This is a genomic window from Pedobacter sp., from assembly GCF_965279535.1.
Lineage (GTDB): Bacteria > Bacteroidota > Bacteroidia > Sphingobacteriales > Sphingobacteriaceae > Pedobacter.
The window spans coordinates 519,042-749,727 of sequence record NZ_OZ257244.1; the positions used below are offsets into that span (position 1 = coordinate 519,042).

A 230,686-nucleotide genomic window follows, 5' to 3' on the forward strand; every position below is an offset into this window, starting at 1 on the left:
GGAACTGAAATTGCTGCAAAGAGCGGATTAATTTTAGTAGATACCAAGTATGAATTTGGTTCAGCAGATGGTGTAATCTATTTAATTGATGAAATTCATACGCCTGATTCTTCCCGTTATTTTTATGCTGAAGGATATCAGGAACGTCAGGATAATAATGAGCCGCAAAAACAACTTTCTAAAGAGTTTGTAAGAAAGTGGTTAATTGAAAATGGTTTCCAGGGAAAAGACGGACAAACTGTACCTGAAATGACTCCAGAAATTGTTAACTCAATATCTGACAGATACATAGAGCTTTATGAGCAAATTGTAGGAGAGAAATTCGTGAAGGCAGATGCAGATGCGATCGCCAGCCGTATAGAAAGCAATGTTTTAAAGGCTATGGAAACACTTTAATTCGAAAGAAATTTTATACATTAGTAAACTAAAAGACAGAGAGAGATGAAATTTTCAGTAGATAAACATGATAAATATGTAACCCTTAAATTAAAGGAGCCACAGTTTACCAACGATAATGCCCCAGGGGTAAAATCTGAATTGTATTTATTGAACGCAGAAGGATTTAAAAACATCATTGTTGATTTAAGTCATGTTAAAGCATGTACAGACGCACAAGATTTGAGCTGCTTACTGGTAGGAGATAGATTATGTAAAGCCGCAGGTGGTTTATTTATCGTTACCGGCATTAATGATGAAATTGCAGATATTATAGAACTTTCAAACATATTTCAATCTGTAACGTTTGTAAATACATTAGAAGAAGCTACTGATTTCATCTTTATGGATGAATTGGAAAAAGAATTTAGAGGCGAAAAATAACTCACGTTTAAATAACTTAAATTTAAGCCTCGTAGTTTATGTACCTACGAGGCTTTTTATATACTACTAAATGAGATTTGAAGTTACAATTTTAGGAAGCAGCTCGGCAACACCTGTTTTTAATAGAAACCCTACGGCACAACTTTTAAATTGTAATGAGAAATATTACCTGATCGACTGTGGAGAAGGCACCCAACAACAGCTCATTAAATATAATCTGAAAGCAGCTCGCATCGATTACATCTTCATCAGTCATCTACATGGCGATCATTATTTCGGTTTAATTGGTTTATTATCCAGCTTACATTTAAACGGCAGGATTAAACCTATTCAGATATTCGGACCGGAAGCACTACTTGAAATTTTAGAAATCCAGTTTAAGTACTCAGATACCGTATTGAGATATCCAATTGAGTTTTTCGCCATCGACCCTACAAAACCCGCTAAAATTTTTGAAAATACTGAGCTAACGGTACAAACTATTATTCTCAATCACCGAATCCCTACAACAGGTTTCATTTTTCAGCAGAAGCAACGCCAGCGAAAATTAATTAAAGAAAAGGCTGATTTAATCCCCATGGCTTATTATACAGCCCTGAAAAAAGGCATAAATGTAGAAACTCCAAGTGGAGAGATTCTATTAAGTGAAGACTATACCATTCCTGCTGAACCGCCAAGATGCTATGCTTACTGTTCTGATACATTATATGATGAACGATACTTTGAAAGTATCAAAGATTGCGACACACTGTATCATGAAGCCACATTTATGCACGAATTATTGGATAGGGCTAAAGAAACACATCATACCACAGCATTACAAGCTGCTCAAGTCGCCAAAATCAATAATGTAAAGAAATTACTTATCGGCCACTTTTCATCTCGCTACAAGACATTACAGATGCTTTTAGACGAAGCACAATCCGTTTTCGAAAACACAGAACTGGCATTGGAGGGAAAAACTTTCCAGCTTTAATTATGATAAACTTTTCGTGAATACGGTATATACCTGTTATTAATTTCTACCTCAAATTATTAGGCTAATTCAACTTCAGTAGTTTCTGCCAATAAACTTCTACCATCCGACAAGGAAAATACAATCCGAAATTTATGCTTTTTATTACTTCCTGGAGCATTCTGTAAAAAGATATATGTAAAGATGGAAGGATCGTTGCTATAGTTTAAGTCTTTTAAGGTTTTAATATATTCAGTTACTGAGATCATTCCACTAAAGTGATTAACCTTAAAATACAAACTTAGATCTGTGCCTTTGGGATGGCTGGAATCAAAATCATTATTTGAAAATATTTGGATGGCCGAGATACTTTCTTTGGATATAAAATAATTTCCTTCACAACTACAAGCATAAGCAGCTTGCATCAAACTCCATTTTACACGTCTGTTTTGAGCTGTTAGCTGTTCATTTAGCACCTGTATATGAATACCGTAATTAGCAGCCGCAATTGTGCCGGCGCTTGAAAGCATTGGGGAAGGTAACGACCTATCCATATTTTTTAGAGCAAGGCCATTATTGGTAAAATAAATGTTCTGGGGTTTCGGACAATTACAATCAATGCAGGCAACCATCAGTTGCGACATCATGGCAATGCCAAGTAAGAAAATTATCTTTTTTATCATAAAGTGTTAATTGAGCATTTCAAACCTACGTAAAAAGTTAGGCAATTGGATGTAAAGGCTAAAATAAGCTATAAACTGTCTCCAATCTGCTGTGATAAAGAGCTTAAAGAGAGGAAATTATTTTATAAGAAAAAGGGACTATTCATAATTTTGAACAGTCCCTTTCTCCTTAAATTATAAAATACCCCATCTCAGTACAGATGGTTTTTATGTTATTTGTCTTTCTTGTTTCCCCCGCCAAATACAGAGAAATGCACATAACGCTTAGGGTTTGCTTTCAAATCGATCATCAAAGCATCTAAATTTTTCGAAGCGCTATTCAGATTATCATACATTTTGGTATCATTCAACAATAATCCTAAGCTTCCTTTACCATCTTTAATACCCGATATTACCGTTTGTAGATCTGCAATAGCCGTATTTGCATTATCGATTGTTTGCTTAAAGTTTGCAGCTGCGAATTTATCGGTAACGGTATTGATGTTGGTTAATATTGCACTTATTTTTTGATTGTTATTGTTTAAGTTGGCCGTAATTCCTTCTACATTTTTAAAAATGGCAGCTATTCTTTCGCTTTCTGATCCCACTAAGTTATCAACCTTTTTAGATGTTGTTTCCAGGGAAGCCAGCGTTCCTGCAATGCTGTTAAAGCTTTTATCTACATTTTTTTGGAAATTAGGATTCAGAATCGAGTTTACACTGCTCAGGATTGAATCCATTTTACCAATAATTAATTCGGCTTTCTTCTGAACCGGCTGAACCTGTTCCATCAATCCTTTCTCAACATTGGCATTTAAGGTAAAACCATCTTCAGCCATTTCTTGTGAATTACCCAATTCCATCACAATCGCTTTGCTTCCCAAAAGGTCAGTTCCTTCTAAGCGAGCAATACTATTTTTAGGAATCTCATATTTACTGTTAATGCTTAAAGTAGCCAAAATTGTGCCTCCTGGTTCTAATTGCAGCTTGGCTACACGTCCAATTTGATATCCGTTAATCAATACAGGTTTGGATACTGTTAACCCATCTACCCGGGTATACCTTGCCAACAAGCTGGTCTCGTCAGAAAATATGGAGTTTCCCTTTAAAAAGTTATATCCAATAATCAATAAAGCAATGGCAAATGCAGCTAAAATACCTACTTTGGTTTCGTTCTTAATCTTCATGAGTGTTCTTTTTTATGGCCGCAAGTTGCAATTTGAATTTTAACCTGCCGGAGCGCTATTTTTTTCAGGCGATTTACATATAAATGTTTTCACCGTTGATTTTGTTTGGTTTTTATGTTTTTTATAAATCAGTAAGTTAAAATCAAGCATCATTTATAATGCCAATTATTTAACTTCTATGTTTTTTTTGTATGTTTTAATTGCAGCCAGGATAGAATTAGCAATCTCATTCTGACCATTCTCAGAATTAATGTAGCGTTCTTCTTCCTTATTAGAAATAAAACCAACCTCTGTTAAAACGGCTGGCATCCCACATCTTTGCAAAACCAACACACCTTGTTCCTTAACTCCACGACTTAATCTTTCATCTCTGCTGATATAACTCGTTTGGATAAGTTTGGCAAATTTAATGCTTTTATCTCTAAAGGTGTTTTTTAATAATGATAAAAGAATAAAAGTGCTTGGATTGTTAGGGTCGTAACCATCATATTTACTTTTATAATCCTTTTCAAGCTTAATATCCGCATTTTCTCTAATCGCCGCATCTTGTTCTTTTAATCTATGTGACCCGGCAACTAAAGTTTCTACACCCTTTATATGTTTATTACCAGGAGGCATAGAGTTGCAATGAATGGAAATGAAAAGATCGGCATTAGCCTCATTGGCAATTTCAGCTCTTCTATATAAATCTACATCTACATCTTTGGTACGCGTATAAATAATTTTTATACCTGGCATTTCTTCTTTCAGTTTTGCGCCAAGTTTTAAACTTACTTTAAGTGCGATATCTTTTTCTTTAGAGATACTGCCGGAAGCACCTGGTTTTCTGCCACCGTGACCCGGATCAATTACGATAGTTTTTATCCGATATCCTTGAGCCATGCCAAGCCCTGGAGAGAGAAATAAAAAAGAATAGAATAAAATTAAAAGAAGTTTAAGCTTCATTAATATGGGGATGTTTAAAATGATGTTTCTACAAGACGTTTATAATTTTTAACCGCTTTAATTATACCTGTAACAATTTCGTTCTGTCCTTCGGGAGAGTTCATATAATCCTCTTCTTCAGGGTTACTTACAAATCCAATTTCCGTTAAAACTGCAGGCATTGCTGCTCTTGCCAACACTGCTAAGCTTTTTTCCTGAACACCACGGTTGATTCTTCCTGCATTCACATACTCCTGCTGAAGGAATGATGCGAATTTTAAGCTTCTATCCCGGTTAGTTTGTTTCATTAAGGAAAGCATGATATCGTTTTCTGGTGTATTGGCAATAAATCCTTCGTAATTCTTTTGATAGTTTTCCTCTAAAAACATCGAAGCATTTTCCCTTTTTATAACCTCATCTTGTTCCCCTAATCTACCGGTACCCGAAACGAATGTTTCTGTGCCTCTGGTAGAAGTACTTTTTGATGTTATGGTTCTGTAAACCGGCACTTTTTTTCCTCTAACTTTTTTATAATAATCCACAACCCTCGAAACACGAACAGGCATATCATTTAAATGGATAGATATGAACAAATCTGCCTTCGCATTGTTTGCAATATTGATGCGTTCATAAAGCGGAATAAATACGTCTGTTTCTCTCGTATAAATAATTTTAATATCAGGCAAACTGTCTTTAAGCGCTTTCCCTAAGTTTAGTGCCGTTTTGAGCGCAACCTCCTTTTCCTTTGAATAGAGGCCATGAGTTGCTCCGTCTTTCCCCCCGTGTCCTGCATCAATTACAATTGTTTTAATTTTGTATTCTTGTGCAAGCACTTGATTATCAACAGAATTGAAGAGAGCGAAACAAATAAAAAATGTTAAAATGGTTTTAAGATACATCAATGGTATATTTTTCACTAATTTTGAACGTTTCTGATTAAACATCTTTGCAAAAATAACATTCAAACACGAATTTGAAACTTCTTAAGAGCTCTATTTTACTAATTTCTGTCATTTTATTAACACTTGTTGTTAGTAAAGCTAACGCATTTTCCGGTTTTTCATTGCAACAGATCATCCAGCAAGACACTTCTAAAAAGGATACAACCAAGAAAGAAGGTAAGAACAACAGCAGTTTAGATCAAAAAGTCGAATACAAAGCTGACGACTCTGTAAAAATGAGTGCAGATAAAAATATCGTTTATTTGTATGGAAATGCACGTGTTATTTATGGCGATTTTGAGCTCGATGCAAGCTACATTAAATATGATAAGAAAAAGAACACCATTTTTGCCAGTGGGCTGAAAGACCCCAAAACCGGAAGATACAACGGACGGCCTATTTTCAAATCAGGCGCAGAAGGTACTGCGATAGCAGATTCGATATATTACAACTCAGAAACAACCCGGGCTAAGGTTTATGGCGTTTTCTCTGAACAGGAGGGAGGCTTCTTCTCTGGAGGGCAAAGCAAAAAGCAGATTGATGACGAACTTCACATCAAAAATGTAATGTATAGCACCTGTAACTTGCCTCATCCACATTTTGGATTGATGATTTCTAAAGGGGTAGTAACCGAGAAACAGATCATAACAGGACCTGTGTATATGATTATTGAAGATGTACCTACATTTTTGGGCCTTCCGTTTGCGTTTTTCCCCAAACCCAATAAGCGAACTTCCGGTGTGATCCTACCTACACCCGGAGAAGATGCAACCAGGGGATTTTTCCTTCAAAATGGCGGATATTATTTAGGACTCAGTGATTATTGGGATGCCAAATTAATGGGGTCTATTTATACAAATGGTTCATATGAAGCTAGCGTTTTAAGCAATTACACAAAACGATATAAGTATAACGGTAACATTAACTTAAGGTATGCAAGCTTTAAGGATGGCTTAGAAGGAACGGATGCTTTTGCAAACCCAACCAAAAGTTTTAATATTACATGGAGCCATTCTCAGAATGCAAATGCCAAACCAGGAACCACATTTAGCGCAAGTGTTAACCTGGTTTCTACAGGAAGAAACAGCTATTACCGGAGTACTGCAGCGGGAACTACTTACGATCAAAATACCATAGCCACGAATACCACATCCAGTAGTGTGAGTTATTCAAGGACATATGATAGCGGCATAAACTACTCTTTAACAACTTCTTCTAACCAATCATTAGGTACAAGAGATATAAGTTTAAGATTGCCTGAGTTAACATTCAACGTGCCAACTTTTAATCCCTTTGACTCAAAAAACAGGGTTGGAGAGCAAAAATGGTATCAGAAGATAACAGTAGGTTACGGAATGAATGGTTCAAACAGTATTGAAACAAAAGATAGTTTGCTATTCGATAATAACGGGCTTAAGAGATTAAGGACTGGTTTCACGCATACCATTCCGGTTAACATGTCTTTCACTGCGCTGAAATATTTAAACTTCAGTTTAGGTGGTACATACAATGATTATTGGAATTTTCAAACCGTTAACAAAAGATACACTCAATTCGATGATGGAACTTATTCGGCAAGAACCGACACTATTGCTGGTTTTAAGCGTGCTGGTAGTTATAACTTGTCAACGAGTCTTTCAACTAAAATATACGGCAAGAAGGAATTCAAAAATTTAGGTAAGATCAAAGCAATGAGACACGTAATGACACCAACCATGTCATTTACCTATTCTCCTGATTTTACCCTGCCTGGAAAAGGCCCCTATAAAGATGCGCTTAACCAAAATGGTGAAACTTTTTTTGATCCGGCCAGTACTTTGCGTGTGCCTGTAAGGTATTCCATTTTCGAAGGTATGGCCGCACCAGGTTCATTTTCTACTAAACAAGCTGCGATTGGTTTCGGTTTAGATAATACCGTAGAATTGAAAGTGAAATCAGACAAGGATACTACCGGAACAGGTGAGAGAAAAATCCCGATTATTCAGGGTTTGAGCTTTAGCGGATCTTATAACTTTGTAGCACCTTCATACAAGCTATCAACCATTAGTTTTAGCGGCCGTTCGCAATTTACAGACAAATTGGGGATCAATTATAATGGTAGCTTTGATCCTTATTTATTAAGAGATTCGGCTGGTGTAATATCCAGAATAGACAAATATTTCTTCCAGGGCGGTAAGATTTTACCACGTTTAACTAATTTTGGCTTTTCGTTCGATTATAGCTTGAATCCTGAAGCGCTTAAACGTAAAAATGAGGCGAACGACAAGATTAATGACGCAGCCGGCAAAAATGGTTTAAGTGAAATGCAATCGGCACAATTAGCGGCAATCAGTCGCGATCCTAATGCTTTTGTTGATTTTAATATTCCCTGGAACTTTTCATTCTCTTATAGTTTCCAGTATTCGAATAATTTAGGGGTTAGCAATATATCTAATACCCTAAATTTTAATGGAGATTTGAATCTTACACCTAAATGGAAAGTAACGTTCAACTCGGGTTACGACTTTCAAAATAATGGTTTAACCCCAATGAATATCGCCATATATCGCGACCTCCATTGCTGGGATATGAGTGTAAACTGGGTTCCCTACGGTGCGTACAAAAGTTATTCCCTTACCATCAAGGTTAAAGCATCAATATTACAAGATTTAAAGCTGAGCAAGAGACAAGGATTCTACACTACTTATTAAAAGGACACATGTTAGCTGAAATTATTACCATTGGAGATGAAATTTTAATCGGTCAGATTGTAGATACCAACTCCGCCTGGATGGCCAAACAACTTAATTTAATTGGCATTACGGTAAAACAAATCAGTTCTGTTTCAGATGATCAGCAACATATTTTGGATGCCTTATCGCAAGCAGAGAAAAGAGCTGATATCATTTTAATTACCGGAGGTTTAGGCCCAACTAAAGATGATATAACGAAGGTAACCCTTGCAAAATATTTTGGTATGGGTTTTCGACTAGATGAAGGTACGTTGGAAATCGTAGCCCAAATTTTCCAGAAATTTAAGCGACCACTGTTAGACATCAACATCAAACAGGCCGAAGTTCCGGATGGTTGTGAGGTGATCCTCAACAAAAATGGTACTGCCCCCTGCATGTGGTTTAATAAGGAAAATAAAATATTCGTATCAATGCCTGGAGTTCCGTTTGAGATGATGTACCTTATGGACGAGCAAATCTTACCCAGGATTAAAACACAATTTAAATTACCTGCTATTGTTCATAAAACCATACTTACCGCTGGTATAGGAGAATCATTTCTAGCTAAAGAAATTGAGGACATTGAGAACAGTCTTCCGGAAAACATTAAACTGGCATATTTACCCAAATTAGGGCAAGTAAGATTGCGTCTTTCGGCAAGGGGTGATCATGAGGCTACACTGCAGCTGGATGTGGCGCAATTTTCCAAACAAATTATTGAAAGAATTCAAAAATTTGTGGTTATAGATGATGATATACCACTGGAAAAGGCCATTCTTAATTTAATGAAGGAGAAAGGTTTAACGTTATCTACAGCAGAAAGTTGCACAGGAGGGTATATAGCCCATCTCATTACGCAACACCCGGGTAGCTCGGCAGTGTATTGGGGTGGCGCAGTTAGCTATGCCAACGAGCTTAAACAATCTGTTTTAGGTGTTAAGGAAGAAACACTGGCTACCTTTGGTGCTGTTAGCGAGCAAACCGTAATAGAAATGGTTGAAGGAGCTTTACAACACTTCAAAACAGACTATGCAATTTCTGTTAGTGGAATTGCTGGTCCTGACGGTGGAACGGAAGGCAAACCCGTTGGTACTGTTTGGATTGCTATAGCGAATAATAAAAAAACTGTCGCTAAAGTGTTTAATTTCAGCAATAAACGAATACAAAACATCGAAAGAGCTGCTGTTTCGGCATTAACAATGTTATTAAATCTACTTAAAGAAGACTAGCTTCAAGAATAAAAACCGTATTTTTGGCGCAATACCAATATAAAATACTGGAATTTAATATGGCTCAATACGAATTATTGTTACCAAAAATGGGTGAAAGTGTTGCAGAAGCAACAGTTATAAAATGGGTTAAGCAAATTGGTGATTCCATAGAAATGGATGACACCATTTTAGAAATCGCAACCGATAAGGTTGATTCTGAAGTACCATCTCCCGTAGCAGGTAAGTTAATAAAGCAGCTATTTAAAGAAGATGAGGTTGCTCAGGTTGGCGATATTATCGCTATTATTGAAACTGCAGGCGAAGCAGAGCCTAAAGTAGAAGAAATTAAAACTGATACTCCTGTTGTGCCGGAAAAAGTCGAAGCCATCCCAGGATTGGATCAGTTAACTCCAAATAAACCAACTCCTCAACCTGATTTTACCAATTCAGATCGCTTTTATTCGCCTTTAGTTAAAAGCATTGCCGCCCAAGAGCAGATTTCTCTCGCAGAACTGGATTCAATCAAAGGGTCGGGAGCTGACGGACGTTTAAATAAAGACGACCTACTAAACTATATCACCAATAAAAATGGTGGTCAAAAAACAGTTGCGGAACAAAGTAGTACAGTTCCTGTAATTGAAACTCCAATAGTAAACACGCCTGCATCCGTTCCTTCGCCAAACAAACCTGCAACGACAAGTGTGAGTGGTGGAGATGAAATTATAGAGATGGATAGGATGAGAAAACTAATTGCCGATCACATGGTAATGAGTAAGAGTACCTCTCCACATGTAACTTCATTTGTTGAAGCAGATGTAACCAATTTGGTTTTATGGCGCAATAAGGTTAAAAATAGCTTTGAAAAACGTGAAAATGAAAAAATCACTTTTACCCCGATGTTTATTGAAGCTGTTGCCAAAGCCATTAAAGATTTCCCAATGGTTAATGTTTCAGTAAACGGTACTCAAATAATCAAAAAACGCGATATTAATATTGGTATGGCAGCAGCTTTACCAAGTGGTAACCTGATTGTTCCGGTTATAAGGAATGCGGATCAGTTAAATCTGGTAGGCTTAACTAAAGCAGTGAATGATTTAGCTACAAGATCAAGAAATTCTAAGTTAAAACCAGATGAAACACAGGGAGGAACTTTCACTTTAACTAATGTAGGCTCTTTCGGCAATGTAATGGGAACACCTATTATCAATCAACCCCAAGTAGCTATTTTAGCAGTAGGCGCAATAAAAAAGAAGCCAGCAGTGTTGGAAACCGAACACGGGGATGTTATTGCCATTAGACATATGATGTTTCTTTCATTGTCTTACGATCATCGCGTGGTTGACGGCTCACTGGGTGGAATGTTTGTGCGAAGAGTTGCAGATTATTTGGAAAACTGGGATCTAAACAGAGAAATTTAATTTAGCTTTACACAGCAGCTAAGATACATTTGTATCCGGCGCATAAGTTAATTAATCGACAAAAGATGTTAGATTCAGTTTTAAAGTCTATAGTTTCAGATAAGGTATTGCACGCCAAGTGGTTAAATACACTTTCTTACATGGAAAATGCAGGTGCAAAGAAAATTTCTGCGTCTGAGCACAAGGAGAATGTAAACCTTATTGTGCTTAAACATGCGGCAGAAGAACACCGTCATGCTTATTACCTCAAAAAACAAATCGCAAAGGTTGATGAGGCACTTTGTAAAACCTATACCAATGCCGAGTTACTTTCTCCAAATTATACGAAATATTACCTTCATGCACTGGATATTGCAGTTTGCAGATACCTTAAAACCGAGTTTAATCTTTCTGGCTATGAATTAAAGTTTGCAGCCTACTTGTTTGTAACCTACGCTATTGAAGTGCGTGCAGATGAGCTTTATCCGGTTTACCAAACGATATTAGATGAAACCAGGAGTAAGGTTAATGTTAAATCTATTATTTTGGAAGAAGAGGGGCATTTAGAAGAGATGATCAATCAACTTGCAGAATTTGATTCTAACTGGGAAGATCACGCCGCAAAGATAGTTCAGATTGAGCAAAAGCTTTTTGATAATTGGGTGGAGGCACTTCAGGAAGAATTATCAATTGCGGTGTAATGGATTGTGCTGATACCTTCAGAAAACTAAATAATACGATCTTTTGTTTATATTGAAAAGAGCATTATGGCTAAGTTTTCAGATTTAATTAATGGCACTAAACCTGTTCTGGTAGATTTTTTTGCCGAGTGGTGCGGGCCTTGTAAAATGATGGCTCCCATTTTAGAGCAGGTTAAACAGCAGATAGGCGATAAGGCCTCCATCATTAAGATTGATATTGACAAAAACCCTCAGGCAGCAAGTTCACTGAATATTCAGGGTGTTCCAACTTTAATGCTATTTAAAGAAGGTAAACAGCTTTGGCGCCAGAGTGGTGTACTTCAGGCTTCACAATTGAAACAAATTATCGAAGCACATCTATAAAATTATACTTCTACAACATTTTTAGGTGTTACAGCAAAGATTCTTTCATCTGCCTTTGGATAAACATTATATAAGCCTGTAAATAAACTAAAGGCAGGTAAAATCGCATGTTTTTTCCCAAAATAGAAACAAGGAAATTTTAACCGTTGTTTTGCTTTACCCACAATAGAAACTCCAGGATGCACGTGACCACTGATGGGATAGAGCTCTTCTTTAGTATTTTGGGGTGCATCATGAATAAAGCAAAAAGGTCCAAGGCAAAAGCTGGGTTCATGTATTTCAATGTGCATGGCTTCATAATCGGCTACAGTAAGTTTATCATGATTACCTTTCACCAAAAGAAACTTAATGTGATGATATTGCATCCTCCACCTTTCAAAAATCTCTATATCGGTATTCAGTCCATGATGAAACATATCGCCATTAATCAATAAAGCCTTTGGATCATACTTCTCTATCAATAAACTTAAGCGCTGTAAATCGCTAAGGCCTATTGTTGCAGGCACCTGAAGCCCCGCCTGCCTGAAATGTGCCGACTTACCCAAATGTAAATCACTTATTGCTAAAAGTTGATGTTTTGGCAGATACAAAGCCCGCTCTTTATCTAAAATTAATTCTTCACCCTGACTGGTAATCGTCATATTCTACTTTATTTTTTCAGATTCGGCTTTCATTCTGGCAATTCTTTGTTCCAATTCTTCAGAACTCATATTTTCTCTTAAACTATCTACCTTAATCGGGAATGAAAGCGGGGTAAAGCTCTTCGGTTCTGTAATAACAATTGCTCCATTTTGAATTCGCTCTAAGGCAGCTGCAAGTCTTGGTTCTTCCAATTGCTGATAAAACACTTCATCATAAGCCTGACGCAAAAGTAAATTATGTTTATCATAATCACTAAAAACATTAAAAAACAAACCAGCAGATGACTGGAGGTGTTTATTGGCAACATACTTACCAGGATAACCCTGAAATACGAGACCAGAAATACAGGCTATATCCCTGAATTTTCGTCTGGCCATTTCTGTTGCATTGATACTCGATTTAATATCTTCAGTTAAATTTTTCGGGGAAAAAACTTCATATGCAATAGATTCGTCCATCGGAATTTCTGTTTCACTTAGCAGTTCAAAGCCATAATCATTCATGGCAATAGAAAAACTAATGGGAAGTAATTTGCTCAAACGGTAAGCCACTAATGCAGCCAAAACTTCATGCACCAGTCTCCCTTCAAATGGATATGCAAATAGATGAAATCCTTCTTTATTATTGATCAGTTCTACCAGAAGTTCATCATTTCTAGGTACATGCGATCGTTGTTCCTGAAGTAAGAAAAGGGGATATATTGCATCCAGTTCCTCATCCTGGTGAGTTTGATCAAGAGCTTCATTATATTTTCTCCGAAGAACTGCACCCAGATTTGAGGATAATGGCAATCTCCCGCCATTCCAGCTCGGAGAAATGGCATTCTTTTGTTTGCTATTTCTCACCACCACGGTCATGTCTTTAACCTGTATAAACTCTAAAACCCTCCCGGCTAACCTAAAATGATCTCCTGCTTTAAGTCTGCTTACGAAGTACTCCTCAATCATTCCGATATATCCACCAGAGATAAATTTCACTTTAAGCATCGCGTCGCTCACAATCGTACCTATATGAAGCCTGTGCCGCATAGCTAATTGTCTGCTTTTAACTTTCCAAAGTCCATCTTCATCTTTAACAACTTTTTTGAACTCATTGTAAGCACTTAAGCTATCGCCACCAGAAGTAATAAATTGCATTACCCAACTCCATTCTTCAGGAAGGATCAGTTTAAAGGCATAGGTATTTTTTATTTCTTCATAAATGATTTTATCATCAAAACCATCACCAATAGCCAATGTTACCAGATATTGGATTAAAGTGTCAAAAACCATGATAAAGGGCTCTCTGCTTTCAATGTTATTATTTCTGGCCGCCTCTTTTATGGCTGCAGCTTCCACAAGTTCCAGGGCATGAGTAGGAAGAAAATAGATTTTAGAAATTTCGTGCGGGGAATGGCCTGAACGACCAGCCCGTTGTAAAAAACGGGCAACACCTTTTGGAGAACCAACCTGCACTACCGTATCTACAGGTTTAAAATCAACCCCTAAATCCAAGGAGGATGTAGCAATGACCGCTTTGAGTTGCCCGGTGTGCAGGGCATCTTCAATCCAGTTTCTTAACTCAAAATCAACAGAGCCATGATGAATGGCAATTTGACCAGCCAGATCAGGCTCAATATTGAGTAAGTGTTGATACCAGATTTCTGATTGCCCTCTGGTATTAATAAATATTAAAGTGGTTTTGCTTTTTTTAATAATGGGTAAAAGTTTATAAGCCAGCTTTAATCCAAGATGGCCTGCCCAGGGTAATGTTTCGTCCTCATCGGGCAAAATTGATTTAATCCTTATTTTCTTTTCCAGATCAGCTTTGACAATAATGCGCTTAACGCGTTCATCTGGAACAAGTACTTCCAAAGCTTCTTCGATATTCCCTATGGTAGCAGATATGCCCCAAACACGCAATGATTCGTTTTTCGCTGCTGCCTGGATACCTTTAATACGTGAAACTGCCAATTCTACCAGTACACCTCTTTTACTACCCAATAGTTCATGCCACTCATCAGCTACAATGCATTTAAGTTTTTTAAATATAGTGGTTGCACCCTTTTGCGCAAGAAGAAGATGCAGACTTTCAGGAGTTATCAAAAGGATTTCGGGCATTGATTTTTTTTGTTGAAGTTTCTCTGCCTGAGAAGTATCTCCATTGCGCACACCTACATGCCAATCCAGCCCAATTTCAAGCAAAGTTTCCCTCATTGCCCGGGCAATATCTTTGGCTAAGGATCGGAGTGGAGTAATCCAGATTAACTGAAGTCTGTCTTTATTTTTTGCGTTTTTTTCTAACGATTCATTTAATCCCTCAATAACAACAGCTAAAAATAAAGAGAATGTTTTTCCAAAACCTGTAGGTGCATTCACCAAACCACTATAGCCCGCAATATAATGTTGCCAGGCATCTTCTTGAAATTGGAAAGGTTTTCGACCATTGGCTTTTAGCCATTGCTTAATTTTTTTATACCCCGGAGTTTTACTTTGGTCCATTGATTTTAAAACAAATAAAGATCAGGATTTGTGTTGAGTTTAGTCGAGTGTAGATTGCAATAATTGCCTTAAATCATCCAATGTATTAATCTCATTTGCTTTTTTATCAGTCCTCCAGCGTAGAATGCGGGGAAAACGCAATGCTAGACCAGCTTTGTGGCGTTTACTTTCGGCAATACCTTCAAAGGCAATTTCAAAAACCAGTTCGGGTTTAACGGTACGTACGGGTCCGAATTTTTCAATTGCATTTTTGTTTACGAAAGAATTTACTGCTTTAATTTCTTTATCCGTCAGGCCAGAATAGGCCTTTGCTATGGTCACGAGGTTTTCTCCATCGCGAACTGCAAAGGTATAGTCAGTAAAGAAATTTGCCCTTCTGCCACTCCCTTTTTGCGCATAAATCATCACTGCATCAACGGTATAAGGATTAATTTTCCATTTCCACCAATCTCCTCGTTTTCGGCCGCTGTGATAATGCGAATTTAATTTTTTAAGCATAATCCCTTCACTGTTTATTGATCTGGAATCCTGCCTTAGTTCTGCAAGTTTATCCCAGGAAGAGCAATCGATAACAGGCGATAAAATAACAGCGGATTCTTTCAATCCATTAATAAGCTGTACCAGCTTTTTGCGTCTTTCTTCCAGTGGTAATTCTCTGATATCCTGGGCATCAAATTCCAATAAATCATAGGTAAAAAAACCAATCGGAGCCTCGTCCAGTTGCTTTTTGTTAATCACCTTTCTATTTAAACGCTGTTGTAAAGTACTGAAGGATAAAACCTGTTTATCTTTTACTGCTAATATTTCTCCATCCAGAACGGTACCATCCGGAAGCTCATCAATTAAAAAATGTAATTCTGGAAACTGGTCAGTCACCAGTTCTTCACCTCTCGACCAAATAAAGAGTTCGCCATTGCGTTTCACAATCTGCCCTCGTATACCATCCCATTTCCATTCGGCCTGCCAATCTTTAATATCTCCCAATTGCTCAGGCTCATTCTCCAGCGCATAAGCTAAGCAAAAAGGATAAGGCCAGGAATTATCTGTATTTACATGAATGCCATTAATAAGCTCCGTAAAAGTAATCTCGTAGGGATTCCATTTACCCATTATGCTGTGCATAATTTGGGTACTTTCCAAATTACTTTGTTTAGCCAGGGCATTTACCAGCATTTTATTAGAAACACCTATTCTAAAATTACCCGAAATCAACTTATTAAAGATAAAACGCTCCTGAGTTTCCAGGCTATTCCAGGCATTGAGCATAAATACTTTCTTATCATCGTCTGTTTTCCCTTCTAATTGGTGTAAATCCTGAATCCATTGATGCAATTGAAGATCGATTCGAAATGCTGCAGGAGGAAGGAGCAAAGCAATTGTTTCACTTAAATCTCCTACATTATGATAGCTTTCTGTAAATAGCCACTCGGGGGTTTGGGTGATTTCGATCGCCCAATATTTAAGTAGTGCCGATTTAATTGGCCGTTTAGGTTTTTTTCCTGTAAATAAAGCAATTACCCAAACTTTGTCCTTATCATCGGCAGTATTGAAGTACTGAACCAGTGCCGCTATTTTATCATTGGTTTTATTGCTAAGTTCCAGTTGCTGGATAAGTTGGGCAAAGCGCTTCATAATTAAGATTTATTTATTTGCTCTTCAGCAAGATCCACTTTACTTTCTTCATCATCCTCTTGCCCGAATTTCGTTGTTACTTCTACAGATGACAATCCATTTTCATTGAGATAGCGACTAAAGGCTGCTGTAAAACCATGAGTAACATATACTTTTTCTGCCCCGGTAGCATTTATCGCATCCAGGAGTCCTGGCCAATCGGCATGATCACTCAAAGCAAATCCTGCATCAGCACTTTGCCATCGCCGGTGTGCCCGAACCTGCATCCATCCAGAACAGATTCCTGTAACCGGATGATTCAGGCTTTTAATCCACCTGCTATCCCTCATTGCCGGAGGAACAATCAAAATTCCTTTTTGCAATTCATCCTTTGTATGCTCAGGTCTGATCCTTATCGTTTCAGGGAGATCTACACCTGCATTAATAATCACCTCGTTCAGGTTCGCTATACTATTGTGAACATATATGGGTACATTCCCGGCTAAATTCTTAATCAGGCGTTGTGCCTTGCCCAGGCTATAGGCTATTAGTACACTTGTCTTTTGTTGTCCAATATTCGCATTTACCCAATCTTTTATTCCATTGAACACTACGTCTTGTTTTTGCCATTTATAAACCGGGAGGCCAAATGTACTCTCCGAAACAAAGCTATGGCACTTTACCGGTTCAAATGGATCAGCAATGCCGTCAGCTTCGACTTTATAATCACCAGAAACAACACAAACCTCTCCTTTATATTCTAAACGTACCTGTGCAGAACCAATAATATGTCCGGCAGGAAAAAATGAAATATCCACACCATTTCTGGAGATATGCTCGCCATAGTTGAGGGTCTCAACAGCAAGATCCTCACTTATTCTTCGCTTAATAATAGGTTTAGTGAGGGTTTGACAGAGATAGTTTTTGTTTCCAAACCGGACATGATCGCTATGTCCATGTGTAGTTATGGCATAATCAACCGGCCACCAGGGATCTATATAAAAATCGCCTTGCTTACAATAAATGCCTCTTTTGGTAAATTCAATTAATGCCATGCTTAATGAACAAATAAATTAGCTTATAAGTTTTGACATCTTATCGGGTAATCACCCGATAACCATATTTATCGGCTAAAAAGCCGATATTTTAAAATATCGTTCAATTAACCGATAATTAGAATTATCGGTTAAAAAGCCGATAATATTTGGAAGTTTGCTGAATTAATTCGATATTGTATAATGGTTTGTATCATTACAGGAGATATTGTAGGTTCAAGGAAACTAAAAGAAACTTGGTTGGAAGCCTTAAAAGCAGCGCTAAAAAATGTATCTGACAACAATTGGGAGATATATCGGGGCGATAGTTTTCAATTGGAAGTCAAAGCAGCAGATGCACTCAAAAGTGCCATCTATATAAAAGCATGTATCAGAACCAATAAGGCAGCTGATGTGAGAATGGGAATAGGTTTGGGCGAAATAAAAACTAAACGGGCAAAGCTTAGCGAGGCAAGTGGTGAAGTTTTTGTTAACTCGGGTATTGCCTTTGATGGTTTAAAGCAAGCTAAAGTAAACCTCTCTATCAAAACAGATTTCCCTCAATTTGATGAAGAGATTAACATTCTAATTAAACTTTCTTTAATTGCCATGGACAGTTGGGGAGTAGCGACCGCTGAAGTGGTTAAGCATGCTTTAGAACATGAAAATATATTACAGAGTGAGTTAGCGGCTATTTCGGGAAGAACACAATCTTCTGTAAGTGAGGCATTAAAACGGGCACACTTTTCAGAAATCATGGAAATGGATAAATTATATCGTAAAAAATTAAATCAATTATTGTCAGTATAATGGATATCTACCTTGTTAAACTTATTCTTGCGCATTTAATAGGAGACTTTTTCTTACAGCCTAATTCCTGGGTAAAAGATAAAGAACAAAAGAAGTTAAAATCCTGGAAGCTGTATCTTCATGTGGGAATCCACATTGTTTTAATTTTCTTAATCTTTTTTGACTTTTCGATCTGGAAGGTTGCGCTTTCAATAGGAGGGATCCACCTCGTAATAGATGCATTGAAGATCCTGCTTCAAAACAATAAAAACACAAGGATTTTATTTTTTATAGACCAGGTACTTCATTTTATCACAATTGTAGTGATATGGCACTTTGCGTACAAGGGAAGGATTAACATCAGTTACATTAACGAGATCAATACCTGGATTATCGTTTCAGGATTGGTATTTCTAACCATGCCTACATCCATTGTTATGCGTGTAATCATTGCCAAGTGGCTTCCTCCAAATCAATCGCAAACACCGCAATCGCTCCAAAATGCTGGTAAATACATTGGAATACTGGAGCGTGCACTGATTTTCTTATTTATACTTACCAATCATTTTGAAGCAGTAGGATTTCTGCTTGGAGCCAAATCTATCTTTCGTTTTGGTGACCTGACTAAAGCTCATGATATCAAATTAACAGAATATGTACTTATCGGAACATTATTAAGCTTTGGTATTGCCATAGCTGTAGCTATGTTTTGCCAAAACTTAATTGCATAAAAAAAGCAGCCCAAAGGCTGCTTTTTAAATTTTATTTTGCTCCAGGAGGGCAATTGTCTCTTAAGAATTTGGTAAAGGTTAAAGCTAAATGCTCACTGGTACCTTCACCTTCAGAAATACTGTGTGTTCTATTCGGATAACTCATTAATTGAAAAACCTTCTTATTTTTTATCAATTCATTAATCAACATTTCTGCATTTTGATAATGTACATTATCATCACCAGTACCATGAATATAGAGGAGATTTCCCTTTAAATTTTTAGCATGTGTAACCGGAGACCCCTTTACATAGGCTTCTTTACTTGGAAATGGTGTACCCATGTAGCGTTCCTGATAAATATTATCATAAGTCAGCTGGTTTCCAACCGCAGCAATTGCAATACCTGTTTTGTAGATTTCAGGATATTGGAACATTAAATTTAAAGTAGAAGAACCTCCTCCGCTCCATCCCCAAACAGCAACACGATCTTTATCCATAAAAGCGTGAGTAGCCAATAATTTCTTAGTAGCCATCGCCTGATCACGAACGTTCAACACACCGATATTCTTATAAATGCCTTTACGCCATGCACTACCTTTTGGCACCGGAGCACCTCTGTTATCCATCGAGATATAGATATAACCATCTTTAGGCATATCGCCTGCATATAAAAAGTTTTTGCCTGCGCTATAAACATCGGTAGCAGTCGGAGAAGCCGGTTCACCATAAACATAAAATACTACCGGATATTTCTTATTTGGATTAAAATTATCAGGTTTTTTCATCCAACCATCTAATTCAACACCATCTTCAGTGGTTACCTTAAAAAATTCTACTTTGTTCTTGGGCGCTTCTTGCTTAGCCAGCTGACTGGTAATGCTTCCATCCATCGTTAATGGATTACCACTGGCAAAATTCATCCATTCAGATACGGGTCTTACTACCGAACTATTGTAATTATGGATAGCAAAAGCTGCATTCGGAGAAATATCATAATTGTGTGTACCAGGTAACACAGATGGTGTAACCTGCTCTAATTTTCCTTTCCCATCTAACTTTGTTTTAAAAAGATACTTCTGGGTAGCATTTGTTGGTGAAGCCAAAAAATAAACCTGATTATTTTTCACATCAATTAACTTCACATCAATCACATCATAGTTACCCTTTGTAACCAAAGTTTCTTTTTTTCCGTCAATACTGATTCTATACAAATGACTCCAGCCATCTTTATCAGATAAAATGGTAAACTCCTTGTTATCATTTAACCATTTCCACTCATCTTGCGCATCAATCCAGGCTTTAGCTTTTTCGGTGTACACCGCTTTGGCTGCGCCAGTACCTGCATCACAGATAAATACGATGCTTTCATTTTGCTCACGGTTTAATTGCTGCAAAATGATTTGATTACTGTTTGGAACCCACTGCATTCTTGGAATGTAATGCTGAATATTATCGCCAGGAACGTTTAACCAACTGGTTTGTGCGGTAGCCACATTAACCACTCCAACTTTACAGGCTGAAGGGTTTTCACCTACTTTGGGATATTCAACAGGAATAGTATAAGGATAAATAGAATCCGTATTATTTATCATCAGAAAGTTCTTGATTTTCGTGGCATCAATTTGCCAGTAAGCGATGGATTTTCCATCAGGACTCCACCTAAAGCCATCTCTGCAATCAAATTCTTCTTCATAAACCCAATCAAAAGTACCATTGATCATTCTGTCGGTACCATTTGTTGTTAAGGCCTTTGCATTACTTCCGTCTACATTTTCTACATATAGATTGTGTTTACTTACATAAGCCACTTTGCTGCCATCAGGCGATAGCTTGGCAAACATTAAAGAAGATACAGGCTTGTCTTTACCAATTTGTGTCAATTTATTGGTTGTCAAATCTGCCAACCAGTAATCACCACGGGTATCATAACGCCAAACTTTCTTGGTGTTGGTGTAAATCAGTGCTTTGGTTCCGTCTTCAGATAGCTGGAAACTGCGAACGGCAAGAGCATTACTGCTACCTGTGGGGGTTAATAAAGATCGTGTAATAATGGTTTTACGTTCGTTTTTAGGTAGCGTAACTGAAACAATTTCACCTCCTGCATTTTGATAATAGCCATTGCCATCTTTGGTCCAGTTAATTCCCTGGGCATTTGCCTTTGAAAATCCGCATATTAAAATGCATCCCAAAGACAATCTGATAAGTAATTTTTTAATCATAAATAATAAGTATAAAAAAAGCTTTTTAACTTTTGGCTAATTTAATAAAATGCCAGCAGTTAAAAAGCTTTCAGGTATTTATTGGAATTGAATTATTCTCCGCCGCCCATTGACATTAAAGCTTGCATGGTAGTTTCTTCATATCCTGCAGGAACAGCAATTGAAATAGCACCCACTTTAGCATCAGATACGGCCTTTAAAGTGGTTGTAGTTAAAATACCTCTTTGTGTCATGGTATATTTAACCGGAAAAGCATTTAATCCTGGAAAGTAATTTTGAGCACCAACATTTGGAAGATCTAAATCCTTGGTAGCCCACAGTTCTAAAGCGGCACCTTTATCATCTTTGAAAGTATACTTCTCTGCATTGTAACCCGCAATGGTTTGTTTCTCACCAGTAGCTTTAAAATCAGAATATTTAGGTAATTCACCCATAGCTTTGGCCACATCTTCTTTAGATTGTTTTACAGCATACTGCTTTTGAGCTACAGGAACATCTACTAAAATTAATCCTGTTTTTTCATTGTTGTCTGAAATAATACCAATAAGTGCAGGCCCTTGTTCCATTTCAATTTTGGTTAAGCCATTATTGAATTTAACTTTTAGCTCTGCAGGTGGCTCCATGCCGCCCATTTGCGATTTTTGCTCATCAGTTAATTTATATTCCAGACCATAGGTTAACGTACCTTCAGATATTTTCTTTTGGGCATGGGCAATAATAGCACTACCCACTAAAATTAAAGCTATAAAGCTAGTTTTGATTGATTTGAACATGATATGATGTTTAGTTTTTGTTACCAATTAATTTTTTCCTTATTCAGAAAAGAAGCAATTCCTTTTTTGAAATCGCTGCTATCTCTCGCTAATGCATTTATCTGAGCAGCAGTTTCCAAACTTTTCTCTAAGGTAGGGTTTATAGTTTGCGAAATAAGCTGTTTAGTAACCATCAATGAATTTCCTGAACTTTCTCTACACAAACTTAATGCAAATTCTGTTACTTTTTGATCGATTTCATTGTCCTTTGTTACAAAATTTATCAAATTATATTTTAAAGCTTGCTCTGCATTGAATGTTTTTCCAGTCAGCAAAATCTCTTTCGCAATAGCTTCATTAACCTTTTGCATTAAAAAGCAGGAAACCAATGCTGGAACAAATCCAATCTTAACCTCTGTATAACCAAAATTACTTTCGGGTGTTGCAAATATGATATCACAAATTGTAGCTAAGCCACAACCACCGGCTATAGCATGTCCTTCAACCTGGGCAATGACTATTTTGGGTAGGTAATAAATAGTGGTAAAAAGTTTTTTTAACCGGTTGGTATCCGCAACGTTTTCTTCAAACGAATTGTGCTGTAGTTGTTGCAGGTATTCCAAATCTGCACCAGCACTAAAAGCGTCACCATTGGCTTTAAGTACAATAACCTTTACCAAATCGTCTTCTGCCGATCGGATAAATGCTTCTGTTAAGTCTGAAATCAACTGAGGATTTAACGCATTCCGTTTTTCCGGTCTATTAAGGGTTATCTTTGCAATCCTATCCTGTACCTCATACAAAACCAAGCTTTCCATATTTAAGGGGTTAATTCTACCAAATATGCTTTATTTTTCTTTAATATATGCGTGTCCAGATGATTATTTTCTGCAAAGGTTTTAAACTGCTTTATCCGATAATCCCTGTTTGTTGCATCGATAAGAATTGTTTTATATTTCAGGTTAACAGGAAGTTTATCCAAATTAAACCGGGTATTCTGATGAAGCCATATAGCTGAAAAATCTCCTTCCAGATCTATTTTCCTGTAATTCAAACACTGATCAATTAGTAATATTTTATAGCCATAAAAAACGAGTTGCTGATTTTTTAATATGATTTCTTTTGAGATAATCTCTCTATCTAAAGCTAATAAATGAACATCAGTAATCTGGGCCTGATCCAGGGCAGGTTTAATAAAAAACAGATAATTTTTATCCGCCATTTTTAAGTCGGTTAGGAGGAAAGCTGTTCTTCCTTTTATAAATGCCGCGGCATAGTTTCTCCGCAAGCTGAAGAATATAATCCTGTGCTGATTTACAGCCTTTAAATTACTGTTAACGATAGAAGCTTGATAAAATATGAGGCAGACTAAGGATGCATAAATCCACATCTTATTCAAATGAACCAATCCGTATGTGATAAAAGATAGCGATAAACTCAACAGCAAAAATTCGGTAAAGCTTATCCAAACTGACGAAACAGTAGAAAATGGAAGATCAGCAATCCCTTGTAAAACATTATTCGTATGCGTGATGATCCATGTTAAGATCGGTGCAAAAAATCCCATACCAGGAATTAAGATGATAATTCCCAAATACATCATGGCTATAAGAGGCAGGGTAATGATTAAATTAGCCAATAAAAAGTAAACCGGAAACTGGTGAAAATAGTATAAGCTAAGTGGAAAACTAACGATTTGAGCTGCCAGGGAAAGGGCAATAAATTGCCAGATCTTGTCTATCCACTTATGCCTGATGAAAAACCAATGATATATCTTTGGCTGTAAATAAAGTAAGCCAAAAACAGCAAGATAGGAGAGTTGGAATCCTACATCCCATAATAGAAAAGGATCGTATACGAGTTGTATAAAAGCAGAGAAAGCAAGAATGTTGTAACTATTACTATCCTTAGCAAAAGTTTTACTCACTATGAATGCGGTTATCATAATGGCAGACCGTGTAACGGATGGTGATAATCCGGTAATTATTGCGTAAGTCCAAATCAGCAAACTAATTAGCACCAACTTTAACAAGCCTGACTTTTGACCCTTTCTCATGAAGGAAAATAAAAAGTTGATAACAGCATAAATAATAGCCACGTGTGCACCGGAAACTGATAAGGCATGGATTGTACCTGTTTTTGCATAGGTATCCAATGTTTCATTACTTAAATCTGCCCGATAACCGAGAATTAGCGTTGAAGCTACTGCAAACGCTTCATCACCCCTGATTAGCTTTTTATACTTATTAATCTGGTCTTTTCGTACTTTTAAAGCCAGCTGTAATAGGGGATTACCCTTGTTTTTATGGGTTTTAATTGCCTGCTGTTGGAGAACAAATGCTTGCAGATATACATTTTGTGATGCAAGCCAGGCTTTAAAATCAAATTCACCAGGATTATAAGGTGGTTCAACTGGTAACACTGAACAAGAAATAATTAGCTCATCACCATATTGAAGTTGCAAAGGATGAAGGGCGTCTAATTTTAAAGCAATAAGTAAATTACCCGAAACCGCTTTGAATCCACCTTGTTGGTGCCCGGCTGTTACTACACTTTTAAAACGAACAATATTATTGGTTTCCTGCGGTTCTTCTGCAACCCAGATTTTGAGTGTTCTATAACGCTCATTACCAAAATAGTTCGGCTGGATACCCTGACTGTTATATAGACATAGGGAAGCACCAAATAAAAAGAAAAAGAAAATGAAGATGGTTCCAATAAGCCCTTTATGCCTATTTAAACCATATGGAGTATAGTAGAAATTCAGGCCAATCAAAACAAACAAGCTTATCAAACCTGCCGTACTGCACAAATGAAATACTAACTTCGACTGGAAAAAATAGGCAACTCCAATACCGGTCACTAAGGGCAAAAGAATACGGGCAAATAGATATTCGGCTTTAAACATGATTAAAACTGATATCTTAACTGAAACTTTAGATCAGTTTTTTTACTACCTTCAATTTCATCCAGATATGTCCCAACTGTCTGCACATCTCTATACCTGAACATCGCATATCTGACCCAGGCATCAAGCCGATCATTTAGCTTATACTTTAAATTAAGATAGGATCGAAATCCCTTACCGCTATATACACCGAACGCAAAACTATATAGTACGTCATCTTCATAGGCATAAATCCTACTGTTATAACCTGCCGTACTGAAATATGCGAATCTTATATTACCCGAAAATTTACTGAAAAGCGGAGGGAAGTTGATATCCTGATAAGCTAAATAACCAAATTCTCTAGGTTGAATTCCTTTTTTAAATTGCGAAACTTCTAAACGGTTTTGAAATTTCCATTGCTTATTGATTTGCCAATTGAATTCCAGGCGATAGTTTTCCTTTCTTATCTGATCAAGAAAGTTTAAAGGTACCTCGAGGTCCGTATTCTGTTGTTTAATTTCTGATTTATAGCGAAGTATAGCTTTAAATGCTTTGCCAGGCGTATATTTGATTTGCCCTAAAATTTCATAGCCCTTTGAGGGCGCGTCTACCCGATACTTCAGCCATGGAAACTTAAAATAATCTGCATAAAAGGAAATATGCCACACTTTATTCGGAACAACATTTAAGCCTGTATACAGCCCATCTTCATTAATGGCTTCAGTATTTTCTGATGTCGCCTGGTTAAAAAAGGAATGATAATCCTTGTTGTAATTTCTATAAAATACCGCACATGAAATCGTTCTCGATAAACTCAGCAGTGCACCGCTATTAAAAGCGAAGCCATTTCTAATTGATTTAGCCCCTTCACCAAAAAGATAAATGTTTTGGAAAGAGTAGTTATAAAATAAACCCAGATTTGTTAATGATTGCCCGGTAAAACTGAAATGATCATAAACAGAAGACTGACTTATAAAGCTATTGCTAAAATTAGTATGATAAGCAATGCCTCCAATACTGAATTCACCCTTGTTATATTGAAATACAGAACCCAATACCAATTGACTTAATGAGTTTTTATTTTTAATCTCTGTAGGTGTGCGATGTAAACCTGTTTGGTTAATAGTAGATTGAACCAGATTGCTATCAGCATCAAAACTTTGACTGGCATCCAATTTTCTTAAAGAAACAAAAGGGGTAATCTCAATATTCTTATAAAATATAGTCGCAGCCGTGCCCCTAAAAAATGCGTATTCATTGGATGAAGTATAAGGACGCAGTCCCAGGTCTTTTTTAGCCACAGATGTTACATCAGGGGCTTTCCCAAATGAAAATCCAGACCACAGCGTTAGGCCTTGACCAAACTGCATGGTATAATCGCCTAGTATTAGTTTTTTTATTCTTCCCACTTTGAAGAGGGCAATGCTACCAGAATAAAAATCAAATGGCTTGCTGAAAAACTTTTCTCCTGCGTCTTTATCTAAGGTAAGTGATGCTGCAAGCCGGTCATCATAATGATAACGATACCGCAATTGAAACCTATCTGGTGTTCCCAGATACTTGTTTCCTGGCAAATCTTCAAATCCTTTAAGTTTTTGAAGTGTTCTCGCATAACGAAGAAACAGATTGTTTTCGCCGTTCTTATATATTTTTTTATCCTTAAGTTCTGCAAGCGTTAAATTTTGACCCACGGTTACAAAAGGAAGCAGCTGCTCAATAATTTCTACAGTGAAGCCATCTACAGCCTGTAATTCCAATACATCTAGCAACTTTCCATTTTCTTTAAGGTGATTGAATAAATTACTGATTTGCAATGGTGAAAGGAAAACCAAACGCTTCAATTCATCTTCTGTGGTTTGATTTAAATTAATCGGATGCTTTTTAAACCGATCTAATACTTCCGTTAATTCAGTTAAATCATAGTCTTCAGAAAGGTTTTCAGCTATGCTTTCCACTATATCACGAATATCTGCCTCTTCATGATTCTGGGCATATGCTATGGAAGCTGAAATCCACAAACATAAAATAGTTAGGATTTTAAAACGCATAGCTAATACCCATTTGTGGTGAATAACCTAAATTTGGATCATAAACAGTTGCCATTTCCAGCAAGAATTGTTTATAGTTTAATCCAAATCCTCCATATTGCTTAAATGGACAAATTGATATACCGCCTCTTAGACTAAATGCCCTTGCAAACTTATAATCTATGCCAATGCTGGCATCTACAGGTTGTTTAAGTATTTTACTAATTGTTGCTGCTACCAAAACCTTCTCGGTAGGTTGATAGCTTGAACCTATACTAAAAACTGTGGGTATATTACTTTTTAGTGCTTCATTGGTATATTGTTGTTGAGCAATATTAATTACGCTTGCGCCGACAGCAACTTCCTTTAACAATTTATAATAGACACCTACATCTAAAGAGAAGCCCGTAATATGCCCGTAACCAGTTATTTTCAATTGATGATAATTCGCATTAAGCCCTAATGAAAAATCCGGACTGAATTTTTTAGCATATCCAAAACCAATTTTTGATTCCTTGTATTCAGAAAATCCGTAAGCCTGAAAACTTGCAGCTATAAGATTGTTGTTGAACGGCAAGACAGCTGCAAAAGCTTGGCTGCTAATTTCGTTACTAAAAAAGTGCTTGAGATAGGCTATCGCGATAATTGCAGATTTCAGATCCTGACCAGCGGCAGGGTTTGCCTGAATACTCCAAACATCGGATACTGCTATAGCATTCTTTCCGATTGCTGTAGACCGAGAACCCAAATTGTTTTGGGCAAATAAAAATTGAGGAATAAGGGAGATAAACAATACATACCATACTTTCATAAAAGGGCGTTAAACCAGTTAAAAAAAATAGGGTGATTATTGTTTGATTATTCTAATGTAATAAAATTATCCAATACACAAATGGTTTGTATTAAAATAGTATTGAGAACACAGTTGTGAGAATGACAGCTTGGGCTAATTTACTATCCGGCTTGATGCTTACAGCTCTTGAGAAATATTCAATAAAAACGACTTCAGCTTTTCTAACGAATCAATAATCTTTTGATTCTCTTTAACATCAGATTTATTATTCTTCAAATGCTCTTTAGCACCTTTGAGGGTAAAACCTTTTTCATCAACCAGATTAAAAATAATTTTTAAATTCTCTATATCTTCAGGAGTAAAAAGCCTGTTGCCTTTCTTATTCTTTTTAGGTTGAAGGATGTCAAATTCTTTTTCGTAAAACCTGATTTGTGAGGCGTTTACATTAAACATTTCGGTCACTTCGCCCATGGTATAATACATTTTATTGATATCTCTTTCTTTGTACGGCATATAGTAGGCTTGATTATGAGTGTATTACATCGATTAATTAAAGTATTCAAATGTAGTTCGATTTTTCCTTATTAACGCAATAAAATTTTAATTTTGTTCCTCCAATTAATAACGTAATGACAGCAAAAGAGATAAGACAGGCATTCCTCGGTTTTTTTGAATCTAAACAACATCACATTGTTCCTTCTGCACCTATTGTGGTGAAGAACGATCCTACTTTAATGTTTACCAATGCTGGTATGAACCAGTTTAAAGACCTGTTCTTAGGCGAGGCTGCAATTAAATATGCGCGTGTGGCCGATACTCAACGCTGCTTACGTGTTTCAGGAAAACATAATGATTTAGAAGAAGTAGGTATTGATACCTATCACCATACCATGTTCGAGATGCTGGGCAACTGGAGCTTTGGCGATTATTTCAAAAAAGAAGCCATTGCCTGGAGCTGGGAGCTTTTAACAGAGGTTTATAAAATACCTAAAGAAAAGCTTTATGTTACTTACTTTGAAGGTGATGAAAAAGAGGGGCTGGCAAAAGATCAGGAGGCTTACGATCTCTGGAAACAATATGTAGATGAAAGTCACATCCTTCCAGGTAACAAAAAGGATAATTTCTGGGAAATGGGCGATACCGGACCATGTGGACCGTGTTCTGAAATCCATGTAGATTGTCGTACTGATGAAGAAAAAGCATTGGTAAACGGCGCGACACTGGTAAATGCAGATCATCCTCAGGTGATTGAAATCTGGAACAATGTATTTATGCAGTTTAATCGCTTAAAAGATAGTTCCTTGCAAAGCCTTCCGGCAAAACACGTAGATACAGGAATGGGTTTTGAACGTCTGGTTCGTGTATTACAGGATAAAACCTCGAATTATGACACAGATGTTTTCCAACCACTTATTCAATTTATAGCTGAAAAATCGGGCATTAAATATGGTGCCGATGAGAAAACGGATATTGCAATGCGAGTAATGGCCGATCACATCCGTGCCATTTCATTTGTAATAGCTGACGGACAACTGCCATCCAATAATAAAGCCGGATATGTGATCCGCAGGATTTTACGTCGTGCTGTACGCTATGCATATACCTTTTTAAATTTTAAAGAACCATTTTTAAACCAGTTAGTTCCATTATTGTCCGAACAATTTAAGGGTGTATTCGATGACTTAATTTCACAACAGGATTTTGTTCAGAAAGTAATTTTAGAAGAAGAAGTTGCTTTTTTAAGAACATTATCTACGGGTATTCAAAGATTTGAAAAATATCAGGCTAATCATAATGTTATTGAAGGAAACTTTGCATTTGAACTCTCAGATACCTTCGGATTTCCTATCGACTTAACCGAATTAATGGCCAAGGAAAAGGGATGGATAGTAGATTTAGCAGGCTATGAGCTGGCGCTTAAAAAACAAAAAGACGATAGTCGTGCAGCTACAGCAATTGATACAAGTGACTGGATTATTGTGAACGCTGATGACCAGAGTGAATTTGTAGGTTATGATGACTTAGAAATTGAGACTGAAATTTTAAAATACCGCAAAGTAAAAGCAAAGGGTAAAGAGCAATATCAGATCGTACTTAGACAAACACCTTTTTACGCTGAAAGTGGGGGCCAGGTTGGCGACACAGGTCGTTTAGAAGATCATAGTCGCCAGTTTTGGGTAGATATTACCGATACTAAAAAGGAAAACGGTTTAACGGTGCACTTTACCGATATACTGCCTGATAACCTGGAAGGCAAATTCTGGGCTGTAGTAGATGAGGATAAACGTATCTTAACAGAAGACAACCATTCGGCTACACACTTACTTCATGCCGCACTTAAAAAGGTATTGGGTAATCACGTTAATCAAAAGGGTTCACTGGTAAATGCCGACTATCTGAGATTTGATTTTTCTCATTTCTCTAAAGTAACAGATGAGGAGTTAGCCGAAATAGAAGTAATGGTTAACCAAAAAATCAGGGCAAATATTAGGCTAAAAGAACAACGCAACGTGCCTTATCAGGATGCTATTGATAGTGGTGTTACTGCACTCTTTGGGGAGAAATATGGCGATTTTGTTCGTATGATTACTTTTGACGATCATTTCTCTAAAGAACTTTGCGGTGGAACCCATGTAAAAGCAACCGGTCAAATTGGTTCGTTTAAAATCATTTCAGAAAGTGCAGTTGCAGCTGGTGTTCGCCGTATTGAAGCGATTACTGCGGATAAAGCAGAACAATTTTTCCTTGACCAGCGCAAAGAGCTTGCCCAATTAAAAACGCTTCTTAACGGAAGTAAAGATTTAGCTGCTTCTGTCCAAACACTTTTAGAAGAAAATGCTAAGCTCAAAAAAGAGATCGAAAAGTCAACCAACGAGCGCGTAGAGAATCTGAAACATGAAATCGTTCACCATGTAAGAGGAATAAGAGGCTTTAATTTAATTGCAAGACATATTGATTTACCTAATGCAGAAGCGGTTAAAAACCTGGCTTTCTCATTAAAAAGTATGATCGACAATTTAGTTTTGGTATTTACTTCTGAGATTGATGGAAAACCGAGCATTACCGTAATGCTTTCTGAACATTTAGTAAAAGATAAAGGTTTAAATGCATCTAATATCGTACGAGAATTAGCAAAGGAAATTCAGGGTGGTGGAGGTGGCCAGCCTTTTTACGCTACAGCAGGAGGGAAGAATGGGGCTGGATTAAAAGCTGTTCTGGAAAAAGCAGAAACATTTATCCCTTAAATCAATAAAAGAATAAGACATAAAAAAAGAGGCTAATCGCCTCTTTTTTTATGTCTTAATGTCTTCCTCTACCATGTCCGTGACCCCTGTCATGACCTCGTCCGCCACCATAACTAAAATGACGATCTGATCTTCCGTGGCCTTTATAGCCGTAAAGCATTGCAGGCCCCCGGTTGCTTCCATAAGAAGAACGGATTACACGGTGGTTAGAATAGTTATTTGAGTATCTAACTCTGTGGGTGTTATAACTGCGATAAGGACTATTGCCATACATCACAATCTTTCTACCGTGATGAAGATCGTAGCCTCTGTATCTCGCAGGTAAATATCTTGACCTCGTCCATCGATTTCCACTTAAAAAAACAAATTGTCTTTGAGGTACGTAGTAATACGATTGAACTTCTGGTAAGTAATAGTAATCTACACTTTGGTAACCTACCGGTACCCAGGAAGGCTGAGCCCCTATATTAACATTGATACTAACTTGAGCGCTTGATTGATTAGATGTTAAAGCTACGATACCTAAAATCGCAGAGATGATAAATAACTTTTTCATAATCGTATTAATTTGTGTGTGTTTTTAAGAATTCAAACGCTGTGCCAAAAAAACTATTGTATCAAAAATAAAATAGGAGATGTTTTTTGCATCTCCTGTTTTCAAATCATTTAAGTGGTTATTTATGCTTGCCTTTACCGTTTCCATGGCCATTTCCATTGTTACCTTTGCCATATATCTTTTTGGCTTGTCCTGGAGGCATACCATGCGGATGGCCTTTTACAACATAATATTTACTTTCCCTGCTATCACGTATAACCAGTTGTTTCTTTCCGTTTCCTTTAAATTTGGCATATTTAACACGATCATTGTTAAAGTTCAAATAAGGTTTAGGAGAATTGATTACCACTTTATAGCCATTGTACAGATCATAATTACCATAACGGGATGGTAAGCTGTTGGCAAAAACCCAATCGTTACCGTTCAGATATACAAACTGTTTCTTGGGTACATAATAGTAACTCTCTACATCAGGAAGATAATAATAATCTACGTGATCATATCCGGTGGGTCCCCAGAGCGGTTGGGAACCAATATTAATATTCACATTTACCTGTGCTTTAGCACTTAAGCCCAGCAACGACATCATGGTTACTGTAACTGCAAAAAATAATCTTTTCATAAGGTCATTTAAGTTAAAAATTGTGTGTTTGTTTATAGATATTCATTTTACGTGCCAGTTTAATTGCAGCTGTCTGTTTTAACAGTATTTAACTATCTTTGCTTTATTATATATTAAAATTGAAGCACATCCATTAAATATGAGTTTAGGTACATCCGAGAACAAATACGAACTCGTTTCTGGCCTGGAGATACATGTCCAGCTAAATACGAACACCAAAATCTTTTCTGCAGATAGTGCATCTTTTGGAGCTTTACCTAATCAAAATATTTCTACAGTATCTCTGGCATTGCCAGGAGCCTTGCCTAAATTAAACAAGGAAGTTGTAGCAAAGGCTGTACGTATTGGTCTGGCTTTAAATTGCAGCATTAATCAAACGAATCATTTTGATCGTAAAAATTATTTCTATGCCGATCTTCCTAAGGGATATCAGATTACTCAGGATAATCAACCCATTTGCGTTAATGGGTATTTAGAAATTGAACTTTCAGACGGCAGTACCAAGAAAATTGGGATTAACCGCATTCACTTAGAAGAGGATGCAGGCAAGAGCATCCACGATCAGGATGATAATTACTCGCTGGTAGATTTAAACAGGGCAGGTGTTCCTTTGATTGAGATTGTAACCGAGCCCGATATCAGAAGTGCCGAAGAAGCTTCTGTGCTCTTAGCTGAGATTCGTAAACTGGTAAGGCATCTTAATGTAAGTGATGGAAACATGGAAGAGGGTAGTTTGCGTTGTGATGCAAATATATCGATCCGCAAACATGGCGAAACTGCATTTGGAACAAGATGCGAAGTGAAGAACCTGAATTCTATGCGCAATGTAAGAAGGGCTGTAGAGTTTGAATTTGGCAGACAGGCCGGAGTTATTGACGCAGGAGGCAAGATTATTCAAAGTACACTAAACTTTGATGCTGAAAAGGGAACAACTTCTCCAATGCGTACAAAAGAGGAAGCCAACGATTATCGTTATTTCTCAGATCCCGACTTACAACCTATCTTTATTTCTGATGATTGGCTTGCAGAGATCAAATCAGCGATGCCAGCCTTACCGAATGAAATTGCTAAGCGAATGATAGCCGAGTTTAATATCAGCAAAGCTGACGCAACATTATTTGCAGAAGACCTGGATTTGTTAAGTTATTTTAATCAGGCCTTACCATTAGTAACCAATAAAAAGACGTTAATTAACTGGTTGATAGGACCGCTTAGAGCACTGTTAAACGAAAAAAACGTTGCTATAGCTGATTATGAAGTAAAACCTGCTCAGCTGGCAGAGACCATCAATCTGGTTGACCAGAAAAAGCTCACACAACAAATTGCTATTCAGCAACTTCTACCTGAACTGGAGAAAAACAGTTCTGCTAAAGCAACCGATCTTGCACAATCGTTAAACCTTTTAATATCTGATAATGGCGATGAGCTGAGTAGTTTTATTGAAGAAGTTTTAAATAAATACCCTCAACAAGTTGAAGCCTATAAAAAAGGAAAGAAGGGTGTTTTGGGCTTATTCGTTGGTGATGTTATGAAGCTTGCCAAAGGGAAAGCAGATGCCAAGAAATTAAATGAACTGATACTCGATAAACTGAAATAAGGAACGGTAGTATTTCAAAATACTGCATGATCCAACCCTAAAACAATAAACACATGAAATTGAAATCATTAAGCCTGATATTACTCGTTGCTGTAGCCTTTACGGCTTGCAAACCCAAAGATAGTTTTGTAATTGATGGAAAATTTGAAAACCCTGGAACAGAGAAAAAAGTGTTTCTGTATGGCATGCAAAATAGCAACATGGTGGCTATCGATTCTACAAATTTATCTGAAAAGGGAGAATTTAAGTTTATTCGTAAAACACCTTCTGTAGACTTTTTCAGGGTTTCGGCAGGTAATCATGAATTCATGCTCATTGCTAAGAATGGCGATCAAATAAAGCTTGAAGCCGATTTAGCAGATAAAGCACTTGCTTATAAAATATCTGGTGCAAACGAAGTAGAGAAATTATCAGAACTTAATACAATTAGAAATGACTTCGCTAAACAAGCGGAGAAACTGCAAGGAGAATTTGAATCTAAAGTAGCCAGCCAACCTCAAAACAGAGCTGCAATTTTAGAGCAAATGAAACCTCAATATGAATCATACATTAACCAATTGAATGATAAAATCTTAAAGTTTGCAAAAGATAACAAAGGCACTTTAGCCAGTTTCTATGCCATGAATACTTTAAGTCCACAGGAATTTGAGGCAGAACTGGTTCAATTTAGCGACGAAATTAAAGAGGAGATTAAAGGTAATGCAACTGTAGATACATTTGTTAAACAAATGGCTTTATTAAAGGCAGTACAGGTAGGTCAACCAGCGCCAGCGTTTACCATTAACACAGCAGAAGGCAAACCTGTAAGCTTATCAGATTACAAAGGTAAATATGTACTGGTAGATTTCTGGGCTTCATGGTGTCAACCATGCCGTCAGGAAAACCCGAATGTGGTTAAGGTTTACAATAAATATAAAACAAAAAATTTCGATATTTTAGGTATTTCATTAGATACAGATAAAGCAGCATGGTTAGGTGCAGTTAAAGCGGATGGATTAACCTGGACGCATACCAGTGAGTTGAAGGATTTTAATGGGGAAACGGTTAGAAAATATCAGGTTCAGGCCATTCCTACCTCTTACTTAATCGATCCCAATGGTAAAATTGCAGCAAAAAACCTGCGTGGTGACCAGCTAGATGCCTTTCTAGCCAAAACGTTACGCTAAAACAAAATAAATGTTAAACTAATCTAATCGGTTAACAATTTCTTAACTTAGCCTTAACCCATAATTACATCATAGACATTACTTTCGTAACAAATATTTAACTATGAACAACGCAGGTCAAAAAATTTTAATAGTCGATGATGAACCAGATATCCTGGAATTAATAGAGTACAATCTAAAGAAAGAAGGATACCAGGTATTTTTAGCGTCAAATGGCCAGGAAGGAATCAGTGTTGCGAAGAAAGTTCATCCTGATCTGATTATTTTAGATATTATGATGCCTAAAATGGACGGGATAGAGGCTTGCAGACTGATGAGAGCAATCCCTGAATTTAAAAATACTTTTATGGTATTTTTAACGGCCAGAAGCGAAGAGTACTCAGAAATAGCAGGCTTTAATGTGGGTGCTGATGATTACATAGCGAAACCTATTAAACCAAGGGCCTTGGTAAGTCGTATCAATGCCATTTTACGCAGAAATACAGGAACTGAAGAGGTATCTGAAAATAAATTAGAAATTGGCGATTTAGTAATTGATAGGGAAGCTTATTTAGTATTTCAGGCTGGTCAGAAAGTGATTTTAGCTAAAAAAGAATTCGAACTTTTATATCTGTTAGCCTCTAAACCAGGTAAAGTTTATACCCGCGAATCTATCCTTAAAAACATATGGGAAGACTCTGTTGTGGTAACCAATAGAACTATTGATGTACACATTAGAAAATTGCGTGAGAAATTAGGAGAGACTTATGTATCTACGGTTAAAGGCGTAGGTTATAAGTTTGAATTGTCTTAATAATCAATAAATAAAAGAAAATGCCTCATGAATCTATTCTTGAGGCATTTTTCTTTTGGGGATATCTGACACAAATGACCTACTATCTAATAAAATAAATTGTATTTTTGCAGCTCATTAATCACATTACGTATTGAAATTCCCAAATTTTAAAGATCTTATCCTTTTTGAAGACAACGATTATATAGTTGTAAATAAACCACCATTTTTAGCTTCCTTGGATGAGCGTTCTGCTCCTGGTGAAATTAATGTGCTCAGATTAGCCAGACAATATACTGAAGATGCGCAAGTGTGTCACCGCTTAGACAAGGAAACCTCCGGTGCTTTAATTATTGCTAAAAACGCTGAGGCATATCGCAATGCTTCTATCCAGTTTGAAAAGAGAAAAGTAAATAAAACCTATCATGCAGTGGTTGATGGACACGTGATTTTTGATAATCTGATGGTAGATCTTCCCATTTTAAATGCAGGAAATAAAAACGTAACCATTGACAGGGCAGAGGGTAAAAGAGCTGAAACCATTTTCAATTCATTAAAGTATTATAAACATTATACTTTAGTGGAGTGCAAGCCAATTACCGGAAGAATGCACCAGATTCGCATCCATTTAGCCACACAGAAAGCAGCTATTGTTGGAGATGATATGTATCGGGGAAAACCGGTATTTCTTTCAGGAATTAAACGGGGTTTTAAATTAACCAAAGGTGAAGAAGAACAGCCCATTATGAAGCGTTTTGCACTCCATGCCAAACAACTGGTGTTTAAAGGCTTAGATGGAAATGATATTTTAATTGAGGCGCCATATCCTAAGGATTTTGCTACATTAATTAAGCTTTTGGATAAATTTGATGCTTAAAAGATACCCGTTAAGGCAACAATTTTGATTTAAACAACTAAATTATCCGCCTCCAGTTAAACTCAAAAATATGTATATCCGATTTGTAAACTATCTGGATAAGATTAACCGGTACAGGAAATCTAAAATCTCAAACCGCAATTTCCTAATTATACTGGCTGTAGTAGTTGGAATTCTTGCCGGGCTTGCTGCAGCAGTGCTTAAAAGCCTTACCCACCATATAGAGGAGTTTCTACAATCAGACTGGCACTGGAAATACAAGTATTACCTGTACCTGTTTTTTCCCCTCATTGGTATTTTTCTTACTGTTTTATATATCAAATATTTTATCAGAAGAAACAAGTTCGAGACAGGTCTGACCCCTTTACTTTACGCCATTTCAAAAAAATCGAGCAGGGTTGAGGCCCATAATATTTATTCGCAGGTAATTACCGCTGCCGTTACAGTTGGTTTTGGTGGCTCAACCGGTTTAGAAGCACCAATAGTTACCAGCGGTTCGGCTATTGGTTCAAATCTGGGCAGGATGTTAGGTCTTTCATACCGAGAAATTACCATGCTTGTAGCATGTGGTGCTGCTGCAGGTATTGCTGGTGCTTTTAGTAGTCCCATTGCTGGGATTGTGTTCGCTATCGAAATTCTTCTACCTGAATTTAGCATACCAGCATTTATACCTTTGTTACTTTCGGCTGCGACTGCAACTGTTGTTGCCAGGCTTTTCTATACCCAGCAACTGTTTTTTTTAGTAACTGAAGGTTGGAAAATTAATGCATTGTTTTATTACGTAATCCTTGCCTTGTTAATTGGATTATTCTCTATCTATTTTACAAAGGCTAATTATGCCGTAAAGGGTTTCTTTTATAAAATAAAACATCCATACACTAAAGTGATTGTTGGAGGCTTATTGTTGGGTGGTATGGTTTTCCTTTTCCCAACTTTATATGGTGAGGGATACATTACCATAAAAGGACTTTTAAAGGGCGACTATCTTACGGTGATTAATAACAGCATATTTTCAGATTACAACCAAATCCCTGCACTGGTAATCCTTTTTACAGTGGTAACGATTTTCGCAAAATCAGTTGCTACCCTGGTAACATTAGGAGCCGGAGGGAATGGGGGCACATTTGCACCAAGTTTAATTATGGGTGGTTTAATTGGATTTATATTTTCTTATGCAGTCAATCTATCCGGAATTGCCCAGCTAAACACCTCAAACTTTATTGTCGCAGGAATGGCGGCCGCATTGAGTGCTATTATGCATGCACCATTAACAGGCATCTTCCTGATTGCAGAAATTACAGGTGGGTACATACTTATGGTTCCGCTAATGATTACTTCAGCAATTTCATACGCTTGTAATAGAGGCGTTCAAAAACATTCTATTTATACTAAAGCGCTAGCAGATAAAGGAGAGTTATTATCACATGAAGATAAAGATACTACAGTGCTTGCCCAGATGAAGTTGAAATACTTAATTGACAAGAACCATATTCAACTGCAAATGAATGACATCCTGTTTCATAAGATGAATGAAATTTTAAAATCACGTAAAAATATTTGTTCAGTTACGGATGAGACAGGTGATTTTAAAGGAATAATTTATGTAGAGGAAATTTTCAGTAAAATGCTGGATGTTACAGAAAGAACTTACATTACCGCACAACATCTGGTACAAACTGCTCCGACAATGGTTTACGAAACAGATGACCTAAAAGCTGTGTTGGAGAAGATGGAACAGCATAATATCTGGTTAGTTCCGGTAGTAAATGATCAGAATATTTATCAGGGCTTTATTTCAAAAGCCGCAATATTTAATAAGTACAGGGCACTTTTGATGCGCCATGCAGACTACATGAATTAACCGTATTCAATAAAAAAAGGGTTGGCAGTACAAATTTGCCAACCCTTTTTTATTAACCTAATTGAGTTTTATTCAGCTCTTTTTAAACCAAACTTCTCTATTTTACTGTATAAATGGCTTCTCTGAATATCAATTTCATCAGCCGTTTTAGAGACATTCCAATTGTTTTTCTCTAATTTGAATTTAATAAACTCACGTTCTGCATGATCTTTATAATCCTGAAAGTTATTGAAACTATCAAATGTTGAAGAGAGACTTGAGCCTCCTGACTGTGCAATTTGAGACGCGCTTGCTGAACCTATATTTGTTCCTCCGCCAGGATTGGCAAATGCCCTTACATCGTGCTCGGTGATAACTTTATCACTTAAAATAATTAAACGTTCAATCATATTATGCAGTTCTCTAACATTACCTGTCCAGGGCAAAGCTTGTAACGCTGTCATTCCTGCATCGTTAATTTTCTTAACTGGCATGCCATAATCACCACAAATACTTTCTAAAAAGTTTTGTGCAATTACGGGGATATCATCTACACGCTCAGTTAAATGTGGTACATGAATGTTGATTACATTTAACCGATGGTACAAGTCCATACGGAAATTACCTTCTTCAATTTCCTTTAATAAATCCTTATTCGTAGCCGCAAGTACACGCACATTAACATCAATTTCCTTTTCACCACCTACCCGGGTTATTTTATGTTCCTGTAAAGCTCTTAACACCTTGGCTTGTGCAGAGAGGCTCATATCGCCAATCTCATCTAAAAACAAAGTTCCGCCGTTGGCCAGTTCAAACTTCCCGATACGTTGCTTCACTGCCGAAGTAAATGATCCCTTTTCATGCCCGAACAACTCGCTCTCAATTAATTCAGAAGGAATAGCAGCACAGTTCACTTCAATTAGCGGACTCTCTGAACGATTCGATTTTTCATGTAACCAACGGGCTACCAATTCTTTACCACTACCGTTTGCACCTGTAATCAATACTCTTGCATCAGTAGGTGCTACACGTTCTATTGTTTCTTTAATTTTAGAGATACTTTCAGATTCGCCCAAAATCTCTCTGGTTTTACTTGCTTTACGTTTTAAAACTTTGGTTTCCGTAACTAAAGTTCCTCTATCCAGCGCATTTCGAACCGTAATCAATAAACGATTCAAATCAGGTGGTTTGGAAATAAAATCAAACGCTCCCTTTTTACTTGCTTCTATAGCCGTTTCTACTGTACCGTGCCCCGAAATCATGATAAAAGGAAGATCTGGTTTGATTAACTGTGCCTGTTCAAGCACCTCTAAACCGTCCATTTTGTTCATTTTGATATCACAAAGCACCAAATCAAAGTTGTCTTTTTTGATCAACTCCAACCCGTCAATACCATTATCGATATCTTCCACATCGTAATTTTCGTATTCCAGGATTTCGCGAAGGGTACTTCTTATCGCCCGCTCATCATCAATTATTAATAGTTTGGCCATTAGTTTATCAGATTCTAATTTGAAGTGCTAATATATTATTTTTTAATTAATGTATAGTTTTTTATACAATTTATAAGCTATAAACGAGAAAAGGGGATAAAGGTTTTAGAAAAAGAAAGGAATAAAAAATGCAGGTCTATAAGCCGGGTTCTGTTTTCCGTAAACGGAATTTCTATCATTAATCCACTATAAATGTTGCCATTTATCTCTAACGACCTACCCACTAACATCGGACGGGCAGCCCTACATGCGTTAGCCTATTTGGTCTTTCAACTCTCGGGGTTTACAAACCACTGCAGTCGCCTGCAATGCTCGTGCGCTCTTACCACACGTTTTCACCCTTATCTCAACAAAGTTGAGACGGTATATTTTCTGTTGCACTAATCCGTAATTCAGGTTTTCATTCCTAAATCCCTTTCCGTTAGAAAGCGAGATGCCCTGTGTTGCCCGGACTTTCCTCTCTCTCGGTTTTACCCGAAACAGCGATAGAACAACCTGCATTTTGCGCAAAGATGGCTTTTTTAATCAGAAAGTTGAAATGGTTTTATCTTTTTTACCACACAAGTACAAAATTATATTGTAGTCACAGCACTTTTTTTAATCAAAAAATCGATAAGGAATGCTTACTAAGCCGCTAATACCAGATAGGGCCAAATATCAATACTGAAACTCATTTACACTGTTGCAATTGAGAAGAAACCTGTTGATAAGATACAAAACCCTGATTATTTCCAAAAGCATTGGTAACAAATACCATCACCTGTGCCACTTCAATATCAGTTAGTTCCGGAAAAGCAGGCATCTTTTCTTTATAGGTTTTACCCTGCACAGTGATGGCTTCATTCAAACCATTCTTGATGATACAAGCCAATCGGTTTTTATTATGCTTCAGGAACACACTATCAGTTAAGGGAGGAGCCAGTTGCCCAAGCCCTTCACCATTCTCACCATGACAATTCTGACATTTGGCCTTATAGATATCTTTTCCACTGGAAATGTAATTCTGCAAATCAATTGTTTCCTGGTTTTGGCATGAAATGATTACACCGATAACCAATAAGATAAAAGTAGCCTTGATAATGTTTAAACGCATGATATGATAATATACTTAAGAGATATTTAGCCCCAGAAATTCCTGTATGTTCTGGGGCTAATTGAATATTTATTTTTTATATTCTGCAAGTAATAATGGGATGTCTTGCTTAAGCTTCTCTACTTCTTCTGGTTTTGTACCATCATAAGCACCCCTGATGTGTTTATCTTTATCAATCAGTACCAGGTATCCTTGGTGAATGTAGCCATCTTTAGCAGTGCTGTCTTCACCAACAGCAACCAGGTAGCTCTTTTCAGCAAGGGTATATACACTGTCTTTTGATCCATAGAGAAATAACCACTTTGGTCCATCAACGCCTAGTTTCTGCGCATATTTCTTTAAAGCAGAAGGTTTATCGTATTTGAAATCAATGGTATGAGAAACAAATAATACATCTGGATTACCTTTAAATGCGGTGTAAATATCCATTAAATTACGGTGCATAGTAGGGCAGATCGTCGTGCAGGAAGTAAAGAAAAAATCAGCTACATATACTTTACCATCAGTAGCTTTATTTGTAGTAACCACACTATCCTGGTTTAGAAACGACCAGTTAGGAATAGTTTGATAAACGGTATCTATTTTTTCAACTCCAGCTGCATCTCTTACCGTTTCCGCATGGCGTTCGCCATAATAAGGCAGCTTTTTGTTTTGCGTACAAGAGAAGATTAGCGAGGTGAATAGCAAGAAGCTTGCTACCGAAAAAACGATTTTATTCATAATATAATTTTAAATTGTAAATATACGACCTGTGTGCCGCAGAAAATAATTAATTATGGTAATGTTACTTATTGTAACGGTTTCCCGCAGGTTTAAAAAGATAAGAGCCAATCCTTTTATCTATGGGACACAAACTAGTGTTTATGCTGATGCACATGATGATGCTTTTTTACAGGAGAAATGTGATGAACTTTGAGCACAGAATCTGAAGCTCTGATTAATTTAATATAATCATCTTCTACAGCCCTGATCTTGATCATTTGCGACTTGTAATAGTCCAAATCTTCCTGGGCCGTTTTACCTTTAAAATCATCTTTAAAAAAATGCATCCAATCCATCATTTTCTCGTCTGCCTGATTAAGTTTTGAAATTAAATCGGTCATCTGTGCTGTATCAGCTGATTTCTTCTGTTTTTCAGCTATCAAAATCGTATCCAGGTGCATTCTGTTTTTAATCAGCTTTTCACCATCAAGCATTAATTTATCGTGAATATTTAAAACTTCTTTGCGAATTGCCTTTGCATCTGGTTCCGTTTTGCAGGCCAGGTTCAAAGAAATCAGCAATCCCAATAGCGCCATTGCTGTGTTTAGTCTTTTCATTTTTGTTAAAAATTATAAGTCAGTCCTACATAAACCTTTCCCGCACTCATGGGATGGTCGGTTTTTGCCTCCCAGATATTCTTTTGAATACCCGCATTTAAGGCCACATTTTTATAAAAAACGTCTAAACCAGCTCCGCCCATTAAGTTATTCATAATGTGTTCGCCGGTTTTCTCAGCCTTATATTTCTCTCCACCCGAATATTCGTAGAAGAATTGGGCAGAAGGCATTATTTGCAGGTCTTTACCTATCTGTTGTACATAAAAAATATTTAGAAAACTTGTGGTACTGTTCGCTATGCCTTCATCACGGCTATTGGTACCATTTACTTTATAAGAAGTATTTAAACTGGCGCCAAATTTACCCAGGCCAACCAGGTAATTGAGGTAAACAAATGCGTCTGTACTGCCAGTACCAGCCTGCATAAGAGAAGAATACCGGATACCCTCATTATTTTTAAAGTCATTTTTACCGGTTGCAAGTTTTACACCTGCACCGGCAATTAACTGCTGTTTAAAATTGTCCTCCAGCTTTTGTAACACGTGGTAGCCTGCGTAAATATTAATGTCGCCCAGCCCAGAAATAGAAGATGTATAGCCGTTATATCGCTCACTATTAGAAACATAAGGCAAAATAGCATTAACTTCTAATTTACTATTAATGAAGTACTTCCCCCTAAGTTCCAATGAACGATAAAGTTCATAGTCGTCAGGATTTCCTGCATGATTGGTGATAGGTGAATTTTGACTTCTTGCCGGAATAAAGAAATTTCCCCCAGATGGGAATAACGCATGATTTTGGCCTTCATAGCCGCTAAATGATCGATAGCGGTAAAGCAAACTTATGCTGTTACGATTATAGTAAGGAGTAATCCCCATAAAGCAACCACAAATATCACAGGCAAATACCTGGCTACCCATCAATAGCAGCGCTATAAAAAGTAATTTACGATTCACTAAATAGTGTATTTTTAATAAATTCATGATCTGTTAAGGTCTTTAAGAATGCTTTAATTTGTTCTTTTTCGAGCGTAGTTAGCGGAATAGCATTTTTTAATAAAGGATCCAGGTTGGCCGCAGGCTTTACACCAGCATTATAGTGTTCCAATACCTCATCTAAACTGTAAAAACGACCATCGTGCATATAAGGGCTCGTGTATTCAATGTTCCTAAGCGTAGGTACACGGAATTTTCCAAAATCCGTTGCCGATCCTGTAATGTGAGAGCGCCCCTCATCAGCGCTTTGAAGATCAAGTCCATTGCTGCGATAAGAAAAATCGGTAAAAAATGGCTCAGCATGACAGGACACGCACCTGGCTTTAAATAGATTATAACCTGCCAGTTCGCTTGAAGTAAAAGCGGCAGCGTTTTCTTTGCGCATTACCTGATCGTATTTAGCGTTACCTGAAACCATCACCCCCATAAATTGAGCTAAGGATTTTAAGATTAACTGAGAGTTGATTTCTTCAGTTCCGAAGGCAGATTTAAACAAATCCGGATATGGTGCCGTACTTTTTAAAAAAGCGATTACAGTTGCGATGTCTGTACGCATTTCGCAGGTGTCTGCAATGGCATTAAGCGGTGAAGTTTCTAAGTTTTTCACACCACCGTCCCAGAAAAATGCCTTTTGCCAGACCAGATTAAATAATGGTGGAGTATTACGTTTACCCTGGCAGTTTGCTACGCCATGACTAACCTTATGATCGAGGTTCGCAAATGCAGCAAATTGCTGATGGCAACTTCCACAAGAAACACTTTTATCTGCCGATAAACGCGCATCGTAAAAAAGTTTCTTGCCCAAGGCAAAACCTGCATTGGTTAGTTTATTTTCATCGAAATTATATGCCGGTACAGGAAAATTAGCTGGAATTTTAAAGGCTACATTCAAGTTTGCAGGCACTTCATCTTCCTGATTTTTACTGCAGGCATACATCATCGCAATACCCATTCCGAGTATCGCGATGACATAAAGTTTCCTCTGCATTAATTATGAATATGATCCAATCTGAACATACCATTGGCATAATTATCGGCAACAAGCACCGAATTTGCTCCTCCCATAGTGAAATTCAAAGTGCCAAAACTGATATTTGTTTTACCGGTAAATAAGGCCGCTGCATTTACAATAAAATGCATATTTGGCTTTTTATCCGTCCTTATTCTTAGTGGATTGGCAGCATTAATCTCAGTCGCGAATGTTCGAATGGTATTATTGGGATCAACTACGCCACCGATATGAAATGTAAGTGCATTACCAGTAGCTTTTGACTGTGGTGAAGTTCCTTCTAGTTTCACAAAAATATAGCCGCTGTTCCAGGTCCAGAACATCCCGTTAACAGGATCTAAAGCACCCGTTTGCGCTCCGGCAAAATTACGGGCATAATCTACACCAATGGTATATTCTATTTTAGTGTAATCACCAGTGGGTACATCCTTTAAGCTTATATTGGTAAGCTCACTTTTTGAAGCGTCTATTAAAAAATAACTTTCTGGAATAGCGTAAGTACTTCCATCGGCTTTGCTCAACTTGATATTACTGATATAATATTTAAAAACATTGATTTTAAAATCATCGCCATTAGCGTTTTTATAAGTAACGGTATTCAGTGTTAAAGGACTTCCGCTTACCTGGTTTTCAAACTCGATGGTAAAGCCTGATTTCGTATCAGGTGCAATGTCGTCATTACTTTTTTTACAAGATGACAATAATATAATAGGGCATAGGCATGCCAGTAAATAGTATGATAATTTCATTCTTAAAATGTCTTAGTGATTAATAATGGCTGTTGTAACGCAAACAGATTGCATAAACATATTCTCCTTCAAGAGCAGAAACAACAGAAAAAAACAAATAACTAAGCCACTTTAGGCGGATGGAATATAGAAATTGATAAATCCTTAACAGGTTTTTCAAAATAACCAGTCAAATTTTCGATGGTAAAAGATGGGATTTCATGGTTAATGACCAGAACTCTGAACTGAGGTTCTGCTTCCACAACCCTTTTCAGCTGATCTTGTACCTGTTTATTTTTAGTATCCAGGTCTTTTAGTTTTCTGGCTAAGAAACATTGGCCATCACAATGCAATTCGGGATGCTCTTTATTAATACAGAACACACTGGTAATGTACTCTTTGTTCATTTGATAACCAGAATAAATTACTAATTGCATCACACCATTGGAAACGGTGGCCATAATTAGAAAATATATGAGGATTCTTTTGAACATAACCAATTAATGCTGCAAAAGTATTAAAGAAAGTGAAGAATAAAAATATAATCTACAGGTTTTACGAAGATTTGTATCTTATATTCTTCCTTCTCACACCCCAAGACGGTTATCATTATAACCTACAGCTCTTCATAATAGAAAACTACTTACAAATTTCTTGTGTTTAACTATAAGAACTATATTTAGCCATCAATAAATGAAAAACATTTTATTACTTCTATTTTTCATAACAGCTAAGTTCTGTTTTGCACAAAGTTCCAAACTGGATTTTACCGGTCATTGGGCATTTAATGATGGTTATGTTTCATATATAATGGATGTGAGCAAGCCTGTAAATGGCAAATCGCTTTGTATAATTGATGCTCAGGGGATACAAACCTCTTACAAAATTAAATGCTTTGCCACAGCGAAAGACAATACGCTAAACATCTACTATAGTAATGTATTAGATGGCATTTTGCTGAATGAAAAAAGGGTAGATAAATCTAAACCGATTCTTTCTTTGGTGAATAAAGAGGGTAAGGTCATCTCATACTGGAAACAAATCTATAACAACCTCAGCACGAATGGAGAAGGAGAGGTTACCTTCAAGAAAAATTGATATAGAAAAATATTGTGATTGTAAAACTTTGTTAGGGATATTGAGTTAAAAGGATTTACAATTGATGAAATAAGATTCAAAAAATCTAACACAAGAGCACAGCTGAATATTTCAACTGTGCTTTTAATTATATTATTAGCTAATTATGCTTGTAAGTCGGCCATAACTGCTTTAATCTTATCTGCCAGCTGAGCGTTTACATTTGCAAAATCTTTGCGATCAGCTAACGGCGCGTTCACACTGCAATAAAACTTAATTTTAGGTTCGGTACCACTCGGACGGGCAGAAACTATGCTGCCATCTGCGGTGATAAACTGCAACACATCTGATTTTGGGTAATCCAACTTCGAAACCTTTCCGGTTGCAAGGTCAGTCTCTTGCCCCAGTTCATAATCCTTCAACACAGAAACTTTTGATCCACCTAAACTGGCTGGAGGGTTATTCCTGAATTTCTCCATCATGGCTTTGATCTCTTCAGCACCGGCTTTGCCTTTTTTAGTTAAGGATACTAAATCTTCCTTATATAATCCGTATTCTACATACATATCTAGCAAAGCATTATACAAACTGTTGCCTTTATCTTTATAATAAGCCGTCATTTCTGCGATAAATGCAGCAGAAACTACAGCATCTTTATCACGTACCAGATCTCCGATTAGGTAACCATAACTTTCCTCTCCTCCACCAATGAAATATTTCTTACCTTCCAGTTCAGTCATCAACTGTCCAATATATTTGAATCCGGTTAAGGTGTTGTAGTAAGTAACATCTTTCTTCTTGGCAATCTCCTCAATCAGGTTAGAAGTTACTATCGTTTTTACAATAAACTGATTACCATCTAGCTTGCCACTTTCCTGCCAGGCGGTTAATAAGTAATTAATTAATAAACAACCTGTCTGATTACCATTTAGCAATACCCACTCATCATTATTATCTTTTACTGCAATACCCACGCGATCGGCGTCAGGATCTGTAGCTAAAACCAGGTCTGCATCTATCTCCTTAGCTTTATTCATAGCTAAAGTAAGGGCCTCTTTTTCTTCTGGATTAGGATAAACAACAGTTGGGAAGTTTCCATCAGGCTGGCTTTGCTCTTCCACAATTGTAACATTGGTAAAGCCAAATTGAGCTAAAGCTTTTGGCACTAATGTAATCCCTGTTCCGTGAATTGGCGAGAATACAATTTTTAAATCGTGCTGGCGCTTAATTGCATCCGGAGAAATGGAAAGCGCTGTGATACCATCTAAATAGAGTTTATCTACTGCTTCATCGATAAGTTCAATATTTGATTCTATACGATCGAACTTGACTTCGTCTATGCTCTTGATCTTATTTACTTCATCAATAACCAGCTTATCATCCGGAGAAGTGAACTGTCCACCATCGGCGCCGTAAGCTTTGTATCCATTATATTCTTTTGGGTTGTGTGAAGCCGTTAACATTACACCACTTTTGCAGCCGAAGTGACGAACGGCAAAAGAAAGCTCGGGAGTAGGTCTCAAAGCAGAGAAGAAATAAACGTATATTCCGTTTGCCGAAAAAACATCGGCCGTTATTTTAGCAAAGTAGTCTGAATTATTACGACTATCGTGGGCAATCGCCACCTTTATCTTTTCGTTCGGATACTTATTGTTCAAGTAATTGGCCAATCCCTGCGTTGCGGTGCCAATAGTATACTTATTTATCCGGTTTGATCCGGCTCCCATAATACCGCGTAAGCCTCCAGTACCGAATTCTAAACTTTTATAAAATGCATCTGTTAGTTCTGTAGCTGCGTTTTTATCTACAAGAGCCTGTATCTCGGCCTTAGTTTGTTCATCGTAATTACCGCTTAACCATTGGTTAATCGTGGCCTGTGTAGATTCATCAATTCCCTGCATTGAGTTGTATTTTTAATTTAATATCTGGTGTTGAACAATTTTTTCTGGAAGATGTTTGGCTAGAATTTCTAATTTTATAATCAATCCAAATTTTATTTTGTTGAGGGTGTTGCTTTTAAGTTGCTTTTGCTTATTTTCACGCCCCGATACAATTATAAAAGAAAATTACATATTCCAGTACAAAAATGAAAATATTAAAATTTGGGGGTACCTCTGTAGGTAGTCCCGAACGCATGACCAAGTTGTTGGATATTATAAATCCAAATGAAGAGCAGATTGTAGTTCTATCAGCAGTGTCTGGTACAACCAATAGTTTAGTAGAAATTGCAAACAACTTTTTGGCTGGAGATAAGAAGAAGGGAAGCGAGTGCGTCGAAAATCTGTATCAAAAATATAAGGCTTTTGTTGTTGAGTTATTACCAGCAGCTGAGTTTCAGGAGCAGGGGAATGAAGTGATCGATTACCACTTTCACTTTTTAGCAGGGTTTGCAAATGATATTTTTACCCCAATAGAGGAAAAGATTGTTTTAGCCCAGGGCGAATTGCTATCTACAACCTTATATCATATTTATCTGAAATCTATCAATGTACCTTCGGTATTATTGCCTGCATTAGATTTTATGAAAACGGATGAAGATAATGAACCCGATGTTCCATTCACAACCAAGCATTTAACTCCATTATTAGAGCAGCATAAAGGCAATAAACTTTTCATTACACAGGGTTACATCTGCCGAAACAGCTTTGGCGAAGTAGATAACCTTCGTCGTGGTGGAAGTGATTATACGGCTTCGTTATTGGGTGCGGCAATCTTAGCTGAAGAAGTTCAGATCTGGACCGATATTGATGGTATGCACAACAACGATCCACGAATTGTTAAAGGCACCAAACCCATTGCACAATTATCATTTGATGAGGCTGCTGAATTGGCGTACTTTGGTGCAAAAATTTTGCATCCACAATCTGTTTTTCCGGCACAGAAATACAAAATCCCTGTGCGTTTATTAAATACCATGGAGCCTAGTGCTGCTGGTACTTTAATTACTTATGATAGTGAAAAAGGAAAAATTAAATCAATCGCTGCAAAAGATGGCATTACAGCAATAAGAATTCAATCCAGCAGAATGCTGTTAGCCTATGGCTTCCTGAGAAGGGTTTTTGAAGTGTTTGAGCGGTATAAAACGCCTATCGATATGATTACCACCTCTGAAGTGGCTGTTTCTCTTACCATTGATGACACTTCGCACTTAGCGGAGATCAAAACAGAATTGGAAACTTTTGGTTCTGTAGTAATTGATGAAAATCACACCATTGTGTGTGTTGTAGGAGATTTTGGAGCAGACAAACATGGCTTTGCCAGTCGCGTTTTCGAATCTTTAAAGCACATTCCAATCCGAATGATTTCTTATGGCGGTAGTAATTACAATGTTTCTTTATTGATTCAGGGAGAATACAAAACAGAAGCATTAAGAAGTTTGCATAGCCGTTTATTTGAATAATAGAAAGTAAGCAATTATTACAACTATAAAGCCGATAAGCACGTGCACACGCAGAAAGTTTATCGGCAACATTCCATTTTTATATTTTCTGTAAGAGTTATATAGACCCAAAGAAATAATAAAAAAGACAAATAGGGCAGCAGCTATATCCATTTTTTTAATGATAGGAAAAAGATTACAATTAATAGTAATATAATAGAAAATCTAATTTTACCATTGTATTGTTTTTGTGTGATCCTTCCGTGTTTCAAATCTAAATAGTTGCCTATATAAATTAGCCCGAAGAATAAAATTAAAATTATAATAAGGAATCTGAACATGTTCGCCGATAAAGATATATCAAAGTTTAACAATATTGAAACGCCATTTTACTATTACGATACAGATTTACTTCAAAGAACCTTGAAGAGCTGTGCCGAGGCGGCTGCGAATTACCAATTTCACATACACTATGCCCTGAAAGCGAATTTTAATGCTGTCCTGCTAGATCAGATTAAAGCTGTAGGTTTTGGTGCTGATTGTGTAAGTGCCGGAGAAGTAAGAAGAGCAGTAGAGGTTGGTTTTGACCATCAAAAAATTGTTTTCGCTGGCGTTGGAAAATCCGACAAGGAAATTAATGAAGCGTTGGATCTGGATATTTTCTGCTTCAATGTAGAATCTATCCAGGAATTAGAAGTTTTGAACGAACTTGCTGCGAAAAAAGGTAAGACTGCACAAGTGGCTATTCGTATAAATCCTAATGTGGATGCACATACCCATCATAACATTACGACTGGTTTAGACGAAAATAAGTTTGGTATCAATTCATGGGATTTATCTGCGTGTGCCGACACTTTAAAAGCTTCTCCAAACCTTAAATTTATTGGAATACACTTTCACATTGGTTCGCAAATTACCAACTTAGATGTTTACAAAAACCTTTGTGTACGGGTAAATGAATTTGCGACCTGGTTTGAAGATAAAGGGTTTACACTAAAAGTTTTAAATGTAGGTGGAGGTTTAGGTATAGATTACTATAACCCTGACAACCAAATCCCAGATTTTGCAGCGTACTTTAAGATTTTTAATGAATTTTTAACGGTTAAGCCTGGACAAGAAGTTCACTTTGAACTTGGAAGGGCTTTAGTTGGACAATCAGCATCATTAATTACTCGGGTATTGTACATCAAAAATGGCAAAAAGAAGAACTTTGTGGTTTTGGATGCAGGTATGACAGAGTTAATGCGTCCTGCTTTATATCAAGCTTACCACAAAATAGAAAATTTAACCCGTGGCAATGGCAGCGCCATTAAATATGATATCGTTGGTCCGATCTGTGAAAGCACAGATTGTTTTGGTAAGGAAGTAGAACAGCCTGAATCATTTAGAGGAGACGTATTCGCTATTCGCAGTGCGGGTGCATATGGAGAAGTGATGGCTTCTAAGTACAATTTACGCGATGCGATAAGGTCTGTTTATAGCACAGAAATATAATTTATTATTTTCACCACAAAGACACCAGGGCAAAAATTAAGTTAAACCGGGTGCCTTTGTGGTTAATAAACAACTATTTCTTCTTAGAGGCTACAAGAACAACAACTCCCGCAACGAGGATAATTCCACCAACATAAGGTGGCCAATTCACTGATTTCTCTTTATCGGCAGATATCTGAATCGGACCAGCATCTACAATTTTCTCCTTCTTAGTGTAAGAAAAGCCCGTCCAAACAAGCATGGCGATGCCAACAACGATTAATATAAGTCCTACGGTTCTGTTCATAATTATTTTTTATAACAGAACAAGCAAATTTCCTTAATGTTTTATTTAAAGGTATAGCCCAGACTTATTTTTTGGGAGTAATTAAGTGTACTGGCCATTTCCAGACTCATGTAAAACCTTTTGACGTTTAAAAAATAGTTAACCACCCAACCACCGGAACTTACATCCTTTTCACGACTAACATTTGAACCAAACCTGAATCCATTATTCAATGTAGGGCTTCCACCAATAAAAAGCCTGAAGGCATGTTTAATATCATGGTTTCTTCGTCCTCGCCATATAATTTCTGAAGAGAGGCCTGTAGTCCAGATCAAACTTCTGTCTGTTACTGCCACATAATTAGGTACAAAGCCCCGATAAATTTGTCTTCTAAAATCAGTATAAGGTCCATTTTCAAAGTTTACAGCATTTTCGAAATTGATATATCGAAAATCGGTATTTCCATTTTCAGAAGTACTGTGCAAGCCAGCAGAGAACCGTAAACCTGCGCCAAAATAGTTTTTCTTAAACTGAGGAAGATAATCTTCAGGATATTTAAGGGAATTGGTAGTTGAGCTGTTTTCCGCTTTTCCCGTATAACCAAATAAACCATACCCGATATTAAATTCCTTGAATGTATGTGCTGCACTAATATTAATCATCCCCATCTCATAGGATACTTTAGCATCTGGCGAGCTTCCCCCCGCAAGGCTAGCAGAAATGCTCGTTAATGTTTTAATGCTGTCAACAACCATCGCTTTAGGCAAATAGCCTAAGTTACTGCCCGGACTGGCGGGAGTTAGATAAGTACTGCAGGAATTGAGAAATCCAAGGGCGCACAGGCCACAAAAAAGTGCTTTGAGTTTAATTTTCATTAATTTAGATTGGAGCGGTTGAGGGGGCTTAAGATTACTATTCCTAATGTGCCCCGCAGATTTAAAAGATTAGTTCTGTAAAAATCAGTGTAATCTGCGGGAAACGTTTTTATTATTCATCGAAGAAATCGACCAGGCCACCTAAGAAATACGTTTCAATGCCTTCGGTAAAATCTTCATAGTCTTCATCAGGAATATTGGTTTGTTTAAATTCTAATGATGTACCTTTTCGGTCTTCATGGAGTTTAATCGTAACAATTGAAGGTTCATTTTCTTCACCAAAATACCACTGTTGAACGATTTTCTTTCCATATTCAAACTCCAGATTTTTCCCGGTAATATCACCATCCCAAAATGAAAATTCGGATTCGGGTGTTTCCTGAAACTCAACCTCAGCGCCAGTCCATAGTTTTATACTTGTTTCTTTGGTTAATGCTAAATAAACCTCTTCGGGAGGAGCGGGGATATAGGTATATTTTTTAAAGTCTTTCATAATTTTCGCTTCGCGAACAGGATTATCTGATTACCAGGATTTGCTATGATCATGGCGCTAATTTAACATCATTACATTAACAGAAAGTTAAGTTACAGCTTACTGAGGCCTGTTCTATATTTATTAATTGTAGGGTTATATATCTTTTTAAATTGTAAGCTTGTTGCCCCAAAATTAAATAATAATCCGATATCAAAACATAGGCGACAACATAATTTTTCGCCTGAGCTAAATGTGCGCTTTAAAGATTAGAGGATTACAGGATTTCCAACATAATCCTGAAAATCCCGTAATCCCGTCAACCCTGAATACTACTTAAATGCGTTTATTCCGGTAACATCCATACCGGTAATTAATAAATGTATATCATGCGTTCCCTCATATGTTACCACAGATTCCAGGTTCATCATATGGCGCATAATGGAGTACTCTCCGGTAATCCCCATGCCACCGAGCATTTGGCGGGCATTTCGGGCAATATCTAATGCGATTTCGACACTATTTCTTTTAGCCATCGAAATCTGCTCAGCGGATGCTCTATTTTCACTCTTGAGCACTCCTAAACGCCATACTAGGAGTTGTGCTTTAGTAATTTCAGTAACCATTTCAGCTAATTTCTTTTGCTGTAACTGGAAACCTCCAATCGGTTTACCAAATTGAATGCGTTCTTTCGAATAGCGAAGTGCAGTATCATAACAGTCCATTGCAGCTCCTAAAGCACCCCAGGCAATTCCGTAGCGCGCCTGATTCAAGCAACCCAACGGACCTTTCAATCCACTAATCTCCGGGAACACATTTTCCTTAGGGATTTTTACATTATCAAATACCAATTCACCTGTTGCAGATGCCCGTAAACTCCATTTGTTATGGGTTTCCGGAGTAGAGAATCCTTCCATGCCACGTTCTACAACCATCCCTCTGATTTTCCCCGACTCATCTTTAGCCCACACCACAGCGATATCGGCGAAAGGAGCATTGCTAATCCACATTTTAGCACCATTCAGCAAATAATGGCTTCCTGCATCCTTTATATTTGTAACCATTCCTCCGGGATTAGAACCATGATCCGGTTCAGTTAATCCAAAGCAACCCATTAATTCGCCACTGGCCAACTTCGGAAGATATTTTTTACGTTGCGCTTCAGAACCATAAGCGTAAATTGGATACATCACCAGCGAACCCTGCACAGAAGCAGTAGAACGAATTCCTGAATCACCACGCTCAATTTCCTGCATTAAAATACCATAAGCCGTATAATCTAGTCCCGCGCCCCCATATTCAACCGGAATTGTTGGGCCAAATGCACCTATTTCAGCCAAACCTTTAATCAAATGCTTAGGGAATTCTGCTTTTTGAGCATAATCTTCAATTATAGGAGTAACTTCCTTCATAACCCAATCCCGAGCGGTTGCTCTGATCAATTTATGTTCATCAGTTAATAACTCATCTAACAGATAATAATCTGGTGCCTCGTAAAGATCTTTTTTTGCTGACTTGCTCATGTACTAGGTTTATTTAGTTAAGAAATGACTTCCAATTCAAAGGTAACAATTTACCACAATGGGTATTATATTCGGTAAGAAAAATTAATTTTGCAAGATATCAATCAAAAATGAGCCATTTTAAACAAACAGTAGCCTTAAGGGATGTAAAATGTTTTGCACTGCACGGTTATTACCCGGAAGAACAACTCATAGGTAATCATTTTGTAATTGATTTAGAGACAGAATTCGATGCTATCGGATTTGATGATGAATTAAGTCAGACAGTTAACTATGAAGACTTAAATACCATCATCCTCAATGAGATGAAAAACACACAAAAATTGCTCGAAACAGTTCTAAAAAACATCATTTCAAAAGTTATTGAGCAATACCCATTTGTAGCAAACATTAAGGTAAGCATGAAGAAATTGAATCCACCGATGCCAGGACAGATCGGTCATTCGTTTGTTCAATTAAACTATACCTCAGCCAAATAGACAATGAATTTTACCAAAATTACTCCTGAAATTTTACAGGAAATCAAAAATAGCATAGGCGATAGCAAGGTTTTTACTGACGCTGAAAGCCTGGACAATTATAGCCATGATGAAACGGAAGACTTGCGGTATCAGCCGGAGGTAGTAGTAAAACCTACTACTCCTGAAGATATCTCTGCCTTGCTCAAAATATGTAACGGATACAAAATTCCTGTAACGCCAAGAGGTGGGGGTACAGGTTTGAGTGGTGCAGCCTTACCTGTTTACGGAGGTATTTCATTGTCGATGGAAAAGTTCAAGTCTATTATCGAAATCGACACCGAAAATCTTCAGGCAACAGTTGAGCCAGGCGTAATTACCGAAGAATTCATTAATGCAGTAGCTGAGAAAGGTTTACTTTATCCGGTTGATCCCAGTAGTAAAGGTTCATGTTTTATCGGTGGAAACGTAGCCCATGGCTCCGGTGGACCTCGTGTGGTTAAATATGGTACCATTAGAGAGTATATCCTGAATCTGGAAGTAGTTCTTCCTAACGGGGATATCATCTGGACGGGTGCCAATACCTTAAAATATGCTTCAGGATATAACCTGACGCAGTTAATGATCGGATCGGAAGGAACCCTTGGCGTGGTGACAAAAATTGTGACTAAACTTCTTCCAAAGCCTCAACAATCTGTTCTCATGATGGGGTCTTTCAGTTCCAATGAAGAAGCGTGTGCTGCTGTATCAGCGATTTTTAGAGCAGGAGTTACACCCTCTGCACTCGAATTTATGGAACGAAAAGGAGTGGAGTGGGTAATAAAATTCGATGACATTAAATTTGACTTAAAAGATGATGTGAAAGCACTTTTAATGATTGAATTTGATGGTGATGACTTAGACGATATCTTTAAAAACTGCGAAAAAACCAACGTTGTTTTAGAGGAGCACAACTGTACTGAGGTTTTATTTGCCGATACAGCACAGCAAAAGGAGGAGCTTTGGCGCATGCGCAGAACCATGGCCGAATCGGTAAAATCAAACTCAGTTTATAAAGAAGAAGATACTGTAGTACCAAGAGCAGCACTTCCTCAGCTGGTTGCCGGAATAAAAGCAACAGGTGAAAAATATGGCTTTGAAAGCATTTGCTATGGTCATGCAGGCGATGGCAATCTACATGTTAACATTATTAAAGCGGGCATGAGTGATGAGGACTGGAAAACAAAACTTAAACTTGGTATTGCAGAGATTTTTGAATTGACAACAGCATTAGGAGGCACTATATCTGGCGAACACGGAATAGGCCTGGTTCAAAAAGAATTTATGCCCATTAAGTATTCTGAAATACACCTTAATCTTATGAGAGGCATAAAACAAGTATTTGATCCCAGTGGAATCTTGAATCCTGGAAAAATAATGCCCGATTAAATTAATCAGTATAGCTATAACTTAATAAAAGAGGTTCCTGACGTAAACAGGAGCCTCTTTCCATATAAATACCTGTATTATGCATTCAACTGCTCGAAATTGATCATCTTCTGTTTTTCCGCCTCAGGAATGATAGTTGGCTTACCTGATGCATAATCCACAGCAATACAAACTGTTTTACCTTTGCTACAAATAACTTCCTCAGTGCCCTTCAATTTAACAATCTGATATTCTAAATCAAAACTTGTATTGCCAATTCTGGATGTCTTAACATGAACCGCAATCTGATCATTTGCAACTATAGGCAAGATATAATCAATTTCTGCATGTGCAATCACAATACCGGTTTTCTTCCAGTCCCAGTTCACAATCTCCTTCCAGTAGTTAGTACGCGCAATTTCAAAGTAAGTAAAATAAACAGAATTGTTTACGTGCCCCATCATGTCAAAATCTACGAACCTGATTGGAACATTAGTTTTATAGTTAAAAAAGTCAGAAAGGCTTTTCAACTCTGTCAATTTGTCTTTTGTTTTTGATTCTTTTTGCCAAAATGTCTTAAAATTCATGTTTTTTTGGTTTGGTATATAAGTTGAATAAGCTGAAGTATCAATTTAAAAATTAAAAAAAATAAAAAATTAGCGATATGACACTTGTAAATTTTAACAACAGAACCCGTAACACAGCGCCTTATTTTAACAATGTTTTTGACTCATTGTTTAGCGATGCATTAACAAAAAATAAAATGATCGATAAATCGCCGAATGTTAACATAAGTGAAACTGAGCAAGCTTATGTAATTGAATTGGCTGCCCCGGGTTTAAAAAAAGAAGATTTTCAAATTAACCTTAAAAAAGACACACTTTCTGTTTGGGCAGAAGTTAAAAGTGAAGGAACTGCAATAAATAAAGACTTCAGCCGTAAAGAGTTCGATTACAGCTCATTTGCCAGGTCATTTAACTTACCTGATAGTGCTGATGGTGAGAAAATCACTGCAGAATATAAAGATGGTATTTTAAGTATCACCATCAACAAAAAAGACGATTCTAAACTGCAAAAAGAGATTGTAGTTTCATAATAAAGAGATTGAAGTTTTTTTCATAATAGTTTAAGTTTAGGTTTTATAAGGGTAACGCTGGATAGTGTTACCCTTATTTTATTTTGCTTATTCAGTATTTAGATTGATTTTAATTTGGCATCTGGATTTACCGACAACGCATTTTTTTGTACTTTTGCGGCATGGAAAGAGAAATTCTGGATACTAAACGTAAAGCATTAAAAATAAACCTCGACCCAAGAATCTACGGTACATTTGCCGAAATTGGTGCCGGTCAGGAAGTTTCAAGAAACTTTTTTAATGCTGGTGCAGCATCTGGAACAGTAGCTAAAACGATGTCGGCATATGATATGACCTTTAGCGATGCCATCTATGGTGCTGAAGCGAATGGGAGGTATGTGAGTCAGAATAGGCTTTTGCAAATGCTCGACCATGAATTTGGCCTTCTAACCGAACGTTTATCTGGTGAAAAGTATGAAAGCCGCACATTTTTCGCCTTTGCAGATACGGTAACGACTTTAAATTACAAGCGTACCAACGAGCCACATGGCTGGGTTGGTATATGTTTCCAGAACGAACCGGGTGGACTTCCTAATGAGATCTTCTTTCACGTTAGATTGCTGGATACAGACGTGAACATGCAACAGCGTGTGCTGGGTATCATCGGAGTAAACCTCGTATATGCGGCATTTTACCACTATCAAGACCCGAAATTGATGGTTGAATCCTTAGCCGATAATTTGACCATTGGATCAGTAGAAATTGATTTAATATCTGTAAAAGGCCCTGCCTTTGAAGGGGTTGATAACATTTTGTTAAACCTTTATATGATTATGAAGGATTTCTCTGCAGCTGCGATTTTTGATTCAAATGCTCATCCTCGGCAGGCTAAAGACCTATTGTACAAAAAAGACATTATGATCTTGCGTACCAAATATGGCCAGAAATCAAATCCTAACTTCAGTTTATTTAACAAAGCTACAGAACAGTTTAAACGCACCAACCACGTAGAGGAAGGCAATTTAGCGGTTATGATTGAAGTGCTGTTAACGAATGTTTTGACGGATGCACAGGAAACTCCTGATGATATAGATCTGGAATCTGTAGCCAAGAGAACACAAGATATGTGTGATACGGGCAACATTGTAATTGTATCCAATTTTACCAGACATAACCGTTTAGCTAAATATCTTGCACGATGCAAACCTAAAAGTGTGGGCTTAGCTACCAATATTAACAACTTAAAGTTTGTATTTAATTCTACAAACTTTACCGGCGAAAACTATTCTGGTCAGCTGTTAAACTATGTAAACGATATGTTCAGTACCAATGTAAGGCTTTTTGCTTATCCATTTTTAGATAAGAAAACCAATCAGGTAATCACTACTGCGAATATGCCTGTTACTCCGGATGCAAAGCCGCTCTTTGATTTTCTCTTGGTAAACGATTATATTACTGATATTAAAGATTACGAAGAGGACGAGGTTAAAACAGTCTAATTTTGACTTTCATTGTTGCGACATCAATTTAGTTCCTGTTTCGGCCACCATTAAAGTATGTTTAACGCCACATTTTAAAGCATAATTATTTCTTTGGTGACCAACAGGAAAATCAAAGGCAATAGGGTATCGGTAATCTTTTACCTTCTCGAGTACAATTTCGTAGATCGTTCTTCCGAATTCATCCCCCGTTTCATCTGGTTTAACTTTAAATCCACCTACAATCAGCGCTTTTAAATGCGTCAATTTCCCGCTACGTTTTAAATTCCACAGCATCCTGTCTATACTATAAAGGTATTCTCCGGTATCTTCTATAAAAAGGATCTTATCTTTTGTATCTAAATCAGATTGGCTTCCTGCAAGGGTCTCAATAATACTTAAATTACCACCCACCAAAACACCCTCCACATTTCCTAAACGATTATTAGGATGAGCTGGGGCCACATATCCCATTTGCTCGCCCATTAGTGCGTTTTTAATAGATAAAATGGTTTCAATCTGAATGGGCTCAGCCTTAACCCAATCGTCTGGAAAGCTGTTACACATTTTTGAATGTATAGAGGCTATTTGATAATGCTGAGTTAAATGGCAGTGAATTACTGTGATATCACTGAAACCAATAATCCATTTAGGATTTTTTTTGAAAGCTGAAAAATCCAAACGATCAATGAACCGTACAAACCCATAACCTCCGCGTGCACACATGATCGCCTTTATAGTAGGATCATCGAGCATCTGCTGAAAATCAATCAGGCGCTCTTCGTCTGTTCCTCCGAAAGTAAAATCTCTTTTTCCTATGGTTTCACCAACTTTGATATTAAAACCCCAACTTTTGATCTGTGTAACAGCAGATTCGATTTGCGGAATAGTAATGTAACCTGCCGGACTTGTTATCCCAATCGTATCGCCTGTTTTTAGATATTTTGGAACTTCGTAATTTTTTTTTTCAGTTTCTACCTCATTTGCAAATGTTTTAATAGGAGAAAGTAACGCTGGAACTGCAATAAATGAAGAAAGGAAAAGTTTTCTGTTCATCTAAATGAAAAATAATGGATGGTTTAACGAATATAGTATTTATAATCACGTTGCAAATGTAAAAAGGGATTTATATCCATAAATCCCTTTTCTAAACCAAACAAATTAATCTGTAAAAGATTAGTATAATGTGAATTATATAGATAACCAAGATCGAATTAAAATGTTTTGACTTTTTTGAAAAAAAATAAATTCTTATAAAAAAAGAAAGACTATCCATCGCGGATAGTCTTGCTAACAACAAAACAAATATAAGATAACCAAATCTTCCCTGATCTGAGCTTGATCGGGATTAAAGTGTAATGAGTAACACTTGTGGCCTGGTAGCGGATTCGAACCGCTGTATTCAGTTAAAAACCTTTACCTTCCAATCGGTCAACTGGCCAATGCTTAAACCTGTTTTAACGTTAAATAGTCTTGCAGTTCAATAGCTTGCTCATCTTTAATGACAGCCGAAAGGTTGATGCCATATTCTACCTTAACTGCTGTATTGATGGGTAGCACCAAAACAGGATATTCATCGATTGCAGGATATTGAAAATAAATAGACATACCTTTGTACATTTATGTTTAAAACCATGTTTAACGTATCAACAGGAGCAAAGATATAAATATTTCTATAATATCTATAGATTTAGTAGATTTTATTAAAAAATATTTTTTTTTGTTTACAGTACCTGAAAAACAAGTTAATATTGGTTCCATTCATCAAAAGCTAATTATTTTAAGGATATTTGCAATTCTTAACAAATTATAAGAATTGTGTCTTTAGAAAAATTAAAACTTAGTAAGCAACTTGTTGCATCCATGACAGATGCAGGATTTCTGACTCCAAAAGAAATTCAATTGAAAACAATGTCGAGGATTTTGGGAGGCCAGGATGTTGTTGCGGTAGGTCCGGAAGGATCCGGTAAAACAACTACATATGTTTTAGCAACGCTAATGAAATTAAAATATGCGTTTGAGGAAGCACCCAGAGCACTAATCCTCGTTCCAGACGCCGAGCACGTTGCACATGTTCTAGAGCAATTCAAATTACTTAACCGTAACAGCACCTTCCGTATTTTAGGTATTGATAGTTCAGGAAGTATTGAGACTCAGATGAATGAAGTTACCGATGGTGTAGATATCATTGTTGCAGTTCCTGATCGTGCAAGAGCTTTATATTTAAAATTGGCTTTAAATACCAACAAAATTCAACTTTTCATTGTCGATAATGCAGAGCTGATTGTAAAGAAAGGTTTGCAGCTACCAGTTGTAGAATTGGCCAATAGCGCTTACAAAGCTCAACATGTCGTATTTACTGAAGTGCTACACGATAAGCTTAACCACATGATTTCTCCTTTCATAAAAGATTCTGCTGCCACCATTGAAGTAGATGAACTGGGAGAGGCACAAGCAGAAGTTTATCCGCAAATGCTCTATAATGTACCGAATTTCAGAACTAAGTTAAATCTCCTGACACTTTTATTAAACGATGCGGAAACCTTTGATAAGGTTATCGTTTTTGTAAATACCAGGCTTACGGCTCAAACGGTTTATAAAAATTTCAACCACATCAATGAACAGGAAATTGGGATTTACAAACCCTTATTTTTTGATGATGCAGGATTTGACAGTATTGATGAATTCATTGAAAATACAAATGCGCGAGTGCTAATTGTTGCAAATGAAAATTTCAGTGAAACTGATCTGAGGGGTGTTCCATTTATTTTACACCTGGAATTACCGGAGCGAAAGGAAACTTTAATTCAACGCATTATTAAACATGATGAAAATGAAGAAGTTATTGCCATCAATTTTTCTACCGATATTGAACTGGTAGAAGTTAAAAAGATTGAACAAGCTTTGGGGCAGAAAATGCAGGTTATGGATTTACCAGACGATTTGAAAGTGGTTGACGCCGCTGCAAAACCTAAGAAGAAAAAAAGCGGAGAAGAAGAGGAGCAATCTGAAAGGGGCGCTGCATTTCATGAGAAGAAAGCCAGCAACACCAAAAATTACAATTACAGCGCTGGTGCAAAGGCGAAGATGACTTATAAAAAGAAAAAGGGACTTAGTTAGTCTTTAGTACCCAGTATAAAGTAGTTAGTACCTAGTAGAAAGTAGTTAGTATGAAGTAGTGTGGTCAATCTTTTTGTAGCACACTGTTTATAATAGAACCTAGACTGATAACTCAACAAGCTTTTGCCAACAACAATAAAAAAAGCCTCCGAAATAATTCCGGAGGCTTTTACACAAATGTTATTTATGATTAATATAATGTAAATTCTACACGACGGTTTTGTTGACGACCAGCTGCAGTTTTGTTAGTTGCAATTGGCTGATCAGGACCGTAACCTGTAGCTTCAACTCTTGAGGCATTAGCACCTTGAGAAACTAAATAAGCCTTTACTGATTCAGCTCTGTCTTTAGATAAACGTAAGTTCAACTCTCTGCTACCTGTGTTATCGGTATGTCCGGCCAACTTTAAGCTAAAGTTTTTCTCTACTAACAAGGCAGCAACTCGATTCAATGTAGCATATGATTTAGAGCGAATAGTTGATTTTCCTAAATCAAATTCTAAGTTAGAAATTGCATCTCTTACCACTTTACGATCAGCTTCAGTAACCACTACTTTGGTTTCTTTAACCACTTCTCTCTGAACTTTGATTGGACAACCTGAGCCATCTACTACTGTTCCGGAAGCTGTTCCCGGGCATTTGTCGAATTTGTTTGCTACACCATCATTGTCATCATCACCCATATCTTTAGCATACTGTTCTCTATCTCTTTGAGCATTTTGCTCTGCCGTAGATAATGCTCTTCTCAACTCTGAGCTTTCTTCAGCACTTTGCTTACGTAAATCAGCTAATGAACTGTAGTTCTGTAATTGAGGTTTTTCTTTGTTTCCAATTGCAAACTCTAAACCAGCATGTGCATAAGCAAATTTGTCGTTTGTAGGACCATTAAAACCATCAAATTTAGCCGATTTCACAAAGTTTACGTCGTAACCAAAATCTAAATTGATTCCTTTAGCTACGCCTAATTTGAAACCAGCTCCAACCGGAACAAACCATCCGTCTCTGTAAAAACCTTGATCACTTGTAGCAGGAGAGGTTGTTGCGCCTGATGACATGTAACCGGCACCGGCCTTTAAATAAGGTATTAAAACTGCGTTCTCGTTGTTGATATTAACGTTAGCAACATTCCAAACAGCGCTTAAAGCTCCGGACCATTGAATGTTTGTTTTGTAACCTGTGTTGGCGATAAACCCACCCGCTCCGTTTGAAGCTCTTAATTCTTCAACTTTACCAGCTAGGAAATCAGCCTGAATACCTAATGATGGCAGGATTTGCTTTTTAACGTACCCGCCGTAACCAATGTGCTCTACCGGAGTTTCGAAAGCGTGATTGGAATTTCCAAAAACAGTTCTTGGTGTAAGCAATCCGCCATGTACACCAACCGACCAGGTTCTAAATACTTTTGGTGAAAAACGACCTGTTGAGGTCGACGTTTCCTGTGCAAATAATTGTGATGATAAACCTAATAAAGCAACCAACATTGTTGATTTAGTAATTTTCGAATTCATGTTTTTTATATTTTGTAGATATAACTTCTTAACAGTCTTTTAACAATACTGTTTAGCTTCGACCATGAAAAAATCTTGCCAAAGGACAGAAATTAACCTCAAACAACATGTAATCAGAACATTAGAACCTTAAAATAAACTTTCAAAAATGTTACGTTAAACGTTGAAATTACCAAAAAATTGTACTATTTACTATACAAAACCAGATCATGCTTTTATTTTGCACCTGGATTCTTCTTATCTGTTAGGAGTAATTCAAGAGATTTTCCGATCCTGCTTTGTCGTGTCTTTTCTTGCTTTGCACTTAAAATCCAAAGTACATATTCCTTCCTGTTTGTGTAGGATAGGCTATTGAAAAAAGCTAATGCCTTGGGCTGAGAAACTAATGTGTCTTGAAAATCTGCAGGAAGTTTTACTGTTTTTGTTTCAGGATCAATAAAATCACCGAATTCGTTCGTTTTAATGTGATCGTTTCTCATTCCCGAAGGTTTTACTTCTGAAATCAATTTCAAACGCAAGGCAGTCCATGTTTCGTTTACCGCAACAGATGCACAAGGTGATAAACCAAAATTACCAAGTTCGTCCCAGCTTTTCATCAGATCTAAATCTGAGCTTATTTTAGATGACTTTTTCGGATAAAAAACCCAAAATATTGTTTTCGAATGTATTAATGAGAGATTTTTTTGAATTTGATTATTCAATTCCATTTTACTTGTTGTAAAGATGATCAAGGCATCCATGGTCATTGTTTCGCCATAAGTAAACGCAACGTCAGCAGGAATGTCACCAAAAATACCGGCCGTCTTTTCGGGTGCATTTTCGATTTTCACCTTAAAATTAGCCTTAATCTGAAGTTTTTTTAACAGAGGATTTACCATGTCAGTAAATTATAACTTCAATTTAGCAAAGAAATCCCATAGTACAATGCCAGCAGAGATTACAATATTAAAAGAATGCTTTGTTCCGAATTGAGGTATTTCTATGCATTCATCTATTTTTGCCATCACCTCATCACTTACACCATCTACCTCGTTTCCGAATATCAGCGCATATTTTTTAGTTTCATCAGGCTTAAAAGTATTCAGCATCGTGCTGTTTTGAGCCTGTTCAATCGCAACGATTTCATATCCGGCTGCCCGCAATTCATCCACGGCTGTAATGGTATCAGGATAATGTACCCAATCTACAGACTGTGTTGCACCCAATGCAGTTTTTTCAATTTCACGATGGGGTGGTTGAGCAGTTATACCACACAACACTACCTTCTCTAATGCAAATCCATCTGCAGTGCGAAATACGGAACCCACATTATGCATGCTGCGCACATTATCTAAAACCACCACTACAGGTAGTTTTTCCTGGGCTTTAAATTCTGCTATATCTGGTCGGTTTAGTTCGTCGAGTTTTAACTTTTTCATTTTATTTTGATTGCACTGAACAACTTGCATCGAAATTGTACGCACATTTAATAATTATAATTTGATTGGTCCGTTTCCTATTTCACTGATATAAATGGCGGCATAATAACCTATTCGATCGAAATAGTAATCAGACAATTGTTTGGCAAAATCTTCCTCAAAACCCTTCTTAAGTAAAGCAATAGCACAACCGCCAAAGCCTGCTCCAGTCATTCTTGCCCCAATAACAGGTTCATAGCTTTTGCAGAAATCAACTATCGTATCCAATTCCTTTCCGCTCACCTCATATAAGTCTTTAAGCGACTCATGCGAGGCATACATTAAACGACCAAATAATTCTAACTGACCATTATTTAAGGCTTTAGCGGCATGATGTACCCGATCATTTTCTTTTATCACATGTGTTGCCCTATTCAGGATTGTTTCATCAGTAATCAAATGACTATGGAGGGCGAATTTTTCAAATGTAAGCTCACAAAGATTATGCAATGCAATTTCCTTGTTGAGTAGTTTTAATGCTGTCTGGCATTCTTGAACGCGCTCATTATATTTAGAATCAGCCAGTGCACGGGGTTTATTGGTATTGATGATAGCCAGCACATATTCTCCCAGGTCCATATCCACCAATTTGCTTTTAAGCGTGTCGCAATCTAATACAATGGCTTTGTCTTTTTCACCAAAAGCAACCGCATACTGATCCATAATACCTGAATTTACACCAATAAACTCATTTTCGACACGCTTTGCCATTTTTACAAGCTGCAATTTATCGTACCCTAAGGAAAGAAAATCGTTTAAGGCAAAGGCTGTTACAATCTCTATAGAAGCTGATGATGACAAACCAGAACCAATGGGAACATTGCCATAATAAAGCATATCTAATGCAGGAATTTGATGACCATCCTTTAAGAACTCATTAATAATTCCTATCGGATAATTGAACCAAAAGCCTTGATTTTTAACCTGAATCTGATTGGCTTCCATTTCACCATATGCCTCAAAATTTAAGCTCTTAAATCTGGTTTTTCCCTCCATATTGGGACTGAGCGCAAGCCAGGTTCCCATGGTAATGGCACAGGGCATCACCAGACCGCCATTGTAATCTATATGCTCGCCGATTAAATTCACACGTCCTGGAGCAAAGTAGGTTGCTACAGCATTATGATTATATGACTGCGCAAATTTCTCTTCAAGTTTAAACTTCATTTAGCTTAAAAAATATTTATAAAAGCAAACAATAATGTTATGTTTGTTTGGGAAACAAAAGCCCTAAGTTACAATTTATGAAAGTAAAGCAAACACCTACAGGTAACATTATTAACGGCAACGAAGTTGTTGCTATAGAACTCACCAATAACAAAGGCACTTACGTTAAAATATTTAATTACGGAGCAATCATCAATAAGTTTGTGGTTAAAAACGCCAAAGGAGAGCTACAGGATATTGTTTTAGGTTTTGACACCTTTGAAGAATATCTGAATCCTGAATACCTCAAAAACGGCGCTTACTTAGGAGCTGTGGTTGGCCGGTATGCTAACCGCATTAAAAATGGTAGGTTTACCATTGATGGGCAAACCTACCAGGTGGCACAAAACGCTGGCCCTGACGCTTTACATGGTGGTATTGAAGGCTTTGACAAAAAGGTTTGGGATGTTATTGATACTACAGAAGAACCTCATGCAGCTGTAACGCTTTCTTATGAAAGTGAGGATGGTGAAGAGAACTATCCGGGAAACTTAATCGTTGATTTAACATTTGAATTAACAGACAATGACGAGTTGATTCTGACTTATGAGGCAGAGACAGATCAGGCTACAGCCATTAACTTAACCCATCACGGTTATTTTAACTTAAATCCGAATGTGGCAAATATAGCGCAGCACGTACAACAAATTTTTGCTTCCAATTACCTGGAACAGGATGATAATTACTCTGTAACCGGGAAACTTATTCCGGTGAAAGACACTGCGCTTGACTTTACCACCGCTAAAGAGATTGGTAGAGACTGGAATCCTGAAGAAGGTTACGATCAAACCTTTGTTTTGGATAAAACCTATGGTGATTTGACCTTGGCGACTAAAACATTTGAGCAAGAAAGCGGTTTAACATTAAGTGTGTATACCACCGAACCTGTAGCGCATTTATATACGGCAAAGTATTTAAGTGTGAAAGCTGGAAAAGGAGGGAAGGATTACAATGGATATGATGCATTTTGTGTGGAAACACAACATCATCCTAATGGAATAAACATCCCGGAATTTCCTTCAACCATCTTAAAGCCGGAAGATTTGTATACACAGACTACTATTTATAAGGTTTCAATAAATAAAGCTATGTTTAAGGTTGATGATATTAAGAAAGCAGAATCCAGGATAAAAACCGGAGCAGATTTTCCAGAATTTATTAAAACACTTAAATCTTTTGGAATTAAGCGCAACGATGTATACGTTACCAACGGCTTATCTGTGTATTTTGGCGATGATCAAACCGAGCAGATTAGTCCTGATGAATACCCCGATTTGCTGATTAATGAAGAATCATCTCCTGAGAAGCTCAAGCATGCTTTACACATTCATCAACGCGGTGAAACCGATTTTGCAACTTTCTGTAAACAGGCAGCAGATGCAGGGGTAGAGAAATGGGTTGTTGATTTGGAAAACATGACTTGCACTTATCTAGATAGCGAGCAAAAAGAACTGGTTATTGAACAGATTTCCGAAGTTTAACAAATTTCGGAAATCTTCCCTAAAACGTCCTTAATCGCTTGATCTACAATCTTATTTGGCGCTTTACTAAATTCCAAATTAACACGGCTTGCGAGTATAGCATTAACAGACAAGGCCTCATGTCCTAAAACTTTAGCCAGGGCATATATACCAGCGGTTTCCATTTCGAGGTTGGTAATTCTGTTTTGATTGCTTTTAAAACTGTTGATTAAACCAATAAAATTTGGGATGGCATTTTTTGCACGCACTAATCTACCCTGAGGGGCATAAAAACCTGGGGCAGTAATCGTAATTCCCTTAGCCATATCTTTACCAATGGTATTCAACAGCTTATCGCTCGCGGCTGTTAAATAAGGATTAATGTGTTTTAGATGTGCAAAATGAGATTTGATATCATCAAGCAGTAAACGTTCATCTCCTGATAACTCATGTACATAATAATTCATCAGTGCATCCATTCCTAAACCAAAAGAAGAGGCTAAAATGGTACCCATGGGTACATCAGGCTGTACAGCCCCCGAAGTTCCAATTCTGATAATATTTAAACTTGTTAGGTCTTTTTTAATCGCTCTGCTTTCAAAATCAATATTAACCAAAGCATCAAGTTCATTAAAAACAATGTCAATATTATCGGTACCGATTCCTGTAGAGAGCACTGTTATGCGTTTTTCTCCGATATATCCAGTGTGGGTTATAAATTCCCGCTTACCCTTTCTAAGCTCAATCCGATCGAAATATTTACTCACTTCGCTCACCCGTTCAGGGTCACCTACAGTAATAACAGTTTGCGCGATGTCTTCAGGCAATAAATTCAAATGGTAAATTGTCCCATCTGGGTTAATGATTAAGTCGCTTTCGGATATTTTCATGCTTCTATAGATAAGTCAATTAAATGGTATGTAAATACTGGTGCTTTAATCCTTCAATTTTATCAAACTTAGCTAAAACCTGGTTGAGTTGCGCTTTTCTTACCTCAAATGTTAATACACACTGGATATCAAAATTTTGAGACAAAACCATTAAACTTTCTTCCTTTACCAAACGCATCACATCATTCATCTGCAGGTAATCAAATTCTACCTGATAAATGTCATTTACTGTTTTGCTTATAATAGTTGCCGTTTTTATAGCTTCAATGCAGGCATTTTTATAGGCATTAATAAGTCCGGGTACTCCAAGCAAAGTTCCGCCGAAGTAACGTACAACAACTACTAGAGCATTGGTGATGTCTTCTGATAAAAGACAGTTTAAAATGGGTCTGCCAGCAGTACCAGAAGGCTCACCATCGTCATTGATTCTAAAGACAGTACGATCGGGGCTAAGCCTGTAAGCATAACAAAAATGTCTGGCCTTTGCATGTTCTGTCCGTAAGCTTTGCAAAATGGGCTTTACTTCATCTTCTGAGCGGATAGGATAGGCATACGCAATAAATTTGCTTCCTTTATCTCTAAAGATTCCCTCTGCGTTCTCAGCTATCGTTTTATACGTATCATCAAACAGCATAAATCTGAGATAAAGTGATTAATATTACTGCAGCAATAGCCAATATAATACCCAGATAATTTAGCCTGGATAGTTTTTCCCTAAAAACGATAAGGCCCACTAAACTTCCCAGTACAATTACCCCTAAATTCATTGCAGCGAAAACGGTTGAGGGATTTTTAGCCAGGGCCTGATGTGCTTTGAGATAAAATAAGATGTTTGCGAAATTAAAAAGGCCTAAAATAACACCACAGGCTAAGTTTACCAATTGAATTTTAGTTTTTCCACTCCCCGTCATTACAGCTACCACCACAACAGATACAACAAAAGCCAAACAAAATACAATGAATAGTGATGTGGTATAGGGTAAAGCTTTGTGTAAGGCAATCTGTTTAAACAGTACGTCTATAACGCCGAAGCCCAGAAAAACCATAATCGGGTAGATCCAATTACCAGCCGTAGGTTGTCTTTCAGTTTTTCGTATAAAAGTTAAAAAAATTGCAGGAAACCCAACAATAAGCCCGATCAGTTTATATTGATTAAAATCTTCCTTAAAAATGAAATAAGCGGCAAGTATTGGAATAAATAAGGAAAGTCTCTGCGCTATATCGGTTTTTACAATACCCAGCCTTTTAATCGATGCGGCCAGAAAAAGAAATATTGAGGGTAACAAAACAGCTAATGCAATATAAATTGGCCATGGTGCAGTCGATGTAACCAAAGAAACATCAGGTTTAAAGCATAAAAAGCAAAGTATAAATGCTGTAAGGTAATTAACGGTAACGGCTTGTATAATGCTGATCCGGTATCTTTTAGCTAACTTTAAAAGTACAGCTACGGTTACGCTACAACATATACTTAAAATAATGTATATCATCTACTTAAACTTATTTATATATATAGAAAGTTTATCTGAGTTTAATTGAACCTGTTCCTGAAGCATACCATTAATAACGGGAGAAGCAATGCCTTCTGTCCAGCTGTTAGCAGCGCTAAATATCCGGGCTTCATCCCAAAGTCCTGCATCTAAAAATTGTTTCAGTATTTTGGCACCACCTTCAATAATTACCGATTGGATATCCATTAGATAAAGTTGAAACATGATTTTTTGGGGCAGATAATATTGCATGTCTTCCATTTGAATGTAATGAATATTGTCTACTACATCAGTTTTTATTTCATTAAAAATAATGGTTTTTGCTTCCTTATTAAAAATGTGGTTGGAAGCAGGGATATCCAGACTCTTATCGATAACCAGGCGAACAGGATTTTTTCCCGGCCATTCCCGAGCAGTTAATTGGGGGTTATCAACAATTGCAGTATATTTTCCAATTAATGTGGCGTCTTCCTCTGTTCGCCATTTATGCGCCAAACGTTTTGCCAGCAGACCGCTTATCCATTTTTGGTGTCCGTTGCTAGCGGCGAAATAGCCATTTGCAGTTTCTGCCCACTTCAGTATAACATAAGGTCGCTGCTGTTTTAGGCGTGTAAAAAATCGCCTGTTAAAAAAACTACATTCACCTTCCAAAACCCCGGTTTTAACAGCTATACCGGCAGTTTTGAGTTTTTCAATACCTTTCCCATCTACAGCAGAAAAAGGATCGGTATTGCCAATTACAACCTGCTTAACCTGGTGCTTTACCAGTAAATCGGCACAAGGAGGTGTTTTACCAAAATGGGCACATGGTTCCAGGTTTACATAAATCGTTGCCTGTTTCAATAGTTGCGCTGCATTTTCAGGATGCTGATCAAAAACAGATTTGATGGCATTTGGTTCGGCATGGGCCTGACCATATTCCTGGTGATATCCTTCGCCAATTATCTTACCATTGGCAACAATTACACAACCCACCATAGGGTTTGGGCTTACCTTTCCCATTCCCAGTTCTGCTAATTCTAAACAGCGTTTTATGTAAAATTCATCGCTCATTAGGGCAAAAATAGGAAAAAATGGATGATGAGCGGGAGAAATTGAAATTGATATCTGGTTAAATTGTAATTTTGCAACAATGAAACTCCGCGAACTGGAAGAATACTACCAACTTGAACTGGCACCTGTTTATCATGCAGAAGAAGGGGCAGCAATGTTCGGTTTAGCTGCAGAACAGGTGCTTGGCTTATCTCCGCTTAAACTTAGGATGGAGAAGGAAAATGTGTTATCAGATATTAACCTGCAAAAAATGCTAACCATTCTGAACGAGTTAAAAATGCATAAACCCATTCAGCATATTTTAGGTCAGGCACATTTTTATGGCGCTGTTTATAAAGTAACTGAAGATGTATTGATTCCCAGGCCTGAAACCGAAGAACTTGTAGACTGGGTTGTAAATGATTATTCTACCCATAAAGAACTCAATATTTTAGATATCGGAACAGGTTCGGGTTGCATCCCCATTAGCTTAAAACGGCACCTGCCTGCAGCTAAAGTGGGCAGTATAGATATCTCTGAAAAGGCCCTGATTGTAGCCCGAGAAAATGCACATACCTTAAACGCCGGTATTGAATTTATTCATGCAGATATCCTGGAATATGATACTGAAGAAAAATTTGACATCATTACCAGCAACCCGCCTTATATCAGAAACTTAGAAAAGAAAGCCATGCATCAAAATGTATTGGATCATGAGCCACACACTGCATTATTCGTTCCGGATGAAAACCCCTTATTATTTTACAAATCGATAGCCGACTTTGCGAAAAAAACACTAAATAATAGTGGTGTTGTATATTTTGAAATTAACGAATATCTGGGAAAAGAAACGGTAGATATGTTAATGAAAAGAGGTTTCTCTAATGTGGAACTCAGAAAAGATATGCAGGGAAAGGACAGGATGATTAAGGCAAGTTTATAAGATTAGCTCCTGGGATGAAATTGTGTTACCACTTCCCTTAAATAATTACGATCTAAATGGGTATATATTTCTGTGGTGGTGATACTTGAATGTCCAAGCATTTCCTGTACTGCCCTCAGATCGGCACCACCTTCTATCAAATGTGTAGCAAAAGAATGTCGTAAGGTATGCGGACTGATGGATTTTTTCAATCCTGTTTGAATGGCGAGTTGTTTAATCAAATTAAAAATAGAAATCCTTGACAGTTTAGCGCCAAAGCGGTTAAGAAAAACAAAATCTTCATTCCCTTTTTTAATATTTTGATGAACCCTTATTTCTTTCAAATAGATATCCAACAACTTCAAAGCCACGCCGCCAACAGGCACTAAACGTTCTTTATTCCCTTTTCCAATTACCTTTAAAAACTCTATTTGCGGGTAAATATTGGAGATTTTAAGTTCAGTTAATTCTGAAACCCGTAAACCGCAGCCATACAAAACCTCAATAATAGCCTTATTACGCATACCTTCTGGTTTTGATGCATCAATAGACCCGATCAGGTTATTAATTTCATTTATGTTTAAGGTATCGGGCAACTTTCTTGTGATTTTAGGCGCTTCTAATAAAGCGGATGGGTCAACTTCGATTACATTTTCGAGCAACAAATAACTAAAGAAAGCTTTTAGGCTAGAAATTACACGTGCCTGCGTGCTTGCCAGCATACCCAATTCATTTAACCAGGAAATGAAAAGCCTGAGATCTGCAATGGTAATTTCAGATAACCTCAATTCTTTTGATATGGATTGGTAAAACTGATGGAGTTTATCTAAATCGCCCAGATAGGCTAGAATTGAATTGTCTGCAAGTGAACGTTCCAGCCTTAAATAAGCTTTGAATCCCTTAAGGTATGATTGCCACATAATCAGTTTCTGTTACAGCCGTAAAATAAACGCCTGCATTTACTTCGCTAATATCAAGAATTTAATCTTAATAGTATGTTAAAATATCAATCCATCAAATATTTTGTGATCATTGCGTATAATTGCAATCTAAAGCACAACCTTAAAACAGTAAATAATAATTAAACATGAAAATACAAATCATCAATGGTCCTAATTTAAATCTTCTTGGTGTTCGTGAACCGTCAATTTATGGCAACACAAGCATTGAAGATTACATCAAAGAATTAAAAGCTGCTTATCCATCGATAGAAATTGTTTATTTTCAAAGTAATGTAGAAGGAGAAATTATTAATAAACTTCATGAAGTTGGCTTTAGTTATGACGGGGTTATACTAAATGCAGGCGGTTATACGCATACCTCTGTAGCCATTGCCGATGCCATTGCAGCCATAAAAACACCTGTTGTAGAAGTACACATTTCTAATATCTATGCAAGGGAAGAATATCGCCATGTATCTTTAACCGGAAAAAACTGCAAGGGAGTACTCACCGGATTTGGAATGAAAGGATATCGCCTGGCGCTGGAAAGTTTAATTATCGAATCTTAAAATATATTAAAATGCTAAAAAAAACGCTTCTCATCCTTTTAACATTTATTGCATTAAATCTTAAGGCACAAAACGCCTCATCAACCAAAACAACATTAAATGAAAGTATGGTGGTTAGGGGAGATGATGGTATGGTATATCCCTACAAAACATGGAAAAACCTAATGTTAACCGGAAAATATGCCATTAAGAAACGCGGGACTTTTACCGATAGCGGAACACCGGAGTACCTTATTTACCAACTCTCAGAAGCGGAACAGGAAGCACACTTTAATCGGGTAGCTAAGCCACGGGCCAGCGATTCTTTTAAAGAAGGAGAAGAGTTTAAAGGCTTTAAAGCAACTGATATTAACGGAAATAAATTCGATTTACGGGAAGCCAAAGGAAAAGTGATTGTACTTAACTTCTGGTTTATCGATTGCCCGCCATGTAAACAGGAAATCCCGCAGCTTAACGAGCTGGTAGCAGCGTTTAAAGACAATCCAAATGTTGTATTTTTAGCCATTGCCCTCGATGACAGATTTGCAATCAGAGAATTCATTAAAACTTCACCGTTCAATTACAACCTGGTTGAGGGGAGACCAATTGCAGCCAAATACGGTGTAAAGGGTTATCCAACACATGTTGTGATTGATACAGCTGGAAAAATTAAATTCAGCACTTTAGGATTGGCCAGCAATACAATTCATTGGATAAAGAAATCGATTAATGAGTCTCTGGCAAGTAATTAATTGAAGAGAAAGTTTTTTATCCAGAATACCCCCTAAAATTGAGGGGTATGGTTATTGTGGAAATAATTTTTCATTATTATCTTAATAATCAATATCATTACCACCCATCCTAGCTAAGTCTGTTAAAGTATTTTATTTTTTTTATAAAGAAAGCCCATACAATGCTGCTATTATAAACGCCGGCATGTTCAGCATATGGCCTTTGCACTTGTGTTCTTTTTTTGGCTGTTTTAAAAACAGATTTAACAAAATGCCAGTGCCCTTTACTTACTGCCAGGGTAAATTTAGGTTTGCCTGAAAGGAGAAAATGCCACCAGGCAATAAAGTCAATCCACATCCTTATAAAAATGCGAAAGGCTGCATCACCGGCAGGCAGATTTTTCTGCATAATGATGAGGTTATTTCTAAAGTTGAGATAAGTTTTAAAAGGATTTTCGGTTTGTAAAGTTCCGCCACCTACATGAAAAACCTCAGATTCAGGGCAATACATTATTTTATAACCTAAGTTTTTTAAGCGCCAGCAGAGGTCAATTTCTTCCATATGGGCAAAAAGATCTGCATCTAAACCTCCTGTTTCTTTCCAATACCGGCTTTTAATAAAGAATGCTGCACCGCTAGCCCAAAAAATTTCCTGTTGCTCATTGTATTGGTTTTGGTCATCTTCATAAACATTAAAAATTCTTCCCCTGCAAAAAGGGTAGGCGTATATATCGAGAAAACCGCCAGCAGCCCCCGCATATTCAAACTGTTTTTTATTATGGAAAGCTTTAATTTTTGGTTGTGCAGCAGCAATCAGCTCATCGGCTTCCATTAAAGCTATAACGGGTTCAATCCAGTTGGGCGTTACTTCAACATCAGAATTTAGCAAAATGTAATAATCTGCTTCTACACGTGCTAAAATCCGATTGTATCCTCCTGCAAAACCATAATTCAAATCATTGGTTAATACCTCAATGCCCGGAAAATTCTCTTTTACAAAAGCTACAGAATCATCGGTAGATCCATTATCACCTACAACAATCTTTAAATTATCATATTTAGAGCGCAGTACGCTGGGTAAAAACTGCTCTAAAAATGCTTTACCATTCCAATTTAAAATAACAACGGCTACCGAAGGATTCATGTGTTTTATCTGTCTTATATATCCAGCGCTAAAAAAACTTGCATCTGCACCTAAAAAATGAATAGGTTAGTGTATTTTTGCCAATATTTTAACGTTTGGGCTACAAACATAAATTTTCAAATGCAGAATACAGCTATACTTCCATTATTTTATCTTCCGCCGGTTGGTTATTTTAGTTTATTACAAAAGTTAAACCCAAACTTCTTAATTGAAAAGTACGAGCATTTCCCTAAACAAACCTACCGGAACCGGGCTAGTATTTATTCGCCAAATGGAAAATTAGACCTCACTGTACCCGTTGTTAAGGGCTCTAAGATGCATACAGTAGCCAGCGATGTGAAAATAAGTAATGATTTTAACTGGCAACGCTTACATTGGATGAGTTTACAAAGCTGTTACCGAAGCTCGGCCTATTTCGAATTTTACGAGGATGAATTATCACATTTCTACACTAAAAAATTTGATTACCTGTTTGACTATAATCTGGAACTCCTTAACTGGTTAAATAAAAAACTAAAATTAAACCTGGAGATTGCCTTTACACCAGAATACAATAAGGATATTGATGCAGAATCGGATTTCAGATCAATGATGAATCCAAAAAAAACCGAAGATATTGTAAACAATAAGCCCTATTATCAAGTTTTTGAAGATAGGCATCAATTTTTGCCTAACTTAAGCATTGTAGATTTATTGTTTAATCAGGGGCCACAATCCCGGTTATATCTTTAACATATGGCTAAAAACAAACCTCGCCACAGGCATAAACATTATAAAGTACCAGAACCCGGAACCAGCCCCGGACTTTATGCCATTGATGATGATGCACTAAAACCAATTATTACCTTACATATATATAACGAAAAGACCTACCAAAAAGAGGAGATCAAAAACATTAACAATATTGATAGGGTTATTCAAAATAAAGAGTTTTCGTATTGGTTTGATATTAAAGGTTTGGCAGACCCTAATATTTTTGAAACGTTATATGAGAAGCTCAACGTCAGCCGGTTGGTGCTGGAAGATATAACCAGTTGTTATCAGCGACCAAAAATTGATGAGTATGACAACGATAAATATGTTTTTGCAGTAAGCCGCCATCTTTTTTTAGAAGAAGGCAATGGATTGTGCAATGAGCAGATATCTTATATTTTACTGTCCAATTGCTTAATTACATTTCAGGAAGATTATCAGGACTGTTTTAACCCTGTGAGGAAGAGGCTCGAAGTAGGCAAAGGAAATATACGTATTGGAGGCAGCAGCTACCTGATGTACGCCATAATGGATGTAATTGTAGATAATTACTTTTCTTTACTTAATTTTTGGGGAGAAGAACTGGATGCCATCGAGGATCGGCTTTATGACAGGCCCGACCGCCAGATCATGTATGATACCCAAGCGATTAAGCGTTCGTTAATAACCATTAGAAAGGTGGCCTGGCCAGAGCGGGATAAACTAAATGATATTATCAGAAGCGATAGTCCATTAATTAGCGACCTGACCAGAACCTATATGAAGGATGCTTACGACCATTGCATTCAGATTATCGATTTTATCGAATCATTAAAAGAGATTTCCTCAGCAAACATAGACATGAACCTTTCTATCATCAGCAACAGGATGAATGAAATCATGAAGGTTTTGACTATTATCTCATCCATATTTATTCCCTTAACCTTTATTGCCGGAATTTATGGAATGAACTTTAGCCGGGAAGATCCGTCCACAGGGAAGATATTGCGCGACAATATGCCTGAACTATACGCCGAACATGGTTATGTGTACACCTGGTTGGTAATGGCTATTATTGCCGTAATCCAAGTGATTTACTTTTGGCGAAAAGGCTGGTTTAAATAAACTTTGAATTAAGTCTTTTAATAGTCTCCATTAAATTAAACGTATTTTCATACATTGGTAGAAAAATAACACATCCCTTTAAAAGGATCACGTATTTATGCAATCATTCGAAATAGATAAAAGCGACGTACTCAAAGTTAAAAACGCCATTTTAGCTGGTGATGAGACTTTGAAAGTAGTTCTGGAGGAATATCATGCTTCAGAAATCGCAATTCTTTTCGAACGTTTGGACAAATCCGAACAACAGCATATTATTAACCTCCTTCCTTCAGAAACAGCTTCAGAGATTATCTCGGAAATGGATGAGGAATCTCACCCTGAAGACTTACTTTTTCAACTTCATCCCGACAAAAGAACGGAGATTGTTGAGGAATTGGATTACGATGATGCAACTGATATCATTTCCCAACTGGAAGATCATGAGCAAAAAGAAATCCTCGAAGATCTGAATGAGGAGGATGCATCTAATATCCGAAACCTCTTAACCTATCACGAAAAAACTGCCGGGGGATTGATGAATACAGATTTAATCTGTGTAAACATCAACTTAACCAAAAAGGATGCTATAGATGAAATCATCCGCCAAAGTGAAGAGATGGAAGAGTTTTACACCATCTATGTAGTGGATGATGAAGAAATTTTTAAAGGTATCGTTTCCCTAAAGGATATTATTAAAGCGAAACACAATGCTAAAATTACAGAGCTTGTAAAAGTTGATGCTGTTTATGTACATCCCGATACGGATCAGGAGGAGGTTGCCAATCTTATTTCTCAATATAATTTAACGAGTATTCCGGTTATCGATAATCATCAAAAATTGCTGGGAAGAGTTACGTTTGATGATGTGATTGATGTAATGGAGGCAGAAAGTACAGAAGATATCCTTAAAATTTCGGGGGTATCAGAAGACGAAGAATTAAGTGGTAACTGGGTTGAGGCTGTTAAATCGCGGTTACCCTGGTTAATTATTAACCTGGGAACTGCTTTCCTGGCCTCGTCGGTAGTGCGGTATTTTGATCCAACAATTAAACTAATCCCATCATTAGCAGCCTACATGACCATTATAGCCGGAATGGGTGGGAATGCAGCCACACAAGCGCTAGCTGTAACGGTACGCCGTATTTCATTATATGATTTAACGGATAAGCAAGCTTACAGAACAGTATTAAAAGAGTTTACCGTAGGCTTAATTAACGGGGCAGTAAATGGTTTGATTGTATTTATTTTTGCCTTCTTTTTTGATGGTAATCCGATGCTGGGATTGGTGATTTTTATGGCCATGACTGGTAATTTAATTATTGCCGGGGTAACCGGAGCCGGAATTCCACTCGTATTAAAAAGAATTGGAATCGATCCCGCTATTGCATCTTCTATAATTATTACTACTTTCACCGATGTTTTTGGCTTCCTGCTGATATTGGGATTAGCCAGCAAATTATTGTTATAAAGTTAAACTGTTGTCTTACTACAACACAATACCAGCTAACCAAACATTTAGAATAAAAATATGCAAACCACTAAACACGATTGGAGCCGAGAAGAAATATCAGCAATATACCACAAACCATTCTTAGATTTGGTATATGAAGCCGCAACCATACATAGGGCCAATAAAGATTACAATGAAGTTCAGGTAAGCTCATTAATTTCTATCAAAACCGGCGGTTGTGCAGAAGATTGTTCTTATTGCCCACAGGCTGCCCGTTACCATACAGATTTGGAAGTACAACCCTTAATGCAGGTAAGCCAGGTGGTAAGCGCCGCAGTTAAAGCCAAGGAGGGAGGAGCATCCCGATTATGCATGGGTGCGGCCTGGCGCGAGGTGAGAGATAACCGTGATTTTGACAGGGTTATTGAAATGGTGAAAGCGGTAAATGATATGGATATGGAGGTTTGCTGTACGTTGGGAATGTTGACCGAAAATCAAGCCCAACGACTTGCTGATGCAGGTTTGTATGCATACAACCATAATATTGATACCTCTGAAGATGACTATAAACGGATTATTTCTACCAGAACCTACGACGATCGTTTGAATACCATTAAAAATGTACGCAAGGCAAAACTTACCGTATGTAGCGGTGGAATTATAGGTTTAGGGGAAACCGTTGAAGATCGTGTTTCCATGCTTCAAACATTGGCCAATATGCCAAAACACCCTGAGTCTGTTCCGGTAAACGCATTAGTACCTGTAAAAGGAACACCATTAGAAGATCAACCAAGAGTTCCAATTTGGGATATGGTGAGAATGATTGCTACAGCTCGTATTGTAATGCCTAACTCGGTAGTACGTTTATCTGCGGGAAGAAATGAAATGAGCACTTTAGAACAGGCATTTTGCTTTATGGCTGGTGCAAGCTCTATTTTCGCCGGAGATAAATTACTAACTACACCTAATCCGGCTTTTGTAGACGATATGGCCATGTTTGAACTATTGGGACTTAAAACCCGGGAAGCTTTCAAAAACGGTCGGCCGGCTAACACGCAGCAAAAAGAAGAAGTTCTATAAAGCAAGATCTTTGTTATTAATGATGAGTTGCGGTACAAACCTATGCCCAGAAGCAGGCCGTTAGAAAGCCCCGCAACTCATACTATTCATATACTAATCCAAAAATTTTAGGATTTTTCGCGTTCCCGCTAAATAGCGGTAACGCGAACCTCAATATTTCCTCTGGTTGCTTTGGAATACGGGCAAGTTTTGTGTGCTTTATCTGCTATTTGTTGTGCTTCTTCGGTTGTAATACTGGGGATATGAACATCCAGATCAGCAGAGAGCACGAAGGCATTTCCATCCTTATTAAAAGAAATTAAAACATTAACCTGCGCTTCGCTGGTATCTACGCCTTCACGCTCAGCAATAGAACCCAATGCGCCTAAGTAGCAGGCTCCCCAGGCAGCAGCAAATAGTTGTTCCGGATTAGTTGCACCGCCTTGTCCACCAAGTTCTTTAGGTTTCTTCAGATCAAAATCTATAATTCCATCGCTCGATTTTACATGTCCGTCTCTTCCCCCTGTAGCAGTAACTTCTGCCGTATATAACTTTTCCATAATTTATATTATTGATTTCCTTAACAACAATAGGAGGTAACCATTGTTTGGATTACAAATAGCTTGAGCAAACTAGATCTTAATTTTTACAGATAGCTTATAAATATCATAAGCCACTTTTTGAATGAGGTCGAACTGTTCTGGTACCAGGTCTTCACCTTTTTTTACGGCTGTAAAACTTTCTGCCAATCGGATAAGCGGAACATTGTCAATTACAGATTTTCCCTGCTCCAGATTTTCAATCGCCGTGTCTAATAAGTATATAGTATTGTTAGAGACAGGTTTCAAAGCATCAAAATTCTCAAAAACAAAATCGTGTTCTTTATTATAGAGCGATAGGGTCGCCACATATGAAGATATTAAGTGGCTCAAGGCTGTAAATTGATGCACTTCCTTAATAAATAGCTGTTTACTTTTAGGTTCTGAAAACATCCTTTGAAATAAAGAGGCTAAATTTGCGGTGCTTACATAAACTTCTTTTCTGGCCAGTTTATATTCTGTTCTTTGGTACGTTTTCTCAAAATATAACTTAATAACCTGTTCGTAATACGCTCTGTTTGCTTTTAATATATCAATCATCGCCTCTTTCAATTTCTCATGTTCCCATGTAGGAAACAAGGAATAACTGGCAAGTAGGGCAATGCCTGACCCAATAAAGGTGTCATATATTCTTTCGCGGGCCAGTGCAATGGTACCCATTCCTAAAAAGTCGAAGAGAATGAGTATATATGGCGTCATAAAAAGTACGCTCACTACGTAGTTCTTTCTTTGAAAACTATAGCAGCCAATCATACAGATGATCAGAATAATGAACAAGGTATCTTTATCATGAATATAGGAAACCACACCCATTCCTATAAATGCGCCAATAGTTGTCCCGATCAATCTTTGATAATTACGTTCTTTGGTTAAGCTAAAGCCCGGCTTTGAAATCACCAGAATGGTAAGTAATATCCAGTAACTGTGCGAAAAATCTAAAATTTGAGCCACTACAAAACCCAGAAGCATTACCACTGTAACCCTTAAAGAGTGCCTGAAGGTTGATGAACTATAGGTTAAATTTTCTGTAAGCAGGCTGAAATCGAATTTCTGTCGCGTTATAAATTTCTCGGTATCTACTTCCGCTTTGCGAATTTCTTCACTACGGCGAAGCTTGAAGTAGCTGAATATGGTTTTAACACGGGAAAGAATATTCTCAATATTAACCTCAATATTCTTTAAAGCAATGATACCTAAAGTGTTATACTCCTGATTTTGGTTATTCTCTTCCAGTTTGTTGATTTTAATTTTTAATCTTTCAATTTCAATCAATAAACGTTTTGAAATGGTTGGAGTACCACCACTTTTCAAAGCGAATGCTATATCATCCAGTGCATACGAAATCCGTTTAATGGCCATTTCATAATCAGAAAGAATTCCTGCCTTGTCAAACTGATCGTGAAGCTGTTGATAGTTATAATAGGTAGACATTACCTGTTCGAACAAATCAACCATATCAACAAACACCAGCAGTAAAAACCTTCCTTCCGGGGTTGAATCCCTTACTATTTCACGTGTTCTAAAAAGAAGCTCCCGAACTGCATCTTGCTTTTCATGTACCGATACCTGAAGTTGAAGCAAATCTGCATAGGTTTTATCGTAATTATTATTCTGATGATAAAATTTAGCTTTCTCACGAAGAAATTCTGCGACCTCCAGGATAGAATCACTTAAAGATTGTTGCACCAACCTGAAAGGACGTAAACGATAAACAAAATAACTTAGCCCAGTATACCAAAGGCTTCCAGCCAATACTAAAAAAGCATGAAGCATCACTTCCTGCCAGGGACGAATATCATCAATACTCAATACAATGATTAAAAGTGTAGCAGTCCCTATAGAGGCCGCCCTCAAACCATATATATAGAACATAGAAAATATAAAGCTCGAAACCGTTAACAAGAAAGCAATGAAATAGTGATTTCGATTGGTTAATCCGGTTAGGATAGAAAATACAAAAATCAGCGCCGTTGTGATAAGCATTGCATTTCTGCGGTGAACCATTGGACCAGGGCTATCCACCACGCTTACACATAAAGCACCCAATGACAAGGTCATTCCATATTTAAGCATTCCATATTGTGCAAATATGAGCGATGGAAGCAAAACACCAATGGTGATGCGCAATCCATCAGCAAAATATGTACTCAATAAAAAGTCCTGAATGTTTCTGATGGGTTGCCTGATCTGCATAGTACAAAAATAACATATTGCCTCCTTTTTTTGTTGGCTTTCAAATTAAGTTTTTAATGATTTCAGCTTTTTCAGGCAGAAAAATTAATTTTTCAGGAAAAGCATTTGCTATATAGCTGTTAATAAGCAACATACAGCAAAATGTTAATATCTTTAAAAAACCTCATCCTTAAGCCTGAATCATAATTTATGCTCACATAAAATGTTGATAAACAGCATAATTAAGTTGAAAACTTTGTTCATAAAAACAATTCAATTTTACTTGACAAAGAATGGTTTATGATGTAAATTAGATTATATCAAATACGAAGTACTTTGAATTCTGATAAGATGATCTAAAAGAGAAGACGAACCGAAAGGGGAGTATCTCGGATCTCTTCCACTGGGAAAACGATTAATTTCAGAAAGGGTTAAACCGAGTAAGAATATAGCATCTGCCATCGAAAGATACAGATTCAGAAGATCAGATTGACCCGACAGATAATATGGAAGGCTCAAGAAGTCTATGGATGGAAAGAGTTGGAAATAAATTTTCACGATTTGCAAAAGTTGCAAGACCAAGCAAAAACGGAAAAATCAAAGTAATTAGAATTAGATGCCTTAAACGCAACTACGGTTGTTTTAAGGTTAAAAACGGGGAACTTAATCGAAAGAAGGCTTCCCCGTTTTGCTTTTTACAGGTTTTAGCTAAACTCTAAATTATCTCATTCATCGCCAGTTATCATTTTCCTTTTGAATAATAAATCCATAAATTTACTTTATGGCCAAAAAAGGTAAATCAGTCCCCGTTTCTTCCAAAAAGATATTCGTTTTAGATACCTCTGTGATTTTATACGATCATGATGCCGTGAATAATTTCCATGAGCATGATGTTGCTATCCCCATCCAGGTTTTAGAAGAGCTGGATAATTTTAAAAGTGGAAATGATACCCGGAACTTTGAAGCCAGAAGTTTTATCCGATTGATTGACCAAACCTCTAACCAAAAACTCATTAGCGACTGGACTTCCCTCAATCGCAGCAATGCAGGCAAGTTTAAAGTGCTTTTAAATGAAAAACCCACTCAAATAGACGCTGAAGAAGTATATGGAAAGGGAAAAACAGACCATAAAATCCTTAATGCCGCGTTGAGCTTAAGAGAAGAAAATCCTGATAAAAAGGTAGTACTGGTTTCTAAGGATATTTGTTTGCGCCTTAAAGCCAAGGCCTTAAACCTTTATGCAGAAGATTATGAAACAGGTAAAATTAAAAATGTTGATGAGCTTTACGCTGGGAAAACAGAAATTACCGACTTTCCCGAACCCATAATTGATCAGCTTAAGCAAGAAAAGAAAGTTAATGCCAATGAACTTGAACTTCCCCCTAAAAGTGGAAATCATTTCTACGTGCTTAAAAATAAGCGAAAAACAGCGAATGTATTTTTCAACTATACCCATAAAACGCTCTCAACGGTTTCAACAGATGCCATTTTTAAGATAAAACCAAAAAATATTGAACAAGCCTTTGCCATCCATGCATTACTGGATCCACATATAAAGCTGGTAAGCATTCAGGGAAATGCAGGAACCGGTAAAACACTTTTAGCACTGGCCAGTGCATTGGAACAGCGGAAAAATTTCAGGCAGATTTACATTACCCGACCGATTGTTTCGCTCAGCAATAAAGACATTGGCTTTCTGCCTGGAGATGCTAAATCGAAGATAGACCCCTTCATGGCACCAATCTGGGATAACCTGAGATTTATTAAAGAGCAGTTTAACGACGATGAGAAAATGCTGTCGAAAATCGATGAACTGATCAGTTCTGAAAAGATTGCCATTGCACCATTGGCTTTTATCAGAGGAAGAACGCTCACTAAGATTTTCTTTATCATTGATGAAGCCCAAAACTTAACACCACACGAGGTAAAAACCATTATTTCAAGAGCGGGGGAACATACTAAAATTGTTTTTACGGGCGACATTTACCAAATAGATACACCTTATCTGGATTCGGAAAGCAATGGCTTATCCTATCTGATAGAAAACGCCAAAAACCATCCGCTTTATGCGCACATTACCTTACAAAAAGGAGAGCGAAGTGAACTGGCGAATTTAGCGAATGAACTGCTTTAGTGATGCTTAACTAAAGCCCGAATGGCAATTAAAAGTCCGATTAATGTAAGTATGGCACTAAAAATAAAGGGCGCACCCGGAAAATAATGAGGGGTACCGCTTTCTATAAAATACACGAAAATATGGCTGGCCACCCATGGACCAATAATAGCCGCCAGGCTTTGTAAGCTGGTAATGATCCCTTGTATCTCACCTTGCGCATTTTCGGGCACCTGATTGGAAATGATACTCTGCATGGCTGGATTACCAATGCCGGCTAAGCAATAAGGGATAATAAAAACCATCATCATCACACCATTCGTAGCAAATGCAAAACAGGTAAACCCAATAATATAAAGCGTTAAGCCTAAATAAATAGCCTTCCTGTTTCCAATTTTAGGAACAATTACCCTAATCAATCCGCCCTGCACAATGGCAACCATTAAACCTACAATTCCTAAAGAATAACCAATCATAGTAGAATCCCATTTAAACTTTTCGATCACATAATACGACCAGTTTGATTGCACAGAATGACTGGCAATGTAAAGCAGGAGCAAGGTTAACAATAGTCCTATAATTGCCGGATACCTGGAAGCATTTAAAAACGAACCAACGGGATTGGCTCTTTTCCATGAAAAACTTCTTCTTTTTTCCTTCGATAAAGATTCTGGTAAAATAAAATAGCCATATAGCCAGTTTAATAGCGCCAATCCTGCAGAAATCATAAAGGGTACCCTTAAACCAAAGTTGCTAAATACACCACCTATTACCGGACCAAGAATAAAACCAACCCCAAAAGCTGCTCCCACCAAACCAAAATTCTGGGCTTTTTTTTCCGGCTCAGACACATCGGCAATGTAGGCCATTGCCGTACTGAAACTTGCACCGGTAATTCCGGCAATGATACGTCCGATAAAAAGCCAGAAAATTGTAGGCGCAAATGATAAAAATATATAGTCGATTCCTAATCCAAATAGGGAAAAAAGCAAAATGGGTCTTCTTCCATACTGATCACTTAGTCCACCCATGATAGGAGAAAATATAAATTGAGCCAAGGCAAAGGCCACCATGAGATATCCGCCATAATCTGCTGCCACGCTTACCGATCCACCTGTAAATTCCTGAATCAGCTTAGGGAGCACAGGAATAATGATACCAAAACCGGTAAAATCGATCAGCATGGTAACCATAATGAAACCCATTGCCGATTTGGAGTTTTTAGCCATTTCTTAAATATTTGGAGCTTGCAAAAATAATTAATTGCAAGATAGTTTTATGCCCTTTTTGTAAGTCTATTATTACCTTAAAACTTTTCCACAATGCCTTATTTCGGCATATTTTTGCTAAATTCGCAAGGTTATAACAATACCTATTTTTAAAATCGTTTTTGATAACGAGAACATAATTTATGGCAGAAGATTTAGAAAATCAACAAAACGACAAAATCATTCCTATTAACATTGAGGAGCAGATGAAATCGGCCTACATTGACTATTCAATGTCGGTAATCGTATCCAGAGCTTTGCCTGATGTACGTGATGGATTAAAACCGGTACACCGTCGTGTACTCTATGGTATGCTTGATCTTGGTGTTACCAGCACTAAACCACATAAAAAATCGGCCCGTATTGTAGGGGAGGTTTTGGGTAAATATCACCCACATGGTGATTCATCTGTATATTTCACCATGGTACGTATGGCGCAGGATTGGAGCTTGCGGTATCCAATGGTAGATGGACAGGGAAACTTTGGCCACATCGATGGTGACTCTCCGGCAGCAATGCGTTATACCGAAGCCCGTTTCTCCAAAATAGCGGAAGAAATGTTAGCCGATATCAATAAAGATACTGTTGATTTTCAACTCAACTTTGATGATACGCTTCAGGAGCCAACTGTTTTACCTTCCAGAATTCCTAACCTTTTGGTTAACGGTTCATCTGGTATTGCTGTAGGTATGGCCACCAATATGGCACCGCATAATTTAACTGAAGCAATTGATGCTACGATTAACTATATCGACAATAGAGACATCACTATTGAAGAATTAATGAAGTTCATTAAAGCTCCGGATTTTCCAACCGGCGGCATTATTTATGGTTATTCGGGCGTAAAAGATGCTTTCGAAACTGGCCGGGGACGTATCGTAATGCGTGCAAAGGCCGAAATTGAGAGTATTAAAGACCGTGAAGTAATCATCGTTTCCGAAATTCCATATCAGGTAAATAAAGCTCAAATGATTGAGCGTACCGCTGAATTGGTAGGCGAGAAAAAGATTGAAGGCATTTCGAACATCAAGGATGAGTCAAATAAAGATGGTATCCGTATCGTTTATGAAATCAAACGTGATGCAAATGCAGCTGTTGTATTGAACAACCTTTACAAACATACAGCATTACAAACTTCATTCAGCGTTAATAACATTGCTTTAGTAAAGGGGCGTCCGCAACTATTAAACCTTAAAGATTTAATTGTTCACTTTGTGGATCACCGCCACGATGTTGTTATTCGTCGTACCCGTTATGAATTAGCAGAAGCTGAAAAAAGAGCGCACATTTTAGAAGGATATTTAATTGCTTTAGATCACTTAGATGAAGTAATTAAATTAATCCGTGCTTCAGAAACACCTGAAGATGCACGGGTTGGCTTGATGGAAAAATTCGGATTGAGTGATATTCAAGCTCGGGCAATCCTGGATATGACGCTTCGTCGTTTAACAGGACTAGAGCGTGATAAAATCAAAGAGGAGTATGCTGAATTGATGAAAACCATCGAATATTTAAAATCTGTATTGGCAGATGAAGGCTTGCGTATGCAGATCATCAAAGATGAATTGGCCGAAACACGTCAGAAATTTGGTGATGAACGTAAAACGACCATTATCCACTCGGCTGAAGATATGAGCATGGAAGATTTTGTGGTAGATGAGGAAGTGGTAATCACTATTTCTCACGAAGGTTACGTTAAACGTACACCGGCTACAGAATTTAAAGCACAAGGAAGGGGAGGAAAAGGCTCGAAAGGAAGTACTTCCAGAAATGAAGACTTCATTGAGCATATGCTTGTGGCCTCTAACCACAACTATATGTTATTCTTTACCGAAGCCGGAAGATGTTTCTGGTTAAGGGTTTACGAAATCCCTGAAGGATCGAGAACAAGTAAAGGAAGGGCTATCCAAAACATCATTAATATCCCTAAAGAAGAAAAAATCAAGGCATATATTAAGGTTAAAAACTTAAAAGACCAGGATTATCTGGAGAACAATTTCATCATTATGTGTACTAAAAAAGGTACTATTAAGAAAACTTCTCTGGAGGCTTATTCACGCCCACGTGTAAATGGTATCAACGCGATTAACATCAACGATGGTGATCAGTTATTAGAAGCTTGCTTAACAACTGGTGAAAGCGAAATTGTAATGGCATTACGTTCTGGCCGTGCAATCCGTTTCAATGAGAAAACAGTTAGACCAATGGGTAGAACAGCTACTGGTGTACGTGGAGTAACACTTGCCCATGATCTGGATGAAGTAATTGGTATGATTGCAATCAATAGCCCTGAATCAACAGTATTGGTTGTTTCTGAAAAAGGTTATGGAAAACGTACTGATATTGAGGATTATCGCGTAACCAACAGAGGTGGTAAAGGTGTAAAAACCATTAATGTAACAGATAAAACAGGACAATTAGTTTCTATTAAAGACGTTACTGATAGCGAGGATTTAATGATTATTAACCGTTCAGGTATAGTAATTCGAATTGCAGTTGCAGACTTAAGGGTAATGGGACGTGCTACACAGGGTGTGCGTTTAATCTCATTGAAAGGTGATGATGAAATTGCCTCAGTAACAAAAATTGATCACGAAGACGAGGAAGAAGAAAGTACAGATGGCGTGATTGTTGATGGGGAAGAAGCATCAGAAAATTCAACCGCTGCAGATGAAACAGCAGAAGAGCAAACTGATGACAATTCAGAAGAGGATAATTAACTAAAATTAAGAACAACACAATAAATAATTATGAAAAGAGTATTTCTTTGTATATTCTTAGCAGGTGTAACCAGTTTTGCATTTGCTCAAAAAAGCGAAGTTGCAGAAGCAAAAAAAGCTTGGGGAGTTTTTCAATTAACCTCTCAGGGAGCAACAACGCCATTGGCTAAAAAGCTTGAATCTCTAAAAACAGGCTTGGCCCATACAGATAAAGCCATTGCAGATGAGAAATCTAAAGTAATGCCTGAAGCTTGGTCTTACAGGGCTTTAATGGCTTCAACAATTGCTATTTTAGATACTGCCGACTTAGCAAATGCGGATGCAAATATTAAAATTGCCAGAGAAGCCCTTGCAGAAGCTAAAAAAGTTGATGTTAAAAATGCTGAGAAAGATAATATTGCCAGTGCAGAAGTAAATATCGCTAATGCAGTAAGAAACGGTGGAGTTATCGCTTACAACAAAAAAGACTATAAAACAGCTTTTACCAAATTTGTTCAGGCTACAGAAATTAATCCTGCTGATACTTCTATGTATTTGAACGCCGGTATTGCAGCAAGAAACATTGATGATTATGAGAACACAGCAAAAATGTTCAAAAAAGTTATCGATTTGAATTCACCACAGTCAAAAGATTTATATTCTGAGCTCATCAATATTAAACTAAGCAAGCAAAAAGATACTACAGCTGGTTTAGCTTTAATTAAAGAAGCGCTGGTTAAATTTCCGGAGAATACAGACTGGATTAAAACAGAAACTCAAATCTATATCGACAGGGGAGATGCAGCTAAATCCGAGCAAATGCTTAATGCTTTAGCTGTAAAAGAGCCTAACAATGCAAGTTATCAGGTATTATTAGGGAATATTTATTTTTCTCAAGCGCTGAAACTTCAAAATGACCGTAATAAAATCGATCAGAAAAAAGTTAAGGAATTCAATGAAGTAACTTCAAAAATGAATGCATTACTGGATAAATCACTTCCATTTTACAAAAAAGCATTAGAAATCGATCCAAAAAATTCAGGCGCACTGGAAACTTTGAAAACGATCTATGCTTTCAGAAATGATACTAAAAACTACGACGATATTAAAAAACGTTTAGACGCATTGCCTAAACAATAAGATTCCTGGTTTTAAAAAAAGAGTCCTGAATTCATCAGGACTCTTTTTTTTTGCTTATTTTTACCGTATTGATAAATTTTATACATCAGATTCTATCTTATCCTATGCAAAATTGTTTCAAGTTTACATCCTTAGCACTAATTTTCCTCTCCTTATCTGCATCAGCTCAAAAAAGCCAGATCTTAATTGCCAGAAATGCTGTCGGAAAATTACAGGCTGCTATAGCCAATAAAGAAGATGAAAAAAAACAATTATCCATCATCAGCGAAGGTTTGAAATCTACTGAATCTGCAGAAAAGGACAGCAAAACTAAAAATTGGGCTGAAACCTGGTCCATAAAATCATATTTATCCTCTTATGCAGCCATTATCGAGACAGATAAAGCAAACTCTGACAAGTATTATGATTCTGCAGTTGAAGCCGTAAAACAGGCCAAAGGGTTGGATAAATACGATGATAATGCCGGATTAATCAAAGCAACTAACTACAACATCTTGCTAAAAAAGCAAGATAAAGGCAATGAAGCTTATTTTAACAACGACTTCAAAGATGCCTACACCAACCTGAAGGAGGTAAGTGATAATTTTCCGGCAGACACAGCATTAGCTTTAAATACAGCTATTTGTGCACTGAATATACAATCTTACGATGAATCACTAAATTACTTCAAAAGAGCTAAAGATAACGGAATCAGAAATGCATCTGTTTTTCAGAAAATGGCCCAGATGTATGCCGTTAAATCAGATTACGTAACGGCAATTAAAACGCTGGAAGACGGATTGGTTCTGAATCCTTTTAATCACTTTCTAACGAATGATTATATCAATCTTTTATTAGATACAGAGAGCTATGATAAAGCACAAAGTTTGCTGGAAGGAAATTTAAAGGTAGAAAAAGGCAATAAACTGTTGTATTTTCTGTATGGTTATTTACAACAAGTAAAAGGAAATAATTCTACAGCGATACTGGCTTATGACAAGGCTTTATCAACAGATCAAAATTATTTTGATGCCCTGTATCAGCTTGGTCTGGCTTATGTTAATACAGCTAATGAAACTTTAAAGAAAACAGATGCTGACAAACTAGCCAAATACAACTCACTAATAAACCGCGCACAATTTTCTTTACAACGTGCAAACGAAATAAATCCCAATGATCGCAAAACGATCCAATTACTCGTAGACATTTATTCCAGAAAGAAAGCAACCGATAAGGTGCAGGAATTACAAAGAAGAATCCAGGAGTTTTAATAGTATACCAAACACAACAACAGGATAGGTGTTGTGTCTTTTCAACTTAACATAATATTAATTATAAGACAATACATGTTATTATGAATTAATCCTTAATTTAGCAGTATAATATCCACTAATGCAGCATATTCTCGATAATCCCATTTACAATTCTTTAGCAACTACTCATAGACAATTTTCTAAAGGAAACGAAAATGTAAAATTCTACATTGAAGACATTACAGCCTTTGCTGGTTTTAAAAATTATACTGTAGAAAATTTTCACACGCTCCATTTGATTTCTCCTGCAGATTGTTTGTACGTAATTTTTACATTAAACAAAATTGAAGTTCCAGAGAACTGGAAAATCACCTCCACCATTGACATGTTCCAAATGGTATACCATGGCTCGGAAAACTTGAATAATGAGGTCAATACTGCAATACTTACTGAACTAAAGAATGCTCAGGTACCAGAAATGACAGACTTGGTACATCTGACCAAACCTGGTCCGTTTTTAGATCGAACTATAGATTTAGGTAAATATCTCGGTATTTTTAAAGATAATAGACTGGTTTCTATGGCTGGACACCGTTTAAGTCCTTATCCTTTCATTGAAATCAGTGCGGTTTGTACACATCCAGCGCACTTGGGTAAAGGATATTCATATCAAATCCTTAACAAGCTGGTTTTGGGGATATTAGCAAATGATCAGACTCCATTTCTGCACGTAAGAAATGACAATGTTGCAGCAATAAAATTATATGAAAAACTCGGTTTTCAAATCAGAACAGACATGTTTGCAACAGTAATTCAAAAGCGTTAAAAAACTTTGCCTCAATATTAAGGTTACTTGATTATGTACGAAACCATTAATTTTCAAGAGGCAACCAAAATACAGAATGAACTGGCTGAAAAACTTGTTTTGAATCCTTTAAACGGAATTAAAACCATAGCTGGTGCTGACATTTCCTTTAATAAGGATAGCCCGGTTATGTATGCTGGGATCGTAATTCTAAGCTATCCCGGGCTCATTTTACAATCATTTTCACTGGCAACCTACGAAACAAATTTCCCTTATAAAGCAGGGTATCTGGGTTTCAAAGAAGTTCCGGCGCTTTTAAAAGTATGGGGTTTGATCCCATACAAACCTGATTTGGTGGTGTTAGATGGTAATGGTATTTTACATCCACGGCATATGGGGGTCGCATCACATTTTGGCGTTCTAGCTCAGCAGCCGACTATGGGCTGTGCTAAAAGTTTGCTATATGGCGAAAACCATACACCAGAGAATGTCAAATACAGATCAACAGAAATAAAAAAGTTAGACCAAATACTAGGTTATTCCCTGCGTACAAAGGTTAACTGTGCTCCGGTTTACATCTCAGCCGGGCACCTGATTACAGCTGAGCAGAGTCTTGATATAATAAAAAATTGCATAGGAAATTACAGAATACCCGAACCTACCCGATTGGCACATCAAATGGTGAATGAGTTCAGAACCGGAAAGCACCAGGCTGGTTTTCATGAGGTTCCCCCTCTCCTAACCTTATTTTAAACCCAGTTAATTCCTTTTTTGAGTAGTTGTAAAGTTTGATGCTCATCCGTTCCTTCAGCAGGCTGAATATTGTATCCCCAGTTGGCCTGAGGAGGTAAACTCATTAAAATAGATTCAATTCGTCCGTTGGTTTCCAAGCCGAATTTAGTTCCAGAATCGTAAACCAAATTAAACTCTACGTAGCGACTTCGACGTAAGTATTGCCATTCTTTTTGCAGTTTTGTAAACTCCTTATCCCTATTGCGATCAATTAATTCGGTATAGATAGGCAAAAATGTTTCGCCAATATTGATCGAAAAATCAAGTATTTTTGTCCAGGATAGATTGGTATTCTCCGGTTTTAGTCGATCATAAAAAATTCCCCCAATACCCCGGGTTTCTTCACGATGTTTAATATAGAAGTAATCGTCGGCATGAGCTTTGAATTTAGCGTAAAATTCAGCGCTAAAATCGTCACAGGCCTGCTTTAATTTATGGTGAAAAAATCTGGCATCATTTTCAAACACATAATGAGGTGTTAAATCAATGCCACCACCGAACCAACGGGTGTGCTCGTTAAGTTCAAAATAGCGGATATTCATATGAATAATGGGCACCAACGGATGATTAGGATGAATCACAATTGATACACCCGTAGCAAAAAAATCATCTTCTGTTACTTTAAAGGCTTTCTTAACCGCTTCGGGTAGCTTGCCATGAACAGCCGAGAAGTTCACACCACCTTTTTCTATAATGGCACCATTTTGCATGATCCGTGTACGACCACCGCCTCCACCCTCGCGATTCCAAATCTCTTCTTCGAATCTGCCTTTGCCATCTGCAATTTCTAATCCACGGCAAATTTCATCCTGTATATGCTGATAACGCTGCGCAACCTCTTCTTTGAACATGATTTTCTCTTCTAATTCCATACAAATTTAAGGCTATTCGCTCAGTTGTGCTTAATTATGTTTTTATAGTACATTTTATTGACATTGAACATCAGATATTCGTTTTTGACAGGTAATTTCTTGAAAAATATCTTATTTTTCGAGGTAATCTAAATCCTTATTAAAACTCTCCTTCAAAGAGGTTACCGAAATGATTGCGATCAAGGTTAAAATACCCATTACAATAAAAGCCGCTGAAACGATATCAAAACGGTGTACAAAGAATTCAAAAACAAAGGTAATAGGAATCAAAGCACCGCGAACAAAATTTGGTGCTGTAGTGGTAACAGTTGATCGGATGTTGGTACCGAACTGTTCTGCTGCTATGGTAACAAAAGTTGCCCAATAACCAACAGCGAAACCCATAAACAAGCATATCCAGATAAAATTGCTTTCAGTTAAACCATGACTGGTTAGGTATACGATAACTGTAACAACCGATAAAGATTGAAAAATAAGTACTGTTTTTTTTCGTGAACGGAGTACCTGTGCCAGAAAACCGCAAACGACATCACCAATGGCTATACCAAAATACGTATACATGATACCGCTACCTGCGTTTAAAATATCTTTCGCGCCTAAAGCTTTACCAATTTCGGGCGATTGTGTTACCAGTATACCCACAATGAACCAGAGTGGTAAGCCTAAACAAATACAAGCCAGATATTTCAAAAAACGTTTACGATCTGAAAAAAGCATAAAGAAATTACCTTTTGAAACGCTATCTGCTTCTACAACATTCTTAAACATTCCCGATTCAAAAGTGCCAACACGTAAAAGCAATAAGAGCAAGCCCATTCCTCCACCAACAAAGTACGAAGTTTGCCAGGTATAATGTTTCCCTATGGTGGCTGCTGCTGCTGCACCCAATAGGCCAATCCCGGCTACCACCATTGTTCCGTAGCCACGCTTTTCCTTGTCCATTGTTTCGGTAACCAGGGTAATTCCGGCACCAAGCTCGCCGGCCAATCCGATTCCGGCTATAAAGCGGATAATGGCATAGCTATGAACATCAGTTACAAACCCATTAGCAATATTCGCCAGTGAATACATGAGAATAGATCCAAATAATACCTTAATCCGGCCAAACTTATCACCAATTATTCCCCAGAGCAAGCCGCCCAAAAGCAGACCAAACATTTGCATATTAATTACATATTCTCCATCCGTACGCATGTTTTCTGGAGAGATGCCTATATCAGCGAAACTTTGTAGCCGTACAACTGAAAACAAAACGAGGTCATAAATATCAACGAAATAGCCAAGGGCAGCTACAATTACTAAGAAGATTACATTTCGTTGGTTAGATGGGTTGTCTGTTTTCATTTTGAGTATTTGGTTTAGCTGCTGAAATTACAAATTAGCCCAAACAAAAAAAATAAAATGAAATAAAAAAGCCACCCTTGGTTAAGAGTGGCTTTTCCGACCTACATAGGCGGCATTTTCTTTGTTGTATCAGGTGGCATTTTGGTTGTATCAGGCGGTGTAGTGGTTTTTGTTGTATCCAATGGTGCCGTAGCTGTGGAATCCACCTTAGTACTGTCTGAAGAACCAGCCATGTTTTTAGATGAATTGCATGCTGATGTGGCTATCATCAGAGAACCAGCAAAAGCAAGACTTAAGATTATTTTTTTCATAGTTTTTATTGTTATCTGTAGTCTTAACAACCCAGCTATGATTTGGTTTTATTTTTTTGAGTGTTTTATGACAAAACAATATGTTAACAACCTATAAATCAACTATTCATGGTGAATTTTTAATTTATCCAGGAGTTCAGGAGACACATTTTCGGCATATACTCCATAACCGTCTACCAATACACCCTTCATTGCACCTACGCTGGATGAGATCGCATAAACTACCGAACTATCTGCAGGATCAGTCATTCCTTCAAACCTGTACACTTCGTCAATTTCAAATTCTTCTGGCATCAGCAGCAGATCAATCTCTTTACACTCCAGTGCTTCAGGGGTTAAATTAAAATCCAGATTGTATCCGCGGCTATCCAAATCAGCGAGTGCAGCGGTGATGGTGTCATAAATATGCATAAGTCTAATTTACTCAAAAATTACTAAAACATCGGCTATAAAACTTTAAAAGACGGCAAATGTTTCTGATATTAGTAATTATGATCATTTCTCAAAATACCCTTAAATGGGTGATGCGCTTCTATCCACCATTGTTTTTTCAGCGTATTTGGGTGAAGAGATTTGAAAACGATTTTAGGAGTTGTACGGTTAAGCTGAGTAAAAGTATCCTCAATAAAAATTACAACGGTTCTATTTTTGGCGGAACGATTTATGCCGCTACCGATCCGTTTTATGCCCTTCTTTATGATCAATTGATGCAGCGAAGAGGTTTTAAAGTTAGGGTTTGGCTTAAGAGTGCTTCAATACAATATCTGAAACCAGCTCGCAGTCATGTTTATTTCACAATAACCCTTACCGATGAAATGATAGCCGAGGCAGAAGAAGCTTTAAAACAAGTTGGAAAATTTGTTAAGGCCTACCCTATGGAGATCAAAACCAAAGATGGTGAGCTTTGCGCAACCGTAATGAATGAAGTGTACATCAGAAATTTGCATCAGGGTGAAACCACAAGTGTAGCCTACTAATTTAGCGATATGGCCAGTATTAAAAGTTTAATTTTACAAGGTGAGGGTGTTACGCTCGATTTTAAAAAAACGATTACCAATACAGAGAAAATTGCTAAAAGCCTCGTGGCATTTGCCAATAACAGAGGCGGAAAACTGCTGATTGGCGTAGCTGATGATGGCTCGATCAAAGGCGTAAAATCTGAAGAAGAAGAAAAGTATATGATTCTCACTGCTGCACATCAATACTGTAAACCAGCTATAGAACCTACTTTTGATGAAATTTATGTAGATGATAAGCTGGTTTTGGTGGTGAATATTCCTGAAAGCGATACAAAACCGCATTACGCCCTCGATGAACATAAAAAGTGGTGGGCCTACATCCGCATAGAAGACAAAAGTGTTTTGGCCAGCAAAATAATTGTAGATGTATTAAAGCAAGACCACCTGGAGAAAGGGGTGCTCATCTCCTATTCAGATAATGAAAAAAAGTTGTTGGAATATCTCGAAGTTAACGAAAGGATTACCTTGAAAGCATTCAGTAAATTATTGCGGTGCTCTTATCGCAAAGCACAAAAGATTTTAGTCAACCTCATTCTCACTAACGTGATTAAAATCCATACCACCGAAAAAGAAGAATATTTTACGGCAAATCGCCAACACTAAGCGAACTTTACAAGCCTTAAACATTAACTTTTGGTTAATCCTCTTTTTTGAGCCTTAAAAATCCGACCTTTGCGGTCTTATGCTATCTACACTATACACCAAATATAAACCCTACTATAAAGAAAACCTCCATTTAGCCTTACCAATTGTAGGCTCCCAGCTTGGTCATACCCTTGTGCATATGGCAGATAGCGTAATTGTGGGCCATTTTACAGATACAGTCCAACTTGCAGCAGTTTCCCTGGTAAATAGTATTTTTATGCTAATTCTGGTAATTGGATTAGGCATTTCCTATGGCTTAACTCCTCTTATTGCGCAAGAAAATGGCAAACAAAACTATGAAGCCTGCGGAAAATTACTTTCAAATAGCCTGATCATTAACATATTGATTGGAATACTTCTTTTTATAATTGTTCATTTTGGTGTTCTAGCCTTAATTGATCATTTGGATCAGACTCCGGCAGTGGTAAGTTATGCAAAGCCTTACCTCAATTTATTGTCCATCTCCATTATCCCGCTATTGATTTTCCAAACCTTTAAACAATTTGCCGAAGGATTAGGCTTTACTAAACAAGCCATGTTTGTTTCCATCTGGGGCAATGCGATCAATATTATTTTAGGAATTATCTTCGTAAAAGGTATGTTCGGGATTAAATCTATGGGGGTTAGTGGTGTTGGACTAAGTACGCTCATTGACAGAATCTTAATGGCTATAGTAATGACTTTTTACGTGCTGCGATCGGTTCATTTCAAAAAATATTTAGCCAGTTTTAAAGCAACATTTGTCGATAAGGTGAATGCAGTCAAAATTATAAAAATTGGAATGCCGGTTGCCATGCAGTATTCTTTTGAGATCAGTGCCTTTAGCGGTGCGGCTGTTTTGATTGGTACCATTGGCGCAGTTGAACAGGCAGCGCACCAAATTGCCATTAGTTTAGCCGCAATGACCTATATGATTGCCAGTGGTGTAGCATCAGCAGCAACTATCAAAACGGGCAATAACTTTGGTAAGAAAAACTTTGATGATCTCCGTAAATCAGCTATTGCCAGTTACCATGTCATTTTATTATTCATGTCCTGCTCAGCTGTGATTTTTGTACTTGCAAACAACTTAATGCCTTTCATTTACACTTCTGATCTGGCAGTGGTACCTATTGCAGCACAATTATTGATTATTGCGGGCTTCTTTCAATTATTCGATGGCACACAAGTGGTGGGGCTTGGCGTACTCAGAGGGCTTGGAGATGTTAATATTCCTACATTAATTACATTTCTGGCTTATTGGGTGGTTGGTATTCCGATTGGCTACCTTTTAGGCTTTCACTTCGGCCTGGGGGTAAATGGAATATGGTATGGTTTAACGCTAGGGCTTTTAACGGCCTCCATCCTATTGTTTTTCAGGTTCCAGAATAAGACGAGGATGTTGGCGGAAAGCTAAAAAGAGCAAGGAGCAATGAACAAAGAGCAAGACTTAATTTCTAAATATTTATATAGAGCCGGAAGTAGGATATTGCAGGAGGTTATTTCCCCCCTACATTCACTACGACTCCAATTGTAAAAATTGAATTACCAGCCGACATGTATTTGCGGTCTTTTAAGCCTATGTTGCTGCTGGTAGTATATTGTAGCTGCACCACCTTACTTAGGGCCATACGCGTAAAGAAAATAGGCTCAAAGAAAATATTATCCTCTTTAGGCTGAACTACCCCATTTAAAAAGAACCGATCCATGGTTACATGACTAATTCTTAGTGCTGTTCCGTAGTTAATAGGGAAGTTACCACCGAAAAGCTTAAGGTTATTTTTCTTTTTTGAACTGTAATTCACCTGAAGAAATGTCTTTCTATAATCTACTTCCTGTACTTCATTGCTGATCAGGATATCATTCTTATAATCCCGAAAAGTAATATCGCTCCATCCCTTTCCAACACCTCCATAAATTTCAATGATCCGGTTATTATCGGGACCAAAAGTATCGAAGTAACCTCCCCCAATCTCGATTAATTTATGCCCAAAATCTTTTGTCTTCCGTTCACTATTCATTCTGGAGCCACTAAAAAGTAAACCTACATGATCAGAAACAGCATATGCGCCATTGATACTGGCATTGCCTTTAAGCGATATATGACCACCACCGCTAAATTCTCCCTGCTTACTTAACATGGGCGTATTTGGAACATTAGGCATGTAAACTGAAGAACAACTGCTAACAAAAAGTGCTAATACAGGGATAGCGAAACGTAAGTATTTATTCATAGATGTTTTATAAACAGAATTTCCAGTCAAAAATTGTGCTAGACTTTCATTTTCAGAAAATCCATCACTCTTTTAAATTCATCATGCAATTCAGCCTTTAAGTGAACAGGCGCTGAAGTGATGGGATGTATAAAACTCAATTCAGAAGCGTGCAATAACATGGTGGTCATGTTCCATTTTTCTAAAAAAAGTTTATTTTGCTTATTACAACCATGGGTTCGGTCTCCAATAATGGGATGAAGAATATGGCTGAAATGTTTTCTCAGTTGATGCATACGCCCTGTTGTTGGCCTAGCTTCAACCAAAGAATATCGGGAGGTTAAGTGTTTGCCAAAAGGCACTTCAATTTCTGCTCTTTGTAAGGTCCTGAAAGCGGTGAAAGCTTCCTGAAGTGTACCGTTCTCTTTTGCCAGAGGATAATCTATATCCATTGCATCTGGCGAGAAACCCCGTAAAATGGCCAGGTATTTCTTTTCTGTTTCTGCGTTCATAAATTGCTGTTGCATAGCCACTTCAGTGACTTTATCAAGCGCAAAAAGCAAAATACCACTTGTTTTTCTATCTAAGCGATGTACCGGACTAACGTGTTTACCCACCTGATCTCTAAGCATTTGCAACGCAAATTCCGTTGCATCTCTGGCAATGGATGATTGATGAACTAATAATCCATGTGGTTTATTAATCGCTATTAAATATTCGTCCTGATAAATGATTTCCAACATCGCTGCGAAGATAAGGTTTCTTACCCATTAGCTAAACAAATCGAATGCTAATCGATAAGTATTACAATGCGCATCCACTATGTCTTTAATATCAGCTGAATATCCACCACCCATACTGATCTGAACCGGAAGTCCCCTTTCCTTACAAGCCATTAAAACCATACGATCTCTTTCCTTACAGGCCGATTTGCTTAAGGCAAGTTTACCCAGCTTATCTGTAGCTAAAACATCAACTCCTGAGAGATAAAAAACAAAATCAGGTTTTGCACTTTCAAATGCCTTTTGCAGGTTGATAGAAAGTAATGACAAATAGGCATCATCAGTTAAGCCATCATCCAGAGGTATATCAAGATCTGAAATCTCCTTTCTGAATGGAAAGTTTTTATCGCCATGCATAGAAAACGTGAAAACACGCGGTTCTTTACTGAATATTTCTGCGGTTCCATTACCTTGGTGAACATCTAAATCAATTATTAAAATAGAATTAACTAATTCTTTATGTAACAAATAATTAGCTGCAACAGCCTGATCATTTAACAAACAAAAACCTTCTCCCCATTTACTACCAGCATGATGCGTACCTCCGGCAACATTGAAAGCAACTCCATGCCTGATAGCAAACACGGCACCATCAATAGTTCCCTGTGTAATCCGTAATTCTCGCTCAACTAATTGTGAAGTTAAAGGAAAACCTATTCTTCGTTGTTCTCTTGGTGGCAGGGTCAGTTTTTTTAACTGAAGCCAGTATTCGAGCTGATGGCTGAGCAGTACAATATCTTCATCCACGATTCCGGGCGAGAACAAGTTCTGCTGTTCAATAGTCCCCTCATGCAAAAGCTGCTCAGGAATCAATTCATATTTGAGCATTGGAAATCTATGCCCTTCGGGCAAAGGGTGTGCATAGAGTGGATGCCAGGCTATTTTAATCATTAAGCCAAAATCTCCTCAACATGTTTTTCAATATTGTTACAGATCTGATCAACCGGTAAGTCGTTTGCGTCTTCACCAAAGGGATTTTCAATTTCCTCTGCGATCAATTCTAAACTGGCAAGCACGTAAAGAATAAATGGAACAATTAAAACCAGGTAATAGCCCAGGCTAAACACCCATCCAATTGGAATGGTTAATACATAAACAAAGATAAATTTCTTGATAAAAGCACTATACGAAAATGGGATTGGCGTATTTTTAATCCGTTCACAGCCACCGCAGATATCAGTAAACTGATTAACATCATTCGTAAGCACGATGAGTTGCTCCTGAGAGATCAGGCCGCGCTGCAACAGATCGTACAAGCGGGAAATCATGCTGCTGGCAATTTGATTGGGAATATGCTTGGTACCTTCAACTTCAATTAAAAAACTGTTTTTTCCAAAATATTGCTTCTCGCGGAGGTGTTCTTTTAGAGCAAAAGCATACTTTGGAATGCCATATTCAAAAAATCGCACATCTTCATCCGGTAATCTCAGCGCTTTGATCTTCATGGCAAAATTACGGCTAACATTGGTAAGACCACCCAACAACTTGCGCCCATCCCACCACCGATCATAGGAAGTATTGGTTCTAAAAACCAACAACATAGAGATTACAAATCCTAAAAGACTGTGCATCATACCTATATTGCTCACATAGTCACTTTTAGAAAGCTTGAATACGTTTAGCTCCAGAAAGGCCACAATTCCCGAGAATATTGCCACACTAAGCATTAGCGGCCATAACTTCCTGAAGGTATCTGCCTTGTGGATATGAAAGATAAAGGTAAACCAGTCTTTCGGATTATAGTTAATCATAATTACGTTACGCGTTAAGTATTGGTTATGGATTTATATTTTTTTTCAACCTATTGGAATTTATCATCTATTCAGATCGGTCAAAATGTCAAAATTTAATCTACAAAAGCTCCTTACTGACTTTTAAAAGTGCTTGACCTGTTAAATAAACATCTTCAAATGAATTGTAAAGCGGCACAGGACTTAGGCGAATGACATCCGGTTCGCGCCAATCTCCAAGAATATTATCGGCCACCAAACCATCAAAAACCTGCTTCCCTTTTTGAGCTGCAATAATTGATAGTTGTGCCCCTCTGTCTTCAGGATTCTCCGGTGTAATAATCGTGTATTGCTGCACTCCTAGAGACATATTTACCTCATTTATAATAAATTGAAGATACGAAGTCAAAGTAATACTTTTATTCCGGAGGACCTCAAGGAAACCTGCTTTTTCAAAGATCTGCAAGGAAGCATGGTACAGTGCCATTGGCATTACCTGTGTACAACTTACCTGCCAGCCATCAGCTCCGGCCTCTGGCACAAATCCTTTCTCCATTTTAAAACGTTGTTGTTCCTGGTAACCCCACCATCCTGCAAAGCGGTTTAATGTTTGATCTTCGAAGTGCTTTTCATGCACAAAAATACCACTTATGCCACCAGGACCTGAATTTTGATATTTATATGAACACCAGCAAGCGAAATCAATATCCCAGTCGTGTAATTTAACAGGTACATTCCCTGCCGCATGCGCCAAATCAAAACCAACTATTGCACCCATCTCATGCCCCATCTCTGTAATCGCCTTCATATCGTACCATTGTCCGGTATAGTAGTTAATACCACCAAATAGCACCAGTGCAATATCACCTCCATTTTCTTTGATCTGCGCAAGAATATCAGCTGTACGCAGGGTTTCTTCACCTTCCCTCGGAAAAACCTCTATAATAGCTTCAGTTGGATCGTAGCCATGAAAACGAACCTGGCTTTCTATAGCGTATTGATCAGAAGGAAAAGCACCACCTTCCATGATAATCTTGAAACGTTTTCCTTTTGGCTGATAGAAACTAACCATTAACAAATGTAGGTTTACGGTTAGGGTATTCATCGGACAAACTTCTGATGGAAGTGCGCCTACGATAGGTGCCATCAGCTTTTTAAGTTCTTTGTGATAAAACATCCAAGGTTCAGTCCCATCAAACCAACCTTCTACTGCATAATTTGCCCAGTTATCCAATTGCTTTTTTAATACCTGTTCAGCGACTTTAGGCTGAAGACCTAAAGAATTACCGCACAAATAGATAAAATCCTTATTATTTTGCTTAGGAAAAAGAAATTCCTTTCTAAAATCTTTTAATATATCGGCCGCATCCTGGCCCTTAGCGAATGCTAAATTGTTTTCGAAATTCATCGCCCAATATTACAAAAAAGCAGGTATTGTTTCCAATCCTGCTCTTAAGAAATTACGGTAAGTTAAAATTTCATGGTATCATGTTTTCCCAGATCTGGTGTATCACCAGTAAGCAAAGCTTTTAATGTGCTAAACAGCACAACTATTCTGGATGCTGAGGCGTCCCAGTATTCGGCAGCATCCGGAACTACTTTTATTAAAATTAACCGGGGATCATCTATTCCATCTGGAAACCAGGCCTTAATGAATGGCGAAAAATAAGATTCTTTCCGTACCTTATCATCAATCAATTCAGCCGTTCCCTTAACAGTAAGGTAGGTATTTTTACCAGGGTCACTATAAGCCAGCAACACATGGTTATCTTTTGAAACTTCTTTAGATTTTAAAGAATACTCATTTGTAAAAAACCACAAACTTCCATCCTCTTCAATTTTTGCCGTACCCATTGGACGACTTCCCAGCTCATCTTCTTTAGAAAAGGTAGTAAACATACAGATACGTACGCTTTCGGCCATTTCTTTCAGAATAGCTATATTTTTTTCGTTTTTCATGATCAAGATATTTGAAAGAAAAACAGTATCAATAGCGGGAATGTTTTAAGATATCTAGCGCCCAGGGGTTTAAACTTTATTTGGTTTGCTTACATATTTGTTGCCTTTAACGAAAAATCTCCAGGGCAGTAATGCGTGTTCCTGCGCATAGGCAATACCAACACGCGGTGTTGCAACAATCTCCTCATCCGAATATCGGATTCCATGATCTTCCAGCCAGACCTCTTCGCCATGTAAATGTTTGGCATTAAAGGATCGATCTATGCCCAGGGCTTTGGCAGCTGACCCGGGACCAGCTGAAATGGCTGCCTTTGTTGATGGCATGCTCCTTCTGAATTCGATAATCTCTTTGCCAATTAAGGGTTCAATTGCCCGTATCAATATGGCATGTGGCTCATCTTTTACCGAGCTCACAATATTGAACAAATGATGCATTCCATAACAGAGATAAACATAGGAAATCCCACCTTCGCTATACATTGTTTCGGTACGGTTGGTACGCCTGCCTCCGTAAGCATGAGAAGCTTTATCCTGTACACCAAAGTAAGCCTCTGTTTCAACGATGATACCAGCAGTTATCTCACCATCAATTTTCGTAAAGAGTACTTTACCCAAAAGATCTTTGGCCAGGAATAACACATCTTGATTAAGATAATAAGCGGGATCTAATTTCAAAATAACTAAATAATTACTTTAACAAAGTATTAATAATAACCTCTAAATTAACCTTATCTACTTCATCAAATTGACCCAGAAATTCACTATCTACATCCAGTACACCAATCACTTCCCCCGATTTAACTAAAGGCAAAACGATCTCCGATCTGGAAGCTGAAGCGCAGGCAATATGCCCGGGAAACTGATCAACATCCGGAACAATAAGGACTTCATTCTTTTCCCACGATGTGCCACAAACCCCTTTACCCTTTCTAATCCGGGTGCATGCAACAGGTCCCTGAAATGGGCCCAAAACTAATTCTTCATTCTTCACTAAGTAAAAACCAACCCAAAACCAATTAAACTGCTCTTTAAGGGCAGCAGCTACATTAGCCATATTGGCTACAAAATCGTCCTCACCAGTTAAAAGCGCTTCGATCTGCGGAATGATTGATTGATATTGCTCTGCTTTTGTGATGTTTCTATCGATAATTAAATCCTCGGCCATGACTATATAATTAAATTAATGATAACAAAGTTAACTAGGATTTGTGTTATCTGACACCAAAGCTCATTTAATGACTAAATTCTTGCTAACAATCGCAATAGCTTTCCACAACGAAGCTTTAAAGGCTTAAAATTTATTAGTTTTGACCAGATTATTAATTATGGTTGTTGCGCTTACGATTACTAAATTCCGGTCATTTACAATTCCATTTGCTTTTTTAGGGATGGTCGTTTTAAGGTTTCCATTATGGTTAAACCGAAAATGTGGATTCTGGAAATTGATGGGGAGCGGAAAAAACGCACAAGTAGATTTAGCCCCGGATTTTAAACACTGGGCCGTTTTAACCACCTGGGATAATAAGACGGATGCAGATCAATTTTACCACAAATCATTTCCTATAAAATGGTTTCGATTCTTCGGAAATGAAGAATTCACCATCTTACTTAACCCTTTATCTAGTCATGGATTATGGTCAGGTAAAGAACCATTTAAATACAATAAAAGAACCGAGATACCAGGCAATAAGATTGCCGTTATTACCCGGGCAGCGATCCGTTTTAACCGGCTAAAAGAATTTAGAAGCAATATTAGCAGAGCAGCTGAAGAAATGCGAAAAGCAGAGGGCTTTATTCTGTCTGCCGGCATTGGAGAGAATCCTTTTCTTGACCAGGCTACATTTTCCATTTGGAAGAGTGCAGATCACATGAAAAACTATGCATATAAGAGTTTCAACCATGCTGATGTAATCAAACTCACCAGAAGCCGCAACTGGTATTCGGAAGAACTATTTGCCCGCTTTGAAATCCTGGAAAGCTGGGGCAGCTTAAATGGATTTTCCCTCCAAGACAACATTTAACAACTAATTAGAAAAACATGAGAGTTATAGCAGAACTTCCACATCCCGAATGTAAGATTACGATCTTTTCGATGAACCAGAAATATATAGTCAAATTTGAGCAAGGGACTTTTGAGCAAAGTTATAAATTGGCCGAACTTGACTTAAGTGGAGGAGGCGTAAATGATGTTTTTGAAATTCTCGATGAGGAATTTATCGGAACAGTAATAGAGCGCTTTAAAATCATGCGAACTGATTTTACTGCTGCTTATAAACGACACCAATTCTAAATATTAATCAACACAACTAACTGAAATACAATACATTAACATCTTTAACAGAATTATATTTTATAAAAACAGGTGTTTTAAGAGCACCTACAAACCGTTTAAATAAATTGATCATTCATATTATGATATGTAAATAATTGATTTTAAAACAATTAAATAACACAACAAAACAATATTCTGTATGCTATTTTCACCAAATAAATGGTAAGTTATAGGCAATTACAGTATAAAACTATAATTGAAGTGGTTAGCGATATCAACCCATAGATTAAAGGAACAGCGTCTTTAATAAACATGCACTCCCGAAGAATCAATAGAAAATCAGAGGTTTCGGTAGGTGATGACACCAACCGATAGACCCCATATTCTGCATATTGGTTTTGACTAAATGGTTAGGTAATAAAAAATTTCAGTACAAAACATTAATTGAGATGGGTGTCGACGCCAACCCATACATTGAAGCTAACAGCATCTTTAATACACCCCCACTCCCGAAGAATAAATAGAAATTAGAGGTTTCGGTCGGTGTGGACACCTACCCTATAGGTCGAATATTCGAAATCACAGAGACCGATAAAAGAAAAGTTTCGGTTGATGGTGAAACCAACCGATGTCGCTCCTGTTGGGGTACTCAGAGCGGGATTATTGTTACGAGCTTACCGTATCATGCACTACGACCCTGTACCAGTTATTTGAAAATTTCTCTACGGCGTCCAAATGTAACTTGTCTTCCTGATAAGCGTTATGATCTGCGATATTATCAAAAGTTATGGTTAACGAATAAGTAAACGAATTATCGGTTACCGGTCTAACTGGTGTTGAGGCAGCCAGTCCGTAGCTTAATGATTTAATATATTTAATTGGCCTTAAACTTTCGAAGAATTGTGCAAAGTTGGCTATTTCAGTTTGAGTTAATTGTGGCTTTAGCCAGAACATTACAAAATGCTGTATTTGTCCTTTAGCTGGTTGAATGTTATCGTTCATAATGGATTATTTTGATAAATATAGAAATGATTTTAGCAGCCACAAAAAAAGCGGTTATGTTCCCATAACCGCTCTTCAAATATTTGAGAACCTATAACTAGTTCTTAGGCTGCACGCGGCCAGATTTTCTGTCTTCACCTCTACCGATTAAATAACCGCCACCAGCACCAACTAATCCGCCAATAATTGCACCCCTACCTTTTTTCTTGTCAATTAACGCACCACCAACAGCACCTGCAGCGCCACCAATTACGGCACCTTTAGCTGCATCACTCCATCCTTTTTTCTTTGCAGTTGGTTGTGTACCACCGTAAGAACTTGATGACGATGAACCTCCTGAACCAGAATAAGCAGCAGAACGTTGTCCAGCCCTTCTGGCAGCAGCTAATTCTGCTTCATGTTTAGCCTGAACTTCTGCTTCTTTTTTAGCTACTTCTGCCCTTTTAAAGCTATCTAATCTTAAACTATCTTTTACAGCTTTAATGGCTAATTGTTTTTGAGCTTCCTGTTGTCTTAATGCTTCTTCTTCTTTTGCTTTATTGTTACAAGCAAACATCACTGAACTTAATGCGATTACTACCAATATCTTTTTCATAACTTCTTTTTTTATTAAAATCTTGCTTAAGCATCCTAACCAGCTGAAGCAGGTTTTATTTGTAAGTGTTTTAGTTAATTACATACACTAAAGAAAAAATGATGCCAAAATGTTTTAAATAGAAAAATTAATCTATTAAATCCATGTACCAAAAGCCTAGATCAGCAGCACTATCACATACAGAATCGGGCTCAGATTTGTCTTTCTTTGGAGCCTGATAGGTTCTATATACCTTTTCTCCAAGTACAAAAGGAATACTTTTTTTAAAAATTGGCCCTTGAAATGCAAATGTATGGAACTCGCCATTTTCTCCGCATGGATCTACCCCTTCAGGAAGTTGGCCAATCAGTGTTTTGGTTATGACCTGACCACAAAATTGTGCTAAATTCTTTTGTGTGCAAACCATTATGGTTTGGTATCCAAGGTCTAAAAATTCATCGATTAGCGCATTAGTGTCCTTTTTCCAAATCGGAAATATTGCTTTCAGACCAAGTTCGGCCAACTTATTCTCCCGGTAAGCCCTCAGATCTTCCAGAAAAATATCTCCAAAAATAGCGTGTGTAATGCCTGAAGCTTTAAAGTGACCTAGATGATTTCGCATCGTATCATCATAGGTTTTCATATCGGGCATTTCAGGCAACCTGATCTCATAAAGCGGAATACCAATGCTCTCCGCTTGCTTAACCAATAAAGTATCCCGAACGCCATGCATAGACACGCGACTATATTTTTCACTTATTGTAGTTACCAGATAACAAATTTCTATAGTAGGATCCTGAAGTGCGTAGTGTAGTGCTAAAGTACTGTCCTTCCCTCCACTCCAGTTGAAAATACACTTTCGCTTAAGCATTACTAATCAGTATTTCCTTTAACTTCTGCATACCAAAACCTGCTTTCTCCGCAATAGTGGTTACATTTTTATATCGCCCCACATCAGGTATATTTGGATCGACCACATATTTTATAGTGGTGTGCGGAACATAGCCCAGAAGTCCGGCCGCAGGGTACACTGCCAGGGAGGTACCAACGAGTAAAAAAACATCTGCACGCTGGCATATTTTAGCCGCCACTTCTATCATGGGTACAGATTCTCCGAACCACACCACATGCGGGCGTAGCTGAGAACCCAACTCACACAATTCGCCCATACGGATTTCATCACCTTCTATGGGATAAGTTAAAGATGCTTTTTTATCCGATTGCGACCGGGTAATGATACCATGGAGATGCGTAACTTTACGAGAACCTGCCCGCTCATGGAGGTCATCTATATTCTGCGTAATGATTTCTACATCGTAATGTTGCTCCAGATCAGCTAAGATCTGGTGAGCATTATTGGGTTGTGCAACCATTACTTGTTTGCGCCTTTCATTGTAAAAAGTTTGCACCAAAGCGGGATTTCGTTCCCAGGCCTCGGGAGTAGCTACGTCGTAAACATTATATCCTTCCCATAATCCATCGCTATCGCGGAAGGTTTTTAAACCGCTCTCTGCACTGATTCCTGCACCAGTTAAAACCACTAGTTTTTTCATTATTCAATTAATATTTTTAATCCCTACAGATTGAAACAATGATTTTATCAAATCATACTTACCAAAACAGGTATCACCAAATCCGATAATGTAATCAGGAGCAGCAATAACACAAACAATGAAAGCCTCATATTTTCATTTAGTGATGAACAAGGTTATCAAATTTTACAAACTTTTTAGCAACCACTTCATCAGCCTTAAATATCTCTGGATGAAACATACAGGAAAGTGCTTCGATACCGGCTACAAGCGTACCAATACTGGGTTGGGTAAACATATCGAAATCAGCTAAATAAACTTGATTATTTTTCACCGCAGCAAGCTCATCCCAGCCTGGTTTAGCCGTTAGAACAGAGATTTCTTCACGGGTTCTGCCCACATCAAAGCCACATGGTGCAATAACCAAAACTTCAGGATTGTACCTGACAATTTTATCCCATGGTGTTACAATAGAGTCTCCTGCTGGATTAGAAAGCATATCTACACCACCCGCAGCCGCAATCTGGAAGGGAATCCAATGTCCACAATTATAAATAGGTGCTATCCATTCCATTAACATTATCCGCTTTAGTGGTGCTTTGTTGGCACGTAGAGTATCCAATATCCCATCTGTTTTCTTTTGAAGTGAAGCTAAATAATGAAGTGCTACTTCCTCTTTACCCATTGCCCGGGCAATCGTTAATGCACATTCAAAAACATCCTGCAGGTTGTTTGGAGACAAAGGAACAAGCTGAGGCTGTTTACTTAACTTCATAACTGCAGTTTCGGTACATACCGTATCAATATTGCACACTTCACAAACGTCCTGGGTAAAAACAATATCCGGCGCAATGCTTTCCAGAAGCTCGTCATCTACCCAATATAAGCTTTTTCCCTGCGCTTTAGAGGCAGAAAAAATACGATCGATTTCAATGCTCGAATAATGCTTGCCTTCCAGAATACAACGTACCACTTTAGGCGTGTGTTCGGCTTCTTTCGGGCATTCGAACGTTACACCATAAAGGTATTCCTGCAAGCCCATATCATAAATCATTTTGGTTGCAGCAGGCAAAAAAGAAACAACTTTCATAGAATTTAAATCCGTGTAATGAAATACTAAGTTAAAAAAAATCCCCTTCTGAATGGTTCAAAAGAGGATCTTAATTATAGAAACCTTAAAAAATTATAGGGTTTGTGCTTTAAGTTTAAGCACAGGATATTTTGCTTTTAACAATTCGAAACCTCCAAAAAGGATGGCTCCATAAATCAACGTTCCTTCTAAGAATCTAATTTCAAAAGGAATTGCTTTTACCAGACAGTTCCAAAAACCCGCTAAATCCTGAGTAAACAATGGGTTTTTGTACCACGACCCGAAATCACTAACAATCCAGTGGATAAATACAATCGCCAAAGTGGATAACAAAAGATTAGCTACGGTTACTTTTTTCAATAGTAATCTACCTGCTAACACCATTAAGATAATCGCCAAATAAGTATACGTTTCCTGAATCAATAAGATATCTACGTATTGTTTATATATGGTGGTGTATAATACTACATCACTAATTAACAAACTTAAAATCGGAAAAGCGAAAGCTTTTAAGTTATCTTTAAAATAGGCTCCCCCAAATAATGCTACCGCTCCAATTGATGAAAAGTTAGCAAACTGAAGTGCTTCAGAATTGAATGTAACCACTAAACGAAATACTGTAATGACTAAAATCATTAATAGTAAAGTTAAGTTACGTGGATTGAATCTTAAATTAGACATTTTATGGTTGATTTAATGTTATACAAAGTTAAGTTTTTTATCTGATATTAAAACTTACACCCGCGTTAAAATTGAAGCCCATTGTGCTGTAACCAATAAATTCATTGTATTTCTCATTCAGGATATTTTTCGCATCAAAGAAAATTTTAACGTTTTTATTGAACAGGGCATATTCAGCATAAGCGCTTAATAATTTGTAGTATGAGAGTTCTTCCACCATACCAGTTCCATAATTGGTATCAAAACGTTTACCGAAATAACGGTAATTGGCACTTACATATAGATTTTGGGTAGCATGGACTCCCGCATTTAAACCAAATGTATGTTTTGGTCTTCTGATAAGGTAATCAACTTGTCCATCTCCCCCTTTCACAAAGGCGTAGTAGCCGTTAAAATTAAAAACACCTAAATTCACAGCCGGTTCAATTTCAAAACCCTTAGCTTTTTGTTCTGAAGTTAAATTAATGTAGTTATAACCATTGCTAGCCGGAGCAATAATAGCGTCTGTAATATTACGTTTAAACGCAACTAACCTTAAGTTAAATTTTTCATCCGCAAAGCTGAAGTTTGCACCAGCTTCATAATTTTGAGATCGCTCTGGTTTGAGGTTCAGATTTGCACCAAACTGCCCAAATAACATACTCAAAGTAGGCACTTTAAATGCGGTTGAAACGGTACCAAAAAGTTTAATCTCTTTTATAATGTTGATGCTTGGGGTAATGGTATAAGTATAATTTTCTCCATATTGATCGTGTTTGTTATATCTTCCACCTACTTCTAAATTGAAAATGCTTAAGTCATGTAAAAATAATGAACCGTAAGCGGCAAAAATATTCGTTTTAGGTGAGTTTGATCCGCTTATTAATTTAACTGCTCTGTTGTCTACACCTACTAGTAAATCAAGTTTATCATTGATCTTCTGGTTGTAGAACAAATCAACAATATTGATTCTGCCATTACTTGAATAATTTGATGGAAAACCCATGAAAGTTGTTTGTGCATCATTCGAAGTCGTTTCATAGCTATAATTCAAAGTGACTTTACCTGTATTAAATTTATAAATAGAATTAACACCACCTGAGAATTGCTTTAAAATAGAATGATTATCTGGTGAGCCATCTGTGAAAGCATCTTCATCAATTTTATAATTTCCATAAAAATAGCGCAAAAACGGATTAACAGAAAAATTCTTGTCTAGCTGGATTCCGAAATTAGCATTTACACCATCAGCCTTGAAGCCATCTTTATCCATGGCGGCTGTACTTCCAACGGGTGCCGCAGCTTCAGAAATGCCATCAGTTTTATTATGCGTATAGTTTATATTGTAACTAAAACCCTCTACCCTTCCATTTAAACCAATGGTTCCTTTGTAACTCTCGTAACTTCCGGCAGAAGCTACACCGTAAATGGTATTTCCTTTAGGACCGGCTTTTTTGGTAATGATATTGATAACACCTGCAACGGCATCAGAACCGTAAATAGTAGACTGACCACCTCTCAAAATTTCAATGTGATCGATCTGATCTATTGAAAACTGGCGTAAATCAAAAGCCCCGCCATTTCCTGAAGGGTCATTCTGTACAATACCATCAATTAATACGACAGTATACCCGCTGGCGGCTCCTCTAAAAAAAACGGATTTATTTTGTCCCGGATTACCAGTAGCGCCAGAAACTAAAATCCCTGCTTGCTCATTTAATAGCTCTGGCAAAGATTTACCATGACTTCTCTCTAAAACTTCTTTACTGATAATGGTAACCACCTTACCCGTTTGCGATTGTTTCTGATCATTTTTAGTGGCGGTAATCACTACATCTTTTAGTTGCAGACTGTCTTGTGCATTGGCCAACTGGCTAATGGTTAATTGCACAAATCCCAGACTTGCGGCAATTAGAATACTTTTTTTGTTCATTTGATTGTGAGTTTTGCCCACAGCCAACAGATTAGAAAAGGAAATGAAAATACGAAATTTAAGTATCTCAATCCTAGCTTCAATCCCCGAAAGCTATGAAATTATACGCTGGTGGCAGGTATTCTGACTTACTCCCGGTTTTTCTACCTTCCCATTTCCGGATGAAAACAGTGGTTTGTAGAACGAAAAACCGTTACAGAGCTTACAGCTGCGGGACAGTTGCAGATTCACACTGCATTCCCTTTTAATTCCGATTTTAAAGCCGGAAACCAAAAGCGCTGCAAAGGTAACAAAAAAAGGTTTGCTTGTATATCAGCAAACCTTTGTAAAGAGAGAGCGGTTTTAATTAGTTTGGAGTCTTTAGTTTGGAGTCTCTAGTTTGCATGCAAATGAAACAATACCCTAAAAGACCGACCATAATGTTTATTGATGAAACACGGTGACCGCAGGGAAATGATACCCATCATATGATAAAGTATTCTTTAGTGTTCCTGCGGGATCATAGAAATACAAATTATTGATGGCATAATTGGCTCCATAACCTGATTGTACCGTTTGGATCACAACCTGATTTAATTTTGAATCAAAGCCGATCCCCTTACCATAGAAAATTTGTTTTTCCGGATTGGTTGCAAAAGGTGCATTCAAAGTGTTTGCATTTCCATCATATTTATACACTTCACTTCCACCACCAAAGCTTCCGGTTTTTAGTAAATAAACTACGTTGTCTTTGGTCGATGCAGCAATTGACCCCGCATGCCATGCTCCCCATGAAGAATAAGTGGTAAAGCTCAGGCTCACACTATCTTTAGCCAAAGTTTGCGGATCTGTTTGATACAGGTATTTAGCACCTGCATACCAAACTTTACCATTTGGAGTTTTGGCAAATCCTACCGTCATTCCTTTAATCTTTCTGTTTAAAGTATAATCTGAAGCATTGTAAATGAGTAATCCGTCTGTTGCACTGTGCATAAAAATGTAATTACCTGCTTTAATCATATCACCAACTTGTCCGTCTGCACCAACTAGCTTAGCATAGGCGGTCATATTTTTAAGGTTAACCAGGTAAACGCCACTTGAACTACTCAAAAGCCCTGTATTTTCATCAATTCCTAAAAAAGCCCGCCAATCGTTACCGCCCTTGGCAGCAATCCTGGCCTTTTCTTTCAATGTAAATGCATCAACTACTACAACTGGTCCACCAACTTTACTCACCAGGTATAAATTATTGTTAAAGATAGTCCCGTACTGCAGGGTTGAGCCTTCTGGTTTTAAATCTTTACCAGGATTTTCCCGTTTAAAAAGGCTGTCTGTTAATTTCCCGGTGCTGTAATCAAAGAAGTTCAGTTCTCCTGTGCCATGCCCGAACCATCCTTCGTTCACAATGAAAAATCCATTTTCATATTTTCCTTTAGCAACAGGTTGTACCTCGGGTTCTACTGCCGCATCCTTCTTACAGGCGGCGCCCAAAAGCGTGATAAATATTCCAATAAAAAGTTGTTTTGTGTTTAATGATCTCATTATATATTATTTGTGTATCTATTTAATTCCTAAATCTTGTGCGCCTTTAACTTCAGTAGATATCTCGCCCATCAGCGTATTCCCCTTTTCTCTTTGTGCGGTGTATACTTTTACAAAATCGATGGTTTTCAATTCTACTTTCTTACCTGTTTTATCTACTGCCCAGGAAATGTCGAAACCGTTATATTTATTGGTAGCATAATCATCTCCAATAGACCAGCTATCGGTATATCCCCAGTTAAACGCAGCGTTAACAAAAATGCTTCCTACCTTACCGAAAGTTGAAGGCAACAAGGTTCCCCTGAGGGTTAGTTTTTCCTGATCTGGCGCAAACTCCGGATAGAAGTTGTGTTTGTGAAAGTTATTTACGTCATACGTTCCACTTCCGCCCTGATTATCTGTCCAGGTTACATTGGCAAACCCTTTGGGGTTAACATATGTAATTTCGTAGTTTTTAATGGTTAAGGGGTTGTTGTACTCACTACCTGCCAGCTCATACCATTCATCATCAGGTTTACCATTTCCGTTCACATCCTGACTTACCATTACAATGCCTGGTTCTGCCCATGCAGTTGAGCCGCCAATCGGATTGCCGTAGATGGCAAGGTCATTTCCAGAATTATTGACTACTGAGTGATCAAATCCAAAAACAATGTAACCACCAAAGCCCCCTAAACTGATGAGGCTGGTTTTGCTTACATCGCCGATAATTTTTTGTGCGCCTGCAACTGAGCCCAATGCTTCATTTATAAATTGTCCGGGAGCCGGCAGGTATTCAAAAATGGTGGAAATGAATTTTGTACTGGCAGGTGTAACTCCAATAACAGGTACCGGAACCGTAACGGTGTATTTATGGGTAAAGGTGCCGGCAGTATTAGAGGCAGTGTACTCAATAATATAAGTACCTGCTTTTAATGGCGTAAAATCAAAATTATAAACTTCACTTACTACTGCGCCATCAAGCTTCCATAAATGTTTAAAAGGTAACCCGTTATTGGTTCCGGCACTAAAGGTAGTTTTTACGTTTACTTTGGCTTCAAGGGCATCAGTCTTTATGGCTAAATTAACATCAGGAGCAATCTCCTTTTCATCTTTTTTACAACTGTACATCAGCGCAAAAACGCTTAAGAGTAACAATAGGTAGCTTTTCTTCATGTGTTTTATTAATTATATATTGATTATTTATTTAAGAATACCAGGTGTGCCGGAATATCACCGGTAGTAACCGAAAACTTCTTTTTCCCTTTCTTATCAAAGCAATAGAGGATTCCCGGACTTACATAATCCCTGGCATCGGTAACATATACATCATTATTTACCGGATTTACGGCTATACCATAAGGGATTACAATCGATTTATCTGTTCCATCGGTGATGAAATTTTTGTTGATGATTGTCTCATCCTTTACGTTAATTTTAGCATAACTGATGGCGTTTGAGCCAGTGTTGTTATTCCATTCTACGCTATATAAATAAGCTTCATCATTATGGATAGCAATATTACTTGCCGCCAGATTAAAGGTCTTTTTAATTTGATCTGTCTTGGTATCAATTACAAATAAGTTGGAAGGGATATTGTAATAATCACCTCGGGAGGTTACATACAAATCGCCATATTGATCTGCCTTTAACCTATGCAGATTAATCGCCACATCTATTCTTTTGATTTCTGTAAGCGTATTTAGATCAATGACCGAAACAGTCCGTTCATAATTTGGATAATTATAACCACCAGAATTGGCTACATACAATTTTGCACCTATTACCGCCATCTCTTCGGGCTGTTTGCCTACAACAATCTGCTTTTCCTCTTTTAATGATGTCGTGTCTACTACAGATACATAACCATCATATGCAGTTACATAGGCTTTGTTCTTATAAAAAGTAATGTACCGGCAATTGGGGATATTGATTTGACCAATCCGCTTTGCTGTTTTAGATTCCAGCACTTCCACTTTATCCGACATGTTGACCACAACGTACAACCGTGATCCATATATTTTGATATCGTTGCCCACATCACCAAGTCCTAATGTAGCGTTGGGGTTAGCCTCATTGTAAATATTCTTGCGGTATACACCAGAACTGAAGTCGTAATAATCCAGCGAGGACTTGTTCGATCCCATATTAGCCTCGTTTAAAAGATAAAAACCCTTCAGTTCAACTGTTGGATCAGGAGGCAATTGTTCCTGTTCCTCAGGGATAAAACTATCTTCCTTCCTGCAAGAGAGGAACACAAGCAGCATACAGGCCAGCCACAAAATAGATTTGGTATTTTTCATAGTATTAAATTTTAGCACTGAGTGTAATCCGGAAGTTTCGTCCGGGCATAGGATAGTTGAGTACCACATCGTAGTACTGGTTAAGCAGATTATTTATCTCGACATTAACTTTATAATTCTGATGTGATCCGAAATAACCACCGATAGAAAGATCATGTGTATAGTAAGGCTTTACGTAGTTTACCGGTATATTGGCCTTTTGGCTGTAACGTTCACCGGTATAAATAAAGCTGTAGTTTAAGCTGTACCTGCTATGGGTAATACTTCCGGTAAATGAACCGCTGTGAACAGGAATATATGGAATCTGATTGCGGTACGTAAAACCGGTTTTGGTTACATCCAATGCTTTTTCGAATGTATAATTTAAATTGGTACTGAATTCGAACTCATTGATTAACCATAAAGTTTTAATATTGGTTTCCAGTCCTTTAATAGATACTGCATCCAGATTGAGCATTGTCCACCTGAATAAGTTAAGTGTGGGTACTGCAACAATTTTATCTTTTACCTGGTTGTAATAAACATCGGTTTGAACGGAGAAATTCTTTAGTGATCCATGTAAAGAGTGTGTGTTGTAGTTAAAACCTAAATCATACTGCTTCGTGTATTCCGGCCTTAAACTCGTATTTCCAATAAAAGTGTAGTACAGATCGTTGAAGGTTGGCATTCTAAATATAGATTTATAAAAACCTTTCAATCTAAAATTCGGACTTTGAAAAGGCTGCCAGGAAAACATGGCTGCTGGAGTATATTCTGTGCGGTTACCGGCGGCAGATAAAGTTTTAACTTCCTCGTTAATAACCGTAGCCAATACATTGGTTTGAAATTCGAATCTTTTTTTAAAGTATTTACCTGCCAGTACAAATAGACCTGTGCTGCGGCTTGGATAGGCAAAGTATTCCAGATTAGCATCCAGGTTCTGGTAACTATAATCGGCAGAGAAAGCAAAATGCAAATATGGCTTCATCTGGTACACATTGGCCACAGAAAGGTACCATTCTTGTTGTTTGTAGATATTATTTAGCGCACCCCTATCAGATTTAATAGTTGGATCATTGTAACGGGTGTAATCATTGGCATACTTGGCATTTAAAGAAATGTTATATCGCCGGTTTGGGTTGTTTTCATAATGGGTCTGAACAAATGAGTTATCATCCCATTGGCGCTGGCTAAAATCAAATTTATTGGAAACAATTGCTCCGGGGATACCACGTTCAGACCGATATTTGTAAAGCTTAACATTCCATTGGCTGCTATCTGCACCTTGTCCAAATGCTCCCCCTTCCAGGCGATAGGAATAAATATCTGCATTGGTACGAACAACTGTTGTATCGTAATATCCGTTGGTATAGCGGTATTTATATTTCCCGTTTGCATTTAAAAATGCTGCATTCAAGTTAAAGGCGAGGCGCTTGTTTATCTTTTGCTCATACAAAACCGCTGTATTAATAAAACCGAAAGATCCGGTTTTTACATCTGTACTGATGTTTTGATTTTTGTTTAAAAAAGTTGGTACTTTCGTTTTGATATATAAAGCACTTGCAGAAGCGAAGGCCTTTGCCGGCTGTAAAAGTTCACTGCGTTGCCCGCTGGTTAGCAAAAGTTCCGCTACGTTATCTAAAGTATACTTCCCTAAATCTACCTGCCCGTTTTGAGCATTACCCAGCTGCACACCATCATAAAAAACAGCGGTATGGTTGCTACCCATACTGCGCACATTAATGGTTTTTAATCCGGCTATGCCACCATAATCTTTAACCTGAACACCAGAAAAATAGCGGATAGCATCTGCAATTGATAAAGCATTCAACCTTTGCAGTTCTAAACCAGATAGTACCTGCAATGGCGTAGGCGAAAGGTGCTGCTTACTTATCCTTAACTGATTGATTTGAACTTCCTTAAGTTGATTAACCTTTACGGTATCAGCTTGTGCCCATAAAAAATCAGGGCATAATAGGGCTATCCAGAAAATGGAAGTGCCAATAAAAAACTGCATGATGCCACGTTGGGCAAGATGTTTAATAATCATTTTTGTTGCGAGTTATTACCCACAGCAAACAGATTTGAAGGAAATGAAAATACGAAAACCTTTAGTACCTCAATCCTAGCTTCAATCCCCGAAAGCTATGAAATTATATGCTAAAGGCAGGTCTTCTGACTTACTCCCGATTTTTCTACCTTCCCGTTTCTTAGAAACAGTGGCTAACTGATTGAAAAATCGTTATAGAGCTTACAGCTGCGGGACAGTTACAGAATTACACTGTATTCCCTTTTAATTCCGGGTGTAAAACCGGAAACCAAAAGCGCCGCAAAATTAGTAAAATTAAGCTAAATGTAAAATGGATGTTAAAGGATATCTTTCTTCAGGCAAAAGGTTAACTTTAAAAATCAATCCCAGCACATGAAAAAAACGGCTTTTATTTTTCTTTCCCTAATCAGTGTATCTGCAATGGCACAAAAAACCGATACTACGATGCTTCAAAAATTAATGGAATCCAAACCTGAGTTATTTGCCGGGATCTTAAATCATCCGGAACGCAACCAGGTTCAAATTCTATACACACAGATAAATCGGGATGCCCAAAACAAATCACATTTTAAAAGCTACAGCTATAACCTTAATCCCAACCATTACTTCTACCCTGCCAGTACCGTTAAGTTAGCTGCTGTAATTTTTGCACTGGAGAAAGTGAATACCCTAAAACATACCGGACTTACAGCGAAAAGCATTATGATAACAGATAGTGCATTTAAGGGGCAAACCAGGGTATCAAAAGATGAAAGTGCAGCAAATAAGCTTCCTTCTATTGAGCATTACATTAAGAAAATACTGCTAACCAGCGATAACGATGCTTTCAACAGGCTTTTTGAGTTTATTGGAAGAGCAGAGATCAATAAGAAGCTAAAGAAAAATGGTCTTAACCACAGTCGGATATTAAACAGATTGGCTATTGGAGATGCAGGCGAATCGGCAAAGCATACCAATCCGATTAATTTTTTTAATGGTGATAAATTAGTTTACAGTCAGCCTGCTCAGTATGATCCGAAAGAATATGCGTTAAAACTCAGCAACCTGGTAATGGGCAAAGGTTATTTAGACAGTGCAGAGAAACTGGTAAATAAACCTTTTAGCTTAGCCAATAAAAATGCCTTTTCCATTTCAGATCAGCAAAAACTAATGCGCAAACTGCTTTTCCCCGAATCATTTCCGGCAAAGGAACGATTTAACTTAAGTACCGAAGACTACAAGCTGATATATACTTTTATGAGCATGTACCCAACAGAAAGCCAATATCCTAAATATGATGAAAAGGAATTTTGGCCAACCTATGCCAAGATGCTTTATTATGGCAGAGAAAAGGACGTGTCTCTGGATAAAAACATCAGAATTTTTAACAAATATGGCGATAGTTATGGTTTTATTATTGACAATTCTTATTTCGTGGATTTTAAAAATGGTATTGAATATTTACTTACTGCCGTAGTACAAAGCAATAAAGATGAGATCTACAACGATGATAAATATGATTATGAAACAGTTTGTTTTCCTTTTATGAAAAATCTTGGGCAAGTCATTTATCAGTTAGAAATGGATCGGAAAAAGGATTTTAAACCGAATTTAAGTAGATTTGCACTCGATTATTAATAGCGCCTCACTTTATGCTATTGAAGATTAGTTTTCCCTACGAATGATTAAGAAAAGAATAAAAAGAAGTCTACGCGTATCCAAATACATTTTATATAAAGAAACACTTGTTGATAGCAGAGAACATTTTTGGTCCTTTATGGGGGCATTTATTGGCATAGGCCTGATAGCCCTCTTTCAAAGTAATATCCTTTCCAATACCGAAAACATCTTCCTTATCGGATCCTTTGGGGCTTCTAGTGTGCTCATTTATGGCAACATCCAAAGTCCACTTGCACAGCCGAGAAACCTGATTGGAGGGCATGTCATCTCTGCAATTATTGGAGTAACAGTACACAAGCTTTTACCTGACTTAATCTGGCTTACAGCCCCTACTGCTGTTGGTTTATCGATTGTTTGCATGCAATTTACAAAAACCATTCATCCTCCCGGTGGGGCAACAGCACTTATTGCGGTAAGTGGTGCACCTAAAATTGTAGGATTGGGTTATTGGTATGTCTTATCGCCCGTTTTAACTGGCTGTACCATATTACTGTTCGTTGCATTAATATTTAATAACATCACGCCTAAAAGAAGATACCCAACCAACCCTAGGTTTACGCGTTTCGTGAAAAGGACATTTTTCCGCACAAAAGTTATTCGGTAAATTGTTTTAGACCTCATTTATAATAGGGGAACGATTCGGATTTACCCCAGAGTACACAGAGGTGTAAACTTTGTGGTAAAACAACATGGGCCGAAGCAATCCTTTACCATTTGTAGTGACCTTTCAAACAACTTTATCTGTTTTATAACCAACTACATTTATCATTTTGATTATTTCCCTTAATATTTAGCCTGTTTTTATACTTTCATTTGTATAAATGGTCATGGTAGGCTTTAAAAATCAAAGACTTAACCAGACCTACACCCAGATTTAACCAAATTATTATGAGAAAAAAATCCTACCTATTGCTGTTTTTGACAGTGTTTTCCTTATTGCCACTTTTTGCGCAAAAACGTATCGGGAATGAAAGTCCGGAAGCTAAAGTAAAGCGAATGCAATGGTGGACGAATGACCGTTTTGGTATGTTTATCCATTGGGGGCTTTATGCTATGCCTGCGCGGCACGAATGGGTAAAAAGCAGGGAAAGAATTACCAATGAAGACTATCAAAAATATTTTGATCAATTCAATCCAGACCAGTTTCAACCAAAAGTTTGGGCTAAAAAAGCCAAAGCTGCAGGTATGAAATATGCAGTATTAACCACCAAACATCATGAGGGCTTCACCTTATTTGACAGTAAACTTACCGATTATAAAGCCACTAACACCCCGGCAAAACGTGATCTGGTAAAAGAATTTGTAGATGCATTCAGAGCAGAGGGAATTAAGGTGGGCTTTTATTATTCATTAATTGACTGGCATCACCCGGATTATACGGTAGATAGAATTCACCCTCAGCGTCCTGTAAAAGAAAGCGATTCTGCTTATGCGAATGTGAATAAGGGGCGTGATATGTCGAAATATAGAAAATACCTGTATGATCAGGTAACAGAAGTTTTGACCAAATATGGAAAAATAGATTTACTATGGCTCGATTACTCGTTCGCTGGCAAATATGGTAAAGGAAAAGATGATTGGGGCTCCATTGAATTGCTTAAACAAATCAGAAAGCTTCAACCCAACATTATTGTCAATAACCGGTTAGATTTGAAAGAATACACAGATGGGGCTGATTTTGAAACACCGGAACAGGTTAAACCTGCTGAATTAGAAAAATATAAAGGTAAAGTTTGGGAAACCTGCCAAACATTCTCAGGATCATGGGGTTATCACCGCGATGAAAACACATGGAAAAGCAACAGAGCGCTACTGGACTTGTTAATTACATCAGTAAGCAATGGGGGTAATTTGCTTTTAAATGTAGGACCAACTGCCCGTGGTGAGTTTGATGCCAGGGCGAATACCGCATTAGATAGTCTGGGAATTTGGATGCATGCCAATAGTCAGGCTATTTATAATTGCAGCTACGCACCAGCTGAATATGCGGCAGTTGATGGCGCTAAAACTACTTACAACAAGGCAGCAAAAAAACTCTACGTTCACCTTTTCGACTATCCTAAAGATGGTACGTTAATACTTAAAGGCTATGCTAAACAGGCAAAATATGCTCAATTCCTGCATGACAATTCTGAACTTCAAATAGACAAGGAAAAATCTAAAGGGGATGACTTAGTACTCAAGCTGCCTACTAAAAAACCAAATTTTGAGATTCCTGTTGTGGAATTATCATTAAAATAACCGATACGGCACTTGCAATTAATTGCAGGTGCCGATATTAAAGATCTACAATTCGCCCAGAAGTGAAACTTTACTTTCATTAAGTTTATCTTGCTCTACCTCGCCCAATACCGGGAACTTTAAATTAAGGCTCTTAAATTTGTCTGCGATAATTTCGCTTATTGCCAATCGCGCAAACCATTTCTTATCAGCAGGAATAATATGCCAGGGCGCATTTTTAGTACTTGTTTCATTAATAGCGTCCTCATAAGCCTGCATGTAATCGTCCCATAAAGCGCGTTCTTTAATATCGCCAGAAGAAAATTTCCAGTTTTTTGCAGGGTCTTCAATCCGTTCTAAGAAACGTTTCTTTTGCTCTTCCTTACTTACGTTCAGAAAAAACTTTAAAATTACCGTACCATTGGCAATCAGGTGCTCCTCAAAATTTCTAATGCTCTGGTAGCGCTGTTTCCAAAACTGTTTGTTTATTTTTTTAACCTCATCGTATCCTGGGAGATTCTCTGTTAAAACATATTCTGGGTGCACCTTGCAAACCAGTACATTTTCATAATGAGATCGATTGTGAATCCCAATCCTGCCCCGTTCTGGTAAAGCCTTGTTATGTCGCCATAAAAAATCATGTTCATACTCTTCAGATGTAGGAACTTTAAAGCTAAACACCTGGCATCCCTGAGGGTTTAATCCGCTCATTACATGTTCAATGGCGCTATCCTTTCCGGCCGCATCCATAGCCTGAAAAAGAATTAAAACCGAATATTGATTAGCAGCATAAAGTTTTTCCTGCTGATGGCTTAATTCTATTTTAGCATTAACCAGGGCATCCTTAGCTTTTTCTTTATTATAGCCTCCTGTAAAATCTGTTTTGGTATTTTTAATGGAAAATTTTTTATCTCCCTGTACAATCAGGCCTTTAAATTCGTTTTTCATACTTGCAAACTGTTTAGTTATTGTTTCAACTACATCAATTAAAGATATAACTAAAAAATAAGTAAATTAAATACTGTAATTTGCATACAGAGTTTTTTATATTTAGCGCCACAGCTTTTTACCCAACATTACCACACACAATATGTTTAAAGAAATAAAAAACAAGTACTTACGCTATTCTGCAATTGTTGTTTTTTTCATCATTATTTTCTTTTCTGCGTTACAAATTAACTTTTTATGGCTATTTGGATACTCTCCGAGTTATCGCGATATAAAAATCCCAACTTTAAGAGTGGGCTCGGAGCTTTACACTGCCGATGGAAAATTAATAGGCAGATACTTTAAAGAAAACCGAACCCCAGTAAACTATGGAGATATTGCCCCAAGTATAGTTCATGCCTTGGTAGCCACTGAAGATGTACGTTTTTACAAGCACTGGGGTATAGATGTTCAGGCACTGGGACGTGCCGTAATTGGCTTAGGAAAAGATGGTGGTGCCAGTACCATCACTCAGCAATTGGCTAAAAACCTTTACCGTACACGTTACAATAAATCATCAGGACTTCTATCTAAAATCCCTTTGGTAAGAAAGATCATTCCTAAATTGAAAGAATGGATGACTGCGGTAAAATTAGAATCTAACTACAGTAAGAACGATATCTTAACCATGTACCTGAACACGGTATCTTTTGGGCAGAATGCTTACGGTATTAAAACGGCAAGTAGGGTTTATTTTGATAAAGAAGTGAAAAACCTCTCTACTTCTGATGCTGCACTTTTAGTAGGCATGTTGAAGGGTACTACCCTATACAATCCAGTTAAAAATCCAAAAAATGCCCTTGATCGTAGAAATGTCGTACTTACGCAAATGAATAAGTATAAGTTCCTGAGCAAAGATAGTTTAACTGAACTGATTAAAGAACCCATTAAACTTAAAGAAGGAAAATCTGAAGACGGTAGTGATGACGATTCCTACCTGAGGTCTGCAGTAGCTAAGTATTTAGAGAAGTGGTGTACAGATAATGGGTACGATTTATATGAAGATGGATTAAAGATTTATACTACTATTGATTCTAAATTGCAAAAATATGCTGAAGAGGCGGTTCAGGAACAAATGAAAACCCTTCAACGCAGATTTTATAGTGTTTGGGGAAATGAAGATCCCTGGTACGATTCTGAAAAGCAGAAAGTAGATTACCCGGATCGGGCAATGAAAAACCTGCCGATATATACACTCTTACAAAAGAAGTACCCCAATAACCCTGATTCTGTTATTGCCTACTTTAACAGGAAGAAACGCATGCAGATTTTTACCTACAAGGGAGATCGCGATACCCTGTTTTCTACATTAGATTCTATTCGTTATTACGGGAAAATCCTAAATACAGGGATGATGACGATGGAGCCAGCCAGCGGTAAGATTAAAGTATGGGTAGGTGGAATTGACCATAAGTTTTTTAAATACGATCACGTTAATCAGTCCAAACGACAAGCTGGTTCAACATTTAAACCTTTTGCGTATCTCACAGCTTTAGAGCAAGGAGCCAATCCTTGTGATAAATACACAGACAAACCAGTAAAAATCGGATATCAGGATAAAGGAGAAACCAAATATTGGGAGCCAAAAAATGCCGATTACAGCATCTCTTACAGAGAAATGAGTTTACGTTGGGCAATGGCTAAATCGGTAAATACCATTACCGCTCAGGTAACTGAAAAAGTGGGCTGGGATAATGTAGTTAAGTATGCCCATGAATGTGGTATAGACAGTCATTTGGAGTCAGTACCTTCTGTTAGTTTAGGATCTAACGATGTTACGGTGTACGAAATGGTTAAAGCCTACAGTACCTTCCTCAATAAAGGCGTTAAAACGGATCCCATTCTGGTAGAAAAAATTACAGACCAGGACAACAATGTGATTGAAGATTTTAAGCCTAAAACCAAGCGGGTACTATCTGAAGAGATTGCCTGGTTAATGCTTTATATGTTCAGAGGCGGTATGGAAGAACCTGGAGGTACATCTCAGGCTCTTTGGGAATGGGATTTATGGAAAAAAAATAACCAGATTGGTGGAAAAACAGGAACTTCATCTGATTATGTGGATGCCTGGTATATGGGAATTACCAAAGATCTGGTAACCGGGGTTTGGGTAGGTTGTGATGAACGTACTGCTCACTTTAAAAATGGAGAGCAAGGAGAAGGATCAAGAACTGCACTACCTATTTTTGCCAAGTTTATGGAGAAGGTATATCACGATCCATCTTCGGGATATACTTATGGGCCTTTCCCTAAAGCTACAGTTCCAATTACCAGAACCATAAACTGTCCAAGTCCGCGTATTGTTGAAGACACCACCTCTACGGATAGCGTGATTGTTGATTCTACTGAATTCAATACCCCTGAACCTACAGAGCCTGTTCCTGCAGTAACAGTAGAACCTGAGGTTAAGAAAGAAGAAAAGAAACCTGATCCTGTTCAAAATCAGCCTGCTGCAACTGTTCCATTAACCAAGAAAGAAGAACGTGAGTTGAGAAGAAAGCAACGTCAGGAAGAGCGGGAAAAGAAAAAAAACGAGAAAAACAATAACGAAAACTAAAACAGCAAATAAAATCGCCCTGAATGTATGTTCCCGGCGATTTTTCTTTTACAAAAAATGTTAAATTTTGAATAGTATTTTAAACAATTGCTATTTTTATCGTTAAATCTTTTTCGGTTTAATTTCCGTAAATTACTTACATTATTTAAAATCACCTCTATGAAAATAAGCTCTACTTTAATTAGGCGTTATATTACCATTTTAGTCTTGGCAATAAGTACTTTATCTGTACAGGCTCAATATTTCGGGCAGAACAAAGTACGTTACAAGAAGCTGGATTTTAAGGTTTTACAAACTCCTCATTTTGAAATCTATTACTATATTAAAAATGAGAACCTATTAAAGAAATTTTCACAGGATGCAGAAACCTGGTACAAAATGCATCAGGAGGTTTTTAGAGATACTTTTTTTAAAAAGAATCCAATCATATTATACAACAACCATCCTGATTTCCAACAAACTACAGCGCTTCAAGGCGAGATAGGGATTGGAACAGGCGGTGTTACAGAAGCACTTAAAAACCGTGTAATCATGCCTGTTATGGAGCTTAACAGTCAGACCAGGCACGTATTGGGTCACGAGTTGGTGCATGCTTTTCAATACCATATCTTACTTGAAAAAGATTCCATAAGCCTTGAAAACGTTGGTCAAACGCCACTTTGGATGGTAGAAGGTATGGCCGAATACCTATCAATTGGTAAAAAAGATGCCTTCACTTCAATGTGGATGCGTGATGCCATGCTTAACCGAGATATCCCTTCATTAAAAGACCTGACCAACTCCAACAAATATTTTCCTTATCGTTATGGCCAGGCCTTCTGGACCTATATCGGTTCTCAGTATGGTGATACTACAATTGTACCTTTATTTAAAAACACAGCCAAATACGGCTATGAAAATGCAATCCGCTATACTTTCGGGTATGACGATAAAACCCTATCTGGTTTATGGAAAAATGCTATCGATGCGCATTACAAACCCATGCTAAAAGCTGATAGCTCGCAGATTAAAATTACCGGAACAAAAATCATAGACAATAAAAATGCTGGAAACATGAACGTTGCCCCTTCCCTTAGTCCGGATGGGAAATATGTAGCCTTCATGTCTGAAAAGGACTTGTTCGGGATTGACCTCTTCCTGGCCGATGCCAAAACGGGGAGAATTATCAGAAAACTTACCAGTCAGATTTCTAATGGACATATTGATGATTTTAACTTTATAGAATCTGCAGGTGCCTGGTCACCAGATAGCAAACAGTTTGCCTTCAGTATTTTCAGTCATGGTAAAAACCAGATGATGATCATCAATGTAGACAATGGTTCTACGGTTTCTCAGACGTCTATGGACCAGGTTCAACAATTTGGCAACTTAACCTGGTCTCCAAATGGAAAAGACATCGCTTTCTCAGGGATGGTAGAAGGTCAGAGCGATATTTTCTCTTATAATTTGGATACCAAAAAAATAACGCAGATAACCAATGATATCTATTCAGATTACGCACCTGGTTATTCGCCAGATGGAAAAAAACTGGTATTTTCATCCGATAGAGCTGCGATACAAGGCAATAACATCAATGCAGTAAATCCGATTAACCTTGCTGTATACGATATTGCTTCTAAAACAGTAAGCAACCTTGATGTTTTCCCCGGAGCTAACAACTTAAATGCTCAATTTTCATCCAATAGCCAGAGCATCTATTTCTTATCAAACCGTGATGGATTTAGAAACCTTTACAAGTACAATTTCGCTGACAACTCTGTAGATCAGTTAACAGATTATTTTACCGGAATTAGTGGGATAACAGAATTCTCGCCAGCAATTTCCGTTTCGAATACAGATGATATTGTTTACAGTTATTACCGTTATCAGCGCTATACTTTATACAATGCAAAACTAAGCAGCTTCAAAGCAAAAAGAATTGGGAATCAGGAAGAGAACTTTGATGCAGCTATCCTCCCACCCATGGAGAATATTGGGGTAAATGTGATCAATTCGAACTTAAACAATTTCGAAAGATTTGAGAAAATCGTAGCTGATTCGATGAGAACAGTGCCTTATCGTCCCAAATTCAGATTGGATTATTTAGCCAATAGCGGTGTTGGGGTATCTACCAGCAGATTTGGAACAGGCGTTGCCGGGGGTATTGTTGGGATGTTTAGCGATATCCTGGGTACTAATCAGATTATTGCAAACCTTTCGGTTAATGGAGAAATTTATGATTTTGGTGGATTAGTAGGTTACATTAACCAGAAAAGCAGAATTAACTGGGGTGCTGCAGTATCGCACATCCCTTATGTATCTGGTTTAAGTTCTTACGGTGTAGAAAATGTTCCTTTAACCAATGGAGGAACAACACAATTGATAAATTACAGAACAGATATCATCCGTACTTTTGAAGATCAATTCCAATTATTTGGTGCTTATCCATTTAGCAAAATCCATCGATTTGAGCTAGGAGGTGCATTTTCGCACTATAGTTATAGAATTGATCGTTATAGCAATTACTATACACCTGAAGGCTTTTATCAAGGCTCTGACAGAAGTAGAGTTTCAAATGATCAGGCAAGTTTAGAACTTGGAATTCCTTTCAGGTCTTTTACTTTATATCAATTGAACGCAGGTTTCGTAGGTGATAATTCAATATTTGGTTTAACTGCTCCTTTAGATGGTTTCAGATACCGCGTAAGCGGAGAAAAATATTTCGGAACTTATAATTTTGCTGGTGTTACAGCTGATTTAAGAAAATACTGGCGATTGAAACCCATTACTTTGGCTGCAAGATCTTATAATACCTTAAGAATAGGTAATGATGCTGACCGTTTATATCCAATGTACCTGGGTTATCCTTATTTGATTAGAGGTTATGAAGCCAACTCTATTTACGGTACAAATTCAAGCACGAGCAACAACTCTTTCAATATTGATCAATTAACGGGTAGCAAAATAGCCGTATTTAACTTTGAGGTACGTTTGCCATTTACAGGGCCTAAGAAATTAACTGCAATACCTTCAAAATTCTTATTTACAGATTTAAACCTGTTCTTTGATGCCGGGGTTGCCTGGACAAACGACACCAAGGTTAAATTTAAATCGGAGCCTACTTATACCAGTGCCCAGGCAGTTGACGCAAATGGAAATCCAGCTTTTGACAGTGATGGCAATCCAATTACTTACCTCACAACAAACGAACGTGTACCGGCTATGAGTGTAGGTATTTCGTTACGTGTTAACGTATTTGGTTATTTTGTATTGGAGCCATACTATGCCTTCCCTTTCCAACGTAAGGACGTTAAGGGTGGTGTATTTGGTTTAACATTTGCTCCGGGATGGTAAAGGCAGAAATTTAATGAGTGAATGAGTGAATTTTGACTGATGGAATGACCTGGCGAGTTGCAGACCATTCTCTCATTCTCTCATTCAAAATTCAATCATTATATATTAAGGAAATGCAAAAGATCAAATCAGTGAATTGCCTACCGAATTGCAAACCATTCAATCATCCTCTCATTCAAAATTCAATCATTATATATTGAGGAAATTAAAAAAGGATCGATTCAGTGAATTGACTAGCGCGTTGCAAACCATCCTATCATCCTCTCATTCAAAATTCAATCATTATATATTGAGGAAATTAAAAAAAGGATCGATTCAGTGAATTGACTAGCGCGTTGCAAACCATCCTATCATCCTCTCATTCAAAATTCAATCACTATATATTAAGGAAATGCAAAAAGATCAAATCAGTGAATTGCCTAACGAATTGCAAACCATTCTATCATTCTCTCATTCGAAATTCAATCATTATATATTGAGGAAATGAAAAAAGGATCGATTCAGTGAATTGACGAGCGCGTTGCAAACCATTCTATCATTCTCTCATTCAAAATTCAATCCTTCCTTAAGAAAGGCTGGTAAAGGCTAGTTTAACCTGATTGGTTATATTGCGGTGCAAAAGAATATTTTCGAAATCCAGGCCTATAGTTAAATCAATCCAATCTGGATTACAAGATCTCACTAAGCGTTCCTTCTGCATCCTGGTGAACCGGCTGATTTGTTTAAAGCGTGCCAAAGCTTGTGCTTCTGTTTTGAATTCTTCGAAGTAAACCAAACGCGTTAGTTGCTGCCCATTATCAAAAAATAAGTTTGGCATCTGTTTATAAAAATCTAATGTTTTAATCAAATCAGAACTCATGCCCACATGCATGCTGCTGCGATTTCTGTCGGTAACGATGTAAACAAACTTCTTCATAATAATGGTATAAAATATTAAACTAAACTAATTAGTATATCTTCTTGCAATTCAAAATAATATTACTAACTTTATTGGCATAAAATTACTAACTATTTTAGTATTTCCAAATTTATTTTAAAATTTATTTTTATGTCAAATATTTCGAACAACTTAAAATACCTCAGAAAGAAAAAAGGCCATACCCAGCAGCAATTTGCTGATATCATGGAAATTAAGCGATCTTTAATCGGCGCTTATGAGGAAGACCGTGCAGAACCGAAATATGAATTACTAAAAAAAATAGCAGAATATTTTGATCTGACTATCGATGAGTTTATCAATGAAAAAATATCAGATTCATGGAAACCCAAACCCAAAAGCCAGGGATCTAACCTACGTGTATTGAGTATATCAGTAGATCAGAACGACCGGGAGAACATAGAATTGGTTCCTGTAAAGGCCAGTGCTGGTTATCTTAATGGATTTTCTGACCCGCAATACATCAGTGACCTTCCTAAATTTCAATTGCCTCTACCCGCTCTACGCCAGGGAACTTTCAGGGCTTTTGAAATTATGGGTGATAGTATGTTACCTGTTCAACCCGGAAGTGTAATTATCGGAGAGTACCTCGATAACTGGAACGAGGTAAAAACAGGCGAAACCTATATCATCATCAGTAAAAATGAAGGTGTAGTATATAAAAGGGCTGGCAATCGCTTCAGGGAAAATAAAGATTTAAAACTCATATCCGATAATAAAGTATATGATGCTTATACCATTGCTGCTGATGACATCCTAGAAATCTGGAAAGCCAAGGCTTATATTTCAACTTCTTTGCCTGAACCTGCACCAGATCCAACCATGGAAACTTTAACACAAATGATGGCACAGATGCAGAAGTCTATTTCGCAGCTAAATAAAAATTAACATCTTTTAACAAGCTCTTGATTAAACCGTTTGTGCTTTTTGTTATCTATAAACAAACAAGACACATAAAAAACATAGACATGAAAAGAGCAATTTTAACGATAGCAATTGTAGCGATGGGTTTAACCGCTACTTTTGCTCAAGACACAACCAGACGGGCCAGAATGAACAGGCCTAAATTAACTGCAGAACAAAGGGCCGAAAGATCTACCGCTGTAATGGAAAAGAAATTAGCCTTAACTGCTGATCAAAAAACAAAGGTTTATGCCATTGAACTAGACCGGGCTAAAAAGGCAGAAGCCATGTGGACTACAGAAGCTAAAGACAGAAAAGCCAAGAGAGATGAAATGAAAGCCTCAATGCAAAAATCTAAAGCCGATTTGGAAAATGTTTTAACTGCCGAACAAAAAACAAAACTCGAAGCCTTTCGTGCGGAAGGAAGAGAAAAAGCCGGAAAGATGAGGGAAGGGCTTCGTAAGGGCAAAGGGGATAAAAAACCTGTTGTTTCCAACCCACCTTCACAAGGGTAAAATAGGATTTAATAAAATTTACGAAAGCGTCCGTTTTAACGAGACGCTTTCTTTATTTTTGGACTATGGAGAAAATCGAGCAATTTCTAAAGGAGAAGCTTCAAAAGAGATTGGATGACCGTTCGATCCGAAATCTGATGACTGATCCTCCCCCTATCGATTTCTGTTCCAATGACTATCTCGGATTTGCACGTTCAAAATCACTGGAAAAGTTAACCCAAGAGAACCTGCAGCAACTTCACCATGTAAGGAATGGCTCAGGGGGTTCAAGATTATTAAGTGGCAACACCGCTTACACCGAACAAACAGAACAATTTATAGCTAACTTTCATGGTTTCGATGCAGGATTATTTTTTAATTCTGGCTATGATGCCAATGTAGGGCTACTATCTGCTCTACCACAACGAGGCGATACGATAATAACAGATGAATTTATTCATGCCAGCATCATCGATGGTTGTCGACTGAGCCATGGCACGAGATATAAATTTTCGCACAACAATCTTGACGATTTAGCTTCGAAATTGAAACTCGGCCGGGGAAACATTTTTGTAATTGTAGAAAGTGTTTATTCTATGGACGGTGATTTTGCCCCGATAGTCGAAATATCAGCTTTATGCCAACAATATGGGGCAAATCTGATTGTTGATGAGGCACACGCTACAGGAATATTCGGAGCGCAAGGACAAGGTCTTGTTTATCAGAACAAGCTTCATAAAAACGTATTTGCCACCGTAGTCACTTTTGGTAAAGCACTAGGAGGGCACGGCGCTATTGTTTTGGGGAGTAAAAACCTACGCCATTACCTCATCAACTTTGCACGCTCGTTTATTTTTACCACTGCCGCTCCCATCCATCAGATTGCCGGAATAAAAGCAGCGTATCAATTGATAAACAAGGTTAATATAAATGAATTGCATCAAAAAATCGCACTTTTCAGAGAACTGAGCAAAAAAAACAATCTTACGATCCTGGAAAGCAACAGTGCCATCCAGGGCATTATTTATCCATCAAATACTGAGGCTAAACATGCTGCGAAGATTTTGCAAAGCAAAGGTTTTGATGTAAGGGCCATTTTAAGTCCAACAGTACCCCTGGGAAAAGAACGTCTACGGATTTGCATACATATATATAACACAAACGAGGAAATCACCGCCTTAGTAAACGAAATTAAAGAAATTAATGGCTAACTACTTTATAACCGGAATTGGAACAGGGATTGGAAAGACGCTCATCAGCGCTATCCTGGCAGAGAAACTTGAGGCCGATTACTGGAAGCCCATTCAATCTGGTGACCTGGATCAAAGCGATAGCTTAACAGTTTCCACTTTAGTTAGTAATAACAAAACCTACATCCATCCTGAAACCTATCGCTTAAGCCAACCCCTATCGCCTCATTTATCTGCCAGATTAGATGGAATTGCGATAGTGCTTGAAAAGATGAATATTCCCCCTACCCGCAACGACCTGATTATTGAAGGAGCAGGAGGTTTGATGGTTCCTTTAAATGAAACCACTCTGATCATTGACTTGATAAAAAAGCTGAATACAGAGGTTATTTTAGTATCTCAAAACTACCTGGGCAGTATCAATCATACATTATTATCTATAAACCTTTTAAACCAATACCAAATTAAGCTCAAGGGTATCATTTTTAATGGTGATGAAAATGCAGAAACGGAAAAATATATACTGCATTACAGTAAAGCAAAAAAGCTAGGAAACATTCCTAGCTTAACAGATATCAATAAAAACCTGATTAAGGTTTTGGGTAAACAAATATCACTTTAAATATCCTGCTTCTTTAAGAAACTGTGCCCAAACATCGTAGCCTGCGGGAATCAGGTGTAAACCATCTTTCGTTAAGTTTGCTTTCAAATGTTTGTTCTCGTCTGTAAAGATGGGATAAAGATCAACTATGGTTACATTCTTAGCCGCCAATTGCCGGATTTCATCATTAAGCCATAAAATATGCTCGTCTTTACCATAATGGTTTTTAAACTTCGCAAATGAACTATTTACAGGGAGTAAGGTATTAAAATAAATCTGCGTTTTTCTTGAACCTTTCCTGATTTTCGAAATAATGTTTTTATAATTATTAAGAATCACACTATCTGGAATATTGCGTGAGATATCATTAATGCCAATCAGGATAAATATTTTAGCCGGTTTGCCATCGATCACATCTTGCAAACGTTCTAACACACCAAAAGAAATATCGCCAGAAATTCCCCTGTTCCTAGCTTGTGGAAGGTCTAAAAGCTTTGCCCAATCGGTTCCGGCAGTGATACTGTTCCCTAAAAACACAATATCTTTTTTAGATTTAGGTTCAGCTTTAAATTTAGCCACCAGTTCTTTGTACTTTCCCGGGCGGTAAGTACTGTCCCATTTTACAACCTGGGCTAACGTTGCAGTTGTATAAAACGTTAAAAGGAAGGCAAGAACTACCGTTGCCTTATGAAAAATCTTTTTCATGGAGATGATTGATTAGCATGATCATTAAACTAAACCTAAGTTAAGCTTTTCCCGCTTCCAAGTAAAGCCTGTAAAAAATATAGCAAGTAAGCAAGCTGTTACAATGGTAATGAAACAAGCGTCCCAACCGTACTGATCCACCAGTCCGCCAATTGCTGCATTAGCCAATAAATCGCCAATAAAATAGCCAAACAAACCTGTTAACCCAGCTGCTGTACCTGCAGCCTTTTTGGGCACAAGATCCAAAGCCTGAACACCGATTAACATTACGGGACCATAAATCAGAAAACCAATTGACCAAAGTGACAAGTTTTGCAACCAGGTATTGCCAACAGGATTTTTCCAATAGATTAACACAAATACCATGGTCAAAGCCATATACAAAATGGTTACAGGCGCTCTTCTGCCTTTAAAAATATAGTCACTTAACCAGCCACATAACAAGGTGCCCGGGATGGCCGCAAGTTCATAGAATGAAGAAGACCATGCTGCCTGACTTGCCGTATACCCTTTAGCCTCACCTAAAAATGTTGGCGCCCAGTTTACAATACCATTTCTAACGAGATACACAAAAGCATTCGCAATAGCAATGTACCAGAGCAGGCGGTTATTGAAAACATATTTAAAGAAAATCTCTTTTGCCGTAAACTCTTTTTCCTGAGACTGGTCATAAGTTTTAGCATAATCGTTATTGTAAACTTCTATGGGCGGTAAACCACATGATTGTGGCGTATCTCTGATTAACAAATAAGCAATAAGTGCAAAAAATATAGCCACCATACCAGGGAAATACAATTTACTTTCCCAGCCGGCAAAAATCTCTATCGCCCAAATCGTTAGTGGCCCTACAAAAAAACCACCAACGTTATGTGCCAGATTCCAGATAGACATTGCTCTTCCACGCTCTTTAATGGAGTACCAATGCACTACAACCCTACCACAAGGTGGCCATCCCATCCCCTGAAACCATCCGTTGATAAAAAGTAAAATAAACATGATCGTTACCGATGAAGTAGCAAAAGGAAAAACGCCCATCAAAACCATCGTTAAAGCAGACAAGGTTAATCCTATAGGCAAAAAAATTCTTGCATTACTCCGATCAGAAACATTTCCCATTAAAAATTTACTAAAGCCATATGCAATAGATAAAGCTGATAGCGCTACACCTAACTGAGCTTTGGTAAAGCCTTGTTTGATTAAATCAGGAATAGCAAAAGAAAAATTCTTTCTTACAAAGTAATAGGCGGTATAACCCAAAAAGATACCTGCGAACACCTGTAATCTCAGTCTCCAATAACTGGAATTTACACGGTGATCGGGCAATAGTGGTTTGTGCGCTGCTGGAGCGGGGAACAAGGTTAATTTCATATTTGGTTAGTGATAATAGTATTTAGTCGGGCATAAATAATACCCGACTATTAAGTTATTGTGCCTGCGTTAAGATATCAGGATAATCTGAGATTATTCCATCAACCTTAAGCGATTTTAATTTTTGAATATCTGTTAAAGTATTGGGTGTCCAGGGAATAATTTTAACACCATCGGCATGTGCTTTAGCAACTAATTCTTCATTGACCATTTGCCAAACCGGACTTAAAATAAAAGGTTTGAAACCAAGGTCGGCGATATTTTCTTCGTATGATTTCTTGTTGGCTACCAGGAATGAGGTTTTTACTTCCGGGTATTTCTTATTGATAATCTGAATGGTTCGTTTATCAAAAGACTGAATCACCACGTAAGGGGTAATCTTCTTTTTAATAATTACATCCATCAAAAGTTTAACAAATACCTCAGGTTCAGGATTAGTAACTCCATCCCCTTTTACATCACATTTGGTTTCGATATTATAGAAAAACTGTTTGTTTCCGGTTTTTTTTATATTCTTTTGTACAGCATCAATCAAATCTGCCAAAAGCGGAATGTGGGTTTTAATTTTTTTCTGTTGAGGAAACAAATCAAAATATTTGCTTCCTAAATCGAACGTCCTGAGTTCTTTGTAGCTCATTCCAAAAATAGGGTACTTTTTTGCATCAGTTTTAGGAATTTCTTTACCTTCTGGCGTAAGCATAAAAGCCGGACTTAGATAATCATCGTGGGTAACCACTACCTGATTATCCTTGGTAATATGTGTATCCATTTCAAGGGTAGTAATGCCTTTGATAGTCATGGCATGGAGCATGGCCTCAATGGTGTTTTCAGGCATCAAACCCCTTCCTCCTCTGTGCGCTTCAGCACTAAAAGCTGGAAATTTATCCTGTGCGTTTACGTTTAAATTGAGTATGGAGCAAAATAAAATGGGTGCGGCGATAAAACATTTTTTCATATAGATGCTGTTTTTGGCAATGATTTTTGAACTGTTTTTGATTTAAGCATTGATTTTGGCTTCATATTTCTGACCGAAGCGATCAGTTGCAACTACCTTCAATACCTTAACTTCCGGTCCGAAGTGTGCTAAAAATAAATGGTCAGTTGAGCGCGGCTCTACGAAAGCCCTTGGTTGAGGTAACTTATCTCCTTTGTATAGTTTAACCGCTAATGGATCAAATCCCTCCTGTTGAGGTAATGTTCCCATGGCCTTACCATCTAAAAAGTATTCGACTTTCCACTCAGGATCATAATTCCATACATTGGCGATCAATCTTTTTTGATTGGTAAGTGTATCTACATAAATATCCAGTTGTTCAGTTTTGTCTCTTCCTGTAGATTTATAATACCACTTTAAATCTGTACCGTCTACTTCATAAACGCCATAACCCCTTGGCGTACCATCTTCGCAGATAGGACCGGTCCACCAGCCCCCGCAAACCGTACCGTGGTTATGCTCAAAAATACCATTCTGGATAACGTTTTTATTGTAATGGGTATGCCCTGACATGATATGCACATTTTTAAAATCTTTCAATACGGCGTAAAAGTCTTCACGATTTTTCACCTGATTATGAACAGGAATATGCAAACTGATGATTAACAAGGCATCTTTAGGTACAAATTGAAGATCTTTAACTAACCAATCTAATTGCGTAGGTGTGATATAGCCATCGTAGGTACGCTCTATGCCTAAATATCGTACGTCATCTAAAACAACATAGTGCGCTTTACCCCTGTTAAATGAATAATATGTTGGTCCGTAATGCGCCTGAAAAGTACGATCAGAGGTATCGTCACCACCTTGCCGGTAATCTTGATCATGATTACCAAGGGCTTGAAAAAATGGAATTCCAATTTTAGCAATTGCCTCATCATAAGCGGGAAAAAGATCAAAATTATCCCAAACCAAATCGCCTACCCCAATTCCATGAACAGGAGTATTGCCCATGCTTTGTACCACGCTCCGTGTGTCCGGAACGGATGTCTCCATCATTTGTTCAACATCCTTTTTGTTTTTAACCTGCGGATCGGCCCAGATGATAAAATTGTGTTTATGGTCGTTTTGTTTTAAAGGTTTAATCTCAAAATTAAGCTCAGCTTTAACATCTGGTTTATAATAATGGCGGGCTATGCTGCTCTCTGTTTTAAATTCATATCCAGATGGTGTACTTATCCATACAAAGCGAGCCAATTCATTTAACTGGATTTGATAACTGCCACTTTTATCTGTTTGAACAACACTATAGCCATCAGAAATAACCACATTGGCAATACCTCTTCCTTTACTGGTTACCCTACCACTCACTAATCCCTCAGCAGTAATTAACGAAGAAAAAGATTTTAAGCTTACAAATAAAGTAGTGGTTAAGAGACTTGATTTTTGGATGAAGGATCTTCTATTCATATCATATTTGTTTTATAAGGAACAAAAAAACCTGATTCGGATGATTTAATTATTAAAATAAGATTAACAATAAAGGTCAATTTTGCAATTGACCTTTAGTTGATTTAGTTATCGCTTAATGTGGTTCCTCCCTCAATTAAAGAAAGCTGTGAGGTATTGGTCAGGGGAATAGTTACCAAAGCACGTTTAGTTAACCATCTTCCTTTCATATTATAAACGCCACCCAATTGAGCAAAGCTGGTTGCAGCACTTGGGAAACCCAGGCGTGTTGTATTTTTACCAGCGCCCATAAACTCTTGTTTAATTTTACCGTTTGAAGCCGGATCAATCGTGTTATAGAAATCTGTATTTGTAATTCTATAGCCTACTGCCGGAGGACCAGCGCTATAAAAATTGCCACCTGATCCACCAAAGAAAATTACATCCAATGGCACAGAATTCAAAGTAACTGCTGTGCCTTCAAAAATGGCTATACCTGCAATATTACCGCTATTAGCAAGCAAATTACCAGTTGGAGCACCTACACCATCAGCACCGTTCAAAGTAGTATAATCTAAGCTGGCTATCCATTTTGCTGAGGCAATACTGGTACTCGAGCTTCCGTTAATGCGTTTCAATGCACCGCCAACGTAAAAATATTCGCCTTTTAATACTTTTCCAGTAGTTAAATTAAACTTATAGGTTCTAACCCCACCAGTAACCCAACCTTGTAGCGGAAAAGTAGTTGCACCAGCATTATTGGTAGCAAATACCGAATATGGTGTTTTAGTGAAATCAATATCGGCAGTAGCTAAAAACTGGATATATTCATTATTTCCATCAGTACCATTTGGATCTACCAAATACCCGGTAATGATGGCCGGAGAAAATTTAGGTAAAATTGCGAAGCTGAAATCATCAATAGAGCGCATCCAGATTTGCATCCTGTTGGTTCCGGTTGGTAATAAAAATGGGATCCCGCTAAAGTTACCGCTGATCAGTAATTGTTCACCTGCAAAAGCTGCACCTGCTTCGGTATGCACAATGGCTTTACCTGTCGCATCATCGATTACCTTATCTCCTGCGAATTTTTCGTTAACTGTTGGTTCTGGTTCTACTACAGCACTACCAACGGTAATCAGTGTACTTTCGTAACGCTGTGGTGAGGCGAGAAATGCGCCTATTGTAACCAACTGGGTATTTACAGGTCTTCCAGAGGCCACTTTGTTTACGGCTGCATTTGTTATGCCTGTAATTTGTAAAATCCCGTTTGTTCTTTTCAATACTGCACCATCAACTTTAATGTGTACCGAATCACCTGGAATATATTTCGAAGCATCAGATCCAAGATTAAATGCCATTCCCCTCAGGGAATCGATTCCGCTTCCGGTAATCCTGCTATTTTGTAAAATCAATAAACCAGCAGGCGAATTTCCAGACCTGAAGTCAGAAATTACCACCCCTTTGATAAATGATGCTCCAGATAATAATTCTGTGTTTAAAGTTAAATCAGCCTCTTTATAAAGTTTCTTTAAATCAAAATTTGATATAAAGGCGCTGGGACTAACTTTTATGTAATCATTTTCACGTTTGCACCCTGTCCAAATCCCAACAATTACTGTTAGTAAAAGGATATATTTAAATGTCATTTTCATAATCAGAAATTATTTAAGGTTTTTGCCACCACACTAATGTATTGATATCATCTGCGCCTTGCGCTGCCACAGCATTTTTATAGCTGGTTGGATTTGTAGATTGAGTTACCAAAGGATAATTCAATCTAACAGGCATTTTGCCACCATTTGCAAGGCCAGTTCCTTTAGGTAAAAAAGGATGGGCTGTTCTGCGATATTCTAACCACTGCTGAAAATCCACTAAAAACAAAGCATAATATTTTTGAAGATGGATCATCTCCATTTTACTTTGTGAACCAGCTGCAGCATTGTCTGTGGGTAAGTTATTATTCCAATCAATATCAGCCGCATTTACGTAGCTAATGAGTGCAGGATCTGAAGAACTCATAAATCTATCTGGCAACCAATAATTAAGGGCATCAGCGATTCCTTTCATATAATAAGCTTCGCCAGTACCTGTAATCCATCCTTTTGCTGCAGCTTCGGCCAGAATAAAATCAACCTCGGCCACATTCATGATAATACCGGTATACGGATCTGTTTGCAGTGTAGTTGGGTTATTGGTTGTAGCATCTGAATAAAAATACGATTGCTTTACATACGAAGTTCCTGCATCATAACCACTTGGTACGCCAACGAAGCCATTTGGACCCGAAGCTATTCCTAATCTGTTAATACCATTTTTACCATAATCCTTATTAAGTCGGGGATCATTCCAGGTAGTGAGGTTATTCATAAAGAACTCTGTAATGGCTGGAGTTCTAAAATCTACTGCCCTAACGTTGATCATAAAAGGAGAAGAATATAAGGCTGTACTGCTATTGGTACCATTCCATAATATTTTAGCCGTGTGGGTATTATTTTCCATGATCGGATAGTTGGCTTTATTTGTATCGGCTATTTCTTTGATCTTGGAAATAACCTGTGCACTAACTTCTGCTTTACCAGCCAGACGCAACAACAACCTCAAATACATAGAGTTACCTAATCTCCTCCATTTCGACACATCTCCCTGATACACAGGATCTCCAGATGCCACTATGGTTTTACCTTCTGCTAAAAGTTTATTTGCCTCTTCCAGTTTATTGAATAAATCCAGATAAATATCTTTTTGTTTATCAAATGCGGGTTCTAAAACACCATCTTTTCCTTTATTTGCATCAAAATAAGGTACATCACCATAAACATCAGTTAGCAATTGAAACACCCAGGCCTGGGTAATCAATGAGATTCCTTTATAAGAAGCATTCAAAGATTCTGGTTTATTGGCGATGGTGTACATATCGCGGAAATTGGTTAACTCAGGGTACCATGAATTCCAGGTATAATCGGCCCAGGTACGTCTAACATCATACCTGAAAACCTTACCTTCTGCATCACTGATATCAACAGTTACCTGCATTAATTCGTTATTAAAGTTGCGATTACGCACCATGTTGGCCGAAAGGACATTCACCAGGGCGGGAGCTAACAGTTGATTAGCTGCAACCGATGACTTACCAATGGGATCAGTGTTCACTTCATTAAAATCTTTCTTACAAGAAAAAGCCAAAGTGCTTACCGCCGTTAATAATATATAGCTTGTTATTTTATTTACTGTTCTCATGATTCTATTTTTATAACCCTACAACTAAACGGAAACCATAACTACGGGTGGATGGAAGCTGACCTGTTTCAAAACCTTGTACAATATCAGTTCCTGATAAAGTTCCAAATTCAGGATCGAATGCCGGCCAAGGCGACCAGATAAACAGGTTACGTCCGTATAAACCTAAAGTAAGCTTGTTAAAGCCAATTCGCTTTAAAAACGCGGTATTGAAAGTATAAGTTAGGTTAGCCTCTCTAAATTTTAAATAATCTGTTCTGAAGATACTGCCTTCAGCCTGATCAGAGCCATAAAGCGAAGTATAGAAGCTTTCCAGATTGGTTGCAACTACATCATTTGGCCTGAAAGTTCCATCAGCATTTTGCACAACACCATCTCCAACTACTCCATTATACCTTCCTGGTAAGGTTAAATTTAATTTACCTAGAGCTGCCATTCTTGAAAAAGTTAATGAATGAGCCACAGCGCCTAACTGCGCATCAAATAAGCCTGATAAACTAAAACGCTGATAAGTAATGGTAGTACCAAAACTGAAACGGAATTTAGGCATGGTATTACCCAGATAGATCAAATCGTTACTTGTTTTTGCATTCCCCGTACCAGCATCATAAATTATTTGTCCGTCTGGTGAGCGTAAATACCCTCTTCCCCATAAATCCCCCATGCTACCTCCTACGTTTGCAACAATTTGGCCACCGCCTAACGCACCTGTTCTTAACACAACCGAACTATCGGCCAACTCTTTGATTAAATTTCGGTTAGCTGTAAATGTACCATTAAGTTGCCATTTGAATTTTTTGGATTGTAATATTGTACCATTTACCGATAGTTCTAAACCTTTGTTTTCAACGTTACCCACATTGAATACAGCTACACTATAACCTGTTGCACGATCTACAATACGATTTAAAATTTGATTTTTGGTGTTGCCATAATAAGCAGCAAAATCGAAATTTAAACGATTTTTAAATAAGCGCAATTCGGTCCCCACCTCAATTGTAGTTGTTTTAAGCGGTTTCAGGTTAGGATTAGGAAGTACAGATGGATTGGTCATTGCACTATCCGGATAAACACCATTAGAAGCTAAACCGTAATTGTAGGCCGTGCGGTAAGGTGTTGTACCTCCACTACCCACCTGGGAAACTGAGGCCCTTAATTTAAAGAAGTTAATGGCTTTAGGCATTTTCCAAAGATCAGAAGGCACAAAAGATGCACTGGCTGAAGGATAGAAAAAGCCAACATTATCCGTTCTGAATGGAGTAGCCAAAGTACTGCTCCAATCCTGACGGCCAGTTAAATCTAAAAACAAGTAGTTTTTAAAAGTAAATGAAACAGCAGCATATAAACTATTGATCCTGTATCTAGCCGTATCCGGAACAGATATTAAGGGGTTAGCGTTGTTATCTAATTGATAAACACCAGGAATTACTAAACCATCTGCACGAAGCTCACCTTTTTTATACTCATTCCTCATCTGGCTACCACCTAAATTTGCATTCATCTTCAATGAGTTGCTAATCTTCTTGTCGTATTTCAAGAGAAAATCTGCGTTTGCTTCATACGAATTAATATCTTGTACGCGATAAGAGCCTTGTGCAAATTTGTTACCTGCTGCGTCCCAGGGACGTTGCGTTTCACGGATATCATGGTTATAATCTATCGATCCGCGAACCATTAAACTCAATTCATCGGTGAATTTATAGTTTAATTGCAAATTACTTAAAACGCCATTTCTACGTTGTTTATTAATATACTGTTCCGAAATTGCATAAGGACTCTCTGGGTTGGTTGTCGTAATGTTTACAAACTGTACATTCTCCTTACCCGGCGCCCAGTAATCTCTGTACCAATCGGTATTTACGTTAGGCTGCGCGAACATAAACCAATACATTAACGATTGGTTTCCATAACCTGTTGCCGGCAAGTTATCACTATGGCGGTTATTATAGGCCACTTTAAAAGATAAATTGAGTTTCTTGGTTAAGTTCGTTGTTGCGTTGAAAGTAGCGGTTGTTCTCTCCAAACCTGTATTAGGTACAATCCAGGAATTATTACCATGGCTGGCAGAAAAACGCATGCCCACTTTCTTATAAGTTCCGTCTAAACTCACTGAATTTGATGATTCAAAACCGGTTTTAAAGAAAGCATCAACAGGGTTTTCATAAGCAATCCATGGAGTCCTGCTTAATCCGCGTGTTTTGGTAGCCGGATCATATTGAAAAAAGCTTGATCCTGTACCAAATGGAGCACCCCAGCTTGCACTGGTGGCGTTTGTACTCGGACCATCAACTGAAGCTCCGTAAGAAAAATAAGGCACCCCAAACTGTCCCTGCCCAAATTGGTTCTGAACATCTGGCTGTGCATTAACCTGTTCCCAGGTACTGTTTGAGGTAAAGGTAATGTTTAGTTTTTTATTGCTCTTGGCCGATTTGGTAGTAATAATGATGGCTCCATTCGCACCACGTTGTCCATAAAGTGCCGATGCACCAGGGCCTTTAAGCACCGTTACACTTTCTATATCATCTGGATTTAAGTCGTTTAATGCAGAACCAAAATCAGGAGGCATAATATCACCTGAAGTACCATATACGCCTCCAGATGACGCGGCAGTACGTCTGGTTGAACTACTCGCTACCACTCCATCTATTACAATAAGGGCTTCGTTATCACCAGTTAAATTATTCTCACCGCGTAAAATAATTTTATTTGATGCGGCCGGACCGCTGTTCCTAACCAGGTTTAATCCGGCTACTTTACCAGATAATGCATCGGTCCAGTTACTCGCTACGGCATCTGTAAATGCAGAACTATCTACTTTAGTTACTGCATACCCCAAGGCTTTCTCTTCCCTTTTAATACCAAGTGCGGTAACAACAACCTCATTTAATTGACTTGTTGATGAAGTCATTTTAACCACTGTACCGGTTTGTGAAGTATTAAAACTTCTTTTCAAAACAGTATAACCCACCATATTGAATGAAATCTCGTCAGGAGAAACCAACACAATACTAAAATCTCCATTTTCATTGGTTGTTCCCAACACTTTTCGGGCAGAATTGGAGATGGTTATCCCTACCAGGGGTTGATTATCAGCTGCATCAACCACTCTTCCTTTAACTGTAATCGACTTTGTTTGTTGTGCCTGCAATGAAAAAGCAGTGCTGATCAGCAACAAGCTCAGTGTCAATTTTAAAACAAACGACAAAAGATGCGCAGGCCTGTCTTTCCTATGTGTTCTATCAGAACTTAAAGGAATCGATCTGGATCCACAGCGTAGCCAAGAAATTCTTTGAGTAAAATTTTTAATCATAATGAGTATATCCGGTTAGTTACTTACAGTTTCGTATTTTCGTTTTATTTTTTCCGGATTGCCGGCAAAATAAGCCCCTTCATGTTAATTAAATATTAATCGTAGGTTAAAGTATTGAAATGCACACTCAGTCTGTTGCGATTTATTTAATTTAAACTTACTTTATATTTCGTTAAATAAAATTAACAAAACAATTCGAAACTAATTATTATTATTTGAACACCAAATAAAAGTTGAAAACTTTCGTGCTCTACAGTACGAACGGATAGCAGATTCAAATTGCATTCAATCACAAAAAATGGCGAATAAAATAAAAAGAATATAGATTTAGTAATACAAAATGGATAAGATGGATGCTGAAAACCCTGGGAGATTTTATTTGTAATAATTTTATTACAAAACATAAATTTAGCGTTACCCCAAAACAAACAAAACGAAAGTCGCTCAACGTAACATTTTAGTGTAAAGAGAAAATGAAAGCTAAAGAAATCCTTAACTGCGCCCTACTGAGCTAAAAACATATTGAAGATATTTCCTTTTTAATGAAAAAACGCGTTCTAATAGAATAAGTGCCAGTACAGCAAAAACCAGTAAACCAAAGATATTAAATATGTAAAACACATAGCCAAATACACAGATCAACCTAAAACACTCCAGGTAGTAAATCCATTTTCTTTGTTCCAGTAAAGCACCAATATTAATCAGGGTAATTAACATAAATGCTAACAGCGACCACCTGTCTAAAATACTTAATCCGTTAAAGAACATCGTCATTCCGGTGAGCAGGACAACAACCAGGAGGAGCTGAATATTCAGATAGACTTTAAATTTTGGTTTTGTTGTAAACCTTTGTTTATCCTGAAAATATCGTTCTTCGAGTGCAGGGCGTATTTCCTGGTCCATTAATGCAGGGCTACCCATCACGGCGTTCCATTTGGCTTTAAATCCGTTAGCTCTTTTATAGGCCTCAACAATTTCCAGGTAGTAATGAAAATGCTGCCACAAAAAACTATAACTTTTAATGGGATGTGTTAAACCATATTGAGGTGCTTCTTCTTCTTCCTGGAAGGTTCCAAAAAGTTTATCCCAAAAAACAAATACATCACCATAATTCTTATCCAGGTATTTCTCATCAGATGCGTGATGAACACCATGAAGAGATGGGGTAATAAAAATCTTTTCCAGCCAGCCCAACTTTCCTACCAGTTGGGTATGTGTAAAAAACGAGTATGCTCCATGCACCAATAATATGGTAATAATCATATTGGGATGAAAACCTATTAATGGAAGTGTGCACCAAAATACATTTCTGAATATCGCCTGAATGGTTGTAATCCTTGCTGCTGCCGAAAGATTAAACTCTTCGCTCTGGTGATGAACAATATGTGCTGCCCATAAAATATTAATCTCATGCCCTAATCTGTGGTACCAATACCAAACAAAATCAGTAGCAAGTAAGAGTAAAATCCATACGTACCATCGGGTAGAAATATGCAGAAATGCATAATGATCATATATCCAGCAGTACAATTGATAAAAACTACCGGCAATAAAAAGATTTAATAACCGCTCGGCAATGCCCACACTAAAGTTAGCCACAGTGCTTTCATACTTAAAAACCTTAAGCCGCTTTTGTTGTTGTGCAATCTTAAATTCGATGAATACAAACAAAAAAAATGCAGGGATAGCAAATGCAAGGTAATTGATGGTCATTTCTTATAAATTGAAAAAGTTTCTATTGCTTAACGTTACAAACATAAAAATATTCTACTAAATACATAGAAATACTAGTCTAATAATTTACACTTATATTACTCCCTATTTGATTTATTGTTTGTGGTTTTAATTTATTTACAGAACTTCGGATTCAGAAAAGCATCATTTATGGCAACTAAAAAAAAGGCTGAAAATAACAACATCTTATCTATTGATATAGGTGGTACAAGTATAAAAACTGTTCTATTAGATGAGAACGGCAACATGCTATCCGAATACCTTAAAAGTAAAACTCCTGACGGAGCCACGCCAAAAGACATTGTATCGGGTATAGAAACACTTATAGAACCTATTCCTCAAACCTACGACCGTGTGTCTATTGGTTTCCCGGGTTATGTTAAGAATGGTATTGTAAAAACCGCTCCCAATCTGGCTAAAAATAAATGGGCAGATGTAGATTTGGCTCAGCGTGTTGCCAATGTCCTTAAAAAACCTGTAAGACTGGTAAACGACGCAGATCAGCAAGGTCTTGGTGTAGTAGAAGGAAAAGGATTCGAGATTGTTTTCACTGTAGGTACTGGTTTTGGTACAGCCTTACTTTTTGATGGAGAGTTATTACCTCATTTAGAACTGGCTCACTTCCCTATTAATAAAGAAGAAGATTATGATGATTATATCGGGAATAAGGCTTTTGAAAAAATTGGTACAGAACGTTGGAATAAGCGATTAAAAAAGGTAATCGATATTTATAAAACTGTTTTCAATTATGATAAGCTTTATATCGGCGGAGGAAACTCCAAGCAAATAGACTTTAAGCTGGAAGAGAACATTAAGCTGGTAACCAATAGAGATGGAATAAAAGGTGGTGCCAAACTTTGGAAACTGGCCGATAAATACAACATTTTTACGGTCAATCCGGAATAATATATATAATAAATCGGCAGAAGATCAGTAACTACAGAATATTACAAACAATTAACATCACATACTAAAATATTAATTTGTAAACCCTAATTTTGGAAGCATCCAAAAAAATTAAAAATGGCAAATAACGATTCAAAACAATATAAATTGGGAATGATAGGTTTAGGCACAATGGGCCGAAATCTATTGTTAAATATGGCAGATAAAGGCTTTTCTGTAACAGGATATGATAAAGATCATAAAATGATTGCTAAGCTGGAGGAAGAAGGTAAAAAGCATGACTTAGAAGGATTTGACAACATTGAAAATTTCATCAACAGCTTGCAAACCCCTCGCACCTTAATTTTATTAGTTCCTGCCGGACCAATTGTAGATAGTGTTATTGCTGAATTGAAGCCACTTTTAAGCAAGGGTGACATCATTATAGATAGTGGAAATTCTCACTTTACAGATACCAATCGCAGGGTTGACGAACTGGAAAAAGAAGGCTTGCATTTCTTTGGAATGGGAATTTCTGGTGGAGAAGAAGGCGCACGTTTTGGACCTAGCATGATGCCAGGCGGTGATAAACAAGCATACAATGTTGTAAAAGATGTTTTTGATGCCATAGCTGCAAAAGTAAATAACGATCCCTGCGTTACTTATATAGGGCCGGGAGCATCTGGCCATTTTGTAAAAATGGTTCATAACGGTATCGAATATGCCATAATGGAGCTGATTGCAGAAGTTTATGGTGTACTAAAAAATGGCTTAGGCTATTCAAATGATGAAATTTATAAAGTATTCAAAAAATGGAATGAGGGTCGTTTACAATCATTTCTTTTAGAAATTACTACTGAAATATTCGTTTTTAAAGACACTGAAACACAGAATGATTTGCTTGATCAGATTAAAGATGAAGCACGTTCAAAAGGCACTGGAAAATGGACTTCAGAAGTTTCTATGGAATTGCAATTACCTGTTCCAACCATCAACGAAGCTGTTTCTAACAGAGATTTATCTAAATTTAAAGCTTTAAGGGTTTCATTAGAACAGGCATTTGGTAAAAAAGATGGAAAGATTGATGTTACGGTTGATGAACTGGAAGATGCTTTCTATTTCTCTATGATCAGTGCTTATGCACAGGGTATGCACCTTTTAGTACAAGCATCTAAAGAATATCAATATAACTTGCAACTTCAGGAAATTGCTAAAATCTGGCGTGGTGGTTGTATCATCAGGGCTAAGTTTTTAGCAGATATTTATCAGGCATACGATAAAAACAATTCATTAGAGCACTTATTTGGTGACTCGGGAATCCAAACCATTATTAAACAAGTGTTACCAGGTACCCGCAAAACAGTTTCTGCCTGCATCAATGCAGGAGTGGGTATACCAGCCTTCGCTTCTACCCTAACCTATTTTGATACGATTACTACAGGTAGAATGCCTTCTAACTTGATTCAGGCACAACGCGATTTCTTTGGTGCACATACCTTTGAACGCATTGACAAAGACGGTGTATTCCATGCAGACTGGAATAAATTATCCTAATTTCTAAAAACGATATACGAATCCCAACAATAAAATGAAAACCAAAACCGCATTAAACCCCACGATATTTGTCATATTTGGTGGTACAGGTGATTTAAACAAGAGAAAGCTGGCCCCAGCGCTTTACAACCTATTCATTGAAGGCTATATGCCTGAGAAGTTTGCTGTAATTGGTACAGGTAGAACTGAATTTACTGACGACAGTTATAAGAGCGCCCTGGAAGAAGCTGTTAATGAATTTTCACGATCGGGAAAGGTTAAAAAGGATAAATGGGATGCATTTGGAAATACCATTCACTATTGTCCAACGGATTTTGCGCAACCCAAAACTTTCGAAAATCTAAAAGCGGCAGTTGATAAGTATCAGAAAGAATATGGACCGGATACACAGGTGATTTTTTACCTTGCCGTAGCGCCAAATTTCTTCCCTGTTATTGCAGAATGCCTGCAAAAATATAAACTTACTCAAGACGAAGACAATAGCCGTATCGTTATTGAAAAGCCTTTTGGTCACGATTTAGAGTCGGCAAAAGAATTGAATGCCCTCCTGAGCACCATCTTTACCGAAAAACAAATCTATCGTATTGACCACTATCTGGGTAAAGAAACGGTACAAAATATGATGGCCTTCCGTTTTGCCAATGCTTTATTCGAACCACTGTGGAACAGGTCGTATATCGATCACGTTCAAATCTCAGTTACCGAACAATTAGGTGTACAAGATCGCGGAGGATACTATGAAGGTGCTGGTGCATTGAGAGATATGATCCAAAATCACCTGCTACAATTATTGTGTTTAGTGGGAATGGAAGCACCTATCAATTTTGATGCGGATGAAATCAGAAACCGCAAAGTAGAGGTATTAAAGGCAATGCGTCCGTTCTCATCAGAAGATATCCGCTTCAGTACTGTTCGCGGTCAATACAGCAAAGGCTGGGTTGAAGGCAAGGAAGTACCTGGATACCGTTCAGAAAAAGGTGTTGATCCGCACTCGAATACCGAAACTTTTGCAGCCGTTAAATTCCATATCGATAACTGGAGATGGCAAGGCATTCCTTTCTATTTACGTACCGGAAAACGCCTAAATCAAACTTCATCATTAATTACCATTCAATTCAGGGATGTTCCTCACCAAATCTTCTCGGCTGGGGTTACCGAAAACTGGCAGCAAAACCGTTTGGTAATCAGTATCCAGCCAGAGATGAGTATTCGGATGCAAGTGCAGGCAAAACGCCCGGGACTGGATATGGTATTAAACCCTGTAGATATGGTATTTGATTACAAGGGCACCTATGAAGGTGATACCCCTGAAGCATATGAAACGCTGCTTTTGGATGCCATGATGGGCGATCAAACCTTGTTTATGCGTGGTGATCAGGTTGAAGCTGCATGGGAATTAGTAATGCCTATTCTGAATACCTGGGAAAGCAAAAAATCTATCAATTTCCCTAACTACCCGGCTGATAGCTGGGGACCGGAAGAAGCTGAAGCGCTAATTGCAAGAGATGGCTTCCACTGGTTCAATTTGCCACTGAAGAATAAAGACTAATCATTATTGTTTACTGAATTGATCTTCTTGTAGGGATCAATTCAGTTGGCAATTAAAAAAATATAAAATGAATCTACTGATATATAAAACGCTTGAAGAGTTAACTGAGGATTTAGCAGATTACGTAATCAAAATTGCTGAAATGTCTATCGAAGAAAATGACAGATTCAATTTTGTACTAACGGGTGGTAATTCTCCAAAGGCGCTTTATCAATTTTTAGCTAAGGAATGTAAACATCGTATAGACTGGGAAAAAGTTTATTTTTTCTTTGGCGATGAGCGAAATGTACCTGCTACCCACGAGAATTACAACGGTTTAATGGCTAAGAAAAATCTATTCGATGAATTGGGTACTGCCGAAGATCATATTTTCTATATTGATACCACACTTGCGCCGGAAAAAGCAGCTATCGAATATAAAAAAGCCTTAGATAAGCATTTTAAAGGCAATGATATTGTTTTTGACCTGATCCTTCTAGGAATGGGTGACGACGCACATACTGCTTCTATCTTCCCACACACTACTTTAGTAAAAGATGAAGAAGCTACGGTTGCTGCTGTTTTTGTTGAGAAGCTAAATACTTACCGCATCAGCTTAACTGCTCCTTTAATTAATAAAGCGGAAAATGTTGCTTTCCTGGTATTTGGAGAAAACAAAGCAGAAGCATTGAAGCATGTAATCAACGACACTGAAAAAAATGTAGATACTTACCCTTCTCAATTGATTAACCCATATGATGGTAAGTTGACCTGGTTTGTTGACGAAGCAGCAACAAAGTTGCTGGATTAAACCACTTACCAGATTACGAAGTCTCCTCTGTCGAAGACTTTGGGAGACTTCGTAATTTTATATTAACCTCTAAGCCAACTTCTCTTCGATCAGCATTTTAATTATACCATCTGCCATACCTACTTTAGGCACAAAAATTTGTTTAATTCCTGTCCATTTCATTAAAGTGAGGTAAATCTCGGCAGCAGGAATAATTACGTCTGCACGGTCGGGATTTAGCCCCAAAACATTAATCCGTTCTTTTAGCGAGTAACTATTCAGTTTGTTATACATTGAGTTCAGTTTCTGCACAGACAATGGTGCGCTCTCTTTCTCATCAGACATTCTGAAAAGTTTATTGATATTACCGCCTGTACCGATACCGGCAATATGCTTATAATTTTTTGTGTGTTCTTTTACCCACTCTTTCATTTCTTCCCAGGTTTCTTCCTTATCCTGATTATCCAACATCCGGATGGTTCCGATATTAAATGACCTGGAGGCCTCCGGAACACCTTTTACAAAAACAGAGAGTTCGGTACTACCACCACCCACATCAATATAGAGATAAGTTTTGTTCTCGTCTAATTCAGCTTCAATATGATTGGCGTAGATAATATTGGCTTCCCGCTGCCCTTCAATTATCTCTAAATCTAAATCTACTTCAGCCTTAATCAGTTTTACAATATCCATTCCGTTAGATGCCTCACGCATGGCCGAGGTTGCACAAGCAAGATACTCCGAAACATGATATACGTCCATTAGGTTTTTGAAAGCCAGCATGGTCTTAACCAGATCAGAACACTTTCTGGCAGATATTTTTTGATCCAGAAAGGCATCATCACCAAGGCGTAACGGTACCCGAATCAAAGTATTCTTCTTGTATTTGTATTTTCCTTCCTGCTTACTAATATCTGCAATAAGCAATCTTACTGCGTTCGAACCGATGTCTATTGCTGCGTATCTTAACATGATTTATTGGTGCTTCGTCTTAAGGTAATTGTATATGTCAACCTGTGCTCTAATCTTTTTGCTTAATCTGTTTTTGTGGTATTTATTATTATTAGCAGCATTAATCTGCCGCGCTTTGGTATTATCCTGTAGCTGAAGGTCGATAATATCCTGAATTTCTTGTTTTACCTCCGGATCCAGCACAGGGAAGCCCACTTCTACCCGATGTTCAAAATTCCTGCTCATTAAATCTGCTGAGGACAGATACATATCGTTCTTGCCATTGTTGCTAAAAATATAGACCCTGGCATGTTCTAAAAATTTATCGATGATGCTAATGGCAGTTATGTTTTCACTGAACCCTTTAACACCGGGCACCAGGCAGCATATCCCCCTGATAATCAACTGAATCTTCACCCCGGCATTGCTCGCTTCATACAATTTTGCAATGATACCTTCATCAGCAAGGCTATTCACCTTCAATAAGATATAGGCTATTTTGCCCTGTTTTGCATTTCGAATTTCCCGGTTGATGAAATTCACCAATTTCGAGCGACTTTCTAAAGGTGAAACAATCAGGTGTTTGAATCCTTTTGTTACTGTACGTTTATTGAGTGCATCGAAGAGCTTAACCAGGTCGTTGGTAATTTCCTTTTTCGCGGTAAAAATGCTGTGGTCACAATACAAACCAGCGGTTTTTTCATTAAAATTACCGGTAGCCAAATTTGCATAATAAACAGGTTTATCTTTCTCTATGCGTTTTACGAGGCAGATTTTGGAGTGCACTTTATAATCTGTCAGGCCGTAATTAACCTTTACGCCCTCTTCCATTAAACGGGTAGTCCAATAAATATTGGCCTGCTCATCAAACCTGGCTTTTAACTCCAGCAATACAGAAACAGCCTTGCCGTTCTTAGCCGCATTGATTAATGCATTAATTACTTTTGAATTTTCAGCCAAACGATATAAGGTAATCTGGATTTCCGTTACCTTCGGGTCTATTGCAGCTTCTCTTAAGAAAAGTATAATATAATCGTAAGACTGATATGGCAGATTGACTAAATAATCACGGTGTGCCACCTTTGCAAAAACACTCTCAGTACGGTGAAGTGCATGCACTTTGAGAGGTACATTAGGTGCATATTCAAGTTCTTTCTTTCCCACGTTAGGAAAGGCAATAAAGTCTCCAAACTTATGATAGCGGTTACCTGGGATCAGGCTTTCTGCCTCCAGTTTTAACTTATTAACTAATACCGTTAACATATTCAGCGGCATCGCCGAATCGTACAGCAAACGCATGGGTTTTCCTTTTTTGCGCTTTTCTAAACTGCTTTTAAGGTCATCAATAAACTTATCTGATATATTTTTATCAATATCCAACTCTGCATCGCGCGTAAGCTGAATGGAATAGGCCTCCAGTTGATCGTAGTTAAAAATGTAAAAGATATCATTCAGGCAATAGCGGATTATATCCTCTGCCATGATAATAAATTTTAAATCGTTTGTTTCTGGCAACACGAGAAACCTGGGCAAACTGGGTGGCATTTCAATCAATGCGTATTTTTCTTTGAGCTTGCTATCCTTTTTAGAAAGTTTAACAAAGAAATACAAAAACCTATCTTTTAGTTCCGGAAATGGCTTATCCATATCCAACATAATCGGTACCAGATTAGATAAAATCTTATCCCTGAAATGATTTTTTACAAAACTCCCCCTGCTTACATTGAGTTGGGTATCATTTAAAATGAAAATACGGTTTTGGGCAAGTTCATTAATAAGCGTAGCCTGAAACAATTGATCAAACTTTCGCTCCTGTTTAACTACGATCGTCTTAATTTCATTCAGAATCTTTTTCGGGTTAAATCCCAGTAAGGCCTTCGCCTTCTCATTCAGATTGGTTAGCCTGGTCATTGTGGCTACCCTAACCCTATAAAATTCTTCAAGATTGGATGAGTAGATAGATAAAAACTTAATGCGTTCAATCAAAGGCACGGTCTCGTCTGCAGCTTCCTGCAAAACACGTTCATTAAAATATAACCAGCTTATTTCGCGATTTAAAAATGGAATTTTCTTTTTACTCATCTAAAAAAATAAAAATCCCTGCCAAAACAGGGATGTTCAAAACTGCACATTAATTTGTTAAATTGATGTTAATTCATCCACCCATTAATGTTAACAAATCTACTTCCTGGTAGCAGGTTTTGCTGCTTTTTTTTCGGCAGGTAGGGCTTTAGCTGCACTGGTTTTTGCTGTTGATGCCTTTACGGTGCTTGTTTTTGGTGCTGCAACTTTAGTGGTCGTCACTTTCTTTACCGGGGTTACTGTTTTTTTTACTTCCTCTGATTTTGGAGCTTGAGTACTGGTAACCGGTTTTGCGGCAGCTTTTTTAACTGCAGCAACAGGTTTTGCCAACACTTTCTCTGCCTTTTCTTCTGTTGCTATAGCCGCAACTTTAACGCTCTGAACCACTGGTTTTGCTTTAGAAACAGCTTTTTTAACCACCTTTTGAGCAGTTTTCTCTGCTTTACTTATCGTTTTACCTGCAGTCTTTTTAACTTCCTTTTCTTTTGCTCTGGATGAAGATACCAGATCATCTATCTTATGGCCCACATCGGCTTTAATAATCGTAAACTTTTTGGTGAGCTTTTTTGCCACCCGCTTACTGGCTTTAGCAATCTCCGTACTAATCTCTGACACATCGTGGCCTAAACTTTTAACTACGTCTAAAAACTGGCTGGTTAACGATTGCTCTAACTGCTTCTTAACTTCTTTTTTAGTAATCTTTTTTTGAGACTTGCCTTTAGTGGTTTTCATATTATTTTTCGTTTTTTTGTGAGGTTGATAATTTTCAATTAAATCTACTTATTTTTTTACTTTAAAGCCATAGCTATGCCCTCTTTTGATATTGTAAGTAAAGTTGACGCGCAAACCCTTGATAATGCAATTAATAATGCCAAAAAGGAAATCCTGAATCGTTATGATTTTAATGGTTCAAAAAGCACTGTCGACCTGGATAAAAAAACGAACATGATTAAAATCGTTACTGAAGATGACATGCGCCTGAAAGCCATTACAGATTCCATTATATCCAGAATGATGAAACAAAATCTCGACCCAAAAAGTTTGGATTTTGGAAAGGAATTTCAATCTTCTGGTAACATGATTACCAAAGAAATTACTGTAAAAGAAGGTTTAGACAAGGAAGCTGCTAAAAAAGTAGTCGCCAAGATTAAAGCCAGTGGATTGAAAGTTCAACCTGCTATTATGGACGACCAGGTGCGCGTAACCGCCAAAAAAATTGATGATCTGCAGGCGGTAATCAGCTTATGCAGAGGGGAAGACTTTGGACAGCCACTCCAGTTTATTAATATGAGGAATTAAGGTAGTTAACTGTTTAATCGGTGAATTGTCTAATTGTTGAATCGAAAGTAAAAACCTCAGCACCAGAGTCTTCTCAATATCTTGATACCTGATACTTGATACTTGATACTGTATAATCGGTGAATCGTTTAACTGTTGAACCGAAAGTAAAAGCCTCAGCACCAGAGTCTTCTCGATGTCTTGATACCTGATAGTAGATACTCGATACTGTATAATCGGTGAATCGTTTAACTGTTGAACCGAAAGTAAAAGCCTCAGCATCACAGTCTTCTCAATATCTTGATACCTGATACTTGATACTTGATACTGTATAATCGGTGAATTGTTGAATCGAAAGTAAAAGCCTCAGCACCAAACTCTTCTCGATATCTTGATACCTGATACTAAATACTTGATACTAAATACTAAACTATGCAAATAAGCGAAAACGGATTTATTTTTTCTGATCAAAAAGAATTGCTTCAGGTTAAGGCTATTCACAGATACTTGAGTGAAGAATCTTACTGGGCTAAAAACATCCCTTTAGAGATTGTACAGAAGTCTATAGCACATTCACTGTGTTTTGGTATATACAAAGATCAACAACAGGTAGGTTTTGCCCGTTGGGTAACGGATCGGGCTACTTTTGCGTATTTGTGTGATGTGTATGTGGAAGAGCAATTCAGAGGACTGGGTTTGTCTAAAAAGTTAATGTCTTTTATGATATTCCATCCCGATTTGCAGGGCTTGCGTCGTTATCAACTGGCTACATTAGATGCTCATGGATTGTACAGTCAATTTGGTTTTAAAGCTTTAGAAAACCCCGATCGACAAATGGCCATTGTAATTGAAAATGCCTACTTGCACCAGGAATAATGATCAGCATTCCACCATTCAGTCATTCAGTCATTCAATCATTCCATCATTCAATCATCCACTCATTCAATCATTCACTCATTAATTAAAAACCATTTCAATTTGAACGTGTTTTCAATACACATCAAAACATTGAAAACATGAATAGCAATAAACACTTTTTTATAGGAGCTGCGCTTGCTTTAGCAATAGGCATGCAGGCTTGTCAAACGGCTGATAAGAAATCATCTACAACAAAAGATAGCGTAACGGGCGATACCAATATGGTTAACGGAAACCATGTAACAGGTGCGGAAAGTACAGAAAGTGGATTGGATGAGGCTGGTGCAACCTTTTTAAGAAAAGCAGCAGTTGGTGGTTTAATGGAAGTAGAAGCTGCAAAAATTGCCGCGAAAAATGCCGGCAGTGTAATTGTTAAAGATTTTGCATCAAAAATGCTGACTGATCACACCAAAGCCAATACAGAATTAAAGGCACTGGCTCAAGAAAAAAAGATTATTACACCAGATGCACTACCAGCAGAAGATCAGATACATATAGATGCGATGAAGAAAATGAAAGGTGATGCTTTTGATAAACATTATATGGAGATGATGGTTACTGATCACGAAAAAACAGTTGCTTTATTTAAACTAGGCGCACAAAATCGCGATGCATCTTTAAAAAACTGGGCTACAAAAACCCTGTCAGTTATCGAAACGCATGACAGCCTGGCTAAAAAAATGATTTCAGAAATGAAATAATCTTTTGACTTAAGTGAAAAAATCCCAGAATCGAAAAATTCCGGGATTTTTTTTGCTTAATTGATAAGCGAAAATCATCATTTTTGAGACATATTACAATTATGATAAAAATTAAAATTATATTTCGGCGTTAAAATGAAAATTAAATAAATGGATAAGAGCATATTTTTTAAATCGCTATTTGGCGTAGCATTATTAAGCTCAGTTTCTTTTTTAGCCTCAGCGCAAAAACCAAACTGGCAAAACCTTGACCTTAAAACAGATACGACCTTTGGTATCAGCACAGAAAAAGCATATAAAGAACTCCTCAAAGGTAAAAAACCTGTAAAAGTTATTGTAGCAGTTAATGATGGCGGTGTTGAAGCCACACATGAAGACCTAAAAACAATCATGTGGCTAAACAAAAAAGAAATAGCAGGGAATGGAAAAGACGATGACAAGAATGGCTATGTTGACGATATCCATGGCTGGAACTTTATCGGTGGGCCAAAAGAATCTATCAATTACGAGACTTTGGAACTCACCCGCTTGGTTCGTCGTGACCAGGATCGTTTTGCAAATACTACTGATGCCAACGTTGCCGAAAAAGATAAAGCTGATTTCGATGCTTTTAAGAAAGCCAGAACAGATTTAGAAAAACAATTAGGCGAAGCAAAAGCTAATTTAGCAGGATATGCAGGGTTCAAAAATGCTTTAGACGGGGTTGTTAAAAAAATTGGCAAAGAAAATCCGTCGTTAGAAGATTTCCAGAATTTCAAACCTTCAACGGATGTGGAAGGAAGAATTCAAAATGCCTTAACTGGTGCTTTGAAGGAAATGAGTTTCAAAGACTTCTATAACGATGAAATTATGGAAGGTTATGATCATTTTAAACAGCAGGTAGATTACAACTTAAATGTTGACTATAATCCGCGTACTATTGTAGGTGATGACCCCAATAACAGCAAAGAGAAATTTTATGGAAATAATGATGTAGCTGGTCCTGATGCCATGCACGGTACGCACGTTGCAGGTATTATCGCGGCTGACAGAACCAATAAATTAGGTATCACTGGTGTAGCGAATAGTGTTGTAATTATGGGAGTTCGTTGTACCCCTAATGGTGATGAGCGTGATAAAGATGTTGCCAATGGCATCCGATATGCTGTGGATAATGGTGCTAAAGTAATTAACATGAGCTTTGGAAAGGCTTACAGCTGGGATAAAGCGGTAGTGAACGAGGCGATGAAGTACGCAGCTTCCAAAGATGTATTAATTGTACAAGCTGCAGGAAATGAAAATAAAGATATTGATGTAGAGACCAATTATCCAAATCACAAAGATTTAGATGAGAAAACAATTGCGTCGTGGATTACAGTTGGAGCCTCAGGCCCGAAAGATGATGAAACCTTGAAAGCCAGCTTCTCTAACTTTGGTAAAACACAGGTAGATGTTTTTGCTCCGGGGGTTCGCATTTATTCAACAGTTCCGGGATCTAAGTACAGAAATTTAGATGGTACCAGTATGGCTTCTCCGGTAGTTGCCGGTTTAGCAGGCTTAATCCGCTCCTACTATCCAAAATTAAGTGCTGCTCAGGTTAAGGAAATTATCGTAAAATCAGTAACCAAAGTTAACCACAATGTAACTTACGCTAAGGGTGAAGGTCCTGCTGCAGAAAAAGTATCTGTTCCTTTCTCTGATTTATGCATCAGTGGCGGTATTGTTAATGCTTACGAAGCATTAAAGCTAGCTGCAACTTACAAATAAGCTTAAGAATACTGACCAACAAAAAAGGGCGAATCTAAATTGGATCGCCCTTTTTTGTTGTTTAATATTTCTCGTCCTACAGCGTAGCCATATCAATTACAAAGCGATATTTCACATCACTTGCCAGTACGCGCTCATAAGCTTCATTCACGTAATCAATATTAATCACCTCAACTTCAGAAACTATATTATGCTCCGCACAGAAATCTAACATTTCTTGTGTTTCAGGAATTCCGCCAATGCTAGATGCGGTTAGCGCCCTGTTTCCATGCATTAAAGCAGATCCTGGAAACTTAAGCGGTTCTGGTGGCAATCCGACACAAATATGTACCCCGTTTATATTCAGCAACTTGAAATACATTTCATAGTTGTGCGGTGCTGAAACCGAATCGATTATAAAATCGAAGTGCTTAGCATATTTTATTAAGGCTTCCGGGTCTTTCGTAATCACAAAATGATGTGCACCAAGCTTCCTGGCATCTTCTTCTTTTGACGGGGATGTACTTAAAACCGTTACTTCGGCACCGAAAGCAACAGCAAACTTAACTGCCATATGGCCTAAACCACCTAAACCCAAAACGGCCACTTTATGTCCCTTGCCTATTCCCCACCTTTTAATTGGTGAATAAGTGGTAATTCCTGCACATAATAAGGGAGCGACTCCACTTAGGGGTAATTTTTCAGATACGCTAACAACAAATTCTTCTGTGCAAACAATTTTGTTAGAATACCCTCCATAAGTAGGTGTTTTTTTATCGCGTTCAACGCTGTTGTAAGTCCATACTGTTTCGCCTTTTTCGCAAAACTGCTCTTGTCCCCCCTGGCAGGTAGGACATTCCTTGCAGCTATCCACCATACAACCAATACCAGCCAAATCCCCTACTTTAAATTTGCTCACCTGGCTTCCAACCTCAGTAATCCTTCCTACAATTTCGTGTCCAGGTACCATTGGATATCTGGCTGGCCCCCATTCGCTTCTCACCTGATGAATATCAGAATGACAAATTCCACTAAATAAAATCTCTATTAAAACATCTTTAGGCCCTACATTTCTTCTTTCGAAATTCCATGGAGCCAATCTATCGGTTTGGCTGTGAACAGCGTATCCTTTTGCAGCTATCATATAATTAAATTTTAGGCAAAACTAGAACATTAGCTTTTAGGCTTGGTCATATCATATTCATTTCCGAAAACGGATAAACTAAGCCAAAACCTTATCTGGTGTAATGGGCAATGTTCTGATGCGTTTTCCTGTGGCATTGAAAACCGCATTGGCCACAGCTGCCGAGAAACCAATCAAAGCAATCTCTCCCATTCCCTTGGCACCCATTGGATTAATAATCGGATCGGGTTTATTAATGAAATGTACTTCAATTTCAGGAACATCTGCGTTAACCGGAACATGATAATCGGCAAAATTGTTGTTAATGTATCGACCATAACGGTGATCAATAACAGATTCCTCAGTTAAAGCCATGCCAATTCCACCTACCGCACCGCCTACCATTTGGCTCCTCGCCGTTTTCGGACTAACGATGGTGCCCGAATCACCTACAGATACAATTTTACTCACCTTAACCACCCCAGTAAGCTGGTGAACCTTTACCTGTACAAAATGGATAGAAAATGAGTAAAGAGAATAATTATCCCTTTCTTTACCTGCCTGGCTTTCTTTCGTTACTTCTATGGAAGGGAGATTATTTTTCTTCAATACATCAACAAAATTGGCTGTAGCAGACATATTGGAATTTGCAGCTAATTCTGCAATAGTTGATTTTAAAGCAACACAAACATCATTTACTGCAGATCCTACGGTAGATAGCGTAGCGGAACCGCCCTGGCTTGGTGCGGGTGGTAAGGAAGAATCACCTAATTCGAAGGTAATTTTTTCTACAGGAATATTCAGGAGCTTGTGTGCAATCAGTGTCATTCCAGTGCCTGTTCCGGGACCTATATCGCTGGTTGCACTTTGCAGCAATAAGCTCCCGTCTGCTTTTAAAACTCCTTTAACACTGGCCTTTCCCCTATTTGCATTAAAAACACCAACACTTACCCCATAACCGGTTTGCCAGGCTCCATCGATTATACTACCCGGCTTATTTTTTCTCTGCGACCAACCAATCTTTTCAGCTCCTATCTTATAGGCCTCTTTAATATTTTTACTGGAAAAGGGTTTATTTTTTTGTTGATCGATTTCAGGATCATTCTTGATACGAAAGTCCAAAGGATCCATATCTAAAGCATGCGCCAGTTCATCAATTGCACTTTCCAGCGCAAAAGCACCTGTAGCCTCTCCTGGGCCTCTCATCCAGATAGGCACGCCTAAGTCAACCGGCACAATGGTATAAGCCGTATTCACGTTATCACATTGATACATGAATTTAGCCATGTTGACCACACCCTCTGTAAAGTTTTCGTAGGTGGAGCTTTCACCAAATGCAGCATGGGTGATACCCGTTAATTTACCGTCTTTTGTGGCACCTAAGCCCACTTTTTGAAAGGCGGCAGGTCTATTACCCACCATAGTAAACATTTGCATGCGGGTGATGACCAATTTTACAGGTTTACCTAGGTGTTTAGACGCCATCACGGTGGCGATCTCCAGTGGCCAGGTTCTCAAGCCCATTCCAAAGCCGCCGCCTACAAATTCCGAGTTAACCTGAATATTACCCAGCGGGATTTTAAAGACATTGGCAATGGTATTCTGAGTCGCTTTCACGCCCTGTGTTTTCGCATAAACCGTTACCTGATTATTAGGCTTCCAATCGGCGATAATCCCATGTAATTCCATCGGATTATGCGTTTCTATTGGCAGATTGTATTCTGCTTCAACTTTAATTTCTGCAGTTTGATAAGCATTTTCGATGCCTCGCTTGTAGTTGGGCTGTCCTTGTAATTTTTTAGCATTAGCATCTTTTAATGCTTTTTGCAAATCGGTATTAAATGTTTCCTGCTCATAGCTGGCTTTAACCAAACTCGCCGCATAGGTAGCCCGCTCAAAAGTATTGGCTACTACTATAGCTATCGGTTGCCCATTGAAGAAAATTTTATCTGTATAGAATATTTTCATAGCCGAACCGCCTTCCTGTTCGTACAAAGGGGCTGAAGGCTTATTCAAATGAGAGAGTACCGCAATTACACCTGGAGCTTTTTCAGCCAATTTTGTATCCAGACTGGTAATTCTACCTTTAGTTACCGTACTGGTAACCAACACGCCATAAGTGAGTCCGGGCAGATCAAATTCTGCAAAATATTTAGCCTGTCCGGTTACTTTTAGTACACCATCAACCCGGTCGTTTTCATCTTTGATCATTAGATTTTTCATCATTATGCTTTAGATTTGGCAAGGTTCAACGCCTCAATTATTGTATTCGGAGCCAGTTTCAATTTAAAATCATTTTCACCATAGCCCTTGGCGTTAGTCATAGCCAACTGCGCTGCCTGCCGAAAGTTCTCTAAAGTAGCCTGTTTTCCTTTCAAAAATGCTTCGGAAGCAGTTAATCGCCATGGTTTGTGCGCTACACCTCCCATAGCCAGCCGAACATCTTTAATTAAATTATCCTGAAGCTCAATTGCAGCAGCAACTGATACCAAGGCAAATGCATAAGAGGCCCTGTCTCTGACCTTTAAATAATGAATATGTTTGGTAAGCTGACTGACAGGAATTTCTAATCTCACAATTAATTCATCAGCCTTTAAGTTATTATCTAACTGCGGTGTATCTCCAGCTAAGCGATGAAAATCTTTAAATAAAATTTTACGTTCTCCTTTCCGTCCTGCTAATACAACTTCCGCATCTAATGCTACTAAAGCTATGCACATATCGCTTGGATGGACAGCAATGCAACTTTCAGAAGTACCAAAAATAGCGTGCATCCGGTTAAAACCACCTAAAGCACCGCATCCTGATCCTGGCTTACGTTTGTTGCAAGGCATTTCAGTATCGTAAAAATAGCCGCATCTGGTACGTTGCATCATATTGCCGCCTACGGTAGCTACATTCCTAAGCTGTGCAGATGCCCCTGCTTCCAGGGCCTGAGCCAGAAGGGGTAACTTCTCTTTAATCAAAGCATTTTCCGCTACAGCCGAATTGGAAGCCAAAGCCCCAATGTGTATTTTGTTCCCTACCTGTTCAATCTGCTTTAACGGAATATGATTAATATCGATCAACTTTTCCGGAGAGGCTACACCACGTTTCATCAAATCGATCAGATTCGTTCCACCTGCAAGAAATTTAGCGTTTTTATCTTTTACTAATAAAGAAATGGCAGATTTTACGCTGGTGGTTCGGAGGTATTGAAAATTAATCATACTACTTTTCCCCCTTTCTTAACCTCAACAATTGCATCAACTATATTAGGGTAAGCGCCACATCTACAAATATTTCCACTCATAAACTCACTTATTTCTGCTCTGGAGTTGGCATGTCCTTCGCGGATACAGGCTACTGCCGACATAATCTGGCCGGGTGTACAGTAACCGCATTGAAAGCCGTCATGCTTGATAAAAGCCTGTTGGATGGGGTGAAGTTCATCTCCATTAGCCAATCCCTCAATGGTGGTTATCTTTTTACCCTCATTCATTACTGCCAAACTCAGACATGCATTCACACGAACCCCATCAACATGCACCGTACAAGCACCACATTGACCATGGTCACAACCTTTTTTTGTGCCTGTAAGGTGTAGTTCTTCTCTCAGAAAATCTAAAAGTGTTACCCGAGGCTCAATCTTGGTTGCGTAAGCTTTATTATTCACTGATAATTTGAGGGGTATTTTTTCAAATAATTCAGCAAAACTTTCATCTACTTGATTTTCGGCTGCTTTAACAGCTACCGCTGGCGTTAAGGCAATTGCGGTGATTAAAGAGCTCTTTTTAAGGAAATCTCTTCGGGTATCGCCGCGTTGAGGGTGTTTCTTGTCGGATGATTCCATAGATTGGGATGATAATAAGTTGTTTATCTAAGTTCGTGATAATCTATCTAAAAAAGGATGGATGCAAAAATTTAGAACAATTCTAATTGCGTTTTTGTGCTGGAAAAGTTTTAAGTGGTGTGTTTTAAGTTGTAAGTCTGGGTTACGCTAACTCAACTCTGTGTGCTCTCTGTTTCTCGGTGGTTAAATGAGCTTCAAGTAAACTTAAAACAGATTATATTAACGCCCCTCATTCTCGCGCATGCCGAATCTTAATGTGTATTGGTCGATTAGTCGTGAATTGGTAGTGATGGTTTAGCATCTACAATGCTACGATCCTACCTAGGTACTCTGAGGATTCCCGCATAAATCAGAAGATATAATAACCTGCAGTGCTTGTGTTAAAACTGAATACTTCTAAGGTGGTTAAACTCAAAGTATTTCACAAAAATAATTTCTTAAATGTGCGATCTATTTATACTTTTAGCTTATGGAAACCACAAAATCTTTACCGAACCTCAGCGCAGAAGAACAACGTGTACTGGGTGCGTTGATTGAAAAGAGCAGAACCACTCCCGATTATTATCCAATGACTTTAAACAGTTTAACTGCTGCATGTAATCAAAAAAGTGCCAGAAATCCAGTTGTAAACTATGATGAAGAGACGATAACTTTAACCTTAAATCAACTCAAAGTTAAGGGTTTAATATCCACTGCTACAGGAGGTTCAAGCCGGGCAACTAAATACAAGCACAACTTAGCCATAGTCTACCCGATTATTCCATCAGAACTGGCTATTATTTCTTTGTTGTTGTTGCGTGGGCCACTTACTCCTGGAGAAATCAACAGCAATTCAGGAAGGTTATACGAATTTGAAAGTATTGAAGAAGTATCTGAACAACTCCAGAAACTGGCCAGTGATGAGCCTGCTTTTGTAAAACAATTGCAAAAAAAACCAGGCCAAAAAGAGGCGAGATTTATCCATTTATTGGGAGAATATATTGAAACCACAGATGAAAGTACTGTTTCAATAGTTGTTCAGCATAGCGATTTAGAAGAACGAATTGTAAAATTAGAACAAGAGGTGGAAGAGTTGAAAGAGCTTGTTAATCTTTTGATGGACAAATAAAAAATATGAGGCTTAAGCCTCATATTTTTTAAAGATTGTACTGGCGGTATGCCCGCCGAAACCAAAAGTGTTGTTCAATACATAATTGATTTCCTTTTTAACCGGTGTACCTAAAACGATATTTAAACCTGTAGGGATATTATCATCTATATTTTGTGTATTAATAGTTGGCGGAACTATTCCGTCTTGAATAGCTAATATACTGATGATGCTTTCTACTGCACCTGCAGCGCCTAATAAATGTCCAGTCATTGATTTGGTTGCTCCAACAAGTACGTCTGATTCTCCGAAAACAGTTTTTACTGCTGTTAGTTCGCTAATGTCGCCTAAACCAGTAGACGTTGCATGTGCATTGATGTAATCGATCTGATCTGCCGAGATTTTAGCATCATTTAAAGCTTTTTTCATTCCCAAAGTAGCACCAATACCATCAGGTGGTGTACCTGTTAAATGATAAGCATCTGCAGCCATACCCCCACCCACAATTTCGGCATAAATTTTAGCACCGCGTTTCAAGGCATGATCCAAATCCTCCAGAATGAGCGCACCAGCACCTTCACCCATTACAAAACCGTCTCTTTCCACATCAAATGGACGGGAAGCCTTTTCTGGTTCGTCATTTCTTTTGGATAAAGCCTGGGCGGCACTGAAACCACCTACCGAAGCCTCAGTAATAGCAGCTTCTGAACCACCAGCAACCATAATCGTTGCTTTTCCTAACCTAATGGTGTCGAAAGCACTGATAATTGCAGTATTAGACGATGCGCATGCAGAAACCGTGCAATAGTTTGGCCCACGCAACTTGTGGCGAATAGAAATAACACCTGCTGCAATATCTACGATCATTTTCGGAATAAAAAACGGGCTGAAACGTGGCGTTCCATCACCAGCGTTAAACTCTTTCAGCTGTTGCTCAAAAGTGCTGATACCGCCATTACCTGTTGCCCAGATTACCCCTACTTCTGCAAGTTCATCATCGGTCATGGCCTGAAAATCTAGTCCTGCATCTGTAATCGCCTGATCACTCGAAGCTACCGCGTACTGTGTAAATACATCAAACTTACGCTGTTCCTTTTTATCAAACAGTTCATCTGCATTAAAACCCTTTACTTCCGCTGCAAAGTGTGTTTTGAATTTACTCGTATCAAATTTCGTTATTGGGCCAACACCGCTCTTACCCGCTAATATGTTCTTCCAAAATTCGCTTACTGTATTTCCCAGGGGGGTGATGGCCCCCAGGCCTGTTACTACTACTCTTTTCATTTCTAATTAGATTTGAGATAGGAGACATGAGAAGTCGATCAGTTTTACTGACCAGCCCCTACTCATGGCTCAAATCAATTTGGCGGCGCAATAATACGGCTTTATCTGCACTACATTGACATAACCTTTATTTTTTACAGTCCTGAGATATAGTACGCTGCCGTTTAATAATTTTAAGCCACAAACATTAAAATGTGGTTAGGCACCCTTCCACATAACGTGCACTACATAAACCCCTCAACATATTTATACATATAGGACACCAAGCTTTGCTGGGAGAAAAACAGAGGCTAAGTTATTAGACAACCCTATTCCATATTTTCCATTCTACCCCTTACTCCGCAGTTTCGGCTCTTTGACTGTTCATTACTTTCAATGCTTCAGCCGGCGACTTCAAAAACAATTCATAAATGGCTGCTGTATCACCTACCCTAATCTCAAACTCATCCGCTGCCAAACCTTTGATAAATTCTTCGGCAACCACATCTGGTTTTATACCTCTATGACCGCCAATTTCTTTCGAAAATTCGGTATCTACCAAAGGAGGCATTAATTCAAATACTTTAATATTGCTATCTGCCAAAGCTAATCTCAATGAAGTGCTGTAAGAATGTAGTGCCGCTTTGCTTGCAGCATATGTAGGCAATAATATACCGGGTACATAAACTACAATGGATGAAACATTTACAATGGCAGCCTCAGATTGTTGTTTTAAAACCGGCAGCAATTTTTGATTTAAGCGAATGATAGATAAATAATTGGTCAGCATTTCATCTTCTGCAATTGCAGCAGTATCTGTATTTTCATCTGCAAGGCTGTGAACAACCGCTCTACCCGCATTATTGATCACTAAATTCAATCCTGGATAATCCGCTTTAACCTTAGTAACCAACTGATCAATTTCTTCAGGCTTACTAACGTCAAATGGAATGGTTACTACCTTGGATAGTCCTTCAGCTGCTTTATTTAGTCTATCCTGGTTTCTTCCGGTAATGATTACCTTGTTACCCAATGCAGATAATTTAGAGGCTATAGACAGACCTATTCCGGCAGTACCGCCAATTATTAATACGGTGTTTTGTGAAGTTTTCATGATTATGATTTATTTAAATATTAAATTATATATTAATATACCAATCGGTATATTTTTAGTTAGAAAAATTACTGGAGCTGTGTAATGTATTTTTTCAAAGAATCCATGATTAAATCCCAGTGCGCTTCGCTTGCTGTTAACCGCGATAGCATAATTGCACCTTCAATCATTGCAATCATCGTTAATGCTACCTGTTCTGCATTGGTATCTCTAGCGATTTCATTTTGGGCAACCCCTTCCTTAACCAAATTGGTCAAGCGTTTTTTCCAATCTAAAACCGCTCCCAATACGCGTTTACGCAGTTCAGGATGTGTATCATCTGCTTCGATAGCAGTATTCAATAGTGGACATCCCCCTTCTGGCAAAACATTGGATAATAAAGTCTGGTATAAGCCAGCATAAACCAGTAGCTTTCCTGTAATCGTTTTTTCCTGGGCCATAGCCTTTATTACCGCAGCAGTCATTTTATCTTTATTGTAATCAAATGCTGCCAGTGCTACCTCATCTTTGTTAGCGAAGTTACCATACACACTTCCCTTGGTTAAACCAGTAGCAGCGGTTATATCATTTAAGGATGTGCCTGCGTACCCCTTTACATTAAAAATAGGGGCTGTTTGCTCTACAATAAATTTACGCGTCTTTTCTGCCTTCGTCATGTCTAACTGATTTAACAGTACAAATATATACCGATCGGTATAATTATTTATCATCTCAATCTAATTTTAAAGTTTAAGTTTGAATTTTGTAACTTTGAATTATGAGCACTGTAGAATCCCTATCTGATTTTTATCAAAAGAAGTTTAGTTTCCTGCCCGATAACCTGCAAAAAGATGTGGGGCATTTTAACGTTTTCAGGCTAGAAGACTGTGTTGGCGACAATAAGACACCAATTGCTTACAGCAGGCGGGATTTTTATAAGATTGCTTTAAACCGGGGACATAATATCTACCATTATGCTGATAAAAGTATTGAAGTTAACGGTACAGCGCTGATATTCTTTAATCCACTAGTTCCCTACACCTGGGAATGCGCAAGTGGAAATGTATCAGAAGTCAATGGTTTCTTCTGCATTTTTACGGAGGCATTTTTTTCAGAAAAAATCCGGGGAAGCTTAAGCGAACTCCCTATGTTTTCTGTGGGTGGGAAGCCTGCATACATCCTTGATAATAAGCAAGATGAACAGGTTGCCGGTATATTTTTAAAAATGCTCGGGGAAATTGATACCGATTACATTTATAAATATGACCTCTTACGCAATTATGTAAATGAAATTATTCATTTTGCCTTAAAAACCCAGCCGGCAGAATCATTATATAAACATCCTGATGCAAACTCAAGAATAACTTCCGTATTTGTGGAGCTATTAGAAAGGCAATTTCCGATTGAAAGTCCGGCACAACGCTTCTCTTTACGTTCTGCAAAAGACTTTGCCAATCAGCTTTCTGTTCATGTAAATCACCTGAACAGGGCCATTAAGGATACTACCGGTAAAACCACCACCAACCACATTGCAGACCGACTACTAGCCGAAGCTAAAGCTTTACTAAGGCATACAGACTGGAATATTTCTGAAATTGGGTACTGCCTGGGCTTTGAAGAACCCACCCATTTCAACAACTTTTTCAAAAAACAAACCAGCTTAAGTCCTACCGCCTTCAGAATTGTTTGAATTTCGTAACCATTAGTTTGATTAACGTAATAACTCAGGCGATTAGCTGCTGTAACTTTGTCTTAACAAAAAAGATAAAATTATGGACAAGAAAAAAGTTTGGTTTATTACGGGAGCTTCCAAAGGCTTGGGATTATCTTTAGTTAACCAATTATTAAAAGCAGGGCAGTTTGTTGCAGGAACATCCAGAAATATAGCAGCCCTGACCAGCGGTGTAAACGCTCCAACCGAAAAGTTTTTAGCCCTTACGGTTGATCTGGCTAACGATAAAAGTGTTGAAGATGCCATTAAAGCTACTGTAACCAAATTTGGAAAAATAGATGTTGTGATCAATAACGCAGGTTACGGTATTGGAGGCAGCATTGAAGAACTTACAGACACCGAAACCAGAACGGCTTTTGATGTAAATGTTTTCGGTACGCTGAACGTAATCCGCCATGCCATGCCTTATTTAAGGAAACAACGTTCAGGGCATATTATCAACATTGCCTCTATTGCAGGGATCGCAGGGGCAACAGGATGGAGTGTTTATGCTGCAGCTAAATCAGCTGTGATTGCGCTATCTGAAGTTCTAGCTGAAGATGTTAAGGACTTTGGCGTAAAAGTTACCGCTGTAGCGCCTGGGGCATTTAGAACCAGCTTCTTAAAGGCCGAATCGCTCGAATTAGCGAAAAACCCGATCCAGGATTATGAGGCCGTACGAAATACGCACGACAGGTACCTTAAAATGGATGGCACACAAACCGGAGATCCGGAAAAAGCGGCTGCTGCCATGATAGCCTTGGTTGCTATGCCTGAACCTCCTCTTCATTTATTGCTAGGCCAGGATGCCTTAGATCGTGCAAATACCAAAATTCAATCTTTAGAAAAGGAATTTCAAAACTGGAAGGCGATAACAATTTCTACAGGTTTCGATTACTAATAGGTTGTGGCTTACTTATCTGTTACCAGTAATAGCGTATATCCCGATACGCGCCCTGATGCACATTTAAAAAACCAGTAACGAGGATTTCGCACCCAAACTCATAATACGTACCCCTTAACCCCACAATACATTTTAAACATCGGTTGTAAATTGAAAGTTATTGGTCATTATGCAAAGGCATTTTAACCGCTAACCCACAGCCAGCAACCCAAAATACTATTAACATGGAAAATCAAAAAGTATGGTTCGTAACCGGAGCCTCAAAAGGCCTGGGCTTAACCTTAGTTAAAAAACTATTAAACAGCGGAAACAGTGTAGCTGCCACATCAAGAAGTTTAACAGACTTACAAAAAGCAGTTGGAGATCATCCTAATTTTTTACCACTTTCTGTAAACCTAGTGGATGAGAACAGCGTAGAAACAGCTGTTCGTGAAACCATTAGCAAATTTGGCAGAATAGATGTAGTGGTAAACAATGCAGGTTATGGAATGCTTGGCGCACTGGAAGAATTAAGTGACCAGGAAGCGAGAGCGAATTTTGACATCAATGTATTTGGCGCTTTAAACATGATTAGAAAAGTCCTTCCTCAGCTCCGCAAACAAAAATCAGGACATATTTTCAACATTTCTTCTATTGGTGGCTTTACAGGTAATTTCCCTGGATTCGGTATATACTGTGCAACCAAGTTCGCGGTAAGTGGTTTTACCGAATCGCTTGCGGCGGAGGTTAAATCGTTCGGTATCAAAGCAACTGTAGTTGAGCCAGGATATTTCAGAACAGATTTCCTTTCTTCTGGTTCATTAGCCGTACCAAACTCGGTTATTGAAGATTACAGGGAAGTGCGTGAATCTCAGGATGCACACCAAAATCAAATCAACAACCAACAACCCGGTGATCCTGAAAAAGGTGTTGATGTGATTATCGCAGCTGCAGCGGCTGAAAACCCTCCGTTGCATTTATTTCTGGGTGCAGATGCCTATCAGCTGGCCGAAGACAAGATTACTGCGATAAAGCAAGACCTTGCTGACTGGAAAGCATTGGCTACCAATACGCATTTTATTTAGTCCTATCTAGACATCGGAGATTAAAATCTCCGATGTCTATGAAGTTTTTTTCCATTTAATTGAGCAGCCGACAGCTTTGGTCGACACCACAGCGGGTTTCTTGCCTGATGACAATTCATTTATCGCATTTTTTACGTAAGTGATTTTACTGTTACTCTGTTCTTCAGGGTCATTATCTATAGCACCAATATATTCTACTACATTTCCTTGTTTGGTTTTCTGCAGTACAAATACATGAGGTGTTTTGGTAGCGCCAAACTGCCTGGTAACAATATGATCGGGGTCTAACAAATATGGAAAACTAAAATTCTTTTGCCTGGCTAAAGCCTGCATTTTCTCAAAGCTTTCATTAGGAGCCACACCGGCATCATTTGGATTGATGGCAATAACAGGATAGCCCTTTGCGGCATAAGCTTGATTTAATGCTGCGATCCGCTCCTGATAGGCTTGAGCTACAGGACATGTATTGCAGGTAAAGACCACAACGTAACCTTTGGCATCCTTATAATTGGCAAGAGAAACTGTTTTATTGTCGATGTTTTTAAGGGCGAAATCTTTTACCACGTCCCCTACCTGATAGCCTGATGTTTGAGCAAATGAATAACCCGAAACCAGTATTAAACCAATTAAAATTAATGTTTTCATGTGATTATTTATTAAAGTTTAACCATGCAGTGTTCAATTCATCGGATGTAAATTCCCGCTCAAAAAACTGTCTCTTATCGCGCTTAATAAATAAAGTAGCAGGTATTGCTCCCGACCATTTACGATCTATTCTTTCAATATAAGCCTGTTGATCCGGCTCGTTAAGTAAAAAAACCTCTGATTGGAGCTTCTTCTCTTTAACAAAAGGAATAACTGCTTTCTGTAATTTCGATTTAAAATCCAGGCTTACCAAAAGAACTTTTACCGGTTTTTTCAAATTAGCCAGCTGAAGTTTTTCAAAATGAGGTAATTCTGCCACGCAGGGTGAACACCAGGTTGCCCAGAAATTAACTACATAGGTGGTATCTTTTCCATTGGCAACGCGCTTCTCCAACTCATCTAAACTGAGCAACTTTACTTGCCCGAAGACCGAATAAGTAATTAAAGATAAGCATATTATAAAAAACAAACGCATAATATCACAACGAAAATAAAGTTCAATTGGTTTTAACCTTTTATCAAATATGGAATTAATTTACCGATCCGGATTTGACCAACACTTTTTGATAGGCCGGAAGATTAATATCGTCTACAATTACCCCCCTATTGGTACTCGCATGAACGAAAAATCCATTGTTGAGGTAAACGCCAACATGGTCTACATCATTACCACCAAAAGAGAAGAAAACCAAATCACCCTCTTTTAAACTCCCGAAGCTCTTTTCTCTGGCAAAACGCGCCTGATCTCTCGAAATTCTTGGTAAGGTAACACCATATATTTCTTTCTCTAATAAATATGCAAAGCCTGAACAATCTATCCCATTCTTATCTAAACCACCAAAACGATATCGCACACCGGTCCAATCGTTAATAAAACGATACAATGGCTTGCTTTTTAAACTTGCCAATACATCCGCTGCCTTTGCTGCTTTATTATCAGTTCTAACTGTATATTTTCTTGTTCCGCAAGAAGATAAAAAGATCAGGAGCGCAATTAAGTAAAAGCCATATGGCTTAATGCTTAAGGTTTTATTCATATTAACTATTTTATACAAATGGCCCAAAGCCTAAAGCCCTGAGCCATTTGATTAATTTTTAATTAGCCGCTGGATTTCGTCTAGCTTTAACAATGCCTCCACAGGCGTAAGTGCATTAACATCCAGGTTATTAAGTGTATCCCGAACTTTTACCAAAACAGGGTCTTCTACAGAGAACATTTGCAATTGATAAGCCTGGTTTTGAACTTTTTTAATGCTATCCTTGATACTTTGCCCCTCCGTACGGTCGATCTCCAGTTTTTTAAGGATTTCATTGGCCCTGTGTATCAATTTAGGTGGCATACCTGCCATTTTAGCTACATGGATACCGAAACTATGTTCACTTCCACCAGGAATTAACTTTCTTAAGAAGATCACCTTATTCGACATTTCTTTCACTGAAACGTTAAAATTCTTTACCCTACCCATTGTATTTGCCAATTCATTAAGTTCGTGATAGTGGGTGGCAAATAAAGTTTTTGGTCTGGCAGTTGGGTGCTGATGTAAAAATTCGGCAATGGCCCAGGCAATAGAAATACCATCATAAGTACTTGTTCCACGGCCAATTTCATCCAAAAGAATTAAACTATCCTCTGAAATGTTATTCAAAATACTGGCTGTTTCGTTCATTTCAACCATGAAGGTACTTTCTCCGGATGATAAATTATCCGAAGCACCTACCCGGGTGAAAATTTTATCTACCAAACCAACATCTGCCGATTTCGCAGGTACAAAAGAGCCCATTTGTGCCATTAACACTATTAAACCAGTTTGCCTCAATATAGCCGACTTACCCGCCATGTTGGGCCCGGTAATGATGATGATCTGTTGCGATTCTGTATCCAGATAAACATCATTTGTGATATATTCTTGCCCTACAGGAAGTTGTTTTTCAATAACCGGGTGGCGACCGCCTTTAATATCCAGCACTTTATCCTTGCTCACTGTGGGTTTGGTATAGTGATTTTTAACTGCTAACTGTGCAAAACACAATAAGCAATCTAATTGTGCTATTAAAAACGAGTTCAGCTGAATAGGCTTAATATAACTTGCCGTTTCATACATCAGCTCATTGTACAAACGCACTTCAATTTGTTGAATTTTCTCCTCAGCTCCTAAAATCTGATCTTCATATTCTTTCAACTCTGGCGTAATGTATCGCTCAGCATTAACTAAAGTCTGCTTTCTGATCCACCCTTCCGGAACTTTATCTTTGTGCGTATGGGTAACTTCTAAATAATATCCAAAAACATTATTAAAGGCAATTTTCAAGGAAGGAATTCCCGTACTTTCCGATTCTCTTTTTTGAATCTGCACCAGGTAATCCTTGCCACCAAAAGCAATTTTACGCAGGCGATCTAATTCCTCGTCTATTCCGTCAGCAATAACATTTCCTTTAACTAACAAAGCAGGTGGTTCCGGCTGCAACTCGCGTTCTATCCTTTCGCGAATGGCCAGACATGGATTTAACTGGTCAGCTATTTTAATCAGGAAAGGATTTTTGCTCTCTGCCGCTAAATGCTTAATGGCTTCAATATGCGTTAATGCCCTTTTTAACTGAACCAGCTCTCTCGGACCAACGCGTTGAAGGCCAACCTTCGAAATTAAACGTTCTAAATCTCCTATCTGTTTAATGTGTGCTAAAAACTCCTGCTGAAGTTCGTCATGCTGAACAAAAAACTCTACCATCCCTAAACGTTCCTGGATGGGTTTAAGCTCCTTCAATGGCATAATAATCCATTTTTGAAGCAAACGTGCACCCATTGGGGTACAGGTATGGTCTAATATGTTAAAGAGGGTAACAGCGTTGTCATTATTAGAGTGAACCAGTTCTAAGTTGCGAATGGTAAAACGATCCAACCACATGTACCGGTCTTCTTCTATTCTGCTAATTGAGGTAATGTGCTGCAAATTACGGTGTTCTGTTTCGCCTAAATAATGTAAAACTACCCCTGCGGCAACTATTCCACTTTGCAAACGGTCAATACCAAAGCCTTTTAGCGAACTAACCTCAAAATGTTTGGTTAATGTTTCATTGGCATAATCAGTGGTATAAGGCCATTCATCCAGTCCGAAAGTATAGAACCGGTCGCCAAACTGTTCCATAAAAACCTGTCTTTTAGACTTTTGAAAGATAACCTCCGTTGGTTTAAATCCTTGTAAAAGCTTATCTATATAATCAGCATTACCCTGGGCAATCAGGAATTCCCCTGTAGAAATATCCAGAAAGGATACCCCAATCTGCGTTTTATCGAAAAAAACAGAAGCTAAATAATTATTGGATTTTTGGTTGACAATATTATCCCCATACGCTACACCAGGCGTAACCAATTCTGTTACACCACGCTTAACAATGGTTTTGGTTGCTTTAGGGTCTTCTAACTGATCGCATATAGCTACGCGCTGTCCGGCCCTAACCAATTTAGAAAGGTAATTATCTAAAGAATGGTGCGGAAAACCAGCCAGCTCAAGTGCACCACCATTTGGACCAGTACCCCTGCGGGTAAGCACTATACCTAAAATCTGTGCGGTTTTTACGGCATCTTCGCCAAAGGTTTCATAAAAATCTCCTACTCTAAACAATAACAATGCACCGGGATACTTCGCCTTAATCGCGTTGTACTGTTGCATTAATGGGGTTTCCTTATTCGTATCTTTAGCCAAAACTGAAATTAATTTTCAAAAGCTATAAAGATAGCATGATTATGCATTGTACAGCGTTTTTGTTGAAAAGTTGAAAGATTGTTTATATTGTTGGATGGGTTTGATAGTTAATTGGTCACTGGTCATTGGTCATTTGTCATTGGTCATTGGTTAGGCTACAGCACCCAACGTTCATTCAATCATTCATTCTCAATCAATCATACTCCTCCACTGTCATCCTGAGCTTGTCGAAGGGCAATCAACCCTTCTATCATTCACTCCTCTCCACTGTCACCCTGAGCTTGTCGAAGGGCACTCTATCATTTTATCACTCACTCCTCCTCTCTCATCCTATGCTTATCGAAGGCCATGCTATCCTTCTTTCACGCACTCCTCCACTGTCACCCTGAGCTTGTCAAAGGGCACTCTATCATTTTATTACTCACTCCACCACTGTCACCCTGAGCTTATCGAAGGGCATTCAATCGCTCTCCCATACTCCACCACTGTCACCCTTAGCTTGTCGAAGGGCATGCTATCATTTCCTTTCTTATAACCATTCTAAATATCAGGATGTTCATTGAATTAACATAAGCTTAAATTATAAGCAACATGCACAACGTAGGTTTGTCTTCAACGGAAAACAAAACTATGAACACTTTATTACTGAAAAAGAAAACCCTTGCCCTGTCTTTAGCGGCTTTTGTAGCTTCGGCGGTTGTGATTACGGCCTGTAAGAAAAATAACAACGAAGAAGAACAACCAACCACTACACCTATCACTTTAAAGGACTACTCAGTTAATCCTTCGCTGATCAAAACCATGCCCGGATTTGAGGCTTTAAACATTACAACACTAATCAGCTCGGATGATGTGCTATCAGAATCGCCGAATTTCATCTTTGGTGCACAGCCGGATGGTGCAGGGATCATCAAAAACCCTGCGGGAGATGGCTTCATCATGATCAACAATCACGAGATATTACAATCTGTATCCAGGGTTTACCTCGATAAAAACTTCAAACCTGTTAAAGGAGAGTACATTGTTGATTCGGACGGTGGAATGACCAGGTTATGTTCTGCAACCATGGCTACTCCAGAGGAGCATGGTTTCGCTAAACCAATATTTTTAACCGCAGGTGAAAGTGGTGCAGAGTCTATGATCCATGCTATAGATCCCCTGGCAGCCGCCGACAAGAAAAACAACCAGCGTACCCTTAGTGCTTTAGGAAGATGGAGCGCTGAAAATGCGGTACCCCTACCTAAAGGTGCCTTCGAAGGTAAAACCGTGATCTTAATCGGTGAAGATGAATCGGACGGCCAACTAGCCATGTATGTTTCTAATACCCAAGGAGATCTTCAAAATGGTAAGCTTTATGTGATGAAACGCAGCAACAATGACCCTATCGAAACCAACATGAGTAAAGGACAGAGTTATGACGTAGAATTTGTAGAACTGGATAACGTAAAAAGTAGTACAGGTGCGCAGCTTCAACAACAAACCATCGATAAAAAAGCGCTCATGCTTGCACGCGTAGAAGATATCGACTACAGAAAAGGGAATGCTGCAAATGGCAGAGAAGTGTATTTCACCGCTACAGGTGTTAGTCAGGGAGATAAAATTACTCCCGTTAGCGGCAAAACCATGTGGGGCCGTGTTTATAAGCTGGTATTGGATGCTACCAATCCATTAAAAGGAAAGCTCGAAGTGGCAGTTGATGGAAACGACAATCCAGGTAAAAGCATTGTAAATCCCGACAACCTATGTGTAACTGAAAACTACGTTTACATCCAGGAAGATGGTGATTCGTTTTATAAAAACAACGATCACGATGGTACAATCTGGCAATTTTCGATGTCTTCGAAAACATTGAAGCCTATGCTACAAATGAACCACAGAAGAACGGATGCTACATTCAATACGAAGTACAATCCTGCCAACAGTACGCAATTAAGCACCTGGGAATATGGGGCAATGTATGATGTTTCAGCTTTAACCGGTATTCCAGAGACTTTTATTGTCAACATCCACCCGCACACCTGGACCAGCGACAAGTATAAAAATGCTGACGGCGGTAGCACACGTTTAGTTAATAACAGCGAAGGCGGACAAGTTGTGATCGTACGTGGAGTAGCTAAGTAATATTCATTTTTCCTATGAAATCCTTCCCGGCATTTGTTGGGAGGGATTTCCCTTTTTACTTCCTTAATGACAAACTCATTTTCAGTACGCAGACAACATTTATTGTTGATACTCATTTTAGCCATTCCGATGTTATTGGGTATTTTCTGTAAAATGGATCAACCCATAAAAGCAGAAAAAGCCAAAGTAAATTTTAAAAACCAAGTTTTAGTACTGCAACAGACATTAGATAGGGACCTACAATCTGCAATTGCTAAGGGTGATCCAGCTGCTACAAAAAAAGCCTTTCTTGAGCTCCGAAGTGAGTACAAGTGGATAGAATATTATATCGAATATTTCTTCCCTTCTACCGCATTAATGCTTAATGGGGCACCAATAGACGAAATTGAATTGGGTGAAAACCTGGTTGAAAGTCCTGCAGGTTTGCAAGTAATGGAAGAACTTATCTATAATGATGCTTTTGCGGAAAACAAGGCTGAGTTATTGAATGAGGTTAAAAAGATGCGGTTGAATCTTGAAAGGGTTTTGCGTTATAATGAACAATATACGGTTACAGATGCTCAGCTTTTTGATGCGGCCAGACTGGAAATTTTTCGCATTACCAGTTTAGGAATTTCGGGGTTTGATACACCTGCAGCATTGCAATCTATCCCCGAAGCAGGATCGGCACTCTGGGGTATAAAGCAGCTAATGTCATTGTATGGGGATGATGAAACGAATAACCTCATTGAAAAAGCCATTACCTATCTGAGCAGGAACCCTGATTTTAATCAGTTTGACCGTTTAGCTTTTATAACCGGATACCTGCAGCCGGTAAGCAAAGCAATAAACAATTTACGCAAAAACCTGGAAATCAGTACCACTGCCAGTGGATCTACCCTAAGAGATGATGCTATTGATTTATTTGAAGTTCAAGCCTTTAACCTGAACGGTTTTGTTGGCAATGCTACTGCTTATATCAGTAAAGAGAAGATTCTTTTGGGAAAAAAACTATTCAACGACCCTATTCTCTCTAACCAGGGCAACCGAAGCTGCGCAAGTTGTCATCATGAAGGAAAAGCCTTCAGCGATGGCCTCCAAAAAGCAGCCGCAATGACCCAGGGCAAATATTTGACGAGAAATACGCCAACGTTAACTTATGCAGGTTTGCAACGGGGCTTCTTTTATGATCTAAAAGCAGGTACATTAGAAGATCAGGCATTAGATGTAGTTCACCATAAGCAGGAAATGGATGGTTCTCTTGATGAAGCCACTAAAAGAATTAATCAATCAAACATTTACCGTAAAGAGATAAGCAGTGCTTATCAAAACAAAAATGGTGATGTTGATTCCTGGAAAATTCAGCATGCGCTGGCCAGTTATATTCGCTCCCTCTCTCCTTTTTCTTCAAAATTTGATGCTTACATGAGGGGAGATAAAACCCAATTGAGTGCATCAGAAAAGAAAGGATTTAACTTATTTATGGGCAAAGCCAGGTGCGGGAGTTGTCATTTTGCACCCATATTTAATGGTACACAAGCACCATTGTTTGCTAAAAGTGAGGCTGAAGTATTGGGTGTACCAAATCAACCAGATACCATTAACGCCAGGGTTGATACAGACTTAGGAAGGTATACCCTATACAACTATCCACAGTATAAATATGCCTTTAAAACACCTACACTACGCAACATCACCAAAACCGCACCTTACATGCACAATGGGATATATCAATCTTTAGAACAGGTATTAGACTTTTATAATCGTGGCGGAGGTATGGGAATTGGTATACACTTAGAAAACCAAACCCTTTCTGCTGATCCTTTGAATTTGACCAAAGCAGAAATTAAGGAGATTATTTCATTCCTGCATACACTTGAAGACAGAAATTAGTTCATTGGGCAGTGGTTCATTTGTTGAATTTAATGTCGAACCATTGAAAAAAATATAAGTAATAAGGAGTTCGCTCCCCTAAGCTTCAATGTTCTTATATTTCTTAAATGGTAAAAGCGCGCGTTTAATATACAACCATATAAGCCATGTAAGAAAATATAAGTGATGAGTTAAAGCTGTTCGATGTACCTTAAAAACAGCTCCATAGCTTTTTTGCGATCAGGAGTTACTTCAAACTGTAGCTTATGGTATAGATAATCTTCAAGGTCAAAATTAGGAGTTACAGGCAATGATTCCAGTACCTCTTTCCGATGATCTAAGCCAAACTTAAGCGCAGCATTCAATTCAGCTTTAAAAGACTGATCTATTTCTTTATTGGCTACCCAGGCAGCATACATAAATGGCAATCCGGTAAGGTTTTTCCATTCCTCTCCCATATCGTAAGCGTAGGCATAATCTTCTTTTTTCCCAAAAGTTCTGTCGCCGATCAGAACAATGGCATCTGTTTCTGCCGATTGATCCGTAGTAAACTCAACTTGCTGTTTCCAGTAAAATTTGAGTAAAACCTTTGCCAGGTTATTAGAAGTACGTGAATGTGCATCTAATTTCAAGGTTTTAATCTCAGCTGCAGGAACACTACTAAAAATAAATACAGAATTTACACCACCATCACTACCAATACAGTAATCGGCTACAATGTTCGCATTTGGAACTAATGGAATAGCAGCAACAGGCATCAAACCGATATCTACCTGTCCGTTAATTACTTTAGCCGCACAATCTGAAGGAATATCTAAACTTAAATCTATCTTATCTATTATGGGAGCGTGTTCTAAGCCGTAAATAAAGGCTTTTGTATTGGTATAGGCTACTGCCGAGATTCTAATTTTATTCAAGGTAATATTTAATTGTAATAATGAGTGGATGCGAAAATGCCTGAAGGCACAACTGTCTTAATCCTTATTTTTTAATCATTTCCGGCTACCAGTCCATCCAAATGAATCACATTATTGAATTCTAAAACACTAAACTGCCCGTTTTCAAATCCAATTTTATAAAGCACCGTATTTTGATGAGGGAACTCTGTCATTTCGCTTAGCGGTTTATTCAATAATAAACACAAAAAAACACGCATTGCCCTACCGTGCATACACAATAAAACCGTTTTTTCTTCTGGCCGGTTCATTAAAACCTGCATCGGTTCTTTTAATCGGTCGTAAACATCCTGTACACTCTCTCCTCCCTCAAAATGAGCAGTATAATCGCCATGTTGCCAGGTTTCGAGCATTGCACGGAAAGCTTCACGAGAAGCTTCTGTATTGGGTTTTCCTTCCCAAACACCCCATGCCAATTCATCAAGCCCCGTAAGTTGCTCCCAGTCTAGTTTCGAATCGATAAACTTTTGGACGGTTTGCCAGGTACGCTTTAAAGATGAAGTATAAATTTTATCGAAAGGAATAGTTTTATATGTCTGATAAAACGCCTCTGCCTGTGCTCTTCCGGTATCATTGAGGTCGGAGTTAATTCCCCTGCCTTGCACTATCCCTTGCCTGTTTAATTCTGTTTCTCCGTGACGAATGATGTATATCTGCTTCATGTATTAATGAGTGAATGACCGAATGATTGAATGATAGAATGAGTAAGTGATAGAATGAGTGAATGCCTGAGCATTTAATTCACTACCGGCAACTTATAATACTGCGGTTTTTTCTCCTCTTCAAACACTACATTTTCGAAGTCAGTTACAACATTATATAAAGTATCTCTTTCTATTGCTTTTCTGCCCACTTGCTTAATTAAATTAACCAGTTCGCGGGTACTCATGGCTGGTGTTTGCTCCTCCGCTCCTGCCATAGAATAAATTTTGGTGGTATCATCTAATGTACCATCAATATCATCTACTCCATAGTTTAAGGAAAGCTGAGCCGTTTCTCTGCTGATCATTGCCCAATAAGCTTTAATGTGATCAAAATTATCCATATAAATCCGGGCGATGGCATAGTTCCTTAAATCCTCAATAACAGAAGATTCTGCAACATTTGACATCTGATTGTGTTGGTTCCTGAATTTGAGCGGAATAAAAGTTTGAAAACCACCAGTCCTGTCTTGTAACTCACGCAGTTTTTCCATATGATCTACCCGATGTTTAAATTCTTCGATGTGGCCATAAAGCATAGTTGCATTACTTCTCATGCCCAATTTGTGCCACTCTTCATGAATAGCTAACCACTGCTCCCCTGTGCACTTATCTTTGGCAATTTGCTCTCTGATTTCTGGATGGAAGATTTCTGCACCACCACCTGGCATCGATTCCAGGCCTGCTTCCTTCATCATATTCATACCGGTGGCATAATCCACTTTGGCTTTCTTAAAGATGTAATGATATTCTACCGGTGTTAAAGCTTTAACATGTAAATCAGGACGATGATCCTTAATGGCTGTAAACAGTTTCATATAAAAATCCATATCGTACTGAGGTAAAACACCTCCCACAATATGTACTTCAGTTACAGGTTCGGTATCGTATTTTTTTACGATATCAAGCATCTGATCCATCGTTAGCGCCCAGCCCTCTTCTTTTTGTTTAATTAAGCGGGAATAAGAACAGAATTTACAATCGTAAACACATAGATTGGTGGGCTCTAAATGAAAATTACGGTTAAAATAGGTTTTATCACCATGTTTTTGTTCCCTGATATAATTGGCTAAAACCCCTAAATAGCCGAGTTCGGCATTTTCATAAAGATAAACACCTTCATCAAAAGTGATCCGTTCCTGCTTAAGAACTTTTTGTGCTATGTTTTGTAACTCAGTTGATAATGAAGTATCAGCTAATATCTTTTCAACCTGCTCAGTTGTATTCATTCCTGATTATTTTGAACAAAAATACAATAATGAGCGGATTTGAAAATCATTTTCTTGTAACAAACCGCTATTTATAGGCTTTCTATTAAAGATAATGCTGTTTTTTAGCTTTAGATCAAACAACAACATGACTGGAGGCCATAACCGCGCAAATATCCAGTATGGCCGTGTAAAGGCAAACCCAATAAAAAGTATAAAGTTAAATTTTGTTAATATTTGCATTAGGACAAATTACAGCTATAGATTAACTGAAATTTTAGTTATTATTGTTTCTTGTCAACAAGACAATTAAACTACGCCACTCAAATTAATCTATGAAACGCTTTAAGCATTTATGCGCATTGGCATTTATTTGCCTTGTTCACCTCTCAGCATCTTCTCAGGAAGCTAAAATCGACAGTTCGCAAACCATTACCTTAAGAATAGATCCCCAGAACGCCCGGGGAGCAGCGGTTTCGCAAATTTTTGACGACGTAAAATTCATCCCCTTAGAAACCACAAAGGAAAGTTTATTTGGAAATATTGCTCAGCTTAAAGTCTCCGGAGATAAATTTCTGATATATGACTATGATACCCGTTCGGTATTGGTTTTTGATAAATCCGGAAAGTACATCACAAAAATTGATGCCGCTAAATTACAAACCGATAAGGCCGACAAGCAAAAAGCCGAGAGCCACGGCTTTACCTTACATAATGAGGCTGGGACTGAATATATTGTTATCTACACGCCCAATAACATGCAGTTTTTCACATTGGATGGAAAATTTGTAAAAAAAGTAAAGGAAATTAAAGATGCGAGCGGATTATCCTTCCAAAACGGAGAAACAGAAATCAAGCCTTTCCTGAGCATTAAGAAGGGAAAGGATAGTACTTTTTATAAAGTTGCGACCATAAATAAGAAAACTAAAGATACACTGGCCTATTTTAAGGTAGATCTGAAAATTTTTGAAAAAGACGACTGGTTCGGTGATGCCACAGTAAGTAAATACAATGATAATGAAGCCTTCTTTACTGATTTCTACACTTATCGATTGTATAAACTAAAGTCTGACAAAATGGAACTTGCCTATAAATTTATTTTACCGGCAATAAACACTTTACCGAAAGATTTTATCACTAATCCTGAATATGTTAAGAAGCGTTTCGAATATTTTGAAAAAAACAAAAAAATAATCCACGGTATCGGAAAAAGCTATCTGATTGGCGATAAATTATTTCTTAAGTTTTTAAATGTTTTCTGGGATAAGGATCAGAAAAAAAGTGTTATTTACGATACCAAAACAACTGAACTCCTTTCTTTTCAGGATTTAGAGCCTGATAGTCTTTCCAGCTTTCTTCCGGTAACCGACTCGGGTTTTGGATATGACTTTGAAAACCGCGGCTTTCTGGCATTTGAAAACAAGGAGTTTTATACGAGTTATTCATCACTGGCCATGATGACTTTCAAGGAGCGCAGTGCCGGTAAAACCACTAAATACCCTCCACTACTTGAAAACTATTTCAAAGTAAGCGACCGAAAAAGCAATCCTATACTCGTCATCTTAAAACCTAAACAAAACTAAAAATATGCGTGCGCTCTTTTTTTTCTTTTTAAGCATATTCTGCTTAAAAACAGGCTACACTATAGCCCAAACTTCAGCCCCACCATCCGGAACGGTTAAGGGGATTATCAGAGATACAGTACATAACTATGTGCTTAAAGCCGCTACAGTTTCCATTTACAAGGCTGATAATACCGTACTGAATTACCAGCTTAGTAACAACTATGGTGAGTTTAAGTTCAGCAATCTTCCTCTTGATCAACCACTTCGCTTAGATATCAGCAACGTTGGCTATCAAACCCTTCAAAAGCATATAACGATTACAAAAGGTCAGCCCTTACTTGATCTTAAAACATTGGTGATCAGCCCAAAAGATATCAATCTGGAGGAAGTTACGGTAACAGTCCCACCAATTACCTACAACAATGATACTTTAGAAATTAATGCCATTGCCTTTAAGTTAGATACTAATGCTACTGTTGAGGATCTGTTAAAAAAGGTTCCAAATATAACTGTATGGGGAGATGGAATAATCACGGTGAACGGTAAAGAAGTAAAACAGCTTACAGTTAATGGAAAACAGTTTTTTGGTGCTGATAATAAAATTGCACTTCAGAACATACCTAAAAATGCTTTAGAGAAGATTCAGATTTTCAATACTGCAGACCGAAATAAACCATTAGATAGTAATCTAGTGGCTAACTTAAAACTAAAGAAGGGTAAAGCCCGCTCCTATTTTGGTAAAATAAGCGCGGGCTATGGCAGTGATAAGCATTACCAGCTTGATGGCAACCTCAATTTTAGTACCCCAAAGCTTCAGTTATCTGTTATTGGCGCATCGAACGACATTAACAAAATCCCGAATGACATCAATACACTGATTAGAAATAGTACTTACAAAGGCGTAGGAACCTCCGTAGAATATCAATCGGATTTTAGGCAGACCGGGTTAAACAAGGGAAATGTAGCAGGCGCACAAATGATCTATAATTTCACACCCGACAGCAAAGAATGGAACAACAAAAGTTCGTTAACAGCAGACTATTATTTTAAGAATCTCGAATCATCCAATCTGGGAGATTCATTTACCATCACCACAATAGCGGATGATAATCAACTTTATTCCAATAATAATTCTTCATCTTTTAACACCAGCAACAGACACAGACTTAATTCCATTTACAACTACTATAAAAAGAGTCATCGTTTAGATTTAAGCGAATCGTTCAATATTGAAAAAGGCGAAAACAACAGCACCAATATCCGCAGTGCCCAAAACAATGAGCGCCAACTTACAAGCAGCAATAATAGCGTGAGCCAGAATAATTTTAATCGTTCTGATTTTACATTCAGGGCAAATTATAGCTATCAAAATTATAATAACTGGAAACAGCGATTCAAATCTTTTGATGCTAGTTACGAGGTAAATACCCGGGACCAGGACAACTACAGAACAGAATTGACTGCGTTCAGGGATTTGTTGAATGGTGCAAACAACCGTGATTTTAACAGACGATATCAAACAGATAGCAAGAAAATCACTCAAGATATGACTTTATCATTCACAAATCTGAAATCCATCTTTTTTGGCAATAAAGATCTCAATGGCTTTGATGCAAAAATCAACGGGAAAATCAACATAAGCGATAATAGAGATCGTAATTTTATCGAAGATTATAAGACTGGACAATACCAAAAGAATGAATACCTTTCTAATAACTTGCAAACAGACCAAACAGATTTCACTCCAGAATTTACGTTGAGTAAATCTTTTCAAAAACATTTAAGTAACCGTTATTACAAAGATTTGAGGATTGATGTTGCCGTAGCGCAACAGTTTATCAATCAGAACAATCAATCAGATCGATCATTTCAAAATATTAAGAGAAGTTACCGAAACTTTGTGCCACGAATTGCAATTAATGCTTTCAATTCTCAAACGGGTAGCTATCAGCAAAACTTAACTGTTGAATACCGAACGGCTATTGTCATACCAACCATAGCGCAATTGGCACCTTTAACAGATAGTACAAACCTTTACAATTTACAAAGGGGTAATGTTAACCTCAAAGAAGAGCTAAATCGTTCAGTTAATTTGAGTTTCAGTCACTATGATACGAAAAATAAAAACACCTTAAACTTTAATTTCAATGGTTCGGCAGGAATAATAGATAATGCAATCATTGACAGTACTTTTATCGATCAGCAAAGCAGAAGAAGTGTTTATCTTACCAATTCAAACGGAAGCAAGTATGTGAACTTTGGAGGTTATCTAAGAAAGTCGGTAAAACTGAAAAACAGCGAATTACAACTTACTTTTAACACCTCTTTTAATTTTAATAAGCGTCCAACCTTTACCAACACATTGTTTAATTTCTCAAACAACACTAACACCACCAATACCATTTCAACAAGTTATACTTATAAAGATAAATTGGGTATTGAGGCTTCTGAGGCGCTTAATGTTAGCTCTTCTAAGCAGACTACGCTTGGCACGGCCTATAAAAATGTGAGCACCACCACCACATTTAGTGGCAATTACAATTTCAACAAGAAAATATCGCTCAGTAGCAATGTGAATTTCAATAACAATAACCCATCTGTAGGTGACGATATCAACTTCATCATCTGGAATGCCAATGCCACCTATCGTTTTACGAAGGGAAATAATGCGGAGATTAAATTCTCTGCCTTGGATTTATTGCGGCAAAACCGGAGTATTTCAAATTTTACAAGTACTAACAGCCTTACCACTAGTATTAGAAATGTATTGCAACAATACTTTATGGTTACCCTTTCTTACTATCCGCGTAAATTTGGAAATAACCCTGCAAAAAAATAACAGCATAAAAAAAGAGAGACTAAAATAGTCTCTCTTTTTGTTTTTCATAGGTATTTATACTAGTTAGATGCTGGCGAAAATGTCAAAACAATGTTTGCTGTTTTGCCACCAAACTCAATTGGCGATTTCATTACCATGCTTCCTTTTGAAAGTTGAGTTAAAACTAAACGATAACCTTCAGTTACATTTTTAGCTTTGTCACCTTCAAATATCTTTTTAAACTGGAAAGTTTCTTCTGATGGTGTTGCCGACCAGAAAATAGTTTGCATTACTGAACCACAAGCGCTCGATGATGGTAAGGTATAAGATCCATTGCCACTATTCGTTAATTTCCAGGTACTGCCCTGAAAACACCTATATGATTTTTCACCAAACAAACCCTGTACAGCCTGATCAGGTAATCCCTCTAAAGTAACACTGTTAAGCACCCAGGTACCTACAACCGTACCTCTACCTCCGTTAATACCAGAAGTTGCATTTTTGGTTGATGAGCAACTTTGCAACATCACCAATGTAGTACATGCTATCGCGATAGCTATAAAAAATCTTTTCATTTTAGTTTATTTTATAATTCGGCAAATTGATTACATAAATCTTGCCAAAACATTTTTACAAAGGATTTTTGCTTCAAATTGTTAAATTGCGCGCTCAAAATTTCCTTTTAAATATAAATCATCATGAAACCCGAAACCCTTGCTATTCACGCTTCTAATCTTGTAAAGAGCGCTACTGGTGACGTTACCCCTCCAATCAACTTATCGACAACATTTTTTCGCGATGAGGAAGGTGGATACCCTGGAGGACATATGTACAGTAGGGTTAGCAATCCAAACCGGTCTGCTTTAGAAAACACTGTTGCCAAACTGGAATACGGTGAAGATGCTGCTGCATTTTCTTCGGGAAATACTTCCGGAATGTCTTTATTCCAGGCACTCAAAGCAGGTAGCCATATTATTGCTCCTGATGATATGTACTGGGGTTTTAAAAAACAATTACTCACTATTTTTGCAGACACACTGGAGTTTGACTTTATCGACCAAACTGATTTAGAACTGGTTAAATCTACTATCAAACCGAATACTAAACTTATCTGGACTGAAACACCCTCTAATCCGTTATTAAAGGTTACCGATATTGAAGCAATTGCAGTTATTGCCAGGAGCAAGCAAATTACCATGGCTTGCGACAGTACATTTGCTTCACCGATTTTACAAAACCCGATCCTTTTAGGCGCCGATATCGTAATGCACAGCAGTACCAAGTATCTGGGCGGTCACAGCGATATTTTAGGCGGAATTTTAGTAACGGCTAAAAAAGATGAACTTTGGGAGCGGATAAAAAATGTACAGCAAACCGGTGGTGCTGTACCTTCCCCATTCGATTGTTATTTACTCAGCAGAAGTATAAAAACGCTTGCCTACCGCATGAAAGGCCATTGCGAAAATGGAAAGCAGGTTGCCGAATATCTTAATCAACACCCAAATGTAGAAGCTGTATTTTATCCGGGTTTAGCCAATCACCCGCAACATGAAATTGCGAAAAAACAGATGAAAGATTTTGGTGGAATGATGTCATTTCTGGTAAAAGGTGATGTAGAAACAGCTAGAAAAGTCGTAAACAAGGTAAAACTTTTCGCGCAGGCAACCAGTCTTGGTGGTGTAGAAAGCTTAATCGAGCACCGTTACTCTGTTGAAGGACCAGATAGTAAAACGCCTAAAAATTTACTCCGTATTTCCGTTGGGTTGGAGCATGTGGATGATATTATTGCTGATTTAGCGCAAGCACTTGCATTTTCATAATGGCCCCTGTGTTACAGACCATGGATTAATATCAGGAACCATGGGTTAAATTGATTGAATAAACCCTGGTTCGTTACATACGAACTATAATAATTAAGAATAATCTAAATATTCTTATTCCGTAACACATGGAACAATATCACAATCGCATTCGAACGGGAGACATAGTCATTAATGGTCCGTGTGCCACAGACCATTAATGACATGATAACTGATGATGGTTTGTGAGCCACAAGCCATGGGTTTGAATTATTTAGGGTTACAAACGGTAACTAATTTAATGGTGTAATCCGGATTTAAAGGTTCATTGGTTTGCGCTAAGCGTTGCGAACCGGTATTAGCCGGGCAGGCAATATCTCCTGCGGCGTCATAAATAATGGTTTTACCTCCTGCTACCAATTCTTTAGGAACATAAACCTGCACTTTGGTGATCGAGTATCCGGAAGGGAAATAACGCACATAATAACCATCAGGGTGCTTGGTCCAGATGCCGCTCGGAACATCGGCCCGTGGAGGAGCCATACCGGCAATAATTGCATATTTCTCCATGTCGGCATAGGTATAATTACCAGAAGCTACCAATTGGCGTATATTATTTTCTGCTTCAAAAACAGCTTTTACTCCATCAGGGAGTTGATCTTTTGCTTTTTGCATCACGTCAAAAGGCAATATTCCCAAGGCACCTCCTTCCAGTTGAGTAAGTTGTTTAGTGCTTAACAGTTTAATGGCTGTTAGCTTTACCTGCCCTGCATAATCAGCAAATTTAGTTCTGGCAATAATGGTCCAGAGTAAAACCTGAATATCATGTTGCTCCACGTCGGGATGCTTCTCGGCACTTTTCAAAACAGCTACAACGATATCTTCTTTTGGCCCAAGTACCGGTGCAAACATATAGCCATCACCTTTAGAAGGTGCAAATGTACCGGCCTTTAAGCAATAGCTCTTATTTGTAATTTCATAGTAACCTTCACAAAGTACATAACCGCCTTCAGGTGCCTTAGGGAGCAGGTAAAGCGGTTGAAATTTCTCCTTAGATTTAAAATCAGGCATCATTTCCCCTTCGCGGTTAACATCTTCAAAATTCGTGGTAATAGCCGCAGGTTGTTTCAAAAACCGATCAACCCCCAAAGCTTTAGCACCTTGTGCTGTCCCAACTTTTAAGAGCTTATCTTTTAGCCCTCCAAACTGAGCTTGAGCAGAAAATGCAGTAATCGATAGTGATAGTGCGATAATTATAGATTTCGTTTTCATGGTGTAGAATGATTAGATAGGAACAAACATAAAATTTTGGGATCAATTAATACTTATATTGAGCAGTTCGTTTTAACACCATAAAGTTACAAATTTGATTTTCAGCTGGTTAATTATTTTTCAAAATTTAATTTGGCAAATAAAAATATAATTCAGACATTTGGAATATTATTTGGCAGAGAAGCTAAATAAAAGTCAATCTAGACAGGTTGATTTATAAAGAAGTGGCGAGAGACTGGCTCTAAGACCCACTGGCAACCCTCAGAAAGAGAAGGTGCCAATTCCTGACCGAGTAACATGGTGTTATTTGGAGATATAAATTTAAACTGATGAAAGTAATAAATCTTCAATCGCTAAGCGAGCCCAGTCTAAACTTTAAAAAAGTAGAAAATTCTTCAATTTCTTTTATTTGTTATGATATGCAGTCGATTACTGGTATGTGCTGTTGCATACAGTAATCTAAAAATCTTCCTTTTTTGTTAATATTCAAACTGGAAGGCCCTCTGAACGGAGGGTACACCCTATCATGATTTGCAAGATCATATTGCAATCAATGCATGCCAAAATCAAAACAATTAAAATTTAATCATTAGAAATTATGTCTACTTCATATAAATTTGAAACCTTACAATTGCACGCTGGTCAGGAAATAGATCCAACAACAGGATCAAGAGCAGTTCCTATATACCAAACCACTTCTTATGGTTTTCAAAGCGCTGAGCATGGCGCCAATTTATTTGCCCTTAAGGAATTTGGCAATATCTATACGCGCATCATGAATCCAACAACAGATGTTTTTGAAAAACGGATTGCGGCATTAGCAGGAGGGGTTGCAGCATTGGCCGTTGCATCGGGCCAGGCAGCACAATTTATTGCTTTACATAACATATTAGAAGCCGGAGATCAAATTGTTTCCTCTTCTCATGTATATGGAGGTACTTACAACCAATTCAAAGTAACATTTAAACGTTTAGGCATTCAGGTAGATTTTGCCAATGGCGATGATCCGGAAGATTTTGAACGTAAAATCACTGATAAAACCAAAGCCATTTACCTGGAAACGATTGGTAATCCTTCATTCAGTGTTCCTGATTTTGAAAAAATTGCTGCAATTGCCAAGAAATATGATATTCCATTTATTGTAGATAACACCTTTGGTGCAGCAGGATATTTGTTTAAACCACTGGCACATGGCGCTAACATTGTTGTAGAATCAGCAACCAAGTGGATTGGTGGTCATGGAACAAGTATTGGCGGCGTTATTGTTGATGGTGGCAACTACAATTGGGGAAATGGCAAATTCCCTCAGTTTACCGAACCATCTGCGGGCTATCACGGACTTGTATTCAATGATGTTTTCGGCATCGGTGGACCATTCGGAAACATCCAATTCATCATTCGTGCACGCGTAGAAGGATTAAGAGATCTTGGCCCTGCCCTATCTCCTTTCAATTCATTCTTATTATTACAAGGTTTGGAAACATTATCTCTCCGGGTACAACGTCATGTAGATAATGCTTTAGCACTTGCTACCTGGTTAGAAAACCATCCTGCTGTAAAACAAGTAGATTATCCCGGATTGGCCAGCAGCCCATATAACAACCTCGCAAAGAAATACTTGAGTAATGGCTTTGGTGCAGTTTTATCGTTCGAATTGAATGGCAGCAAAGAAAATGCAAGTCAGGTAATCGATAATTTAAAATTGGTTTCGCACCTGGCAAATGTTGGAGATGCTAAAACATTAATTATCCAGCCATCTGCTACTACCCATCAGCAATTAAATGAGCAAGAACAATTGGCTGCAGGTGTTAAACCTAATGCATTAAGGGTATCTGTTGGTATTGAACATATAGATGATATTAAAGCTGATTTTGAACAAGCATTTGCCAGTATTAATGCTAGTGTTGCTTCAAATGGTTTAAACGCATAAAGGCAAAGTTCTTTTACAACAACACAACAAATTTTAACATGAGTACATCTTCAATATATAATCACCCTAAACAATTTAAGCTAGAAAACGGTAAGAAATTACGGAATTTACAGATTGCGTATCAAACTTATGGAAAATTAAACGCGCAAAAAGACAATGTCATTTGGGTTTGTCATGCCTTAACAGCCAATGCGGATGTTTTTGAATGGTGGGAAGGTTTATTCGGACAAAACGTCCTTTTCAATCCGAATGAGCACTTTATTGTGTGTGCAAATGTTTTAGGTTCTCATTATGGTACTACTAACCCGCTTAGCACGAATCCTGTTACTGGTTTACCTTACTATTTAGCTTTTCCTCAGTTCAGCATCCGTGATTTTGTTTCGGCACATCAACTGCTGGCTGCACATTTGGGCATTGAACAAATTAAAGTCTTAATAGGTGGTTCATTAGGAGGACAACAATCTGTTGAATGGAGTATTATTGAACCGAATAGAATTGAAAATTTAATACTTATCGCCACTAATGCAGTACATTCTCCCTGGGGAATTGCTTTTAACGAAAGTCAGCGTTTAGCCATCACCACCGATCGTACCTTTTTTGCAAACCAGCCCAATGGTGGCAGTAAAGGTTTAAAAACTGCACGGAGTATCGCTTTGCTGAGTTATAGAACTTATAGTGCGTACGGCAATACACAGGTTGAAAGCGTAAACGAAAAAACCGATAATTTCAGGGCCTCTTCTTATCAAAATTATCAGGGAGAAAAACTCATCAATCGCTTTAATGCTTACAGCTATTACTATTTGACCAAAGCCATGGATAGCCACAATGTTGGTCGAAACAGAAAAAGCATTGCAGATGCTTTAAAATTAGTAAAGGCGAATACACTTGTAATAGGCATAGAAAACGATTTTCTCTTCCCTGTATCAGAACAAAAGTACCTTGCAGATCATATTCAGGGTGCCGAATTTTCGGTAATCAGCTCTGATTATGGGCATGATGGCTTCTTAATTGAAACCAATGCATTAACCAATATCATTGGTACTTTTTTGAGAGAAAGCAGTAACAAAAAGATCATCAAACTTCAGCATACTGCCTAATACTTATTACCACAACTTATTCAATAACAACAGATAGAGCATCAGTCTTAACGCTGTACAATCATAAAAATAAAATGAGTAAAAATTTAAAAATCGGACTTTTTGGTTTTGGTGTAGTTGGACAAGGATTACTGGATATCATTCAAAGCCAGAACCTCAACTTAGAAATCATTAAAATTGCGATAAAAGATCCCAGGAAAAAACGTACCCTGGATAAGGATTTGTTTACCACAGATCGCAACGAAATATTAAACAATACAGAAATCAACACCATTGTGGAGTTGATTAATGATGCAGAAGCCGCTTACGAAATTGTAACCACCGCCCTAAAGAATGGTAAAAATGTGGTTTCTGCCAATAAAAAAATGATTGCTACCCATCTGGCTGAGTTGGTTGCTCTACAACAGGAACACGGTACTTCATTATTGTATGAAGGAGCAGTTTGTGGTAGTATTCCAATTATCAGGAACCTGGAAGAATATTACGACAATGAGCTTTTCCATGCTTTAAGTGGAATTTTCAATGGTTCTTCTAACTATATACTTTCTAAAATATTTAATGAGAATCAAAGTTATAATGCTGCCTTAAAAGAAGCTCAGGACTTAGGTTTTGCAGAAACTGATCCTATTTTAGATGTGGGAGGTTACGATCCCAAATATAAATTGGCTATTGCTACAGCCCATGCTTACGGCTTATTTGTTAATCCTGATGCCATTTTAAATATTGGTATCCAGAACTTATCGCAGCATGACATTAAATATGCTAAGGAAAAGAATTTAAAAATTAAACTCGTACCTACTGCGCGTAAGGTAAATACCAAACAAATTGTGACCTATGTGTTGCCCAAATTGGTTGGGAAAGATGATTTTCTTTACAATGTAGAAAATGAGTACAATGCAGTTACGGTTCAGGCAGCTTTCGCTGATAAACAATTCTTCTTTGGCAAAGGTGCAGGCGGTCATCCAACAGGAGCTGCTGTACTTTCTGATATTGCAGCCCTACGTTATGATTACCGTTACGAATACAAAAAATACCACCAGGAAATTGGTGTTCAGCACACGGAAAATATTTTATTGGAAATTTATCTACGGTATGCGGATGAAGATTTAATCAGCTTACTTGAATTTGATAACATCAGCGAACGTTATGCAGCCAGCGAATTCAAATATGTAATCGGTACTGTTAAATTAGAAAACCTGATTAAAAACCGCGATTTATTATTAAACCAGGATGTTTTCGTGGCTTACACCGGAAGACAGATATATAAAGAAGAAAAAGCGTTAAGTGGTAGCCTTGCCGCTGAAGCAGCCCTTCTATAAGATTTTTTTTAAGGTTAATTTTTATTTGTTTTGTTGTTGCAAAGGTCGGAGCGATTCCGACCTTTAGCTTTTATTAGAATTGTATAAATTTAGTTGTTGGTCCTTACTCTTCAAGACTCAGTACTCCAAACTCAGAACTCAAGACTCAGAACTCAAGACTCAGAATTACTAACCTACCCTCTAGCCGCCATCTTAATCAGCTTGTTCGCCAGATCTTTACCCAGATATCCATCTATTAAACCATGAACCAGGTACAAAATAGGTGTCATTAGTATAGCCACTATAAATTTATAAGTATAATTCACCAGGCCAATTGCAGCCACCATTTGCCAACTGTAATGGTACTGTGGGTTCAGATAAAACGCAATGAAAATAACGACGAAACTATCAATAAACTGAGAAACTAAGGTAGAACCTGTAGCCCTGAGCCATAAAGCTTTCTCTCCGGTTATTCTTTTAATCCGATGAAAAATAACTACATCTGCCAGCTGTCCAATAATAAATGCAGTGATCGATCCCACAATAATCCACATGCCCTGACCGAATATACCCGCAAATGCATTGTTCATATTCAGATCTTCGCCATTGATGTTTTGATGAACCCAAAAATCTGCTGCACTAAGATGCATGGATCCCCAAACTACGATGAAAGCGAAAGCGATTAAAATAGAGGTCATGATGGAGAGAAACCGCACTTGTTTTACGCCAAAATACTCGTTGATTATATCTGTCATGATAAAAATAATTGGCCAGGTAAGTACCCCTGCCGACATCACGAAAGATAAGTTTGGCACACCAAACAGGTTGATGTCAAATTTCTTGAATCCTAAAGTCTCTTCAACGCTGAACAGTTTTACACCGATAAATTCAGATAAGATCGCATTAGCGACAAAAAAGCTACCCAACACCAGTAGCAAACGGCTTTCTTTAGTTTTAAAAGTCATAGTGCATAAATCTAGAAATAAATCATCAATTAACCTTCATCAACAATATTTTTAAATCCCGGCATAAGATTCTGGTTTGATTTTGACAAACGATAGACCTTAAAAATAGGTTATCAGGTTAAATCTCCCAATCTTTGCGCTCCGAAAAACACAACTCCAAATGGCTGGCAAACAACATTTTTATCTTATATTAATCCTGGGCTCATTAGCTGCATTAGGCCCTTTTTCTATAGACATGTACCTTCCGGGTTTTGTGGATATTGCACAAGATTTAAAAACTACGGAATCAACTGTAGCACTCTCGCTTTCTACATTTTTCATTGGTATTTCTGCAGGACAATTGCTTTACGGACCTTTGTTAGATAAGTTTGGGCGTAAAAAACCTTTATATTTTGGTTTGGCACTTTATATTCTTTCATCCTTTCTGTGTTTAGCCGTAAAAGACGTTAACCAGTTAATTGTGTTGCGCTTTGTGCAGGCCATTGGAAGCTGCGCAACTGCAGTTGCCTCAGTTGCTATGGTTCGTGATTTATTCTCTGTGGAAGAAAGCCCGAAAGTATTTGCTTCGCTTATGTTAGTTATCGCTGTATCACCAATGTTGGCTCCTACTGCCGGAGGCTACCTCATTGCTGCATTAGGATGGAAATATGTATTTGTTTTCTTAGGATTTATGGCCGTATTGATGCTTCTGGCGTCAGTTTTCAAACTACCTGAAAGCTATAAACCGGACCCCAATTACTCATTAAAACCGAAGCCAATCCTCACAAGCTTTTTTACTGTATTAAAGAATCCCCAGTTTTATACTTATGCATTAATTGGTTCACTAACTTTTTCTGGCCTATTCGCCTATGTTGCCTCTTCCCCAACGGTATTCATGAAAATTTATGAAGTAAGCAAAACAGGTTACGGATGGATATTTGCTATTCTATCGGTATTTTTTATTGGATCGAGCCAGATAAACAGTCTGATTCTAAGGTGGTTCAGCAGTAAAAAAATTGTAAACTGGGCATTGTTAGCACAGTGCTTAGTAAGTTTGACCTTTCTTATTTTCGCCTACAACAATTGGCTGGGTTTATACTCTACCATTACATTTATTGCGTTATTTCTTTGCTGCCTGGGCTTAATTAATCCAAATGCAGCTGCATTATCATTAGCACCATTCAGTAAAAATGCTGGTAGTGCATCAGCGCTGATGGGTGCATTACAAATGGGTTTAGGTGCTTTTGCTTCAGTTATGGTGAGTTTGTTCAGCGAACACTCCATCATCCCGATGCCACTGGTTATGACAGTTGCCGCCTTAACAGGGTTGCTGGCGCTTTGGATCGGCAGAAGATTTATCAAAACAGAAGTAGAAGCATCCGCAGACGATACCGTTATGGCGCATTAATCAGTAAACTGTGACAGGTATGAGCCACCTGACCTAATTAACACGATATCATATTACATTGTATTGTTCTTATCTTGCACTTCATACTTGCTACTCGGTACTTTATACTCATTCTCGCCAAAAGTTTAATAAAAGCTAATATTTTCCTATTTTCGCTATGAGATGCTGAATATACAATCGAAACTTCCTGGAGTAAGTACAACCATTTTCACGGTAATGTCTAAACTCGCAGCAGAACATCAGGCCATCAACTTATCCCAAGGTTTTCCCGACTACTCCTGCGACCCTAAATTGATGGACTTAGTGGATAAAGCAATGAAGGACGGGCATAATCAATATGCGCCTATGCCAGGCTCAATGGCTTTAAAAGAGGCAATATCAGAGAAAGTCGAATCACTTTATAAGGTTAAATATAATCCGGATACTGAAATTACAGTAACGGCGGGAGGAACACAGGCTATTTTCACGGCCATTGCTGCCACTATCAACCCAGGTGATGAAGTAATTATCTTTGAACCTGCTTACGACAGTTATGCACCAACCGTTAAATTATTTGGTGGCCTGGTAAAAACTTATGAACTGGCACCACCCGATTATGCGATAGATTGGGACATGGTAAAGAAGTTATTTACGGCCAATACGCGGATGATCATCTTAAATTCGCCGCAAAATCCTACAGGAAGCGTCTTATCTCCAACCGATCTTCAGGCCTTAATAAAATTAATTCAAGGCACTGATATACTGATCCTTAGTGATGAAGTATATGAACACCTTGTTTACGATGAGCACAAACATCAAAGTGTAATGCTTTACCCTGAATTAAAAGAGCGGAGCTTTGTTATCGCTTCTTTTGGGAAACTGCTACATGCCACCGGTTGGAAGTTGGGATATTGCCTGGCACCCGAAAAACTAACCAAAGAATTTAGGAAAGTACACCAATTTAATGTTTTCAGCGTTAATAGTCCAATGCAACAAGCCATTGCCGATTACATTAGCGAACCTGATAACTATAATGGAATTACTAATTTCTTTCAGCAAAAGAGAGATTATTTTAGGTCGCTTTTAGCCGAAAGTAAATTTAAACTCTTACCCTGTAAAGGATCTTACTTTCAGTGTGCCAGTTATGGACACATTAGCGATGAAAAAGATACCGACTTTAGTATCCGGCTGTTAAAAGAATTTGGAGTGGCCACCATACCTGTTTCCGCTTTCTACCAAAAAGCTACAGATCATAAAATTATTCGCTTTTGCTTTGCTAAAGAAGATAAAACCCTTGCTTTGGCTGCAGAGAAATTAATGAATGTTTAAAACTATCCCCAAAACAATACCACATGGAAACTCCTGTTTATACCCAAATAGAAAACCTGAAAGTAACCGTTTTCCAGGCTTATCTTTTTTGGGAAAACATTGAAAAAAACCTGATCAATCTTGCTTTAAGGTTATCTATGGGAGTGCGAGAAAAAACAGATCTGATTGTATTGCCCGAGATGTTCAACAGTGGCTTTAGTATGAATGCAGCTGCACTTGCAGAAGAAATGAATGGGCCAACCATGCAGTGGATGCATAAAATGTCCAATTTATATAACTGCGTAATTGCTGGTAGTTTAATCATCAAAGAAGATGGAAAATATTATAATCGCCTGATCTGGATGGAACCTGATGGAAAACATCAACACTATGATAAGCACCATTTATTTGGTTTAGGAGAAGAGGACGAAAACTTCAGCGCTGGAAAAGAACAGCTTATCGTAGAATTAAAAGGATGGAAAATACGATTGGCCATTTGCTATGACCTCCGATTCCCGGTGTGGCTTCGAAACAAAAATGAAGAGTACGATATACTCCTGCTTATCGCCAGCTGGCCAGATAAGCGTTCATCCCATTGGAGAGCATTAATCCCTGCGCGTGCTATTGAAAACCAAAGCTATGTTATTGGTGTAAACCGTGTAGGGCACGATGGCAACCAGATTTACCACAGTGGCCATTCAATGTGCATCGATCCTTATGGCAGCACCGTTTATTATAAACCAGAAGACGAAGACCTCTATACTTTCAGTATCAATTACGAAGAACTGGTAAAAATAAGAAGGCAGTTCCCCTTTTTGAAAGATGCTGATAAATTTGTGATTCAATAGCCCTTTAAACAACAAAATAAATCATTCCAAATAAACAACTATTCATTCCAAAGATGTTCAACCGTCGTAAATTTATTAAAGCCTCAGCCCTTTCAGCGGGTCTAATCGCACTCGACAAAAAAAGTATTGCCGAAGTGATACCTGCTTCAAATTCTTCAGAAAAAAAATTCCCAATCGTGATATCGACCTGGGATTTTGGCATTGCAGCAAATGCTGATGCCTGGAAAGTGTTATCTGCAGGAGGAACGGCCCTGGATGCAGTAGAACAAGGCGTTTGGGTACCCGAAGCAGACGAAAAGAATCAATCGGTTGGTTATGGCGGCTTACCCGACAGAGATGGCAAGGTTACCCTGGATGCCTGCATCATGGATGAACAAGGTAACTGTGGCGCAGTTTTAGCCTTAGAGCACATTAAACACCCCATTTCTGTGGCGCGTAAAGTGATGGAAAAAACACCTCATGTAATGTTAGCTGGCGATGGTGCTTTACAATTTGCACTTGAGCAGGGTTTTAAAAAAGAAAACCTGCTTACCCCTGCAAGTGAAAAAGCCTGGAAAGAGTGGCTAAAAACAGCTAAATATGAGCCGGTAATGAACATAGAGAATAAACTTTATGAGAAAGCTGCTCCACAAAAGCTTCCTGGAAATCAATATAACCACGATACAATTGGTATGTTAGCCCTTGATGCGAAAGGGAATATTTCCGGAGCCTGTACCACAAGTGGAATGGCCTATAAACTTCATGGTCGCATTGGTGACAGTCCTATCATTGGAGCTGGCTTATATGTAGACAATGAAGTAGGTGGCGCAACTTCAACAGGTGTTGGAGAAGAAGTAGTGAGAAATGTGGGTTCTTTCCTGGTGGTAGAATTGATGCGCCAGGGATATTCTCCTGAAGCAGCTTGTAAAGAAGCAGTTATGCGGATCATTAAAAAGAAACCGGAAACAGCTAAAAAAATTCAGGTTGGCTTTTTAGCCATCAATAAAAAAGGTGAATATGGTGCATATGCTATTCAGCAAGGTTTCAGTTATGCAGTATGCAATGCAGAAAAGCAGGATTTGCTAATTAAAGGAAAAAGTTACTATTAACTGTTCCAAACCTTAATATAACCTAACGTTATGGGATTGCTATCCAAAATATTCGGAAAAAAAAATGTAGAAGAGCGTAAAGGAGAACCCGATATGGTTTATGTTGCCAATGAAGATGAGCGCATGAACTGGGCGATAGAAAAAGCCAATTTAACTTTATGGTATTTCGAAGAAAGCCTGGATAACCCAAAAGACTTTCAGGTTTATTTTTCGGTCAAAGTGAAGATTATTGATGGTGATGCAAGCGAGCATATCTGGCTTACAGACCCCCATTTTGACGATGAAGGTCATTTGTATGGAACTGTGGGAAATGAGCCTGTTGATGTTTCTACGGTTAAGCTAGACCAGAAAATCGGTATCGACCGGAGTTTAATTTCCGATTGGATGATTGTAGAAGGGGGAAGATTAATTGGCGGTTACACCATTAGGGCCATTAGAGAGGGTATTCCGGAAGATGATCGCCCAGCCTTCGATAACAGCATCGGCCTATTCATTGATGAAGGAGTAGACCATTTTAAAGCCAATTTGGAAACACCAGAGGGAGCCATTCTATCTTTAGAAAAAGCCTATAACTATAAAGATATAAAGGCCGCTATGGATTGCAAGGATTTCTATGAAGAAGCTAAATCTTTACTTTCCAATATGCAGATGGATTTTGATAAAGAAACCATCAATGAAACCGCCGAAGTACTCAAGCTATCTTTCCTTAATAATATTGAAGAGCATGGATTCCCGGATTTTTCGATGATACAGAGTGCTTTTCCGAAGCGTGAGAAAATTAACGAAACGCACTGGATAATCACAGAAATTTGCTGGTACCCTGATGGCGGTAAATCTGTGCAGGAATTAAATGTATTCAAATCTGCCAAAGGTTGGGTTGTTTTAGGTCCGGTACTGAAAGAAGAATAAAGTTTTATTAAAAAGACCTTGTTTAAAGGTCAGTATATATGAGTCAAAATAATATTAAAAGTGGCGCATTGGAAGTTTGCGCAAACTCATACGCTTCTGCGGTAGCAGCTCAGGCTGGCGGTGCTAAGCGTGTTGAATTATGTGATAATTTAGCTGAAGGCGGAACGACGCCAAGCTACGCACATATTGCCCTTTCTAAAAAAAATCTAACCATAGAAATCTGGCCAATTATTCGCCCAAGAGGTGGTGATTTCCTTTATTCAGACTTTGAATTTGAATTAATGAAGGAAGATATAAAAATCTGTAAATCATTAAATTGTAACGGTATAGTTACAGGAATACTTAATAATGACGGAACGATTGATATGTTGAGGTGCAAAGAACTCATTGATCTTGCACACCCCCTGCCGGTAGCTTTCCACAGAGCTTTCGATATGAGTAACGATATGGAAAAAGCATTAGAAGATCTGATCGATTTAGGCGTAGTGCGTGTGCTTACTTCGGGTGGGGCATCATCTGCAATAATGGGTGCCGAAAAGCTGGCTCAGTTGGTTAAACAATCAAACGGCAGAATAGAAATCATGCCAGGAGCTGGAATTAACGAAACCAACATTACAGATTTAATTGAAAAAACAGGCGCTGCAGTGTTCCATGCATCTGCAAAACAGTTTGTTGCCAGTAAAATGAAATATAGAAACGATGAAACTAAAATGGGTAGTATTGATGATGAATATCAATATGAACTTACTTCTACAGAAAAAGTTAGTAAATTAGTCAGTAACATTCATCAACAGTTAGAAAAAGGCTAAATTGAAGTTTACAATTTACTTTACAATCCCTAATCGTTAAAACTTAGAAAGTTGTAAAATTTAGGGGTTTCAACAGATAGAAACAAGCTTTTATCATTATCCGATGGATTTCGATCTCATCGGATTTTTTGTTTACATAATTTGCATAATGATTTAGCCTACAAATAATTAGGTATATTTAATTACCACTAAACTATTATTGAAATTATGAAAAAGATCTCCATCGCAATTGTAGGCACATTACTATTTGCCGCTTGCCAGCCTAAAGAGACATCATCTACCACTAATGAAGTAGCAGATACTACAAAGTATGCTTATACATTAAAAAAAGATCATCATTGGGAAATGAATCCGGATCATAAAAATCTTCAAACGGCTTTAAACGCACTAAAGGCATTTGCTACCCTTGATACTGCTGCCTTAAAGCCATTAATTGGTGATAGCGTTGAACTTACAGTAGATTATTATCAATTCAAAGGAACTGGAAATCAATTTATCAAAGAGGCCAAAACACACATGGATAAATTCAACAGCATAGAAATTAATATGACTGATTGGGAATCCGTAATTAGTAAAGACAAATCTGAAGAATGGGTAAGTTTATGGTATGAGCAGGTATCTAAAATGAAGGATGGAAAGATTGATAGTGTAAGCTATTTCAATGATTTCAAACTACAAAACGGTAAAATTGTTGCATGGTCTGAATATACACAACATCCAATGAAAAAATAATATTTTGCTGAAATTAATCTTTTGTTTTTGTTTACTACCCTTTATGTTTACAGTAACTAAACAAACGCACATAACAGACAACCAGACAGCTTGTGCAGGCGTTGCTACAAGACCTTTGCCCTAAACGGTATTTTTTGTAGCAGTTGTACCTTTCCATTAAAAGAAACAGAAGGGGGAAACAAAAAACGATATCTCTAATTAGCCTGATATCGGTTTTTTGGCTGTTGCCATTTGCTGGTTAAGAATTAAAACCAAAACGATCTGGTATGGTGTGTTTATCCATTTCTTCTTTAACCTTACTGCTTGCGTTTTGGATATTTATTCCCTGTCCGAAATGTTCGATCTGATTTTTTAATGGTCCCCGCTACCCGGCACATAATGTAAACCTGGTGTAAGATAGTGCAGCAATACTACCCTTGAATATCTATAATTAATGGGTGACAGGATAAGAACGCCCAATAAAATCAGCCCCACGTAATACCATAGATTTTCGTAAATCAAAGGAAGTCCGAGCACGTAAGATGCTACTCCAATGGTAATTATTTCGGCTACATTCATTGCGTAACTAACAAACATCGCTACATAAAAAAATCCGGGTTCGCGTTCAAATTTTAAATTGCAATGGGGACAATTAACATTCGTTTTCTGCAGTTTGAAAGCATAAGCACTACCAGTAAAAATATCACCTTTTCTACATCTTGGGCATTTACATTGAATGAAAGCTTGAAATTTAGATAACTCTGCCATAGTAATTGATTTCATGGTACAAATTTAACCTTTACAAATTGATCAAATTATGACCTGCATCATGTTTACAAACTAAATTTTATATCCTTTTGTTTGATAATCTTCCCTCTTTTGAGCAGTATAAGCTTTTTCCCAGCCAATTGCTTAATTCCCCGTATCACAGTTTCGACCCTTAATCCGGTCATATCTGCCAATTCCTGGCGGGTTACTTTTAATGCCTCACCTTCCTCCAGCTCTTCTGTCAGGTATTTTACGATGGTGAGCAGGCGATGTTCAGCTTTTTCATTAGCCAACTCTTCCAGCATCATCGACTTATAAAAAAGGCGTTTACTTAAAACCTGAATCAATTGCATGCTAAAATCAGCATTACTTTTAAGCAGTTCAAAGAAATCTGTTTTCCCAACCGGAATCAACTGCGAGGGTTTATTCGCAATGGTGTAAGCAAGGTAAGGTTTGCCGATCAGCAAAGCTGGTTCGCCAAAATACTCGCCAGCCTTAAAAATTCCCTGAATAAATTCTTTTCCTTCTTCGCTCACCGTAACCATCCTGATTTCACCTGCTTTAATAAAATAAACATGGTGCGGCAACATGCCAGGCTCATAAATGATTGCATCTTTTGCATAGGTTTTAACTGGAAAACCTTTATCTATAAGCTGCTGGATATCCATACTTAATGATCTGGATTTCGCATTAGCCCAAGGTTTCCTTCATCAGGCGGGTATAAAATGTTTTAAGTGATAAGCCCATTGCGGAAACTTGCTGAGGAATAAAACTGGTTGCAGTTTGCCCCGGAATGGTATTGATTTCTATGAAATAAAATTTACCGGTTTCATGCTCTAAAAAGTAATCAATCCTCACTACTCCCCTGCAGTTCAGTTTTTTATAAACATCGGTTACCACTTGCTGAACCCGTTTCAATTCTTCATCATTCATGCGTCCAGGTGTAATTTCTTCGGTAGCACCGGGTGTATACTTCGCTTCAAAATCAAAAAACTCGTTTGCCGGGATTACCTCCGTTGCAGGCAGTACATTGATCTTTCCTTCAGCACCAAAAACGCCGACAGAGAATTCTCTTCCACTCACAAATTCTTCGATTAAAATCTGAGTATCTTCTTTAAAAGCTTTCTCCAACGCGGTTTCCAGATCATCAGCATGCTTTACTTTGCTCATTCCAATACTGCTTCCACCACTGTTGGGTTTAACAAAATATGGAAGTTTTAAATCCTGTTTAATCTGGGCTACATTATAATTCCCGCCTTTAAAAATCTGAACAGATTTGGCTACGTTTAGATTATCAATGCCATCTACTATTGCTTTGGTATAACCTTTATTCATGGTTATTGAAGAGGTTAAAGCATCGCAGGTTGTATATGGAATACCAATCATATCAAAGTATCCCTGTAACTTACCATCCTCTCCAGGCGAACCGTGAATGACAATAAACACACCATCAAATTTAATTTTTCGCCCTTCAATATTTAGGGAAAAATCATTCTTATCAACTTCAATTTTAACAGAATCTGCAGGTTCATAAAACCAGCCTTTATCATTCAGCATGATTTTATAAACATCATACAAATCGGAATCAATGTTCTGGGCAATGGTTGCCGCGCTTTTCACTGAAACTACCCATTCTCCTGTGGTTCCGCCTGTTAACAAAGCAATTGTTTTTTTCATTTCGAAAATCCTTAATTATTAGAATTGAAGTTTAAATATATCCTCAAAAATATAAATATCTTTGCGCAATTATTAATTTTAATGGATACAAATATTAAATGTGATAACGTTTGTGTATTGAACATTGAACGGATTAAAAATTCAATAATTAAAATAGTTACATTTGATTTTGTACCCCTAAACCCAGAATTTAAGATTCATGTCTAAATTTATAGATTATTTAAAAACCAAATCCTTCAGAAACAACATTTTAGCAGCAGTACTCACGGTTATTGGCTTGTTACTTGTTGCTTTTTTCAGCTTAAGATACTATACCAAACATGGTCAGGGTTTAAATGTACCGCAGGTTAAGGGACTGTCTTTTGAGCAAGCCGTTCAAAAGCTGGAAGATGCGGGCTTGAAATACGAAGTTGACTCTGTATTTATTTTAGATCAGCCGGCAGGGATTGTAATAGACCAGGATCCTGACCCAAATACATTTGTTAAAGACAACAGAACTGTTTATTTAACCATCAATGCCGGGAAAACACCCAATACTAAATTCCCTGATATTGCTTTCAAAACTTTAAGAGAAGCTCAGGCCATTATAGAAAGCTCGAGGCTTAAATTGGGAGATACCACTTACAAGCCAGATGTAAGCCGTGATGTGGTATTAGAGGCTTCCTTTGGCGGGCAACCGATAAAAGCAGGAGATATCATCCCGGTAGGTTCGAGAATCAGTTTAGTTTTAGGTGATGGCAGAGGAAATGAAGAAGTTGATGTTCCGCAATTAGTTGGCCTGACTATTGATGAGGCAAGATTCAGTTTAAAAGGTTCAATGTTATCACTGGGAAATATTGCTTACGATGGTCAGATTACCGATTCAGCCAATGCCATTATTATTACCCAAGATCCGATGCCTACAGATTCCCTTACCAAAGTAACCATTGGCACAAAGATTAACATCACTCTCTCTAACAAACAACAATAAAAAACTTCTCTTTATAAAAATGACCGAAATAGAAAAAAAAAGCATGAGTACCGGAAAAAAAGCCGCAATAGGTATTATTATCGTACTCGTTTTAATTGGTAGTTATTTTGCCTTAAATCTTTATAAAACCTACTTCTCTCCCAACATTACTGATAATCAAAAATATTTATTCATCAGAACAGGCAGTGACTATAATACGCTTGTAAAAGAGCTGGAACAAAAAGATATTGTTAAAAGTATCTCTTCTTTCGAGACTGCTGCCGAAAAAATGAATTTAAAAGCGAACCTTAAACCAGGGAGATACAAATTACTAAAAGGAATGACTAACCGTACGTTGATTAACCTGATCAAAGCAGGTAATCAGGATCCGGTAAAACTAAAGTTTCAAAACATTCGCAAAAAAGAAAACTTTGCTGCCTATTTAGCAAATAACCTTGAAGCCGATTCATTAAAGTTTATCAGCCTTCTTGATTCTACTTCTTTAATCGGTAAATATGGATTTAACCAGGAAAATATCTATGCTATGTTTGTTCCGAATACCTATGAAATGTACTGGAACGTTAAGCCTATTGATTTCTTTGAACGCATGCATGGGGAATACGATAAATTCTGGAACAGCTCCCGTAAGCAAAAAGCAGCCAGCTTAAACCTCACACCTGTTCAGGTTTCAATTTTGGCTTCTATTGTAGATGCAGAAGCGCTTTATGATAAAGAAATGCCCATTATTGCAGGCTTGTACCTGAACAGATTAAACAAGGGCATTTTACTACAGGCAGATCCAACCGTAATTTACGCCAACAACGATTTTACTGTAAAACGTGTAACAGGAAGACTCTTACAAGTGCAATCTCCATACAACACCTACAAATATGTTGGTTTGCCTCCCGGACCTATCATGATGCCCAGCATTAATGCTATTGATGCTGTGCTGAACAAAGACAATAACAATTACATTTATATGTGTGCTAAGGAAGACTTTTCAGGTTATCATAATTTCGCAGCCACCAAGGCTGAACATGAAATTAATGCTAAAAAATACCGTGAGGCACTAAACAAAAGAAACATCTTTAAATAATGTTTATACAAGAAACAAAGGTTAAAGTGCGTTATGCTGAAACCGACCAAATGGGGGTAGTTTATCACGGAAACTATGCTGAGTACTACGAAATTGCGCGTACCGAATGTTTTGAAGCCTGTTCTGGAATTACTTACGCTTCAATGGAGGAAGATGGCGTAATGTTGCCTATATTAGAGTTACAATCGAAATACTTAAAACCGGCTTTTTACAATCAGGTATTGACGATAAAATCTATTGTAAAGCAGTTACCATCAGTGCGTTTACATGTAGAATATGAAATTTACAATGAGGCTGAAGAACTGATTAACATCGGGAAAACAACCTTAGTTTTTGTAGATAAACAAACCAGAAAACCCTGCCATCCGCCAAAAAATTTTATGGATGGTGTAAGTAAATATTTTGTATAACTTTCATGGAATGGTTACACAGGCAATTATTAAATTTTAAGTTCTATTCTAAATTTATAGAATGGACTAAGGTATGTGTATTGCCTGGCTTTAGTCCTTTACCATTGTATACTGTTGCCACCTTCTTTTTCAAGGAAATTGGAAAAGATGAATTGGTGAATAAATCATCTTCTCTGGCTTATAGCTTTATGCTGGCCATTTTCCCGGGCATTATATTTTTATTTACATTGATCCCTTTTATTCCAATTAAAGGTTTCCAGGATCAATTGCTTAATTTAATTCAACTGGTGCTTCCTCACAATGCCTTCGATGCTTTTGAGACGACTTTAAAAGACATTGTTAAAAACCAGAACCGGGGGCTATTATCCTTCGGATTTTTATCGGCCTTGTTTTTTGCCACCAACGGCGTAAAAAATTTAATGAAGGCTTTTAACAAATCCTCATTGATAATCGAAACCCGCAGCTGGTTAAAGCAACGTTTAATTGCACTGGTTTTAACCATGGTAATTTGTTTCTCGATTATCATTTGCATTTGTGCCATGGCGCTGGGAGAAGTATTACTAATCAACCTCAGAGATCTGGTTTATATTAAAGACAGTTGGGCAGTTTATGTTATTAAGTTAACCCGGTGGTCTTTACTGGCCGTTTTGTATTTCATTACCATATCTATTTTATACCGCTACGGCCCCTCACACACTAAAAAGTGGAAATTATTCAGTGCAGGCTCCTGGCTGGCTACCATATTGGCTTTCATTACCATTTGGGGCTTCTCTTACTACATCAATCACTTTGCCCGTTACAATAAAGTATACGGTTCAATCGGGACCTTAATTGTGGTCATGATCTGGCTTTACCTCAATTCGCTCATTTTATTGATCGGTTTTGAACTCAACGCAAGTGTTGACGTAAGTAAAAGAAGCGTTAAAATCATCCGCCCTACCTTTAATTTATTCAAAAAATCTGCTCCAATAGAAGAAAACATCAGGAAGAAATAATTTTTTCTCCCTCATTGTTAATACATTATCAATTTTATATAAAAAAATACACTTCATAGTTTGCAGATTAAGCGGGAGTTTGTACTTTTGCCTCCGGAAAGTTGGCAGAGTGGTCGAATGCGGCAGTCTTGAAAACTGTTGACTGTAACAGGTCCGGGGGTTCGAATCCCTCACTTTCCGCTCACAAAATTAAGCCCGACATTAGTCGGGTTTTTTGTTTTTTAGACTTTTCACAAAAGCACAGCCTGAATGGAAAATCTTAACACAAAAATTAGCTTTCCGAATGTTTCGATTTATAGTTAGAAGGGGCATCAACCAATAGAAAAATATTGTTATGAATTTCCTCCCTCCTGTACAACGAAAATACTTACCAACAATGGGCTGTCCGATTTCGAGCAAGCCTGTTTTTTTAATCCAATTGGTTACAGCCATCAACTCTGTGTTAACCGAAGTTATTTAATATATTTATTAATGACTTTCACGAAGACGTATCAAACAATCGGACTTACAATTATACTTTTATCTCTATATGGATGTGGCTACAGAAAAATTTATTGGGATAAAAAAACATTTTTTCTTAGTTGTAAAGCGACTGAAAAAAAATGGAAATCACTAAAATTTAACGGAATTAAGTACAAGTATTGCTTTTCAGCAAAAGAATACATCGATACAAATTCCGACGGTACTCATAATTTTGAAGGTATAGTTTTACTTAATATAAATAAGAAAACAACAGATAGTATAATAGCTTTCGAAGTTTGTAGCTTAATTAGCAAGAAGATAAAACTGAGAAAGTTTAGTGTTTTTCGAACTTGTGAAGCCAGAAAAATTTATATGTCATCGACCGGTCCAAAAAATGAAAGCGAAAGAAAATATCTAATGGAAAATTACTTTGGAACATATGTGGCACCTAAGAATTAACTGTATTTCCAATAATTAACTAATAGGTTGGTGCCCGACTTGCAGGAAAAGATTCAGTTTATATAAAAGCTGGACAATTGTTGGTTAGGGATATCAAGGAGTAGAAAAATAAAATAAATGCACTGTAACCATGAATAAAGCAAATGCCTGGAATCTTGTGCCACTAGATGATTACGAGCTTCACATGCAACATAATGAAGTAGCTCAATCGCAACTATTGAACAAACTAACCAGTAAATACCTACAAAAACATCGCCCCGAGCATCTTTTGTTTTTAGGTATAAGTGGCGGCAATGGGTTAGAACATATCGATCTAAATAAAGTTAAAACAGTTTATGGAATAGATATAAACCAATCTTATCTTGACATGACCAAAAAAAGATTTGGAGAAAAAATCAAACAACTGGCACTTGTAAATGCTGATATTTCTACTTCGAATGAATCTTTCTTAAAAGCGGACTTTGTTTGGGCAGCATTAATATTCGAGTACATCGACATTCAAAGAGGCTTTGAATTTATTGCCAATAACATAGCTCAATCCGTTAAATTGATTATCACCATACAATCTAATAATGGAAATCAATCTGTTAGTCAAACCGGAGTTAAATCAATTCAATCTGTAAAGGAGATTTTTAAAGTTGTGAACAAAGATAGTTTGCTTAGATACGCATCTAACACAGGTTTTGAGTTGCTAAAGTTAGAGGAAAATATACTCCCGCATGGCAAATCCTTTCTTACCTATGAATTTGAAAGGAAGTAATCTAATTCATTTCTTTGCTTATAATCAAACTCCCTTAAAACAAGAAAAGGCTGCCCCATTCAGAGCAACCTTCCCGTATTTTTTAGCTAAAAATTGTTTAACTGAGATGACACCATAACCAGACAGCTAAACTTGCCTGGACAATTAAAACATACCCTTTATTCTACCGTAACCGATTTGGCCAGATTTCTTGGCTGATCTACATTACAACCTCTCATTACTGCAATATGATAAGATAAGAGCTGCAAAGGTATGGTAGCCAGTAAAGGTAGAAATGCTTCGTCTGTATCTGGAATCTCGATTGAATAATCAACCATGTTTTTCACCTTTTGATCGCCTGCTGTTACAATGGCAATCACAATTCCTTTTCTGGCTTTTACTTCCTGAATGTTACTGATTACCTTTTCATAAGAGGAATTATTGGTTGCAATAAAAACCACAGGCATTTGTTCATCAATCAAGGCAATTGGTCCGTGCTTCATTTCTGCCGCAGGATACCCTTCAGCATGGATATAAGAAATCTCCTTCAGTTTCAGCGCACCTTCTAAAGCAACAGGAAAACCACTTCCCCTTCCTAGAAATAAACAGTTACTGGCATCTTTAATCTCAGCAGAGATGTATTTTACCAAATCGTTTGAGGCCAGCGCTGTTTGCACCTTATCCGGAATAGTTTCCAGTTCAGTTAATAATTCACGCATTTTAACATCGCTGATGGTTCCCCTTTGCTGAGCCATATAGAAAGCCATCAAAGTTAAAACAGTTACCTGTGCGGTAAAAGCTTTGGTAGAGGCCACCCCTATTTCTGGTCCTGCATGTGTGTATACGCCTGCATCGGTAAGTCTGGGAATGGAAGCCCCAGCCACATTACATATTCCAAAAATAGTGGCGCCTTTCTCTTTAGCCATTTCTATGGCAGCCATGGTATCGGCAGTTTCTCCAGATTGGGATATAGCAATAACTACATCTTTTTCCGTGATAATGGGGTTTCTGTATCTAAATTCAGAAGCGTACTCCACTTCTACAGGGATCCGGGCATATTCCTCAATCAGGTACTCACCTACTAAGCCTGCATGCCATGAAGTTCCGCAAGCCACAATGATGATGCGATCTATATTCTTTAACTTGTCGGCAAAGGCTTTAATACCGCCAAGCTGAACAAGACCCTGCGCTGGATAGATACGTCCTCTCATGCAGTCTAAAATCGATCTCGGCTGCTCAAATATTTCTTTCAGCATAAAATGATCAAATCCGCCTTTCTCCAGCATTTCCAGTTTCATGTTCAATTCCTGGATTTGTGGTGTCTGAACTACGTTATCCAGCCGCTTAATGAAGAGTTCTTCTTTAGTGAGTACTGCGATTTCATTGTCGTTAAGATAAATCACATTTTTGGTATACTCAATAATCGGAGTTGCATCTGAAGCCACAAAGTATTCACCATTTCCGACACCAATAACCAATGGGCTTCCTTTTCTGGCCACAATCAGCCGATCCGGATTGGCCTTATCCATAATTACAATAGCATATGCACCAACAACTTCATTTAAGGCCAGACGAACAGATTCCAACAGATCAGTTTCCTCCATCAACTGAATTTCTTCAATTAAATGGATCAACACCTCTGTATCGGTATCACTCTTAAAAGTGTGTCCCCGTTCTATCAGTTCTTCTTTAAGTGTGGCGTAATTTTCAATAATTCCATTATGGATAATAGATAGATTACCGTTGTTTGATGTATGTGGATGCGAATTCCGGTCTGAAGGCTGACCATGGGTTGCCCATCGCGTATGCCCCATTCCAATGTTGCCGGTACAATCCAAAGCTTTTGTATAATCTTCCAGAACAGATACTTTTCCGGCCTTCTTGTATATATTTTGTTTATCGCCATTCATTATGGCAATACCTGCACTATCATAACCCCGATATTCCAATCGTTTTAAACCTTTTAAAACAATTGGCCAGGCTTCTCTAAAGCCTATATAGCCGACAATTCCACACATATTTTTAAGTTATTTAAGATGATTTTTTTCAATTGGCCGCCTAAAACGGCTCTATGTTCCTGTTCGATGAGCTTAACTTTTACAATCGATAAGCAGATTATTTTTTCCCAATCATATCCATAAAAATAGCCTTAATACCTTCCAGAAGCTCTTTTCGTTTGCTCGCTAAAACAAGCGGGAACCATTCATCTGTATGCAGTTCTACAATATGCTCATGCACAAGGTAATGTCTTCCCGACCGTACACGTCGCTTATTTCCTGGAATCGCAGCGCCTGAGAGCATTTTGATGATTATTTTAGTGATCATCCTGACATATTTAGGCGATTCCTCGTATTTACAATCAATGAATAGAATCCAAAGGCCATTCATAGCATTATACTGTATACTTGCTTTCATTTAGGTTACTTTGGGATTTGACATGAATAATTTCGGCCTACAGCGTAAAGCCCCAGGCTATTCTAAAGCCGATAAAGTTGTTGTTATGATCGCACTTATAAAACTTGCTGTTGCTTTCAAAGCGTACACCTGCATCGATGTAGTCTTTTTCATGCAGGTAAAAAATCATACCTACCTGAGGAGCATAAACAAATGCCGCATTTTTTCCTTCAACACACTTCGCTTTATTAAGCAAGAAAGAGAATCCAATTTCCGACTGCAGATAAAGATTACTTCTGTAGAAGTACTTCAAACCAGCCTTAAAAGGAACCAGATGTAAATCGTCTACTAAATGGGCATAGGTTGCGGTGGTAAAAATGTTATTAAAACCACCATTAACGGTAGCATACAGATCACCTTCGATAACGGGAAAATCGGCCTGGACTGATACCCCTAAAGTACCTTCATACTTAGAGGCCAGGTATCCGGTTGCCAAACCTGTTTCGATTCCGGCACTGTACCTTATTCCAGTGCCCTTAAAAACTTGTGATTGTGATCTTGCTGATTGATGAATGCATAAGGTAGTTACTAAAAGGATTAGGAGGTTAATGGTTTTCATAATATTAAAAATTAAGTTAGGGAGCAAAACATTCCAGGGGCATGAGGAAATCCGCATACCAGAGGTTTTTAATATTTTAAAAATAGAAGCTAAAAAGAGCCTGCAGCTGCTGCAAACGCTTTCAGCATCTTTATTCAGAATATTTTTTAATAAGGGTTAATAATTAATAAAAAAGACTTAAGACTTCTCAAAGCTGTTAGAGAATTCCTTTTTACTGTTTTTAGGTACAGTGTGGTGTGCTAAGGGAGGAGAATGTTGATCTTCAGTAGTATGACTTAAAATTTCATTGTATTTTTCGAGCAATCGGATGTATTTATTCATCCAGAAATAAACAGTATTGGCATCGTTCTTTACAGTATCATCGTAATGTGATTCAAAAGTGTCGCGCCTAACGTTATCATTCTTTAAAAAAGCATCAGGTAGTTCGACAGAAAAATCATGTCCAATAACTGTTCCTACTTTCCAGATAATTTCGGGATTTAAGCTTTTCTGATCAAACCAATTGTAAATAGTTCTTCTACTTACATTTAGTTTTCGAGACAATTCGCTAATGCCCATACGATCCCTGCGTACTACACGCTCGAGAACCTGTCCTACATTTAAACTCATGGTGGGTTAATTTAAATTCTTAAAAAACAATTTAAATCTGATAAACAATCTGGGACGATTAGCTTATCAGCAAGTTACTAAAAAAAAATAATTTCAAGAAATTTTCAGTTGGTAATACACTGTAAACTAATTAGCTACCAACAAATCCAGATCTTCATACTGTGAATTATTGCTAATATAATCAGGGATAATTTCTTTCATTTTCTTAACTACATTATAGTCGTTACCTTCCTGGTTAAGGGAAATCAGATCTTTAATAATCTGGTTTACATAAATGAAATTGTAGGTAACTTTTTGTGATATTTTAATTTTAGGATGATGGGTTTCCATCATCGCCTCTTCAGATAGTAAAAGTTCTTCATAAAGTTTTTCTCCTGGTCTTAATCCAGTAAATACCAAATCAATATCCTCATAGGGTATCAAGCCGGCAAGCTTGATCATGTTAATGGCTAAATCGACGATTTTAACAGGTTTTCCCATGTCAAATAAAAAAATCTCTCCACCCTGACCCATCGCGCCAGCCTCCATTACCAATTGTACTGCTTCCGGAATGGTCATAAAATACCGGGTAATATCCGGGTGGGTAACTGTTATTGGGCCACGTTTCTCTATCTGGCTTTTAAAACGTGGAATAACTGAACCATTTGAACCTAAAACATTTCCGAAACGGGTTGTAACAAAACGAGTGCGCAAGTGATGTCCTTCGTTTCCATTAACCTCTGCGGTATCCGGACAATTAAGTGACTGAATATAGATTTCAGCTAATCTTTTAGAAGCACCCATCACATTGGTAGGCTTAACAGCTTTATCAGTGGATATCATTACGAATTTTTCAACCCCAAATTCCAAAGAAATATCCGCCATATTCTTAGTACCCAACACATTGGTTAATATGGCTTCTGCTGGGTTATCTTCCATCATGGGTACATGCTTATATGCTGCCGCATGAAATACAATTTCAGGTTTATACCATTCGAAAAGGGTTCTTATGCGGTTTGCATTCTGAACATTTGCCATAAATATCTTAACATCTTTACTCTGCAAACTGTCGTCAAGCTCCAATTTAAGATCGTGGAGTGGTGTTTCTGCCTGATCGCAAAGTATGACAGATTTGGGACCGTATTGCAACACCTGCCGCACAATTTCAGACCCGATAGATCCTGCAGCCCCGGTAACCAGAATACATTTACCGTTGAGCTCTTGCAGAATATTTTTCTTATTCAATTTAATTGCTTCACGCTCCAAAAGGTCTTCAATTTTTAAATCTCTCAGCTGGTGCTGATCAAACTTTCCATAAAGCCACTTATTTGAAGGCGGCACCATTATCACTTTTATGCCTTCATTGATACAGGTATCAACTATTTTCTTCTTGTTAAGGGTATTAAGTGCATCTTCAGCAAAAAGAATTTTCTTAATACCATGTTTATTTTTCAAAAATGGTATTGCCGATGAATGAAATACCTTTTTTTGCTCCAGGTATTTATCTACCCGATCCTGATTATCGTCTACAAAACCGACGATACACAAGTTGTATTCTTCATTTTGTTCAATTGCTTTTTTGATCAGAATAGCTTTCTTCTCGGCACCATAAATCAGAATGTGTTCTTTATGTTCTGATTTAAGCTCTTTAAAAAAGTAAAACACGCCTTTAACAGAAATCCTCAACATAATGAGTAAAGAAGAGGAGATGAAAAAATTAAGTATTAAGGCTTTATCCATCTGGCTCCATAGCAGGGCATATCTTTGTGAAAGTATTTTATTCAGTCCGACAAACAACAGACTGGTAACAAAAACGGCCAGAAAAACGCGCAGCATATCTTCAGTATTCGAATATCTGATTATCCCGGTGTGAATTCTTAATGAAATAAATACTGCAGCTGCAATTGTTGCATATAAGCCTATATACAGGTAATTGTCCAGCTTAAAGATATCACTGTAATTAGCAGTATGGGTAAGTACAATGGATATTAACAATGTCCAAACCACAATAATCTGATCTATTAGCAAAATCAACCACCTGGAGTGTGCTTTGTCGGGGAATATGATCTTTTTCATAATGGGGAATAATTAAAAGGTAAAGTAAAATTATGAGGTAGTTTTTCTATAGAGTGGGAAAAAATCAACCTCTTCACTGATTACATTTCCAGATTCTTCCACTAAACCGTTGTAGATATTAGGGTTTGCGATATATCTCCATGTTTGATAATCCAGAACGAAATCTGAAAAGCCCAATTTCCATTCATAGAGTGAATCTTCTTTAAATCCGAGTCCACCACCCAGGTGATAGTAATCTATCCCACGTTTTCTACCTATTAAACTTATTTCATGAAGTAAAAATTTAGCGGGTGAGAATTTTAAATACGCTGTTTTAGTAGAAATCAGATATCCTTGCATAATCTTATTGGCATACATGATTATGCTTCCACAAATCACCTCTCCTTCCGATTCAACAAGCATTAAATCAGCGTCTTTATTGTCGGTTAAAAGTTTTAGGAAATATGCTTCATTAAAATGATAAAATTCAGATGCCTTAATCCGATCCATATTTTGGTCGTAGAGCTTGGTAAAGGCCAGGATATCTGCTGTATTTTCTGCTCTTCTAACCTTGTATCCCATTCGCTGGCACCTGTTGATATCACTTTTAGTAGTTTTACGGTATTTTCTTCGCTGCTCTTCTAAACTCTGGGTTAAGTCAATCGATACTGTTTTACCGTTATCATGTAATCCACCGAATACCCTAATTAATCTTTCTTGCCTAAAAAATGGATGAAGCTTAGAAAATACCGATACATAATTGCCTTCCTTTAAAAAATTCAGAAATGCATCCCTGAAATTGAGCATAAAAGCCTCATCCAATTCATCAAAATAGTGATTGGAAATTGGGCCCGTGTAACCATAAACACAGTGGAGATCAAAATATTCTGTATTTTTTATAGATCTTTTTAGAAAGGGAAAGGCTATGTAACTATCTGCTTCAACATACACAAACAAAATGGGCTCTCCATGTGCGGCAAGTTCATGATATTTCCAGGTATGAAAGAAATCATACTCAACGGCATTATTAACATACCTATTCCAGTTTTCTTTTTGATCGAGCGTAACGCCGTAAGCACAACCAATAGTAGTTTTGTCGGTGAGCATAATCTTAAATGGTTTTGAGAGATGATTTGTTAAGCAAGCACAGGGTTCCTATAAAGCGGGAAGAAATCAACGTTCGAACCACTATCTATTGCCTTTTGTTGTAATAATGAATTATAGAGGTCGCTATTGGCAATGTATCTCCAGCTGTTAAATTCAAAGCATAGTTTGGAGAAACCCATTTTCCATCCAAACAAATTATCTTCTTTGAAATTAACACCGCCTCCAAGGTTAAAATATTTATAGCCAAGCGCTCTGCCAATAACTGTTATTTCGTCTGTTAAGAGTTTTGCGGGAGAATCGTTAAGGTATTTGGTTTTGGTAGCTAAAAGGTGAACCTGCATAATTTCGTTTGTACAAACCACCACAGCTCCCGAAATCGGCTCATTGTCTTTATAAACCAGGAATAGTTTAGAATCAAACTCGTCTGAAGTTAAAAGGTTAACAAAATAGTTCTCATTAAAAAAATAATAATCTTTTGCCCCTATACGATACATGTTCTCTGTATAGATTTCCGAAAAAATCCTGGCATCGGCAATATCGTCTGACACTTTAACCAGATAGTCTCTTTTCCGGAGGCGTCTTATCTTTTCTTTTACACTTTTACGGTAAACAGCTCGCTGCTCTTCTATAGATGTTGTTAAATCAATGGCAACTGTTTTTCCATTTGCATGTACACCAGAAAATTTTTCCATTAGTCTTTCCTGGTCAAAAAATGGATGTAAACGCGAAAAGACAGTTACATTTTGCCCTGTTGAAAGGTATTCTATGAACGAAGTTTTAAAACTCTCCATAAATTCATCTTCAAGCACCTTGAAATCAAGGTTTGAAATTGGCCCTGTATATCCGTACACTGAGGTGAAATCGAAAAAATCAGATCCTGGGATATTTCGTTTTAAAAGCGGGAAAGCGATAAAGTTTTCATTTTCTTCATAGACAAACAAAATCGGCTGGCCGGTTTTATCTAATGAATGATAATACCAGGTGTGGTAAAAATCATAGCGGAGCGCGCGTTTTACATAATTAGTCCATTGGGGTTTATCCTCAATTGTTATTATCTTTTTCATAGGGAGCTAAGAGTTGATAGATGAGATAAGATGAATTAAGATAGCTTTTGAAGTATCGCAGGATTAATCACCATTTTTAGAAATTCGGATTCTCTTGAAATGGTTTCGAAACCCACTTTTCTATAAATAGAATAAGCAGCAGCATTATCGGCATGTACTTCTAAAAAAACATGTTTTAAATTGAGATTATAAAAGGCATATTTCAATACCATAACCGATGCCTCGTAGCCTAAACCTTTACCCCAATACGCTTTATCGCCAATAAAAAGGTGAAACTCGGCACTATCAGCATCAATGTTAATTAACTGGATATTACCTATATATTTATTAGATTCTTTTAAACAGATCGCAAATCTTTTTTCATTAGCCAGGTTAATTTTATTGGAGAGCCACTGTCTTTCTATATCTGGTGTAATTGGATTTTTAAGCACAAACTTGGTGTATGTCCAAACCTCAGGGTCATTTCTCCATTGATAAGATACTTCCGCATCTTTCAATTCAAGAGGTCTTAAATATATCTGGCTCATAATAAAGTGTTTAAAATGTTAACCATGGTAGTCATATCATCAATATTATAACGATGATCTATTGGAAGGGCAATTAGATTATGGGTAAGAAAATATTCGAAACTGTCTTTCTCCACCCAATCGATTACATTTGGCCAATATGTGGCTACAAAAATCTTTTGAGCTATCAGCTTCTGCTTTATACCAGAAACCGGTAGCAATAAAGGATATACCATAGGCACAGCAGCAGATGCCCGGCTTAATTTGAGGAGATTTTTTGAAGCAAGATGCTCATGTAAAAAATCAAAGTTTTCCTGCCTGATTAAGGCGCATTGCCCGTAATTGATACCGGCAAGAATTTGAGTGGATAATGACGACATCTGCATGATGTCTCTGTTACACAAATCCTTGTTATTTTCAATGTAATCAGTATAGCCTTCTTCAATATTTAAATCGATACTCTTTAACAAATGTGAGAATCGGTTGAGGGAAAGATCTTGTTCTAATTTTACATCCAGTGTGTTGGATATACTCAAATAGGCACCATCAGGTACACCGAAAAACTTTCTGCAAGAGTAAAAGGTATCTATATGCTGTAGTGGCAGTTCAAAAAAAGCCTGTGCGTTATCTACAATTAAATTGGGAATGCTGCGCGCTAATTTATTTATTGTTTCGGTCTTTAATCCATAGTAGTTGGTATAAAGGAAACAACTTTTTTCAGCTATTTCAAAATCGATAATGGGATTTAAATCCTGATCAATTTTATAAAACTTACACGCCACGTTAAGTTTATATAAGGGCTCTAATAAAACATCACAGGTATAATAGGGTAAATAAATTAAACTATATTTTCTAACCCGAAGAATATATTCGAGTGCGTTTCTGCCTGTATTTAGTGGAAGAAGTTTTGAATGAAAAATCCTTCCCGGATTTAACTGGAGTTCGATATATCCTCCAATTGGTTTTAAGGGGAGCGTTTGAGTTTCCATAACTTTTGCTTTAACCTTGATCTGATTTATACATTCTATGTTCTCTAGGCTGGTAGTATTCTTGCAAACTCGCCGGAACCCTGGCATTATAGCCAATTATCTGTCGGAGATCGCTATCTAAAGTTTCACCATATTCGTATCCTAAAAACCGCGGATAATCAAATTGTTGTTTAATATATGGCTTGGTAAAACCAAGTGTTAAGGCTCTTCTCTGCTTTCGGGTAAAATTAATACCGCCTGCATGCCATAAATTGGAATCAAATAAAATGATACTTCCCTTTTTGGCTACAGCTTGTTTGGAAAAGGCTTTAAAATGTTTTTCATCCGGTCTGATATCCAGTTTATGAGATCCGGACAGGAAGTGCGTTGCCCCGTTAAAAATGGTAAAATCGTCTAAAACGACTATCATCTGGATCATATACCTGTTTTCACCTGAAAAGGTCCTTACATCTCTATGGATATTTTGGATATAAGATTTGCTTTTCCTGGAATTGATTACCCCATTAATACCATTCAGGATATAATTCCCGCCTAAGAAATCCCGGATTTCCCGATGACAGCAAAGCTTTCGCAAAAGCTCCATTGCAAAATTGTCCTTTTCTAAAAGATGGTGAAGCGTACCTTCCATATTTTCCTCTATGCCGTTCATTTTCTGAATCTCGCGTCGAAGTAAATAAGAAGCCTCAAAGCCGGCAATAATATCTGATATTAATTTCTGGTTGATTGCTTTCTCGTATACTACCCATCCGTATTCGTCAATAGCGTGACGAAAGTCAGCCAGGGTGGCTTGCTTGTAAATAAATGTATTGTTCACAACAGTAAGGTTAGGTTATTTGGTTAGTTGATTCTGGTGAGCTAAAAGTGGGTTAGTCTTTCAACTTCATGATTTTGAATAATTCTGAATTAACCAGATTAACATCAAATTTCTCTTTCGCAAATGTTCTCCCGCGGTTTCCGTAATTAACGATATCATCACTATGTTCAATGAAATAAGTCATTTTACTGGCTAGCGCTGATGCATTTTTGATCGGAATTAGAAATCCATTGGCATTTTCAGGCTCCGGGTTTATGGTTTCTCTGCAACCTACAGAATCGCTGGTAATTACTGGTCTTCCCATGGCCATTCCCTCTAAAACGCATCTAGGAACACCTTCACCATAATAAGAAGGCAAAACCATAACGGAAGATTGTTCTATATCAGGTCTTACATCATCTACCTGCCCAATGTATTTTATGGTTTCTCCTGAAGCAATTTCCTGATAAAGTTGAGGGCTAATACTATCGATATTATCATCGTAAGCACCTATGAGCTTGAAAACGGTTTTTGGGAAACGCTGTTTAATCACTTTGGCAGCATCGTAGTACTCTTTAATTCCTTTGGCATTTATCAGTCTTGAAACCATCAGAAAAGTAATAGGCGTAACACTGGGTTTAGAATATTGATAATGACTTAAATCTACACCTGAACCGTTAACTACATAAACCTGATGTTTTTTATTCAATATTTTCAGGTCTAAAAGACGTTGAGAATCGTCCTTATTTTGGAAAATGATATTTAATCTGGGATTGGGTTGTAAGCTATACTTTAACAAAAAGCGGGTAATCTTAACTACCCATTTATTACTATTCGGATTATCAGTAAAATTATAGCCCAAACCAGTAAGCATTGGGGCAATTAGGTTTACATTGCAAAGTTTAGCCAAAAAGGAACCGTAAATAACAGGTTTAAATGTGTAAGGGAAGAATATATCTGGCTTTATTTTTCTAAGTAATTTGTATAAAGAATATATAAACTGGAGGTCAGACATTATTGAAACATTACTTCCATTCAGCTTGCTCTCATAGGTAATTACTTTTAATTCCTGCAACCTTTTGCGTACAGATTCTTGTTCTATTTTGGGTGTAAAAACATACACCTGATTATCAATCTGCATTTTCTCAATGAGCTTTCCCCTAAAATCAAGTAGTGATCTGGAAGAATCGCAAACGATAAAAATCTTTTTGCCTGTAATGTTCATCATGTCAATTTTTTTTTATTCAAATTACAAAGCCACCTATCCAGGTGGCTTTTGTAATAAAAATATGAAGATTTTGGTTTATCTATTTCGGACCAGCACCGTTCATTACAATTGAAGGAACGCTAGCTGCATCATTTAAATATGCTTTATAATCGTACTCTGGTACCCAGGTTGATACCGCTGTTGTCATGGTGTTTGCACCACATTTGTCGTAAATATTGGTATTAATACCGCTAAAGTATCCTTCAGGATCTGTAGCAACTTTGGTTGATAATGGTTTTACACAGTTTGAAAAATATTCATTATCTGTTCTTACTATACCACCAGCTCTGGCACCAATTGAATACCCTGTGTTGTTTAAGTGATAATTGTTAAACATGTGTACACGACCCCAGTTCATTGAAGGCTCTCTTTCTGTAACATTATACCAGAAATTATGGTGCATGGTTACATGAAGTTTACCTGCATCAGATTCGTGGCCGGCAATACCACCACTGATTAACACTGATAAGTTTGTATCATGGAATTTACTCCAGGAAACCGTTACAAAATCAGATTCTCTGGTAATGGTAATATCTTTACCCCAATACTCCCATCCATGTGATCTGTCTGTCGCGAAATCGCAATGATCAATCCAAATATGGTGAGCAGCCTCTTTAATTTGTATTGCGGCATAGTTAACATAGTTTTTGAAAGTAATGTTCTGAACGATGATGTTACTTACTGTGTACATAAACAAGTTAACACCTTCAATTACTGCACCCGATTTACCAATGATTGATTTATTTGATTTTACATATATCGGATCTTCGCCTGCACCTTTAATTGTACCGGTTACATAAATAATACGTTTAACATTATCCCCCAGCGCTGATTTTAAAGCAGCTAAAGTGCTAACTGTAGTTTCTGTCCCACCTTGACCACCTGTGGTTGAACCGTTAACCATAGCATATCCCATAATGCCATTTGTTATTTCGGTATTGCCTGATGCTGGTGGCGCAATTGTTGCCGGTGGTGTTATTGCTGCAGTTCCACCCATTACATAGGTATAGGTTCTGCCGTTTGTTCTTGGATCGCTATTATCTGATGTTGAGAAAATTAATGTAGTGCCCCAATGGCTAAATCTTCCCTTACCTACTGTTCTGATCTCATCATGAGCAGTATGAGCCGGACCTAATTCTACACCGTTCTCAAATAATCTTAAAATTGACTGACTTGGTGCAGTCGAATTATCTCCTCCGGAGATGGTTGCCGAGATTTTAAAAGCATACCCGCTTTCTAACCTGAATCCACTTGCACTTAATTTACCTGTACTTCCACTGGTAGCGGCTAAAACTTGACCTGAATCACTTGAAAAATATTGAGTAGTATCAACCAAAGATGTATCTTCTCCATTCACACTTTTTTTACAATTACTGAAAAAGAAAATGGTTGTAAATAATAACCCAATTAAACTCACTTTTTTAAACAATTTTGTTCTTCTCTGCATTTTTGATTTTTTTTAAATTTACAACTTAACGCTATATGCGATAAATGAGTATATCTAAAAAAATGCAGCTAAAGCACTGATTATTAATTCATATCAATATTAAACACAATTACTAACACTGAAACCCAGTTATTTAAAGAAAGCTAAATTAATGATTAAGAACACAATAATGTAGAACAATTTATACACCAACTTTACATTCACATGACAAACTAAATCACCACTTCGGGTGTTTTTGTAACATTTTGTGAATGAGGTGTATAAAAATCTGTAAACCACTTCACAAAATTCTTCACACCTGTTTGAACAGATACTGAAGGTTGATAATTCAATAAATTTTTCAAATCATCTACATCTGCGGCAGTTTCTGCAACATCCCCATCTTGCATAGGCAAGAAGATTTTCTGAGCTGAAATACCTGTTTCTTTTTCAATTTCCTCTACAAAATCCAGCAATCTTACAGGCTCTCCTCTTCCAATATTAAATACAGCATAAGGCGCTTTAGATGTTGCAGGATCAGGATTTAAGCTATTCCAATCCGGATTGCTTTGAGCAGGCTGATCAAATACCCGCACTATTCCTTCCACAATATCATCAATATACGTAAAATCCCGCCTCATTTCACCATTGTTGAATACTTCAATGGGCTTACCTTCTAAAATGGCTTTGGTAAATAAGAAAAGTGCCATATCCGGACGGCCCCATGGACCATAAACGGTAAAAAACCTTAAAGCCGTAGTTGGCAAATTAAATAAATGACTGTAAGAATGGGCCATCAACTCATTACTTTTCTTAGATGCAGCATAAAGAGACACGGGATGATCAACATTATTATGGGTAGAAAACGGCATGTTTTTATTTAAACCGTAAACACTAGATGAGCTTGCGTAAAGTAAGTGCCCGATTTTAAAGTGTCTGCTACATTCAAGAACATTCAAAAATCCTTTAATATTGGCTTCAATGTAGGCATCCGGGTTGGTTAAGCTGTACCTTACCCCTGCCTGCGCTGCTAAATTGCAAACCGCATCAAATTGATTGTCCTTAAAACATTTTTCGAGTGTTGTTTTATCGCAAATGTCTAATTTAATAAAAGTATAGTTATCATATACCTTACTTTGCACAGGCACGCCATAGGCGATTTCCGATTGCGGAATACCCGTATGTGCCAAACGGGCATACTTTAAATTAACATCATAATAATCGTTGATGTTATCTATGCCAACAACTGTATCACCTCTTTGCAATAAACGTTGTGCTAAATGGAAGCCAATAAAACCAGCTGTACCGGTAATTAAAATTTTCATAGAATTTTGGTTTTGAGAAACAGTTAAGTAATAGCCTGGGATGAGGCAATTGATTATCAGGGCCATGCGTCACATGACCTATTGGTTAATATTATGTCGGTTAATTTATTAGTTAAGATTGTTTAGGGCATTCAGAATAGCATGCGCAAAAATTTCAGGTTTTCGTTGTGCCAGGTAATCAAGCACTACGTCTTCTTCATTTAGTCTGTTTTTTTGTAGCGCCTCACGCATGGCATTGCTCAGGGCATCTACATTATTAACTTCGATCTTACTGATACCAGGAATATCCTCAATTCCTCCTGCACATAGGGTAGATACTACAGAAGCGTTTACCGCCATCATCTCCAGGAGTACATTAGGAAAGCCTTCTTTTAGAGAGGATACCACGCATACCTTAGCATGTTTAAAGTATGGGGCAGGATTATTAACCTGACCTTTCAAAATTACATCATCAATTAGTCCGTTTGTCTCAATGAGCTGGGTTAAACTTGCTCTTTCTTTACCTTCCCCTAAGAGCAGAAGTTTGAGGTTAGGGTATTCAGTTTTAATATTTTTAAAGGCTTCAATGAGAACTGGAAAGCCTTTTTCGGGTATCAGCCTACCTGCCGAACATATAAAATCCAGTTTTGCATCTCCATTAATTAATGGTTTTTCTGCGCCTGCCTTTATTTTAACAAAATCAATCGGATTGGGCTGTACCAGTACTTTTGAAGCAGGGATAAAGTGATTATGATTTAAAAGTTGTTGCTTCATCATCTCAGTTTGACAAACCAATAAATCAATAGCTGGATAGCCAAGGCGATATAGTACCTGATATACTTTCTTTTTCAGACCTGTAAACCTGGTAAAAACAGAAGTACATTCTCTTGCAATCAGTTTGGTTTTTAAATACCCTATTCTTTTTAATAATCCCAGAAGTGCATTTAAGTAGGGATGTGTACTGATAATCAAGTCTGCAGAAGTTAAGCTCCTTAATCTAGGAACCATTTGCATAAAGCCTCTTGCAATGCTTATTTCCGACAGATAATGTGCATGAATACGGTCTGGAATTATTAAGTTGGAGGATTGATTTCGTTTTAAAAACCAAATCTCCTTTCCTACTTCTTTAGCCATGGTAAGCAGCACATTCTCAGCTCCATTGGGCGCATCGGTTAAAGAAATAAACAGTATCTTTTTATCCGGTCCCATTTTCTCTTTTTTTAAGTGTTTTGTTTAATTTTTCTTATCAGTTTCTTAAAGGGCATAAATGGACTTATTATCTTCCTTTTGCCGTCTACAACAATCATTGTTTCAGTGAAACTGATGTTGTGAAGTCCCTCACTATATTTTTTATGAGGCATTATTTCAAATAAAGGACTAGCATGAAAACTCGATTCATTAAGTAGTTCTATCTTATTAATAATGATCGAACCACCATATTTATGCGTAGGATTCTGTGTTGCCCGGTAAAGTTCAGATTGGAACATGAAAAGCTTTCCCGCAGCCCTGCAATGCTCTTTTTTTACTCTTATTGGATTGAGCTGATGTCCTTTATAGTCGCCATCTAAAGTATCGGAATGATAAACATACAAATGGGTATTCTCTCCTGGTACGCTGGTAAACAACCAGTACTTGTTTTGAAAAAAAACAATTGAACTATCTACAAAGGCTTTTCCTTTGAGAAGGACTTTTTTTTTGACCAGCTTTTCAGGGTTATCTACATCTACCTTATACAATGCAACCTCCATCGCTTCAGATGTTTCAGGAATACAATATAAACCATGTACGGTATTAATCATGTAGGGATAAGAAAGATGAATAGCTTCGGGTATAACCCCGGTAACCTTTTTTTTGTTACCGAAAGACAAATCATCGACCATCATGAGTTCACCTTTTCCTTTCCAAAAGTTTAACTCTTCATAATAAACCCTGGTTTTACCGGCTACATCAACAACAAATGGATCCGCAGCATAATCAACTGTATCTTCTTTAAACCATTTGATGTCTGCATTCAATTGCTTGTGTGCAATCAGGCTTTCAACAGATTGATAAACATACCCGATATTCCATTTGTCTGCAGTAAACAACTTATTAAATACTTTTGATATAAAGTGCTGCATAACAAATGATTTTAAGCAACCAGTGAAACTTTTTGTTCAGATTTTTTATTCTTAATTAACCACTGAGATAACACCAGTAGCTTCCAGATTTGAGGATACCTGTTCCATTTACCAGTCATGTGTTCCTGGATAATTTCCTGGGTACGTTTTACATGAATGCCCGGAATATTTTTAAGATTCTGTTCAGATAAGTTATCCATCACATATTCTTTAAGTTCATTCCTGAACCAATTTTGGAAAGGCATGGTAAAACCTGCTTTTGGCCGATCAAAAATTTGTGCCGGAACACGTTCAAATAAGATGTCCTTTAATATTCGCTTTTGGTTACCGCTATTGTATTTAAAATTGGTTGGCAAACTTCTTGAGAATTCTATCACCCGGTAATCCATTAGTGGGGACCTTGATTCCAGCGAAAATGCCATTGATGCACTGTCGACTTTGGTATTGATATCGCCATTCAGATAGGTCTTGATATCAAAATCTGAAATCCTTTCTAATAATGGTTTAGATGGGTTGGTTAAAATATGCATCAAAGGATTGTATTTTGCCAGGTCTGGTTGTTTAACCCATGAATTTTCCATGTTACCAAACATTTTTACATAAAGCTTTTCTACATCTTCCATAGCAATTCCCATGGCAATGAGCTTATGTTTATATTTTGGCGACTGATTAATTATTCCGCCTAATGCCTTTCGTATGGAATGAGGGGCATAGAAGACACTATTAACCTGTTTAATCCATTTATAACGATGGTAACCTAAAAATGCTTCATCGCCTGCATCACCACTAAGGGCAACAGTTACATGCTTACGGGTATGTTTGGCCAGCAACATGGTTGGTATAGCACTCGAATCGGCAAAAGGTTCATCATAATATTGATTAAAATTCTCGATGAGCTGAATGCCATCATCATAATTACATTCTATAGTGTGGTGATCAGTACCTAAATGCTGTGCCACTTGTTTAGCGTAAGCACTTTCATCAAAGCCCTTTTCATTAAATTTAATAGAAAAGGTTTTTACATGGTCTATTTCCCGGGTGGCCATTGAAGCAATGAGTGAGGAATCTATTCCGCCTGAAAGAAAAACACCCAGCGGCACATCAGCATTCATCCTGATTTTAACAGCGTCTGCTAAAATGAGCTCTAAAGCTTCTTTAGCTTCCCCGTAACTACCCGAAAACCTGTTCTTCCATCCATAATCAAGCGACCAATATTCGGTCGTTTTCATTTTACTACTGCCTATCTGATACTTAAAATAATGCGCGGCGGGCAATTGTCTTACTTCTGCAAAAATAGATTGCGGTTCAGGAACATAGCCCCAGATTAAGTATTGATTGATTGCTTTCTCATCTACGCTGAGATTCCTGTGGATACTGATTTGCGAGGGTTGGCTTGCAAACTCAAAATCCCCATGATCATGTGCATAATAGAAAGGTTTTTTACCAAACCTATCGCGGGCACCAAAAAGTTCATTCTTTAAAGTGTCATAAATTACAAAGGCAAACATTCCGTTGAAACGGGATAAACAATCGGCACCATAAGCTAAATATGCGGCACAAATAACCTCTGTATCGGAACTTGTTCTAAACTGATAGTTTTTAGCTTCCAGATCTTTTCTGATGTCTTTGTAATTATAGATTTCGCCATTGAATACGATATGCAAATGAAGATAAGAAAATGGCTGATTAGAGCGGGAATCTAAATCTATGATTGCTAACCTGTTGTGAGCAAAAACAACTTTATCATACCGTTGTATACCCGTGTAATCCGGGCCTCTAAAACTGATTCTGGCCATTTTTTCACGAATGGTTTCATCATTATAAACTATCGTTGATCCATATATGCCACACATAACTTTATTTTTTTAAGATTGTTAATTGATTAATGATTCGTATTGTATACTGATTTTTTCGAGTGAGCATTTTTGGTAGACGTTTTGCCTGATATCCATTGCATTCCAGTTATTTTGGTTGCAGGCCTGGACCACTTTATCTCTAAAACCAAGCAAATCGCCTTGCTGAATAACATAACCGTTGAAACCATCGATAATTAAACCCGGGATACCACTCACTTTAAAGGTTACCACCGGCAAACCTACAGTCAAAGCTTCTAAAACAACATTTGGAAAGCCTTCTGTATGCGAACTCAGCACCATTAAATCGTGCTGAACCATTACTTCGTGGATATTCCTGATCTCACCTAAAAATTGAATCCTTGATTCAAGGTTCATATCTTTAACCTGCTGCTTAATCCTTTCCTTTAAAACCCCTGTCCCAACAAAACTCAAATGGTAGTTATCCGGTAGCATGGCCATGATGTTCACGAGGCGGTCCAGACCTTTTTCTAAAGCAAACCTGGCAACAACCAGAAGTTTAAACTTTTTAGAAGGTTTTTCGGGGATCCTCAGGTTTGAGGTTCGCAGCACCGGATTCGCAATTACCGTGATCAGTTTTGGTGATACACCATAAGTTTTCATCAACGATTGCTTCATTTCCTCAGATTGACATACAATAAGTTTGTAGCCTTTGTAACTAGCTCTGGTGAAAAGCTCGTAAAATTTAGATTTGAAGCCTTCATACAGGCGTTGTTCATGCGGAATATTGGATGCTCTTGCGATTAAATAAGGAACTTTCAAAAACCTTCCAACCATTGAAACCAGAATGTTAATATGGTCGGTAGTTGAAAATACAGCGTAAGGTTCTTCCCTTTTTAATACCGAATAAAGTGCAAAAAAGGATTTAGATGCTTTTTTTGTCCCTAAATCGATGAACCTTACCCCTTCTAAATCCATCGAAAAACAGTTCACAGAAGAATCGAGGATAACGATGGTAATATCAAAAAGCGTTTTATTAAAACCCTGAGCTAAATTCCAGAATACCCTTTCCGAACCTCCGGAAGTTAAAGAACTCAAAATAAAAAAAACCTTTTTCTTTTGAACTTCTTCCTGATAAGCAGTTTGTTGTAGTGCGTACATAATCAGTTGATCACTATTCTATTGATGGTTAACCAGATAATCTTAAAATCGGTGAGTATATTATTGTGTTTAATATACCTGAGGTTCTGTTGAATCTTGGCCGGAATAATCCGTTCGATGTAGTAGCTTTCGGGGTCTTCAGCGTGTTTCAGAAGTTCATTTTCATTGCAAAATTCTACTGAAGCCCAATCTGTTATTCCTGGTTTTACAGAAAGTACATAACGTTGTTCATCATTATAGAGGTTAACATATTTCCTTACCTCTGGTCTCGGACCAACCAGGCTCATATGGCCTTTTAGTACATTTAACAGCTGTGGAAGCTCATCTAACTTATACTTTCTTAACCAATAACCTATTCGTGTTATCCTGTTATCACGGTTACCAATAGTAAGCAAACTGCCCTCATTTTGCTGAACAAACATGGTTCGAAACTTAATGAGGTGAAAATCCTTCATATTTCTGCCCACCCTGATTTGTTTAAAGAATATAGGTCCTTTTGAATCTAGCCTGATTAAAAGTGCCACTAAAATCAATAACGGGCTAAAAATGATAAGTGCTATGCCTGCAATGAGTACATCGAACACTCTTTTATATTTCCTTTTCATGATGCAACTGCCATTTGTTTTATTGGTTCTACATACTGATCATCAGTTAATTTAATTACACCGTTTAACTGGATTTGGATTACACTGATTACCGAAGTGATAATAAATTCTATTTCACTTGCGCTGAGTTGAGGATAGATTGGAAGTGAAATTTCGTTCGCATAATTTTGATATGCTACGGGGTAGTCTTCAATTTTATATCCCAGTGTTTTGAAATAGGTAAGCATAGGCATTGGAATAAAATGCACATTTGCCGCTACGCCCAAGGCCGCCAGATCATCAATTATGGTATCTCTCTGTTCTTCAGTTAATCCTTTAACCCTTAAAGGAAAGAGGTGGTAGCATGACTCGCGTTGTATGCTGATTAGTGGCGGTGCAACAAACCAGCTTTGATTTTCGAATCCTTCGCAATATTTCAGTGCGATTTGTTTTCTGCTTGGCAACAAACTGGCATTATATTGCCTGATTTGAGCCAAACCTATTGCGGCACAAATGTCCGGCATATTGATTTTCAAGCCCTGAAAGAGAATATCATAACGCCAGCCCCCTCCTTTCGATTTTGCCAATGCATCCTTATTCTGACCATTAAGGGTATACATTTTCAAATAACTGTATTCATCTGCTGCATTAAACTGTGGCGGGAGATTTAAACAGATAGCCCCACCTTCTGCGGTTGTGATATTTTTTACGGCATGGAAAGAAAAAATTGTTACATCGCATTTCTTAGCTGCAGGTTCACCACAGTATGTACTTCCAATGCTATGTGCAGCATCAGAAATTAAAAGTATCCTGTTCAGTAATATTTGTTTTTCAGATTCGGCCTGAAACTGGTTGCGAACCTCAATATCGTTAACGACCCTATACAAAGAGTTGTAATCGCAAGGCCAGCCAGCAATATCTACGGCAATAATCGCCTTTGTTTTGGCTGTAATGGCCTTTTTAACCTGCTCCGGATCAATGTTAAAATCATCTAACACATCAACCATAACAGGTGTTGCACCACAATGCAGCACGCTCAATGCTGTAGCGCAATAAGTATATGCAGGTACAATAACTTCATCGCCGGGCTTTATTCCAAACCACTTTAGCATTAATATTGCACCCGATGTCCAGGAATTTACACATATAACCGCATCGGTACTTGTTAAACTCTGTATTTCCTGTTCAAGCGCCTTAACCTTAGGCCCTGTAGTAATCCACTTGTTGTTTAGTGTTTCCATAACCTGATCAACAACCGATTGATCAATAAATGGCGGTGAGAATGGTATGTTCATAATGGTTTGATTTATTAAAGTTTGGTGTTGAGTAATAAAAAGATCGTTGTGTCCGATCTATTCGGTGATCACTACAAGCGCTTCTTCGTTCGCCCTGATTCTGGATAACTGGAGGATTGCGAAGTAGAGAAACAAAGTGGGTCCGCTTGTAGCCAGGAGCCATTCGTTATGAAAAAATGAATTAACTGATATGGCTATAAATGAACAACATAGGCAAATTAGCAGTGCATTCTTTTTCTCTTTAATATGGAGAAAAGCATTGAAGATAATCTTCCCTACTTTTTGATAAAGCAGCACTAAGAAGATAAATGAGAGTAATGGGCCTAAGTAGGTAATAAACATAAGATAGGCATTGTGCGAAGTGATAACGATAGGGCCTTTTTTATATACAAAATTATGCTGTACTACATCGTTCCAGGTTTTGCCATAAAAAACTAATCCAAAGGGATAATCAGCAATAATATCTAAGTTTTCACTCATCAAATCCCCCCTTTCTTCTTTTCCCCTTGCATTTTCTACGTTCTTATTGAGAATATTCTGCTGCTTTTTCCCTTCTGAAAATTGTTCGATTGAGCTTTGTGCAAGAAAGAATGTTCCACATATTAATCCGAATATTAAAATAGATTTTGCTTTATACAGGCAGAGAAAAAATAGTCCAAGTACCAATCCGAATGCCAGTAAAACTGAACGTTGCATTCCAAAAAAGATAAGGGCAATTGCGAATCCGAAAATGATCAGGCTAAAAAACCAGTTTTTTCTGAAGAGAATTGTACTTATTACTAAAAAAGGGGTTAGTGCAGCCATCTGGTAGCCGAAAGTAAAAATGGTAGTAGAAATGCCAGATGGTGCCTGAAGTACCTGTTCACCTACCAATAACGATCTTAAGCCAGCCATGTTAATCTTGTGATCAATAAACATGATAATACCTGAAACGATCAATACTCCGAAAAAGAATCCAATCAGAATTTTCAT

The 230,686-nt window shown here is 37.7% G+C and carries 207 protein-coding genes, 1 tRNA gene, 1 other RNA gene and 3 riboswitches (2 of these 212 only partly in view); of the genes, 86 read left to right on the forward strand and 123 right to left on the reverse strand.

Annotated elements, in window-relative coordinates; all coding sequences use genetic code 11:
• The 3 genes from ACQY77_RS01815 to ACQY77_RS01825 all read left to right on the forward strand — a co-directional run.
• On the forward strand, positions 1–396 hold the 3' end of the coding sequence (locus ACQY77_RS01815; protein ID WP_421939698.1) for a phosphoribosylaminoimidazolesuccinocarboxamide synthase. It extends 549 nt beyond the left edge of the window; only the last 396 of its 945 coding nucleotides appear in the window; its start codon lies beyond the left edge, outside the window; its stop codon occupies positions 394–396.
• Between the two features lie 45 nt (positions 397–441).
• Entirely contained in the window at positions 442–819 is a 378-nt protein-coding gene (locus ACQY77_RS01820) for an STAS domain-containing protein (protein WP_421939697.1), read from the forward strand.
• 70 nt (positions 820–889) lie between these two features.
• On the forward strand, positions 890–1,795 hold the full coding sequence (locus ACQY77_RS01825; protein WP_421939696.1) for a ribonuclease Z: 906 nt from the start codon (positions 890–892) through the stop codon (positions 1,793–1,795).
• A 59-nt stretch (positions 1,796–1,854) separates the two neighbouring features.
• Here the strand turns inward: ACQY77_RS01825 and ACQY77_RS01830 are convergent, their stop codons facing one another.
• The 4 genes from ACQY77_RS01830 to ACQY77_RS01845 all read right to left on the reverse strand — a co-directional run bounded on the left by ACQY77_RS01830 (position 1,855) and on the right by ACQY77_RS01845 (position 5,491).
• Positions 1,855–2,457, reverse strand: a complete 603-nt coding sequence (locus tag ACQY77_RS01830; RefSeq protein ID WP_421939695.1) for a DUF5034 domain-containing protein — start codon at positions 2,455–2,457, stop codon at positions 1,855–1,857.
• A 212-nt stretch (positions 2,458–2,669) separates the two neighbouring features.
• Positions 2,670–3,623, reverse strand: a complete 954-nt coding sequence (locus tag ACQY77_RS01835) for an MlaD family protein (protein WP_421939694.1) — start codon at positions 3,621–3,623, stop codon at positions 2,670–2,672.
• A 165-nt stretch (positions 3,624–3,788) separates the two neighbouring features.
• Positions 3,789–4,568, reverse strand: a complete 780-nt coding sequence (locus ACQY77_RS01840; RefSeq protein WP_421939693.1) for an N-acetylmuramoyl-L-alanine amidase family protein — start codon at positions 4,566–4,568, stop codon at positions 3,789–3,791.
• Positions 4,569–4,582: 14 nt separating this feature from the next.
• Positions 4,583–5,491: an N-acetylmuramoyl-L-alanine amidase family protein gene (locus ACQY77_RS01845; protein WP_421939692.1), complete on the reverse strand. Its 909-nt coding sequence runs from the start codon at positions 5,489–5,491 to the stop codon at positions 4,583–4,585.
• 119 nt (positions 5,492–5,610) lie between these two features.
• Here ACQY77_RS01845 and ACQY77_RS01850 point away from each other — a divergent pair, with 119 nt between their 5' ends.
• The 5 genes from ACQY77_RS01850 to trxA all read left to right on the forward strand — a co-directional run bounded on the left by ACQY77_RS01850 (position 5,611) and on the right by trxA (position 11,871).
• Entirely contained in the window at positions 5,611–8,178 is a 2,568-nt protein-coding gene (locus ACQY77_RS01850; RefSeq protein ID WP_421939691.1) for a putative LPS assembly protein LptD, read from the forward strand.
• Positions 8,179–8,186: 8 nt separating this feature from the next.
• Positions 8,187–9,428: a competence/damage-inducible protein A gene (locus tag ACQY77_RS01855; protein ID WP_421939690.1), complete on the forward strand. Its 1,242-nt coding sequence runs from the start codon at positions 8,187–8,189 to the stop codon at positions 9,426–9,428.
• 59 nt (positions 9,429–9,487) lie between these two features.
• A complete protein-coding gene (locus tag ACQY77_RS01860) occupies positions 9,488–10,828 on the forward strand; it encodes a dihydrolipoamide acetyltransferase family protein (RefSeq protein ID WP_421939689.1) in 1,341 nt (446 codons plus the stop codon).
• Positions 10,829–10,893: 65 nt separating this feature from the next.
• Complete coding sequence (locus tag ACQY77_RS01865; protein ID WP_421939688.1) at positions 10,894–11,508, forward strand: hypothetical protein; 615 nt, start codon at positions 10,894–10,896, stop codon at positions 11,506–11,508.
• Positions 11,509–11,574: 66 nt separating this feature from the next.
• On the forward strand, positions 11,575–11,871 hold the full coding sequence (trxA, locus tag ACQY77_RS01870; RefSeq protein ID WP_421939687.1) for a thioredoxin: 297 nt from the start codon (positions 11,575–11,577) through the stop codon (positions 11,869–11,871).
• Positions 11,872–11,873: 2 nt separating this feature from the next.
• Here the strand turns inward: trxA and pdeM are convergent, their stop codons facing one another.
• From pdeM to ACQY77_RS01890, 4 genes are read right to left on the reverse strand one after another with little or no spacing between them, the layout of a single operon-like run.
• Positions 11,874–12,512 carry a ligase-associated DNA damage response endonuclease PdeM gene (gene pdeM / locus ACQY77_RS01875; protein WP_421939686.1) on the reverse strand — a complete coding sequence of 213 codons (639 nt, stop codon included), beginning with the start codon at positions 12,510–12,512 and terminating at the stop codon, positions 11,874–11,876.
• A gap of 3 nt (positions 12,513–12,515) precedes the next feature.
• Positions 12,516–14,993, reverse strand: coding sequence for a ligase-associated DNA damage response DEXH box helicase (locus ACQY77_RS01880; RefSeq protein ID WP_421939685.1), 2,478 nt, complete (start codon positions 14,991–14,993; stop codon positions 12,516–12,518).
• Positions 14,994–15,032: 39 nt separating this feature from the next.
• Positions 15,033–16,625 carry an ATP-dependent DNA ligase gene (locus tag ACQY77_RS01885; protein ID WP_421939684.1) on the reverse strand — a complete coding sequence of 531 codons (1,593 nt, stop codon included), beginning with the start codon at positions 16,623–16,625 and terminating at the stop codon, positions 15,033–15,035.
• A 2-nt stretch (positions 16,626–16,627) separates the two neighbouring features.
• Complete coding sequence (locus tag ACQY77_RS01890) at positions 16,628–17,659, reverse strand: ligase-associated DNA damage response exonuclease (RefSeq protein WP_421939683.1); 1,032 nt, start codon at positions 17,657–17,659, stop codon at positions 16,628–16,630.
• Between the two features lie 183 nt (positions 17,660–17,842).
• On the opposite strand from ACQY77_RS01890, the gene ACQY77_RS01895 reads away from it, so the two are divergent.
• On the forward strand, positions 17,843–18,448 hold the full coding sequence (locus ACQY77_RS01895) for a hypothetical protein (protein WP_428430117.1): 606 nt from the start codon (positions 17,843–17,845) through the stop codon (positions 18,446–18,448).
• Complete coding sequence (locus ACQY77_RS01900; RefSeq protein ID WP_421939681.1) at positions 18,448–19,158, forward strand: DUF3307 domain-containing protein; 711 nt, start codon at positions 18,448–18,450, stop codon at positions 19,156–19,158. Before ACQY77_RS01895 ends, ACQY77_RS01900 begins: the two co-directional genes overlap by 1 nt.
• A 31-nt stretch (positions 19,159–19,189) precedes the next feature.
• Here ACQY77_RS01900 and ACQY77_RS01905 read toward each other — a convergent pair whose 3' ends face one another.
• From ACQY77_RS01905 to ACQY77_RS01935, 7 genes are all read right to left on the reverse strand, one after another.
• Positions 19,190–21,358 carry a S9 family peptidase gene (locus tag ACQY77_RS01905; RefSeq protein ID WP_421939680.1) on the reverse strand — a complete coding sequence of 723 codons (2,169 nt, stop codon included), beginning with the start codon at positions 21,356–21,358 and terminating at the stop codon, positions 19,190–19,192.
• A gap of 92 nt (positions 21,359–21,450) precedes the next feature.
• Complete coding sequence (locus tag ACQY77_RS01910; RefSeq protein WP_421939679.1) at positions 21,451–22,131, reverse strand: DUF4412 domain-containing protein; 681 nt, start codon at positions 22,129–22,131, stop codon at positions 21,451–21,453.
• A 20-nt stretch (positions 22,132–22,151) separates the two neighbouring features.
• Positions 22,152–22,928 carry an enoyl-CoA hydratase/isomerase family protein gene (locus ACQY77_RS01915; protein ID WP_421939678.1) on the reverse strand — a complete coding sequence of 259 codons (777 nt, stop codon included), beginning with the start codon at positions 22,926–22,928 and terminating at the stop codon, positions 22,152–22,154.
• 2 nt (positions 22,929–22,930) lie between these two features.
• A complete protein-coding gene (locus ACQY77_RS01920; protein ID WP_421939677.1) occupies positions 22,931–25,018 on the reverse strand; it encodes a ComEC/Rec2 family competence protein in 2,088 nt (695 codons plus the stop codon).
• A 2-nt stretch (positions 25,019–25,020) separates the two neighbouring features.
• Positions 25,021–27,048 (reverse strand): ComEA family DNA-binding protein, encoded by a 2,028-nt coding sequence (locus ACQY77_RS01925; RefSeq protein ID WP_421939676.1) that lies wholly within the window; start codon positions 27,046–27,048, stop codon positions 25,021–25,023.
• The gene (locus tag ACQY77_RS01930; RefSeq protein WP_421939675.1) at positions 27,038–27,838 is read right to left on the reverse strand and encodes a hypothetical protein; all 801 of its coding nucleotides are present in this window, start codon (positions 27,836–27,838) and stop codon (positions 27,038–27,040) included. The genes ACQY77_RS01925 and ACQY77_RS01930 overlap by 11 nt, the downstream gene beginning before the upstream one ends.
• A 159-nt stretch (positions 27,839–27,997) precedes the next feature.
• The gene (locus ACQY77_RS01935; RefSeq protein WP_090885267.1) at positions 27,998–28,333 is read right to left on the reverse strand and encodes a MerR family transcriptional regulator; all 336 of its coding nucleotides are present in this window, start codon (positions 28,331–28,333) and stop codon (positions 27,998–28,000) included.
• Between the two features lie 116 nt (positions 28,334–28,449).
• Between ACQY77_RS01935 and alaS the strand changes: the two genes are divergently transcribed.
• Complete coding sequence (alaS, locus tag ACQY77_RS01940) at positions 28,450–31,065, forward strand: alanine--tRNA ligase (RefSeq protein WP_421939674.1); 2,616 nt, start codon at positions 28,450–28,452, stop codon at positions 31,063–31,065.
• 55 nt (positions 31,066–31,120) lie between these two features.
• Here alaS and ACQY77_RS01945 read toward each other — a convergent pair whose 3' ends face one another.
• Both ACQY77_RS01945 and ACQY77_RS01950 read right to left on the reverse strand, forming a co-directional pair.
• The gene (locus tag ACQY77_RS01945) at positions 31,121–31,621 is read right to left on the reverse strand and encodes a hypothetical protein (protein WP_421939673.1); all 501 of its coding nucleotides are present in this window, start codon (positions 31,619–31,621) and stop codon (positions 31,121–31,123) included.
• A 118-nt stretch (positions 31,622–31,739) separates the two neighbouring features.
• A complete protein-coding gene (locus tag ACQY77_RS01950; protein ID WP_421939672.1) occupies positions 31,740–32,243 on the reverse strand; it encodes a hypothetical protein in 504 nt (167 codons plus the stop codon).
• 139 nt (positions 32,244–32,382) lie between these two features.
• Between ACQY77_RS01950 and gatB the strand changes: the two genes are divergently transcribed.
• The 5 genes from gatB (at position 32,383) to ACQY77_RS01975 (ending at position 38,516) form a co-directional block, all read left to right on the forward strand.
• A complete protein-coding gene (gatB, locus tag ACQY77_RS01955) occupies positions 32,383–33,840 on the forward strand; it encodes an Asp-tRNA(Asn)/Glu-tRNA(Gln) amidotransferase subunit GatB (protein WP_421939671.1) in 1,458 nt (485 codons plus the stop codon).
• Between the two features lie 53 nt (positions 33,841–33,893).
• Positions 33,894–35,006 carry a redoxin domain-containing protein gene (locus ACQY77_RS01960; RefSeq protein ID WP_421939670.1) on the forward strand — a complete coding sequence of 371 codons (1,113 nt, stop codon included), beginning with the start codon at positions 33,894–33,896 and terminating at the stop codon, positions 35,004–35,006.
• A 103-nt stretch (positions 35,007–35,109) separates the two neighbouring features.
• A complete protein-coding gene (locus tag ACQY77_RS01965) occupies positions 35,110–35,799 on the forward strand; it encodes a response regulator transcription factor (protein WP_421939669.1) in 690 nt (229 codons plus the stop codon).
• A 133-nt stretch (positions 35,800–35,932) separates the two neighbouring features.
• The gene (locus ACQY77_RS01970) at positions 35,933–36,655 is read left to right on the forward strand and encodes an RluA family pseudouridine synthase (protein ID WP_421939668.1); all 723 of its coding nucleotides are present in this window, start codon (positions 35,933–35,935) and stop codon (positions 36,653–36,655) included.
• A 70-nt stretch (positions 36,656–36,725) separates the two neighbouring features.
• Entirely contained in the window at positions 36,726–38,516 is a 1,791-nt protein-coding gene (locus ACQY77_RS01975; RefSeq protein WP_421939667.1) for a chloride channel protein, read from the forward strand.
• 68 nt (positions 38,517–38,584) lie between these two features.
• Here ACQY77_RS01975 and ACQY77_RS01980 read toward each other — a convergent pair whose 3' ends face one another.
• The 9 genes from ACQY77_RS01980 to ACQY77_RS02020 form a co-directional block, all read right to left on the reverse strand.
• The gene (locus ACQY77_RS01980; protein ID WP_421939666.1) at positions 38,585–39,988 is read right to left on the reverse strand and encodes a sigma-54-dependent transcriptional regulator; all 1,404 of its coding nucleotides are present in this window, start codon (positions 39,986–39,988) and stop codon (positions 38,585–38,587) included.
• 123 nt (positions 39,989–40,111) lie between these two features.
• Positions 40,112–40,490, reverse strand: an RNA gene (gene rnpB, locus ACQY77_RS01985) — RNase P RNA component class A.
• A gap of 168 nt (positions 40,491–40,658) precedes the next feature.
• Entirely contained in the window at positions 40,659–41,081 is a 423-nt protein-coding gene (locus tag ACQY77_RS01990) for a c-type cytochrome (RefSeq protein WP_421939665.1), read from the reverse strand.
• Between the two features lie 69 nt (positions 41,082–41,150).
• Positions 41,151–41,801 carry an SCO family protein gene (locus ACQY77_RS01995; protein ID WP_421939664.1) on the reverse strand — a complete coding sequence of 217 codons (651 nt, stop codon included), beginning with the start codon at positions 41,799–41,801 and terminating at the stop codon, positions 41,151–41,153.
• Positions 41,802–41,935: 134 nt separating this feature from the next.
• Positions 41,936–42,400 carry a hypothetical protein gene (locus ACQY77_RS02000; protein WP_421939663.1) on the reverse strand — a complete coding sequence of 155 codons (465 nt, stop codon included), beginning with the start codon at positions 42,398–42,400 and terminating at the stop codon, positions 41,936–41,938.
• Between the two features lie 5 nt (positions 42,401–42,405).
• Positions 42,406–43,383 (reverse strand): transporter, encoded by a 978-nt coding sequence (locus tag ACQY77_RS02005; protein WP_421939662.1) that lies wholly within the window; start codon positions 43,381–43,383, stop codon positions 42,406–42,408.
• A complete protein-coding gene (locus tag ACQY77_RS02010; protein ID WP_421939661.1) occupies positions 43,346–44,383 on the reverse strand; it encodes a cytochrome-c peroxidase in 1,038 nt (345 codons plus the stop codon). The genes ACQY77_RS02005 and ACQY77_RS02010 overlap by 38 nt, the downstream gene beginning before the upstream one ends.
• Positions 44,383–45,153 carry an MbnP family protein gene (locus ACQY77_RS02015; protein ID WP_421939660.1) on the reverse strand — a complete coding sequence of 257 codons (771 nt, stop codon included), beginning with the start codon at positions 45,151–45,153 and terminating at the stop codon, positions 44,383–44,385. The genes ACQY77_RS02010 and ACQY77_RS02015 overlap by 1 nt, the downstream gene beginning before the upstream one ends.
• Positions 45,154–45,254: 101 nt before the next feature.
• Positions 45,255–45,626 carry a hypothetical protein gene (locus tag ACQY77_RS02020; RefSeq protein ID WP_421939659.1) on the reverse strand — a complete coding sequence of 124 codons (372 nt, stop codon included), beginning with the start codon at positions 45,624–45,626 and terminating at the stop codon, positions 45,255–45,257.
• Positions 45,627–45,825: 199 nt separating this feature from the next.
• On the opposite strand from ACQY77_RS02020, the gene ACQY77_RS02025 reads away from it, so the two are divergent.
• The gene (locus ACQY77_RS02025) at positions 45,826–46,230 is read left to right on the forward strand and encodes a DUF5991 domain-containing protein (protein ID WP_421939658.1); all 405 of its coding nucleotides are present in this window, start codon (positions 45,826–45,828) and stop codon (positions 46,228–46,230) included.
• A 143-nt stretch (positions 46,231–46,373) separates the two neighbouring features.
• On the opposite strand, the gene ACQY77_RS02030 is transcribed toward ACQY77_RS02025, so the two are convergent.
• Complete coding sequence (locus tag ACQY77_RS02030) at positions 46,374–48,110, reverse strand: phospho-sugar mutase (RefSeq protein ID WP_421939657.1); 1,737 nt, start codon at positions 48,108–48,110, stop codon at positions 46,374–46,376.
• 185 nt (positions 48,111–48,295) lie between these two features.
• On the opposite strand from ACQY77_RS02030, the gene ACQY77_RS02035 reads away from it, so the two are divergent.
• Both ACQY77_RS02035 and lysA read left to right on the forward strand, forming a co-directional pair.
• Positions 48,296–49,609 carry an aspartate kinase gene (locus ACQY77_RS02035; protein ID WP_421939656.1) on the forward strand — a complete coding sequence of 438 codons (1,314 nt, stop codon included), beginning with the start codon at positions 48,296–48,298 and terminating at the stop codon, positions 49,607–49,609.
• 318 nt (positions 49,610–49,927) lie between these two features.
• Complete coding sequence (lysA, locus tag ACQY77_RS02040) at positions 49,928–51,082, forward strand: diaminopimelate decarboxylase (RefSeq protein WP_421939655.1); 1,155 nt, start codon at positions 49,928–49,930, stop codon at positions 51,080–51,082.
• Positions 51,083–51,155: 73 nt separating this feature from the next.
• Here the strand turns inward: lysA and ACQY77_RS02045 are convergent, their stop codons facing one another.
• The 4 genes from ACQY77_RS02045 to ACQY77_RS02060 all read right to left on the reverse strand — a co-directional run bounded on the left by ACQY77_RS02045 (position 51,156) and on the right by ACQY77_RS02060 (position 54,217).
• The gene (locus tag ACQY77_RS02045) at positions 51,156–51,368 is read right to left on the reverse strand and encodes a hypothetical protein (protein ID WP_421939654.1); all 213 of its coding nucleotides are present in this window, start codon (positions 51,366–51,368) and stop codon (positions 51,156–51,158) included.
• Between the two features lie 41 nt (positions 51,369–51,409).
• Entirely contained in the window at positions 51,410–52,222 is an 813-nt protein-coding gene (locus tag ACQY77_RS02050; RefSeq protein WP_421939653.1) for a hypothetical protein, read from the reverse strand.
• Between the two features lie 112 nt (positions 52,223–52,334).
• Entirely contained in the window at positions 52,335–52,715 is a 381-nt protein-coding gene (locus ACQY77_RS02055; protein WP_421939652.1) for an SRPBCC domain-containing protein, read from the reverse strand.
• 311 nt (positions 52,716–53,026) lie between these two features.
• Positions 53,027–54,217 carry an acyl-CoA dehydrogenase family protein gene (locus tag ACQY77_RS02060; protein ID WP_421939651.1) on the reverse strand — a complete coding sequence of 397 codons (1,191 nt, stop codon included), beginning with the start codon at positions 54,215–54,217 and terminating at the stop codon, positions 53,027–53,029.
• A 110-nt stretch (positions 54,218–54,327) separates the two neighbouring features.
• Here ACQY77_RS02060 and folB point away from each other — a divergent pair, with 110 nt between their 5' ends.
• On the forward strand, positions 54,328–54,696 hold the full coding sequence (folB, locus tag ACQY77_RS02065; protein ID WP_421939650.1) for a dihydroneopterin aldolase: 369 nt from the start codon (positions 54,328–54,330) through the stop codon (positions 54,694–54,696).
• 3 nt (positions 54,697–54,699) lie between these two features.
• Positions 54,700–56,103: an FAD-binding oxidoreductase gene (locus ACQY77_RS02070; RefSeq protein WP_421939649.1), complete on the forward strand. Its 1,404-nt coding sequence runs from the start codon at positions 54,700–54,702 to the stop codon at positions 56,101–56,103.
• Between the two features lie 77 nt (positions 56,104–56,180).
• Here the strand turns inward: ACQY77_RS02070 and ACQY77_RS02075 are convergent, their stop codons facing one another.
• On the reverse strand, positions 56,181–56,669 hold the full coding sequence (locus ACQY77_RS02075; protein WP_421939648.1) for an acyl-CoA thioesterase: 489 nt from the start codon (positions 56,667–56,669) through the stop codon (positions 56,181–56,183).
• 77 nt (positions 56,670–56,746) lie between these two features.
• Between ACQY77_RS02075 and ACQY77_RS02080 the strand changes: the two genes are divergently transcribed.
• Both ACQY77_RS02080 and ACQY77_RS02085 read left to right on the forward strand, forming a co-directional pair.
• Positions 56,747–57,178 (forward strand): Hsp20/alpha crystallin family protein, encoded by a 432-nt coding sequence (locus ACQY77_RS02080; RefSeq protein WP_421939647.1) that lies wholly within the window; start codon positions 56,747–56,749, stop codon positions 57,176–57,178.
• A 161-nt stretch (positions 57,179–57,339) separates the two neighbouring features.
• The gene (locus tag ACQY77_RS02085; protein ID WP_421939646.1) at positions 57,340–58,656 is read left to right on the forward strand and encodes a nicotinamide mononucleotide adenylyltransferase; all 1,317 of its coding nucleotides are present in this window, start codon (positions 57,340–57,342) and stop codon (positions 58,654–58,656) included.
• 9 nt (positions 58,657–58,665) lie between these two features.
• Here the strand turns inward: ACQY77_RS02085 and ACQY77_RS02090 are convergent, their stop codons facing one another.
• Together ACQY77_RS02090 and ACQY77_RS02095 are read right to left on the reverse strand one after the other, a co-directional pair.
• Positions 58,666–59,691: a S66 peptidase family protein gene (locus ACQY77_RS02090; RefSeq protein WP_421939645.1), complete on the reverse strand. Its 1,026-nt coding sequence runs from the start codon at positions 59,689–59,691 to the stop codon at positions 58,666–58,668.
• 390 nt (positions 59,692–60,081) lie between these two features.
• The gene (locus ACQY77_RS02095; protein WP_421939644.1) at positions 60,082–60,243 is read right to left on the reverse strand and encodes a hypothetical protein; all 162 of its coding nucleotides are present in this window, start codon (positions 60,241–60,243) and stop codon (positions 60,082–60,084) included.
• Between the two features lie 210 nt (positions 60,244–60,453).
• On the opposite strand from ACQY77_RS02095, the gene ACQY77_RS02100 reads away from it, so the two are divergent.
• Complete coding sequence (locus ACQY77_RS02100) at positions 60,454–61,755, forward strand: DEAD/DEAH box helicase (RefSeq protein WP_421939643.1); 1,302 nt, start codon at positions 60,454–60,456, stop codon at positions 61,753–61,755.
• 190 nt (positions 61,756–61,945) lie between these two features.
• Here ACQY77_RS02100 and ACQY77_RS02105 read toward each other — a convergent pair whose 3' ends face one another.
• From ACQY77_RS02105 to ACQY77_RS02120, 4 genes are all read right to left on the reverse strand, one after another.
• Positions 61,946–63,262 (reverse strand): OmpA family protein, encoded by a 1,317-nt coding sequence (locus tag ACQY77_RS02105; RefSeq protein ID WP_421939642.1) that lies wholly within the window; start codon positions 63,260–63,262, stop codon positions 61,946–61,948.
• Positions 63,263–63,477: 215 nt separating this feature from the next.
• Positions 63,478–64,092, reverse strand: coding sequence for a YdeI/OmpD-associated family protein (locus ACQY77_RS02110; RefSeq protein ID WP_421939641.1), 615 nt, complete (start codon positions 64,090–64,092; stop codon positions 63,478–63,480).
• Positions 64,093–64,149: 57 nt separating this feature from the next.
• Positions 64,150–64,680: an RNA methyltransferase gene (locus ACQY77_RS02115; protein WP_421939640.1), complete on the reverse strand. Its 531-nt coding sequence runs from the start codon at positions 64,678–64,680 to the stop codon at positions 64,150–64,152.
• A gap of 54 nt (positions 64,681–64,734) precedes the next feature.
• Positions 64,735–65,886, reverse strand: a complete 1,152-nt coding sequence (locus ACQY77_RS02120) for a galactokinase (protein ID WP_421939639.1) — start codon at positions 65,884–65,886, stop codon at positions 64,735–64,737.
• Between the two features lie 77 nt (positions 65,887–65,963).
• On the opposite strand from ACQY77_RS02120, the gene ACQY77_RS02125 reads away from it, so the two are divergent.
• Entirely contained in the window at positions 65,964–67,406 is a 1,443-nt protein-coding gene (locus ACQY77_RS02125) for a galactose-1-epimerase (RefSeq protein WP_421939638.1), read from the forward strand.
• Here the strand turns inward: ACQY77_RS02125 and ACQY77_RS02130 are convergent.
• From ACQY77_RS02130 to ribD, 4 genes are read right to left on the reverse strand one after another with little or no spacing between them, the layout of a single operon-like run.
• Positions 67,403–68,275 (reverse strand): nucleoside phosphorylase, encoded by an 873-nt coding sequence (locus ACQY77_RS02130; RefSeq protein WP_421939637.1) that lies wholly within the window; start codon positions 68,273–68,275, stop codon positions 67,403–67,405. The genes ACQY77_RS02125 and ACQY77_RS02130 overlap by 4 nt on opposite strands.
• Positions 68,276–68,294: 19 nt before the next feature.
• A complete protein-coding gene (locus tag ACQY77_RS02135) occupies positions 68,295–68,909 on the reverse strand; it encodes an IMPACT family protein (protein WP_421939636.1) in 615 nt (204 codons plus the stop codon).
• A complete protein-coding gene (locus ACQY77_RS02140; RefSeq protein ID WP_421939635.1) occupies positions 68,899–69,765 on the reverse strand; it encodes an EamA family transporter in 867 nt (288 codons plus the stop codon). The genes ACQY77_RS02135 and ACQY77_RS02140 overlap by 11 nt, the downstream gene beginning before the upstream one ends.
• On the reverse strand, positions 69,766–70,818 hold the full coding sequence (ribD, locus tag ACQY77_RS02145; RefSeq protein ID WP_421939634.1) for a bifunctional diaminohydroxyphosphoribosylaminopyrimidine deaminase/5-amino-6-(5-phosphoribosylamino)uracil reductase RibD: 1,053 nt from the start codon (positions 70,816–70,818) through the stop codon (positions 69,766–69,768).
• A 79-nt stretch (positions 70,819–70,897) separates the two neighbouring features.
• Here ribD and prmC point away from each other — a divergent pair, with 79 nt between their 5' ends.
• Entirely contained in the window at positions 70,898–71,740 is an 843-nt protein-coding gene (gene prmC / locus ACQY77_RS02150; RefSeq protein ID WP_421939633.1) for a peptide chain release factor N(5)-glutamine methyltransferase, read from the forward strand.
• A gap of 2 nt (positions 71,741–71,742) precedes the next feature.
• Here the strand turns inward: prmC and xerD are convergent, their stop codons facing one another.
• Positions 71,743–72,642, reverse strand: coding sequence for a site-specific tyrosine recombinase XerD (xerD, locus tag ACQY77_RS02155; protein ID WP_421942399.1), 900 nt, complete (start codon positions 72,640–72,642; stop codon positions 71,743–71,745).
• A gap of 164 nt (positions 72,643–72,806) precedes the next feature.
• Between xerD and aroQ the strand changes: the two genes are divergently transcribed.
• Together aroQ and ACQY77_RS02165 are read left to right on the forward strand one after the other, a co-directional pair.
• Entirely contained in the window at positions 72,807–73,229 is a 423-nt protein-coding gene (gene aroQ / locus ACQY77_RS02160; RefSeq protein ID WP_421939632.1) for a type II 3-dehydroquinate dehydratase, read from the forward strand.
• 11 nt (positions 73,230–73,240) lie between these two features.
• The gene (locus ACQY77_RS02165; RefSeq protein WP_421939631.1) at positions 73,241–73,960 is read left to right on the forward strand and encodes a peroxiredoxin family protein; all 720 of its coding nucleotides are present in this window, start codon (positions 73,241–73,243) and stop codon (positions 73,958–73,960) included.
• A gap of 109 nt (positions 73,961–74,069) precedes the next feature.
• On the opposite strand, the gene ACQY77_RS02170 is transcribed toward ACQY77_RS02165, so the two are convergent.
• Positions 74,070–75,083: a glycosyltransferase family 2 protein gene (locus ACQY77_RS02170; RefSeq protein WP_421939630.1), complete on the reverse strand. Its 1,014-nt coding sequence runs from the start codon at positions 75,081–75,083 to the stop codon at positions 74,070–74,072.
• Positions 75,084–75,203: 120 nt separating this feature from the next.
• Between ACQY77_RS02170 and ACQY77_RS02175 the strand changes: the two genes are divergently transcribed.
• The 4 genes from ACQY77_RS02175 (at position 75,204) to bioB (ending at position 79,449) form a co-directional block, all read left to right on the forward strand.
• Complete coding sequence (locus ACQY77_RS02175) at positions 75,204–75,815, forward strand: WbqC family protein (RefSeq protein WP_421939629.1); 612 nt, start codon at positions 75,204–75,206, stop codon at positions 75,813–75,815.
• A gap of 3 nt (positions 75,816–75,818) precedes the next feature.
• The gene (gene corA, locus ACQY77_RS02180) at positions 75,819–76,940 is read left to right on the forward strand and encodes a magnesium/cobalt transporter CorA (RefSeq protein ID WP_421939628.1); all 1,122 of its coding nucleotides are present in this window, start codon (positions 75,819–75,821) and stop codon (positions 76,938–76,940) included.
• Between the two features lie 97 nt (positions 76,941–77,037).
• Positions 77,038–78,387, forward strand: a complete 1,350-nt coding sequence (gene mgtE / locus ACQY77_RS02185; protein ID WP_421939627.1) for a magnesium transporter — start codon at positions 77,038–77,040, stop codon at positions 78,385–78,387.
• A 60-nt stretch (positions 78,388–78,447) separates the two neighbouring features.
• Positions 78,448–79,449 (forward strand): biotin synthase BioB, encoded by a 1,002-nt coding sequence (bioB, locus tag ACQY77_RS02190; RefSeq protein WP_421939626.1) that lies wholly within the window; start codon positions 78,448–78,450, stop codon positions 79,447–79,449.
• Positions 79,450–79,577: 128 nt separating this feature from the next.
• Here the strand turns inward: bioB and ACQY77_RS02195 are convergent, their stop codons facing one another.
• Together ACQY77_RS02195 and ACQY77_RS02200 are read right to left on the reverse strand one after the other, a co-directional pair.
• On the reverse strand, positions 79,578–79,988 hold the full coding sequence (locus ACQY77_RS02195; protein WP_421939625.1) for an organic hydroperoxide resistance protein: 411 nt from the start codon (positions 79,986–79,988) through the stop codon (positions 79,578–79,580).
• Positions 79,989–80,060: 72 nt separating this feature from the next.
• Complete coding sequence (locus tag ACQY77_RS02200; RefSeq protein ID WP_421939624.1) at positions 80,061–82,220, reverse strand: FUSC family membrane protein; 2,160 nt, start codon at positions 82,218–82,220, stop codon at positions 80,061–80,063.
• Between the two features lie 760 nt (positions 82,221–82,980).
• Here ACQY77_RS02200 and ACQY77_RS02205 point away from each other — a divergent pair.
• Positions 82,981–84,333 carry a PhoH family protein gene (locus ACQY77_RS02205; protein WP_421939623.1) on the forward strand — a complete coding sequence of 451 codons (1,353 nt, stop codon included), beginning with the start codon at positions 82,981–82,983 and terminating at the stop codon, positions 84,331–84,333.
• Here the strand turns inward: ACQY77_RS02205 and ACQY77_RS02210 are convergent.
• The gene (locus ACQY77_RS02210) at positions 84,330–85,541 is read right to left on the reverse strand and encodes a TCR/Tet family MFS transporter (RefSeq protein WP_421939622.1); all 1,212 of its coding nucleotides are present in this window, start codon (positions 85,539–85,541) and stop codon (positions 84,330–84,332) included. The genes ACQY77_RS02205 and ACQY77_RS02210 overlap by 4 nt on opposite strands.
• Before the next feature lie 182 nt (positions 85,542–85,723).
• Between ACQY77_RS02210 and gyrA the strand changes: the two genes are divergently transcribed.
• The 5 genes from gyrA to ACQY77_RS02235 all read left to right on the forward strand — a co-directional run bounded on the left by gyrA (position 85,724) and on the right by ACQY77_RS02235 (position 92,209).
• Complete coding sequence (gene gyrA, locus ACQY77_RS02215) at positions 85,724–88,300, forward strand: DNA gyrase subunit A (protein ID WP_421939621.1); 2,577 nt, start codon at positions 85,724–85,726, stop codon at positions 88,298–88,300.
• A 30-nt stretch (positions 88,301–88,330) separates the two neighbouring features.
• Complete coding sequence (locus ACQY77_RS02220) at positions 88,331–89,419, forward strand: tetratricopeptide repeat protein (protein WP_421939620.1); 1,089 nt, start codon at positions 88,331–88,333, stop codon at positions 89,417–89,419.
• A 104-nt stretch (positions 89,420–89,523) separates the two neighbouring features.
• Complete coding sequence (locus ACQY77_RS02225) at positions 89,524–90,669, forward strand: tetratricopeptide repeat protein (RefSeq protein WP_421939619.1); 1,146 nt, start codon at positions 89,524–89,526, stop codon at positions 90,667–90,669.
• A gap of 121 nt (positions 90,670–90,790) precedes the next feature.
• Entirely contained in the window at positions 90,791–91,477 is a 687-nt protein-coding gene (locus ACQY77_RS02230) for a GNAT family N-acetyltransferase (protein WP_421939618.1), read from the forward strand.
• 33 nt (positions 91,478–91,510) lie between these two features.
• Positions 91,511–92,209 carry an endonuclease V gene (locus ACQY77_RS02235; RefSeq protein ID WP_421939617.1) on the forward strand — a complete coding sequence of 233 codons (699 nt, stop codon included), beginning with the start codon at positions 91,511–91,513 and terminating at the stop codon, positions 92,207–92,209.
• Here the strand turns inward: ACQY77_RS02235 and hemF are convergent.
• The 4 genes from hemF to ACQY77_RS02255 form a co-directional block, all read right to left on the reverse strand.
• Positions 92,206–93,120: an oxygen-dependent coproporphyrinogen oxidase gene (gene hemF, locus ACQY77_RS02240; protein ID WP_421939616.1), complete on the reverse strand. Its 915-nt coding sequence runs from the start codon at positions 93,118–93,120 to the stop codon at positions 92,206–92,208. The genes ACQY77_RS02235 and hemF overlap by 4 nt on opposite strands.
• 111 nt (positions 93,121–93,231) lie before the next feature.
• Positions 93,232–94,464, reverse strand: a complete 1,233-nt coding sequence (locus tag ACQY77_RS02245) for an MFS transporter (protein ID WP_421939615.1) — start codon at positions 94,462–94,464, stop codon at positions 93,232–93,234.
• Between the two features lie 101 nt (positions 94,465–94,565).
• Positions 94,566–94,775, reverse strand: coding sequence for a coproporphyrinogen III oxidase (locus tag ACQY77_RS02250; protein WP_421939614.1), 210 nt, complete (start codon positions 94,773–94,775; stop codon positions 94,566–94,568).
• Positions 94,776–94,877: 102 nt separating this feature from the next.
• Positions 94,878–95,186 (reverse strand): phosphoribosylpyrophosphate synthetase, encoded by a 309-nt coding sequence (locus ACQY77_RS02255; protein WP_421939613.1) that lies wholly within the window; start codon positions 95,184–95,186, stop codon positions 94,878–94,880.
• An 80-nt stretch (positions 95,187–95,266) separates the two neighbouring features.
• Between ACQY77_RS02255 and ACQY77_RS02260 the strand changes: the two genes are divergently transcribed.
• From ACQY77_RS02260 to ACQY77_RS02270, 3 genes are all read left to right on the forward strand, one after another.
• Positions 95,267–95,752, forward strand: a complete 486-nt coding sequence (locus ACQY77_RS02260; protein WP_421942398.1) for a PaaI family thioesterase — start codon at positions 95,267–95,269, stop codon at positions 95,750–95,752.
• A gap of 9 nt (positions 95,753–95,761) precedes the next feature.
• Positions 95,762–96,397, forward strand: coding sequence for a helix-turn-helix domain-containing protein (locus ACQY77_RS02265; RefSeq protein ID WP_421939612.1), 636 nt, complete (start codon positions 95,762–95,764; stop codon positions 96,395–96,397).
• Between the two features lie 79 nt (positions 96,398–96,476).
• Positions 96,477–97,835, forward strand: coding sequence for an MATE family efflux transporter (locus tag ACQY77_RS02270; protein WP_421939611.1), 1,359 nt, complete (start codon positions 96,477–96,479; stop codon positions 97,833–97,835).
• Positions 97,836–97,917: 82 nt separating this feature from the next.
• Here ACQY77_RS02270 and ACQY77_RS02275 read toward each other — a convergent pair whose 3' ends face one another.
• The 8 genes from ACQY77_RS02275 to ACQY77_RS02310 form a co-directional block, all read right to left on the reverse strand.
• A complete protein-coding gene (locus ACQY77_RS02275; protein ID WP_421939610.1) occupies positions 97,918–98,652 on the reverse strand; it encodes a hypothetical protein in 735 nt (244 codons plus the stop codon).
• Positions 98,653–98,690: 38 nt separating this feature from the next.
• Positions 98,691–99,374, reverse strand: a complete 684-nt coding sequence (locus tag ACQY77_RS02280; RefSeq protein ID WP_421939609.1) for a pseudouridine synthase — start codon at positions 99,372–99,374, stop codon at positions 98,691–98,693.
• Between the two features lie 27 nt (positions 99,375–99,401).
• Complete coding sequence (locus ACQY77_RS02285; RefSeq protein ID WP_421939608.1) at positions 99,402–100,304, reverse strand: histone deacetylase; 903 nt, start codon at positions 100,302–100,304, stop codon at positions 99,402–99,404.
• Positions 100,304–101,164: a bestrophin family protein gene (locus ACQY77_RS02290; protein WP_421939607.1), complete on the reverse strand. Its 861-nt coding sequence runs from the start codon at positions 101,162–101,164 to the stop codon at positions 100,304–100,306. Before ACQY77_RS02290 ends, ACQY77_RS02285 begins: the two co-directional genes overlap by 1 nt.
• A 100-nt stretch (positions 101,165–101,264) precedes the next feature.
• Positions 101,265–102,551, reverse strand: coding sequence for a kynureninase (gene kynU / locus ACQY77_RS02295; RefSeq protein WP_421939606.1), 1,287 nt, complete (start codon positions 102,549–102,551; stop codon positions 101,265–101,267).
• 62 nt (positions 102,552–102,613) lie between these two features.
• Positions 102,614–103,102 (reverse strand): pyridoxamine 5'-phosphate oxidase family protein, encoded by a 489-nt coding sequence (locus tag ACQY77_RS02300; protein ID WP_421939605.1) that lies wholly within the window; start codon positions 103,100–103,102, stop codon positions 102,614–102,616.
• A gap of 69 nt (positions 103,103–103,171) precedes the next feature.
• Positions 103,172–103,777 carry a DNA-3-methyladenine glycosylase gene (locus tag ACQY77_RS02305; RefSeq protein WP_421939604.1) on the reverse strand — a complete coding sequence of 202 codons (606 nt, stop codon included), beginning with the start codon at positions 103,775–103,777 and terminating at the stop codon, positions 103,172–103,174.
• Between the two features lie 13 nt (positions 103,778–103,790).
• Positions 103,791–104,267, reverse strand: coding sequence for a GAF domain-containing protein (locus ACQY77_RS02310; RefSeq protein WP_421939603.1), 477 nt, complete (start codon positions 104,265–104,267; stop codon positions 103,791–103,793).
• Between the two features lie 142 nt (positions 104,268–104,409).
• On the opposite strand from ACQY77_RS02310, the gene ACQY77_RS02315 reads away from it, so the two are divergent.
• Entirely contained in the window at positions 104,410–105,123 is a 714-nt protein-coding gene (locus tag ACQY77_RS02315) for a DUF3291 domain-containing protein (RefSeq protein WP_421939602.1), read from the forward strand.
• 17 nt (positions 105,124–105,140) lie between these two features.
• A complete protein-coding gene (locus tag ACQY77_RS02320; RefSeq protein WP_421939601.1) occupies positions 105,141–105,392 on the forward strand; it encodes a hypothetical protein in 252 nt (83 codons plus the stop codon).
• Positions 105,393–106,040: 648 nt separating this feature from the next.
• On the opposite strand, the gene ACQY77_RS02325 is transcribed toward ACQY77_RS02320, so the two are convergent.
• The 11 genes from ACQY77_RS02325 to ACQY77_RS02375 form a co-directional block, all read right to left on the reverse strand.
• Positions 106,041–106,376 (reverse strand): Dabb family protein, encoded by a 336-nt coding sequence (locus ACQY77_RS02325; RefSeq protein WP_421939600.1) that lies wholly within the window; start codon positions 106,374–106,376, stop codon positions 106,041–106,043.
• A gap of 97 nt (positions 106,377–106,473) precedes the next feature.
• Complete coding sequence (locus ACQY77_RS02330; RefSeq protein WP_421939599.1) at positions 106,474–106,971, reverse strand: YMGG-like glycine zipper-containing protein; 498 nt, start codon at positions 106,969–106,971, stop codon at positions 106,474–106,476.
• 127 nt (positions 106,972–107,098) lie between these two features.
• Positions 107,099–107,821, reverse strand: coding sequence for a diphthine--ammonia ligase (locus ACQY77_RS02335; RefSeq protein WP_421939598.1), 723 nt, complete (start codon positions 107,819–107,821; stop codon positions 107,099–107,101).
• Positions 107,814–108,503, reverse strand: a complete 690-nt coding sequence (locus ACQY77_RS02340) for an SIR2 family NAD-dependent protein deacylase (protein ID WP_421939597.1) — start codon at positions 108,501–108,503, stop codon at positions 107,814–107,816. Before ACQY77_RS02340 ends, ACQY77_RS02335 begins: the two co-directional genes overlap by 8 nt.
• 139 nt (positions 108,504–108,642) lie before the next feature.
• A complete protein-coding gene (locus tag ACQY77_RS02345; RefSeq protein WP_421939596.1) occupies positions 108,643–109,572 on the reverse strand; it encodes an ABC transporter substrate-binding protein in 930 nt (309 codons plus the stop codon).
• A 93-nt stretch (positions 109,573–109,665) separates the two neighbouring features.
• A complete protein-coding gene (locus ACQY77_RS02350; protein ID WP_421939595.1) occupies positions 109,666–110,253 on the reverse strand; it encodes a DUF6580 family putative transport protein in 588 nt (195 codons plus the stop codon).
• Positions 110,254–110,290: 37 nt separating this feature from the next.
• Complete coding sequence (locus ACQY77_RS02355; protein ID WP_421939594.1) at positions 110,291–112,165, reverse strand: TonB-dependent receptor plug domain-containing protein; 1,875 nt, start codon at positions 112,163–112,165, stop codon at positions 110,291–110,293.
• 96 nt (positions 112,166–112,261) lie between these two features.
• A riboswitch (cobalamin riboswitch) is annotated at positions 112,262–112,454 on the reverse strand.
• 134 nt (positions 112,455–112,588) lie between these two features.
• Entirely contained in the window at positions 112,589–113,686 is a 1,098-nt protein-coding gene (locus tag ACQY77_RS02360; RefSeq protein ID WP_421939593.1) for a DUF5074 domain-containing protein, read from the reverse strand.
• A gap of 18 nt (positions 113,687–113,704) precedes the next feature.
• Complete coding sequence (locus ACQY77_RS02365; RefSeq protein WP_421939592.1) at positions 113,705–114,841, reverse strand: PKD domain-containing protein; 1,137 nt, start codon at positions 114,839–114,841, stop codon at positions 113,705–113,707.
• A gap of 23 nt (positions 114,842–114,864) precedes the next feature.
• The gene (locus ACQY77_RS02370; RefSeq protein WP_421939591.1) at positions 114,865–115,968 is read right to left on the reverse strand and encodes a YncE family protein; all 1,104 of its coding nucleotides are present in this window, start codon (positions 115,966–115,968) and stop codon (positions 114,865–114,867) included.
• 4 nt (positions 115,969–115,972) lie between these two features.
• On the reverse strand, positions 115,973–117,997 hold the full coding sequence (locus ACQY77_RS02375; protein WP_421939590.1) for a TonB-dependent receptor: 2,025 nt from the start codon (positions 117,995–117,997) through the stop codon (positions 115,973–115,975).
• A gap of 98 nt (positions 117,998–118,095) precedes the next feature.
• Positions 118,096–118,285: riboswitch (cobalamin riboswitch) on the reverse strand.
• Between the two features lie 84 nt (positions 118,286–118,369).
• Here ACQY77_RS02375 and ACQY77_RS02380 point away from each other — a divergent pair.
• From ACQY77_RS02380 to ACQY77_RS02390, 3 genes are all read left to right on the forward strand, one after another.
• Positions 118,370–119,614 carry a serine hydrolase gene (locus tag ACQY77_RS02380; RefSeq protein ID WP_421939589.1) on the forward strand — a complete coding sequence of 415 codons (1,245 nt, stop codon included), beginning with the start codon at positions 118,370–118,372 and terminating at the stop codon, positions 119,612–119,614.
• Between the two features lie 43 nt (positions 119,615–119,657).
• Positions 119,658–120,260 (forward strand): HPP family protein, encoded by a 603-nt coding sequence (locus ACQY77_RS02385; protein ID WP_421939588.1) that lies wholly within the window; start codon positions 119,658–119,660, stop codon positions 120,258–120,260.
• Positions 120,261–120,544: 284 nt separating this feature from the next.
• Complete coding sequence (locus ACQY77_RS02390; RefSeq protein ID WP_421939587.1) at positions 120,545–121,897, forward strand: alpha-L-fucosidase; 1,353 nt, start codon at positions 120,545–120,547, stop codon at positions 121,895–121,897.
• Between the two features lie 45 nt (positions 121,898–121,942).
• On the opposite strand, the gene ACQY77_RS02395 is transcribed toward ACQY77_RS02390, so the two are convergent.
• Positions 121,943–122,824 (reverse strand): polyphosphate kinase 2 family protein, encoded by an 882-nt coding sequence (locus tag ACQY77_RS02395; RefSeq protein WP_421939586.1) that lies wholly within the window; start codon positions 122,822–122,824, stop codon positions 121,943–121,945.
• A 142-nt stretch (positions 122,825–122,966) separates the two neighbouring features.
• Between ACQY77_RS02395 and ACQY77_RS02400 the strand changes: the two genes are divergently transcribed.
• Both ACQY77_RS02400 and ACQY77_RS02405 read left to right on the forward strand, forming a co-directional pair.
• Positions 122,967–125,420 (forward strand): transglycosylase domain-containing protein, encoded by a 2,454-nt coding sequence (locus tag ACQY77_RS02400; RefSeq protein WP_421939585.1) that lies wholly within the window; start codon positions 122,967–122,969, stop codon positions 125,418–125,420.
• A 159-nt stretch (positions 125,421–125,579) separates the two neighbouring features.
• Positions 125,580–128,753 carry a peptidase MA family metallohydrolase gene (locus ACQY77_RS02405; RefSeq protein ID WP_421939584.1) on the forward strand — a complete coding sequence of 1,058 codons (3,174 nt, stop codon included), beginning with the start codon at positions 125,580–125,582 and terminating at the stop codon, positions 128,751–128,753.
• 565 nt (positions 128,754–129,318) lie between these two features.
• Here ACQY77_RS02405 and ACQY77_RS02410 read toward each other — a convergent pair.
• Positions 129,319–129,669, reverse strand: a complete 351-nt coding sequence (locus tag ACQY77_RS02410; RefSeq protein ID WP_421939583.1) for a GIY-YIG nuclease family protein — start codon at positions 129,667–129,669, stop codon at positions 129,319–129,321.
• Positions 129,670–129,801: 132 nt separating this feature from the next.
• Here ACQY77_RS02410 and ACQY77_RS02415 point away from each other — a divergent pair, with 132 nt between their 5' ends.
• From ACQY77_RS02415 to bioD, 4 genes are all read left to right on the forward strand, one after another.
• Entirely contained in the window at positions 129,802–130,578 is a 777-nt protein-coding gene (locus ACQY77_RS02415; RefSeq protein WP_421939582.1) for an XRE family transcriptional regulator, read from the forward strand.
• An 80-nt stretch (positions 130,579–130,658) separates the two neighbouring features.
• Complete coding sequence (locus ACQY77_RS02420; protein ID WP_421939581.1) at positions 130,659–131,108, forward strand: hypothetical protein; 450 nt, start codon at positions 130,659–130,661, stop codon at positions 131,106–131,108.
• Positions 131,109–131,173: 65 nt separating this feature from the next.
• Positions 131,174–132,298 (forward strand): aminotransferase class I/II-fold pyridoxal phosphate-dependent enzyme, encoded by a 1,125-nt coding sequence (locus tag ACQY77_RS02425; protein WP_421939580.1) that lies wholly within the window; start codon positions 131,174–131,176, stop codon positions 132,296–132,298.
• On the forward strand, positions 132,291–132,899 hold the full coding sequence (gene bioD / locus ACQY77_RS02430; RefSeq protein WP_421939579.1) for a dethiobiotin synthase: 609 nt from the start codon (positions 132,291–132,293) through the stop codon (positions 132,897–132,899). Before ACQY77_RS02425 ends, bioD begins: the two co-directional genes overlap by 8 nt.
• Here bioD and ACQY77_RS02435 read toward each other — a convergent pair.
• From ACQY77_RS02435 to ACQY77_RS02470, 8 genes are all read right to left on the reverse strand, one after another.
• Positions 132,891–133,583, reverse strand: coding sequence for a GDSL-type esterase/lipase family protein (locus ACQY77_RS02435; RefSeq protein ID WP_421939578.1), 693 nt, complete (start codon positions 133,581–133,583; stop codon positions 132,891–132,893). The two genes, bioD and ACQY77_RS02435, sit on opposite strands and share 9 nt — an antisense overlap.
• Positions 133,584–133,607: 24 nt before the next feature.
• Positions 133,608–134,951, reverse strand: coding sequence for a glycerol-3-phosphate transporter (gene glpT / locus ACQY77_RS02440; protein WP_421939577.1), 1,344 nt, complete (start codon positions 134,949–134,951; stop codon positions 133,608–133,610).
• A gap of 55 nt (positions 134,952–135,006) precedes the next feature.
• Entirely contained in the window at positions 135,007–135,906 is a 900-nt protein-coding gene (locus ACQY77_RS02445; protein WP_421939576.1) for a glycerophosphodiester phosphodiesterase family protein, read from the reverse strand.
• 42 nt (positions 135,907–135,948) lie between these two features.
• Entirely contained in the window at positions 135,949–137,355 is a 1,407-nt protein-coding gene (locus ACQY77_RS02450; RefSeq protein ID WP_421939575.1) for a calcineurin-like phosphoesterase C-terminal domain-containing protein, read from the reverse strand.
• 104 nt (positions 137,356–137,459) lie between these two features.
• Positions 137,460–138,989, reverse strand: coding sequence for a DUF5689 domain-containing protein (locus ACQY77_RS02455; protein WP_421939574.1), 1,530 nt, complete (start codon positions 138,987–138,989; stop codon positions 137,460–137,462).
• 13 nt (positions 138,990–139,002) lie between these two features.
• The gene (locus ACQY77_RS02460) at positions 139,003–140,574 is read right to left on the reverse strand and encodes a SusD/RagB family nutrient-binding outer membrane lipoprotein (protein WP_421939573.1); all 1,572 of its coding nucleotides are present in this window, start codon (positions 140,572–140,574) and stop codon (positions 139,003–139,005) included.
• Positions 140,575–140,584: 10 nt separating this feature from the next.
• On the reverse strand, positions 140,585–143,761 hold the full coding sequence (locus ACQY77_RS02465) for a SusC/RagA family TonB-linked outer membrane protein (protein WP_421939572.1): 3,177 nt from the start codon (positions 143,759–143,761) through the stop codon (positions 140,585–140,587).
• Between the two features lie 615 nt (positions 143,762–144,376).
• Positions 144,377–145,597, reverse strand: coding sequence for a sterol desaturase family protein (locus ACQY77_RS02470; RefSeq protein ID WP_421939571.1), 1,221 nt, complete (start codon positions 145,595–145,597; stop codon positions 144,377–144,379).
• 171 nt (positions 145,598–145,768) lie between these two features.
• Between ACQY77_RS02470 and ACQY77_RS02475 the strand changes: the two genes are divergently transcribed.
• From ACQY77_RS02475 to pgl, 4 genes are all read left to right on the forward strand, one after another.
• A complete protein-coding gene (locus tag ACQY77_RS02475; protein ID WP_421939570.1) occupies positions 145,769–146,524 on the forward strand; it encodes an ROK family protein in 756 nt (251 codons plus the stop codon).
• Between the two features lie 117 nt (positions 146,525–146,641).
• Positions 146,642–148,057, forward strand: a complete 1,416-nt coding sequence (gndA, locus tag ACQY77_RS02480; protein WP_421939569.1) for an NADP-dependent phosphogluconate dehydrogenase — start codon at positions 146,642–146,644, stop codon at positions 148,055–148,057.
• A gap of 34 nt (positions 148,058–148,091) precedes the next feature.
• Positions 148,092–149,606 (forward strand): glucose-6-phosphate dehydrogenase, encoded by a 1,515-nt coding sequence (gene zwf / locus ACQY77_RS02485; protein ID WP_421939568.1) that lies wholly within the window; start codon positions 148,092–148,094, stop codon positions 149,604–149,606.
• 67 nt (positions 149,607–149,673) lie between these two features.
• Positions 149,674–150,396, forward strand: coding sequence for a 6-phosphogluconolactonase (gene pgl, locus ACQY77_RS02490; protein WP_421939567.1), 723 nt, complete (start codon positions 149,674–149,676; stop codon positions 150,394–150,396).
• A 69-nt stretch (positions 150,397–150,465) separates the two neighbouring features.
• Here the strand turns inward: pgl and ACQY77_RS02495 are convergent, their stop codons facing one another.
• The 3 genes from ACQY77_RS02495 to ACQY77_RS02505 form a co-directional block, all read right to left on the reverse strand.
• Entirely contained in the window at positions 150,466–151,347 is an 882-nt protein-coding gene (locus tag ACQY77_RS02495; protein WP_421939566.1) for an exopolyphosphatase, read from the reverse strand.
• Between the two features lie 3 nt (positions 151,348–151,350).
• On the reverse strand, positions 151,351–153,408 hold the full coding sequence (gene ppk1, locus ACQY77_RS02500; protein ID WP_421939565.1) for a polyphosphate kinase 1: 2,058 nt from the start codon (positions 153,406–153,408) through the stop codon (positions 151,351–151,353).
• A gap of 99 nt (positions 153,409–153,507) precedes the next feature.
• Entirely contained in the window at positions 153,508–154,140 is a 633-nt protein-coding gene (locus ACQY77_RS02505) for a hypothetical protein (RefSeq protein ID WP_421939564.1), read from the reverse strand.
• Between the two features lie 75 nt (positions 154,141–154,215).
• Between ACQY77_RS02505 and ACQY77_RS02510 the strand changes: the two genes are divergently transcribed.
• The 4 genes from ACQY77_RS02510 (at position 154,216) to ACQY77_RS02525 (ending at position 158,051) form a co-directional block, all read left to right on the forward strand.
• Positions 154,216–154,707: a YajQ family cyclic di-GMP-binding protein gene (locus ACQY77_RS02510; protein ID WP_421939563.1), complete on the forward strand. Its 492-nt coding sequence runs from the start codon at positions 154,216–154,218 to the stop codon at positions 154,705–154,707.
• A gap of 411 nt (positions 154,708–155,118) precedes the next feature.
• Positions 155,119–155,562, forward strand: coding sequence for a GNAT family N-acetyltransferase (locus ACQY77_RS02515; protein WP_421939562.1), 444 nt, complete (start codon positions 155,119–155,121; stop codon positions 155,560–155,562).
• A gap of 140 nt (positions 155,563–155,702) precedes the next feature.
• On the forward strand, positions 155,703–156,305 hold the full coding sequence (locus tag ACQY77_RS02520; RefSeq protein WP_421939561.1) for a DUF4142 domain-containing protein: 603 nt from the start codon (positions 155,703–155,705) through the stop codon (positions 156,303–156,305).
• A 150-nt stretch (positions 156,306–156,455) separates the two neighbouring features.
• Complete coding sequence (locus ACQY77_RS02525) at positions 156,456–158,051, forward strand: S8 family peptidase (RefSeq protein ID WP_421939560.1); 1,596 nt, start codon at positions 156,456–156,458, stop codon at positions 158,049–158,051.
• Between the two features lie 76 nt (positions 158,052–158,127).
• Here the strand turns inward: ACQY77_RS02525 and ACQY77_RS02530 are convergent, their stop codons facing one another.
• The 4 genes from ACQY77_RS02530 to ACQY77_RS02545 all read right to left on the reverse strand — a co-directional run bounded on the left by ACQY77_RS02530 (position 158,128) and on the right by ACQY77_RS02545 (position 162,985).
• Positions 158,128–159,174 carry an NAD(P)-dependent alcohol dehydrogenase gene (locus ACQY77_RS02530; protein ID WP_421939559.1) on the reverse strand — a complete coding sequence of 349 codons (1,047 nt, stop codon included), beginning with the start codon at positions 159,172–159,174 and terminating at the stop codon, positions 158,128–158,130.
• 78 nt (positions 159,175–159,252) lie between these two features.
• Entirely contained in the window at positions 159,253–161,379 is a 2,127-nt protein-coding gene (locus ACQY77_RS02535; RefSeq protein WP_421939558.1) for a xanthine dehydrogenase family protein molybdopterin-binding subunit, read from the reverse strand.
• Positions 161,379–162,362, reverse strand: a complete 984-nt coding sequence (locus ACQY77_RS02540) for an FAD binding domain-containing protein (protein ID WP_421939557.1) — start codon at positions 162,360–162,362, stop codon at positions 161,379–161,381. Before ACQY77_RS02540 ends, ACQY77_RS02535 begins: the two co-directional genes overlap by 1 nt.
• Positions 162,359–162,985, reverse strand: coding sequence for a (2Fe-2S)-binding protein (locus tag ACQY77_RS02545; RefSeq protein ID WP_421939556.1), 627 nt, complete (start codon positions 162,983–162,985; stop codon positions 162,359–162,361). Before ACQY77_RS02545 ends, ACQY77_RS02540 begins: the two co-directional genes overlap by 4 nt.
• Before the next feature lie 469 nt (positions 162,986–163,454).
• Here ACQY77_RS02545 and ACQY77_RS02550 point away from each other — a divergent pair, with 469 nt between their 5' ends.
• Positions 163,455–164,093, forward strand: coding sequence for a YceH family protein (locus ACQY77_RS02550; RefSeq protein ID WP_421939555.1), 639 nt, complete (start codon positions 163,455–163,457; stop codon positions 164,091–164,093).
• Between the two features lie 12 nt (positions 164,094–164,105).
• Here ACQY77_RS02550 and fabF read toward each other — a convergent pair whose 3' ends face one another.
• The 3 genes from fabF to ACQY77_RS02565 form a co-directional block, all read right to left on the reverse strand.
• Entirely contained in the window at positions 164,106–165,356 is a 1,251-nt protein-coding gene (gene fabF / locus ACQY77_RS02555) for a beta-ketoacyl-ACP synthase II (RefSeq protein WP_421939554.1), read from the reverse strand.
• Positions 165,357–165,690: 334 nt separating this feature from the next.
• Positions 165,691–166,449, reverse strand: a complete 759-nt coding sequence (locus ACQY77_RS02560) for an SDR family oxidoreductase (protein WP_421939553.1) — start codon at positions 166,447–166,449, stop codon at positions 165,691–165,693.
• Between the two features lie 68 nt (positions 166,450–166,517).
• Positions 166,518–167,159 (reverse strand): TetR/AcrR family transcriptional regulator, encoded by a 642-nt coding sequence (locus ACQY77_RS02565; protein WP_421939552.1) that lies wholly within the window; start codon positions 167,157–167,159, stop codon positions 166,518–166,520.
• 47 nt (positions 167,160–167,206) lie between these two features.
• On the opposite strand from ACQY77_RS02565, the gene ACQY77_RS02570 reads away from it, so the two are divergent.
• From ACQY77_RS02570 to ACQY77_RS02580, 3 genes are all read left to right on the forward strand, one after another.
• Positions 167,207–168,118: a helix-turn-helix domain-containing protein gene (locus ACQY77_RS02570; protein ID WP_421939551.1), complete on the forward strand. Its 912-nt coding sequence runs from the start codon at positions 167,207–167,209 to the stop codon at positions 168,116–168,118.
• Positions 168,119–168,200: 82 nt separating this feature from the next.
• Positions 168,201–169,040, forward strand: coding sequence for an oxidoreductase (locus tag ACQY77_RS02575; protein ID WP_421939550.1), 840 nt, complete (start codon positions 168,201–168,203; stop codon positions 169,038–169,040).
• Positions 169,041–169,267: 227 nt separating this feature from the next.
• Positions 169,268–170,107, forward strand: a complete 840-nt coding sequence (locus ACQY77_RS02580; RefSeq protein WP_421939549.1) for an oxidoreductase — start codon at positions 169,268–169,270, stop codon at positions 170,105–170,107.
• Positions 170,108–170,143: 36 nt separating this feature from the next.
• On the opposite strand, the gene ACQY77_RS02585 is transcribed toward ACQY77_RS02580, so the two are convergent.
• The 4 genes from ACQY77_RS02585 to mutS are packed head-to-tail and all read right to left on the reverse strand — an operon-like array spanning position 170,144 to position 174,453.
• Positions 170,144–170,752: a thioredoxin family protein gene (locus ACQY77_RS02585; RefSeq protein ID WP_421939548.1), complete on the reverse strand. Its 609-nt coding sequence runs from the start codon at positions 170,750–170,752 to the stop codon at positions 170,144–170,146.
• Positions 170,753–170,756: 4 nt separating this feature from the next.
• A complete protein-coding gene (locus ACQY77_RS02590; protein WP_421939547.1) occupies positions 170,757–171,227 on the reverse strand; it encodes a TlpA disulfide reductase family protein in 471 nt (156 codons plus the stop codon).
• Between the two features lie 55 nt (positions 171,228–171,282).
• Positions 171,283–171,789: a C40 family peptidase gene (locus tag ACQY77_RS02595; protein ID WP_421939546.1), complete on the reverse strand. Its 507-nt coding sequence runs from the start codon at positions 171,787–171,789 to the stop codon at positions 171,283–171,285.
• A gap of 51 nt (positions 171,790–171,840) precedes the next feature.
• Complete coding sequence (gene mutS, locus ACQY77_RS02600; protein WP_421939545.1) at positions 171,841–174,453, reverse strand: DNA mismatch repair protein MutS; 2,613 nt, start codon at positions 174,451–174,453, stop codon at positions 171,841–171,843.
• Between the two features lie 630 nt (positions 174,454–175,083).
• On the opposite strand from mutS, the gene ACQY77_RS02605 reads away from it, so the two are divergent.
• Together ACQY77_RS02605 and ACQY77_RS02610 are read left to right on the forward strand one after the other, a co-directional pair.
• On the forward strand, positions 175,084–176,574 hold the full coding sequence (locus ACQY77_RS02605) for a hypothetical protein (RefSeq protein ID WP_421939544.1): 1,491 nt from the start codon (positions 175,084–175,086) through the stop codon (positions 176,572–176,574).
• A gap of 66 nt (positions 176,575–176,640) precedes the next feature.
• Positions 176,641–178,446, forward strand: a complete 1,806-nt coding sequence (locus ACQY77_RS02610; protein WP_421939543.1) for a cytochrome-c peroxidase — start codon at positions 176,641–176,643, stop codon at positions 178,444–178,446.
• Positions 178,447–178,616: 170 nt separating this feature from the next.
• Here the strand turns inward: ACQY77_RS02610 and ACQY77_RS02615 are convergent, their stop codons facing one another.
• From ACQY77_RS02615 to mqnE, 3 genes are all read right to left on the reverse strand, one after another.
• On the reverse strand, positions 178,617–179,342 hold the full coding sequence (locus ACQY77_RS02615; protein WP_421939542.1) for a menaquinone biosynthetic enzyme MqnA/MqnD family protein: 726 nt from the start codon (positions 179,340–179,342) through the stop codon (positions 178,617–178,619).
• Positions 179,343–179,413: 71 nt separating this feature from the next.
• Complete coding sequence (locus ACQY77_RS02620) at positions 179,414–180,043, reverse strand: histidine phosphatase family protein (protein WP_421939541.1); 630 nt, start codon at positions 180,041–180,043, stop codon at positions 179,414–179,416.
• 74 nt (positions 180,044–180,117) lie between these two features.
• On the reverse strand, positions 180,118–181,311 hold the full coding sequence (mqnE, locus tag ACQY77_RS02625; RefSeq protein WP_421939540.1) for an aminofutalosine synthase MqnE: 1,194 nt from the start codon (positions 181,309–181,311) through the stop codon (positions 180,118–180,120).
• Positions 181,312–181,625: 314 nt separating this feature from the next.
• On the opposite strand from mqnE, the gene ACQY77_RS02630 reads away from it, so the two are divergent.
• Positions 181,626–182,873: a 6-bladed beta-propeller gene (locus ACQY77_RS02630; RefSeq protein WP_421939539.1), complete on the forward strand. Its 1,248-nt coding sequence runs from the start codon at positions 181,626–181,628 to the stop codon at positions 182,871–182,873.
• A gap of 4 nt (positions 182,874–182,877) precedes the next feature.
• Positions 182,878–185,694, forward strand: coding sequence for a carboxypeptidase regulatory-like domain-containing protein (locus ACQY77_RS02635; protein ID WP_421939538.1), 2,817 nt, complete (start codon positions 182,878–182,880; stop codon positions 185,692–185,694).
• Positions 185,695–185,753: 59 nt separating this feature from the next.
• Here the strand turns inward: ACQY77_RS02635 and ACQY77_RS02640 are convergent, their stop codons facing one another.
• The gene (locus ACQY77_RS02640; protein WP_421939537.1) at positions 185,754–186,248 is read right to left on the reverse strand and encodes a hypothetical protein; all 495 of its coding nucleotides are present in this window, start codon (positions 186,246–186,248) and stop codon (positions 185,754–185,756) included.
• Positions 186,249–186,371: 123 nt separating this feature from the next.
• Between ACQY77_RS02640 and ACQY77_RS02645 the strand changes: the two genes are divergently transcribed.
• Positions 186,372–187,493 (forward strand): trans-sulfuration enzyme family protein, encoded by a 1,122-nt coding sequence (locus ACQY77_RS02645; RefSeq protein WP_421939536.1) that lies wholly within the window; start codon positions 186,372–186,374, stop codon positions 187,491–187,493.
• Between the two features lie 249 nt (positions 187,494–187,742).
• Here the strand turns inward: ACQY77_RS02645 and ACQY77_RS02650 are convergent, their stop codons facing one another.
• Positions 187,743–188,744 carry a hypothetical protein gene (locus tag ACQY77_RS02650; RefSeq protein WP_421939535.1) on the reverse strand — a complete coding sequence of 334 codons (1,002 nt, stop codon included), beginning with the start codon at positions 188,742–188,744 and terminating at the stop codon, positions 187,743–187,745.
• Positions 188,745–188,955: 211 nt separating this feature from the next.
• Positions 188,956–189,066: riboswitch (SAM riboswitch) on the forward strand.
• Positions 189,067–189,342: 276 nt separating this feature from the next.
• On the opposite strand from ACQY77_RS02650, the gene ACQY77_RS02655 reads away from it, so the two are divergent.
• From ACQY77_RS02655 to ACQY77_RS02665, 3 genes are all read left to right on the forward strand, one after another.
• Positions 189,343–190,674 (forward strand): O-acetylhomoserine aminocarboxypropyltransferase/cysteine synthase family protein, encoded by a 1,332-nt coding sequence (locus ACQY77_RS02655; RefSeq protein ID WP_421939534.1) that lies wholly within the window; start codon positions 189,343–189,345, stop codon positions 190,672–190,674.
• A gap of 38 nt (positions 190,675–190,712) precedes the next feature.
• Entirely contained in the window at positions 190,713–191,771 is a 1,059-nt protein-coding gene (locus ACQY77_RS02660) for a homoserine O-acetyltransferase family protein (protein WP_421939533.1), read from the forward strand.
• A gap of 74 nt (positions 191,772–191,845) precedes the next feature.
• On the forward strand, positions 191,846–193,090 hold the full coding sequence (locus ACQY77_RS02665) for a homoserine dehydrogenase (RefSeq protein WP_421939532.1): 1,245 nt from the start codon (positions 191,846–191,848) through the stop codon (positions 193,088–193,090).
• Positions 193,091–193,263: 173 nt separating this feature from the next.
• On the opposite strand, the gene ACQY77_RS02670 is transcribed toward ACQY77_RS02665, so the two are convergent.
• Positions 193,264–194,034, reverse strand: a complete 771-nt coding sequence (locus ACQY77_RS02670) for a queuosine precursor transporter (RefSeq protein WP_421939531.1) — start codon at positions 194,032–194,034, stop codon at positions 193,264–193,266.
• Between the two features lie 160 nt (positions 194,035–194,194).
• Between ACQY77_RS02670 and ACQY77_RS02675 the strand changes: the two genes are divergently transcribed.
• The 8 genes from ACQY77_RS02675 (at position 194,195) to ACQY77_RS02710 (ending at position 201,449) form a co-directional block, all read left to right on the forward strand.
• The gene (locus ACQY77_RS02675; RefSeq protein ID WP_421939530.1) at positions 194,195–195,421 is read left to right on the forward strand and encodes a multidrug effflux MFS transporter; all 1,227 of its coding nucleotides are present in this window, start codon (positions 194,195–194,197) and stop codon (positions 195,419–195,421) included.
• A 162-nt stretch (positions 195,422–195,583) separates the two neighbouring features.
• Positions 195,584–196,729: a methionine aminotransferase gene (locus ACQY77_RS02680; RefSeq protein ID WP_421939529.1), complete on the forward strand. Its 1,146-nt coding sequence runs from the start codon at positions 195,584–195,586 to the stop codon at positions 196,727–196,729.
• Between the two features lie 23 nt (positions 196,730–196,752).
• Positions 196,753–197,556 (forward strand): nitrilase family protein, encoded by an 804-nt coding sequence (locus ACQY77_RS02685; RefSeq protein ID WP_421939528.1) that lies wholly within the window; start codon positions 196,753–196,755, stop codon positions 197,554–197,556.
• A 53-nt stretch (positions 197,557–197,609) separates the two neighbouring features.
• Positions 197,610–198,644 (forward strand): N(4)-(beta-N-acetylglucosaminyl)-L-asparaginase, encoded by a 1,035-nt coding sequence (locus ACQY77_RS02690; protein WP_421939527.1) that lies wholly within the window; start codon positions 197,610–197,612, stop codon positions 198,642–198,644.
• Between the two features lie 30 nt (positions 198,645–198,674).
• A complete protein-coding gene (locus ACQY77_RS02695; RefSeq protein ID WP_421939526.1) occupies positions 198,675–199,553 on the forward strand; it encodes a YegJ family protein in 879 nt (292 codons plus the stop codon).
• 38 nt (positions 199,554–199,591) lie between these two features.
• Positions 199,592–200,362, forward strand: a complete 771-nt coding sequence (locus tag ACQY77_RS02700) for a copper homeostasis protein CutC (RefSeq protein ID WP_421939525.1) — start codon at positions 199,592–199,594, stop codon at positions 200,360–200,362.
• A 207-nt stretch (positions 200,363–200,569) separates the two neighbouring features.
• Positions 200,570–201,094: a hypothetical protein gene (locus ACQY77_RS02705; protein ID WP_421939524.1), complete on the forward strand. Its 525-nt coding sequence runs from the start codon at positions 200,570–200,572 to the stop codon at positions 201,092–201,094.
• 217 nt (positions 201,095–201,311) lie between these two features.
• Entirely contained in the window at positions 201,312–201,449 is a 138-nt protein-coding gene (locus tag ACQY77_RS02710; RefSeq protein ID WP_421939523.1) for a hypothetical protein, read from the forward strand.
• Here ACQY77_RS02710 and ACQY77_RS02715 read toward each other — a convergent pair.
• From ACQY77_RS02715 to ACQY77_RS02725, 3 genes are all read right to left on the reverse strand, one after another.
• Positions 201,446–201,841 carry a DUF983 domain-containing protein gene (locus tag ACQY77_RS02715; protein WP_421942397.1) on the reverse strand — a complete coding sequence of 132 codons (396 nt, stop codon included), beginning with the start codon at positions 201,839–201,841 and terminating at the stop codon, positions 201,446–201,448. The two genes, ACQY77_RS02710 and ACQY77_RS02715, sit on opposite strands and share 4 nt — an antisense overlap.
• 65 nt (positions 201,842–201,906) lie before the next feature.
• Positions 201,907–202,509 carry a Crp/Fnr family transcriptional regulator gene (locus ACQY77_RS02720; RefSeq protein WP_421939522.1) on the reverse strand — a complete coding sequence of 201 codons (603 nt, stop codon included), beginning with the start codon at positions 202,507–202,509 and terminating at the stop codon, positions 201,907–201,909.
• Positions 202,510–202,531: 22 nt separating this feature from the next.
• The gene (locus ACQY77_RS02725; protein ID WP_421939521.1) at positions 202,532–203,518 is read right to left on the reverse strand and encodes a D-alanine--D-alanine ligase; all 987 of its coding nucleotides are present in this window, start codon (positions 203,516–203,518) and stop codon (positions 202,532–202,534) included.
• Positions 203,519–203,717: 199 nt separating this feature from the next.
• Here ACQY77_RS02725 and ACQY77_RS02730 point away from each other — a divergent pair, with 199 nt between their 5' ends.
• From ACQY77_RS02730 to ACQY77_RS02755, 6 genes are all read left to right on the forward strand, one after another.
• Positions 203,718–204,488: a PASTA domain-containing protein gene (locus tag ACQY77_RS02730; protein WP_421939520.1), complete on the forward strand. Its 771-nt coding sequence runs from the start codon at positions 203,718–203,720 to the stop codon at positions 204,486–204,488.
• Between the two features lie 19 nt (positions 204,489–204,507).
• Positions 204,508–205,563: an endolytic transglycosylase MltG gene (gene mltG / locus ACQY77_RS02735; protein ID WP_421939519.1), complete on the forward strand. Its 1,056-nt coding sequence runs from the start codon at positions 204,508–204,510 to the stop codon at positions 205,561–205,563.
• Entirely contained in the window at positions 205,563–205,973 is a 411-nt protein-coding gene (locus ACQY77_RS02740; protein ID WP_090882357.1) for an acyl-CoA thioesterase, read from the forward strand. Before mltG ends, ACQY77_RS02740 begins: the two co-directional genes overlap by 1 nt.
• 5 nt (positions 205,974–205,978) lie before the next feature.
• A complete protein-coding gene (locus ACQY77_RS02745) occupies positions 205,979–206,968 on the forward strand; it encodes a YihY/virulence factor BrkB family protein (RefSeq protein WP_421939518.1) in 990 nt (329 codons plus the stop codon).
• A 95-nt stretch (positions 206,969–207,063) separates the two neighbouring features.
• Positions 207,064–207,148, forward strand: a tRNA-Ser gene (locus ACQY77_RS02750).
• 871 nt (positions 207,149–208,019) lie between these two features.
• Positions 208,020–208,649, forward strand: a complete 630-nt coding sequence (locus ACQY77_RS02755) for a class I SAM-dependent methyltransferase (protein ID WP_421939517.1) — start codon at positions 208,020–208,022, stop codon at positions 208,647–208,649.
• A gap of 158 nt (positions 208,650–208,807) precedes the next feature.
• Here ACQY77_RS02755 and glmS read toward each other — a convergent pair whose 3' ends face one another.
• The 20 genes from glmS to ACQY77_RS02855 form a co-directional block, all read right to left on the reverse strand.
• Positions 208,808–210,646, reverse strand: coding sequence for a glutamine--fructose-6-phosphate transaminase (isomerizing) (gene glmS, locus ACQY77_RS02760; protein WP_421939516.1), 1,839 nt, complete (start codon positions 210,644–210,646; stop codon positions 208,808–208,810).
• Positions 210,647–210,743: 97 nt separating this feature from the next.
• Positions 210,744–211,043 (reverse strand): hypothetical protein, encoded by a 300-nt coding sequence (locus ACQY77_RS02765; RefSeq protein ID WP_421939515.1) that lies wholly within the window; start codon positions 211,041–211,043, stop codon positions 210,744–210,746.
• A 37-nt stretch (positions 211,044–211,080) separates the two neighbouring features.
• Positions 211,081–211,641, reverse strand: a complete 561-nt coding sequence (locus ACQY77_RS02770) for a hypothetical protein (RefSeq protein ID WP_421939514.1) — start codon at positions 211,639–211,641, stop codon at positions 211,081–211,083.
• A 177-nt stretch (positions 211,642–211,818) separates the two neighbouring features.
• Entirely contained in the window at positions 211,819–212,250 is a 432-nt protein-coding gene (locus ACQY77_RS02775; protein WP_421939513.1) for a helix-turn-helix domain-containing protein, read from the reverse strand.
• 126 nt (positions 212,251–212,376) lie between these two features.
• A complete protein-coding gene (locus ACQY77_RS02780) occupies positions 212,377–214,305 on the reverse strand; it encodes a polysaccharide biosynthesis protein (RefSeq protein WP_421939512.1) in 1,929 nt (642 codons plus the stop codon).
• A 30-nt stretch (positions 214,306–214,335) separates the two neighbouring features.
• Positions 214,336–215,391, reverse strand: a complete 1,056-nt coding sequence (locus ACQY77_RS02785) for a GNAT family N-acetyltransferase (RefSeq protein WP_421939511.1) — start codon at positions 215,389–215,391, stop codon at positions 214,336–214,338.
• A 29-nt stretch (positions 215,392–215,420) separates the two neighbouring features.
• Positions 215,421–216,455 (reverse strand): GNAT family N-acetyltransferase, encoded by a 1,035-nt coding sequence (locus ACQY77_RS02790; RefSeq protein WP_421939510.1) that lies wholly within the window; start codon positions 216,453–216,455, stop codon positions 215,421–215,423.
• A gap of 35 nt (positions 216,456–216,490) precedes the next feature.
• The gene (locus ACQY77_RS02795) at positions 216,491–216,982 is read right to left on the reverse strand and encodes a GNAT family N-acetyltransferase (RefSeq protein WP_421939509.1); all 492 of its coding nucleotides are present in this window, start codon (positions 216,980–216,982) and stop codon (positions 216,491–216,493) included.
• Positions 216,979–217,950, reverse strand: coding sequence for a hypothetical protein (locus ACQY77_RS02800; RefSeq protein WP_421939508.1), 972 nt, complete (start codon positions 217,948–217,950; stop codon positions 216,979–216,981). The genes ACQY77_RS02795 and ACQY77_RS02800 overlap by 4 nt, the downstream gene beginning before the upstream one ends.
• A gap of 10 nt (positions 217,951–217,960) precedes the next feature.
• Positions 217,961–218,764, reverse strand: a complete 804-nt coding sequence (locus ACQY77_RS02805) for a phytanoyl-CoA dioxygenase family protein (protein ID WP_421939507.1) — start codon at positions 218,762–218,764, stop codon at positions 217,961–217,963.
• A 52-nt stretch (positions 218,765–218,816) separates the two neighbouring features.
• Positions 218,817–219,971, reverse strand: coding sequence for a glycosyltransferase family 4 protein (locus ACQY77_RS02810; protein WP_421939506.1), 1,155 nt, complete (start codon positions 219,969–219,971; stop codon positions 218,817–218,819).
• 79 nt (positions 219,972–220,050) lie between these two features.
• Complete coding sequence (locus ACQY77_RS02815; RefSeq protein WP_421939505.1) at positions 220,051–221,457, reverse strand: pectate lyase family protein; 1,407 nt, start codon at positions 221,455–221,457, stop codon at positions 220,051–220,053.
• Between the two features lie 212 nt (positions 221,458–221,669).
• The gene (locus ACQY77_RS02820) at positions 221,670–222,761 is read right to left on the reverse strand and encodes an NAD-dependent epimerase (protein ID WP_421939504.1); all 1,092 of its coding nucleotides are present in this window, start codon (positions 222,759–222,761) and stop codon (positions 221,670–221,672) included.
• Positions 222,762–222,869: 108 nt separating this feature from the next.
• Complete coding sequence (locus ACQY77_RS02825; protein ID WP_421939503.1) at positions 222,870–223,949, reverse strand: glycosyltransferase; 1,080 nt, start codon at positions 223,947–223,949, stop codon at positions 222,870–222,872.
• Positions 223,950–223,960: 11 nt separating this feature from the next.
• Positions 223,961–224,860: a glucosamine inositolphosphorylceramide transferase family protein gene (locus ACQY77_RS02830; protein WP_421939502.1), complete on the reverse strand. Its 900-nt coding sequence runs from the start codon at positions 224,858–224,860 to the stop codon at positions 223,961–223,963.
• Positions 224,861–224,871: 11 nt separating this feature from the next.
• Complete coding sequence (asnB, locus tag ACQY77_RS02835; protein ID WP_421939501.1) at positions 224,872–226,713, reverse strand: asparagine synthase (glutamine-hydrolyzing); 1,842 nt, start codon at positions 226,711–226,713, stop codon at positions 224,872–224,874.
• 21 nt (positions 226,714–226,734) lie between these two features.
• Complete coding sequence (locus tag ACQY77_RS02840; RefSeq protein WP_421939500.1) at positions 226,735–227,835, reverse strand: glycosyltransferase; 1,101 nt, start codon at positions 227,833–227,835, stop codon at positions 226,735–226,737.
• A 2-nt stretch (positions 227,836–227,837) separates the two neighbouring features.
• Positions 227,838–228,440, reverse strand: coding sequence for a sugar transferase (locus tag ACQY77_RS02845; protein WP_421939499.1), 603 nt, complete (start codon positions 228,438–228,440; stop codon positions 227,838–227,840).
• Complete coding sequence (locus ACQY77_RS02850; RefSeq protein ID WP_421939498.1) at positions 228,437–229,714, reverse strand: DegT/DnrJ/EryC1/StrS family aminotransferase; 1,278 nt, start codon at positions 229,712–229,714, stop codon at positions 228,437–228,439. Before ACQY77_RS02850 ends, ACQY77_RS02845 begins: the two co-directional genes overlap by 4 nt.
• A 57-nt stretch (positions 229,715–229,771) precedes the next feature.
• Positions 229,772–230,686: the 3' portion of a hypothetical protein gene (locus ACQY77_RS02855; RefSeq protein ID WP_421939497.1), read on the reverse strand. 303 nt of this gene lie beyond the right edge of the window; only the last 915 of its 1,218 coding nucleotides appear in the window; its start codon lies off the right edge, out of view; it ends in the stop codon at positions 229,772–229,774.

Excerpts from the sequence above, each read along its gene's own strand:
- ACQY77_RS02525 (WP_421939560.1), top strand. The coding sequence starts at position 156,456 with ATGGATAAGAGCATATTTTTTAAATCGCTATTTGGCGTAGCATTATTA.
- ACQY77_RS01935 (WP_090885267.1), bottom strand. The coding sequence starts at position 28,333 with ATGCCGTACAAAGAAAGAGATATCAATAAAATGTATTATACCATGGGC.
- ACQY77_RS02610 (WP_421939543.1), top strand. The coding sequence starts at position 176,641 with ATGACAAACTCATTTTCAGTACGCAGACAACATTTATTGTTGATACTC.
- ACQY77_RS02825 (WP_421939503.1), bottom strand. The coding sequence starts at position 223,949 with ATGGGACCGGATAAAAAGATACTGTTTATTTCTTTAACCGATGCGCCC.
- ACQY77_RS02755 (WP_421939517.1), top strand. The coding sequence starts at position 208,020 with ATGAATAAAGCAAATGCCTGGAATCTTGTGCCACTAGATGATTACGAG.
- bioB (WP_421939626.1), top strand. The coding sequence starts at position 78,448 with ATGCAAACCACTAAACACGATTGGAGCCGAGAAGAAATATCAGCAATA.
- ACQY77_RS02220 (WP_421939620.1), top strand. The coding sequence starts at position 88,331 with ATGAAAAGAGTATTTCTTTGTATATTCTTAGCAGGTGTAACCAGTTTT.
- ACQY77_RS02050 (WP_421939653.1), bottom strand. The coding sequence starts at position 52,222 with ATGAAAATTAAACTCAAAGCACTTTTTTGTGGCCTGTGCGCCCTTGGA.
- ACQY77_RS02085 (WP_421939646.1), top strand. The coding sequence starts at position 57,340 with ATGGAAAGAGAAATTCTGGATACTAAACGTAAAGCATTAAAAATAAAC.
- ACQY77_RS02410 (WP_421939583.1), bottom strand. The coding sequence starts at position 129,669 with ATGAAGAAGTTTGTTTACATCGTTACCGACAGAAATCGCAGCAGCATG.
- ACQY77_RS02015 (WP_421939660.1), bottom strand. The coding sequence starts at position 45,153 with ATGAAATTATCATACTATTTACTGGCATGCCTATGCCCTATTATATTA.
- ACQY77_RS02105 (WP_421939642.1), bottom strand. The coding sequence starts at position 63,262 with ATGAATTCGAAAATTACTAAATCAACAATGTTGGTTGCTTTATTAGGT.
- ACQY77_RS02700 (WP_421939525.1), top strand. The coding sequence starts at position 199,592 with ATGAGTCAAAATAATATTAAAAGTGGCGCATTGGAAGTTTGCGCAAAC.
- ACQY77_RS02395 (WP_421939586.1), bottom strand. The coding sequence starts at position 122,824 with ATGAAAAACGAATTTAAAGGCCTGATTGTACAGGGAGATAAAAAATTT.
- ACQY77_RS02300 (WP_421939605.1), bottom strand. The coding sequence starts at position 103,102 with ATGAAAAACGAAAAAAATATAGCTATTCTGAAAGAAATGGCCGAAAGC.
- ACQY77_RS02795 (WP_421939509.1), bottom strand. The coding sequence starts at position 216,982 with ATGAGCCAGATATATTTAAGACCTCTTGAATTGAAAGATGCGGAAGTA.
- ACQY77_RS02235 (WP_421939617.1), top strand. The coding sequence starts at position 91,511 with ATGTACGAAACCATTAATTTTCAAGAGGCAACCAAAATACAGAATGAA.
- ACQY77_RS02320 (WP_421939601.1), top strand. The coding sequence starts at position 105,141 with ATGAGAGTTATAGCAGAACTTCCACATCCCGAATGTAAGATTACGATC.
- ACQY77_RS02345 (WP_421939596.1), bottom strand. The coding sequence starts at position 109,572 with ATGAAAGTTGTTTCTTTTTTGCCTGCTGCAACCAAAATGATTTATGAT.
- ACQY77_RS02680 (WP_421939529.1), top strand. The coding sequence starts at position 195,584 with ATGCTGAATATACAATCGAAACTTCCTGGAGTAAGTACAACCATTTTC.
- ACQY77_RS02580 (WP_421939549.1), top strand. The coding sequence starts at position 169,268 with ATGGAAAATCAAAAAGTATGGTTCGTAACCGGAGCCTCAAAAGGCCTG.
- ACQY77_RS02025 (WP_421939658.1), top strand. The coding sequence starts at position 45,826 with ATGAAAAACATTTTATTACTTCTATTTTTCATAACAGCTAAGTTCTGT.
- ACQY77_RS02745 (WP_421939518.1), top strand. The coding sequence starts at position 205,979 with ATGGAATGGTTACACAGGCAATTATTAAATTTTAAGTTCTATTCTAAA.
- ACQY77_RS02645 (WP_421939536.1), top strand. The coding sequence starts at position 186,372 with ATGAAACCCGAAACCCTTGCTATTCACGCTTCTAATCTTGTAAAGAGC.
- ACQY77_RS02845 (WP_421939499.1), bottom strand. The coding sequence starts at position 228,440 with ATGAAAAGGAAATATAAAAGAGTGTTCGATGTACTCATTGCAGGCATA.
- ACQY77_RS01990 (WP_421939665.1), bottom strand. The coding sequence starts at position 41,081 with ATGCGTTTAAACATTATCAAGGCTACTTTTATCTTATTGGTTATCGGT.
- ACQY77_RS02230 (WP_421939618.1), top strand. The coding sequence starts at position 90,791 with ATGCAGCATATTCTCGATAATCCCATTTACAATTCTTTAGCAACTACT.
- ACQY77_RS02605 (WP_421939544.1), top strand. The coding sequence starts at position 175,084 with ATGAACACTTTATTACTGAAAAAGAAAACCCTTGCCCTGTCTTTAGCG.
- ACQY77_RS02000 (WP_421939663.1), bottom strand. The coding sequence starts at position 42,400 with ATGAAAAGACTAAACACAGCAATGGCGCTATTGGGATTGCTGATTTCT.
- zwf (WP_421939568.1), top strand. The coding sequence starts at position 148,092 with ATGAAAACCAAAACCGCATTAAACCCCACGATATTTGTCATATTTGGT.
- ACQY77_RS01830 (WP_421939695.1), bottom strand. The coding sequence starts at position 2,457 with ATGATAAAAAAGATAATTTTCTTACTTGGCATTGCCATGATGTCGCAA.
- ACQY77_RS02660 (WP_421939533.1), top strand. The coding sequence starts at position 190,713 with ATGAGTACATCTTCAATATATAATCACCCTAAACAATTTAAGCTAGAA.
- ACQY77_RS02140 (WP_421939635.1), bottom strand. The coding sequence starts at position 69,765 with ATGATATACATTATTTTAAGTATATGTTGTAGCGTAACCGTAGCTGTA.
- ACQY77_RS02830 (WP_421939502.1), bottom strand. The coding sequence starts at position 224,860 with ATGCAGCACTTTATATCAAAAGTATTTAATAAGTTGTTTACTGCAGAC.
- ACQY77_RS02275 (WP_421939610.1), bottom strand. The coding sequence starts at position 98,652 with ATGAATAAATACTTACGTTTCGCTATCCCTGTATTAGCACTTTTTGTT.
- ACQY77_RS02380 (WP_421939589.1), top strand. The coding sequence starts at position 118,370 with ATGAAAAAAACGGCTTTTATTTTTCTTTCCCTAATCAGTGTATCTGCA.
- ACQY77_RS02405 (WP_421939584.1), top strand. The coding sequence starts at position 125,580 with ATGAAAATAAGCTCTACTTTAATTAGGCGTTATATTACCATTTTAGTC.
- ACQY77_RS02195 (WP_421939625.1), bottom strand. The coding sequence starts at position 79,988 with ATGGAAAAGTTATATACGGCAGAAGTTACTGCTACAGGGGGAAGAGAC.
- ACQY77_RS02135 (WP_421939636.1), bottom strand. The coding sequence starts at position 68,909 with ATGCTGTTTGATGATACGTATAAAACGATAGCTGAGAACGCAGAGGGA.
- ACQY77_RS02690 (WP_421939527.1), top strand. The coding sequence starts at position 197,610 with ATGTTCAACCGTCGTAAATTTATTAAAGCCTCAGCCCTTTCAGCGGGT.
- ACQY77_RS02175 (WP_421939629.1), top strand. The coding sequence starts at position 75,204 with ATGCAGAATACAGCTATACTTCCATTATTTTATCTTCCGCCGGTTGGT.
- ACQY77_RS01820 (WP_421939697.1), top strand. The coding sequence starts at position 442 with ATGAAATTTTCAGTAGATAAACATGATAAATATGTAACCCTTAAATTA.
- ACQY77_RS01945 (WP_421939673.1), bottom strand. The coding sequence starts at position 31,621 with ATGAAAAAGTTATTTATCATCTCTGCGATTTTAGGTATCGTAGCTTTA.
- ACQY77_RS02130 (WP_421939637.1), bottom strand. The coding sequence starts at position 68,275 with ATGAAAATATCCGAAAGCGACTTAATCATTAACCCAGATGGGACAATT.
- ACQY77_RS02550 (WP_421939555.1), top strand. The coding sequence starts at position 163,455 with ATGGAAACCACAAAATCTTTACCGAACCTCAGCGCAGAAGAACAACGT.
- ACQY77_RS02285 (WP_421939608.1), bottom strand. The coding sequence starts at position 100,304 with ATGATTAAAATAGCCTGGCATCCACTCTATGCACACCCTTTGCCCGAA.
- ACQY77_RS02325 (WP_421939600.1), bottom strand. The coding sequence starts at position 106,376 with ATGAACGATAACATTCAACCAGCTAAAGGACAAATACAGCATTTTGTA.
- ACQY77_RS02400 (WP_421939585.1), top strand. The coding sequence starts at position 122,967 with ATGTTTAAAGAAATAAAAAACAAGTACTTACGCTATTCTGCAATTGTT.
- ACQY77_RS02515 (WP_421939562.1), top strand. The coding sequence starts at position 155,119 with ATGCAAATAAGCGAAAACGGATTTATTTTTTCTGATCAAAAAGAATTG.
- ACQY77_RS01915 (WP_421939678.1), bottom strand. The coding sequence starts at position 22,928 with ATGGAAAGCTTGGTTTTGTATGAGGTACAGGATAGGATTGCAAAGATA.
- ACQY77_RS02060 (WP_421939651.1), bottom strand. The coding sequence starts at position 54,217 with ATGAGCAAGTCAGCAAAAAAAGATCTTTACGAGGCACCAGATTATTAT.
- glmS (WP_421939516.1), bottom strand. The coding sequence starts at position 210,646 with ATGTGTGGAATTGTCGGCTATATAGGCTTTAGAGAAGCCTGGCCAATT.
- ACQY77_RS02270 (WP_421939611.1), top strand. The coding sequence starts at position 96,477 with ATGCTATCTACACTATACACCAAATATAAACCCTACTATAAAGAAAAC.
- fabF (WP_421939554.1), bottom strand. The coding sequence starts at position 165,356 with ATGAAAAGAGTAGTAGTAACAGGCCTGGGGGCCATCACCCCCCTGGGA.
- ACQY77_RS01965 (WP_421939669.1), top strand. The coding sequence starts at position 35,110 with ATGAACAACGCAGGTCAAAAAATTTTAATAGTCGATGATGAACCAGAT.
- ACQY77_RS02205 (WP_421939623.1), top strand. The coding sequence starts at position 82,981 with ATGGCCAAAAAAGGTAAATCAGTCCCCGTTTCTTCCAAAAAGATATTC.
- ACQY77_RS02495 (WP_421939566.1), bottom strand. The coding sequence starts at position 151,347 with ATGTTAAGATACGCAGCAATAGACATCGGTTCGAACGCAGTAAGATTG.
- ACQY77_RS02650 (WP_421939535.1), bottom strand. The coding sequence starts at position 188,744 with ATGAAAACGAAATCTATAATTATCGCACTATCACTATCGATTACTGCA.
- ACQY77_RS02360 (WP_421939593.1), bottom strand. The coding sequence starts at position 113,686 with ATGAGATCATTAAACACAAAACAACTTTTTATTGGAATATTTATCACG.
- ACQY77_RS02765 (WP_421939515.1), bottom strand. The coding sequence starts at position 211,043 with ATGAAAGCAAGTATACAGTATAATGCTATGAATGGCCTTTGGATTCTA.
- ACQY77_RS01950 (WP_421939672.1), bottom strand. The coding sequence starts at position 32,243 with ATGAAAAGATTATTTTTTGCAGTTACAGTAACCATGATGTCGTTGCTG.
- ACQY77_RS02260 (WP_421942398.1), top strand. The coding sequence starts at position 95,267 with ATGATCATTTCTCAAAATACCCTTAAATGGGTGATGCGCTTCTATCCA.
- alaS (WP_421939674.1), top strand. The coding sequence starts at position 28,450 with ATGACAGCAAAAGAGATAAGACAGGCATTCCTCGGTTTTTTTGAATCT.
- ACQY77_RS02775 (WP_421939513.1), bottom strand. The coding sequence starts at position 212,250 with ATGAGTTTAAATGTAGGACAGGTTCTCGAGCGTGTAGTACGCAGGGAT.
- ACQY77_RS02225 (WP_421939619.1), top strand. The coding sequence starts at position 89,524 with ATGCAAAATTGTTTCAAGTTTACATCCTTAGCACTAATTTTCCTCTCC.
- mqnE (WP_421939540.1), bottom strand. The coding sequence starts at position 181,311 with ATGAATACAACTGAGCAGGTTGAAAAGATATTAGCTGATACTTCATTA.
- hemF (WP_421939616.1), bottom strand. The coding sequence starts at position 93,120 with ATGGAATTAGAAGAGAAAATCATGTTCAAAGAAGAGGTTGCGCAGCGT.
- mgtE (WP_421939627.1), top strand. The coding sequence starts at position 77,038 with ATGCAATCATTCGAAATAGATAAAAGCGACGTACTCAAAGTTAAAAAC.
- ACQY77_RS02255 (WP_421939613.1), bottom strand. The coding sequence starts at position 95,186 with ATGCATATTTATGACACCATCACCGCTGCACTCGCTGATTTGGATAGC.
- ACQY77_RS02310 (WP_421939603.1), bottom strand. The coding sequence starts at position 104,267 with ATGGCCGAGGATTTAATTATCGATAGAAACATCACAAAAGCAGAGCAA.
- ACQY77_RS02095 (WP_421939644.1), bottom strand. The coding sequence starts at position 60,243 with ATGTCTATTTATTTTCAATATCCTGCAATCGATGAATATCCTGTTTTG.
- ACQY77_RS02460 (WP_421939573.1), bottom strand. The coding sequence starts at position 140,574 with ATGAGAACAGTAAATAAAATAACAAGCTATATATTATTAACGGCGGTA.
- ACQY77_RS02740 (WP_090882357.1), top strand. The coding sequence starts at position 205,563 with ATGTTTATACAAGAAACAAAGGTTAAAGTGCGTTATGCTGAAACCGAC.
- ACQY77_RS02210 (WP_421939622.1), bottom strand. The coding sequence starts at position 85,541 with ATGGCTAAAAACTCCAAATCGGCAATGGGTTTCATTATGGTTACCATG.
- ACQY77_RS02575 (WP_421939550.1), top strand. The coding sequence starts at position 168,201 with ATGGACAAGAAAAAAGTTTGGTTTATTACGGGAGCTTCCAAAGGCTTG.
- ACQY77_RS02055 (WP_421939652.1), bottom strand. The coding sequence starts at position 52,715 with ATGAAAGACTTTAAAAAATATACCTATATCCCCGCTCCTCCCGAAGAG.
- ACQY77_RS01910 (WP_421939679.1), bottom strand. The coding sequence starts at position 22,131 with ATGTTCAAATCAATCAAAACTAGCTTTATAGCTTTAATTTTAGTGGGT.
- ACQY77_RS02720 (WP_421939522.1), bottom strand. The coding sequence starts at position 202,509 with ATGGATATCCAGCAGCTTATAGATAAAGGTTTTCCAGTTAAAACCTAT.
- ACQY77_RS02035 (WP_421939656.1), top strand. The coding sequence starts at position 48,296 with ATGAAAATATTAAAATTTGGGGGTACCTCTGTAGGTAGTCCCGAACGC.
- ACQY77_RS02425 (WP_421939580.1), top strand. The coding sequence starts at position 131,174 with ATGGAGAAAATCGAGCAATTTCTAAAGGAGAAGCTTCAAAAGAGATTG.
- ACQY77_RS02840 (WP_421939500.1), bottom strand. The coding sequence starts at position 227,835 with ATGTACGCACTACAACAAACTGCTTATCAGGAAGAAGTTCAAAAGAAA.
- ACQY77_RS02675 (WP_421939530.1), top strand. The coding sequence starts at position 194,195 with ATGGCTGGCAAACAACATTTTTATCTTATATTAATCCTGGGCTCATTA.
- ACQY77_RS02705 (WP_421939524.1), top strand. The coding sequence starts at position 200,570 with ATGAAAAAGATCTCCATCGCAATTGTAGGCACATTACTATTTGCCGCT.
- ACQY77_RS02725 (WP_421939521.1), bottom strand. The coding sequence starts at position 203,518 with ATGAAAAAAACAATTGCTTTGTTAACAGGCGGAACCACAGGAGAATGG.
- gatB (WP_421939671.1), top strand. The coding sequence starts at position 32,383 with ATGAGTTTAGGTACATCCGAGAACAAATACGAACTCGTTTCTGGCCTG.
- ACQY77_RS02455 (WP_421939574.1), bottom strand. The coding sequence starts at position 138,989 with ATGAAAATGACATTTAAATATATCCTTTTACTAACAGTAATTGTTGGG.
- ACQY77_RS02790 (WP_421939510.1), bottom strand. The coding sequence starts at position 216,455 with ATGAAAAAGATAATAACAATTGAGGATAAACCCCAATGGACTAATTAT.
- ACQY77_RS02420 (WP_421939581.1), top strand. The coding sequence starts at position 130,659 with ATGAAAAGAGCAATTTTAACGATAGCAATTGTAGCGATGGGTTTAACC.
- ACQY77_RS01995 (WP_421939664.1), bottom strand. The coding sequence starts at position 41,801 with ATGAATAAAATCGTTTTTTCGGTAGCAAGCTTCTTGCTATTCACCTCG.
- ACQY77_RS01905 (WP_421939680.1), bottom strand. The coding sequence starts at position 21,358 with ATGATTAAAAAATTACTTATCAGATTGTCTTTGGGATGCATTTTAATA.
- ACQY77_RS01840 (WP_421939693.1), bottom strand. The coding sequence starts at position 4,568 with ATGAAGCTTAAACTTCTTTTAATTTTATTCTATTCTTTTTTATTTCTC.
- ACQY77_RS02695 (WP_421939526.1), top strand. The coding sequence starts at position 198,675 with ATGGGATTGCTATCCAAAATATTCGGAAAAAAAAATGTAGAAGAGCGT.
- ACQY77_RS02120 (WP_421939639.1), bottom strand. The coding sequence starts at position 65,886 with ATGAAGTTTAAACTTGAAGAGAAATTTGCGCAGTCATATAATCATAAT.
- ACQY77_RS02030 (WP_421939657.1), bottom strand. The coding sequence starts at position 48,110 with ATGCAGGGAATTGATGAATCTACACAGGCCACGATTAACCAATGGTTA.
- ACQY77_RS02685 (WP_421939528.1), top strand. The coding sequence starts at position 196,753 with ATGGAAACTCCTGTTTATACCCAAATAGAAAACCTGAAAGTAACCGTT.
- pgl (WP_421939567.1), top strand. The coding sequence starts at position 149,674 with ATGAATCTACTGATATATAAAACGCTTGAAGAGTTAACTGAGGATTTA.
- ACQY77_RS02250 (WP_421939614.1), bottom strand. The coding sequence starts at position 94,775 with ATGAAAAAAATAATCTTAAGTCTTGCTTTTGCTGGTTCTCTGATGATA.
- ACQY77_RS02200 (WP_421939624.1), bottom strand. The coding sequence starts at position 82,220 with ATGCAGATCAGGCAACCCATCAGAAACATTCAGGACTTTTTATTGAGT.
- folB (WP_421939650.1), top strand. The coding sequence starts at position 54,328 with ATGAGCCATTTTAAACAAACAGTAGCCTTAAGGGATGTAAAATGTTTT.
- ACQY77_RS02090 (WP_421939645.1), bottom strand. The coding sequence starts at position 59,691 with ATGAACAGAAAACTTTTCCTTTCTTCATTTATTGCAGTTCCAGCGTTA.
- ppk1 (WP_421939565.1), bottom strand. The coding sequence starts at position 153,408 with ATGAGTAAAAAGAAAATTCCATTTTTAAATCGCGAAATAAGCTGGTTA.
- ACQY77_RS02375 (WP_421939590.1), bottom strand. The coding sequence starts at position 117,997 with ATGATTATTAAACATCTTGCCCAACGTGGCATCATGCAGTTTTTTATT.
- ACQY77_RS02820 (WP_421939504.1), bottom strand. The coding sequence starts at position 222,761 with ATGAAAATTTTAATTACCGGTACAGCTGGTTTTATTGGCTTCCATTTA.
- ACQY77_RS02355 (WP_421939594.1), bottom strand. The coding sequence starts at position 112,165 with ATGAACAAAAAAAGTATTCTAATTGCCGCAAGTCTGGGATTTGTGCAA.
- ACQY77_RS02365 (WP_421939592.1), bottom strand. The coding sequence starts at position 114,841 with ATGAAGAAAAGCTACCTATTGTTACTCTTAAGCGTTTTTGCGCTGATG.
- ACQY77_RS02470 (WP_421939571.1), bottom strand. The coding sequence starts at position 145,597 with ATGACCATCAATTACCTTGCATTTGCTATCCCTGCATTTTTTTTGTTT.
- ACQY77_RS01855 (WP_421939690.1), top strand. The coding sequence starts at position 8,187 with ATGTTAGCTGAAATTATTACCATTGGAGATGAAATTTTAATCGGTCAG.
- ACQY77_RS02075 (WP_421939648.1), bottom strand. The coding sequence starts at position 56,669 with ATGAATTTTAAGACATTTTGGCAAAAAGAATCAAAAACAAAAGACAAA.
- ACQY77_RS02810 (WP_421939506.1), bottom strand. The coding sequence starts at position 219,971 with ATGATGAACATTACAGGCAAAAAGATTTTTATCGTTTGCGATTCTTCC.
- ACQY77_RS02435 (WP_421939578.1), bottom strand. The coding sequence starts at position 133,583 with ATGAAAAAGATTTTTCATAAGGCAACGGTAGTTCTTGCCTTCCTTTTA.
- ACQY77_RS02545 (WP_421939556.1), bottom strand. The coding sequence starts at position 162,985 with ATGGAATCATCCGACAAGAAACACCCTCAACGCGGCGATACCCGAAGA.
- ACQY77_RS02265 (WP_421939612.1), top strand. The coding sequence starts at position 95,762 with ATGGCCAGTATTAAAAGTTTAATTTTACAAGGTGAGGGTGTTACGCTC.
- ACQY77_RS02245 (WP_421939615.1), bottom strand. The coding sequence starts at position 94,464 with ATGAAAACAGACAACCCATCTAACCAACGAAATGTAATCTTCTTAGTA.
- ACQY77_RS02635 (WP_421939538.1), top strand. The coding sequence starts at position 182,878 with ATGCGTGCGCTCTTTTTTTTCTTTTTAAGCATATTCTGCTTAAAAACA.
- ACQY77_RS02630 (WP_421939539.1), top strand. The coding sequence starts at position 181,626 with ATGAAACGCTTTAAGCATTTATGCGCATTGGCATTTATTTGCCTTGTT.
- asnB (WP_421939501.1), bottom strand. The coding sequence starts at position 226,713 with ATGTGTGGCATATATGGATCAACGATAGTTTATAATGATGAAACCATT.
- lysA (WP_421939655.1), top strand. The coding sequence starts at position 49,928 with ATGTTCGCCGATAAAGATATATCAAAGTTTAACAATATTGAAACGCCA.
- ACQY77_RS02595 (WP_421939546.1), bottom strand. The coding sequence starts at position 171,789 with ATGAATAAAACCTTAAGCATTAAGCCATATGGCTTTTACTTAATTGCG.
- ACQY77_RS02070 (WP_421939649.1), top strand. The coding sequence starts at position 54,700 with ATGAATTTTACCAAAATTACTCCTGAAATTTTACAGGAAATCAAAAAT.
- ACQY77_RS01890 (WP_421939683.1), bottom strand. The coding sequence starts at position 17,659 with ATGGCATTAATTGAATTTACCAAAAGAGGCATTTATTGTAAGCAAGGC.
- ACQY77_RS02080 (WP_421939647.1), top strand. The coding sequence starts at position 56,747 with ATGACACTTGTAAATTTTAACAACAGAACCCGTAACACAGCGCCTTAT.
- ACQY77_RS01885 (WP_421939684.1), bottom strand. The coding sequence starts at position 16,625 with ATGAAGCGCTTTGCCCAACTTATCCAGCAACTGGAACTTAGCAATAAA.
- gyrA (WP_421939621.1), top strand. The coding sequence starts at position 85,724 with ATGGCAGAAGATTTAGAAAATCAACAAAACGACAAAATCATTCCTATT.
- kynU (WP_421939606.1), bottom strand. The coding sequence starts at position 102,551 with ATGAATTTCGAAAACAATTTAGCATTCGCTAAGGGCCAGGATGCGGCC.
- ACQY77_RS02045 (WP_421939654.1), bottom strand. The coding sequence starts at position 51,368 with ATGAACAGAACCGTAGGACTTATATTAATCGTTGTTGGCATCGCCATG.
- prmC (WP_421939633.1), top strand. The coding sequence starts at position 70,898 with ATGAAACTCCGCGAACTGGAAGAATACTACCAACTTGAACTGGCACCT.
- ACQY77_RS02815 (WP_421939505.1), bottom strand. The coding sequence starts at position 221,457 with ATGCAGAGAAGAACAAAATTGTTTAAAAAAGTGAGTTTAATTGGGTTA.
- ACQY77_RS02450 (WP_421939575.1), bottom strand. The coding sequence starts at position 137,355 with ATGAATAGAAGATCCTTCATCCAAAAATCAAGTCTCTTAACCACTACT.
- ACQY77_RS02535 (WP_421939558.1), bottom strand. The coding sequence starts at position 161,379 with ATGATGAAAAATCTAATGATCAAAGATGAAAACGACCGGGTTGATGGT.
- ACQY77_RS01865 (WP_421939688.1), top strand. The coding sequence starts at position 10,894 with ATGTTAGATTCAGTTTTAAAGTCTATAGTTTCAGATAAGGTATTGCAC.
- ACQY77_RS01860 (WP_421939689.1), top strand. The coding sequence starts at position 9,488 with ATGGCTCAATACGAATTATTGTTACCAAAAATGGGTGAAAGTGTTGCA.
- ACQY77_RS01925 (WP_421939676.1), bottom strand. The coding sequence starts at position 27,048 with ATGCGTTTTAAAATCCTAACTATTTTATGTTTGTGGATTTCAGCTTCC.
- ACQY77_RS02280 (WP_421939609.1), bottom strand. The coding sequence starts at position 99,374 with ATGTTGGAAATCATTTATCAGGACGAATATTTAATAGCGATTAATAAA.
- ACQY77_RS02010 (WP_421939661.1), bottom strand. The coding sequence starts at position 44,383 with ATGCAGAGGAAACTTTATGTCATCGCGATACTCGGAATGGGTATTGCG.
- ACQY77_RS02620 (WP_421939541.1), bottom strand. The coding sequence starts at position 180,043 with ATGAAGCAGATATACATCATTCGTCACGGAGAAACAGAATTAAACAGG.
- ACQY77_RS01980 (WP_421939666.1), bottom strand. The coding sequence starts at position 39,988 with ATGGCCAAACTATTAATAATTGATGATGAGCGGGCGATAAGAAGTACC.
- ACQY77_RS02780 (WP_421939512.1), bottom strand. The coding sequence starts at position 214,305 with ATGAAAAAGATCATATTCCCCGACAAAGCACACTCCAGGTGGTTGATT.
- ACQY77_RS02020 (WP_421939659.1), bottom strand. The coding sequence starts at position 45,626 with ATGTTCAAAAGAATCCTCATATATTTTCTAATTATGGCCACCGTTTCC.
- ACQY77_RS02570 (WP_421939551.1), top strand. The coding sequence starts at position 167,207 with ATGAGCACTGTAGAATCCCTATCTGATTTTTATCAAAAGAAGTTTAGT.
- gndA (WP_421939569.1), top strand. The coding sequence starts at position 146,642 with ATGGCAAATAACGATTCAAAACAATATAAATTGGGAATGATAGGTTTA.
- pdeM (WP_421939686.1), bottom strand. The coding sequence starts at position 12,512 with ATGACGATTACCAGTCAGGGTGAAGAATTAATTTTAGATAAAGAGCGG.
- ACQY77_RS02585 (WP_421939548.1), bottom strand. The coding sequence starts at position 170,752 with ATGAAAACATTAATTTTAATTGGTTTAATACTGGTTTCGGGTTATTCA.
- ACQY77_RS02655 (WP_421939534.1), top strand. The coding sequence starts at position 189,343 with ATGTCTACTTCATATAAATTTGAAACCTTACAATTGCACGCTGGTCAG.
- glpT (WP_421939577.1), bottom strand. The coding sequence starts at position 134,951 with ATGAAATTAACCTTGTTCCCCGCTCCAGCAGCGCACAAACCACTATTG.
- ACQY77_RS02445 (WP_421939576.1), bottom strand. The coding sequence starts at position 135,906 with ATGAAAAAATGTTTTATCGCCGCACCCATTTTATTTTGCTCCATACTC.
- ACQY77_RS02590 (WP_421939547.1), bottom strand. The coding sequence starts at position 171,227 with ATGCGTTTGTTTTTTATAATATGCTTATCTTTAATTACTTATTCGGTC.
- ACQY77_RS02390 (WP_421939587.1), top strand. The coding sequence starts at position 120,545 with ATGAGAAAAAAATCCTACCTATTGCTGTTTTTGACAGTGTTTTCCTTA.
- mltG (WP_421939519.1), top strand. The coding sequence starts at position 204,508 with ATGACCGAAATAGAAAAAAAAAGCATGAGTACCGGAAAAAAAGCCGCA.
- ACQY77_RS02785 (WP_421939511.1), bottom strand. The coding sequence starts at position 215,391 with ATGCTCACCGACAAAACTACTATTGGTTGTGCTTACGGCGTTACGCTC.
- ACQY77_RS01920 (WP_421939677.1), bottom strand. The coding sequence starts at position 25,018 with ATGTTTAAAGCCGAATATCTATTTGCCCGTATTCTTTTGCCCTTAGTG.
- ACQY77_RS02715 (WP_421942397.1), bottom strand. The coding sequence starts at position 201,841 with ATGGCAGAGTTATCTAAATTTCAAGCTTTCATTCAATGTAAATGCCCA.
- ACQY77_RS02475 (WP_421939570.1), top strand. The coding sequence starts at position 145,769 with ATGGCAACTAAAAAAAAGGCTGAAAATAACAACATCTTATCTATTGAT.
- ACQY77_RS02340 (WP_421939597.1), bottom strand. The coding sequence starts at position 108,503 with ATGAAAAAACTAGTGGTTTTAACTGGTGCAGGAATCAGTGCAGAGAGC.
- ACQY77_RS02520 (WP_421939561.1), top strand. The coding sequence starts at position 155,703 with ATGAATAGCAATAAACACTTTTTTATAGGAGCTGCGCTTGCTTTAGCA.
- ACQY77_RS02505 (WP_421939564.1), bottom strand. The coding sequence starts at position 154,140 with ATGAAAACCACTAAAGGCAAGTCTCAAAAAAAGATTACTAAAAAAGAA.
- ACQY77_RS02565 (WP_421939552.1), bottom strand. The coding sequence starts at position 167,159 with ATGATAAATAATTATACCGATCGGTATATATTTGTACTGTTAAATCAG.
- ACQY77_RS02165 (WP_421939631.1), top strand. The coding sequence starts at position 73,241 with ATGCTAAAAAAAACGCTTCTCATCCTTTTAACATTTATTGCATTAAAT.
- ACQY77_RS02770 (WP_421939514.1), bottom strand. The coding sequence starts at position 211,641 with ATGAAAACCATTAACCTCCTAATCCTTTTAGTAACTACCTTATGCATT.
- ACQY77_RS01900 (WP_421939681.1), top strand. The coding sequence starts at position 18,448 with ATGGATATCTACCTTGTTAAACTTATTCTTGCGCATTTAATAGGAGAC.
- trxA (WP_421939687.1), top strand. The coding sequence starts at position 11,575 with ATGGCTAAGTTTTCAGATTTAATTAATGGCACTAAACCTGTTCTGGTA.
- ACQY77_RS02005 (WP_421939662.1), bottom strand. The coding sequence starts at position 43,383 with ATGAATTTATTAAAAATACACTATTTAGTGAATCGTAAATTACTTTTT.
- ACQY77_RS02335 (WP_421939598.1), bottom strand. The coding sequence starts at position 107,821 with ATGCTTAAGCGAAAGTGTATTTTCAACTGGAGTGGAGGGAAGGACAGT.
- ACQY77_RS02330 (WP_421939599.1), bottom strand. The coding sequence starts at position 106,971 with ATGAAAAAGATATTGGTAGTAATCGCATTAAGTTCAGTGATGTTTGCT.
- ACQY77_RS01895 (WP_428430117.1), top strand. The coding sequence starts at position 17,843 with ATGGTTTGTATCATTACAGGAGATATTGTAGGTTCAAGGAAACTAAAA.
- ACQY77_RS02560 (WP_421939553.1), bottom strand. The coding sequence starts at position 166,449 with ATGAAAACTTCACAAAACACCGTATTAATAATTGGCGGTACTGCCGGA.
- ACQY77_RS02670 (WP_421939531.1), bottom strand. The coding sequence starts at position 194,034 with ATGACTTTTAAAACTAAAGAAAGCCGTTTGCTACTGGTGTTGGGTAGC.
- ACQY77_RS02385 (WP_421939588.1), top strand. The coding sequence starts at position 119,658 with ATGATTAAGAAAAGAATAAAAAGAAGTCTACGCGTATCCAAATACATT.
- ACQY77_RS02800 (WP_421939508.1), bottom strand. The coding sequence starts at position 217,950 with ATGGAAACTCAAACGCTCCCCTTAAAACCAATTGGAGGATATATCGAA.
- ACQY77_RS02640 (WP_421939537.1), bottom strand. The coding sequence starts at position 186,248 with ATGAAAAGATTTTTTATAGCTATCGCGATAGCATGTACTACATTGGTG.
- ACQY77_RS02540 (WP_421939557.1), bottom strand. The coding sequence starts at position 162,362 with ATGATTAATTTTCAATACCTCCGAACCACCAGCGTAAAATCTGCCATT.
- ACQY77_RS02170 (WP_421939630.1), bottom strand. The coding sequence starts at position 75,083 with ATGAATCCTTCGGTAGCCGTTGTTATTTTAAATTGGAATGGTAAAGCA.
- ACQY77_RS02730 (WP_421939520.1), top strand. The coding sequence starts at position 203,718 with ATGTCTAAATTTATAGATTATTTAAAAACCAAATCCTTCAGAAACAAC.
- aroQ (WP_421939632.1), top strand. The coding sequence starts at position 72,807 with ATGAAAATACAAATCATCAATGGTCCTAATTTAAATCTTCTTGGTGTT.
- ACQY77_RS02510 (WP_421939563.1), top strand. The coding sequence starts at position 154,216 with ATGCCCTCTTTTGATATTGTAAGTAAAGTTGACGCGCAAACCCTTGAT.
- ACQY77_RS02415 (WP_421939582.1), top strand. The coding sequence starts at position 129,802 with ATGTCAAATATTTCGAACAACTTAAAATACCTCAGAAAGAAAAAAGGC.
- ACQY77_RS02350 (WP_421939595.1), bottom strand. The coding sequence starts at position 110,253 with ATGTCTAATTTAAGATTCAATCCACGTAACTTAACTTTACTATTAATG.
- ACQY77_RS02530 (WP_421939559.1), bottom strand. The coding sequence starts at position 159,174 with ATGATAGCTGCAAAAGGATACGCTGTTCACAGCCAAACCGATAGATTG.
- ACQY77_RS02125 (WP_421939638.1), top strand. The coding sequence starts at position 65,964 with ATGAAAGTAAAGCAAACACCTACAGGTAACATTATTAACGGCAACGAA.
- ACQY77_RS01825 (WP_421939696.1), top strand. The coding sequence starts at position 890 with ATGAGATTTGAAGTTACAATTTTAGGAAGCAGCTCGGCAACACCTGTT.
- ACQY77_RS01975 (WP_421939667.1), top strand. The coding sequence starts at position 36,726 with ATGTATATCCGATTTGTAAACTATCTGGATAAGATTAACCGGTACAGG.
- ACQY77_RS01835 (WP_421939694.1), bottom strand. The coding sequence starts at position 3,623 with ATGAAGATTAAGAACGAAACCAAAGTAGGTATTTTAGCTGCATTTGCC.
- ACQY77_RS01845 (WP_421939692.1), bottom strand. The coding sequence starts at position 5,491 with ATGTTTAATCAGAAACGTTCAAAATTAGTGAAAAATATACCATTGATG.
- ACQY77_RS01930 (WP_421939675.1), bottom strand. The coding sequence starts at position 27,838 with ATGAAAGTATGGTATGTATTGTTTATCTCCCTTATTCCTCAATTTTTA.
- ACQY77_RS02115 (WP_421939640.1), bottom strand. The coding sequence starts at position 64,680 with ATGAAAAAGTTAAAACTCGACGAACTAAACCGACCAGATATAGCAGAA.
- ACQY77_RS02665 (WP_421939532.1), top strand. The coding sequence starts at position 191,846 with ATGAGTAAAAATTTAAAAATCGGACTTTTTGGTTTTGGTGTAGTTGGA.
- ACQY77_RS02290 (WP_421939607.1), bottom strand. The coding sequence starts at position 101,164 with ATGATTAACTATAATCCGAAAGACTGGTTTACCTTTATCTTTCATATC.
- ACQY77_RS01880 (WP_421939685.1), bottom strand. The coding sequence starts at position 14,993 with ATGGACCAAAGTAAAACTCCGGGGTATAAAAAAATTAAGCAATGGCTA.
- bioD (WP_421939579.1), top strand. The coding sequence starts at position 132,291 with ATGGCTAACTACTTTATAACCGGAATTGGAACAGGGATTGGAAAGACG.
- ACQY77_RS02370 (WP_421939591.1), bottom strand. The coding sequence starts at position 115,968 with ATGAAAAATACCAAATCTATTTTGTGGCTGGCCTGTATGCTGCTTGTG.
- ACQY77_RS02850 (WP_421939498.1), bottom strand. The coding sequence starts at position 229,714 with ATGAACATACCATTCTCACCGCCATTTATTGATCAATCGGTTGTTGAT.
- ACQY77_RS01960 (WP_421939670.1), top strand. The coding sequence starts at position 33,894 with ATGAAATTGAAATCATTAAGCCTGATATTACTCGTTGCTGTAGCCTTT.
- ribD (WP_421939634.1), bottom strand. The coding sequence starts at position 70,818 with ATGAGCGATGAATTTTACATAAAACGCTGTTTAGAATTAGCAGAACTG.
- corA (WP_421939628.1), top strand. The coding sequence starts at position 75,819 with ATGGCTAAAAACAAACCTCGCCACAGGCATAAACATTATAAAGTACCA.